This is a genomic window from Mesorhizobium sp. B1-1-7, from assembly GCF_006442705.1.
GTDB lineage: Bacteria > Pseudomonadota > Alphaproteobacteria > Rhizobiales > Rhizobiaceae > Mesorhizobium > Mesorhizobium opportunistum.
This window is the reverse complement of record NZ_VFWQ01000009.1, coordinates 1-224,583: the sequence shown is the minus strand read 5'-3', so window position 1 is coordinate 224,583 and position 224,583 is coordinate 1. Positions and strand designations below refer to the sequence as shown.

Annotated in this window: 220 protein-coding genes, 2 tRNA genes, 1 other RNA gene and 3 pseudogenes (1 of these 226 only partly in view); 100 read left to right on the top strand and 126 right to left on the bottom strand. The window is 64.2% G+C overall.

Going from position 1 to position 224,583, the window contains the following annotated elements; genetic code table 11:
• A protein-coding gene (locus FJ978_RS17460; RefSeq protein ID WP_140573077.1) for a class I SAM-dependent methyltransferase crosses the window boundary here: on the bottom strand, positions 1–724 show its 5' portion. It extends 5 nt beyond the left edge of the window; only the first 724 of its 729 coding nucleotides appear in the window; the start codon lies at positions 722–724; the stop codon falls past the left edge of the window.
• A 110-nt stretch (positions 725–834) separates the two neighbouring features.
• Complete coding sequence (locus tag FJ978_RS17455) at positions 835–1,284, bottom strand: Lrp/AsnC family transcriptional regulator (RefSeq protein WP_140573076.1); 450 nt, start codon at positions 1,282–1,284, stop codon at positions 835–837.
• Between the two features lie 133 nt (positions 1,285–1,417).
• Between FJ978_RS17455 and FJ978_RS17450 the strand changes: the two genes are divergently transcribed.
• The 9 genes from FJ978_RS17450 to FJ978_RS17410 all read left to right on the top strand — a co-directional run bounded on the left by FJ978_RS17450 (position 1,418) and on the right by FJ978_RS17410 (position 9,493).
• Entirely contained in the window at positions 1,418–2,302 is an 885-nt protein-coding gene (locus tag FJ978_RS17450; protein ID WP_140573075.1) for a DMT family transporter, read from the top strand.
• Positions 2,303–2,442: 140 nt separating this feature from the next.
• The gene (locus FJ978_RS17445; RefSeq protein ID WP_140573074.1) at positions 2,443–3,090 is read left to right on the top strand and encodes a thiamine phosphate synthase; all 648 of its coding nucleotides are present in this window, start codon (positions 2,443–2,445) and stop codon (positions 3,088–3,090) included.
• Position 3,091: 1 nt separating this feature from the next.
• Positions 3,092–4,135 carry a tetratricopeptide repeat protein gene (locus FJ978_RS17440; RefSeq protein WP_140573073.1) on the top strand — a complete coding sequence of 348 codons (1,044 nt, stop codon included), beginning with the start codon at positions 3,092–3,094 and terminating at the stop codon, positions 4,133–4,135.
• 164 nt (positions 4,136–4,299) lie between these two features.
• Entirely contained in the window at positions 4,300–4,866 is a 567-nt protein-coding gene (efp, locus tag FJ978_RS17435) for an elongation factor P (RefSeq protein ID WP_013892519.1), read from the top strand.
• 84 nt (positions 4,867–4,950) lie between these two features.
• Positions 4,951–5,751 carry an inositol monophosphatase family protein gene (locus FJ978_RS17430; protein WP_013892518.1) on the top strand — a complete coding sequence of 267 codons (801 nt, stop codon included), beginning with the start codon at positions 4,951–4,953 and terminating at the stop codon, positions 5,749–5,751.
• A 150-nt stretch (positions 5,752–5,901) separates the two neighbouring features.
• Positions 5,902–6,606 carry a hemolysin III family protein gene (locus tag FJ978_RS17425; protein WP_140573072.1) on the top strand — a complete coding sequence of 235 codons (705 nt, stop codon included), beginning with the start codon at positions 5,902–5,904 and terminating at the stop codon, positions 6,604–6,606.
• Between the two features lie 152 nt (positions 6,607–6,758).
• Positions 6,759–7,784: a MotA/TolQ/ExbB proton channel family protein gene (locus FJ978_RS17420; RefSeq protein ID WP_013892516.1), complete on the top strand. Its 1,026-nt coding sequence runs from the start codon at positions 6,759–6,761 to the stop codon at positions 7,782–7,784.
• Between the two features lies 1 nt (position 7,785).
• Positions 7,786–8,817 carry a peptidoglycan -binding protein gene (locus FJ978_RS17415; protein WP_013892515.1) on the top strand — a complete coding sequence of 344 codons (1,032 nt, stop codon included), beginning with the start codon at positions 7,786–7,788 and terminating at the stop codon, positions 8,815–8,817.
• Positions 8,818–9,067: 250 nt separating this feature from the next.
• Positions 9,068–9,493, top strand: a complete 426-nt coding sequence (locus tag FJ978_RS17410; RefSeq protein WP_013892514.1) for a hypothetical protein — start codon at positions 9,068–9,070, stop codon at positions 9,491–9,493.
• A gap of 98 nt (positions 9,494–9,591) precedes the next feature.
• Here FJ978_RS17410 and FJ978_RS17405 read toward each other — a convergent pair whose 3' ends face one another.
• On the bottom strand, positions 9,592–9,945 hold the full coding sequence (locus FJ978_RS17405) for a DUF1304 domain-containing protein (protein ID WP_013892513.1): 354 nt from the start codon (positions 9,943–9,945) through the stop codon (positions 9,592–9,594).
• A gap of 137 nt (positions 9,946–10,082) precedes the next feature.
• Between FJ978_RS17405 and FJ978_RS17400 the strand changes: the two genes are divergently transcribed.
• Positions 10,083–11,567, top strand: a complete 1,485-nt coding sequence (locus FJ978_RS17400; protein WP_140573071.1) for a carboxypeptidase M32 — start codon at positions 10,083–10,085, stop codon at positions 11,565–11,567.
• Between the two features lie 66 nt (positions 11,568–11,633).
• On the opposite strand, the gene FJ978_RS17395 is transcribed toward FJ978_RS17400, so the two are convergent.
• Positions 11,634–13,433, bottom strand: a complete 1,800-nt coding sequence (locus FJ978_RS17395; RefSeq protein WP_140573070.1) for an ABC transporter transmembrane domain-containing protein — start codon at positions 13,431–13,433, stop codon at positions 11,634–11,636.
• A 206-nt stretch (positions 13,434–13,639) separates the two neighbouring features.
• Between FJ978_RS17395 and rpmE the strand changes: the two genes are divergently transcribed.
• Complete coding sequence (gene rpmE, locus FJ978_RS17390) at positions 13,640–13,861, top strand: 50S ribosomal protein L31 (protein ID WP_010912060.1); 222 nt, start codon at positions 13,640–13,642, stop codon at positions 13,859–13,861.
• Between the two features lie 317 nt (positions 13,862–14,178).
• Here the strand turns inward: rpmE and FJ978_RS17385 are convergent, their stop codons facing one another.
• Positions 14,179–14,820 (bottom strand): TetR/AcrR family transcriptional regulator, encoded by a 642-nt coding sequence (locus FJ978_RS17385; protein WP_140573069.1) that lies wholly within the window; start codon positions 14,818–14,820, stop codon positions 14,179–14,181.
• Between the two features lie 110 nt (positions 14,821–14,930).
• Between FJ978_RS17385 and FJ978_RS17380 the strand changes: the two genes are divergently transcribed.
• Complete coding sequence (locus FJ978_RS17380) at positions 14,931–15,410, top strand: DUF1772 domain-containing protein (RefSeq protein WP_140573068.1); 480 nt, start codon at positions 14,931–14,933, stop codon at positions 15,408–15,410.
• A gap of 77 nt (positions 15,411–15,487) precedes the next feature.
• Positions 15,488–15,616 (top strand): hypothetical protein, encoded by a 129-nt coding sequence (locus FJ978_RS33410; RefSeq protein WP_263497378.1) that lies wholly within the window; start codon positions 15,488–15,490, stop codon positions 15,614–15,616.
• An 18-nt stretch (positions 15,617–15,634) separates the two neighbouring features.
• On the opposite strand, the gene FJ978_RS17370 is transcribed toward FJ978_RS33410, so the two are convergent.
• From FJ978_RS17370 to FJ978_RS17360, 3 genes are all read right to left on the bottom strand, one after another.
• Positions 15,635–15,952 carry a SelT/SelW/SelH family protein gene (locus tag FJ978_RS17370; protein WP_140573066.1) on the bottom strand — a complete coding sequence of 106 codons (318 nt, stop codon included), beginning with the start codon at positions 15,950–15,952 and terminating at the stop codon, positions 15,635–15,637.
• Positions 15,949–16,698: a YebC/PmpR family DNA-binding transcriptional regulator gene (locus FJ978_RS17365; protein ID WP_140573065.1), complete on the bottom strand. Its 750-nt coding sequence runs from the start codon at positions 16,696–16,698 to the stop codon at positions 15,949–15,951. Before FJ978_RS17365 ends, FJ978_RS17370 begins: the two co-directional genes overlap by 4 nt.
• Positions 16,699–16,901: 203 nt before the next feature.
• Complete coding sequence (locus FJ978_RS17360; RefSeq protein ID WP_140573064.1) at positions 16,902–17,225, bottom strand: helix-turn-helix domain-containing protein; 324 nt, start codon at positions 17,223–17,225, stop codon at positions 16,902–16,904.
• Between the two features lie 51 nt (positions 17,226–17,276).
• Here FJ978_RS17360 and FJ978_RS17355 point away from each other — a divergent pair, with 51 nt between their 5' ends.
• From FJ978_RS17355 to FJ978_RS17340, 4 genes are all read left to right on the top strand, one after another.
• Entirely contained in the window at positions 17,277–17,759 is a 483-nt protein-coding gene (locus FJ978_RS17355) for an SRPBCC domain-containing protein (RefSeq protein WP_140573063.1), read from the top strand.
• A 26-nt stretch (positions 17,760–17,785) separates the two neighbouring features.
• Positions 17,786–18,178 (top strand): VOC family protein, encoded by a 393-nt coding sequence (locus FJ978_RS17350; RefSeq protein WP_140573062.1) that lies wholly within the window; start codon positions 17,786–17,788, stop codon positions 18,176–18,178.
• A gap of 62 nt (positions 18,179–18,240) precedes the next feature.
• Positions 18,241–18,603 carry a hypothetical protein gene (locus tag FJ978_RS17345; protein WP_140573061.1) on the top strand — a complete coding sequence of 121 codons (363 nt, stop codon included), beginning with the start codon at positions 18,241–18,243 and terminating at the stop codon, positions 18,601–18,603.
• Positions 18,604–18,629: 26 nt separating this feature from the next.
• Positions 18,630–19,097: an SRPBCC family protein gene (locus FJ978_RS17340; protein WP_140573060.1), complete on the top strand. Its 468-nt coding sequence runs from the start codon at positions 18,630–18,632 to the stop codon at positions 19,095–19,097.
• 16 nt (positions 19,098–19,113) lie between these two features.
• Here FJ978_RS17340 and FJ978_RS17335 read toward each other — a convergent pair whose 3' ends face one another.
• The 4 genes from FJ978_RS17335 to ssrS form a co-directional block, all read right to left on the bottom strand.
• Positions 19,114–19,881: a TerC family protein gene (locus FJ978_RS17335; protein ID WP_140573059.1), complete on the bottom strand. Its 768-nt coding sequence runs from the start codon at positions 19,879–19,881 to the stop codon at positions 19,114–19,116.
• A 70-nt stretch (positions 19,882–19,951) separates the two neighbouring features.
• A complete protein-coding gene (locus FJ978_RS17330) occupies positions 19,952–20,776 on the bottom strand; it encodes a YmdB family metallophosphoesterase (protein ID WP_023777632.1) in 825 nt (274 codons plus the stop codon).
• Between the two features lie 71 nt (positions 20,777–20,847).
• Positions 20,848–21,435 carry a 5-formyltetrahydrofolate cyclo-ligase gene (locus FJ978_RS17325; protein ID WP_013892498.1) on the bottom strand — a complete coding sequence of 196 codons (588 nt, stop codon included), beginning with the start codon at positions 21,433–21,435 and terminating at the stop codon, positions 20,848–20,850.
• A gap of 95 nt (positions 21,436–21,530) precedes the next feature.
• A non-coding RNA gene (gene ssrS / locus FJ978_RS17320) (6S RNA) lies at positions 21,531–21,686 on the bottom strand.
• Positions 21,687–21,830: 144 nt separating this feature from the next.
• Here ssrS and FJ978_RS17315 point away from each other — a divergent pair.
• Positions 21,831–22,670: a MoxR family ATPase gene (locus FJ978_RS17315; protein ID WP_140573058.1), complete on the top strand. Its 840-nt coding sequence runs from the start codon at positions 21,831–21,833 to the stop codon at positions 22,668–22,670.
• A gap of 15 nt (positions 22,671–22,685) precedes the next feature.
• Here the strand turns inward: FJ978_RS17315 and FJ978_RS17310 are convergent, their stop codons facing one another.
• On the bottom strand, positions 22,686–24,251 hold the full coding sequence (locus FJ978_RS17310) for an MFS transporter (RefSeq protein WP_140573057.1): 1,566 nt from the start codon (positions 24,249–24,251) through the stop codon (positions 22,686–22,688).
• Positions 24,252–24,387: 136 nt separating this feature from the next.
• Between FJ978_RS17310 and FJ978_RS17305 the strand changes: the two genes are divergently transcribed.
• From FJ978_RS17305 to msrB, 4 genes are all read left to right on the top strand, one after another.
• Positions 24,388–25,251 carry a LysR family transcriptional regulator gene (locus tag FJ978_RS17305; protein WP_140573056.1) on the top strand — a complete coding sequence of 288 codons (864 nt, stop codon included), beginning with the start codon at positions 24,388–24,390 and terminating at the stop codon, positions 25,249–25,251.
• 65 nt (positions 25,252–25,316) lie between these two features.
• Positions 25,317–25,763, top strand: coding sequence for a GNAT family N-acetyltransferase (locus FJ978_RS17300; protein WP_013892494.1), 447 nt, complete (start codon positions 25,317–25,319; stop codon positions 25,761–25,763).
• Positions 25,764–25,769: 6 nt separating this feature from the next.
• Positions 25,770–26,960 (top strand): VWA domain-containing protein, encoded by a 1,191-nt coding sequence (locus tag FJ978_RS17295; protein ID WP_140573055.1) that lies wholly within the window; start codon positions 25,770–25,772, stop codon positions 26,958–26,960.
• Between the two features lie 95 nt (positions 26,961–27,055).
• A complete protein-coding gene (gene msrB, locus FJ978_RS17290; protein WP_013892492.1) occupies positions 27,056–27,460 on the top strand; it encodes a peptide-methionine (R)-S-oxide reductase MsrB in 405 nt (134 codons plus the stop codon).
• A gap of 62 nt (positions 27,461–27,522) precedes the next feature.
• On the opposite strand, the gene FJ978_RS17285 is transcribed toward msrB, so the two are convergent.
• The 13 genes from FJ978_RS17285 to FJ978_RS17225 form a co-directional block, all read right to left on the bottom strand.
• Positions 27,523–27,816: a hypothetical protein gene (locus FJ978_RS17285; RefSeq protein WP_140573054.1), complete on the bottom strand. Its 294-nt coding sequence runs from the start codon at positions 27,814–27,816 to the stop codon at positions 27,523–27,525.
• A complete protein-coding gene (locus FJ978_RS17280; protein WP_013892490.1) occupies positions 27,817–28,257 on the bottom strand; it encodes a hypothetical protein in 441 nt (146 codons plus the stop codon).
• Positions 28,258–28,404: 147 nt separating this feature from the next.
• Entirely contained in the window at positions 28,405–28,665 is a 261-nt protein-coding gene (locus FJ978_RS17275; RefSeq protein ID WP_010912082.1) for a DUF2312 domain-containing protein, read from the bottom strand.
• 162 nt (positions 28,666–28,827) lie between these two features.
• Positions 28,828–32,286, bottom strand: a complete 3,459-nt coding sequence (gene pyc / locus FJ978_RS17270; RefSeq protein ID WP_140573053.1) for a pyruvate carboxylase — start codon at positions 32,284–32,286, stop codon at positions 28,828–28,830.
• Positions 32,287–32,579: 293 nt separating this feature from the next.
• Positions 32,580–33,698 (bottom strand): branched-chain amino acid ABC transporter substrate-binding protein, encoded by a 1,119-nt coding sequence (locus tag FJ978_RS17265; protein WP_140573052.1) that lies wholly within the window; start codon positions 33,696–33,698, stop codon positions 32,580–32,582.
• Between the two features lie 137 nt (positions 33,699–33,835).
• The gene (locus FJ978_RS17260; RefSeq protein ID WP_013892487.1) at positions 33,836–34,183 is read right to left on the bottom strand and encodes a DUF6867 family protein; all 348 of its coding nucleotides are present in this window, start codon (positions 34,181–34,183) and stop codon (positions 33,836–33,838) included.
• Between the two features lie 105 nt (positions 34,184–34,288).
• The gene (locus tag FJ978_RS17255; protein ID WP_013892486.1) at positions 34,289–35,017 is read right to left on the bottom strand and encodes an ABC transporter ATP-binding protein; all 729 of its coding nucleotides are present in this window, start codon (positions 35,015–35,017) and stop codon (positions 34,289–34,291) included.
• Positions 35,017–36,615: an ATP-binding cassette domain-containing protein gene (locus FJ978_RS17250; RefSeq protein WP_140573051.1), complete on the bottom strand. Its 1,599-nt coding sequence runs from the start codon at positions 36,613–36,615 to the stop codon at positions 35,017–35,019. The genes FJ978_RS17255 and FJ978_RS17250 overlap by 1 nt, the downstream gene beginning before the upstream one ends.
• Positions 36,615–38,210, bottom strand: coding sequence for a high-affinity branched-chain amino acid ABC transporter permease LivM (gene livM / locus FJ978_RS17245; protein WP_140573050.1), 1,596 nt, complete (start codon positions 38,208–38,210; stop codon positions 36,615–36,617). Before livM ends, FJ978_RS17250 begins: the two co-directional genes overlap by 1 nt.
• A gap of 4 nt (positions 38,211–38,214) precedes the next feature.
• Positions 38,215–39,117 (bottom strand): branched-chain amino acid ABC transporter permease, encoded by a 903-nt coding sequence (locus FJ978_RS17240; protein ID WP_013892483.1) that lies wholly within the window; start codon positions 39,115–39,117, stop codon positions 38,215–38,217.
• A gap of 333 nt (positions 39,118–39,450) precedes the next feature.
• On the bottom strand, positions 39,451–40,452 hold the full coding sequence (locus tag FJ978_RS17235) for a 4-hydroxyproline epimerase (protein ID WP_140573049.1): 1,002 nt from the start codon (positions 40,450–40,452) through the stop codon (positions 39,451–39,453).
• A gap of 30 nt (positions 40,453–40,482) precedes the next feature.
• Positions 40,483–41,733: an FAD-binding oxidoreductase gene (locus FJ978_RS17230; RefSeq protein WP_181176851.1), complete on the bottom strand. Its 1,251-nt coding sequence runs from the start codon at positions 41,731–41,733 to the stop codon at positions 40,483–40,485.
• Positions 41,734–41,786: 53 nt separating this feature from the next.
• Positions 41,787–42,680 (bottom strand): dihydrodipicolinate synthase family protein, encoded by an 894-nt coding sequence (locus FJ978_RS17225; protein ID WP_140573048.1) that lies wholly within the window; start codon positions 42,678–42,680, stop codon positions 41,787–41,789.
• Between the two features lie 102 nt (positions 42,681–42,782).
• On the opposite strand from FJ978_RS17225, the gene FJ978_RS17220 reads away from it, so the two are divergent.
• Positions 42,783–43,442, top strand: coding sequence for a GntR family transcriptional regulator (locus FJ978_RS17220; protein WP_013892479.1), 660 nt, complete (start codon positions 42,783–42,785; stop codon positions 43,440–43,442).
• A gap of 13 nt (positions 43,443–43,455) precedes the next feature.
• On the opposite strand, the gene FJ978_RS17215 is transcribed toward FJ978_RS17220, so the two are convergent.
• Together FJ978_RS17215 and FJ978_RS17210 are read right to left on the bottom strand one after the other, a co-directional pair.
• Positions 43,456–43,752, bottom strand: coding sequence for a hypothetical protein (locus FJ978_RS17215; RefSeq protein WP_140573047.1), 297 nt, complete (start codon positions 43,750–43,752; stop codon positions 43,456–43,458).
• A gap of 273 nt (positions 43,753–44,025) precedes the next feature.
• Positions 44,026–45,522, bottom strand: a complete 1,497-nt coding sequence (locus tag FJ978_RS17210; protein ID WP_013892477.1) for a CoA-acylating methylmalonate-semialdehyde dehydrogenase — start codon at positions 45,520–45,522, stop codon at positions 44,026–44,028.
• Positions 45,523–45,898: 376 nt separating this feature from the next.
• Here FJ978_RS17210 and FJ978_RS17200 point away from each other — a divergent pair, with 376 nt between their 5' ends.
• From FJ978_RS17200 to FJ978_RS17190, 3 genes are all read left to right on the top strand, one after another.
• A complete protein-coding gene (locus FJ978_RS17200) occupies positions 45,899–46,780 on the top strand; it encodes a LysR family transcriptional regulator (RefSeq protein ID WP_140573046.1) in 882 nt (293 codons plus the stop codon).
• A gap of 175 nt (positions 46,781–46,955) precedes the next feature.
• Positions 46,956–47,399: a hypothetical protein gene (locus tag FJ978_RS17195; protein WP_140573045.1), complete on the top strand. Its 444-nt coding sequence runs from the start codon at positions 46,956–46,958 to the stop codon at positions 47,397–47,399.
• Positions 47,396–49,558 carry a phosphatidylserine/phosphatidylglycerophosphate/cardiolipin synthase family protein gene (locus tag FJ978_RS17190; protein WP_140573044.1) on the top strand — a complete coding sequence of 721 codons (2,163 nt, stop codon included), beginning with the start codon at positions 47,396–47,398 and terminating at the stop codon, positions 49,556–49,558. Before FJ978_RS17195 ends, FJ978_RS17190 begins: the two co-directional genes overlap by 4 nt.
• A gap of 11 nt (positions 49,559–49,569) precedes the next feature.
• On the opposite strand, the gene FJ978_RS17185 is transcribed toward FJ978_RS17190, so the two are convergent.
• The 10 genes from FJ978_RS17185 to rsfS all read right to left on the bottom strand — a co-directional run bounded on the left by FJ978_RS17185 (position 49,570) and on the right by rsfS (position 59,152).
• Complete coding sequence (locus FJ978_RS17185; RefSeq protein WP_140573043.1) at positions 49,570–50,826, bottom strand: D-amino acid dehydrogenase; 1,257 nt, start codon at positions 50,824–50,826, stop codon at positions 49,570–49,572.
• Between the two features lie 115 nt (positions 50,827–50,941).
• Positions 50,942–51,484 (bottom strand): nucleoside-diphosphate kinase, encoded by a 543-nt coding sequence (locus tag FJ978_RS17180; protein WP_140573042.1) that lies wholly within the window; start codon positions 51,482–51,484, stop codon positions 50,942–50,944.
• Positions 51,485–51,498: 14 nt separating this feature from the next.
• On the bottom strand, positions 51,499–51,921 hold the full coding sequence (gene rnk / locus FJ978_RS17175) for a nucleoside diphosphate kinase regulator (RefSeq protein ID WP_140573041.1): 423 nt from the start codon (positions 51,919–51,921) through the stop codon (positions 51,499–51,501).
• A 270-nt stretch (positions 51,922–52,191) separates the two neighbouring features.
• Entirely contained in the window at positions 52,192–53,331 is a 1,140-nt protein-coding gene (gene alr / locus FJ978_RS17170; protein ID WP_140573040.1) for an alanine racemase, read from the bottom strand.
• Between the two features lie 76 nt (positions 53,332–53,407).
• Positions 53,408–53,923, bottom strand: coding sequence for an RNA pyrophosphohydrolase (locus tag FJ978_RS17165; protein ID WP_140573039.1), 516 nt, complete (start codon positions 53,921–53,923; stop codon positions 53,408–53,410).
• A gap of 50 nt (positions 53,924–53,973) precedes the next feature.
• On the bottom strand, positions 53,974–55,155 hold the full coding sequence (locus FJ978_RS17160; protein WP_140573038.1) for a divergent polysaccharide deacetylase family protein: 1,182 nt from the start codon (positions 55,153–55,155) through the stop codon (positions 53,974–53,976).
• Positions 55,156–55,333: 178 nt separating this feature from the next.
• Positions 55,334–56,665, bottom strand: a complete 1,332-nt coding sequence (locus tag FJ978_RS17155; protein WP_023777611.1) for a S41 family peptidase — start codon at positions 56,663–56,665, stop codon at positions 55,334–55,336.
• A gap of 1 nt (position 56,666) precedes the next feature.
• The gene (locus tag FJ978_RS17150; RefSeq protein WP_181176852.1) at positions 56,667–58,055 is read right to left on the bottom strand and encodes a murein hydrolase activator EnvC; all 1,389 of its coding nucleotides are present in this window, start codon (positions 58,053–58,055) and stop codon (positions 56,667–56,669) included.
• A gap of 166 nt (positions 58,056–58,221) precedes the next feature.
• Positions 58,222–58,704 (bottom strand): 23S rRNA (pseudouridine(1915)-N(3))-methyltransferase RlmH, encoded by a 483-nt coding sequence (gene rlmH, locus FJ978_RS17145; RefSeq protein WP_140573037.1) that lies wholly within the window; start codon positions 58,702–58,704, stop codon positions 58,222–58,224.
• A 70-nt stretch (positions 58,705–58,774) separates the two neighbouring features.
• A complete protein-coding gene (gene rsfS / locus FJ978_RS17140) occupies positions 58,775–59,152 on the bottom strand; it encodes a ribosome silencing factor (RefSeq protein ID WP_023777607.1) in 378 nt (125 codons plus the stop codon).
• Between the two features lie 241 nt (positions 59,153–59,393).
• Between rsfS and FJ978_RS17135 the strand changes: the two genes are divergently transcribed.
• Positions 59,394–60,245: a mechanosensitive ion channel domain-containing protein gene (locus FJ978_RS17135; RefSeq protein WP_140573036.1), complete on the top strand. Its 852-nt coding sequence runs from the start codon at positions 59,394–59,396 to the stop codon at positions 60,243–60,245.
• Here the strand turns inward: FJ978_RS17135 and FJ978_RS17130 are convergent, their stop codons facing one another.
• From FJ978_RS17130 to obgE, 5 genes are all read right to left on the bottom strand, one after another.
• The gene (locus tag FJ978_RS17130) at positions 60,246–61,544 is read right to left on the bottom strand and encodes an MFS transporter (RefSeq protein ID WP_140573035.1); all 1,299 of its coding nucleotides are present in this window, start codon (positions 61,542–61,544) and stop codon (positions 60,246–60,248) included.
• Positions 61,545–61,611: 67 nt separating this feature from the next.
• The gene (locus tag FJ978_RS17125; protein WP_181176853.1) at positions 61,612–62,244 is read right to left on the bottom strand and encodes a nicotinate-nucleotide adenylyltransferase; all 633 of its coding nucleotides are present in this window, start codon (positions 62,242–62,244) and stop codon (positions 61,612–61,614) included.
• A gap of 205 nt (positions 62,245–62,449) precedes the next feature.
• A complete protein-coding gene (locus FJ978_RS17115; RefSeq protein WP_140573032.1) occupies positions 62,450–63,736 on the bottom strand; it encodes a glutamate-5-semialdehyde dehydrogenase in 1,287 nt (428 codons plus the stop codon).
• Positions 63,737–63,739: 3 nt separating this feature from the next.
• Entirely contained in the window at positions 63,740–64,876 is a 1,137-nt protein-coding gene (gene proB, locus FJ978_RS17110; RefSeq protein ID WP_140573031.1) for a glutamate 5-kinase, read from the bottom strand.
• 3 nt (positions 64,877–64,879) lie between these two features.
• On the bottom strand, positions 64,880–65,911 hold the full coding sequence (obgE, locus tag FJ978_RS17105; protein WP_140573030.1) for a GTPase ObgE: 1,032 nt from the start codon (positions 65,909–65,911) through the stop codon (positions 64,880–64,882).
• A gap of 128 nt (positions 65,912–66,039) precedes the next feature.
• Between obgE and FJ978_RS17100 the strand changes: the two genes are divergently transcribed.
• The gene (locus FJ978_RS17100) at positions 66,040–66,903 is read left to right on the top strand and encodes an endonuclease/exonuclease/phosphatase family protein (protein WP_140573029.1); all 864 of its coding nucleotides are present in this window, start codon (positions 66,040–66,042) and stop codon (positions 66,901–66,903) included.
• A 181-nt stretch (positions 66,904–67,084) separates the two neighbouring features.
• Here the strand turns inward: FJ978_RS17100 and FJ978_RS17095 are convergent, their stop codons facing one another.
• From FJ978_RS17095 to FJ978_RS17085, 3 genes are all read right to left on the bottom strand, one after another.
• The gene (locus tag FJ978_RS17095) at positions 67,085–67,672 is read right to left on the bottom strand and encodes a GNAT family protein (protein WP_013892456.1); all 588 of its coding nucleotides are present in this window, start codon (positions 67,670–67,672) and stop codon (positions 67,085–67,087) included.
• Positions 67,673–67,791: 119 nt separating this feature from the next.
• Positions 67,792–68,061 (bottom strand): 50S ribosomal protein L27, encoded by a 270-nt coding sequence (gene rpmA / locus FJ978_RS17090; protein ID WP_013892455.1) that lies wholly within the window; start codon positions 68,059–68,061, stop codon positions 67,792–67,794.
• A gap of 98 nt (positions 68,062–68,159) precedes the next feature.
• Positions 68,160–68,846, bottom strand: coding sequence for a 50S ribosomal protein L21 (locus tag FJ978_RS17085; RefSeq protein WP_023777598.1), 687 nt, complete (start codon positions 68,844–68,846; stop codon positions 68,160–68,162).
• A gap of 335 nt (positions 68,847–69,181) precedes the next feature.
• Here FJ978_RS17085 and FJ978_RS17080 point away from each other — a divergent pair.
• Positions 69,182–69,271, top strand: a tRNA-Ser gene (locus FJ978_RS17080).
• A 160-nt stretch (positions 69,272–69,431) separates the two neighbouring features.
• Here the strand turns inward: FJ978_RS17080 and FJ978_RS17075 are convergent.
• On the bottom strand, positions 69,432–70,076 hold the full coding sequence (locus tag FJ978_RS17075; RefSeq protein ID WP_140573028.1) for a hydrolase: 645 nt from the start codon (positions 70,074–70,076) through the stop codon (positions 69,432–69,434).
• Between the two features lie 153 nt (positions 70,077–70,229).
• Between FJ978_RS17075 and FJ978_RS17070 the strand changes: the two are divergent.
• Positions 70,230–71,118: pseudogene (locus FJ978_RS17070) on the top strand (LysR family transcriptional regulator).
• Positions 71,119–71,206: 88 nt separating this feature from the next.
• On the opposite strand, the gene FJ978_RS17065 reads toward FJ978_RS17070, so the two are convergent.
• Positions 71,207–71,866 carry a LysE family translocator gene (locus FJ978_RS17065; protein ID WP_246678158.1) on the bottom strand — a complete coding sequence of 220 codons (660 nt, stop codon included), beginning with the start codon at positions 71,864–71,866 and terminating at the stop codon, positions 71,207–71,209.
• Positions 71,867–72,013: 147 nt separating this feature from the next.
• On the opposite strand from FJ978_RS17065, the pseudogene FJ978_RS17060 reads away from it, so the two are divergent.
• Positions 72,014–72,274: pseudogene (locus FJ978_RS17060) on the top strand (SDR family oxidoreductase); the annotation flags it as partial.
• A 30-nt stretch (positions 72,275–72,304) separates the two neighbouring features.
• Here FJ978_RS17060 and recQ read toward each other — a convergent pair.
• Both recQ and FJ978_RS17050 read right to left on the bottom strand, forming a co-directional pair.
• Positions 72,305–74,140: a DNA helicase RecQ gene (gene recQ, locus FJ978_RS17055; RefSeq protein WP_140573027.1), complete on the bottom strand. Its 1,836-nt coding sequence runs from the start codon at positions 74,138–74,140 to the stop codon at positions 72,305–72,307.
• A 192-nt stretch (positions 74,141–74,332) separates the two neighbouring features.
• Positions 74,333–74,863, bottom strand: a complete 531-nt coding sequence (locus tag FJ978_RS17050) for an SDR family oxidoreductase (protein ID WP_246678157.1) — start codon at positions 74,861–74,863, stop codon at positions 74,333–74,335.
• A gap of 92 nt (positions 74,864–74,955) precedes the next feature.
• On the opposite strand from FJ978_RS17050, the gene FJ978_RS32975 reads away from it, so the two are divergent.
• The 3 genes from FJ978_RS32975 (at position 74,956) to FJ978_RS17040 (ending at position 77,449) form a co-directional block, all read left to right on the top strand.
• The gene (locus FJ978_RS32975) at positions 74,956–75,255 is read left to right on the top strand and encodes a LysR family transcriptional regulator (RefSeq protein WP_210241445.1); all 300 of its coding nucleotides are present in this window, start codon (positions 74,956–74,958) and stop codon (positions 75,253–75,255) included.
• 5 nt (positions 75,256–75,260) lie between these two features.
• Positions 75,261–75,857 (top strand): LysR family substrate-binding domain-containing protein, encoded by a 597-nt coding sequence (locus FJ978_RS17045; RefSeq protein ID WP_246678156.1) that lies wholly within the window; start codon positions 75,261–75,263, stop codon positions 75,855–75,857.
• A 170-nt stretch (positions 75,858–76,027) separates the two neighbouring features.
• Entirely contained in the window at positions 76,028–77,449 is a 1,422-nt protein-coding gene (locus tag FJ978_RS17040; protein ID WP_140573026.1) for a coniferyl aldehyde dehydrogenase, read from the top strand.
• Positions 77,450–77,587: 138 nt separating this feature from the next.
• Here the strand turns inward: FJ978_RS17040 and FJ978_RS33235 are convergent.
• Together FJ978_RS33235 and FJ978_RS17030 are read right to left on the bottom strand one after the other, a co-directional pair.
• Positions 77,588–77,728: pseudogene (locus FJ978_RS33235) on the bottom strand (cupin); the annotation flags it as partial.
• Positions 77,722–78,756, bottom strand: a complete 1,035-nt coding sequence (locus FJ978_RS17030; protein WP_013892444.1) for an AraC family transcriptional regulator — start codon at positions 78,754–78,756, stop codon at positions 77,722–77,724. The gene FJ978_RS17030 and the pseudogene FJ978_RS33235, both read right to left, overlap by 7 nt.
• Here FJ978_RS17030 and FJ978_RS17025 point away from each other — a divergent pair.
• Positions 78,744–79,331: a cupin domain-containing protein gene (locus FJ978_RS17025; RefSeq protein ID WP_245265057.1), complete on the top strand. Its 588-nt coding sequence runs from the start codon at positions 78,744–78,746 to the stop codon at positions 79,329–79,331. The genes FJ978_RS17030 and FJ978_RS17025 overlap by 13 nt on opposite strands.
• A 127-nt stretch (positions 79,332–79,458) precedes the next feature.
• Here FJ978_RS17025 and FJ978_RS17020 read toward each other — a convergent pair whose 3' ends face one another.
• The 8 genes from FJ978_RS17020 to uxaC all read right to left on the bottom strand — a co-directional run bounded on the left by FJ978_RS17020 (position 79,459) and on the right by uxaC (position 86,578).
• Positions 79,459–79,794 carry a cupin domain-containing protein gene (locus FJ978_RS17020; protein ID WP_013892442.1) on the bottom strand — a complete coding sequence of 112 codons (336 nt, stop codon included), beginning with the start codon at positions 79,792–79,794 and terminating at the stop codon, positions 79,459–79,461.
• Positions 79,795–79,808: 14 nt separating this feature from the next.
• Positions 79,809–80,573 (bottom strand): 2-dehydro-3-deoxy-D-gluconate 5-dehydrogenase KduD, encoded by a 765-nt coding sequence (kduD, locus tag FJ978_RS17015; protein WP_013892441.1) that lies wholly within the window; start codon positions 80,571–80,573, stop codon positions 79,809–79,811.
• On the bottom strand, positions 80,570–81,421 hold the full coding sequence (gene kduI / locus FJ978_RS17010) for a 5-dehydro-4-deoxy-D-glucuronate isomerase (protein WP_013892440.1): 852 nt from the start codon (positions 81,419–81,421) through the stop codon (positions 80,570–80,572). Before kduI ends, kduD begins: the two co-directional genes overlap by 4 nt.
• 23 nt (positions 81,422–81,444) lie before the next feature.
• Positions 81,445–82,215: a FadR/GntR family transcriptional regulator gene (locus tag FJ978_RS17005; RefSeq protein WP_013892439.1), complete on the bottom strand. Its 771-nt coding sequence runs from the start codon at positions 82,213–82,215 to the stop codon at positions 81,445–81,447.
• A gap of 75 nt (positions 82,216–82,290) precedes the next feature.
• The gene (locus tag FJ978_RS17000; RefSeq protein ID WP_013892438.1) at positions 82,291–83,571 is read right to left on the bottom strand and encodes a TRAP transporter large permease; all 1,281 of its coding nucleotides are present in this window, start codon (positions 83,569–83,571) and stop codon (positions 82,291–82,293) included.
• Positions 83,572–84,159: a TRAP transporter small permease gene (locus FJ978_RS16995; protein WP_013892437.1), complete on the bottom strand. Its 588-nt coding sequence runs from the start codon at positions 84,157–84,159 to the stop codon at positions 83,572–83,574.
• The gene (locus FJ978_RS16990; RefSeq protein ID WP_013892436.1) at positions 84,159–85,136 is read right to left on the bottom strand and encodes a TRAP transporter substrate-binding protein; all 978 of its coding nucleotides are present in this window, start codon (positions 85,134–85,136) and stop codon (positions 84,159–84,161) included. Before FJ978_RS16990 ends, FJ978_RS16995 begins: the two co-directional genes overlap by 1 nt.
• A gap of 32 nt (positions 85,137–85,168) precedes the next feature.
• Positions 85,169–86,578 (bottom strand): glucuronate isomerase, encoded by a 1,410-nt coding sequence (gene uxaC, locus FJ978_RS16985; protein WP_041164543.1) that lies wholly within the window; start codon positions 86,576–86,578, stop codon positions 85,169–85,171.
• 146 nt (positions 86,579–86,724) lie between these two features.
• Between uxaC and FJ978_RS16980 the strand changes: the two genes are divergently transcribed.
• Positions 86,725–88,245, top strand: coding sequence for a mannitol dehydrogenase family protein (locus tag FJ978_RS16980; protein WP_013892434.1), 1,521 nt, complete (start codon positions 86,725–86,727; stop codon positions 88,243–88,245).
• Positions 88,246–88,305: 60 nt separating this feature from the next.
• On the opposite strand, the gene FJ978_RS16975 is transcribed toward FJ978_RS16980, so the two are convergent.
• The 8 genes from FJ978_RS16975 to FJ978_RS16940 all read right to left on the bottom strand — a co-directional run bounded on the left by FJ978_RS16975 (position 88,306) and on the right by FJ978_RS16940 (position 97,136).
• Positions 88,306–88,713: a F0F1 ATP synthase subunit epsilon gene (locus FJ978_RS16975; RefSeq protein ID WP_013892433.1), complete on the bottom strand. Its 408-nt coding sequence runs from the start codon at positions 88,711–88,713 to the stop codon at positions 88,306–88,308.
• A gap of 104 nt (positions 88,714–88,817) precedes the next feature.
• On the bottom strand, positions 88,818–90,392 hold the full coding sequence (atpD, locus tag FJ978_RS16970) for a F0F1 ATP synthase subunit beta (protein WP_013892432.1): 1,575 nt from the start codon (positions 90,390–90,392) through the stop codon (positions 88,818–88,820).
• A 70-nt stretch (positions 90,393–90,462) separates the two neighbouring features.
• On the bottom strand, positions 90,463–91,347 hold the full coding sequence (locus tag FJ978_RS16965) for a F0F1 ATP synthase subunit gamma (RefSeq protein ID WP_013892431.1): 885 nt from the start codon (positions 91,345–91,347) through the stop codon (positions 90,463–90,465).
• 32 nt (positions 91,348–91,379) lie between these two features.
• Positions 91,380–92,909 (bottom strand): F0F1 ATP synthase subunit alpha, encoded by a 1,530-nt coding sequence (atpA, locus tag FJ978_RS16960; protein ID WP_013892430.1) that lies wholly within the window; start codon positions 92,907–92,909, stop codon positions 91,380–91,382.
• Positions 92,909–93,469, bottom strand: a complete 561-nt coding sequence (locus FJ978_RS16955; RefSeq protein ID WP_013892429.1) for a F0F1 ATP synthase subunit delta — start codon at positions 93,467–93,469, stop codon at positions 92,909–92,911. The genes atpA and FJ978_RS16955 overlap by 1 nt, the downstream gene beginning before the upstream one ends.
• A 246-nt stretch (positions 93,470–93,715) precedes the next feature.
• On the bottom strand, positions 93,716–94,111 hold the full coding sequence (locus FJ978_RS16950; protein ID WP_140573025.1) for a DUF4345 family protein: 396 nt from the start codon (positions 94,109–94,111) through the stop codon (positions 93,716–93,718).
• Positions 94,112–94,207: 96 nt separating this feature from the next.
• Complete coding sequence (locus FJ978_RS16945) at positions 94,208–94,903, bottom strand: aspartate/glutamate racemase family protein (RefSeq protein ID WP_140573024.1); 696 nt, start codon at positions 94,901–94,903, stop codon at positions 94,208–94,210.
• A gap of 49 nt (positions 94,904–94,952) precedes the next feature.
• Positions 94,953–97,136 carry a primosomal protein N' gene (locus FJ978_RS16940; protein ID WP_140573023.1) on the bottom strand — a complete coding sequence of 728 codons (2,184 nt, stop codon included), beginning with the start codon at positions 97,134–97,136 and terminating at the stop codon, positions 94,953–94,955.
• A gap of 90 nt (positions 97,137–97,226) precedes the next feature.
• Between FJ978_RS16940 and fsa the strand changes: the two genes are divergently transcribed.
• Positions 97,227–97,883, top strand: coding sequence for a fructose-6-phosphate aldolase (gene fsa, locus FJ978_RS16935; RefSeq protein WP_023766039.1), 657 nt, complete (start codon positions 97,227–97,229; stop codon positions 97,881–97,883).
• A 69-nt stretch (positions 97,884–97,952) separates the two neighbouring features.
• Here fsa and FJ978_RS16930 read toward each other — a convergent pair whose 3' ends face one another.
• From FJ978_RS16930 to leuS, 3 genes are all read right to left on the bottom strand, one after another.
• Positions 97,953–100,457 carry a DNA translocase FtsK gene (locus FJ978_RS16930; RefSeq protein WP_181176893.1) on the bottom strand — a complete coding sequence of 835 codons (2,505 nt, stop codon included), beginning with the start codon at positions 100,455–100,457 and terminating at the stop codon, positions 97,953–97,955.
• Positions 100,458–100,760: 303 nt separating this feature from the next.
• Positions 100,761–101,354 carry an LPS assembly lipoprotein LptE gene (gene lptE, locus FJ978_RS16925; RefSeq protein ID WP_140573021.1) on the bottom strand — a complete coding sequence of 198 codons (594 nt, stop codon included), beginning with the start codon at positions 101,352–101,354 and terminating at the stop codon, positions 100,761–100,763.
• Positions 101,341–103,965 carry a leucine--tRNA ligase gene (gene leuS / locus FJ978_RS16920; protein ID WP_140573020.1) on the bottom strand — a complete coding sequence of 875 codons (2,625 nt, stop codon included), beginning with the start codon at positions 103,963–103,965 and terminating at the stop codon, positions 101,341–101,343. Before leuS ends, lptE begins: the two co-directional genes overlap by 14 nt.
• 156 nt (positions 103,966–104,121) lie before the next feature.
• On the opposite strand from leuS, the gene FJ978_RS16915 reads away from it, so the two are divergent.
• The 4 genes from FJ978_RS16915 (at position 104,122) to FJ978_RS16900 (ending at position 106,713) form a co-directional block, all read left to right on the top strand.
• Positions 104,122–104,784, top strand: coding sequence for a YggS family pyridoxal phosphate-dependent enzyme (locus tag FJ978_RS16915; RefSeq protein WP_140573019.1), 663 nt, complete (start codon positions 104,122–104,124; stop codon positions 104,782–104,784).
• A gap of 80 nt (positions 104,785–104,864) precedes the next feature.
• Positions 104,865–105,119, top strand: coding sequence for a type II toxin-antitoxin system Phd/YefM family antitoxin (locus FJ978_RS16910; protein ID WP_023766035.1), 255 nt, complete (start codon positions 104,865–104,867; stop codon positions 105,117–105,119).
• A complete protein-coding gene (locus FJ978_RS16905; RefSeq protein WP_140573018.1) occupies positions 105,119–105,520 on the top strand; it encodes a type II toxin-antitoxin system VapC family toxin in 402 nt (133 codons plus the stop codon). Before FJ978_RS16910 ends, FJ978_RS16905 begins: the two co-directional genes overlap by 1 nt.
• Before the next feature lie 143 nt (positions 105,521–105,663).
• The gene (locus FJ978_RS16900) at positions 105,664–106,713 is read left to right on the top strand and encodes an aldo/keto reductase (protein ID WP_140573017.1); all 1,050 of its coding nucleotides are present in this window, start codon (positions 105,664–105,666) and stop codon (positions 106,711–106,713) included.
• A gap of 50 nt (positions 106,714–106,763) precedes the next feature.
• On the opposite strand, the gene FJ978_RS16895 is transcribed toward FJ978_RS16900, so the two are convergent.
• Positions 106,764–107,666, bottom strand: a complete 903-nt coding sequence (locus tag FJ978_RS16895) for a LysR family transcriptional regulator (RefSeq protein WP_140573016.1) — start codon at positions 107,664–107,666, stop codon at positions 106,764–106,766.
• A gap of 124 nt (positions 107,667–107,790) precedes the next feature.
• Between FJ978_RS16895 and FJ978_RS16890 the strand changes: the two genes are divergently transcribed.
• A complete protein-coding gene (locus FJ978_RS16890) occupies positions 107,791–108,972 on the top strand; it encodes an MFS transporter (protein WP_140573146.1) in 1,182 nt (393 codons plus the stop codon).
• A gap of 42 nt (positions 108,973–109,014) precedes the next feature.
• A complete protein-coding gene (locus FJ978_RS16885) occupies positions 109,015–110,049 on the top strand; it encodes an aldo/keto reductase (RefSeq protein ID WP_140573015.1) in 1,035 nt (344 codons plus the stop codon).
• 227 nt (positions 110,050–110,276) lie between these two features.
• Here FJ978_RS16885 and FJ978_RS16875 read toward each other — a convergent pair whose 3' ends face one another.
• Positions 110,277–110,549: an usg protein gene (locus FJ978_RS16875; protein WP_140573014.1), complete on the bottom strand. Its 273-nt coding sequence runs from the start codon at positions 110,547–110,549 to the stop codon at positions 110,277–110,279.
• A 314-nt stretch (positions 110,550–110,863) separates the two neighbouring features.
• On the opposite strand from FJ978_RS16875, the gene acs reads away from it, so the two are divergent.
• The gene (gene acs, locus FJ978_RS16870) at positions 110,864–112,819 is read left to right on the top strand and encodes an acetate--CoA ligase (protein ID WP_140573013.1); all 1,956 of its coding nucleotides are present in this window, start codon (positions 110,864–110,866) and stop codon (positions 112,817–112,819) included.
• On the top strand, positions 112,819–113,565 hold the full coding sequence (locus tag FJ978_RS16865; RefSeq protein ID WP_140573012.1) for an MOSC domain-containing protein: 747 nt from the start codon (positions 112,819–112,821) through the stop codon (positions 113,563–113,565). The genes acs and FJ978_RS16865 overlap by 1 nt, the downstream gene beginning before the upstream one ends.
• Here the strand turns inward: FJ978_RS16865 and FJ978_RS16860 are convergent, their stop codons facing one another.
• The 3 genes from FJ978_RS16860 to FJ978_RS16850 all read right to left on the bottom strand — a co-directional run bounded on the left by FJ978_RS16860 (position 113,566) and on the right by FJ978_RS16850 (position 117,865).
• Positions 113,566–114,834 (bottom strand): cyclopropane-fatty-acyl-phospholipid synthase family protein, encoded by a 1,269-nt coding sequence (locus tag FJ978_RS16860; protein WP_140573011.1) that lies wholly within the window; start codon positions 114,832–114,834, stop codon positions 113,566–113,568.
• Positions 114,835–115,199: 365 nt separating this feature from the next.
• Positions 115,200–116,678 (bottom strand): TadE/TadG family type IV pilus assembly protein, encoded by a 1,479-nt coding sequence (locus tag FJ978_RS16855; protein ID WP_140573010.1) that lies wholly within the window; start codon positions 116,676–116,678, stop codon positions 115,200–115,202.
• Positions 116,679–116,995: 317 nt separating this feature from the next.
• On the bottom strand, positions 116,996–117,865 hold the full coding sequence (locus tag FJ978_RS16850; protein WP_140573009.1) for a transglutaminase family protein: 870 nt from the start codon (positions 117,863–117,865) through the stop codon (positions 116,996–116,998).
• Between the two features lie 169 nt (positions 117,866–118,034).
• On the opposite strand from FJ978_RS16850, the gene FJ978_RS16845 reads away from it, so the two are divergent.
• Entirely contained in the window at positions 118,035–118,700 is a 666-nt protein-coding gene (locus FJ978_RS16845) for an HAD-IA family hydrolase (RefSeq protein ID WP_140573008.1), read from the top strand.
• An 82-nt stretch (positions 118,701–118,782) separates the two neighbouring features.
• Here the strand turns inward: FJ978_RS16845 and FJ978_RS16840 are convergent, their stop codons facing one another.
• Positions 118,783–119,004, bottom strand: coding sequence for a DUF1674 domain-containing protein (locus FJ978_RS16840; protein ID WP_023777560.1), 222 nt, complete (start codon positions 119,002–119,004; stop codon positions 118,783–118,785).
• A 102-nt stretch (positions 119,005–119,106) separates the two neighbouring features.
• Between FJ978_RS16840 and htpX the strand changes: the two genes are divergently transcribed.
• Together htpX and FJ978_RS16830 are read left to right on the top strand one after the other, a co-directional pair.
• On the top strand, positions 119,107–120,126 hold the full coding sequence (htpX, locus tag FJ978_RS16835; RefSeq protein ID WP_140573007.1) for a zinc metalloprotease HtpX: 1,020 nt from the start codon (positions 119,107–119,109) through the stop codon (positions 120,124–120,126).
• Positions 120,084–121,511, top strand: coding sequence for an RsmB/NOP family class I SAM-dependent RNA methyltransferase (locus FJ978_RS16830; RefSeq protein WP_140573006.1), 1,428 nt, complete (start codon positions 120,084–120,086; stop codon positions 121,509–121,511). The genes htpX and FJ978_RS16830 overlap by 43 nt, the downstream gene beginning before the upstream one ends.
• Positions 121,512–121,694: 183 nt before the next feature.
• Here the strand turns inward: FJ978_RS16830 and FJ978_RS16825 are convergent, their stop codons facing one another.
• Positions 121,695–122,627, bottom strand: coding sequence for a phytanoyl-CoA dioxygenase family protein (locus FJ978_RS16825; RefSeq protein WP_140573005.1), 933 nt, complete (start codon positions 122,625–122,627; stop codon positions 121,695–121,697).
• Between the two features lie 311 nt (positions 122,628–122,938).
• Between FJ978_RS16825 and FJ978_RS16820 the strand changes: the two genes are divergently transcribed.
• On the top strand, positions 122,939–124,663 hold the full coding sequence (locus FJ978_RS16820) for a heparinase II/III family protein (protein WP_013892403.1): 1,725 nt from the start codon (positions 122,939–122,941) through the stop codon (positions 124,661–124,663).
• Positions 124,664–124,688: 25 nt separating this feature from the next.
• On the opposite strand, the gene FJ978_RS16815 is transcribed toward FJ978_RS16820, so the two are convergent.
• Positions 124,689–124,997 (bottom strand): antibiotic biosynthesis monooxygenase, encoded by a 309-nt coding sequence (locus FJ978_RS16815; protein WP_013892402.1) that lies wholly within the window; start codon positions 124,995–124,997, stop codon positions 124,689–124,691.
• Between the two features lie 150 nt (positions 124,998–125,147).
• Between FJ978_RS16815 and purH the strand changes: the two genes are divergently transcribed.
• A complete protein-coding gene (purH, locus tag FJ978_RS16810) occupies positions 125,148–126,764 on the top strand; it encodes a bifunctional phosphoribosylaminoimidazolecarboxamide formyltransferase/IMP cyclohydrolase (RefSeq protein ID WP_013892401.1) in 1,617 nt (538 codons plus the stop codon).
• Between the two features lie 168 nt (positions 126,765–126,932).
• Here purH and FJ978_RS16805 read toward each other — a convergent pair whose 3' ends face one another.
• Positions 126,933–128,309: an MFS transporter gene (locus FJ978_RS16805; RefSeq protein ID WP_041164539.1), complete on the bottom strand. Its 1,377-nt coding sequence runs from the start codon at positions 128,307–128,309 to the stop codon at positions 126,933–126,935.
• A gap of 390 nt (positions 128,310–128,699) precedes the next feature.
• Positions 128,700–133,490: an NAD-glutamate dehydrogenase gene (locus tag FJ978_RS16800; protein WP_140573004.1), complete on the bottom strand. Its 4,791-nt coding sequence runs from the start codon at positions 133,488–133,490 to the stop codon at positions 128,700–128,702.
• Positions 133,491–133,627: 137 nt separating this feature from the next.
• On the opposite strand from FJ978_RS16800, the gene FJ978_RS16795 reads away from it, so the two are divergent.
• Both FJ978_RS16795 and FJ978_RS16790 read left to right on the top strand, forming a co-directional pair.
• On the top strand, positions 133,628–134,191 hold the full coding sequence (locus FJ978_RS16795; RefSeq protein WP_140573003.1) for a peroxidase-related enzyme: 564 nt from the start codon (positions 133,628–133,630) through the stop codon (positions 134,189–134,191).
• A gap of 136 nt (positions 134,192–134,327) precedes the next feature.
• Positions 134,328–134,654, top strand: a complete 327-nt coding sequence (locus FJ978_RS16790; RefSeq protein ID WP_140573002.1) for a hypothetical protein — start codon at positions 134,328–134,330, stop codon at positions 134,652–134,654.
• A gap of 9 nt (positions 134,655–134,663) precedes the next feature.
• Here the strand turns inward: FJ978_RS16790 and FJ978_RS16785 are convergent, their stop codons facing one another.
• Positions 134,664–135,278: a LysE family translocator gene (locus tag FJ978_RS16785; RefSeq protein ID WP_140573001.1), complete on the bottom strand. Its 615-nt coding sequence runs from the start codon at positions 135,276–135,278 to the stop codon at positions 134,664–134,666.
• Positions 135,279–135,722: 444 nt separating this feature from the next.
• Here FJ978_RS16785 and FJ978_RS16780 point away from each other — a divergent pair, with 444 nt between their 5' ends.
• Positions 135,723–136,349, top strand: a complete 627-nt coding sequence (locus FJ978_RS16780; RefSeq protein ID WP_140573000.1) for a DUF1062 domain-containing protein — start codon at positions 135,723–135,725, stop codon at positions 136,347–136,349.
• 57 nt (positions 136,350–136,406) lie between these two features.
• Here the strand turns inward: FJ978_RS16780 and typA are convergent, their stop codons facing one another.
• Entirely contained in the window at positions 136,407–138,236 is a 1,830-nt protein-coding gene (gene typA / locus FJ978_RS16775; RefSeq protein ID WP_140572999.1) for a translational GTPase TypA, read from the bottom strand.
• A gap of 196 nt (positions 138,237–138,432) precedes the next feature.
• Between typA and FJ978_RS16770 the strand changes: the two genes are divergently transcribed.
• Complete coding sequence (locus tag FJ978_RS16770) at positions 138,433–138,714, top strand: hypothetical protein (protein ID WP_224731358.1); 282 nt, start codon at positions 138,433–138,435, stop codon at positions 138,712–138,714.
• Between the two features lie 14 nt (positions 138,715–138,728).
• Here FJ978_RS16770 and FJ978_RS16765 read toward each other — a convergent pair whose 3' ends face one another.
• Both FJ978_RS16765 and FJ978_RS16760 read right to left on the bottom strand, forming a co-directional pair.
• Positions 138,729–140,303, bottom strand: coding sequence for an alkaline phosphatase (locus tag FJ978_RS16765; protein ID WP_140572997.1), 1,575 nt, complete (start codon positions 140,301–140,303; stop codon positions 138,729–138,731).
• A 175-nt stretch (positions 140,304–140,478) separates the two neighbouring features.
• Positions 140,479–141,762 carry an MFS transporter gene (locus tag FJ978_RS16760; RefSeq protein WP_181176871.1) on the bottom strand — a complete coding sequence of 428 codons (1,284 nt, stop codon included), beginning with the start codon at positions 141,760–141,762 and terminating at the stop codon, positions 140,479–140,481.
• Positions 141,763–141,836: 74 nt separating this feature from the next.
• On the opposite strand from FJ978_RS16760, the gene FJ978_RS16755 reads away from it, so the two are divergent.
• Positions 141,837–142,454 carry a TetR/AcrR family transcriptional regulator gene (locus FJ978_RS16755; RefSeq protein ID WP_140572995.1) on the top strand — a complete coding sequence of 206 codons (618 nt, stop codon included), beginning with the start codon at positions 141,837–141,839 and terminating at the stop codon, positions 142,452–142,454.
• Between the two features lie 44 nt (positions 142,455–142,498).
• Complete coding sequence (locus tag FJ978_RS16750) at positions 142,499–143,092, top strand: hypothetical protein (RefSeq protein ID WP_140572994.1); 594 nt, start codon at positions 142,499–142,501, stop codon at positions 143,090–143,092.
• A 9-nt stretch (positions 143,093–143,101) separates the two neighbouring features.
• Here the strand turns inward: FJ978_RS16750 and ppa are convergent, their stop codons facing one another.
• From ppa to FJ978_RS16715, 6 genes are all read right to left on the bottom strand, one after another.
• The gene (gene ppa / locus FJ978_RS16745; protein WP_013892387.1) at positions 143,102–143,635 is read right to left on the bottom strand and encodes an inorganic diphosphatase; all 534 of its coding nucleotides are present in this window, start codon (positions 143,633–143,635) and stop codon (positions 143,102–143,104) included.
• A gap of 202 nt (positions 143,636–143,837) precedes the next feature.
• Complete coding sequence (locus FJ978_RS16740) at positions 143,838–144,344, bottom strand: GNAT family N-acetyltransferase (RefSeq protein ID WP_013892386.1); 507 nt, start codon at positions 144,342–144,344, stop codon at positions 143,838–143,840.
• 166 nt (positions 144,345–144,510) lie between these two features.
• Entirely contained in the window at positions 144,511–145,149 is a 639-nt protein-coding gene (locus FJ978_RS16735) for a TPM domain-containing protein (RefSeq protein ID WP_140572993.1), read from the bottom strand.
• Between the two features lie 4 nt (positions 145,150–145,153).
• Entirely contained in the window at positions 145,154–146,050 is an 897-nt protein-coding gene (locus tag FJ978_RS16730) for a YgcG family protein (RefSeq protein WP_140572992.1), read from the bottom strand.
• A gap of 4 nt (positions 146,051–146,054) precedes the next feature.
• Complete coding sequence (locus FJ978_RS16725; RefSeq protein ID WP_245265116.1) at positions 146,055–146,831, bottom strand: YgcG family protein; 777 nt, start codon at positions 146,829–146,831, stop codon at positions 146,055–146,057.
• A gap of 246 nt (positions 146,832–147,077) precedes the next feature.
• The gene (locus FJ978_RS16715; RefSeq protein WP_013892382.1) at positions 147,078–147,716 is read right to left on the bottom strand and encodes a LemA family protein; all 639 of its coding nucleotides are present in this window, start codon (positions 147,714–147,716) and stop codon (positions 147,078–147,080) included.
• 198 nt (positions 147,717–147,914) lie between these two features.
• Between FJ978_RS16715 and FJ978_RS16710 the strand changes: the two genes are divergently transcribed.
• The 6 genes from FJ978_RS16710 to FJ978_RS16685 all read left to right on the top strand — a co-directional run bounded on the left by FJ978_RS16710 (position 147,915) and on the right by FJ978_RS16685 (position 153,197).
• Positions 147,915–148,166 carry a hypothetical protein gene (locus FJ978_RS16710; RefSeq protein ID WP_013892381.1) on the top strand — a complete coding sequence of 84 codons (252 nt, stop codon included), beginning with the start codon at positions 147,915–147,917 and terminating at the stop codon, positions 148,164–148,166.
• A gap of 13 nt (positions 148,167–148,179) precedes the next feature.
• Positions 148,180–149,064 (top strand): pyridoxal kinase PdxY, encoded by an 885-nt coding sequence (pdxY, locus tag FJ978_RS16705; protein ID WP_013892380.1) that lies wholly within the window; start codon positions 148,180–148,182, stop codon positions 149,062–149,064.
• Positions 149,061–149,831 carry a DUF429 domain-containing protein gene (locus tag FJ978_RS16700; RefSeq protein ID WP_013892379.1) on the top strand — a complete coding sequence of 257 codons (771 nt, stop codon included), beginning with the start codon at positions 149,061–149,063 and terminating at the stop codon, positions 149,829–149,831. Before pdxY ends, FJ978_RS16700 begins: the two co-directional genes overlap by 4 nt.
• 145 nt (positions 149,832–149,976) lie before the next feature.
• Complete coding sequence (locus tag FJ978_RS16695) at positions 149,977–150,621, top strand: carbonic anhydrase (RefSeq protein ID WP_013892378.1); 645 nt, start codon at positions 149,977–149,979, stop codon at positions 150,619–150,621.
• Positions 150,618–151,052 (top strand): nuclear transport factor 2 family protein, encoded by a 435-nt coding sequence (locus FJ978_RS16690; protein WP_140572991.1) that lies wholly within the window; start codon positions 150,618–150,620, stop codon positions 151,050–151,052. The genes FJ978_RS16695 and FJ978_RS16690 overlap by 4 nt, the downstream gene beginning before the upstream one ends.
• 90 nt (positions 151,053–151,142) lie before the next feature.
• Complete coding sequence (locus FJ978_RS16685; RefSeq protein WP_140572990.1) at positions 151,143–153,197, top strand: M3 family metallopeptidase; 2,055 nt, start codon at positions 151,143–151,145, stop codon at positions 153,195–153,197.
• Between the two features lie 198 nt (positions 153,198–153,395).
• On the opposite strand, the gene FJ978_RS16680 is transcribed toward FJ978_RS16685, so the two are convergent.
• The 4 genes from FJ978_RS16680 to FJ978_RS16665 all read right to left on the bottom strand — a co-directional run bounded on the left by FJ978_RS16680 (position 153,396) and on the right by FJ978_RS16665 (position 158,376).
• Positions 153,396–154,871 (bottom strand): M81 family metallopeptidase, encoded by a 1,476-nt coding sequence (locus FJ978_RS16680; protein ID WP_140572989.1) that lies wholly within the window; start codon positions 154,869–154,871, stop codon positions 153,396–153,398.
• 83 nt (positions 154,872–154,954) lie between these two features.
• The gene (locus FJ978_RS16675; protein WP_013892374.1) at positions 154,955–155,779 is read right to left on the bottom strand and encodes a carbohydrate ABC transporter permease; all 825 of its coding nucleotides are present in this window, start codon (positions 155,777–155,779) and stop codon (positions 154,955–154,957) included.
• Positions 155,776–156,645, bottom strand: a complete 870-nt coding sequence (locus tag FJ978_RS16670) for a sugar ABC transporter permease (protein WP_140572988.1) — start codon at positions 156,643–156,645, stop codon at positions 155,776–155,778. The genes FJ978_RS16675 and FJ978_RS16670 overlap by 4 nt, the downstream gene beginning before the upstream one ends.
• Before the next feature lie 498 nt (positions 156,646–157,143).
• Positions 157,144–158,376: a sugar ABC transporter substrate-binding protein gene (locus FJ978_RS16665; protein ID WP_140572987.1), complete on the bottom strand. Its 1,233-nt coding sequence runs from the start codon at positions 158,374–158,376 to the stop codon at positions 157,144–157,146.
• A 183-nt stretch (positions 158,377–158,559) separates the two neighbouring features.
• On the opposite strand from FJ978_RS16665, the gene FJ978_RS16660 reads away from it, so the two are divergent.
• From FJ978_RS16660 to FJ978_RS16650, 3 genes are read left to right on the top strand one after another with little or no spacing between them, the layout of a single operon-like run.
• Positions 158,560–159,330: an SDR family oxidoreductase gene (locus FJ978_RS16660; protein ID WP_140572986.1), complete on the top strand. Its 771-nt coding sequence runs from the start codon at positions 158,560–158,562 to the stop codon at positions 159,328–159,330.
• A gap of 2 nt (positions 159,331–159,332) precedes the next feature.
• The gene (locus FJ978_RS16655; protein ID WP_140572985.1) at positions 159,333–160,403 is read left to right on the top strand and encodes an ABC transporter ATP-binding protein; all 1,071 of its coding nucleotides are present in this window, start codon (positions 159,333–159,335) and stop codon (positions 160,401–160,403) included.
• A gap of 31 nt (positions 160,404–160,434) precedes the next feature.
• On the top strand, positions 160,435–161,316 hold the full coding sequence (locus tag FJ978_RS16650; protein WP_013892369.1) for a MurR/RpiR family transcriptional regulator: 882 nt from the start codon (positions 160,435–160,437) through the stop codon (positions 161,314–161,316).
• Between the two features lie 108 nt (positions 161,317–161,424).
• Here the strand turns inward: FJ978_RS16650 and FJ978_RS16645 are convergent, their stop codons facing one another.
• Together FJ978_RS16645 and FJ978_RS16640 are read right to left on the bottom strand one after the other, a co-directional pair.
• Positions 161,425–161,736, bottom strand: a complete 312-nt coding sequence (locus tag FJ978_RS16645; RefSeq protein ID WP_140572984.1) for a DUF167 family protein — start codon at positions 161,734–161,736, stop codon at positions 161,425–161,427.
• 7 nt (positions 161,737–161,743) lie between these two features.
• Positions 161,744–162,040 carry a YggT family protein gene (locus FJ978_RS16640; protein ID WP_013892367.1) on the bottom strand — a complete coding sequence of 99 codons (297 nt, stop codon included), beginning with the start codon at positions 162,038–162,040 and terminating at the stop codon, positions 161,744–161,746.
• 243 nt (positions 162,041–162,283) lie between these two features.
• On the opposite strand from FJ978_RS16640, the gene FJ978_RS16635 reads away from it, so the two are divergent.
• From FJ978_RS16635 to FJ978_RS16600, 6 genes are all read left to right on the top strand, one after another.
• Positions 162,284–162,703, top strand: coding sequence for a hypothetical protein (locus tag FJ978_RS16635; RefSeq protein WP_023777534.1), 420 nt, complete (start codon positions 162,284–162,286; stop codon positions 162,701–162,703).
• A gap of 252 nt (positions 162,704–162,955) precedes the next feature.
• A tRNA-Ala gene (locus FJ978_RS16630) sits at positions 162,956–163,031 on the top strand.
• 338 nt (positions 163,032–163,369) lie between these two features.
• The gene (locus tag FJ978_RS16625) at positions 163,370–164,140 is read left to right on the top strand and encodes a helix-turn-helix transcriptional regulator (protein WP_140572983.1); all 771 of its coding nucleotides are present in this window, start codon (positions 163,370–163,372) and stop codon (positions 164,138–164,140) included.
• 408 nt (positions 164,141–164,548) lie between these two features.
• Positions 164,549–165,607, top strand: coding sequence for a SagB/ThcOx family dehydrogenase (locus tag FJ978_RS16615; RefSeq protein WP_246678155.1), 1,059 nt, complete (start codon positions 164,549–164,551; stop codon positions 165,605–165,607).
• A 26-nt stretch (positions 165,608–165,633) separates the two neighbouring features.
• The gene (locus FJ978_RS16610; protein WP_140572981.1) at positions 165,634–165,885 is read left to right on the top strand and encodes a hypothetical protein; all 252 of its coding nucleotides are present in this window, start codon (positions 165,634–165,636) and stop codon (positions 165,883–165,885) included.
• Between the two features lie 197 nt (positions 165,886–166,082).
• On the top strand, positions 166,083–166,406 hold the full coding sequence (locus tag FJ978_RS16600) for a hypothetical protein (RefSeq protein ID WP_140572980.1): 324 nt from the start codon (positions 166,083–166,085) through the stop codon (positions 166,404–166,406).
• Between the two features lie 65 nt (positions 166,407–166,471).
• On the opposite strand, the gene FJ978_RS16595 is transcribed toward FJ978_RS16600, so the two are convergent.
• The 3 genes from FJ978_RS16595 to exbB are packed head-to-tail and all read right to left on the bottom strand — an operon-like array spanning position 166,472 to position 168,666.
• Positions 166,472–167,410 carry an energy transducer TonB gene (locus FJ978_RS16595; protein ID WP_140572979.1) on the bottom strand — a complete coding sequence of 313 codons (939 nt, stop codon included), beginning with the start codon at positions 167,408–167,410 and terminating at the stop codon, positions 166,472–166,474.
• Positions 167,407–167,874 (bottom strand): TonB system transport protein ExbD, encoded by a 468-nt coding sequence (gene exbD / locus FJ978_RS16590; protein WP_140572978.1) that lies wholly within the window; start codon positions 167,872–167,874, stop codon positions 167,407–167,409. Before exbD ends, FJ978_RS16595 begins: the two co-directional genes overlap by 4 nt.
• A gap of 12 nt (positions 167,875–167,886) precedes the next feature.
• Positions 167,887–168,666 carry a tonB-system energizer ExbB gene (exbB, locus tag FJ978_RS16585; protein ID WP_246678154.1) on the bottom strand — a complete coding sequence of 260 codons (780 nt, stop codon included), beginning with the start codon at positions 168,664–168,666 and terminating at the stop codon, positions 167,887–167,889.
• A gap of 1 nt (position 168,667) precedes the next feature.
• On the opposite strand from exbB, the gene FJ978_RS33230 reads away from it, so the two are divergent.
• Positions 168,668–168,901 (top strand): hypothetical protein, encoded by a 234-nt coding sequence (locus FJ978_RS33230; protein ID WP_224732369.1) that lies wholly within the window; start codon positions 168,668–168,670, stop codon positions 168,899–168,901.
• On the opposite strand, the gene FJ978_RS16580 is transcribed toward FJ978_RS33230, so the two are convergent.
• On the bottom strand, positions 168,889–169,680 hold the full coding sequence (locus FJ978_RS16580) for an ATP-binding cassette domain-containing protein (protein WP_140572976.1): 792 nt from the start codon (positions 169,678–169,680) through the stop codon (positions 168,889–168,891). The genes FJ978_RS33230 and FJ978_RS16580 overlap by 13 nt on opposite strands.
• A gap of 287 nt (positions 169,681–169,967) precedes the next feature.
• Here FJ978_RS16580 and FJ978_RS16575 point away from each other — a divergent pair, with 287 nt between their 5' ends.
• Positions 169,968–170,654: an isochorismatase family cysteine hydrolase gene (locus FJ978_RS16575; RefSeq protein WP_140572975.1), complete on the top strand. Its 687-nt coding sequence runs from the start codon at positions 169,968–169,970 to the stop codon at positions 170,652–170,654.
• A gap of 6 nt (positions 170,655–170,660) precedes the next feature.
• Here FJ978_RS16575 and FJ978_RS16570 read toward each other — a convergent pair whose 3' ends face one another.
• The gene (locus FJ978_RS16570; RefSeq protein WP_140572974.1) at positions 170,661–171,602 is read right to left on the bottom strand and encodes an LLM class flavin-dependent oxidoreductase; all 942 of its coding nucleotides are present in this window, start codon (positions 171,600–171,602) and stop codon (positions 170,661–170,663) included.
• Between the two features lie 153 nt (positions 171,603–171,755).
• Positions 171,756–171,911 carry a hypothetical protein gene (locus FJ978_RS16565; protein ID WP_023765981.1) on the bottom strand — a complete coding sequence of 52 codons (156 nt, stop codon included), beginning with the start codon at positions 171,909–171,911 and terminating at the stop codon, positions 171,756–171,758.
• A 287-nt stretch (positions 171,912–172,198) separates the two neighbouring features.
• Between FJ978_RS16565 and FJ978_RS16560 the strand changes: the two genes are divergently transcribed.
• Positions 172,199–172,966, top strand: a complete 768-nt coding sequence (locus FJ978_RS16560) for an SDR family oxidoreductase (RefSeq protein ID WP_013892353.1) — start codon at positions 172,199–172,201, stop codon at positions 172,964–172,966.
• Between the two features lie 220 nt (positions 172,967–173,186).
• Here the strand turns inward: FJ978_RS16560 and FJ978_RS16555 are convergent, their stop codons facing one another.
• The 7 genes from FJ978_RS16555 to FJ978_RS16520 form a co-directional block, all read right to left on the bottom strand.
• On the bottom strand, positions 173,187–174,131 hold the full coding sequence (locus FJ978_RS16555) for an ABC transporter permease (RefSeq protein ID WP_140572973.1): 945 nt from the start codon (positions 174,129–174,131) through the stop codon (positions 173,187–173,189).
• The gene (locus FJ978_RS16550; protein WP_140572972.1) at positions 174,128–175,183 is read right to left on the bottom strand and encodes an ABC transporter permease; all 1,056 of its coding nucleotides are present in this window, start codon (positions 175,181–175,183) and stop codon (positions 174,128–174,130) included. Before FJ978_RS16550 ends, FJ978_RS16555 begins: the two co-directional genes overlap by 4 nt.
• Complete coding sequence (locus tag FJ978_RS16545) at positions 175,183–176,694, bottom strand: ABC transporter ATP-binding protein (RefSeq protein ID WP_140572971.1); 1,512 nt, start codon at positions 176,692–176,694, stop codon at positions 175,183–175,185. Before FJ978_RS16545 ends, FJ978_RS16550 begins: the two co-directional genes overlap by 1 nt.
• 252 nt (positions 176,695–176,946) lie before the next feature.
• Complete coding sequence (locus FJ978_RS16535; RefSeq protein WP_140572970.1) at positions 176,947–177,978, bottom strand: BMP family protein; 1,032 nt, start codon at positions 177,976–177,978, stop codon at positions 176,947–176,949.
• A gap of 151 nt (positions 177,979–178,129) precedes the next feature.
• Positions 178,130–179,335, bottom strand: coding sequence for a 3-oxoadipyl-CoA thiolase (gene pcaF, locus FJ978_RS16530; protein ID WP_140573145.1), 1,206 nt, complete (start codon positions 179,333–179,335; stop codon positions 178,130–178,132).
• Position 179,336: 1 nt separating this feature from the next.
• Complete coding sequence (locus tag FJ978_RS16525) at positions 179,337–180,143, bottom strand: CoA-transferase subunit beta (RefSeq protein ID WP_140572969.1); 807 nt, start codon at positions 180,141–180,143, stop codon at positions 179,337–179,339.
• The gene (locus FJ978_RS16520) at positions 180,140–180,997 is read right to left on the bottom strand and encodes a CoA-transferase (protein ID WP_140572968.1); all 858 of its coding nucleotides are present in this window, start codon (positions 180,995–180,997) and stop codon (positions 180,140–180,142) included. Before FJ978_RS16520 ends, FJ978_RS16525 begins: the two co-directional genes overlap by 4 nt.
• 119 nt (positions 180,998–181,116) lie before the next feature.
• Between FJ978_RS16520 and FJ978_RS16515 the strand changes: the two genes are divergently transcribed.
• On the top strand, positions 181,117–181,887 hold the full coding sequence (locus FJ978_RS16515; RefSeq protein WP_140572967.1) for an IclR family transcriptional regulator: 771 nt from the start codon (positions 181,117–181,119) through the stop codon (positions 181,885–181,887).
• A gap of 23 nt (positions 181,888–181,910) precedes the next feature.
• On the opposite strand, the gene FJ978_RS16510 is transcribed toward FJ978_RS16515, so the two are convergent.
• From FJ978_RS16510 to FJ978_RS16495, 4 genes are read right to left on the bottom strand one after another with little or no spacing between them, the layout of a single operon-like run.
• Positions 181,911–183,212: an FAD-binding oxidoreductase gene (locus FJ978_RS16510; protein WP_140572966.1), complete on the bottom strand. Its 1,302-nt coding sequence runs from the start codon at positions 183,210–183,212 to the stop codon at positions 181,911–181,913.
• Between the two features lie 2 nt (positions 183,213–183,214).
• Positions 183,215–184,585 carry a glutamine synthetase family protein gene (locus tag FJ978_RS16505; RefSeq protein ID WP_140572965.1) on the bottom strand — a complete coding sequence of 457 codons (1,371 nt, stop codon included), beginning with the start codon at positions 184,583–184,585 and terminating at the stop codon, positions 183,215–183,217.
• A gap of 5 nt (positions 184,586–184,590) precedes the next feature.
• On the bottom strand, positions 184,591–185,874 hold the full coding sequence (locus tag FJ978_RS16500) for a glycosyltransferase (RefSeq protein WP_140572964.1): 1,284 nt from the start codon (positions 185,872–185,874) through the stop codon (positions 184,591–184,593).
• 10 nt (positions 185,875–185,884) lie between these two features.
• Entirely contained in the window at positions 185,885–186,823 is a 939-nt protein-coding gene (locus FJ978_RS16495) for a GntR family transcriptional regulator (RefSeq protein WP_140572963.1), read from the bottom strand.
• A 250-nt stretch (positions 186,824–187,073) separates the two neighbouring features.
• Here FJ978_RS16495 and FJ978_RS16490 point away from each other — a divergent pair, with 250 nt between their 5' ends.
• From FJ978_RS16490 to FJ978_RS16435, 9 genes are all read left to right on the top strand, one after another.
• On the top strand, positions 187,074–188,138 hold the full coding sequence (locus FJ978_RS16490) for a spermidine/putrescine ABC transporter substrate-binding protein (protein ID WP_140572962.1): 1,065 nt from the start codon (positions 187,074–187,076) through the stop codon (positions 188,136–188,138).
• Positions 188,139–188,364: 226 nt separating this feature from the next.
• Positions 188,365–189,207 (top strand): ABC transporter permease, encoded by an 843-nt coding sequence (locus FJ978_RS16480; RefSeq protein WP_140573144.1) that lies wholly within the window; start codon positions 188,365–188,367, stop codon positions 189,205–189,207.
• Positions 189,208–189,393: 186 nt separating this feature from the next.
• Positions 189,394–190,185, top strand: coding sequence for an ABC transporter permease (locus tag FJ978_RS16470; protein WP_140572959.1), 792 nt, complete (start codon positions 189,394–189,396; stop codon positions 190,183–190,185).
• Positions 190,182–191,255, top strand: a complete 1,074-nt coding sequence (locus FJ978_RS16465) for an ABC transporter ATP-binding protein (RefSeq protein ID WP_140572958.1) — start codon at positions 190,182–190,184, stop codon at positions 191,253–191,255. The genes FJ978_RS16470 and FJ978_RS16465 overlap by 4 nt, the downstream gene beginning before the upstream one ends.
• 13 nt (positions 191,256–191,268) lie before the next feature.
• Entirely contained in the window at positions 191,269–192,543 is a 1,275-nt protein-coding gene (locus FJ978_RS16460; RefSeq protein WP_140572957.1) for a glycosyltransferase, read from the top strand.
• A gap of 226 nt (positions 192,544–192,769) precedes the next feature.
• Complete coding sequence (locus tag FJ978_RS16450) at positions 192,770–193,120, top strand: cupin domain-containing protein (RefSeq protein WP_140572956.1); 351 nt, start codon at positions 192,770–192,772, stop codon at positions 193,118–193,120.
• A gap of 99 nt (positions 193,121–193,219) precedes the next feature.
• Complete coding sequence (locus tag FJ978_RS16445) at positions 193,220–193,561, top strand: cupin domain-containing protein (protein ID WP_013892334.1); 342 nt, start codon at positions 193,220–193,222, stop codon at positions 193,559–193,561.
• A gap of 22 nt (positions 193,562–193,583) precedes the next feature.
• Positions 193,584–193,928 (top strand): cupin domain-containing protein, encoded by a 345-nt coding sequence (locus FJ978_RS16440; RefSeq protein WP_013892333.1) that lies wholly within the window; start codon positions 193,584–193,586, stop codon positions 193,926–193,928.
• Between the two features lie 161 nt (positions 193,929–194,089).
• Positions 194,090–195,598: an aldehyde dehydrogenase family protein gene (locus FJ978_RS16435; protein WP_140572955.1), complete on the top strand. Its 1,509-nt coding sequence runs from the start codon at positions 194,090–194,092 to the stop codon at positions 195,596–195,598.
• 114 nt (positions 195,599–195,712) lie between these two features.
• On the opposite strand, the gene FJ978_RS16430 is transcribed toward FJ978_RS16435, so the two are convergent.
• From FJ978_RS16430 to FJ978_RS16410, 5 genes are all read right to left on the bottom strand, one after another.
• Positions 195,713–197,785: a 3-hydroxyacyl-CoA dehydrogenase NAD-binding domain-containing protein gene (locus FJ978_RS16430; RefSeq protein WP_140572954.1), complete on the bottom strand. Its 2,073-nt coding sequence runs from the start codon at positions 197,783–197,785 to the stop codon at positions 195,713–195,715.
• Between the two features lie 125 nt (positions 197,786–197,910).
• A complete protein-coding gene (locus tag FJ978_RS16425; protein WP_140572953.1) occupies positions 197,911–198,858 on the bottom strand; it encodes an ABC transporter permease in 948 nt (315 codons plus the stop codon).
• A gap of 3 nt (positions 198,859–198,861) precedes the next feature.
• Complete coding sequence (locus FJ978_RS16420) at positions 198,862–199,842, bottom strand: ABC transporter permease (protein ID WP_181176872.1); 981 nt, start codon at positions 199,840–199,842, stop codon at positions 198,862–198,864.
• Position 199,843: 1 nt separating this feature from the next.
• Complete coding sequence (locus tag FJ978_RS16415) at positions 199,844–201,313, bottom strand: sugar ABC transporter ATP-binding protein (protein WP_140572951.1); 1,470 nt, start codon at positions 201,311–201,313, stop codon at positions 199,844–199,846.
• A 43-nt stretch (positions 201,314–201,356) separates the two neighbouring features.
• Complete coding sequence (locus tag FJ978_RS16410) at positions 201,357–202,370, bottom strand: ABC transporter substrate-binding protein (protein ID WP_140572950.1); 1,014 nt, start codon at positions 202,368–202,370, stop codon at positions 201,357–201,359.
• A gap of 209 nt (positions 202,371–202,579) precedes the next feature.
• On the opposite strand from FJ978_RS16410, the gene FJ978_RS16405 reads away from it, so the two are divergent.
• The 8 genes from FJ978_RS16405 to FJ978_RS16370 all read left to right on the top strand — a co-directional run bounded on the left by FJ978_RS16405 (position 202,580) and on the right by FJ978_RS16370 (position 211,827).
• Positions 202,580–204,997 carry a glucan 1,4-alpha-glucosidase gene (locus tag FJ978_RS16405; protein ID WP_140572949.1) on the top strand — a complete coding sequence of 806 codons (2,418 nt, stop codon included), beginning with the start codon at positions 202,580–202,582 and terminating at the stop codon, positions 204,995–204,997.
• Between the two features lie 48 nt (positions 204,998–205,045).
• Positions 205,046–206,062: a phosphogluconate dehydrogenase (NAD(+)-dependent, decarboxylating) gene (gnd, locus tag FJ978_RS16400; RefSeq protein WP_140572948.1), complete on the top strand. Its 1,017-nt coding sequence runs from the start codon at positions 205,046–205,048 to the stop codon at positions 206,060–206,062.
• Positions 206,063–206,084: 22 nt separating this feature from the next.
• Positions 206,085–207,461: a glucose-6-phosphate dehydrogenase gene (zwf, locus tag FJ978_RS16395; protein ID WP_013892324.1), complete on the top strand. Its 1,377-nt coding sequence runs from the start codon at positions 206,085–206,087 to the stop codon at positions 207,459–207,461.
• A gap of 14 nt (positions 207,462–207,475) precedes the next feature.
• The gene (locus FJ978_RS16390) at positions 207,476–208,174 is read left to right on the top strand and encodes an ROK family protein (protein WP_140572947.1); all 699 of its coding nucleotides are present in this window, start codon (positions 207,476–207,478) and stop codon (positions 208,172–208,174) included.
• A gap of 212 nt (positions 208,175–208,386) precedes the next feature.
• Positions 208,387–208,851 carry a MucR family transcriptional regulator gene (locus tag FJ978_RS16385; protein WP_140572946.1) on the top strand — a complete coding sequence of 155 codons (465 nt, stop codon included), beginning with the start codon at positions 208,387–208,389 and terminating at the stop codon, positions 208,849–208,851.
• A 121-nt stretch (positions 208,852–208,972) separates the two neighbouring features.
• Complete coding sequence (locus FJ978_RS16380) at positions 208,973–210,073, top strand: aminotransferase class I/II-fold pyridoxal phosphate-dependent enzyme (RefSeq protein ID WP_140572945.1); 1,101 nt, start codon at positions 208,973–208,975, stop codon at positions 210,071–210,073.
• A 158-nt stretch (positions 210,074–210,231) separates the two neighbouring features.
• Positions 210,232–211,470, top strand: coding sequence for an MFS transporter (locus FJ978_RS16375; protein WP_140572944.1), 1,239 nt, complete (start codon positions 210,232–210,234; stop codon positions 211,468–211,470).
• A 48-nt stretch (positions 211,471–211,518) separates the two neighbouring features.
• A complete protein-coding gene (locus FJ978_RS16370; RefSeq protein ID WP_023765949.1) occupies positions 211,519–211,827 on the top strand; it encodes an NIPSNAP family protein in 309 nt (102 codons plus the stop codon).
• A gap of 60 nt (positions 211,828–211,887) precedes the next feature.
• On the opposite strand, the gene FJ978_RS16365 is transcribed toward FJ978_RS16370, so the two are convergent.
• The 6 genes from FJ978_RS16365 to hemC all read right to left on the bottom strand — a co-directional run bounded on the left by FJ978_RS16365 (position 211,888) and on the right by hemC (position 218,020).
• Entirely contained in the window at positions 211,888–212,604 is a 717-nt protein-coding gene (locus FJ978_RS16365; protein ID WP_023765948.1) for a glutamine amidotransferase, read from the bottom strand.
• Between the two features lie 18 nt (positions 212,605–212,622).
• Positions 212,623–213,102: a TerB family tellurite resistance protein gene (locus FJ978_RS16360; protein WP_023765947.1), complete on the bottom strand. Its 480-nt coding sequence runs from the start codon at positions 213,100–213,102 to the stop codon at positions 212,623–212,625.
• 30 nt (positions 213,103–213,132) lie between these two features.
• On the bottom strand, positions 213,133–214,734 hold the full coding sequence (locus FJ978_RS16355; protein ID WP_140572943.1) for a heme biosynthesis protein HemY: 1,602 nt from the start codon (positions 214,732–214,734) through the stop codon (positions 213,133–213,135).
• Between the two features lie 10 nt (positions 214,735–214,744).
• Positions 214,745–216,265: a COG4223 family protein gene (locus tag FJ978_RS16350; RefSeq protein WP_140572942.1), complete on the bottom strand. Its 1,521-nt coding sequence runs from the start codon at positions 216,263–216,265 to the stop codon at positions 214,745–214,747.
• A gap of 109 nt (positions 216,266–216,374) precedes the next feature.
• Positions 216,375–217,091 carry a uroporphyrinogen-III synthase gene (locus FJ978_RS16345; protein WP_140572941.1) on the bottom strand — a complete coding sequence of 239 codons (717 nt, stop codon included), beginning with the start codon at positions 217,089–217,091 and terminating at the stop codon, positions 216,375–216,377.
• 2 nt (positions 217,092–217,093) lie between these two features.
• Positions 217,094–218,020, bottom strand: coding sequence for a hydroxymethylbilane synthase (hemC, locus tag FJ978_RS16340; RefSeq protein WP_140572940.1), 927 nt, complete (start codon positions 218,018–218,020; stop codon positions 217,094–217,096).
• 156 nt (positions 218,021–218,176) lie between these two features.
• On the opposite strand from hemC, the gene tsaD reads away from it, so the two are divergent.
• The 7 genes from tsaD to FJ978_RS16305 all read left to right on the top strand — a co-directional run bounded on the left by tsaD (position 218,177) and on the right by FJ978_RS16305 (position 223,085).
• The gene (gene tsaD / locus FJ978_RS16335) at positions 218,177–219,262 is read left to right on the top strand and encodes a tRNA (adenosine(37)-N6)-threonylcarbamoyltransferase complex transferase subunit TsaD (protein WP_181176874.1); all 1,086 of its coding nucleotides are present in this window, start codon (positions 218,177–218,179) and stop codon (positions 219,260–219,262) included.
• 56 nt (positions 219,263–219,318) lie between these two features.
• A complete protein-coding gene (locus tag FJ978_RS16330; protein ID WP_140573143.1) occupies positions 219,319–220,326 on the top strand; it encodes an NAD(P)H-dependent glycerol-3-phosphate dehydrogenase in 1,008 nt (335 codons plus the stop codon).
• A gap of 22 nt (positions 220,327–220,348) precedes the next feature.
• On the top strand, positions 220,349–220,645 hold the full coding sequence (locus FJ978_RS16325; protein WP_140572938.1) for a YciI-like protein: 297 nt from the start codon (positions 220,349–220,351) through the stop codon (positions 220,643–220,645).
• Positions 220,646–220,678: 33 nt separating this feature from the next.
• Complete coding sequence (locus FJ978_RS16320; protein ID WP_013892308.1) at positions 220,679–221,104, top strand: EVE domain-containing protein; 426 nt, start codon at positions 220,679–220,681, stop codon at positions 221,102–221,104.
• Positions 221,101–221,784, top strand: coding sequence for a methyltransferase (locus FJ978_RS16315; protein WP_140572937.1), 684 nt, complete (start codon positions 221,101–221,103; stop codon positions 221,782–221,784). Before FJ978_RS16320 ends, FJ978_RS16315 begins: the two co-directional genes overlap by 4 nt.
• 125 nt (positions 221,785–221,909) lie before the next feature.
• Positions 221,910–222,326, top strand: a complete 417-nt coding sequence (locus FJ978_RS16310) for a DUF1761 domain-containing protein (protein WP_023765937.1) — start codon at positions 221,910–221,912, stop codon at positions 222,324–222,326.
• Positions 222,327–222,341: 15 nt separating this feature from the next.
• A complete protein-coding gene (locus tag FJ978_RS16305) occupies positions 222,342–223,085 on the top strand; it encodes a glycosyltransferase family 25 protein (RefSeq protein ID WP_140572936.1) in 744 nt (247 codons plus the stop codon).
• A 21-nt stretch (positions 223,086–223,106) separates the two neighbouring features.
• Here the strand turns inward: FJ978_RS16305 and gcvA are convergent, their stop codons facing one another.
• Complete coding sequence (gene gcvA / locus FJ978_RS16300) at positions 223,107–224,039, bottom strand: transcriptional regulator GcvA (protein ID WP_140572935.1); 933 nt, start codon at positions 224,037–224,039, stop codon at positions 223,107–223,109.
• Positions 224,040–224,204: 165 nt separating this feature from the next.
• Between gcvA and FJ978_RS16295 the strand changes: the two genes are divergently transcribed.
• A complete protein-coding gene (locus FJ978_RS16295; protein ID WP_013892302.1) occupies positions 224,205–224,450 on the top strand; it encodes a hypothetical protein in 246 nt (81 codons plus the stop codon).
• Positions 224,451–224,583: the final 133 nt, after the last annotated feature.

The following is a 224,583-nucleotide window of genomic DNA, read 5'->3' as shown; positions in this document are numbered from 1 at the left end:
GCCGCGCCGAAACCAGCAGGAACATCGGCCGCTCTAGTTCTTCCGCCAGTTCCGGCCTGGCCGCGATCTGCTCGGCAGTCGGACAGAAATCCTCGACATGCTCTATGGTGAAGCCGGACCGGATCAGGCTGTTCAGCGTGGTGCCGATCGTGCGGTGATATTTGACCACGCCCTTGGCAAGCCAGTCGGTCTTGCGAGGGCCTTCAACCAGATACCGGTCGACGGGCCACGTCTTGCGGCCTTCGGCATCGATCAGCCAGCCGGGTTTGGTCGGCGCCATGTAGATCGGATGTTCCGTCGAGAAGACGAAATGGCCGCCGGGCGAAAGGGCTCGATGCACAGTCTCGAACAGCCGCGCGACGTCTTCGACATAATGGAGCGCAAGCGAGCTGTAGGCGAGATCGAAGGCGCCTGGCGGCAGGCTGAGTTGGTCGAGATCGGCCCGCTCATAGGTGATGCCGGTGTCCGGGCTGGCGGCTCTCGCCCGGGCGAGCATCTTCTCCGACAGGTCCAGGCCAAGGATCTCTCGCGCCCCTTTCTCATGCGCCCAGCGGCAGAACCAGCCGAAGCCGCAGCCGAGGTCGACGATTCTTGTGCCGGCGACTTCAGGCAGTATCGCACGCAACGCCGGCCATTCGGCGGCACCCTCCAGGCCTTCGACCGAACGGCCAAGCTGGCTGTAGCCGGCGAAGAAATCCGGCTGGTCGTAGATATTCTGCGCCATGTCTTCCTCGTTGTTCAGGCAATCACCGTTCCCGGACAATCATCCGGTGGATGACTGACATTTGGTGGGCGGCCGCGCATTTCCACCTCGGCCACGCGGAGTCAAGGCAATCAGGCCGGCGGTGCCCCGAGCGGTGGTGGCCGCCGGCGGATCGGCTGCGCCTTGATGATGGCAGTGCTGGTCTCGGCCTTGTCGGCGATGCGGTCGAGAATGCCGTCGAGATCACCGATCGAGCGCACGAACAGCCGGGCGACGAAGCAGTCATCGCCTGTCACCTTGTCGCATTCGCCGAACTCGGCAATCTCCTCGATCAGCTTCTGGACAATGTGCAGCTTGCCCGGCAAAGGCTTGATGCGCACGATCGCCTGCAGCGTATAGCCGAGCGCCAGCGGATCGATCTCGACGGTGAAGGCCCGGATGACGCCGCGCTCCTCGAGCCGCCGAAGCCGCTCCGAAACACTCGGCGACGACAGCCCGACCTGGGCCGCCAGATCCTTCAGCGAGGTCCGCGCATCCCTCACCAGTATTTCGAGGAGATTTCGGTCGAGATCGTCAAGCATTTCAGATTTCTCACAGATTCGAAGCAGATGCCTAATATAATTAGGTCATCTATCCATATTTCCTTTTTCAGAAGATGGAAAGCACCCGCATCGCATGAGATTATGCAGCCTCAAACGGGTTTGAGGCTGCATCATGAACGATACGGTACGCGGCACGATCGAAATGTCCGCCGCCATGGCGATCCTGGGAACGATCGGCTGGTTCGTGATCATGTCCGGCCAGCCGATCATGGATGTGGTGTTCTGGCGCTGCGCGTTCGGCGCGCTGACGCTGCTCGTCATCTGCGCCGGGCTGGGGCTGCTGCGCAACGGACTGACGCTGCGCATCATCGGCCTCGCCGCGCTCGGCGGTGCCGCCATCGTCATCAACTGGGTTCTGCTCTTCAGTGCTTTCTCCCGCGCGTCGATCTCCATCGCCACCGCCGTCTACAACACCCAGCCCTTCATGCTGGTCGGCTTCGGCGCGCTCTTCTTCGCCGAGCGGCTGACGCTGACCAAACTGACCTGGCTGACAATAGCCTTCGCCGGCATGGTGCTGATCGTCTGCGCCGCCCCTGACGCCGGCGATGTCGGCACCAACTATTTCGCCGGCATCGCGATGGCGCTGGCCGCGGCCTTCTTCTGGGCAGTCGCTGCCATCGTCACCAAGAAGCTCAAGGGCACGCCGCCGCATTTGATCGCGCTTATCCAGATCTGTGTCGGCGTCGTCATGCTGGCGCCCTTCGCCAATCTCTCGCATCTCCCCGCCGACCCATGGAGCTGGGCCATGCTGGCGACGCTGGGCGTCGTCCACACCGGCCTGATGTACATATTGATGTATGGCGCGATCCAGAAATTGCCGACGCACCTGCAGGGATCGCTGTCCTTCATCTATCCGGTCGTCGCCATCCTGGTCGATGTCACCGCCTTCGGCCATCGCTTGCACCTCAGCCAGGTCGTCGGCGCCGCCACCATTTTGGTTGCCGCCGCCGGGATGAATCTCGGCTGGACGCTGTGGAGGTCGCGGGTCCCGGCCTGACGACCGCAACCGCTCACGAGATACCTGGACGCGTTTCGACCAGCGATCCCGCCCGTCCGCCTGTTCAAAGCGGGCAGTTTGCTCTATGCCGCAATCCAACCATCTTCGCCCGGCATAGGCGAAACCCGGGATCAAGAACCATGAACGACGCCACGCCTCCCAACCGCTGCCGCATTGTGCTGATCGCGCCGCCAGGCGTGCCGGCGGACCGTATCGCGGCCGCATTCGACGGCGGCGACGTCGCCTCGCTGATCCTGCCGGAGAACGGCATGGACGAGGCCTCCTTCCAGGCCTTTGCCGAACAAATCGTGCCGGCGGCGCAGGCCGCGGGCGTGGCCGTCATCATCGCCGGCGACACCCGCATCGCGGGCCGTGTCCAGGCCGATGGCATCCATGTCGAGATTTCCAAGGCCGAGCTCGCCGAAACGATTGGGCATTTCCAGGCCAAGATGATGGTCGGTACCGGCGGCGCCAAGACGCGTGACGATGCGCTTGAGCTTGGCGAGACGCGGCCCGACTACATCTTCTTCGGCCGCTTCGGCTACGACAACAAGCCCGAGCCGCACCCGCGCAACCTGTCGCTGGGACGATGGTGGGCCGATATGATCCAGATCCCCTGCATCGTCATGGCTGGATCCGACCTCGCATCCGTCGAGACGGTGGCCGCCACCGGCGCCGAATTCGTCGCCCTGTCCAGCGCGGTGTTCGCCGACGGCGTCGATCCGAAGGCGGCGATCGCCCAGGCCAACGCGTCGCTCGACGAAACCGCGCCGCGCTTCGAGGATTGACGTGGCACTGGCAAGGCTTCCCCTTCAGGCCCTGCTTGCGGCGGTCATGATCCAGACCGCTGCCGCCGCCGAAACGGTACCCTTGCCGCAGCCCAAGCCGGATATCGGCGCGCATACCGACAAGCCGATCGAAAACCAGCTGCCGCAGCCCGCCACCACGGCAGAGCCCGCGCCCTTGCCCTCGGCCGACAACATCAACCCCGACCGCTTCGGGGCCAAGCCGGCGGACGCGGCCTATGGCGCCTTCCAGCGCGGGCTCTACAAGACCGCATACAACCTCGCGCTTGTCCGCGCCCAAAATGGCGACCCGGCGGCGCAGACGCTGGTGGCCGAGATCCTGTCGCGCGGGCTCGGCGTGCCGCTCAATGCGGCCGAAGCGGCGAAATGGTATGCGCTCGCCGCCGAACAGGGGGTGCCGGAATCACAGTTCCAGTACGCGCTGATGCTGCTCGACGGGCGCTACGTCAAGAAGGACGAGAAGGAGGCCTATGCGCTGATGCAGGCCGCCGCCGAAGCCGGCAACCGGCTGGCGCAATTCAATTTCGCGCAGATGCTGGTCCAGCAGGATCCCGGTGACGCAGGCTTGAGCAAGGCGGTCTCATACTATGAGCGCGCCGCCGCGACCGGCCTCGCCGACGCGCAGTACGCCATGTCCCAGATCTATGCCAACGGCGTCGGCGGCAAGCCGCGCGACGATGCGCACGCAAGGCGCCTGCTGGCGCAGGCCGCGCGGCAGAACTACGACACCGCGCAGATCGACCTCGCCGCCTGGATGATCGAGGGCCGCGGCGGCGCGCGCGACCTGAAATCCGCCTTCGGCTGGACGAAGCAGGCAGCCGAAGGCGGCAATGTCGCCGCCGAGAACCGCCTGGCGAAACTCTATATGGAAGGCATCGGCGTCGACCCCGACCTGGTGCTCGCCGCCGCCTGGTACATCGTCGCGCGCCGCGCCGGCCTCATCGATCCTCAGATGGACGATTTCCTGCAAGGGCTGAGCGACGACCAGACCAAGCAGGCCTTGCAGAAGGCGAACCGCCTGCCTTGACGGCGGTCCGCGAGATCGCCCGGCAGTCAGCCCGTCGCGCGGCGCCAGCCGCCCGCTCCCTTGCCTCTTGCGGTTATTTGTGGTCTTGGAAGCCCGAAATCGCTTTCCCAGCGACAATCCCATACCAACGGCTGGCCGTTGGCAGCATCCCGGATCACCTCATCATGGCCAAGATCAACGGCAACGAAATCCGTCCCGGCTACGTCATCGAGCACGATGGCGGCCTCTGGGTGGCGGTCAGGACCAACACCGTCAAGCCTGGCAAGGGCGGCGCCTACAACCAGGTCGAGCTGAAGAACCTCATCAACGGCACCAAGCTCAACGAGCGCTTCCGATCGGCCGAGACGGTCGAGCAGATCCGCCTCGACCTGAAGGATTTTTCCTTCCTCTACGAACAGGACGACGCGCTGGTGTTCATGGACACCCAGAGCTACGAGCAGCTCGAACTGAACAAGGACTTCGTCGGCGACCGCGCCGCCTTCCTGCAGGACGGCATGATGGTGACGGTGCAGCTCTACGAGGAAAGGCCGATCGGGATCTCGCTGCCCGATTACGTGACCCTGGCCATCACCGAGGCGGACCCGGTGGTGAAGGGCCAGACGGCGGCATCCTCTTACAAGCCGGCGGTGCTGGAGAATGGCATCCGTGTTCTGGTGCCGCCCTTCATCGGTGCCGGCGAACGCATCATCGTCGACACCAACGAAATCACATACGTGCGCCGCGCCGACTGATGCATGTCGCCCAAAAGTGGCCCCGGTTTTGGGTCACCGACATGCATCAAGACAGAGTTTAATGCGGGCACAGGAAGACATACGATGGCACGCTCAGCCCTTCTCAACGTCATGGTCCAGGCCGCAATGAAGGCCGGCCGCTCGCTGTCGCGCGACTTCGGCGAGGTCCAGAACCTGCAGGTCTCGATGAAGGGGCCGGGCGACTATGTCAGCCAGGCCGACCGCAAGGCCGAGGATATCGTCTTTGCCGAACTGTCGAAGGCACGCCCGGGCTACGGCTTCCTGATGGAAGAGCGCGGCATCGTCGCCGGCGACGACAGCCAGCACCGCTGGATCGTCGATCCGCTCGACGGCACCACCAATTTCCTGCATGGCATTCCGCTGTTCGCCGTCTCGATCGCGCTTGAGCGCCAGGGTCAGATCGTCGCCGGCGTCATCTACAATCCGGCAATGGACGAGCTCTACACGACCGAGCGTGGCGGCGGCGCCTTCCTGAACGACCGCCGTCTGCGCGTCGCTGGCCGCACCAAGCTCGTCGACGCCGTGATCGGCTGCGGCGTGCCGCATCTGGGACGCGGTCAGCACGGCAATTTCCTGATCGAGCTGCGCCACGTCATGGCCGAGGTCTCCGGCGTCAGGCGCCTTGGCTCGGCTTCGCTCGATCTCGCCTATGTCGCCGCCGGCCGCATGGATGGGTTTTGGGAAATCGGCCTCTCGGCCTGGGACATCGCCGCTGGCCTGCTCCTCATCCGCGAGGCGGGCGGCTTCGTCTCCGACATGGATGGCGGACAGGACATGCTGGACCATGGTTCGGTCGTCGCCGGCAACGAGATCATCCAGCGGGCGCTGCTGAAGACGGTGAAAAAGCCCCTCGCGCCCCGCTGAAGCAATTCCGGGAAAGGCGCGTAGCGCTTTCCCTGGGGAATTGCGTAGGGCACAAATGCCGCCGCGCTGAACCGCCGCAGTCGCAAAACCGCAACCAAAGCTTGAAATACTGTCCGGCGGCTGCCCAGATAGGGTGACGCAGGATCATTGATGACGAACACACCGCCGCAACTCGAAATCCCCGCCGCACTCGAAATCCCCTTTGTCGGGCGCTGGCACTACTCCCGCGCGGAGATGATCGCCGACGGCATCGTCCATGCGGTCGGCATCGTGCTGGCGATCGCGGCCGGCTCGGCGTTGCTGGCGCTGGCGGCGTCTCGGGCCGGGCCTGGCGAATACATTGCCGCCGCCTTCTATGTCGTCTCGCTGCTCACCGTTCTGTCGGTATCGCTGACCTACAATCTGTGGCCGGTGACCTCGCCGGCGAAATGGATCCTGCGGCGGTTCGATCACGCCGCGATCTATCTGCTGATCGCGGCCACCTACACGCCGTTTCTGGCCCAGCTCGACGGCTCGCCGCTGGCCAGATGGATGATCGTGCTGGTCTGGGTCGCGGCGGCAACGGGCATCGCCATCAAGGTGTTCTTCCCCGGCCGCTTCGACCGGCTGGCAATCGTCTTCTATCTCGCCATCGGCTGGAGCGGGATCGTGCTGGTCAAGCCGCTCGTCGAGACGCTGCCGACGACGTCGATCGTGCTCATTGTCGCCGGCGGCGTCGTCTATTCCTGCGGTGTCGTTTTCTTCGCCTGGAAGGGACTGCGCTTCCACAACGCGCTGTGGCATGGCTTCGTCGTCACCGGCGCCGGCTTGCATCTGGCGGCCATGGTCGACTGTCTGGTGATAAACCGCCTCTGATCCTGGAAGCCGATTTCGGTTTGCATGTCGGATGGACGCGCTGCACATTAGCCCCATGGCAATATTGCCAAGCGCCATTCAATTTGGTCACAATTCCGTTTAGAGTCGCCAACGACGTGATCGGCGGCAGCGGCATCGGAAACGGGGCACGAATGGCTTTTCTCAGATCCTTCGGCATGGGCAGGCGCTCCGACGTCCTGATCTACGATCCACATAAACTGTCGAGCCCGCAGGTCTTCCTGCTCACCATGGTCATCTTCCTGGCCATCGTGGCGTTTATCGCCGCGATATTGACCCGCCAGATCTCGACCGCCTTCGTCACCAATCCCGGCCTCAACGGCCTGATCGTCGGCGTGCTCGCCGTCGGCATCCTGCTGGCCTTCGTCCAGGTCGGGCGGCTGTTTCGCGAGGTGCGCTGGGTCAACTCTTTCCGGGCCGGCTCGGAAACCACCGAACCGGTGCTGCTGGCGCCGATGAAGGCGATGATCGGCCGGTCGTCGTCGATGGCCTTCTCGACCTCCTCGATGCGCACCATGCTCGATTCCATCGCCACGCGCCTCGATGAAAGCCGCGACACCTCGCGCTACCTTGTCGGCCTGCTGGTTTTCCTCGGCCTGCTCGGCACCTTCTGGGGCCTGTTGAACACGATCGGCTCTATCCGCGAGACCATCGAATCGCTCGATCCCGGCACGGGTGACGCGGCCGCGGTGCTCGATTCGCTGAAACAAGGCCTGTCGGCGCCGCTGGCCGGCATGGGCACCGCCTTCTCGTCCTCGCTGTTCGGCCTGTCCGGCTCGCTCGTACTCGGCTTCCTCGATCTGCAGGCCGGCCGCGCCCAGACGCGCTTCTATACCGAGCTCGAGAACTGGCTGTCTTCGGTCACGGACCTCTCGTCCGACATTGTGGTTTCCGACCCCGCCAAGACCGAATCCTCCGACGAGATCCGCGTGCTGTCCGAAAAGCTGCGCAGCATGCAGGAGAACGGCGGCGGCTCCAACCCGCGCGTTGCCACCGCCATGGCCAATCTTGCCGATGGCATTTCCGGCCTGGTCAAGAACATGCGCTCCGAGCAGCAGATCATGCGCGACTGGGTCGAGGCTCAATCCGACGAGCAGAAGGCGATGCGCAACACGCTGGAAAAGATCGCCGACGCCCTGAAGAAGCAGGGGGTACACTAGCGTGGCCCTGGCACGGGCGCGGCGCGCCGATCGCCGCATCGACTATTGGCCAGGCTTCGTCGATGCACTGTCGACGCTGCTGCTGGCCATCATGTTCCTGCTCACCGTCTTTGTGCTGGCGCAGTTCCTGCTCGGCCGCGAAATCTCCGGCAAGGATACGGCGCTGTCACGCCTCAACTCGCAGATCAACGAACTGACCCAGCTTCTGGCGCTGGAGCGCTCGACAGCACAGGACAAGGATGATTCGCTCGCCAATCTGCAGGCATCGCTGTCGGCGGCGGAGGCCGAGAAGAGCCGGCTCGAACAATTGCTGGCGCAAGGCGCCGGCGCCGGCGACGCCGCCAACCAACGTGCGGCGGCGCTCGGCGGAGAACTCGACAACCAGCGCCAGATCAGCCAGCAGGCGCTGAGCCAGGTCGAAATCCTCAACCAGCAGATCGCCGCACTGCGCAAGCAGATCGGCGCGCTCGAGGACGCGCTCAACGTGTCCGAAACGCGCGACCGCGATTCCAACACCAAGATCGCCGATCTCGGCCGCCGCCTCAACGTCGCGCTGGCCCAGCGCGTGCAGGAACTGAACCGCTACCGCTCCGACTTCTTCGGCCGCCTGCGCGAAATCCTCGCCGATCGCGAGAACATCCGTATCGTCGGCGACCGCTTCGTCTTCCAGTCGGAAGTGCTGTTCCCGACCGGCTCCGAGGTGATCAACGATGCAGGCAAGGTGGAGATGAAGAAACTCGCCGATGCCATCATCGAGCTGCAGAAGGAAATTCCGCCGGAGATCAACTGGGTGCTGCGCGTCGATGGCCATACCGACAACAAGCCGCTGTCCGGCACCGGCCGTTATCGCGACAATTGGGAACTGTCGACGGCGCGCTCGACCTCGGTGGTCAAGTTCCTAATCGAGAACGGCGTGCCGGCCAACCGGCTGGTCGCCGCCGGCTTTGGTGAGTTCCAGCCGCTCGATCCCGCCGACACCGAAGAGGCGCGCAACAAGAACCGCCGCATTGAACTCAAGCTCACCGAACGTTGATCCATCATCACGCGATGTCACGCGAATTTGTTCGCCGGTTCAACTCTAGGGCGCAAAGTGCGGCCGGCAAGGCCTGAAAAGATTATCTTTTTTTAATTACACTTCGCACCGGAGCGCTCCTAGCTTGCTGCGCAGGGCCGAGAACCGCCGGCGATGCCTCCCATCGCGACGCGACGGAACCGGACGGCCCGCGTCCGGAACGCGGGGCGGCAAGGCCGCTCCCTTTTCCCCAGCAAAAGGAGGCGCCCTCATGCGCTCTTCAGCATCTCTCAAGACTGCAACCCTTGCCGCAATACTGATTGCCGCCCCTCTTGCCGGCGCCTATGCCGCGGGCCATCACAAGGGCGCGCTCGACGCCGCCCCGCCGACCGAGATGAAGGGCCCGCGTGTCGAGGCTCTCATCGAACAGGCGCAGGGCGTCCGTCAGGGCATCGTGGATGCAAGACAGGCTAACAACATAACCCCGGCGGTCGCCGAACACCTGGAAATGCGCACCAACCAGATCAGCCAGGCCGCCGAGAAGATTGCTGCGTCTGATCACGGCAGGATCCCGTCCGCGCAGTATCGTGACCTGCTGCGTCATCTCGACAATGTCGACCAGCGGCTGAGGGGCGACACCGGCAGCGGTTTCATGATGGGCGACGGCTCCGACGGCGGAAACTATCCGAACGGCTGAGGCCATCCCGCCTGGAAAGGTCCCAGAGGAAGGGACTACCTGGCGCCTTCGGGACCCCAATCCCGCGGGCGTCCTTTTTCCCCATCGGCCGAGCTTGCCTACCAGCCGAGCCAGACCGCGATCAGGGCGAGCACAGCCGGAACGGTCTGGATGAACAGGATCTTGCGGCCGACCGTTGCCGCGCCGTAGAGGCCGGCAATGGCCACGCACAAAAGGAAGAAGACCTTGACCTGGAAACCGGCCGCGCCGAGGGTGAGCCCCCAGATCAGGCCGGCAGCGAGAAATCCGTTGTAAAGACCCTGATTGGCAGCGAGCACCTTCGAGGCGCTGGCGAATTCCGGCGTCAGGCGAAACGTCTTGTGCCCGCGCGGCGTGTCCCAAAGCACCATCTCGAGATAGACGATGTAGACATGGATCAAGGCCACCAGCCCGACCAGGATGTTGCCGATCATTTGCTCCCCCTTCATTTGGCCCGTCAGCATTTCATGCGCGACGGCGTCGGCGCAAGGCGCTGCCGGACGATCTCCGAGGGTTGCCAACGCTTTTGCGTTGGTGTCTTTTCGCGCCGTCCTCAATCACGGAAGCCGCCATGTCCTTTCAGAAACTCGACGATCTCGGCCACAAGCTCGAAGCGCTCGAGCATGCGCTGGCCATCCTCGGCGCCGATGAGGCGACCCACATGGCCGTGGGCGGTGGCGAAAAGCGTGCCGAGGCGATGGCAGCCCTTGCCGGCATGTACCACACCAGGGCGACCGCACCGGAGATATCCGACTGGATCGCCGCCGCCGAAGGTGAGGCGCTCGACGACGAGCAGCGCGCGGCACTCGCCGAACTGCGGCGCCAATACACCAACTTGACCTGCCTGCCGGTCGAATTCGTCGAACGCCAGACGACGGCGCGCATGCGTTGCGAGCAGCTGTGGCGCGACCTGCGCGCCAAGAATGATTGGGCGGGCTTTCAGCCGGCGCTGGAGGGCGTGGTGGCGCTGATGCGCGAAGAGGCCGCCCTGCGCTCCGACGTGCTCGGCCTCGCCCCTTATGATGCGCTGATGGAGCAATACGACCCCGGCAACCGCGTCGCCGACATCACCCCTGTCTTCACCGAGTTGAAGGCCTTCCTCAAGGGGTTCGTGCCGGAGGCGCTGGCAGTGCAGGAAGCGCGGCTGCGCAAGCATCCGCTGAAGCCACTTTCGGGCACTTACGCGATCGACCGCCAGCGCGAACTCGGCCTTGCCATGATGGCGGCGGTCGGCTTCGATCTGACACACGGCTCGCTGTCGGTGTCGCACCATCCCTTCTGCGGCGGCGTGCCGAGCGACGTGCGCATCACCACCCGTTACAAGACATCGGATTTCCTGTCGGCGCTGATGGGCGTGCTGCATGAGACCGGACACGCGCTCTACGAACAGAACCTGCCCAAGGCATGGTCGCACTGGCCGCTCGGCAAGGCCCGCGGCATGGCCGTGCATGAAAGCCAGAGCCTGTTCGTCGAAAAGCAGATCGGCCGCAATCCCGCTTTCTGGCGCTGGGCTCTGCCGGTGGTGGAAAAGCATCTCGGCGAAGCCTGGTCGCTCGACGATATCCTGCCGCATGTGCACCATGTCGAGCGCGGCCTGATCCGGGTCGACGCCGACGAGGTGACCTATCCGTTGCACGTCATCCTGCGCTACGAGCTGGAGCAGGAACTTGTCACGGGCCGGCTGGAGGTGGCTGATCTGCCCGAAGCCTGGGACGCTAGGATGCGCGACTATCTCGGCCTCTCCACCATCGACAATCCGGCCGACGGGCCGATGCAGGACGTGCATTGGCCAAGTGCCGCCTTCGGCTACTTCCCCTCCTACACGCTGGGCGCGATGATGGCGGCGCAGCAATGGGCCGCGCTGACGCGGGAGCATCCGTCAGCCGATGGCGATCTGGCGAAAGGGAATTTCGCTGATATCAACGACTGGCGCCGCAAGAAGATATGGTCGCAAGGATCGCGCTGGTCGACCCCGGAGCTGCTCGAGCGCGCCACCCGCGAAAAGCTCAACGCCGCGTATTTCGTCAACCACCTGAAGCAGCGCTACGGCGGCTGAAGCCGGCCATCGCGCCATTCCGGTTTTCGGCGACCGGCGGCAACAGCCCGCCGGATCGGAAAACGCCTACTCCGCCGCGCCCCGGAAAGCGCTGGCGCCGGTCTCGAACTGCAGCTTGGCCAACCGTGCATAGATGCCGCCCTTGGTGACGAGACTATGGTGCGTGCCTTCCTCGACGATCGAGCCGCCATCCATGACCAGTATCCTGTCGGCCTTCAGCACGGTCGCCAGCCGGTGGGCGATGACGATGGTGGTGCGGCCCTGCATCAGCCGTTCGAGCGCCGTCTGCACCAGCGTCTCGCTTTCGGCGTCGAGCGCCGACGTGGCTTCGTCGAGCAGCAGGATCGGCGCGTCGCGCAGGATAGCGCGGGCGATCGCCACCCGCTGACGCTGGCCGCCGGACAGCGTCACGCCGCGCTCGCCGACCTGGCTGTCATAGCCTTTGTCGAGCTTGAGGATGAATTCGTCGGCCAGCGCGTCCTTCGCCGCCGCCTCGATCTCGGCTTTGCCGGCGCCCGGCCGGCCAAAGCCGATATTGTCGCGCGCGGTGGCCGCGAAGATGGTGACGTCCTGCGGCACGATCGCGATGCGTCCGCGCACCGAGGCGGGATCGGCCTCGCGCACGTCGACGCCGTCGATCAGCACCTTGCCGGTTTCGGGATCGTAGAAGCGCAAGATCAGCGAGAAAACCGTGCTTTTGCCTGCACCCGAAGGACCAACGATGGCCACCGTCTCGCCGGGCATGACCTGAAAGCTCAGCCCGTGGACAGCAGCGCGGTCGGGTCTGGCCGGATAGGAGAAAGAAACATCGTCGAAGACGATCGCCCCCCTGGCGACCGCCGGCAGCGGCTTCGGATCGGCCGGCGCCTGGATCGCCGGCTTCTCGGCCAGGATCTCGGTTAGCCGTTCTGCCGCACCCGCGGCTTGCGCAAGTTCGCCCCAGACTTCCGACAGCGCGCCGAGCGCACCGGCGGCGAACACCGAATAGAGCAGGAACTGGCCGAGGGTGCCCGGCGATATCGTGCCTTCCAGCACGTCGCGCGAGCCGAACCACAGCACCGCGACGACGGAAGAGAAGATGGTGAAGATGGCGAAGAAGGTGAGGAAGGAGCGCGCGAAGATCGAGGCACGGGCCGCCTCGAAAGCAGCCTCCACGGCGCTGGAGAAATGGCCGGTGACCAGCTTCTCATTGGTGAAGGCCTGCAATGTGCGCACCGCGCCGATCTGCTCGCTGGCATAGGCGGTCGCCTCGGCCAGCGTGTCCTGCGCCTGCCTTGACTTGCGCCGCACCGACCGCCCGAAGGCGACCAGCGGCAGCACGATGACGGGAATGGCCGCAATGACAAGGCCCGACAGCTTCGGGCTGGTGACGACCATCATCCCCACCGCGCCCAGGCCAAGGATGACGTTGCGCAGCGCGACCGAGGCGGTGGCGCCGACCGCCGACTTGACCTGCGTGGTGTCGGCGGCGAGCCGCGACACGATCTCGCCCGACTGGGCGGTGTCGAAGAAGGCAGGCGACAGCGTCGTCACATGGGCAAAGACATCGCGCCTGATATCGGCGACGACGCGCTCGCCCAGCGTGATGACGAAATAGTAGCGGCCGGCCGATGCGGCCGCCAGCACGGCGGCCATTGCCACCAATGCAGCGAAATATTCGGCGATGAAGATGGTGTTGGCTGAGGAGAAACCATGGTCGATCATGCGCCGCACGGCCAGCGGCAGCGCCAATGTCGTTGCCGCCGCGATGGTCAGCGAGATGAGGGCGCCGACAACCAGCGTGCGGTAATGCGTTATATAGGGGAACAGGCGACTGAGCGGCTTGAGCGAGCGTCGACGCTCGTCTGCGCTGCTGGGTTGCGCCATCTCGGTGTTTCCTCTAGCCGCCTCGGTGTGTGCGCCTCAATATGCGCTCGCCGCGGCCTTGTGATTCAATTCCGGCTGATGTATAGGCACGCCGACCGTTTTAGAAGCCGTGGCTCCTCAATAGCTGCGGCTTCGAGTTTTAAAAAGGGGCGCATCGACGCAGGCCATTGGCCCGTGAGCCGCGCCGACAAGCCAGGAACCGACCCATGAAGAGCGCTATTCATCCCGACTACCACACCATCAAGGTCGTCATGACCGACGGCACCGAGTACACGACCCGTTCGACCTGGGGCAAGGAAGGCGATACGATGAACCTCGATATCGACCCGACCACCCATCCGGCCTGGACCGGCGGCCAGCAGACCCTGCTCGACCGCGGCGGCCGCCTGTCGAAGTTCAAGAAGCGTTTTGAGGGTTTCGGCCTCTAAGGCTGGATAAGATTTGCAGATCAGAGACCCGCCCTTGTGGCGGGTTTTTTGTTGACCAGAATTCCCTTCTCCCCGTCACTATACGGGGAGAAGGTGCCGGCAGGCGGATGAGGGGCGGCGCCGACGTCGACAATTGGTTGATAAGAGAAATTTCGACGACAGTGCATTTTCGCAATAAGGCGGCCGTCAAATATCACAGGCCGCGCCGCCCCTCACCTGCCTGCCGGCATCCTCTCCCCGTATAGTGACGGGGAGAGGGGCGCTGTTGCAGGCGGTTTCGCTACCTGTCACGCTGTAGCAAAGCGCGAAGGTCGTCTCTACCCGTCCAGCAATTCCCTCAGCGCCATGCGCTTGTAGGCATCCACCAGTCTGTCGCCCTCCTGCCGCTCGACCGAGATCGCCAGCCGCATCGCGGCTTCGCCCATCTGCCAGACAAGAAACGCCGTGGTCTCCAGCGTCTCTGGATCGGCGCCGGGACGCAATCGCTTCAGCACCGCCACAAGGAATTCAGCGTTGGCTCGGCTGTCGGCGAGTTCCAGCTGGCGCAGCGCCTTGTCGGCCTGCGTGCCCGACCAGATGTCGCGCATCACCGGCTCGGCCAGGAACAGCCGGTAATAAATATCGACCAACTCGGAGAAAGCCCGCTGCAGGCCTTCTGCATCACTGACATCCTTGAGCGCAGCTGAAATGCAGGCCTGGCTCTCGGCGGTGTAGCGCTCGGCCAGCGCCCAGATGATCGCCCGCTTGTCCGGAAAGAACTGGTAGAGCGAGCCGATCGACACGCCTGCCCGTTCCGCCACCTCGCCCATGCGCATGGCATCGCTGCCTTGTTCGGCGATCAGCGCCGAGGCGGCGGCCAGCATGCGCTCGACCCGCTCGCGGCTGCGCTGCTGGCTTGGCGCACGCCGTGGCGACGCAAGCTGTTCCTGCGGCGAAACAGGCGCTGCGGTATCCTCCATGATGGCTCCGATTTCAACAAAATGGCCAGGCAATGGCTTGACTCGAAAAATACGAGGGTTTATCACGTTTTGCAAATGTGAGGATTATTCATATTTTTGGAGCAACCGACATGATCGCGAAATCTCTCCCCACCTTGATCTTCTTCGCCGCAATCGGCTCGGGCGTCGTCGGCGGCGTCTTCTTCGCCTTTTCCAACTTCGTCATGCCGGCGCTTGCTCGCCTGCCGGCGGCGGACGGCATCGCCGCGATGAACTCGATCAACGTCACCGTCATCACCCCGGCTTTCATGACCGCGCTTTTCGGCACCGGACTGATCTGCCTTGTGCTTATCGCCGGCGCCATCATCGGCTGGAGTCAGCCGGGCTCGTTCTGGCTTCTCGCTGGCGCGCTGATCTATCTCGTCGGCAACCCGATCGTGACCATGGTCTTCAACGTGCCGCTCAACGATGCATTGGCGGCCGTCAACCCGGCCAGCAGCGAAGGCGCGACGCTGTGGTCCCGCTACCTTGATGAATGGGTGATGTGGAACCATGTCCGCGCCGTCACGGCAATAGCCGCAATGGCATCCTTCTGGTTCGCCGCGCGTTGACGGCAGGAGTTACTTCCGCGCCTGAAAAGTTCAGGACGATCGTCGGGAGACGCATTTTGAAGGACCAATATTCGAATATGGCCTTCGGCATGGCAATCGGAGTTGGTGTCGGCGCCGCGATCGGCACCGCCCTGGACGACCTTCCGGTAGGCATTGCCATGGGCATCGCGATTGGCGCCGCCTTCGGTGCATGGCGAGGAAAGTGACGACAGCGTCGGCGACCCCTACGCTTTTGTCTTCCGATCGGCATGACCGAGGTCGCGATCCGGGTCGACGACGTCGCGCACCAGCTGCTTCAGCTTGGCCGCATCCGGAAAGCCGCCGTCGCGCTTGCGGTCCCAGACCAGCACCTCGTTGCAGGAGATGGTGAAGATGCCGCCGGTGCCAGGCACCAGCGTCACTTCGCCGAGATCCGTGCCGAAGGTGGAGAGCAGCTCCTGCGCCATCCAGCCGGCACGCAGCAGCCACTGGCACTGCGTGCAATAGGTGATGCGGATGCCGGGTAGCCGCTTTTCGTCCACACTAGGTTGAGCTGCGCTCATGCCGCGCTGAGCTTGGCCAGCGTCGCCTCATCGACTTCGAAGTTGGCGTAGACGCTCTGCACGTCGTCGTCATCCTCGAGCGTGGCGACCAGCTTCATCAGCGACTGTGCGCGCTCCTCGTCGACCGGAACGGTGTTCTGCGGCTTCCAGATCAGCTTGACCGATTCCGCTTCGCCGAGCGAGGCTTCCAGTGCCTTCGACACCTCGCCGAGGCTCTCGAAGGCACAATAGATCGTATGGCCTTCCTCGTCCGACTCCACATCGTCGGCGCCGGCTTCGATCGCCGCGTCCACGACCTTGTCGGCGCTGCCGGCCGAGGCCGGATAGTAGATCTCGCCGGCACGATCCCACATGAACGACACCGAGCCGGTTTCGCCCATTGCCCCGCCGGCCTTTGTGAAGGCGGCGCGCACGTTCGAGGCCGAGCGGTTGCGGTTGTCGGTCAGGGCCTCGACGATGACGGCGACGCCACCGGGACCATAGCCCTCATAGCGTACCGCTTCGTAGTTTTCGGCATCGCCCATCGAGGCCTTGTTGATGGCGCGCTGGATGTTGTCCTTCGGCATCGACACCGCCTTGGCGTTCTGGATCGCCAGGCGCAGGCGCGGGTTCATCGAAGGATCGGGCGTTCCGCTCTTGGCGGCAACGGTGATTTCGCGCGCCAGCTTGGAAAACATTTTCGACCGCACCGCGTCCTGACGGCCCTTGCGGTGCATGATGTTCTTGAACTGTGAATGGCCAGCCATGGCACCCCTGTCGTGTTCGGCTAGAGCATGCTGCGACGAGGTGGCTCACCTCGCTTTTGCAAAATGCTCGAATTCAAAATTTCAGAGCGTCCCGGGTGCAACTCGCGGAAGCACGGCGTTCTCTGTCGGAATGGCCGGCTTATAGATAAATCGGCTCAATTCGTCCAGCCGCGCCGCGTTCGCAGCGGGAGAGACAGCGCGGCTCACGCCTCGAGATCGGATTTCAGCCGGTCGATGATGCTGAGCGCATGGCCGGCATACTGGCTGATCCAGCGATCGTGGATCTGCTTGATCGGCAGCGCGTTGAGATGGTTCCAGCGCTCGCGTCCCTCGCGGCGCGCCACGATCAGCTCGGCCTCCTCCAGCACCTTGAGATGCAGCATGACGGTGCAGCGGTCGATGTCGGGAAAGGCATCGCACAGCATCCCCGTGGTCTTCGGCTCGTCCTTCAGCTGGTCCAGCATTTCGCGCCGGCGAGGATGCGCCAGCGCCTTGAAAACATTGTCGTCTTGCGATCGGCTTGACATGTTATATTTCTATAACATATTCTTGGGTCAATCAAGGAAGGAGCTGTGGATATGTCTCTTGGATTCAAGGTTTCCGGACGCATCGGCAAGCCGGTCGCCGAAGTCTTCGACGCCGTCGTCAATCCGAAGAAGCTGAGCGGCTATTTCACCACCATCGGCGGCGCCAGCGCGCCGCTTGAAGCCGGCGCGGGCGTCGTCTGGTGGGGCAAGGTGCCGGTCGAGGTCGACGAAGTGGTCAGGGACAGCCGCATCGTGCTGCGCTGGGACGCCACCGACGCCGACGGCAAGCCCGCCTACAAGACCCGTATCGAGATGAATTTCGAGCCGCTGGACGATGGCGGCACCTTCGTCACCATCGCCGAGAGCGGCTGGCGGGAGGGCGCGGTCGGGCTGAAGAAATCCTACCTCAACTGCGAGGGCTGGTCGCAGATGCTGGCCTGCATGAAGGCCTATGTCGAATACGGCATCAATTTGCGCGACGGCTATTACCGCAGCGAGATGAGGGGCGAACCCGCCAACGAGACCAACATTTGAGACAATGAGGCAGAGGGAGACTCGCGATGACGAAAGTAACGCCATTCCTGATGTTCGAGGGCAAGGCCGAAGAGGCCATGACCCTCTATTGCGAGACCATTCCCGACAGCAAGGTCCTTGACGTCACGCGCTACGGCGCCGGCGAGGATGGCCCGGAAGGCGTGGTCAAGCTGGCGCGCGTATTCATCGCCGGCCTGGAGGTCATGGCCTTCAACAGCCCGGTGCATCACGCCTTCACCTTCACACCCTCGGTCTCGCTCTACGTGGACTGTTCCTCCGAAGAGGAGCTGAACCGCATTGTCGAGACCCTGGCAAAGGACGGCGCGTTCCTGATGCCGCCTGACAACTATGGCTTCAGCCGCCGCTTCGCCTGGCTGAGCGACAGGTTCGGCGTCTCCTGGCAGGTCAATTTGGCCTAGTGAGACGCGTGGCGACCGAGACCGCCAACGACGACACCGAACGCAGCGCAGTGGAGCCAGCAATGACCGCGAACATTACCGGAGGCATCAACATCGCCATGAAGGTGCCGCCGCATCAGTATGAGGCAACAATCGCCTTCTATCGCGACATCGTTGGCCTGAAGCCGTTCACCGCCAAGGCGCCCGCGATCGGCTTCGAACTCGGCCCCAACCGCCTGTGGATCGATGAAGCGCCGATGTTGAGCCAGGCGGAGGTGTGGCTGGAACTGTTCACCGACGATTTTTCCAAAGCCGCCGCACACTTCGCCGAGGCCGGCGTCGTGCGTTGCGACGCTGTCGAACCCCTGGGCGAAGGCTTTCGGGGCGGTTGGATCACCAACCCGGCCAGCATCGTTCACATGGTGCGCGAACCCGACGCCTGGTGAGCGCCAAGGCCGAAAGGAGACTGTTCATGGAAATTCGCGAAACACCAACCGCCGAGGCAGGCATGCTGATCCGGCGGCCCGTCGACGAGGTGTTCGAGGCCATCGTCGATCCGGCCATCACCGCCAAATTCTGGTTCACTGACGGCAGCAGCCGGCTGGACAGCGGCAATGAGGTTCGCTGGGAATGGCGCATGTATGGCGTCTCGACAACGGTCAATGTCAGCGAGATCGTCAAGAACGAGAAGATCGTCATGCAATGGAGCGATCCGCCGACCACGGTGGTCTGGACCTTCACCGAAGTGCCTGATGATGCGACCTTTCTCGAGGTCCGCAATTTCGGCTTTGCCGGCAATGGCGACGAGCAAGTGAAGGAAGCCGTCGGCTCGACCGGCGGCTTCACGCTCGTCCTGGCCGGCGCCAAGGCCTGGCTGGAGCAAGGCCTGACATTGGGCCTGATCGGCGACCGTCACCCAAAGGGCGTGCCAGGGCATTAGGCTCGCCCGGCAAGCCTCACTGCCGTTCGCCCGATTTCGCCTTCTTGCGGCGCCGCGCCAGCATGTTGAGCCCCTCGACCAGCGCTGAAAAACCCATCGCCGCATAGATGTAGCCCTTGGGCACGTGATAGCCCATGCCGTCGGCGATCAGCGTCATGCCGATCATCAACAGGAAGCCCAGTGCCAGCATGACGATGCTCGGGTTCTTGGCGATGAAATCCGCCAGCGGCCCGGCCGCAAGCATCATGACGCTGACGGCGACGATCACCGCGATGTACATGATGGCGATCTCGTCGGTCATGCCGACGGCGGTGATGATCGAATCGATCGAGAAGACGAGGTCGAGCAGCAGGATCTGGAAGATCGCGCCGGCAAGACTGATCTGCAGCGTCTCGCCCACCATCGAGTCCTTGTGGTCGTCGGGATCGACCGTGTGGTGGATTTCCTTGGTCGCCTTCCACACCAGGAACAGGCCGCCGGCGATCAGGATCAGGTCGCGCCAGGAAAAGCCGTGGCCAAACGCCGTGAACACCGGCGTCGTCAGCTGGACGATGATCGAGATGGTGGCGAGCAGCACCAGCCGCATGATCAGCGCCGCCGAGATGCCGAGCCGGCGGGCGCGGGCGCGTTGGGCTTCCGGCAGCTTATTGGTCAGGATCGAGATAAAGATCAGATTGTCGATGCCGAGCACGATCTCGAGCACAACCAGCGTCAACAACGCGACCCAGGCAGTTGGATCGGAAACAAATTGAAAATGCGGCGCAAGGAATTCGATAAGCTGCATGGAGGTCGTCCCCTCTACGATCTAGAGCAGTGTCGCCGGCAGTTAGGTATTGCGACCCCCTATATCAATGTCACGTCCAGAAGGACGGAGCCGTTTCTTCCAGGCGCGGCCCGCGACGAAACGGCGCGATCTTCTCCGTCAGTCCCGTCCGGTCGGAAATGGTGACGCCGACGCCGCACAATGTCGCCGGTCCGTTCGCCGCCTCGAACCGCCCTTTCGGCACTTTCGACAGGAATCGGTTGAGCGGCTCCTCCTTGTCCATGCCGAGCGAGGAATCATAGTCGCCGCACATGCCCGCGTCGGACAAATAACCGGTACCGCCGTTGAGGATCTGGTGGTCGGCGGTCGGCTGGTGGGTGTGGGTACCGACGACGAGGCTGGCGCGGCCATCGACGAAATGCGCGAAGCACATCTTTTCCGACGTCGCCTCGGCGTGGAAGTCGATCACCACGGCATCCGCCTGCTCGCCGAGCGGGCAGGCGGCCAGCTCGCGTTCACCGGCCTGGAACGGATCGTCGAGCTCGGGATGCATGAACACGCGACCCATGATGTTGGCGACCAGCACGCGCGCGCCGCTCCTGGCGATGTAGACGCCGGAGCCGCGCCCGGGGGTGCCCTTGGGGAAGTTGGATGGCCGCAGGAAGCGTTCCTCACGTGGCGCGAAGGCCAGCGCATCGCGTTGGTCCCAGACATGGTTGCCGGTGGTGACGACATCGGCGCCGGCGGCGATGGTCTCGCGGAAGATCTCCTCGGTGATGCCGAAGCCGCCGGCGGCATTCTCGCCATTGACGATGACGAAATCGAGTTTGAAGTCCGAGATCAGGCCGGGCAGTTGTTCCCAAACCGCCGTGCGTCCGGTCTTGCCTACCATGTCACCGAGGAAGAGAAGTCTCATATGATCCCGCACCGAAAGTCAGCGAAGCAAAAAGCTGCATGACGCCAGCGAAAGATCATGCGTCCATTTATCTACAATTTTGGCGCGAAGCGGCGCAACCCGGTTTCGGTGAGTATTTCCGGGATGATGATGTCGTGGGGTTCGTCCGGAACCTGCGGAACTTCCTGGCAGTCGAAGGCGATACCTATCAGCCGGGGCGCATGGCCCTTGTCGACCAGTCTGGCTATGGCGCGATCGTAATAGCCGGCGCCATAGCCGATGCGATGGCCGCGCGCGTCGAAAGCGGCGAGCGGCACCAGCATCACCGAGGGGTCGAGCACCTCGGCCTCGTGGTGCGGGCCGACCGTGCCAAAACCCATCTCGACCATCGGCGCGCCGCGCACCAGTTCGCGAAAGACGATGGTGGTCTTGTCGAGAATGGCAGGCAGGCAAAGCCTTGCTCCTTTTTCGCGCAAGGCGAACATCAGCGGCCGCACGTCGACCTCCGAGCGCATCGGCCAGAAGCCCGACACGATCTGGCCGGGTTCGATGGCGAGCTGGTCGCGCGCCGTCTCGGCCATTTCGAGCGCTGCCTCCACACGCCAGAATTCATCAAGCGCATCGCGGCGGCCGAGAGCCTCGAGCCGAAGCTGTTTCTTCAGATCTTTGAGAGATGTCATGCCGCGACGATAGAAAAGGTCAAATCTGGAGGGCGTTTTAGGAGCGACGTTTTCTACCGCATCATCAAACGGAATGCGCGGAGATGGGCAAGAAGTGACGATCCACACAACCGGTGGAGAGAGCGATCCCGGGAACCTACAAAGTAGGTGGGCGCCGTGTGAGAAAACCCACGGGTCTTCCCAGGGACAGCTCCCTAAGGATCGTTAAGGCCCCGGGGAAAATGTTCTCCTGCCGGGAAGCGCAGACCGTCCCGCCTAATATAGGCCGCCGGTCGGCTAAGCGCCAGAGAATTGGCGTTCTTTCCCCGCGGGTCTCGCACAGTCGTCACGGACACCCACCTTGCGCGGGCCGAGCCGCCTCCTTACGGTCGCCCGGAATGAACCAAGGAGCAGAAATGCGTTTCGAAGGCACGGAGGACTATGTCGCCGACAAGGATCTGATGGTGGCGGTCAACGCGGCGATCGCGCTGGAGCGGCCCTTGCTGGTCAAGGGCGAGCCCGGCACCGGCAAGACCGAACTCGCCCGCCAGGTGGCGGCGGCGCTCGGCCTCGACCTCATCGAATGGCACGTCAAATCGACGACGCGAGCCCAGCAAGGTCTTTACGAGTATGACGCCGTGTCGCGGCTGCGCGACAGCCAGCTCGGCGACACCAGGTTCAACGACATCAAGAACTACATCAAGCGCGGCAAGCTTTGGCAAGCCTTCGCCGCCGGCAAGAAGGTCGTGCTCCTGATCGACGAGATCGACAAGGCCGACATCGAGTTTCCCAACGACCTCCTGCAGGAGCTCGATCGGATGGAGTTCTTCGTCTACGAGACTGGCGAGACCATCCGCGCCGCCGTCCGTCCCATCGTCATCATCACCTCCAACAACGAGAAGGAGCTGCCGGACGCCTTCCTGCGCCGCTGCTTCTTCCACTACATCCGCTTTCCCGACGTCGAGACGCTGCACAGGATTGTCGACGTCCACTATCCCGGCATCAAGCACAATCTGGTGCGCGCGGCGCTCACCCAGTTCTACGAGATCCGCGACGTGCCGGGGCTAAAGAAGAAGCCGTCGACCTCCGAGGCGCTCGACTGGATCCGCCTGCTGGTCGCCGACGATATCGCGCCTGAGGATTTGCGCGCCGACCCGAAGAACGCGCTGCCCAAGCTGCACGGCGCATTGCTGAAGAACGAACAGGATGTCCATCTGTTCGAGCGGCTTGCCTTCATGGCGCGCAGGCAAGGGTGAAAAGCCAGGCATTGGCTACGATCGAGCTTCGCTTGCGCCCTGAGAACGACGACGGTCCCTTGCCTCTTGCTGCGCGTTTCTGGGGCCGAAGACGACGAAGCTGATGACGGCAAGGGCAAGAACGCCGATCCCGCTATAGAGCATGACCCACCCAAAACCATTGACCAACGCGGCATGCGCAAGCGCGCCGGACGGGTCGAGGGTCGCCAGCCTCGGCGAATATTGCGAGAGGCCGTCGAGATTTCCGGTGGCGATCCTTTCCGCCAACGCGCGCAATTCGTCCGGGTCAAGGGCCGTGCCCAATGCGGTTTTGAGATAGGAAGCAATTCCCTGCGTCAACAGCAGGCCCAGCACCGCGATGTTGATGGCGAGCGTGATCAGCCGCGCGCTGATATCGATGCCCGAAGCCATGCCGGCGCGATCCGGCGACACCGAACCCGTCGTGGTGTTGGTGGTCGGTGAGTTGGTGAGGCCGATACCGATACCGGCGATCAGCGTACCGGGCAGCATCGTCAGCCAGTTGGCTCCCTCAAGGCTCGACCCTATCCTCATGGCGATAAAGCCGACGCCCAATGTCAGCAACCCGAGCGGGATCGCCACCCGCGCCTGATAGTGGGCGCGCAGGCGCTCGGCGGTCGAGGACATCAGCATCAAGGGAAGCGTGTAGACGAGCAGCAGCAGGCCGGTCGTGGTGCTGTCATAGCCGAGCACGCCCGAAAAATAGATCGGCAGATAGATGATGAACGGCCAATAGCTGAAATTCATGCCGATGCCGCCCATGATCGCTCCCGAAAATTGGCGGATCCGGAATACCGAGAAATCGAACATCGGGTAGGGGCTGATCTTCTCGGCAACGAGGAACGCGGCGAAGGCCAGCACGGCAGCACTTGCCACGCCGATGCGGGCGGCAGAGCCGAGATCGGTCCCTTGCGTGATCAGATAGGAGAAGCCGAACACCGCGAACGAGAGCGTCAGGATACCGGCACGGTCAAGCTTCTGGGCGTTGCGATCGCGCGATTCGGTGACACCGGCACCGATGAAGACCAGGGCAAGGATGGCAAGCGGCACATGGATGAGGAACACCCACTGCCAGCTCGAGAACGCGACGATCAATCCACCGATGGCGGGACCAAAGCCAAGCCCGATGCCCGAGACCACGCTCCAGGCCACAAAAGCCTTGCCGCGTTCGCTGCCGTCCTGAAACTGGTGGGACAAGACGGCCACGCTGCAGGTGAACATCGCCCCTCCCGCCAAGCCTTGCAGGAAGCGTGCAACGATGAGGAGCGGAGCGCTCGCTGCCAGACCGCACAGCAATGAGGCTATGCCGAAGGCGATGGTGGCGATCACCATCACCCGTTTGCGGCCGAAGCGGTCGGCCAGCGTTCCTGTCGCCATCAGCACCGTGGTGCAGGCAATGGTGTAGGCGTTCATGATCCATTGCAGATCCTTGAAGTCGGCGGCGAGCACGCTTTCCAGTTTCGGAAGGATCACCGGGACGCTGGAGATTTCGAGGCCGAACAGCAGCGAGGCAAGGCAAGCCCCGGCAAGCGCAACGGTGTTTCGGTCGATTTGAAATGTCATATCGATCACTTTCAGTCGGAACATTCTGGAACCGGGCTGGCTCTTCGAACCGCGGTCGAGATGACATAGACGAGGCTTGACCATGAAAAAAGACTATGCATTTCTATTTCAGAGATAACAAAATGGAATGCCGGAGATGACCAGTCTCGATGTCGATGCCGTGCGCACTTTCGTCATGGTGGCCGATCTGCAGAGCTTCACCCGGGCGGCTGCAGCACTTGGCAGCACCCAGGCGACGATCAGCGTCAAGCTGCGGCGGCTCGAGGAAAAGCTCGGCGCACGTTTGATCGAACGAACTCCGCGCCGCGTGGCCCTGTCGGAAAGGGGGGCTGTCTTCCTGCCCGTGGCCCGCGAATTCCTTGCCGCCCATGAACGCGCCGTCGCGGAGTTTTCCGCTGCGCCATGTCGGCTTGCGCTCGGCTTCGTCGATCATGTCGCGGGGCCTGAGCTTTCCACGCTGATCGCCCAGCTTCATGCCCACGATCCGTCGCTCGCGCTCAACATACGGATCGACACCAGCTCCATGCTGGAAGAAGCTTTCGATCGCGGCGAACTCGATGCGGTGATTGTGCACCAGGAAGATGACAGTCGACGCGGTGAAGCTTTGTCGCGCACCCACTATGGCTGGTTCGCGGCCCCCGCCTTCGAATGGCGACCAGGCACGCCCCTGCGCCTGGCTCTTTTGAGCACCAGATGCAATTGCCCGGACCGCATGAGAGCGGTCGAGGCGCTGGACCGGGCAGGCATCGCCTGGAATGAGGCCTTCGTCGGCGGTGGCGGCGCGGCCGTCAACATCGCAGTGTCGGCCGGCTTTGCGCTTTCCGCCCTCGCTTACCGGGTTGTGCCTCCGGGCCTGATCGAGGTGGGCCGCAAACTCCGCCTGCCACCAATTCCTCCGTCGGATATCATTTTGCAGTCGCACGCTCTGTCGCCGCGGGCGCGAGAGGCGCTGCACATGCTCGCGACCGCTTTTCGCGAATATAATTCGCCTGCCGAATAGGCAGAGGTGTTCCTGATCCCGATTCTGTTGGTATGGATCGGGTTCCAGATTTCAGAGGGAACGAAATGACCGAGATTGTAGTGCGCCCGCTTGCCCAATCCGACCATGCCGACTGGCGCCGCCTGTGGACCGACTACCTGACCTTCTACGAGACCAAGCTGCCGGAAGAGGTCTACGCCGTCACCTGGAAGCGGCTGTTCACTCCGGGTGAGTTCGAGCCGAAAGGCTTCATCGCCACACTGGACGGCAAAGCGGTCGGTCTCACGCACTACCTGTACCACCGCTCCGGCTGGTCGGAGAAAAACAACTGCTATCTGCAGGATTTGTTCGCCGACCCGGACGTCCGCGGCAAGGGCATCGGTGCCGCACTGATCGAGGCGGTCAAGCAGGAAGCCGGCAAGATCGGCGTCAAGAATGTCTACTGGATGACGCACGAGACCAACACCACCGCGCGCAAGCTTTACGACCACGTCGCCCGCCGCACGGGCTTCATCGAGTATGATTTGCTATAACCGGCCATGTTCATCCCTTTCTTCCTCGAACTGAAGGCCGCGCGCGTTCCCGTCTCGCTCAGGGAATATCTGTCGCTGCTGGAGGGTCTGGAAGCCGGGTTGGTCGACTACGACGTCGAAGGTTTTTATTACCTCGCCCGCGCCGCCCTGGTGAAGGACGAGCGCCATATCGACCGCTTCGACCAGGTGTTCGCGCATGTCTTCAAGGGCATCGAGGCGCTGGGCGGACCGGACGCGCTGGATGTCGCCAATATTCCCGAGGAATGGCTGCGCCGGCTTGCCGAAAAGCACCTGACCGAGGAAGAGAAAAAACTGGTCGAGGCGCTCGGCGGTTTCGACAGGCTGATGGAGACCTTGAAGCAGCGGCTCGAGGAACAGAAGGGCCGCCACCAGGGCGGCTCGAAATGGATCGGCACTGGCGGCACCTCGCCCTTCGGCGCTTATGGCTACAATCCCGAAGGCGTGCGCATCGGCCAGCATGAAAGCCGCAACCGCCGCGCGGTGAAGGTATGGGACAAGCGCGAATTCCGGAATTTCGACGATGCCGTCGAACTCGGCACCCGCAACATCAAGATCGCGCTGAAGCGGCTGCGCCGCTGGGTGCGCGAAGGCGCCGAGGAGGAATTCGACCTGCCCGGCACCATCCATGCCACCGCCGAGCACGGCTATCTCGACGTCCAGACCCGGCCCGAGCGGCGTAACGCCGTGAAGCTTTTGATGTTCTTCGATGTCGGCGGCTCGATGGACGATCACATCAAAAGCGTCGAGGAGCTGTTTTCGGCCGCCCGCGCCGAATTTCGCCAGCTCGAATATTTCTATTTCCACAACTGCCTCTATGAGGGCGTGTGGAAGGACAACCGGCGCCGCCATGCCGAAACGGTCCCGACCTTCGACCTCATTCACAAATACGGGCCGGACTACAAGGTGATCGTCGTCGGCGACGCCTCGATGAGCCCTTACGAGATCGCCCATCCCGGCGGCTCGGTCGAGCACTGGAACCCGGAAGCCGGCGCCGTCTGGCTCGGCCGTCTGCTGCGGCAGTGGCCGAACGCGGTATGGCTCAATCCGGAGAGCGAAAAGAACTGGGGCTTTACGCATTCGATCGCGATGATCCGCGACATCTTCGGCGGCCGCATGTTTCCGCTGACGCTGGCCGGGCTCGAAGGCGCCACGAAACAGCTTTCAAGGAAGCATTGAGTGCGCCAGAACTGGCCATGCCGGTAACAAACGCCTATCTTCGGGCGAATATGAGGTTGCAACCAATAACGAGCCGCCAAGGCTGAGGAGATCACATGGACACCCACACCTATCCCGTCACCCGCACCGACGCCGAATGGCGCGCCCGGCTGACGCCGGAGCAATATGCGGTCATGCGCGGCCACGGCACCGAGCGTCCGGGAAGCTGCGCCTTGCTCTACGAGAAGCGCGCCGGCACATTTTCCTGCGTCGGCTGCGACCAGCCGCTGTTCGAATCCAAGCTGAAGTTCGAGAGCGGCACCGGCTGGCCGAGCTTCAACGATCCGGTGCCAGGTTCGGTCGAGAACACAATCGACCGCAGCTACGGCATGGTCCGCACCGAATGCCACTGCGCCCGCTGCGGCAGCCATCTCGGCCACGTCTTCGAGGATGGCCCGCCACCGACCGGCCTGCGCTACTGCATCAACGGTGTGGCCTTGAAATTCGAACCGGCCGCCTGAGCGGCAGCCTATAGCCCCGGAAAGGGCGGCTTCGGCCGCCCTTTTTCATGCCTGTGCGTTCTTCAGACGACCACGGTGGCGATAAGCCAGAGTGCGGAGCCCAGCAGCATCAGCGACGCCTTAGCGCCGCTCTCGGCCGTCCGCCACACGGCCGACATCAGGAAGATGTTGTAGGGCACCGGCGCGAAATGCACTGCCAAAACGAGGCCGAGCGGCATCTTCAGCCCGAGCAGGATCAGCGCCAGCGCCGAAGACGCCATATTGATCAATGTCCCGACGAGCAGCATGTCACGCCAGAACAGCCGGTCGAGCGGCACCTGGCCAAGCCAGCGCGAGCGGAAGAAATCCGCGATCACCTACCCCTGCCCCAGCACTTCGGCAACGGCGCGTTCGACACGCGAACATTCCGTCACCAGCCAGTCGGTCATCGCCGGCCAGTTGTCCTCGGCATAGCAGTTCACCCGCCACATCGAATTGATGCCGAGGCCCTCGCAACTTTGCTCCGGCCTGAGCTTCAGCCTCTCTTCGATCGCCGGCTGGAACGGCTTCAGCCGCGACCAGCTCTGCGTGGCGCCGAACTTCTCGTTGCGGCCGAAGAAGACGCCGACATGGTTCTGCGCCGGCGCGACATACATGGACAGGACCAGGGCGAAATCGGGCAATCCGCGCTGCCAGAACCAGGGTCCACGCCGCGCCAGCCGCGCCCTTTCTTCCGGATGCCGTTCAGCGAACAGCGACCAGAAGCCGCGATGGCGGAATTCCGAGGCGCGACGGCCGCCAAAGTCGAATTCGCTCATGGTTCGAACCGTATCTCCGGCAACCGCATCGGGCGCCGGACGCCAAAGCAATTCCAGGAAAAGTGAAAACGGTTTTCCGTCCGGAATTGCGTCAACAAAGAGATAGCGCAATTCGCCGTTTCCGTGAAACGGCGAACTGCACCAGTCTTAGACCATGCCGAGCGCGGCCATATACAGATCGAGGATGGCGTCTTCCTCCTGGCGTTCGGCCTGATCTTTCTTGCGCAGACGGATGATGGTGCGGATCGCCTTGGTATCGAAACCGGTGCCCTTGGCCTCGGCGAACACTTCCTTGATGTCGTCGGCGATCGTCTTCTTTTCTTCCTCGAGCCGCTCGATGCGCTCGATGAGGGCACGCAGCTGGCCGGCGGCAACAGTCTGGCTGGTCTCGGTGATATCGTCGGCCATTTTTTTCTCCAAAGAATCGGTTCCGCGCCGCGACTCGGGGACCGTGCCACGGCGAATTTCAGCGGTTCGATGCCCGACCGGGGGCACGGGGTCAAGCGGTTATCGAACAGCGCGCTAAGGGCTGCCGACAGAAGCCGACAGCTTGCCCGCTTGCGCGAGGTTTCAGGCGAAGGCGATCAGCAGATCCTTGGCATCGATCTGGTCGCCGGCCTTGACCAGCACCTCGGCGACCGTGCCGTCGCGCTCGGCATGCAGTGCCGTCTCCATCTTCATGGCTTCGATGGAGAGCAGCACGTCGCCGGCCTTCACCGCCTGGCCGGCGGCGACCGCAAGCGCGGAGACCACGCCCGGCATCGGCGCGCCGACATGCGCCTCGTTGCCGGGTTCGGCCTTGCGGCGCGCCTTGGCCGCGGAAGCGCCATGCGCCCGGTCCGGCACCTTGACGCGACGCGGCTGGCCGTTGAGCTCGAAGAACACGGTGACCATGCCCTTGTCGTCGACATCGCCGATGGCCAGGCACCGTATCACCAGTGTCTTGCCCTTCTCGATGTCGACGAAGATCTCGTCTTCCGATTTCATGCCGTAGAAATAGGTCGGCGTCGGCAGGACGCTGACCGGGCCGTATGCTTCCTGCGCCGCGGCGAAGTCGGAAAACACCTTCGGATACATCAGCCACGAGGCGAACTCGTATTCCGAGAGCTTGCGCTCGAGCTTCTCCTCGATCTCCTTGCGGCTGGCCTTGAGATCGGCGGGCTTCAGCAGCGAGCCGGGCCGCGCCGTGATCGGCTTGTCGCCCTTCAGCGCCTTTTTCTGCAGCGCTTGCGGCCAGCCGCCCGGCGACTGGCCGAGATCGCCGCGCAGCATCGAGACGACCGAGTCCGGGAACGCGATGTCCCTGGCCGGGTTCTCGACATCGGCGACCGTCAGGTCCTGGCTCACCATCATCAGCGCCATGTCGCCGACGACCTTGGACGACGGCGTCACCTTGACGATGTCGCCGAACATCAAATTGACGTCGTGATAGGTCTGCGCCACCTCGTGCCAGCGCGTCTCCAGCCCAAGCGAGCGCGCCTGTTCCTTGAGGTTGGTGAACTGTCCGCCCGGCATTTCGTGCAGGTAGACTTCCGAGGCCGGCCCTTTCAGGTCGCTTTCGAAGGCGGCGTACTGGTTGCGCACCGCTTCCCAGTAGAACGAAATCTTGCGGATCCATTGCGGGTCGAGGCCCGGGTCGCGCTCGGTGCCCTTCAGCGCCTCGACGATCGAGCCCAGGCAAGGCTGCGACGTGTTGCCGGAGAAGGCATCCATCGCCGCGTCGATGGCGTCGACGCCGCTCTCCACCGCCGCCAGCACCGTCGCCGCCGACAGGCCCGACGTGTCGTGAGTGTGGAAATGAATCGGCAGGTCGGTCGCCTCGCGCAGCGCCTTGAACAGCACGCGGGCAGCACTCGGCTTCAGCAGGCCGGCCATGTCCTTGACCGCGATGATATGGGCGCCTGCCGCCTGCAACTCGCCCGCCAGCCCGACATAGTATTTCAGGTCGTACTTGGCTCGCGCCGGATCGAGAATATCGCCGGTGTAGCACATCGCCGCTTCGATCAGCTTGCCCTCGGCGCCGACCGCGTCCATGGCGACGCGCATGTTCTCGACCCAGTTCAGGCAATCGAAGACACGGAACAGGTCGATGCCGCCGCTTGCGGCCTGCTTGACGAAATGCTGCACGACATTGTCGGGATAGTTGGTGTAACCGACGCCGTTGGCGCCGCGCAGCAGCATCTGCAGCAACAGGTTGGGCGCTGCCTCGCGCACCAGCGACAGCCGCTCCCACGGGTCCTCTGTGAGGAAGCGCATCGCCACGTCGAAGGTCGCGCCGCCCCAGCATTCCAGCGACAGAAGCTGCGGCAGGGCGCGCGCATAGGTGCCGGCGATGCCGGCAATGTCATGCGTGCGCATGCGGGTCGCCAGCAGCGACTGATGGCCGTCGCGCATCGTCGTGTCGGTGACCAGCACTTCCTTTTGGTCGCGCATCCAGGCGGCGAACTTTTCCGGGCCGAGCACATCGAGCTTCTGCTTGCTGCCGGCGGGCACGTTGCCGTTGAGATAGGGCACCACGGGCGGCGCCGCATCGGCCTTCGGCATCGGCCGGCCGCGCGTCTCGGGATGGCCGTTGACGCTGACATCAGCCAGGTAGTTGACGAGCTTGGTCGCCCGGTCCTGCCGCTTGACCTGCTGGAACAGCTCCGGCGTCGTGTCGATGAACTTCGTCGTATAGGAATTGTCGGCGAAGCTCGGGTGATTGATGATCGCTTCGAGGAAGGTGAGGTTGGTGGCGACGCCCCGGATGCGGAACTCGCGCAAGGCGCGGTTCATGCGCGCGATGGTCTCGGCCGGCGTCGGCGCCCAGGCCGTCACCTTCTCCAGCAGCGGATCGTAGAAGCGGGTGATGACCGCGCCGGAATAGGCGGTGCCGCCATCAAGGCGGATGCCGAAGCCGGTGGCGCCGCGATAGGCCGTGATGCGACCGTAATCCGGGATGAAATTGTGCTCGGGATCCTCGGTGGTGATGCGGCACTGCAGGGCATGGCCGTTCAGCCTGATGTCCTTCTGCGCCGGCACGCCCGATTCCGGTGTGCCGATGGCGAAGCCGTCGAGAATGTGGATCTGGGCTTTGACGATATCGATGCCGGTCACCATCTCGGTGACGGTATGTTCGACCTGGATGCGCGGGTTGACCTCGATGAAATAGAACTTGCCGGTATCGGCATCCTGCAGGAACTCGACCGTGCCGGCGCCGATGTAGCTGGTTTCGCGCGCGATCTTCAGTGCGTGGCCGCAAAGCTCCTCGCGCTGCGACATTTCGAGATAGGGCGCCGGCGCACGCTCGACGACTTTCTGGTTGCGGCGCTGTATCGAGCAGTCGCGCTCGAAGAGATGCACGGCGTTGCCATGGGTGTCGCCAAGCACCTGCACCTCGACATGGCGGGCGCGCTCGATCAGCTTTTCGAGATAGACCTCGTCCTTGCCGAAGGCGGCTTTCGCCTCGCGCTTGCCTTCCGTCACTTCGCGGGCGAGATCGGCCTCGGCGCGGATGGCGCGCATGCCGCGTCCGCCGCCGCCCCAAGAGGCCTTCAGCATCACCGGATAGCCGATCTCCTTGGCCAGTTTCTTGACCGCGTCCATGTCGTCGGGCAGCGGATCGGTGGCGGGGATCACCGGCACGCCGACCTCGATGGCCAGATTGCGGGCCGCGACCTTGTTGCCGAGCCGGCGCATCGTGTCCGGCTTTGGCCCGATAAAGGTGATGCCGGCCTGCGCGCAGGCCTCGGCGAATTCGGGGCTCTCCGACAGAAGCCCGTAACCCGGGTGGATCGCATCGGCGCCCGAAAGCCTGGCGACGCGGATCACCTCCTCGATCGACAGATAGCTCTCGATCGGCCCCATGTCCTTGGCGAGATGCGGGCCGCGCCCGACCTGGTAGCTCTCGTCGGCCTTGAAGCGGTGCAGCGAATATTTGTCTTCCTCGGCCCAGATCGCCACGGTTTTGAGGCCCAGCTCGTTGGCCGCGCGAAAGACGCGGATGGCGATTTCTGACCGGTTGGCGACGAGGATCTTCGTGATGGCCAAGGACTGGGCTCCAGCAGCGGAAGGGAAGAGAAACCGGCGCCATGATTAGCGTGAAAATGCTGCAGTGCAAACAAAATCAACGCCCATTTAAACCGATTTAAATCAATTGTCCGGCCAACACTCGCACGCATTCGCTCGAACGGACGGAACAACGGCGACAATTTCGATCCTGGATGCGATCTCTCCGGCCCAAGGAGGGCCGGCGAAGAGGGGCATCAGCCACCGGAATGCGCCAAAGAAAATGCCCGGCGCGTGGCGCCGGGCATCATTGGTCTCAGATCTGTCTGAGTGGATTACGACTTCGGGAACCAGGAATACTTTCCGTCGTCCTTCTTCTTCCACTCGTACATGATGTAGCCCGGCAGCTTCGGGTCGCCCTTGGCGTCATAGGCAAGATCGCCCAGAACGGTCGGGAACGGACCGTTTTCGTGCATCGCCTTGGCAACGGCCTGCGGGTCGTTCGTCTTGGCGGCAGCGGCCGCCTCGGCGACCACCTGCACGGCGGCGTAGGCGTAGAGCGTGTAAGCTTCCGGCTCGAAGCCCTGCGCGCGGAACTTCTCGACGAGTTCCTTGTTGGCCGGGATCAGGCGTGGGTCGGGGCCGAACGTGTTGAGCGTACCGGCGACGGCGTCGCCCGCGATCGCCGCAAGCTCGTCCGTCACGATGCCGTCGCCCGACATCATCGGCGCCTTCAGGCCCTGATCCGCGGACTGGCGGATGATCAGGCCGGCTTCGGTATGCAGGCCGCCCCAGTAGATCAGGGTGACGCCGGCTTCCTTCATCTTGGCGATCAGCGCCGAGAAGTCCTTGTCGCCGACATTGATGCCTTCATACATGACTTCCTTGACGCCAGCGGCATTCATTGCCTTCTTGGTTTCGTCGGCGAGGCCCTGGCCATAGGGGGTCTTGTCATGAATGACGGCGACCTTGGCATCCTTGAAATTCGCGGCGATGTAGGCGCCGGCGATGCTGCCTTGCTGATCATCGCGTCCGCAGGTGCGGAACACATTCCACAGGCCGCGCTCGGTGAACTTCGGGTTGGTCGCGGCCGGCGTGATTTCGACGATGTTGTTTTCAGCGTAGACTTCCGAGGCCGGGATCGACACGCCCGAGTTGAAGTGGCCGATCACGAACTTGACGCCGTCGCCGACGAACTTGTTGGCGACCGAGATGCCCTGCTTCGGATCGGAGACGTCGTCGCCGATTTCGAGCTTGATCTGCTCGCCATTGATGCCGCCCTTGGCATTGATCGCAGCGACGGCCGCCTCGGCGCCCTTCTGCAACTGTGCGCCGAAGGCCGCGTTCGGGCCCGTGATCGGACCGGCGACGGCGAACAGTACGTCAGCCCACGCATTGCCGCTGAACGCGACCAGCGCGGTCAGGGCAACAGCGGACAAAAGTGACTTTTTCATTTAAACGCTCCCATTAACGGAGTGGGCGTGGATGAAGCTTTCATGCGATGCCCACCCTTATCGCAGAAAGCATAGTTTGCCGATTTTCAGGCACTTGTCACGCCGTTTCATCCCTGACGCGGCGTTAATGATGAACGTCAACCTTTCGGTTTCCAGCTCAAAATCGAAGCTCTTTCGTAGAGCCAATTATACTGTGTGACCATCTGGTTGGTTCGTGTGTATTGATAGCCGACGAAGCCCAATATCATCAGCACGATTGTGTCTACGATATAGTAATGCAGCGAGAACATCGTGCCGTCGAACAGCGCATGATGGATGAAGCGGATGCCGATGCCGAGCCCCAGCAGATAGGCGAACAGCTGGATAAAGCTGCGCCACGTCTGGGCGCTCGCCTTCCCGGTCATCCAGGCAGCCCAGCCGCCGAGCAGGCAGGTGACGAAGAAGAACTGCCAGATCGACGGTTCCTCATAGAGAATGCCTTGCATGGTGAAGTCTCCCTGGCATGATCCCGAAAAGTTGCAGACTTTCGGACAAAGATCATGTGACAAACAATTTGGAGCGGAATGCCGGATGCACATCCCGCTCCAAACTCAATGATGTCCGCCTTCGAGATAGGCGGCACGCACTTCCGGATTGGCGAGCAGTTCCTTGCCGGTGCCGCTCATCGTCACATTGCCATTGACCATGACGTAGCCGCGCGTGGCGAGCTTGAGCGCGCCGAACGCGTTCTGCTCGACCAGGAACACCGTCAGCCCTTGCGTGCGGTTCAACTCGCGGATGGCGTCGAAGATCTGCTTGACGATCAGCGGCGCCAGCCCCAGCGACGGCTCGTCGAGCAGCAGCAGTTTCGGCCGCGCCATCAGCGCGCGTCCGATCGACAGCATCTGCTGCTCGCCGCCCGACAGCGTACCGCCACGCTGGGCGATGCGCTCCTTCAGTCTCGGGAACAGCGTGAACACCTTCTCGACGTCCTCGTCGTAATGTTTGAGGTTGTCGAGGCTGGCGCCCATCTGCAGGTTTTCCATCACCGTCATGCGCGGGAAGATGCGGCGCCCCTCCGGCGATTGCGCGATGCGCATGCGCGCGATCTCGTGCGTCGGCATCTGGGTGATGTCGGTGCCGGCGAAGGTGATCGTGCCCGAGCGGGCGCGCGGCGCACCGAAGATGGTCATCATCAGCGTCGACTTGCCGGCGCCGTTGGCGCCGATGAGCGCCACGATCTCACCCTCCCTGACGGTGACGTCGACACCATTCAGCGCCCGGATGTTGCCGTAGTAGGTCTGCACACCCTTGATATCGAGGAGCGTTGTCCCGGCCATCACTTGCTCCCTCCGCGCTTGCCTGCGGCAGGCTTGGCAGCAGTCTTCCCGGAAGCCGCGTTTGCGGTCTTCGAAGCCGCTTTTGCGGTCTTCCCAGAAGCCACGTTTGTGGTCTTCGAAGCCGCGTTTGCGGCCTTCCCGGAAGCATGGCTGGTCGCCACCTTGCCCGCATCGACGCGGCGCGAGAATTCCGTATCCTTGCCCTGGCTGAGCAGCTTGGCCTGCTTGACCCATTCCTCGCGCGTGATGCGTCCATCGAAGGCGAGATAGGCTTCGACCGCCTCGACATCGGCCTTCTTCCAGGCGCCGATCTGGTCGAAATGGAAGATGCCGTGTTCGTTGAGCTTCTTCTCGTTGACTGTACCGATGCCTTTGATGCGGGTCAGATTGTCGGCCTTGCCGCCACGTGGGGCAGCGAGGCGGTTCGAAACGCCTTCGGCCTTCGCCGCGGGCGCCTTGCCCGTCGTTTTCGTCGCGGCCGTTTTCTTGGCCGCCGGTTTCTTCGCTGCCGTTTTCGCCGCCGGGGCCGGGTTGGCGACGATTGGCCTGCTTGCCACGCTCGCCGTGCGCGCATCGAACTGTGCCGCCTTCGAGGCGCCCTTGGACACCGTGACGCGCTCACCTTCGCTGTGGCTAACTGTGTCGCTCACCGGCCCGGCGAGATACGACGACGACGTGCCCGGCCCATGCGCGGAATCCGGACCGGTGTCTAGCTGTTCGATGACGTCCTCGTCGCCGACTTCGGTCAGCACGGTCTCGACCTCCTCGTCGTCGACGCCGAGATAAGCAGCGATGACGCGCGGATCGGTTCGCACCGACTGCGGGTTGCCGTCGGAGATCTTGCGGCCATATTCGAGCACCACGACGTGGTCGGAAATCTTCATGACCACCGACATGTCGTGCTCGATCAGCAGGATCGAGGTGCCCGACGTATTCTTGATATCCATCAGCAGCGCATTGAGCGCCAGCGATTCCTTCGGGTTGAGACCGGCTGCCGGCTCGTCGAGGCACAGAAGCTCCGGCCCGGTGCACATGGCGCGCGCTATCTCGAGCCGCCGCTGCGCGCCATAGGGCAGATCGCCGGCCGGATCGTCGGCACGGTCGACGAGGTCCGCCTTCTCCAGCCAGTGCTTGGCGAGCTCCACCGATTCGGCCGAGGCCTTGCGATAACCGCTGAAGCCGAACAGGCCAAGCACCGTATAACCGGATGCCTTCATCAGCTTGTTGTGCTGGGCAACCAAAAGGTTCTCCAGCAGCGTCATACCCGAGAACAGGCGTATGTTCTGGAAGGTGCGCGCCACCTTGGCGCGCGCCGGGATCTCGTGGTTGGGCAGCCGCTCCAGCAGGTAGCTCGAGCCGTCGGCCCGGTTGAGCGTGATCATGCCTTCCGATGGCTTGTAGAAGCCGGTGATGCAGTTGAACACGGTGGTCTTGCCGGCGCCGTTGGGACCGATCAGCGCCGTGATCTCGCCGCGCCTGGCGGTGAAGGACAGGTCGCCGATGGCGACCAGGCCGCCGAACTTCATCGACAGGTGTTCGACCTGCAGGATAGCGTCGTTCATACCGGTATTGGTCTTCTCGATCGGGTTCGCATTCATCAGCCGTGTCCTTCCTTGGTAAAGGACCCGGAGACCGCCCTTCGCTCTTTCAGGAAAGCCGTCGGTTCGCGACTGCCGACGAAGCCACGCGGCTTCCACAGCATGACGATGACCATGGCCATGCCGAACAAAAGCATGCGGTAGAGTTCGGGCGTGAAGTCCGGCCCGAAGATCTGCTTGAGGAAGTCGAGTTCGCGCAGCGCCTCGGTGCCGCCGATCATCACCATCGCGGCAACCGCGATGCCGACCAGCGATCCCATGCCGCCGAGCACGACGATGGCCAGGATGATGGCCGATTCCAGGAAGACGAAGGATTCCGGGCTGACGAAGCCTTGCCGCGCGGCGAAGAAGGAGCCGGCGAAGCCACCGAACATGGCACCGGTGGCAAAGGCGGTCAGTTTCGTGGTGGTGGTGTTGATGCCGAGCGAGCGGCAGGCGATCTCGTCCTCGCGCAAGGCTTCCCATGCACGGCCAACAGGCAGACGGCGCAGCCTGATGGTGACGAAGGCGGTGAGCAGGCAAAGGCCGAGGATCAGGTAGTAGAGGAAGATCTTGTAGTAGGCGCCCGACTGGGCGATGCCCAGCACCTTGGCAATGTAGTTCGGGTCTGACACGTTGAACGACATCAGGCCGAAGAAGCTGACCTTGGGAATGCCCGAAATGCCCGCTGAACCGTTGGTGACCTCACGCCAGTTGATCAGCACCAGGCGGATGATCTCGCCGAAAGCCAGCGTGACGATTGCCAGATAGTCGCCGCGCAGGCGCAGCACCGGGAAGCCGAGCAGCACACCCCACAGCGCCGCCATGGCGCCCGCGGCCGGCAACAGGATCCAGAAAGACAGGCCGAAATGCGTGGCGAGAAGTGCATACGCGTAGGCCCCAAGTGCATAGAAGGCGACGTAGCCGAGGTCGAGCAGGCCAGCGAGGCCGACGACGATGTTCAGGCCCCATGCCAGCATCACATAGATCAGGATCTGGATGCCGAAATTATCGACCCATTTCAGCGAACCCTGCATCCCGCCGACAATCGACCAGGCGTTCAGCGACAGCACTGCGATCACCAGGATCGGGTACAGCACCAACGCCGTGATGCCCAATTTGGTGAAGTTGGCATGGATGAAGGCGCGGAAGTAGTAGATCACGCAAGCCAGCACGTAGATGACCGCAACGGCGCGCAGGAATTGCAGATAGCCGGCCGGTTCTGCTCCCACCCATCCGGCGAGAGAACTGTTCAATGCAAACAGCAGCACCGCCGCGACAACGGCCGCAATAAACCACGGCAGTTGGAAGAACCGTGACGCCACGCTGGCCGGCAACAGGCCGGTGGCAACATTGGTTATCTTCTGGCTGGCCATAAACGGCTGGCCGTAGGCGACATAGAGGAAGCGTCCGACGGCCGTGGCGATGACCACGGCGGCGAGCAGGCCCCAGCGCGTCGTCACGACCAGTTCATTGGACATGTTCTGGCCGGTCTTCAGCCCGATGAACAGCACGAACAGGCCAAGCGAGATGGCGCCGGCATAGAACGCTTCCTTGAGGGCGCGTTGGACAGGGGTGGCGACGGTGTCGCTCTCGGGAGATACGGTGACGGCCATGATCTCAGACCTTTTCGACTTCTGGCCGGCCCAGAATGCCGGAAGGCAGGAAGATCAGCACGATCGCCAGGATCGAGAACGCCGCGACGTCCTTGTAGTCGATCGAGAAATACGCCGACCACATGCTTTCGATGAAGCCGATCAGCAGCCCGCCGAGTACGGCGCCCGGCAGCGAGCCGATGCCGCCGAGCACTGCGGCCGTGAAGGCTTTCACACCAGGCGTGAAGCCGTCGGAGAAGGCAACGACGCCGTAATACATCAGGAACAGCGTGCCGGCCACGGCGGCGAGCGCGGCGCCCATGATGAAGGTGATCGAGATGGTGCGGTCGACATCGATGCCAAGCAGCGCCGCCATCTTGCGGTCCTGTTCGCAGGCGCGCTGGGCGCGGCCAAGCGAGGTCTTGTTGACCAGGTACCAGAACAGCGCCAGCAGCAGCGCGGTGACGATGACGATGATGATCTGCTTCAGCGATACGCTGACACCGTTGATGTTGTAGACCTCGGACACCATCGGCGGGATCGGCTTGTTGCGCGGTCCTTGGGTCACCTGGACGAAATTAGACAGCGTGATCGACATGCCGATGGCGGTGATCAGCGGCGCCAGGCGGAACGAACCGCGCAGCGGCCTGTAGGCGACTTTCTCGATCGTCCAGTTGTAGAGGCTGGTGAGCAGCATCGCCACGATCATCATGACCAGCAGTGCGATGACCACGGGCACCGAGTAGAACAGCGCGCCGAGGATGAGGAACACGATCAGCGCCGCGAAGGCGCCCACCATGAAGATATCACCATGGGCGAAGTTGATCATGCCTATGATGCCGTAGACCATCGTATAGCCGATCGCGATCAGCCCATAGATCGATCCCAGCGTCAGCCCGTTGATAAGCTGCTGGACAAAATACTGCATGTGTACATGGCTCCCCTGGAATGTCGCCCATGCAGACGCATTCCTTTTCGTATTTCCCCTAGTCGTAAAGTTTCGAGGCCGGATTGCAACGTGATTTTTCAATCGTCATGCGTGTTTTGGCGGCACGCCGTCCGATTGCCCGTTTTTTCGCTCCCGACCCTGGACTATCGCGGACCCTACCATTGGCATAACGCAATGTCTTTGACGATTCGACCTCATCATGCGCCCCGCTTCGAAGAAATCGCCGTCAAAATTAGGTGATGAGAAGAATCGTTGCGTTCCTGACAGAATTCCCTTTTGCGTTTGCGCGCCTTCCCTAGCGTGATGAATCGACTATTTGACGATGAACCCATGCGCGAACGGATCGCGGTCATCGATGAAGATCGTGTTCAATCCGGTCGTGCGCGCCCAGCCGCCGATCGAGGGAACGATCGCCGGCTTTCCCGCGACCGTGACCTCCTTTTCGACCTTGCCCTTGAACAGCGAGCCGATGATCGATTCATGGACGAAGCTGTCGCCGGCCTTGAGCTTGCCCTTTGCGTGAAGCTGCGCCATGCGTGCCGAGGTGCCTGTGCCGCAGGGTGAGCGGTCGATCGCCTTGTCGCCGTAGAAGACGGCGTTGCGGGCGTCGGCTCCCGCGACCGTGGGGTTGCCGGTCCACAGCATGTGCGACAGCCGGTTGATGCCTGGGTTCTCCGGATGCACGAAAGTGTATTTCTCGTTGAGCCGCTGCCGCACCACCGGGCTCCAGGCGATGAAGTCGCCGGCGGAATAGTCGGCCATGTCGCGGTAGTTCGCCTGCGGCTCGACGATGGCGTAGAAATTGCCGCCATAGGCGACATCGACGGTGATCTCGCCAAGCCCGGGACACTCGACCGTCAGTCCTTCGGCATGGAGGAAGGACGGCACGTTGGTGATGCGCACCTCCTCGACATATTCGCCGACCTGTTTGTATTCGGCGATGACCAGGCCGGCCGGCGTGTCGAGCCTCAGCACGCCCGGCGTCTTCGGCTTGATCAGTTCGTGCTCGATCGCCATCGTCACCGTGCCGATGGTGCCGTGGCCGCACATCGGCAGGCAGCCGGAGGTTTCGATGAACAGGATGGCGATGTCGCAATCCTCGCGCGTCGGCGGGTAGAGGATCGAGCCGGACATCACGTCGTGACCGCGCGGCTCGAACATCAATCCGGTACGGATCCAGTCATACTCGGCGAGGAAATGCGCGCGCCGTTCCATCATCGTCGAACCCTGCAGCAATGGTCCGCCGCCGGCGACCAGCCGCACCGGATTGCCGCAGGTGTGGCCGTCGATGCAGAAGAAGGATTTCTTGGCCATGTCGTTCCTCGAAAATCAAACCCGAAAAAATCAAAACCGTTGTGGACTGAAGGGGGCCAGATCGACAGGTGGAGTCTGCCCCAGGACGAGCCCCCGGATCAACCGCCCGGTGGCGGCCGCCTGGGTCAGGCCGAGATGGCCGTGGCCGAAGGCATAGACCACCGGCCGGCTTCCTTGCGCCTTGCCGATGACCGGAACCGAATCCGGCAGCGAGGGCCGGAATCCCATCCATTCGCGCCCGCCCGAGGGATCGAGCCCCGGTAGGAATTTCTGCGCCTTCCGCAGCAGCGCCTTCGACCTGGCATAATTGGGCGGCCGTTCGATGCCGCCGAGTTCGACCGCACCGCCGACGCGCAAGCCGGTTTCCAGCGGCGTGATGACGAAGCCATGGCCGGAGAAGATCAGCATCCGCTTCACCTCGAAGGCGCTCGTCGGCAAGGTCGTGTTGTAGCCACGCTCGGTTTCGAGCGGAATGCGATCGCCGAGCTGCCTGGCCAGAAGGTGCGACCAGGCGCCGGCTGCGATGACGAGCTGTCTCGCGCGCCTTGTGGATCCATCGGCCAGCGTCAGCGTCGCACTATCCTGGTCCGCCGCGACACGATCGATCCGAGCCATTTGAAAACGCGCGCCCTTGGACTGCGCATAGGCCCACACCGCCTTGCCGAGCAGTTTTGGGTCGGCGACCGTCTTCCAGCCCGGCACGAACGTGCCCTTGACGAAGCATGGCGACAGGCCCGGCTGCAACGTCGCAAGGTCCTCGCCCTCGACATGGCGGAAGCCGATGCCAAAACGTTCGCGCGCGGCCCAGCCGGACAACCCGGCCTGAAACTCGCCTTCGCTTTCGTAAAGTTCGAGCGAGCCGTCCTCGCGCAGCATCGATCGCGTACCGGAGCGGTCGAGCAAGCCCATCCACTCCGCTTCGGCGAGCTTCATCATGCCGGCCTGGGTGGTGAGGCTCGCCTCGTATTTCTCTGGTGCGCCGGCCCGCCAGAAACGGATCAGCCAAGGCAGGAGCTTCGGCAGGTAGGCCGGCGGGATGCTGAGTGGCCCGAGCGGGTCGGCCAGCCATTTCGGCAATTGCCGGATCATGCCCTTGTGGGCCAGCGGCAGCACGTCGGAGAAGGCGAAGGCGGCGGCATTGCCGGAACTCGTCTCCTCGCAGATGCCGGTACGGTCGAAGACCGTGACGTCGCGCCCCGCCTCGGCAAGCAAGGCGGCCGCACAAATGCCGATGATGCCGCCGCCGATGATGGCGATGTCGATTGCAGCATCGCTATTCATGGCTGCGTGCCGTGGTGCATGTGCCAGCCCTTAGCTCGATCCGCCCAGCCAGCTTAGAACTGCGGCAGCGTCGGCCGCACCGCCAGCGCGTCCTTGATGATCTTTTCGACCGCCTTGCGGCGCTCGCCCGACAGCGGCTGGCGCGGCATGCGCACGCGATCATTGGTTTGGATGGCGAACACTTCGGCAAGCTTGATGTTCTGCACCAGGTAGGTCGAGACGTCGAGATCGAGCAGCGGCCGGAACCAGCGGTAGATCGAAAGCGCCTCCTCGCGGCGGCCCTGCTTCATCAGCTGGTAGATGGCGACGGTCTCGCGCGGGAAGGCGGTGACCAGGCCGGCCACCCAGCCGATTGCACCGACCGACAGCGCCTCGAAGGCCAGATTGTCGACGCCGGTGAACAGGTCGTAGCGGGTGCCCAGGCGATTGATGATCTCGGTCGAGCGGCGGATGTCGTCGGAGGACTCCTTGACGGCGACGAAGCGCTTGTCCGACGCCAGCTCCTCCATCTGGTCGACGGTGACGTCGACGCGATAGGCCAGGCGGTTGGAGTAGATCATCACCGGCAGGTCGCCGGCCTGCGCAACCGCGCGAAGGGCCGCCACCGTCTCTTCCTCATTGGTATGGTAGATCGGGCTCGGCACCACCATCAGGCCGTTGGCGCCTTCCTTGGCGGCGCGCTTTGCGATGCTGGCGGCCTCGCGGGTGCCGGCTTCGTTGACCGTCAGCAGCACGGGCTTCTTGCCGGCGACTTTCTGGGCCGTCTTCAGCACCTCGATCTTCTCGTCATGCGACAGCATCGGCCCTTCGCCGAGCGAGCCGCAAACGATGATGCCGTCGCAGCCGGCCTCCATCTGCAGGGCAAAGCAGCGCTCCATCTCGGCATGATCGAGACGATCGTCGGCGGTGAATTTGGTCGTGACGGCGGGGAAAACTCCGGTCCACATGATCATTGCTCCATCTGATATATCAGCCGTATATCTGTTAAGAAAGCCGCTGTCAATGCGGAATCCGTTATGATATATCCTGGATATATCAGGAGACAGCCTTTGATATCCAAGGAAGCAAGCGCCTTGTCCGAGCCGGCCGCGACTCGGGCCTATCGCGTGCTCGAGCACATGATCGTCACGCTCGAACTGGCGCCGGCGAGCTTCGTCACCGAGGGCGCCCTCATCGATAGGCTGGCGCTCGGCCGCACGCCGGTGCGCGAGGCGATCCAGCGGCTGGCCTGGGAAGGGCTGCTCGACGTGCGTCCGCGTGCCGGCATCGCGATCGCGCCGCTGCATCCCGGCGACTGGCTGCGCGTGCTCGACGCCCGGCGCGGCGTCGAGGTGGTGCTGGCCCGCTCGGCCGCACGCTTCGTCACCCGCGAGGCCGCCGACCTGTTTCACGAGGCAGCCCTTGCCATGCAGAAGGCGGTCATCTCAGGCAATGTGCTGGCCTTCATCCAGGCCGACAAAGCGCTCGACGAGGCTCTGGCGATGGCCGCCGACAACCCCTTTGCCGCGCGGCTGGCCGCCCCCTTGCAGACCCACAGCCGCCGCTTCTGGTTCCGCTACAAGGCCGACACCGGGCTCGCCGAATCGGCCGAGCACCACGTTGCCCTGATCCGCTCTATCCTTGACGGAGATGAAGAGGCCGCGGCCAAGGACGCCAAGCGGCTGATGGCGCTGCTGCGCGGCCATGCCGAGGCGGCAGCCACGCGCTGAGCCCGATGTCAATTCAGGCGCCGGGCATCCCCGCCATCATGGCGCCGTCCCAACCTTCGCCCGCCGTGATGACGCAGCTCTGGCCATGGATATCGGTGGCCAGGATGGTCCAGGTGCCCTGCTCGGAAACGAAGATCTCGAGAATCACGCTCGGGTTGACTAGGCCGTGCGCCGCCTGGCTTTCGTGGAACTTCTCACCGAGCGCCTTGACCATGTCCGTACGCGCGGCGCATTGCGGTGCGGCCGATGCCTGGGCGGCGAAAAACGCGGAAGCCGCCACCAGAGATATCGTTGCAATAAGACGTGCCATCTGACACCTCCCTGCGCCAAACGATTGCCCCCGAAGCTGTCGCCAGCGCCGTTGGTTGATCTGCCGCGCCTCCAGGCCTCCAGGCGGCAGGACTGCAACCTAAGACGGCAACGCGCCGCCAGGTTCCATCACATTAGCGTTCACGTGGATACCGACCGCGACCGGGCAAGAAAAAGGCTCGGGTTCTGAGCCCGAGCCTTTGCTGTCTGCCTTCATGCCCGCCCCGCGCGCCCGCAGCCGAAGGCGAGGACGCGCAAGCAGGAAACCGTCCGGCTAGTTCATCGTCGGGATGACGAACTCGGCGCCGTCCTTGATGCCGGACGGCCAGCGCGAGGTCACCGTCTTGGTCTTGGTGTAGAAGCGGAAAGCGTCCGGACCGTGCTGGTTGAGATCGCCGAAGGACGACGCCTTCCAGCCGCCGAACGTGTAGTAAGCGATCGGCACCGGGATCGGCACGTTGATGCCGACCATGCCGACCTGGACACGGCTAGCGAAGTCGCGCGCGGCGTCGCCGTCACGGGTGAAGATGGCGACGCCATTGCCCATCTCATGGTCGTTGGCGAGCTTGATCGCGCTCTCATAGGTCGGCGCGCGCACCACCGAGAGCACCGGCCCGAAAATCTCTTCCTTGTAGATACTCATGTCGGCCGTGACATTGTCGAACAGGCAGCCGCCCATGTAGTAGCCGTTCTCATAGCCCTGCATCGAGAAGCCGCGGCCGTCGACGACCAGCTTGGCGCCTTCCTTGACGCCGGTGTCGACATAGCCTTTCACCCGCTCCAGCGCCTGGCGCGTCACCAGCGGGCCGAAATCGGCGGCCGAATCCGTCGACGGGCCGACCTTCAGGCTCTCGACGCGCGGAACGAGCTTTTCCATCAGCCGGTTGGCGGTGTCGTTGCCGACCGGGACAGCCACCGAGATCGCCATGCAGCGCTCGCCCGCCGAGCCGTAGCCGGCGCCGATCAGCGCATCGACGGTCTGGTCCATGTCGGCGTCGGGCATGATGATCATGTGGTTCTTGGCGCCGCCGAAGCACTGCACGCGCTTGCCGGCGGCAGTGCCGCGCGAATAGATGTAGTGAGCGATCGGCGTCGAGCCGACAAAGCCGATGGCCTTGATGTCGGGATCGTCGAGGATGGCGTCGACGACTTCCTTGTCGCCATTGACGACGTTGAGGATGCCCGCCGGCAGGCCGGCCTCGAGGAACAGCTCGGCGATGCGGATCGGCACGCCCGGGTCACGCTCGGAAGGCTTCAGGATGAAAGCGTTGCCGCAGGCGATCGCCGGGGCGATCTTCCACAGCGGGATCATCGCCGGGAAGTTGAACGGCGTGATGCCGGCGACAACGCCGAGCGGCTGGCGCATCGAATAGACGTCGATGCCGGGGCCGGCGCCGTCGGTGAACTCGCCCTTCATCATGTGCGGAGCACCGATGCAGACCTCGACCACTTCGAGGCCGCGCTGGATGTCGCCCTTGGCATCGGCGATGGTCTTGCCATGCTCGCGCGCCAGTATGTCGGCCAGCTCGTCGTAGTCGCGGGCGACCAGCTCGAGGAATTTCATCAGCACGCGCACGCGGCGCTGCGGATTGGTGGCGGCCCATTTCGGCTGTGCGGCCTTGGCGTTCTCGACCGCCGCGCGCAATTCCGCCTGCGAAGCCAGCGCCACCGTACCGCGCACCGTGCCGTCCATCGGCTGCATGACGTCCTGCTTGCGGCCGCTGGTGCCGGCGACATGCTTGCCGCCGATGAAATGACCGTATTCGATCATGATGTCTCTCCCTTTGTTCGTGATACCCGCATTGTCCGCCTTCGGCCGGCGAATGGCAACGCGAGCGAGAACGCAACCGTTGTGCGAAAAATAGATAGCGGTTGACGGAAGAGCATCAATTCTCGCAAATGATGGGGCCTCTTACACCAGGAATGATCAACGTTGAGTTCCTTAGCGCCCCCCTCTGTCCTGCCGGACATCTCCCCCTCTAGGGGGGAGATTGCGCTGTCATATTCGCCTTCGCCAATCATGGGGGCTGTCAAGGAGGGACTGTCGGCGACGCTGCCAATCTCCCCCCTAGAGGGGGAGATGTCCGGCAGGACAGAGGGGGGCGCCACAGAACGCTACGCTGACCATTGTCATTCGGACCACTCTCATGAACTGGGATGACGTCCGCATCTTCCTCGCCGTGGCCCGCGCTGGGCAGATCCTCGGTGCCGCCAAACGGCTGGAACTCAACCACGCCACCGTCTCGCGCCGCATCGCGGCACTCGAGGAGGCGCTGCGCACGAAACTCTTCCGCCGCCTGACCACCGGCAGCGAGCTGACGCCCGCGGGCGAGCGTTTTCTCGACATTGCCGAGCGCATGGAGGGCGACATGATCGCCGCGCGCTCGACCATATCGGGCGAAGGCGACGACGTCTCGGGCACGGTCCGCATCGGTGCGCCCGACGGGTTTGGCGTCGCCTTCCTGGCCAAGCGCCTCGGCGAACTGACCGCGCTGCACCGCGAATTGACGATCCAGCTCGTGCCGGTGCCGCGCTCCTTCTCGCTGTCGCGCCGCGAGGCCGACATCGCCATCACCGTCGAGCGGCCGACCGAGGGCCGGCTGGTGGCGGGAAAGCTGGTCGACTACACGCTCGGCCTGTTCGCCTCCCGCGCCTATGCGCAAGCACATGGCCTGCCCAGGACCGCTGCCGAACTCGGCCAGCACACGCTGATCGGCTATGTGCCCGACCTCATCGTCAGCCCCTCGCTCGACTATGCCGCCGAATTCAGCCCGGACTGGCGCACCAGCTTCGCCATTTCCTCCGCACTCGGCCAGGCAGAAGCGGTGAGGTCTGGTGCCGGCATCGGCATCCTGCATACCTTTGTCGCCCGCTCGATGCCGGAACTGATGGCCGTCGATGTTGTGGCACCCATCCGCCGCGCCTACTGGCTGGTCTATCACGAGTCCGTCAGGCCGCTGCGGCGGGTCCAGATCGTCGCCAGCTACATCACCAAGGCGGTGGAGCGGGAAAAAAGTCTCTTCGTATAAAGGCAATCACGGCCCATCGTGCCGGCCAAGGTGTGCCGCCACGACATATCACGATCCGGCGATGGACGCCGCCTTTACCTTGCCACGGAACCAGCCAATGTGGCATCAGCCATGCGATCGCGGCCATGGGCGGATCGCCGGGTGGGGAAATCTTTCGGAAAGCTGGCGCGGAAATATGCGAGCCGTTCTTGCCATCCTGCCGCTGCTTTTCGTCTCGGCCTGCGCCAACCCATGGACAAAAGTGCCGGAAGCCGAATTGCCCAAGCCCATCCGTTACGCCATGGCGCGCCCCTCGCCCTTCGTCATCGGCAATTACTGCGGCCCAGGCACCCGCACCGGGGATCTCTCGGCCCGGCCGGTCGACCGCCTCGACGCGGTTTGCCGGACCCATGACGCCTGCTACATCGCCCGTCACAACCATTGCGACTGCGATGGCGCTCTTGTCGCTTCGGCCAGGGCGATCCGCGATGACAAGACGGCGCCCCGCAAGATGCGCAGCGAAGCGGAATTGCTGATCGCCACCTTTGCCATTCCGATCTGCACGGTTTTTCCGCAAGGCTTCATGCCACCGCGAGACCCGGCGCAGTTGAGTGCCCTGAAGGCCGGAGCAACTGATTGAACGGCCGTGCATCGATCATCCTGGCCGTGTTCGGGCTGGCGCTCACTGCCCTTGCCGGCTGTGCGGGCCCAGGCCGGAACGCCTGCGAGTTCCCGCCGGGACAGGCGGCCTGCACCCGTCCCGCGCTGTCGGCCGGCACGCCCGGGCCACAGGTCGCTGCGGCACAATTTTTCGGAAACACCCGCACCAGCGACTATGAAAGCCGCTTCCTGGCGCTGCTTGCCCACAACCAGCTCGGCGCCATGGACCGCGCCAACGGCACCGGACCGTTCGGGCGAAACCGCCGCGACGTCCAGAACCGCGACTTCCAGGCGACCTACACGACGCTGCAGCAACTGGCCGGACCCGTGGCCAGGCCGCGTCTGCCGCCGTCCGGCGGCGATATCGGCGAGGGCCGTTTCGACGGACGCTGGCGGGTGTCGCGGCAGACGCTCTACATCGACGCAGCGGCACGGCCCTCGGCGCCCAAGATTTTCGATTTCTCCGGCCTGCAGGCACGCAGCGTCGAGATCGTCGTGCGCCAGGCCGGCAAGCAGGCCGCCGACATCGAAGGTTCTTGCGACGGCGCGCTGGTCATTCGTGCCGGCGGCGGCTCACGCACCATCGCCGCGGGCACGGCATTCCGGTTTCGCCTGTCCGGCGCGGACGACACGGCCAGCCTGTTTCCAAGTGACAGCCTGAACGGCTGCAACGCGAGGATTCGCTCCAGTCTTGCCCAGGCAGGCGCACCGCTCGCTATCCGGCGCGAAGAGGCCGCCGATCCGGCGCTTGCCGCCTTCGACAGCCGCTACCAGCGCTGCCCGGTTCCCGACGATGCCAGCCTAGACGCACTTGAGCGCGTCTTCTACGCCAGCCGCTGGCTGTCGCAGACCTGCGCCGTGCCGATCGGCCAGCCGCGCCTGCTGCGCAAATCGCGCGACGGCTTCAACGCCAAGGTCGAGGCGCTTATGGGCGCGCCGCTGTCCGACGCGGCCATCGACAAGGGTGACCCGGAACTGCCGCTCGATTTCTCCAGGGCGCCGAGGCTGAAGCTGGTCTATCTCTCGTCGCTCGAGTTCAAGGCGGATTTTTCCGGCCGCATCATCGAACGGCTGATCCGCCACCATGCCAGCCTTGGCACCAAGGTGCGCATCATGGTCACCGACGTCTTGGAGCGCGAAAAGGACGACGCCATGCTGCACCGGCTGGCGGCCGAGTTCCCCAATGTCGAGCTGCAGGAATATCGCTGGCGGGCGGACCATGGCGCGCCGATCGACGAGCAGATTTCACAATTGCACAAGGTCCATCACGTCAAGATGCTGGCGACGCTGGCGCTCGATCCCGCGCGCTCGCGCGTCATCATCGGCGGCCGCAACATTCATGACGGTTTCCTGTTCCACCAGCCGATCGATCTGTCGCGCTATCCGGACCTCGAGCAATACGGCAAGACTGACGGCTTTTCGCTGAACTACTACTCGAACTGGAGCGACTTCGACATCGAGTTCGCCGACCCCGCCATTGTCGACACACTCGCCGCGCATCTGTCTACGATGTGGTTGCGCGACGCCGACACCAACCTGGCGCGCCCCTTCTCTATCCCGGTCCGTTCCAATGGTGGCCGCCCGTCGGGCAATGCCCGGCATTTGATTTCGGTGCCCTATGAGGACAGCCATGCGCTGGAGGATTATTTCGTCGAACTGGTCGATGCCGCCAGCCATCATATCCAGATCGTCAATCCCTACCTCAACCTGACGCCGAGCCTCGCGCGAGCCTTCGACCGGGCGCTGGCGCGCGGGGTCAAGATCGATATCGTCGGCCGCATCGATCTCAAGGGCGATATCGGCGGCAAGTTCCTCACCGCGCTCAACAAGCTGTTCGTCGAAGAATATGGCGACCGCATCAACATCCGCGAATTCAAGGCGCCCGATGTGGTGCTGCACTCCAAGATCATGATGATCGACGAGAGGCTGGTGGCCATCTCCTCGGTCAACCTCAACAACCGCAGCTTCTTCCATGACTCGGAGAACGGCATGGTGGTGCTCGACCCCGCCTTCTACGTCAGGATGAAGCCGGTCTATGACGATTACCTCGCCCATTCCAACCCGGTCGCCGCCAATGTGACGATCCCGTGGGCCTACCGGCTGCTGTTCGACGACGTCTGGGTCAAGCAGGCGTTCTGAATTGGCGGCCGCTATTTGAGATAGCGCTCCTGCGCCAGGGCGCGGACATCGATATCAGGCACCCGGCTCGAGATGATGTCGGCCAGCACCTTGGCCGAACCGCAGGCCATGGTCCAGCCGAGCGTGCCGTGGCCGGTGTTGAGATAAAGGTTGGACAGCTCGGTGCGGCCGATCAGCGGCGGCCCGTCCGGCGTCATTGGCCGCAGCCCGCACCAGAACGTCGCCTCGCGCATGGCGCCGGCGCCGGGAAAGAGATCGCCGACCGAGTGTTCCAGCGTGCGCCGCCGCGATTCGTGCAGCCTGAGGTCGAAGCCGGAAATCTCGGCCGTGCCGCCGACGCGGATGCGGTCGCCGAGCCGCGTGATCGCCACCTTGTAGGTCTCGTCCATGACGGTCGACACCGGCGCCAGCGCGGCATCCTTGATCGGCACGGTGATCGAATAGCCTTTGACGGGATAGACCGGGATCGGCCGCTTCATCCGGCGCATGAACCCCGCCGAATAGCTGCCCATCGCCATGACATAGGCGTCGGCCGCCTTGAAACCCTTGCTGGTGCTGAGATTGGCAACGCGGTTGCGGCTGCGGAGGACGCGCCAGATCGTCATGTCGTATTCGAACGTCACGCCGCGCGCCACGCAGAGCTCGGCCAATTTGTCGGTGAACATCTTGCAGTCACCGGTCTCGTCATGCGGCAGCCTGAGGCCGCCGACGAACTTCTCGCGCACGTTGGCCAAGCCCGGCTCGGCCGCGATGCAGCCGTCCTGGTCTAGGATTTCGTAGGGCACGCCGTATTTCTTCAGCACCTCGACATCGCCTGACGTGCCGTCGAGCTGCTTTTGCGTGCGGAACAGCTGCAGCGTGCCCTGGGTCCGCTCGTCATAGCTGATGCCGGTCGCTTCGCGCAGCGCCTTCAGCGTGTCGCGGCTGTACTCGGCCAGCGGCACCATGCGCGACTTGTTGATCGCGTAGCGCTCGGCCGTGCAGTTGCGCAGCATCTTGACCAGCCAGGTCCACATATGCGGGTCGAAGGCCGGCCGCACCACCAGCGGACCATGCTTCATCAGCAGCCATTTGATCGCCTTGAGCGGAATGCCGGGCCCGGCCCAGGGCGAGGCATAGCCGGGCGAGATCTCGCCGGCATTGGCGAAGCTGGTTTCCAGCGCCGGGCCTTTCTGGCGATCGACCACCGTCACCTCGTGGCCAGCCTCGGCGAGGTAATACGCCGTGGTCACCCCGATGACGCCACCGCCCAGCACCATGATTTTCATCGTCCACTCCTTGCGCGGCGTCGGTCGGGACGCCGATAGACACAACACCGCCGACTTGCGCATGATCCCTGGTGAAAATCGATCCCAATTTTCAAGACCATGCGCTGTGGCCCATTCACGCCGCCGACGGACCGGGGTCGTCATCTTCTGTCTGCAGCATTCCAGCCGTCTCGCCAAGGGGCCGGATGCAGGCTTCGGCGCTGTAGACGAGCGTGAGCCCGTGCGGTCGCCGCTGATCAGCCTGGTGTTTCTGCCCGAGCGCGCGCCGGGCAGCCTCCGGCTGGTAGAGCACCGCTTTGATCCGGATCGACTCCCGCCTGCCGTCAGGGTACTCGATCGACGCCGTCTGGCCCTGCGCCATGCCTAGCACGCAGAGCCCGCGCCGCGTTGCCACCGACAGGCTCGATCCGACCGGGCCGTGCACCTCATCCTGCACCAGCGTGCGCGTCTCGGCCGGACCGGCATCGATGCAAAACACCGCTCTGCTGTTCAGTGTCACGATATCGGGATCGATCGAATCGACGGGAACGACGTCGGAACTCGAAAGCTTGTGTTCAAGCATATGCACGATCGGATCGGCGAACGCCCGCCGGCGCACCAGCATGACTTCGAGGACAGCGAAGTCCTTTCTCGTCAGGCAGCAATTCGTGGTCGTCATCACCGCCTCCACGATCAGAGCCGCTGCGGGCCGGAGGTCGGTGTATCGACGGCTTCGATGGTCACCGACAACTCCCGACCGTCACGACTGCTCCAGCACACAACCTGCCCAATGGCGGCGCCAATGAGCGCCGTTCCCATCGGCGTCAGCACCGAAATCCGGTTTTCGGCAATATCGGCTTCACCGGGATAGACCAGCGTGATGCGCTGGATGTCCCCGCCTTCGCTGCTGACCGCCACTGTCGAACCCATACGCACCACGTCGGCCGGCATCGCCGCCGCGTCCGCGATGACGGCCCGGTCCATTTCCGAGAGCAGCTCTTCGGCCACCTCGGGGGTGCGGTCGAGCAAGGCTCTCGCCAGGCCGGTCAGCCTGTTATGGTCGATCTCACTGATCAGTATCTGGCCGCTCGGATGCGATTCCGTTGCATGTTGCATGGCAAACCTCATGGATCGGCGCATCGAATGGATGCGCGCCTGCCGCTGATGGCGGCGTGATGAACAGTCGGCAGCCGCGAAGAGCTGAACGACTTGATGACGATGGTGGATGTATGGATGCCCCGGTACGGACGGACGCCGGAAGGCGGCCGCGCCGGGGCTACGATCCCGCGATCGGGCAGACCCTGAACAAGGTTCTGATATAAGCGAGGTTGCTCATGCCCCGAACCTTGCCGACGGGCGACCGCTTGTCAAGCGCGGCCAAACCGCTCAACCGCCAACGTATCGGCGGTGAAAGCGCGTTCCAAGGCTGGCCAGGATTTCGTATCCGATGGTGCCGGCATGGCCGGCGGCATCGTCGACGCTCTGCGAAGGACCCAGCAGCTCTACCAGATCGCCCTCGCGCAGTTTGCCGGGCGGCAGGGCCGAAACATCGAGAATGATCGAATCCATGGACACACGCCCGAGGAAAGGCAGGCGCACCCCTTCGAACCAGGCCGCCGAAGCGGAGCGGCGCAGCCAGCCATCGGCATAGCCGAACGAGATCGTCGCCAGGCTGCGCGGACCTTCGGCGTGATAGGTGTGACCATAGCCGACGCCGGTGCCTTTTTCGATGCCGCGCGTCTGCGCAACCTTGGCCTGCAGCCCCACCACGGGCAGCATCGGATTGGTCGCGTCAGGCGTCGGGTTGATGCCGTAGAGCGCCGCCCCCGGCCGGGCCAGATCGTAGTGGTAGCGCGGCCCAAGGAAAATGCCGGAGGAATTGGCGAGCGAGGCGGGCGCCGCCGGCAGCAGGGCACGCAGCCGCTCAAACGCCAGCCGCTGCTGCTCGTTGGCCGGATGGCGCGGCTCGTCGGCGCAGGCCAGATGGCTCATCACGTATCTGATGTCGATGCCCTCGAACGCGCCGGCATCCTTCGCCACCGCTTCCACCTCGGCGGGCGCCATGCCAAGCCGCGACATGCCGCTGTCGACCTGGATGGCGGCCGGCAGCCGGCGGCCGGCGCCATGCGCCGCCGCGCGCCAGGCCTTCAACTGCGCGCCGCTGTTGATGACCGCGCACAGGCCGGCGGCCATGGCTTCGGGCTCCGAGCCCGGCGGCAGCCCGTTCAGCACGTAGATGTCCGGCCCGGCGCCGATCGCCTTGCGCAGGCTGATGCCTTCCGCCAGCAGCGCGACGAAGAAAGTGTCGCAGCCATCCTTCATCAGCGCCGACGCCACCTGCGTCGCACCGAGACCATAGCCATCTGCCTTGACCACGCCGGCGCAACGCACGCCGCCCAGTTGCGCTTTCAGCCGTCGATGGTTTTCACGGATCGCGCCGAGATCGATGGTGAGAATGGCTCCCGCCGCCGCTTCGCTTACGCCAGCGGTATCCCCGGGCAACGACCTTCTGGAGGCGTCGTTCATGGCGACCCTTCTCGTGGCGGACAAACATCAATAGGACCGCAGGACCCGCGCGGCAACCGCGCTGCCTCCCGTCATTCTATGCCACCAGGTGCCGGAACGCCGCCACCACATCCTCATAGACATGGCGCTTGAACGGCACGATCAGGTCGGGCAAGTCCTGCATCGGCCGCCATGCCCATTTGTCGAATTCGGCGGTGTGGCCGCCCGGCGGCGGATTGATCTGGATTTCGCTGGTATCGCCATGGAAGCGGAAGGCGAACCATTTCTGCGCCTGGCCGCGATACCGGCCCTTGAAGGCAATGCCGACGAGATGGTCCGGCAGATCATAGTTGATCCAGTCCGGCGCCTCGGCAATGAGCGAGACGCTGCGCATACCGGTCTCCTCATAGAGCTCCCGCTCGGCAGCCTGCAGCGGCTCCTCGCCCTTGTCGATGCCGCCTTGCGGCATCTGCCAGAGCTGCGTGGTGCCGGCAAATTCGCTGTCGGGTTCGGCAATGCGGTGCCCGACCCAGACCAGGCCCTCGGCGTTGAGGATCATCAGCCCGACACACGGGCGATAAGGCAGCGTTTCGCGGTCGATCTTTTTGGCCATCTGACGCTCTCTCCGGTCGTTCCAGTGGGTTTGTTGCGATCAGCGGATCGTCAGCCTTTTTGCGGATCGATGGCCACCGCTGAAATCGGCACGATCTCGATGCCGCGCTTCTTGGCTTCGGCCACCCAGGACGACACCGTGTCGACCGTCAGGTCGAAAGCCGAGCCGATGCCGACGGCAAAGCCCTTGGCCCGCGCTGTCGCTTCCAGGCTGTCGAGCTTCTTCAGGATTTCGCCGCGATCCTGCACCGCATCGATCGCCATGTCGCCGGCAACGAAGGGCACGCCGTCCTTCAGCGCCAGGTCGGGTGCGAGGCTGCGCGCCGACGAACCGTCGTCGATATAGGCAAGGCCGCGCTTGCCGAGCTCGGCCATGAACGGTCCCATCGCCGTCGCGTCGGCCGAGAAACGGGCGCCCATATAGTTCATGACGCCGGTATAGTTCGTGGTCCGCGACAGCGCCCAGTGCAGGCTTTTCAGGTTGTCGTCGGCACTTGCCGCCACTGTCAGCGTGTTGCGGCCCGGATTGACGCTGGGATAGTCGAACGGTTCGAGCGGCACCTGCATGACGATCTCGTGGCCGCCCTGCCTGGCGGCCTGCATCCAGCGGCCGATGCTGTTGCCCTGCGGGGCAAAGCCCAGCGTCACCTCCGGCGGCAGCTTGGCGATCGCCGCCTGGGTGCCGGTCTGCGAAACCGCGAGCCCGCCGATGACGATCGCCACGCGAGCCCCGCGCGCGCCGGACCAGGGCCGCGCATAGACGTCGAATGGCCGCCTTCCATCGGCGGCGCGCATCGGCAAGGGCCCGGTCTCGCTGGCTTCGATCAGCGCCTTGTCGGGAAGATGCGCGATCTTCAGGTTCTGCCCGATGCTCGACGGATCGCGAATGACGATCCCCGCCTTGGGCGGGCCATCGCCCTCTTCCGTCTGGACATGGATGATCTGCGGGCCGCCTGTCTTGGCTGGCGTCTGCGCCTTTGGCGCCGCGGCCGGCGCCAAGGCTGGAGGCGCGGCGGCGGGTTCGGCAGCCGCCGTCACCTTCGGCGTCGAGACGGCAACTTCCTGCGGCTTGCGAAAAGGCTTTTCCCTGAGCGCGATCGCGCCGGAAACGCCGACCACGGCCAGCACGACAATGGCTGAGGCGACCACGCCCGCGTTGATCTTGCCGGCTGCGCGCGGCGCCCGGACGGTCTGTCCAAGCGGGCGTTCGATGTCCTTGCCGATATCAGCCAAGCCCTGTCCCCGGGACGCATCGTTCCGAAGGGTAGCCCTTCGAGAAGACCTGCGCGAATTCATCAATCCTGGCGCACCCCTTGGCGCCGCATCTGCCCGAATCAAACTGCCGGAACCCTAGGGTCCCGGCAGCATCGCATTGCTTGGTTCAGGCGGCCAGACCTGGCCGGCCAAACCACTACTGGTTGAGCACGGCCTTTTCCGGATTGGGCGGGAAGGCCGGATCGGTCTTCTGGCCGCGCAGCAGCTGCTCGGCATAGATGAGCTGCAGGTCGTCCTTCGGATCCGGCGGCACATAGGCGGCCGAGCCCGAACCGGTCTTGCTCTCGTCGGCGCCCTTGATGTGGCCCTTGAGATCGGATTCGCCGCGCGTCAGGTCCCTGCCCTGCAGTTCCGGCGGCAGCGGCTGGTCGACCTTGATGTCGGGCGTGATGCCCTTGCCCTGGATCGACTTGCCCGACGGCGTGTAATAAAGCGCCGTCGTCAGCCTGAGCGCGCCATTCTCGCCGAGCGGAATAATGGTCTGCACCGAACCCTTGCCGAAGGACTGTGTGCCGACCACCGTGACGCGGCGCAGATCCTGCAGCGCGCCGGCGACGATTTCGGAAGCGCTGGCCGAGCCGCCATTGACGAGCACGATCATCGGCTTGCCGTTGATGTCGTCGGTCTGCTTCGGCTTGGCGTCGAAACGGGTGACGTCCTTCGGATCGCGTCCGCGCGTCGAGACGATCTCGCCACGCTTGAGGAAGGCATCGGATACGCTCACAGCCTGGTCGAGCAGGCCGCCCGGATTGAGGCGCAGGTCGAGCACATAGCCCTTGAGCTTGTCGTCCGGCACCTGCTTCTTGATGGTGTCGATCGCATTCTCGAGGTCGTCATAGGTCTTTTCGGTGAAGGAGGTGATCTTCATGTAGCCGATGTCGTTCTCGACCCGGAACTTGACCGCCTTGACCTTGATGATGTCGCGCACCACCGTAAGCTCGATCGGCTTGTCGGCGCCCTGGCGCAGGATGGTGAGCTTGATCGGCGTGTTGACCAGGCCGCGCATCTTGTCGACCGCGTCGTTGAGGGTCAGGCCACGAACCTCTTCGCCATCGATCTTGGCGATATAGTCGCCGGCCAGCACGCCAGCCTTGGCGGCCGGGGTGTCGTCGATCGGCGTGATCACCTTGACCAGGTCGTTCTCCATGGTGACCTCGATGCCGAGGCCGCCGAACTCGCCCTTGGTCTGCACGCGCATGTCCTGCGCCTGTTCGGCGTTCATATAGGAGGAGTGCGGGTCGAGCGAGGAAAGCATGCCGTTGATGGCGTTCTCGACCAGCGACTTGTCGTCGGGCGGCGTGACATATTGTGCCCGCACCCGCTCGAAGATGTCGCCGAAGATCGCGAGTTGCTTGTAGGTCTCCGACCCCGCAGCGTTCGCCGACGAGCCAGGAGCGCCATAAACAAGGCTCATGGCGGACGCGCCCATTAGCGCACCGGCAAACAGAAGCGACAGTTTCCGCATCATTTCACGTCCTTCCAGAAAAACGGTCCGCCCACCATGGGGCCGGATCGACGGGTTTTCCATCCTTACGGAACTCGACATAGAGTTCCGGCGTGGCATTTCCATTCTTCGAAACCGAGGTACTCGCCACCCGGGCTTCTCCCATCGCGCCGACCGGCTCTCCTGCGAGCACCGACTGGCCAGTCACGACGCTGATTCTGCTCATCCCCGCCAGAACGACATGATAACCGTCGCCGGCATTGAGGATCAAGAGTTGACCGTAGGAGCGAAACGGCCCCGCATAAAGCACATTCCCATCCGCCGGAGCGGTGACGATGGCTCCCGATTGTGTCGCAAGCATGTCGCCAAGCATCAAGGCGCCGCTACCGTCATCGGCGCCGAACCGGCGTTTGATTCGGCCTGTTACCGGCAGCGCGATCTGCCCTTGCAGCGCCGAAAAAGGAGCCGTCGCGGTGAGCCGGTTGCCTTCGGGAAGGGGCAGAGCCGCCAGGGACGCGGTCTTGTCGTCACCCGGCTTGTCGTCACCCGTCTTATCGTTACCAGTCTGGTCGGCACTGGCTGCCTTTGCGGCATCCGCGGCCTTGCGGGTCTTCTCGGCCTGCGCTTCGAGCGACGCGATCAGGTCCTTCAGGCTGCTGGCCTTGGCGGCGAGCGCCTCGGATTTCTGCTGCTCGGCCGCCATCTGCGCCTGCGTGTCGGCCTCGAGCTTCTGCTTGGCCTCCAGCAGCATGCCCAGCCGCTTCTTTTCCGCCGCCTGCTCGCCGACCGCCTCCGTCAGCCGCGCCCGTTCGGCCTCGATCGAGGCCGTCACCCGGGTTTGTTCCTTGAGGTCGGCCAGCAGGGCATCGGTCTGCTGACGCAATTCCGGCACCACGGCGCCGAGCAGGATGGCGCTGCGCACCGACGACAGCGCGTCCTCCGGCTTGACCAGGATCGCTGGCGGCGGATTCAGCCCCATGCGCTGCAAGGCACCCAGCACTTCGGCCAGCACGTCGCGTCGTGCCATGAGCGAGGCGCGGATCTTCTGCTGCTGGCTCTTCAGCCCCTCCAGCTTGGCGCCGATATCCTCGATGTCCTGGCCGAGCTTCTGTTCGGTCATCGCCGACTGGATCAACGCGGCGGTGATCGAGGCGTGGTCCTTCTTGACCGCGGCGATGTCGGCGGCAAGCTTGGCCAGCCGTTCCGACGACAGTGTTATTTCCTTGGAAACCTGTTCGTATTCGGCGCGGCTCTGGTCCGGATCGGGAGCCATGTCGAGCGTGTTCTCGGCCCGCGCCGCGTGGAGCGACAGAAGGATCGCCGCCGCCGCGATGCCGCCGCGCACGCGCCAAGGGCTGCGTGTTGACGAGCCCCCTGTTGACAGACTCAGTGTCGATTTCCAGCCTTCAGACATTCGCGATCGACTCTATCTGCGGCTTCGTTAACGAACCATCAACCATGTTAACGCGTGTCGCCCAAAGTTGCGCGGTGCTTTTGGAACAACGACATGCACAAGTGAAGCGGTTCCGACCGCGATCTTGCGCGGCATTGGGGCGGAATTCGGTGCGGAGCGGCGGCTTTCAAGATCTGTGATAGGGATGGCCCGACAGGATCGTCGCCACCCGGTAGAGCTGTTCCCCCAGCATCACCCGCACCAGTTGATGCGGCCAAGTAAGCGCGCCGAACGAGACCACCAGTTCAGCCTGCTCGCGCAGCGACGCATCGTGACCATCGGCGCCGCCTATGGCGAGCACCAGCGCCTTGCGCCCGCCATCGCGTAACTGGCCGATGCGATTGGCGAAATCCTGCGAGGAAAGGCTCTTGCCGCGCTCGTCGAGCAGGATCAGCGCCGTGCCGGGCTGCAGCTGCGCCTGCAGCCTGGAAGCTTCGTCGCGCTGGCGCTCGGTGGCGCCCTGCGCACGGCCCTCGGCGATCTCGGTGACGCCGGCGAATTCGAGCCCCACGGCAGGGCCGTTCTTGGCGAAGCGCTCGAAATAGCGCTCGGCCAACTCCCGCTCGGGGCCGGCTTTCATCCGGCCCACGGCATGAACTGAAATCTTCATCCCGCCTCTATAAGCCGCCAATGCATGTCACCCAAAGGAAATCCGGTTCTGGGCGACGACACAGGGCAGCTTAGTGAAGGGTCTCTTCCTCGAGATCCGGCGCCTGCCACATCTTTTCGAGATTGTAGAATTCGCGGACTTCGGGACGGAAGACATGGACGATGATATCGCCCGAATCGATCAGGACCCAGTCGGCGCCGGACAACCCCTCGACGCGCGCCGTGCCGAGCCCGGCATCCTTGAGCGCCTTGAGGAGATGATCGGCGACAGCCGAGACATGACGGTGCGATCGGCCCGACGCGACGACCATGTAGTCGCCGAGGCTCGATTTTCCCTGAATGTCGATTGAGACAATATTTTCGGCCTTGGAGTCTTCCAGACTGGCAAGGACTGTCTTGATGGCACGGGACACGGCGTCGTCTACGCTGATCCTGGCCGGCGAAGGCACGATATCGGCCTTCTTCCGCAGTGCTGTTCTCAGTGTATTTCCTTTCGCAGCAAGAACAACCAAATCACCCCAAAAGCGGGTGACACCACTTAGATAGGCAGAGTTCCGTTGCAGTTTCAAGACGGAACCCCAACTCACGCGAACTCGCTGGGCGCTCGGTTGTTCCGTGCGGCAGGCAAAAAGATCGGAACCCACGCGTCCAGCGGCGGTTATCGGCTGACCGACCAACCGGAATCCCGCCATGCCGATCGACCCGCAAGACACCCTTCTCACCGTCCAGGCCGGCCTGGCGCAGCTGAGTACGCTGATCGTCTCCTATTCGTTCTCCGCCATCGGCGCGGTCATCCTTCTGGTGGTCGGCTACATCATCGCCGGCCTCGGCGAGCGCTCGATCTTTGCCGGCCTCGGCCATATTCACGGCTTTGACCAGACGCTGCGGCATTTCCTTTCCAAGATCGTCCGCTACGCCATACTGGTCCTCGTCGTCATCATGGTGCTCGGCCAGTTCGGCGTTCAGACCGCTTCGATCATCGCCGCGCTCGGCGCCATTGGCCTGGCCATAGGCCTGGCGCTGCAAGGCACGCTGCAGAACATCGCCGCCGGCATCATGCTGCTGGCGCTGCGGCCGTTCCGCATCGGCGAATCCGTCGAGGTTGGCCCCATCGCCGGTTCGATCGAGGAAATCGGCCTCTTTGCGACAAAACTCAGGACCGCCGACGGCGTTTATATCCTGGCGCCCAACTCCACGCTGTGGAACCAGCCGGTGCGCAATTTCACCCGCAACGGCGTCCGGCGTGCCGACATCACGCTCAGTATCGGCTCGTGGAACGATATCGATCGGGCCCAGAAGGCATTGCTGGCGATCGCTGCCGCTGAGCGTCGGGTGAAGCGCCAGCCGGCACCGATCGCCTTCGTTGCGGCACTGGGCGACAGCACCGTCTCGATCACCTTACGCTACTGGACATCGTCAGCGGATTTCTTCGCCACCCAGGCCGATCTCACCAAGCGCGCCAAGCAGGAATTCGACCAGGAAGGCATATCGATCCCGCTGCCGGCACCGGAAGCACCGGCGCCGGAAGCCCGCCGGCAATAATCAATTGCTTCGAGGCCAGCCCTGTTCGTCTGGCGCATAGGCAAGTTCGACCGGCAGCGGCGCCTGCGCGGTCATCGGCGCGAAGCTGCCGGTCTCGGTGGCCGGCACGGGCCGCGTCGTGAACACGCGCAGCAGCACGAACAGGCAGAAGGCGCAGGCGATGACGATTGCCACATAGACGAAGGCCTGTGTGCCGAAGACGGCCGACAGCGCCGTGACGATGCCCGGCACGATGAAGCCCGACAGCGACCAGGCAAACAGGAGCGAGCTGGACAATGCCACCATGTCGTCCTTGCCGGCACGGTCGGCGGCGTGCGCGCTGGCCAGTGAATAGATCGATTCCGAGGCGCCGTCCCACAAGACATAGATCACCAGCAGCGCCGCCAGCGCACCGCCGTCGAACGCGAGCGCAAGCATGCCCGCCGCCGCGGCCAGCGCCGACGCCCCGATCAGCACATATCGGCGATCGGTGCGGTCGGAGATCCAGCCGAGCGGAAGCTGCAGGATCAGCGTGCCAAGCGGCATCACCGAAAGCAAAAGCGCCACATCGGCCTGGCTGTAGCCCTTGGCCGTGGCATGGATCGGCGCGAAGCCGGAAATCGACATCGACAGGCCGCCGACCGCCAGCATGCCGGCAACGCCGACCGGTGAAATCCGCCAGGCCCGGCGCAGCGCCACCGAGGCTGCCTGGGGCGCCGGCGGCTGTGCCAGCCGCGTCATGCCGACGGGCAGGATCGACAGGGCGGTGAACGCGATGCCGATCAAGGGCGCATCCGCGGCTCTGATGTCGATGAAAGCCAGCGCCGCATAGCCGACACCGAGCCCGGCGACATAGGCGACGTAGAAGAAGGCCATCACCCGGCCGCGTATGGCGTTGCCGATGGCGTCGTTGAGCCAACTCTGCGCAACGATGAACAGGCCGCAAATGGCAAAGCCGTAGAGGGCGCGTGCCCCGATCCACGGCAGCGGATGCGGTCCGGCGCCGATGGCGGCATTGGACAGCGCAATCAGCGCCGACAGCACCATGAAGGCACGGGCATGACCGACCCTGCGCACCAGCGGCCCGGTCAGGATGCAGCCGGCGAGACCGCCGGCCGACAGGCCGGTGACGATCAACCCGGCCCAGGTCGGGTCGAAACCTTCGGCACCGAGCCGCACCGGTATGTAAGCGAACATCAGCCCGTTGCCGATGGCGATCAGCGCCATCGAAACGATGACGCTGGCGATCGCGATCAGCGGCGTCGGCGCGCTGCCCTGCTCCGGATCGATGGTGGTCTGGTGCTTCGCGAGAGTGGCCATGTTCAGACAAGATCGCCCACTCCGCGGCGAAAAGCCCCCGCAAAAGCGACATCGGCGGTGCGAGACCCTATCCCTTTGCCATCCGGCGGATCGCGCTCGACGACAGCGACGAGCGCGGGCCGTGGATGAAGGTCCAGGCCGGCGGTTTCATGCGCGCAAGCCGCGGCGCGTCGCCCTCGTCGACGCGGGCATAGTCGAAGGTCTTGGCCACGACCGACGACAGGAACGACAGCGTCGCCCCCGGTCGGTCGATGACTGCGATCGGGAAGGTCAGCACGATCTCGCGCCAGCGCTGCCAGTGATGGAAGTCGCGCAAGCTGTCGGCGCCCATGATCCAGACGAAATCGACGCCGGGATTGCGCGCCTTGACCAGCGCCAGCGTGTCGGCGGTGTAGCGCACGTGATGCGCCGCCTCGAAGGCGGTGACCTTGATCTTCGGGTTCTTGGCGATCCGCTCCGACAATTGCAGCCGCTCGGTCAGCGGCGCCAGTTCGCGCGTGTTCTTCAGCGGATTGCCCGGCGTCACCATCCACCACAACTGGTCGAGCGCCAGGCGCCTCAGCGCAATCTCGGCGACCAGCGCATGGCCGGCATGCGGCGGATTGAACGAACCGCCGAACAGACCGACGGCCAGTCCCTTTTCGGCATGCGGCATTTTGAGATAGGCGGAGGGTGCTGGGGGTGGGGAAGGAGATAGCATCGCGCTAGGCACCCCCCTCTGCCCTGCCGGGCATCTCCCCCGCAAGGGGGGAGATCAGCAATTTCGGCGAAGAGGTAAATCTTGCAGCGCTGAAGATTGGCGAAATCCGAAATGCCAGCCAATCTCCCCCCTTGCGGGGGAGATGTCCGGCAGGACAGAGGGGGGTGCCTGGGCGCAACGCTTCACGCTCTAACGACAAAAATCGTCACGGCCTCACCTGTCCCGACCCGCGCACGCGGTATTTGAACGATGTCAGCTGTTCGACGCCGACCGGTCCGCGCGCATGCATCTTGCCGGTGGCGATGCCGATCTCGGCGCCCATTCCGAACTCGCCGCCATCGGCGAACTGGGTCGAGGCATTGTGCAGCAGGATCGCCGAATCGATCTCATTGAAGAACCGCTCCACCGCTTTCGCATCCTCGGCGACAATCGCCTCCGTGTGATGCGAGGAGAAGGTCTCGATATGGTCGATCGCACCGCTGACGCCGTCGACCAGCTTCACCGCGATGATGGCGTCGAGATATTCGGTCACCCAGTCGGCATCATCAGCCGGCTTGGCGTCGAAAAACAGCTTCAGCACTTCGGCATCGGCATGGATCTCGCAGCCGGCGGCACGCAGCGCATCGAGGATCGGCACCAGATGCGTCGACGCCACGGCACGGTCGACCAGCAGCGTCTCGGCGGCGCCGCAGACGCCGGTGCGCCGCATCTTGGCGTTGACGGCGATCCTGACCGCCATGTCGAGATCGGCCGAGCGGTCGATGTAGAGGTGGCAGATGCCTTCGAGATGGGCAAAGACCGGCACGCGTGCTTCGCTCTGCACCCGCCCGACAAGGCTTTTGCCGCCGCGCGGGATGATGACGTCGAGCGTGCCGCCAAGCCCCTTCAGCATCTCGCCGACAGCGGCGCGGTCGGTGGTCGGCACCAGTTGGATGGCATCTTCCGGCAGGCCGGCCGCCTTCAGGCCTTCGACAAGGCAGGCGTGGATCGCGGAAGACGAACTGAGCGAATCCGAGCCGCCGCGCAGGATCACCGGATTGCCGGCCTTGAGGCAGAGCGCGCCGGCATCCGCCGTCACGTTCGGGCGGCTCTCATAGATGACGCCGACGACGCCGAGCGGCGTACGCACGCGCTCGATCTGCAGGCCGTTCGGCCGCTCCCAGGCGGCGATGACGCCGCCGACGGGATCCTTGAGTTCCGCGATCTCGCGAATCCCTTCGGCCATGGCATGGATACGCACCGGATCGAGCTTCAGCCGGTCCATGAAGGAAGCGGATAGCCCGGACTCATGGCCATTCGAGACATCGATGGCGTTGGCGTCGAGAATCTCCTGCTCGCGGGCGACGATCGCCTTGGCCATTGCGAGGAGGGCGGCATTCTTGGCGGCGGTGGTGGCGATGGCCAGCGGCCGGGCGGCAGCGCGGGCACGGCGGCCGATATCGGCCATCAGCGCCACGGTGTCGTCCCCGGATTTTTCATGCAGTTTCAGCATGGCTCATCCTCCGCTTGTGTCGTCTCCGGCGTGATTGACCACCAAATCGTCGCGGTGGATCATCGCCGAACGCGCTTCGTAGCCGAGAATGGTTTCGATCTCGGCTGTCTTCAGGCCAGCGATCCTTACGGCATCGGCGGCATCGTAGGCAACCAGTCCGCGCGCGATCTCGCGGCCCTCTGGCGACAGGATCGCCACGGTGTCGCCCCGCGAGAAATTGCCGCTGACCAGCTTGACGCCGGCCGGCAGCAACGATTTGCCGGACAGCAGTGCGCCGATGGCGCCGGCATCGACCGTCAGCCGGCCGGCCGGCTCGAGCTGGCCGGCGATCCAGGTCTTGTAGCCCTTGACCGGATTGGCGCTCGGCCGGAAGAAGGTGGCGCGTTCGCCGCGCTCGATCGCCATCAGCGGCGACAGCCGCGTCCCCGATGTGATGATCATCGCCGTGCCGGCGGCCGTGGCGATCTTGCCGGCATCGAGCTTCGTGCGCATGCCGCCGCGCGACAGTTCGGAAGCGGCGGCTCCCGCCATGGCTTCGATATCGGATGTGATGCGGTCGACCACGGGGATGAACTTGGCTTGCGGGTCGCGCGCCGGCGGCGCGGTGTAGAGCCCGTCAATGTCGGAGAGCAGCACCAGGAGGTCGGCGCCCATCATCGTGGCGACGCGCGCGGCCAGCCGGTCATTGTCGCCATAGCGGATTTCGGAGGTGGCGACCGTGTCGTTCTCGTTGATGACCGGCACCGCCTTCATCTTGAGCAATGTCGAGATCGTCGCCCGCGCATTGAGATAGCGGCGGCGTTCCTCTGTGTCGCCAAGGGTCAAGAGAATCTGGCCGGACTTCAGGGCGCCCTTGCCGAGCGCATCCGACCAGGCGCCGGCGAGCGCGATCTGTCCGACGGCGGCCGCGGCCTGGCTTTCCTCGAGCTTCAGGGCACGCTTGCCGAGGCCGAGGATTGTGCGGCCAAGCGCGATGGCGCCGGACGACACGACGAGGATTTCGGCGCCGCCATTGGCCAGCACCGCGATATCGTCGGCAAGCGAGGCCAGCCAGTCGCGCTTCAGGCCCGCCGCGCGATCGACGAGCAATGCCGAGCCGATCTTGACGGTGATGCGCCGGTATTTCCTGAGCGACTGCATGCCTTACTTTTCCCAGCGCGTCTCGACCACGGGAAGAGCTTGCGCGCGAGCCTCGGCAATCACCGTCATCAGGGCGCGCTGCACCGCCTCGACACCTTCGCTGGTGACGGCGGACAGAAGCATCGGTGCACGGCCGGCGGCGCGCTTCAGCGAAGCGACCTTCTTCTTGCGCTGCTCGGCATCGAGCGTATCGACCTGCGAAAGGGCCAGGATCTCGGCCTTCTCGATCAGGCCATGGCCATAGGCATCGAGCTCGGCGCGCACGGTCTTGTAGGCTTTGCCCGGATTTTCTTCCTGCGCCGAGACCAGGTGCAGCAGCACGCGCGTGCGCTCGACATGGCCGAGGAAGCGGTCGCCGATGCCGACGCCTTCATGCGCGCCTTCGATGAGACCGGGAATATCGGCGATGACGAATTCGCGCGCGTCGATGCGGGCGACGCCGAGGCCGGGATGCAGCGTCGTGAACGGATAGTCGGCGATCTTCGGCTTGGCCGCGGTGACGGCGGCCAGAAATGTCGACTTGCCGGCATTGGGCAGCCCGACAAGGCCGGCATCGGCGATCAGCTTCAGCCGCAGCCAGATGTTGAGCTCTTCGCCCGGCAGGCCGGGATTGGCGCGGCGCGGTGCCTGGTTGGTCGAGGTCTTGAAATGCTGGTTGCCGAAGCCGCCATTGCCGCCCTTGGCGAGCAAGAAGCGCTGGCCGACGACGGTCAGGTCGCAGATCAGCGTCTCGTTGTCCTCCTCGAACACCTGCGTTCCGGCCGGCACCTTGAGCGTGACGTCGGCGCCCTTGGCCCCCGTCATGTTGCGGCCCATGCCATGGACACCGGTCTTGGCCTTGAAATGCTGCTGGTAACGATAGTCGATCAGCGTGTTCAGCCCGTCGACCGCTTCCAGCCAGACATCGCCGCCACGCCCGCCATCGCCGCCGTCCGGCCCGCCGAACTCGATGAATTTTTCGCGCCGGAACGACACCGAACCGGCGCCCCCGTCACCGGAGCGGACATAGACCTTGGCTTGATCGAGAAATTTCATGGATCGCAGTTTCTTTATTGGCCTTGCGGCATTGCTCTAAACCTTAGGCCTTGCTCTAAACCAAGGCGCGGCCAAGGGCGAGGCCGTTTTGTGACAATGGCCGCATGGGGTTGGCCGGAGATGGCGGAATGAAGCTTGTAACCTACAACATCCAGTACGGCGTCGGTCTCGACGGGCAGTACGATGTCGGGCGCATCGCCGAGGCCGTGCGCGACGCCGACGTCATCGCGCTGCAGGAGGTTACCCGCAACAATCCGAGGAACGGCGGACGCGACATGGTCGCCGAGATCGGCGAGGCGCTGCCCGACTACTTTGCCGTCTATGGCAGCAATTTCGAGGCCAATATCGGTTCGCGCATCGAGGACGGGCGCGCCATCACCACGACCTTCCAGCTTGGCAACATGGTGCTGTCGAAGACGCCCATTCATCTGTCGCGCAACCTGCTTCTGCCGCGCAGCCGCAGCTTCGAGATGATGAACTTTCAACGCGGCGCGCTGGAAGCGCTGATCGAGACGCCGCTCGGTTTCATCCGCTTCTATTCCATCCATCTCGATCACCGCAGTCCGGTCGAACGCGCCAGCCAGATCCAGTTCCTGCGCCAGCGCCTCTTGAACTACGCGCTCGAAGGCGGCGCATTGTCCGGCGTCGCCGAGATCGGCCTGCCGGAATTGCCGCATCCGGAAGCCTTTGTCGGCATGGGCGATTTCAACATGCTGGCCGGCTCGCCCGAATATGTCGAACTCGCCGGCCGCCCGGACCATGAATTCGGCATGCCGTTGACCGCCGACTTTGCCGTCGATGCCGCTGTGCGCCTCGATGTGGCCGATCTCGCCACCTGGGTCGATCCCAAACGGCCCGAGGATGCCAGCCGCCACAAGCGCATCGACTATATCTTCACCAGCGCCTCGCTTGCTCGATCCCTGAAGCGCCTGTGGGTCGACCGCCAGGCGGTCGGCTCGGACCATTTGCCCGTCTGGGCCGAACTGGGCTGACTTAGGCTTCGTTCAAAACCTTTGGTTTGCGGCACGCGCCGAGATGGGGCGAGATTCAGGTCAGGCCGAGTCGAAAACGATGGTTTCCGAGAACCGGAGCGGAGCGGACATGAAGTCCGTGAGCACCGGAAGCGCAGAAAACCATCGTTTGCAGGCCGGCCTCACCTGAATATCGCCCCATCTAGAAATGCACCCAGTTCCGCAGGCTGATCCAGGTCTTGCGATCCAGCCGATAGCGCTCGACCGGCACCTGGCCGGCGACGATCGAATTCAGCATGCCCTGGCCGGCATACTGGAAACCGCATTTGTGGATCACCCGGCGCGAGGCCGGATTGATGACCCGGGTCGAGGCATGCAGCACCTGGATCGAGGTCTTCTGGAAGGCGAGATCGACCAGCGCGTGAGCCGCTTCGGTCGCATAGCCCTTCTTCCAATAGGGCTCGCCGATCCAGTAGCCGAGCTCCAGCCCGCGATCGGTGGTGTTCAAGCCCGCGCAGCCAACGAAGGTGTCGGTGCCGGCCAGCGTCAGCGCATAGACGATGCCGGCGCGGCGCGACTTCGTCATGGCGAGGAAGGCGCGCGCCTCGGCCTCGCCATAGGGGTGCGGCATGCGCGCCAGCATTTCGGCGACATGGCGGTTGTCGGCAAGCTCCACCAGTTGCGCGACATCGTTTTCGCAGGGCGCCCGCATCACCAGCCGCTCGGTGACCAGCACCGGGCAGTCTATCGCGTAACTTTCGTCTTCGGTGTCTTCCGCTTCGGCAACCATTGAAAGTCCTCCAGGCACAAGAAAAAGGGGAGATGGAAACCCATCTCCCCTGATCCTTTTCCTGGTTTTGCCAGACACCGGTTCCCGAGATGGGCGCCGGTGTTCTAGTGCGGAACCGGCTACTCCGCGGCTTTGGTAATCGGATTGACCGATACGTAGGTTCGGCCGTTGGCTTTCTTGTTGAACATCACGGCACCGGATTCGAGCGCGAAAAGGGTATGGTCCGTGCCCATGCCGACATTGACGCCGGGATGCCAGGTCGTGCCGCGTTGACGAATGATGATGTTGCCCGGGATGACGGCTTCGCCGCCGAACTTCTTCACGCCCAGACGCTTGGAATGCGAGTCGCGACCGTTGCGCGACGAGCCGCCAGCTTTCTTGTGTGCCATCTAACTAACTCCGTTGCGCCGCAAGGCGCCTAAAAGGCCTTATGAACGCGTTCGCGTTCCGTTTCAAGTCCGATCCGGCGACCCAGTCGCCAGAAAAATTACTTCTTCGCCAGTTCCTTGGCCTGTTCGCGCCAGTCCTTGATCTGGTCGGCGCTGAACGGCATGTGCTCGTCGATCTTGGCGACGTCCTTTTCGGTCAGCTTGGCGAGCTGAGCGAAGGTGATGATGCCCTGCTCGGCGAGATCCTTGGCGGCGACCGGGCCGATGCCCTTGATCACGGTCAAATCGTCCGGCTCGCCCTTCGGCGCCTTGAACAGCGGCGCGGCGGCCGTCTCGGCCTTCGCCTCGTCCTTCGGAGCGGCTTCCTTCTTGGCCTTGGCTTCCTTCGGCGCGGCCTCGGCCTCGGAGGCCAGTTCGGCCTTGGCTTCCTTCTTCGGCGCCTTCACCGCTGCCGTCTTCGTCGGCTTTGCGCCACCCAGCAGGATCTCGGAGATCCGCACGGTGGTCAGAAGCTGGCGATGGCCGATCTTGCGGCGCGAATTCTGACGGCGGCGCTTCTTGAAAGCGATGACCGTGCGGTTCTTACCCTGCTCGACGACTTCCGCCGTGACCAGAGCGCCATCGACGAACGGCGCGCCGAACGTGACGTTTTCGCCCTCGCCATGCGCGAGCACGTGGCCGATCTCGACGATATCGCCGACATTGGCTTCGACTTTTTCGATCTTCAGGAGATCGTTGGCGGCGACGCGATACTGCTTGCCGCCCGTTTTGATGACTGCGAACATTTTTTGCCTTTCGCTGTTCGGTCGGCCTTGATGAACCGCCTCTGGCGGTTCGGCCGTCTTTTTGTCAGTCTGCGGGTTCAAAAAACAAGCGGCGCGGAAGAACCCTCCACGCCGATTGCGCGCTGTCCCTAACCGAAGGTTCGGCGCGAGTCAAGGCAAACGGCCCGATTCCCCGGCCCTGGCGAACCGGCCGGCATCGCCTGCCGGGGACGGGACGGTCTCGATCCCGCCCGGACCCGGACGGCAAGCTGAATTTCCCCGCGGATTTGGCCTTGTAACCTGCCCGTTCAGCCGTTATCTAGTGCGCCGCGCCGGCAACGGCCGACCATGACCGCGGAGAGGTGGCAGAGTGGTCGAATGCACCGCACTCGAAATGCGGCATGGGTGCAAGCCCATCGGGGGTTCGAATCCCTCCCTCTCCGCCACCGGCCCAGACGAAATTTCTAAGAAAATCAATCGCTTAGGAGCGGGTGGACCACACGCAATCGCCGCACATTAGCGGATTTGTTTCGGCAGAAGGCTTCCTTGGGAGGCGAGGGCCGGCAAACGGATTGATTCCGACCCTCACCGCCATGCCGGCCGGGATCAGCCGGCGACTGGCGTGTTGAGAAGCTGCTGCTCCCAAAGATACGCGATGCCGCTGCCGCCGAAGTGCTGGATGAGAATCTCGGTCAGCTCCTCGACATGCTCGGTGCGCGCCCAATCGCGTTGCCATTCGCCAGCGAGCGCCATCACGGTCATCACGTTCGCGCCGGCCGCGATCATTCGCTGGATGGCGACTTCGTGAGACTCCTTCGAAATCCCGCCCGACGCGTCGGTGATCACGGTCACGTCCCAGCCTTCGCCGGCTGCCTGGATCACAGGCATTGCGACGCAGACCTCGGTCCACAGGCCGGCGATGATCAGCTGCTTTCGGCCGGTCGCCTTGACGACGTTCACCACATTCTCGTCCTGCCAGGTGTTCACCCAGGTGCGATCGATGACTTCCTGGTCCGGAAATACGTCGGTGACCTGCTTGAAGAGCAGTCCACCGCGCGCCGCGATCACGCTGGTGAGAATGGTCGGAACATTGAAGGCTTTTGCCAGCTTCGCCAGCGCGGTCGTGTTGTTCACCACCATGTGCGGATCGTGGCTGTTCAGGTTTGCGAGCTGATAAGGTTGGTGATCGATCAGAACGAGGACCGAATCTTCAGGACGAAGAAGCGAATCGAGGCCGTTGCGAGGGGTCATCAAGACTTCCTTTCTCTGCCGCCATGGACGGCAATAGGTTCACGGGAGACATGCGCCGGCGGGCGACGTTGCCTGGACGCAATTTGCTGTTCCTCTTGGTGATGCGGTAGTGTCACATTCAGGCAAGCTGTGTCGCGAAATGAGGAACGCTGGATGGACATCGAAGACCTGCAGACATTCGTCGCAGTGGCCGATGCAGGGGGCGTATCGGCCGCCGCGCGCCGGCTCGGCGTCTCCAAGTCAATCGTCAGCCGGCGGCTCTTCAGGATCGAAGCCGAGCTTGGCGTCCAGCTCCTTGCACGAACAACCCGCGGCGCGGCACTCACGGAAGCGGGAATCACGTTCAGGGACCATGCGGCCCGGGCCAGCGCCGAGATCGACACCGCCAGGGAAACGATCCTCCCCACCGGCGAGCTGCGCGGCCGTTTGAGGGTCGCAATGCCGCTTACTTTCGGGGCGACTCACTTCGCCCCCGTGCTTGCGGAAATGGCGCGCCTGCATCCAAGACTTCACATCCATACCTCCTACAGCGATCGCTTCGTCGATCTCATCGCGGAGGGTTTCGATTGTGCGATCCGCGGCGCCTATCTTCAGGACTCCAACCTGATCGCGAAACGCGTCGGGCCGATCCATGGAAAGCTTGTCGCAAGCCCGGATTATATCGAGCTACACGGATCACCTGAGACCCCGGATGAACTCATCGCCCATCATGCCCTGATGCAGGGAACGGAAGGCTGGCATGGATGGCGGCAGGATTGTTACGGTTCAGCCGCAGGGCAGGTTCAAGGCCGACAGCGCCACGGCGCTTGCCGCGGCGGCGGCGGCAGGTCTCGGCATCGCCTGGCTCCCCGATTGCATCACATATGACTATGTCGCCTCGGGCGCGCTGGTCCCGATCATGACGCGCTATCCGGTACCTCCGGGGGCCGCATATGTCGTCCGCCCGCCGGGTCAGCATCCCACGCGGAAAGTGCGGGTGCTCACCGAAATGCTGACTGAGTATTTCAAACGGAACCCGGATCTTTGGGGTCTCGACGGCTAGGGAGGGCTATGGAGAGGAATAGAGTAGCTATAGTTCTCCGTTTCGTCGTTCTCGGCCCGCCATTCCATCGGGTCGCCTCGGATCCACCTCAAAGATGGCCCAAGGCCTGCAGGATGAGAACGCTCGAAAGAACGAGCAAGGCAAGACCATAGGATCGATCGATCCACACAGCGTTGGGGCCGGCCAGGAGCTTGACCGCCCGTGAGCCAAGGGTCGCGTAGAGCATCAGCACCAAGACATCCGCCACTGCGATGATGATGGCCAGGACGGCATATTGCATCGCAATCGGCTCATTGGTGTCGACGAAGGGTGGCAGGATGGCGGGGAAAAACAGCCAAGCCTCGGGGTTCGTGACCGCCACCACGAAGCAACGCAGAATGAGGGCCTTGATCGACTGGGTCTTTTGGAGAATGGCGGGATCGATGGCAGGTCGGGACGCGGTGGAGATGCGGAGCGTGCGGACCGCGACGAAAAGCAGATAGCCGGCGCCAACCATCCTGAGCGCCGAGAGATAAAGTTCCGAAGCCAGAAGAAGCGCGCCGAAGCCGAGCCCAACCATGCAGATGAGGACGAAGTCGGAAAGCACCACGCCGGCCATGGCGATGAAGGCGTTCCTGACGCCGTAGCGTGAGCCGTTGGTGATGGCCAGCACGACATCCGGCCCTGGAACCGCCATGCCGAGCACTGATACGAAGGCGACCGTCACGAGCGGCATGTTCTGCATGCGGCTGTGTAAAGTGCCCGGCACCGGTCTTCCGTAACCGATTTCACATAGTCGCCGTTTGCCTGGCGTCGAAGACCGGCCGCCCTTTGGGCGTCAGCCGAACCAACCCGGTTTCCTCCCACATTTCGTGTTTCTTGGACCGACGCGCCGAAAAAAGCGGCGCAATCAGAAAAAACAGCGTCGTCGGACATCGGATTCGTGCACGGCGTGACCAGCAACGCCATCGCGCCAGGCATGTTCGCCACCGAGACCAATGCCGCGATGGCGGCAGATCCCGATTTGGTTGCCTTCGCCCGCCAGCGGGTTCCGCTGCAGCGCTGGGGACAGCCGCGGGAAATTGCCGGTGCCGCACTTTTCCTCGCCAGCGACGCCGCGTCTTTCGTCAACGGGCATGTCCTGACCGTCGATGGCGGCATGTCGATACAGATGTGACGACTGCCGGCAAAGGATTTGGTGGGGCGTTCAGGCCGACCCATCGGACTGGTGCGCCGCGATTGCCGCGAGAAAGGCCTGGCCGAACTCCTTGAGTTTCGCCGCACCCACGCCATTCACTTCGGCGAAGGCGTGGAGATCGCGCGGGCAGCGTTCGGCCATGTCGATCAGCGTGCGGTCGGAAAACACCACATAGGCCGGCACCTGGCGCTCTTTCGCCAATCGCAGCCGCACGGATTTGAGCGTGGCAAGCAACGAAGCATCGACGCCTTCGGCTCCCGAAGCCTCGGCCGCTCGCATCTTGCGCAAGGCTCGGACGCGCACCTCGACGCGGTAGTGGAACGCCACCTCGCCCCGGCCGAGCGCATGACCCTTCTCGGCAATGGCGAGGCCGCCATGGCCGCTCGGGTCCGGTTCCAGGAAACCGCCCGCGACAAGCTGGCGGATCAGCGACATCCAGAAATCCTTCTTGTGCGCCACGCCGCTACCGAAGCTGGCGAGCCTTTCATGGCCCCTGGCCAGCACCTTCTCGGTTTCATGTCCGGTCAGGATGTCGATGACATGGGCGGCGCCGAAGCGTTCGCCGCTTTGCGCGACCGCGGCCAGGATGATGCGCGCCTCGGCGGCGCCATCGGCGCGCGGCACCTGGTCGAGGCAATTGTCGCAATTGCCGCAAGGCTGGGCTTCCTCGCCGAAATAGCCGAGCAGCACCTGGCGGCGGCATTGCGCCGTCTCGCAATAGCCGATCAGCGTGTCGAGCCGGCGATGCGAGCGCCTCTTGTGCTCGGGCGACGCATCCTCGTCGTCGATGAACAGCCGGCGCATGCGGATGTCGCCAAGGCCGAACAGCATATGCGCCTCGGCCTCCCGCCCGTCGCGACCGGCGCGACCGATCTCCTGATAATAGGCTTCGAGGCTGCCCGGCATATCGGTGTGGAAGACATAGGCGACATCGGGCTTGTCGATGCCCATGCCGAAGGCGATGGTCGCCACCATGACGACACCCGAGAGCGTCATGAACGCGTTTTGGTTCGCTTCACGCGCGTCCTTGCTCATGCCGGCATGATAGGCGAGCGCGGTGACGCCGTTCTTCTCCAGGAAAGCCGCCATCTCCTCCGTCTTCTTGCGCGATAGGCAATAGACGATGCCGCTGCGGCCGGGATGCCGCTCGATGAAGTTGAGCAGCTGGCGCTTGCTGTCCTGCTTGGCCGCGATGGCGAGCTTGATGTTGGGCCGGTCGAAACCCAGTACCAGCGTTTCGACACGCTCGGCGAACAGCCGGACGGCGATGTCGGTGCGCGTACTCTCATCCGCAGTCGCCGTCACGGCGATGATCGGCACTTTCGCAAAAATGCCGCGCAGCCGCGACAAATCCTCATATTCGCGCCGGAACGCCGGGCCCCATTGCGAAATGCAATGCGCCTCGTCGATCGCGATCAGGCTGACGTCGAGCCTGGCGAGCGCCTCGAGCATGCGCTCGGTCATCAGCCGCTCCGGCGCCAGGTAAAGCAGCCGCGTCTGGCCAGAAGCCACGCGGCGCCAGGCCGCGACATTGGCCTCGCGGTCGAGCGAGGAATTGATCGTGTCGGCGGCGACGCCTGCCAGCCGCAAGGCGGCGACCTGATCCTGCATCAGCGCCACCAGCGGCGAAACGACGATGGTGAGCCCGCCCAGGACCAGCGCCGGCACCTGGTAGCAGAGCGACTTGCCCGCCCCCGTCGGCATCACGGCCAGCACATGGCGCCCGCCGAGCAGCGCGTCCATGACATCGGCCTGGCCGGGTCGGAAATCGTCGAAGCCGAACACGTCCTTCAGGACGCGCCGCTTGGGATCCTCCGCCCGCATGCTCGCTGCCTGTGCCGGCATCAGGCTGACACCGGGCGGCGAGCGATTTTTCGGGGATTGGAGAGGATGTAAAAACCGGTCAAGAGACTCTCCGAGTTCCACTTTGGAGTAGCGCAGCTATCCTCGGAGCACAACCGGAACAGGTTGCTCTTCGCCTTTCGTTGGTTCGAATCCGGGCTGCGCAGCGGCCCCGGCCGACATGCCGCCGTCGGCTCAACCTATTCGCCACCCGCCATTGACCGGTATAACCGCACCGGTGACGAATGAGCCGGCCTCCGATGCCAACCAGAGCACCGCGCCGGCGATATCGGCCGGTGTCCCTGGCCGCGCCATTGGCGTCTCGGCGACGATCGCGGCGATGCGATCTTGCGGCCAGCCTCCGGTGAATCCGGTATCAGCGATGAACCCCGGCGCGACGGCGTTTGCCGTGATGGCGCGCGGAGCCAATTCGCGGGCCAGCGCATAGGTCAGGCCATGCAGGCCGGATTTCGCGGCCGCATAGGCCAAGCTGCCTGGCCGGCTGCCGCCGGTCTGCGCACCTATCGAACCGATGTTGATGACGCGGCCTCCCGGACTTGCAAGCAATGGTGCCGCGACGTGCGCCATCAGAAAACTACCTTTCAGATTGGCGTCAACGAGGGCATCCCAATCGGCCTCAGCCTCCTCGATCGGAGTCGAGAGGCTGACGCTTCGCGTGAAGCCGGCGGCGTTTACGAGGACGTCCACCTTGTTCAGCTGGGTCAACGCCTCCTGAACCTCACGACGTCGTGGGAGTGCGATATGTCGAATACTATTTATGTGCCTCGACGATATGATAAAGATATCGCATGCTGAGCTTGCGCCAATTCCAGCAATTCCTCGCCGTCGCCGAAACCATGAGTTTCCGGCGAGCGGCTGAGCATCTGAACATGGCTCAGCCGCCGCTCACCGCCACGATCCGGCAAATGGAGGCGGAACTGGGCGTTCGCCTGTTCGAGCGCACCAACCGGATCAACAGTCTGACGGCGGCAGGAGAAGTGCTGCGCGACGAGGCGCAAAGAACGATCGACCAGGCCGAACGCGCCGTGGCGCTCACGCGACGTGCTGGCACTGGGAGATTGGTTCGCTGCGCATCGGTTTTGTCGCTAGCGCTGTGAGGCAATTGCTGCCGACCCTGATTGCCGAATTCCGGGAAAGTCAGCCGGGAGTTGTGCTGGAACTCGAGGAAGCCCCTTCGGCTCGGCAGATCGCGGCACTTCTGGAAGACCGCATGGATCTCGGGATCGTTGCTCTTCCACTCCCATCCGGGGCCGAGCCACGTATCTTGACGCAGACGATAGTCAGGAGCCGGCTGGTCGCGGCCATTCCAGCCCGCCACCCTCTGGCCAATGCACAGCACACTCCGCTCACCTTGGCCGCGCTCGCTGACGAAGGCTGGGTTCTCTTTCCAGCCGCGGAAGGCCCTGGCCTTCATTCGACAATCCTGCGGGCTTGCGCTCAAGCCGGTTTCACGCCACGGATTGTCCAGCGTGCGGTTCAAATGGAAACCATTGTCGGTCTGGTGGCGGCCGGGCTTGGGGTCGCGCTTGTGCCGAGCCTGTTTGCCGAGACAGGCCGCGAGGGCGTGGTGTTTCGGGACTTGGTCGGCCACGGCTCGCCTATTGCCTACGAAGTCGCCCTGGCACGGCGCAGGGGCAACAATCTTCCTGCGCTGGAGGCATTTATCCAAACGGTGCTTCGGGTAGTATCTTTGCGATAAATCCGTCGGTCACATTCCTGGTCGGCCGAAAGCATCAGCGCATCCGTCGCAGCCTGCCCACTTCGAGACGCGCCGGCAGAGGGCGCGCCTTCCCCTGCGACACCTGCACCCCGCTGGATTCCTTCACGCGCTAGGATGTAAGCTTCGTCAGGCGAGCCAGGGAGGGCACGATGCTGCAGGTGAGACAGGACATCCTCGGCGAGCGGTTCCATCTCCAGCGCGGGGCCTTCGAGAAGCAGCCTTTTCCCGACATCGACGTCCGCAAGGACCGCCTGAACCGCCTGCTGGCGCTGACCGAGCGGCATGAAGCCGACATCTGCGCGGCGATCGACACCGACTTTGGCGGCCGCTCGACGCATGAGACGCGCCTTGCCGAACTGTTTGTCGTGCGTGCCGGTATCCGCCACGCCCTGTCCCACCTGAAAGGCTGGATGCGGGAGCGCCGTGTCGCCACCGCCTTGCCGTTCCTGCCAGGCAAGAACCGCCTCGTACCGCAGCCGCTCGGTGTCGTCGGCATCGTCTCGCCCTGGAATTACCCCTTCCAGCTCGCCGTCGCCCCGGTCACGGCAGCCCTTGCCGCCGGCAACCGCGTGCTCGTCAAGCCGTCGGAACTGACACCCGCTTTCTCGGAGCTGCTCGCCAAACTCGCCGGCGAGCATTTCGCCCCCGATGAGCTCAGCGTCATCACCGGCGATGCCGAGATGGGCAGGGCCTTCGTGTCGATGCCGTTCGATCATCTGCTGTTCACCGGCTCGACCGCGGTCGGCCGCCAGGTCGCGATCGCGGCGGCCACCAATCTGACCCCGGTCACGCTCGAACTCGGCGGCAAGTCGCCGGCGATCTTCGATCCGTCCTGCGATCTCGACGCGGCGACAGCCAGCATCGCCTATGGCAAGCTTTTGAATGCCGGACAGACCTGCATCGCACCGGACTATCTGCTGGTGCCCAAGGGACAGGCAGGCACTGTCGCCGCCAGGCTCGCAACGGCGATCGCGCGGCTCTACCCCTCCCTGCGCGACAACCCCGACTACACCGCCATCATCAGCGATCGGCACTACCAGCGCCTGCGCGACATGATCGCCGAGGCCCGCGATGCCGGCGCCGATGTCACGGAAATCAACCCGGCCGGCGAAGATCTCGGCACCACCAGCCGCAAGCTCCTGCCGACACTGGTCGGCAATGCCAGCCCGGACCTGCGGCTGATGCGCGAAGAGATCTTCGGGCCGGTGCTGCCGATCGTCGAATACGCCACCGTCGACGAGGCGATCGACCATGTGAACCGGGCCGACCGTCCGTTGGCGCTCTACTGGTTCGGGCGCGACAGCGGCAACCGCCGGCGCATCCTGCACGAAACCGTCGCCGGCGGTGTCACCATCAACGACTGCATGCTGCATCTGGTGCAGGAGAACCAGCCCTTCGGCGGCGTCGGCGCCAGCGGCATGGGCGCTTATCACGGGCAATGGGGTTTCCGCACCTTCAGCAAGGAGAAGCCGGTCTTCTTGCAGTCGCGCCTGAGCGCAGGCGCCCTGCTGCGCCCGCCCTATGGCAAGACGTTCGAACGGCTTTTCAGCCTGCTTCAGCGGATCACCTAATCAAACGCCGTGATCTCAGCGCATTAAGTTTATATTCACCATCATTCGGCAGGTTTCCAATCCTGCGGTGAATGTTTTGAGTACCGCGGCGCCACAAGCGCCCAGGCAACAAACCCGCGCTCCTTGGGGCGCGGGTTTTCATTTTTGAAAACCGTCGCCAAGCCGGCCCGCTTCCAGTGTTTTGACACCGTGCACTGGACCGGACGCAACGATAATGCCGCTGGCGGTCTCGAGGATTTCCGTCCTGCCATCGATGATCGCCTCGAAGCGGCCTAAGGCGAAGCGGATTCTAAGGCAAAACCCGCACGGCGGCCGGTCCGTTCTCGCCATTTTCCTGGTGTGATCCCGGTGACGCGTTTGAAGGCGCGACTGAATGCGGCCTCGGATTGATACCCTACGCCGGCAGCGATACTTGCGAGACTTTCATGGCCGAAACGCAGGCGCTCGCCAGCCAGTTGAATCCTCCAACCCGTCAGGTATTCGATCGGCGGGCGGCCGAGCAGCGCGTTGAACCGCTCCGCAACGATCGTGCGCGATGAGCCAACCTTGTCGGCAATCTGACCGACGGTCCAATGGCGCGCTGGATCGGCGTGGAGAAGCTGCAACGTCCTTCCGACAATCGGATCGTTCAGCGCGGCGAACCAACCCTTTGAGCCGGGTGGAAGCCGGGCAACATGGCGCCTCAGCAGTTCGACGAACAGAAGCTCCATGAGCCTTCCAAGCATCGCCTGTGAACCCGGCGCCGCCGCCGCGACATGCAAATCGATTTCCCGCACCGTCGAAGCGATCAGGGCGCCTATCTTGTTCTCCGACATCTTCTCTACGATGAGCGCCGGAAGTGTGCGGAACACCGGCGCGAACAGGAATTCCGAAGACTCGAGGAAGCCGCAGATCATGCGCAATTCGTCACCGCCGCCGCCGTAGTTGACGGTCCACATTCCTTCGATCCGACCGGGCTGCACAATTTCTCCGGCCGCAGCCATCACCAGCGGCTCACCCTTCCAAAACCTGTGATGGCCAGCGAATGGCAGGAACAGCAGATCGCCAGCAGTGACTTCTCGCCGCTCGCCATTTGCGGCCTCGAAAGTGCAGTTACCCGCTACGATGAAATGGAAAATGCTTATGTGGCGCAGGCAGGCCATGGGGCTGACCGGGTCATAGTATTTCGGGGCCACGACGCCGAACGGCGCGCTGAAGCAGGCGTTCAGAAAGACGGAGCCGGTCAGCCTTACGGCTTTCAGCATTTCCGACAGCAGATCCGGTCCATGGTCCGGCGTCCCTGTATGTAAATCCGATGTTGCAGTCATTGCTGAACCTGAAGTCTGGCGGCTACACCTCCAGAACGCTGCAGCTCGACAGATTAATCCCGCGTCACCCGATGCGCGCTTGGCAAAAAAAGACTTTTCTGCAAACCAATGGAGACACCAGGATGTTGAAATTAGCCTGCATACTTGCACTTCTGCTGGCTGGAACAGCGCCCCTGCTTGCTGATGATATGCCAATGAATGCCGACGGCATCAAATGGGGTCCTGCTCCTGCCGTCCTTCCAGCTGGCGCACAGTTCGCGGTTGTTGCCGGCGATCCGTCAAAGGACGGCATCTATGTGCTGCGGCTGAAGATGCCCGCGGGCTACAAAATTCCCGCGCACAACCACCCTACCTCGGAATATGTGACGGTGATTTCCGGCAATTTTCATATCGGAATGGGTGACAAGCTCGATGAGGCGAAGGGCATCGAACTGACGGCTGGCGGTTTCGGCGTTGCCCCGGCTGGAATGAACCACTTCGCTTGGACGACGAGCGATACGATTGTCCAGGTTCACGGCGAGGGGCCCTTCGAGATCACCTACGTCAACCCGGCGGAAGATCCGAGTAAGAAGTGACGATTCACCGGCCACCTCCATCGATGGCGGGCCCGCGCCTCTCCGGAGGGGTGCGGACTTTTCCTTTGCGAGATGTGCTGGAGCAAAGCGGCGCGGGCGCCTTTGGCACGTATTGATTTCCGCTCGATCAGGCGAGGAAATCGGCCCTGTGGGGCGTGAAGCTGTCGACCAGCCGCCCTGCTTCCAGTGCCTTGACGCCGTGCACCAGACCGGATGGCACGATGAAGCTGCCGCCAGTCTCGACGATCTCGGTACGGCCATCGATCGTCACCTCGAAGCGACCTTCGGCGACATAGCTTGCCTGGACATGCGGGTGCGAATGCAGGGCGCCGATGCCGCCTTTGTCGAAGCCGAACTCGACCAGCATCAGCTCGTCGGTATGGAGCAGAACGCGCCGCCTGTTGCCATCCGGCGTCGGCGTCCAGACGCCCTCGCCGGCATGGGCGAAAATCTTCTTGGTCATCGTTGTCTCCTTGGCTATCGCGCCAGCCAGCCGCCATCCACCGGCACCACCGCGCCATGCATGTAGTTCGATGCCGGTGCCAGCAGGAAGACGGCGGCGTCGCCAATGTCTCCCGGTTCGCCCCAGCGGCCAGCCGGGATGCGACCCAGTATGGCGGCACTGCGGTCGGGATCGGCACGCAGTGCTTGCGTGTTGTTGGTCTCGATATAGCCTGGCGCGATGGCGTTGACGTTGATGCCCTTCGATGCCCACTCGCAGGCAAGCAGCCGGGTGATGCCGAGCACGCCATGTTTCGAGGCGGTGTAGGACGCAACACGGATGCCGCCCTGGAAACTCAGCACCGAGGCGATGTTGACGATCCTGCCCCGGCGTCCGCCGGCAAGGACGCGCCGGGCGAAGGACTGGCAAAGCAGGAAGGTGGTCTTCAAATTGACGTCCATGACGTCGTCCCAATCGCTCTCGCTGAGATCGACGGCATCGGCGCGCCGGATGATGCCGGCATTGTTGACCAGCCCGTCGAGCGGCCCGTTTTCTTCCCAGACCCGATCCAGCATCGGGCCGGCATCCGCAGTGTCGGCAAGATCCGCCTTCACCGCCTCGAATTGTCCGCCCAGGGCGGCGATCCTGCCTGCCGTATCATCCATCGACGAGCGGCCGACGCCGACCACCGCACCGCCGGCACGGGCAATCGAAATGGCGATGCCCTGACCGATGCCTGTGTTGGCGCCGGTGACCAGGATGCGCTTGCCGGCCAGGCTGAAGGCGGAAAGATCGCTCACCGCAAATCGTCCATCGCCACCGGGTCGACATCGGTATAGTCGACATTGTCGCCGGCCATCGCCCAGATGAAGGCGTAGTTCGAGGTGCCGGCGCCCGAGTGGATCGACCAGCCCGGCGACAGCACCGCCTCCTCGTTGCGCATGACGATGTGGCGTGTCTCGTCCGGCTCGCCCATGAAGTGGAAGACCCGCGCCGTCTCCGGCAGGTCGAAATAGAGATAGGCCTCCATGCGCCGGTCGTGCACATGGCACGGCATGGTGTTCCAGATCGAGCCCGGCGCAAGCTGCGTCATGCCGACGACGAGCTGGCAAGTCTTTGTTCCGTCGGCATGAATGAACTGGAAAATCGAGCGTTCGTTGCAGGCCTCCTTGCTGCCGAGATCGAGCCGCTTGGCGTCGCCGAGGCGGATCAGCCGGCTGGGATGGGCCTGGTGGGCCGGCGCGCTGAGCAGATAGAATTTCGCCGGCGTGTCTTTTTCGGCGGAGGCGAACGACACGTCGCTACTGCCCATGCCGAGATAAAGCATGTCGCGCGTCTGCAATTCGAAGGATTGGCCGCCTGCTTTCACGCTGCCGGCGCCGCCGATGTTGACGACGATCAGCTCGCGGCGGTCGAGGAAATTCTTGGTCCCAGTCGGCTTGATCGTTTCCAACGGCAGCGGCGCTCCGACCGGCACGGCGCCGCCGACGATCATGCGGTCGTAATGGGTGTAGGTCAGGCTGACGCGGCCGGGTCGAAACAGGTCTTCAATATGGAAATTGTGCCGCAATTCATCGGTTCCCATCGTCGCGGCGGCGGCCGGATCGATGGCGAAACGCGAGGTGAAGTCGGTATGGCTCTGGCTCATGATTGTCCTGGCTTGCAATGGGGTTATTCGCCGGCGGCCCTGACCGTATCGGCATAAAAAGCCTGCCTGGCGTGCAGGCGCTCGCGGTAGCGCTGCTGGCTGGCGGTGAGGTGCTTGCGCATCGCCTCGCGCGCGGCTTCGGCGTCGCCTGAGGTGATCGCGTTCAGGATAACCAGATGCTCACGCTGCAGCCCGCGTTGGTAAGAGTCGGACTGCGCCAGTTCGGTCGACCAGGGCGAGGTCACGTCGCACGGAATGGCACGCCGGCCGAGCACGTCGAGCATCTCGACATAGAACGGATTGTTGGTGGCGCTGGCGATGGCGCGGTGGAAGGCAAGGTCGGCGGGCCCGGTCGGCTCGCTGGCGAGCAGCAGCCGCTCGAACTCGAAGAAGGCCTCCTGGATCGCCGCCTCCTGCGCGGCGTTGCGGCGGATGGCGGCGAGCCCGGCCGATTCGATCTCGATCGCCAGGCGCACTTCGAGCACGTTGAGAGCGATCGAATCCTTGGCTCCCATGTCGGCGGCCAGCGCCCCGAACATCGTCGAGATGTGCTCGGTGACGAAGACGCCGGCGCCCTGGCGCGGCTCGACAAGGCCGTCGGCGGCAAGCTTGGCCAGGGCCTCGCGGATGACCGTGCGGCTGACGCCGAAGGTCTCGGTCAGCTGCCCTTCGGTCGGCAATTTGTGGCCGGGCAGGATTTCCCCCGCCTGCAACTGCCTGCGGATCGCCGCGATGACGGTCTCCGACAGTTTTGGTTTTCTTTCGACCCTGAGGTCGGCGACGGTATCGGACACGTGACCTCCTAATGGAACGGACCCGGTGGTGGAAAAGGCCCCCTTAGTGAAAAGGCCCCCTAGTGGAAAAGGCCCCTAGTGGAAAAGGCTGGGCAGCCACAATGAGATTTCCGGAATGTAGGTGACCAGCATCAACACGGCGAAGGCTGCCCCGTAGAAGGGCCAGATCGAGCGCATCGCCGTCCAGATCGGGATACGCCCGATGGCGCAACTGACGAACAGCACCGCGCCGACCGGTGGCGTGCACAGGCCAATGCCGAGATTGAGGATCAGGATGACGCCGAAATGCACGGGGTCGACGCCATAGGCCATGACCACCGGCAGGAAGATCGGCGTCGTGATGATGATCAGCGGCGACATGTCCATGAACGTGCCGAGGATGAGCAGCACCACATTGATCAGCAGCAGGATGACCAGCTTGTTGTCGGACACCGACTGGAGGAAGGCGACCAGCGCCGCCGGCACCCTGAGATAGGCGAGCAGCCAGCCGAAGGCCGCGGCGCAGCCTATGATCATCAGCACCATCGCCGTGGTGCGCACCGCGGCGCTGGTGGCGGCGACGAAGTCGTTCCAGCTCATCGAACGGTAGATGATCAGCGTCACCAGGAAGGCGTAGACGATGGCGATGCAGGAACTTTCCGTGGCGGTGAAGATGCCGGAGCGCACGCCGCCGAAGATGATGCCGATCAGGACGAGGCCGGGGATGGCGGTCACGAGCAACTGCAGGGCTCGGCCGAAGCCGGCGAACGGCTCGGTCGGGTAGCCGCGGCGGCTCGCGACCCAATAGGCGGTGACCATCAGCGACAATGCCAGCAGCAGGCCAGGTATGACGCCTGCCGTGAACAGGTCGGCGATCGAGATCCGGCCCCCGGCCGAAATCGAATAGATGATCATGTTGTGCGAGGGCGGAATCAGCAGCGCGATGATGGCGCCGACCGAGGTGATGTTGACGGCATAGTCGATGCCGTAGCCGCGCGCCTTCATCTGCGGGATCATCAGCCCGCCGACCGCCGATGCATCGGCCACCGCCGAGCCGGAAATGCCGCCGAACATGGTCGACGCCGCGATGTTGACCTGGCCCAGGCCGCCGCGCAAATGACCGACCAGCGAACCGGCCAGCGCCACGAGCCTGGCGGCGATGCCGCCACGCACCATCAGGTCGCCGGCGAAGATGAAGAACGGGATCGCCATCAGCGAAAACACGCTGACACCGGAGTTGAGGCGCTGGAACACCACCAGCGGCGGCAGGCCCAGCACCAGCACGGTGGCGAAGCTGGCGACACCGAGGCAGAACGCGATCGGCGTGCCGATGACGAGCAGGAAGACGAAGGTGCCGAACAGGACCGTCAGGGCCATCTAGAGATCCTCCTCGCCCGTGGCGTATTGGTCGGCATCGACGGGCAGACCGGCAAAGCGCCCGGCCAGCCGCTCCAGGGAGAACAGGCAAACCAGCGCGCCGCCCAGGACGACCGGCAGGAAGCCGACGCCGCCCGGGAGATCGAGCGACGGCATCACCGTGTTCCAGGTCAGCCTGGCGAGCTGGACACCATAGACGATCATGCCGAAGCCGAAGGCGAGCACGACGACGTCCGAAATGCTGCGCAGCACCGCCTTGGCCGAAGGCGGCAGGAAATAGAGCAGCACGTCAAAACCCAGATGCGTGCGCTCGCGAACGCCGACGGCGGCGCCGAGGAAGATGAACCAGCCCATCAACAGCACGGCTGAGGATTCGGTCCAGCTTGGCGAACTGTTCAGGACATAACGCGAGAAGACCTGCCAGAAGATGATCACCGTCATCAAGGTCAGTCCGGCGCCGCTGACCCACAGTGCGAGCCTCGACAGCTGTGCCAACAGCCGTTCGGTGCCCAGCCAGAACGCCTTCAAGCCACCCTCGCTCGACGGCGGCGCGGAAGTCCGCGCCGCGCCCGGTTCGCCGGCTTCCATTATTTCGTCGCCTGGATGCGGGCGGCGAGGTCCTTCAGCGCCGGCGTTGACAGATACTTGTCATAGACCGGCTTCATCGCGTCGATCAGCGGCTGCTTGTCGATCTCGCTGACCTTGACGCCGGCGGCTTCGACGATGTCACGCGACTTCTTTTCCTGCGCGTCCCACAGTTCGCGCATCTTGACGACGCTGTCCTTGGCCGCCTGGCGCACGATCGCCTGGTCTTCCGGCGATAGCTTGTCCCAGCTTGCCTTGGCCATGACAAGCACTTCCGGGACGATCTGGTGCTGGTCCATCGTATAGTGCTTGGCGACCTCGTAGTGCTTGGCCGATTCGAAGCTCGGCCAGTTGTTCTCGGCGCCGTCGATGACGCCTGTCTGCAAGGCCGAATAGACCTCGCCATAAGCCATCGGCGTGGCGTTGGCGCCCAGCGCATTGACCATGTCGACGAACACGTCCGACTGGATGACGCGGAACTTCATGCCCTTCATGTCGGCCATCGAGGCGATGTCCTTCTTGGTGTTGTAGAAGGAACGCGCGCCGGAATCGTAGAAGGCCAGGCCGACGAGGTCATGCGCCTCGAATGCCTTGAGGATCTCGTCGCCGATCGGCCCGTCCATGACATGGCGCATGTGGTCGACCGAACGGAAGATGTAAGGCAGCGACGGCACCGCCGTCTCCGGCACGATGCCGTTGAACGGTCCCATCGAGACGCGGTTGAGGTCGATGACGCCGGTCTGCGTCTGCTCGATCGTGTCCTTCTCCTCGCCGAGCTGCGCCGAATGATAGACCTCGACCGAATAGCGGCCGTCGGTGCGCTGCTTGATCAGCTCGCCCATGTATTTCACCGCCTCGACGGTCGGATAGCCATCGGGGTGCGTGTCGGCCGAGCGCAGCACGGTTTCGGCGTTGGCGATGCCGATCAGCAGCGAGCCGAAGGCGAATGTGACCGCTGTTAATTTCGAAAAATGCAACATGACTTCCTCCCTTTAAAATCAAGGCGCCCGGCTCAGAGCCGGTACGCCTTCTTGGCAAGCGTGTAGGCAAGCTCCTTGGCCAGCTCATGCGCCTCGTCCTCGCGCAGCCGGTGCTCGGCGACGAGGCGCGCCAGGAACGCGCAGTCGACCCGACGCGCCAAATCGTGGCGGGCGGGTATAGATGGAAAGGCACGGGTGTCGTCGTTGAAGCCGACGGTGTTGTAGAAGCCGGCTGTCTCCGTCGTCATCTCGCGGAAGCGGCGCATGCCTTCCGGGCTGTCGTGGAACCACCAGGCCGGCCCGAGCTTCAGCGCCGGATAGACGCCGGCCAGCGGCGCCAGTTCACGCGCGTAGCTGGTCTCGTCGAGCGTGAAGAGGATGACAGTGAGATCGCGCGCAAGCCCGACGCAGTCGAGCAGCGGCTTCAGCGACGTCACATAGTCGGTCCGGGTCGGGATATCGAAGCCCTTGTCGCGCCCGAACTTCCGAAAGATATCGGGCGAATGGTTGCGCCAGGAGCCGGGATGGATCTGCATCACCAGCCCGTCGTCCCGGCTCATCTTGGCCATCTCGGTCAGCATTTGGGCACGGAACAGTTTTCGCTCGCGCTCGTCGTCGGAGCCGCGGCGGACGCGGCTGAACAGCTCCTGCGCCGCGGCGTCGGAAAGATTGGCGGTATCGGCCGTCGGATGGCCATGATCGGACGAGGTCGCGCCAAAGCTTTTGAAGAAGGCACGCCGCTGGCGATGCGCGTCGAGATAGCCGGCCCACGTGCCGGTATCGCAGCCGGTGATTTCGCCGAGCCGGTCGAGATTGGCGGAGAACCCCTCGAAATCGGGATCGACGACCGCATCCGGCCGGTAGGCGGTGACGACACGGCCTTCCCAGCCGCTGTCGCGGATCATCTGGTGCCATTTGAGATCGTCGAGCGCGCCTTCGGTCGTCGCGATGACCTCGATGTTGAAGCGCTCGAACAAAGCGCGCGGGCGAAGATTCTCCCACTGCAGCACAGTCGCGATCGTGTCGTAGTGGCGGTCGGCCGTCTCGGCACTCAATGGCTCTTCGATACCGAACAGATCCGCCAGCACATGGTCGAACCACAGCCGGGTCGGCGTGCCGCGAAACAGATGATAGTGCTCGGCAAAGCGGCGCCAGATCGTCCTGCCGTCGGTCTCCACCGGAGCGCCGTCGAGGGTCGGCACGCCCAGATCCTCCAGCCGCACGCCCTGGCTGAACAGCATGCGGAAAATGTAGTGGTCGGGCACGATGAGCAGTTGCGCCGGGTCGGGGAACGGCTCGTTCAGCGCATACCAGCGCGGATCGGTGTGGCCGTGCGGGCTGACCAGCGGCAGGTCCTTGATCCCGGCATAGAGATCGCGGGCGATCGAGCGCGGATGCGCCTCGGCTGGAAACAGCAAATCCGCATTGGTCAGTGCCACGATGATCCTCCCGAAGGCGCTATCGGTAGGATCGGCAGGAAGTAATGTCAACATACAAAAATTGGATTGTTGTATGATGACTTTTGCAGCCATTGTGTGGCAAGAGATCGGGTGTTACGTCGCTCGCCGACCCCATGCCGAGGCCATCCATGCCATCCGACCAGACCAGCCGCGCCACGACGACCAAACGCCTCTCCGCCACAACGCTACAAGCGCTGCCGGCTTCGGTCGCGACACCTTCCTACGACCGGGGCCGCATCACCCCGGGCATCGTGCATCTCGGTGTCGGCGCTTTCCATCGCGCCCATCAGGCAGCCTATGTCCACGACTGCCTGACGGCGGGCGAGACGGACTGGGGTATCATCGGCGTTTCCTTGCGCAGCCCCGACACGCGCGATGCGCTGGCGCCACAGGACGGGCTCTTCACGCTGGCGATCCGCAGCAGCGGCGAGGAGGAGCTCCGCGTCATCGGCTCGATCGGCTCGATGCTGGTGGCGCCGGAAGACCCCGGTGCGGTGCTGGCCGCGCTGTCCGATCCGCGCACCCGGATCGTCACGCTGACCATCACGGAAAAGGCGTATCTGAGGGCAGCGGGCGGCGGACTGGACGCCGCCCATCCTGACATCGTCCACGATCTGGCAAATCCGCAAGGACCCAGGACTGCGCATGGTTTTCTGACCGAGGCGCTCGCCCGGCGGCGTGCCGCTGGCACACCGCCTTTCACCGTGCTGTGCTGCGACAACCTGCCGGCCAATGGCGCAACACTGCATCGCCTGCTGATCGAATTCGCGGAATTGCGCGATGCCAGCCTGGGCGCGAGCAACGACACCAGACTCGCCGGCCATATCGCCGACGAGGTCGCGTTTCCCTCCAGCATGGTCGACCGCATCGTGCCGGCGACCACCGACGCCGACCGGGCGCGGATCGCCGTCGAGCTTGGCGTCGAGGACGCCTGGCCGGTCATGACCGAGCCCTTCCGCCAATGGGTGATCGAAGACAATTTTTCGGCGGGACGCCCGGCCTGGGAAAAGTTCGGCGTCACCATGGTCGGGGATGTCGCCCCGTACGAGGACATGAAGCTCAGGCTGCTCAACGGCGCGCATTCGGGCATCGCCTATCTCGGCCTGCTCAGCGGCCATGCCACCGTCGACCGCGCCTTTGCCGATCCGGCGATCCGGCAATTCGTCGACGCGCTATGGGCCGAAGCCATTCCGACCCTCCCCGAGGATGCCGGGCTCGACACCAAGACCTATACCGCGGAGCTCGCCGAGCGTTTTTCAAACACCGCGCTCGCCCACCGCACCGCGCAGATCGCCAATGACGGCAGCCAGAAACTACCGCAGCGTATTGTTGCTTCGGCCGTGGAGTGCATGGAAGCCGGCACTGAATTTGTGCATCTCACGCTTGTGGTGGCTGCCTGGATCGCCGCCTGCGCGGCGCGGGGTAAGACCTTACCGGAGGGCCATTTCACCGATCCGCTCGACGGACCGCTGACGGCCCTTTTGAGCGAGCAACTGCCGGCGAATGAAACCGTGACGGCGGTGTTCGACTTGGCTGGCTTCGCTAAGGATCACGCCGAGCGCCAGACGCTGATCGGACTCGTGGCCGTGCATCTCGTCCACCTGCGACGGGATGGTCCGACCCTGGCCTTCGCTGCCTTGGGAATATAGAAAAAGCGGGCAACGCCCGCTTTTCAGTCAGTCAGTCAGTCAATCAGTTTGGTGCGGATTTCAGGCCGGCAGGATGGCGCCTTCCAGCGTGGTGAGCTGGCTGAGAAACTGTTCGGCCTTGCTGCGCGCCTGGTCGTCCTTGGCGTCAGCGGCGTCTTCCTTGGCTTCCTGGATGCGGCGCGCGAGATCGGCACGATCGACATCCTTCACCGCGACGGCCGATTCCGCCAGCAGCGTGCAGCCGGCCGGAACGATGTCGGCAAAGCCGCCGAACACGACATAGCGCTCTTCGCTGCCAGACGCATTCTTCACCGTGACGACACCGGGCTGGATCGTGGTCATGACCGGCGCGTGATGCGCCATCACGGTCATCTCGCCTTCGGCGCCCGGAATGACGACCGATTCGACCTCGGCGGAAACCAGAAGGCGCTCCGGAGAAACCAGTTCGAACTTGAAAGCTTCAGCCATGATCCATTTAGCGAGTAGGGAATAGTGAATAGCGAGTAGGGAAAGAAGACCCGCTCAACCCATCAATCCCTATTCGCTACTCCCTATTCGCTATTCGCTTCTTCTTACGCCGCTTCAGCCGCGAGGCGCTGTGCCTTCTCGACCGCTTCCTCGATGCCGCCGACCATGTAGAAGGCGGCTTCCGGAAGGTGATCGTAGTCGCCGTTGCAAAGGCCCTTGAAGCCTTTGATGGTGTCGGCGAGGTCGACCAGCTTGCCCGGCGCGCCGGTGAACACTTCGGCGACGAAGAACGGCTGCGACAGGAAGCGCTCGATCTTGCGGGCGCGGGCCACCGTCTGCTTGTCCTCTTCCGACAACTCGTCCATGCCCAGGATGGCGATGATGTCCTGCAGCGACTTGTAGCGCTGGAGGATCGACTGCACCTGGCGGGCGACACCGTAGTGCTCTTCGCCGACAACCATCGGGTCGAGCATGCGCGAGGTCGAATCCAGCGGATCGACCGCCGGGTAGATGCCCTTCTCGGCGATGGCGCGGTTCAGCGTCGTCGTCGCGTCAAGGTGGGCGAACGAGGTCGCCGGCGCCGGATCGGTCAAGTCGTCGGCGGGCACGTAGATGGCCTGCACCGAGGTGATCGAGCCCTTGGTGGTGGTGGTGATGCGTTCCTGCAGCGCGCCCATGTCGGTGGCGAGCGTCGGCTGATAGCCCACCGCCGACGGAATGCGGCCGAGCAGAGCCGACACTTCCGAACCCGCCTGCGTGAAGCGGAAGATGTTGTCGACGAAGAACAGCACGTCCTGGCCCTGGTCGCGGAAATATTCGGCGACCGTCAGGCCGGTCAGGCCGACGCGGGCGCGCGCGCCCGGCGGCTCGTTCATCTGGCCATAGACGAGGGCCGCCTTGGAGCCTTCGCCGCCGCCCTTCTTGTTGACGCCGGATTCGATGAACTCGTGATAGAGATCGTTGCCCTCGCGGGTGCGCTCGCCGACGCCGGCGAACACCGAATAGCCGCCATGCGCCTTGGCGATGTTGTTGATCAGTTCCTGGATCAGCACGGTCTTGCCGACGCCGGCGCCGCCGAACAGGCCGATCTTGCCGCCCTTGGCGTAGGGCGCCAGGAGGTCGAGCACCTTGATGCCGGTGATCAGGATCTGGGCTTCCGTCGACTGCTCGACATAGGTCGGAGCCGGCTGGTGGATGGAGCGCATCTCGATCGCGTCGACCGGGCCCGCTTCGTCGACCGGCTCGCCGATGACGTTGATGATGCGGCCGAGCATGCCCGGGCCGACCGGAACGGTGATCGGCGCGCCGGTGTCGCGCACTTCCTGGCCACGCACCAGGCCTTCGGTGGAGTCCATGGCGATGCAGCGCACGGTGTTTTCACCGAGATGCTGGGCAACTTCGAGCACCAGGCGGTTGCCGACATTGGTGGTCTCGAGCGCGTTCAGGATCGCCGGCAAATGTTCGCCGAACTGAACGTCGACGACAGCGCCGATGACCTGGCGGACCTGGCCGACAACGCCGGTTGCCTTGCTCGCCACAGCCGGTGTCTTGGCCGAAGCGGCCTTGGCCGGAGCCGCCTTCGCGGCTGCCGCCGGAGCCTTTGCAGCCTTCGCGGGGGCTGCGGCCTTCGCGGCTGCCGTCTTGGGTGTTGCCTTCTGGGGGGTCGCTGCTTTCGCCATCGTCTTTACCCTTTTTCGTCCTTTGTTTCTCACGCGGTCCGCTCGCGGGCCAAATGGCCCCGGACCGCGCCTAGAGCGCCTCGGCGCCCGAAATGATTTCGATCAGTTCCTTGGTGATCTGCGCCTGCCGCTGACGGTTGTAGGTGATCGACAGCTTGTTGATCATGTCGCCGGCGTTGCGCGTCGCATTGTCCATGGCGCTCATCTTGGCGCCCATCTCGCCGGCCGCGTTTTCGAGCAGCGCCCGGAAAACCTGCACCGAAATGTTGCGCGGGATGAGGTCGGAAAGGATTTCGCCCGGCTCCGGCTCATATTCATAGACGGCATTGCCGCCATCATTTGCCTCGGCCGGAGCCGAAGCGACGCCTGCCGGGATGATCTGCTGCGCGGTCGGGATCTGGCTGATCACCGACTTGAACTGCGAATAGAACAGCGTGCAGATATCGAAGCCGCCCTCGTCGAAGAGGTGGATGACCTTCTTGGCGATCGCGTCGGCATTGACGAAGCCGAGCGTCTTGACCTCGCGCAGATCGATGCGCTCGAGGATCATCGAGGCATAGTCGCGGCGCAGGATATCGAAGCCCTTCTTGCCGACGCAGATGATCTTGACCTGCTTGCCGTCGGCCAAAAGCCTGCGGATGTGGTCGCGGGCATGACGGGCGATCTGCGAGTTGAAGCCGCCGCACAGGCCGCGCTCCGCGGTGCAGACGACGAGCAGGTGCACGTCGTCCTTGCCGGTACCGGTCATCAGCGCCGGAGCATCGCCGCCGCCGCCGATCGCCTGGGTGATGTTGGCCAGCACGGAACCCATGCGCTCCGAATAGGGGCGCGCCGCTTCCGCGGCCTCTTGCGCACGGCGCAGCTTCGCCGCGGCGACCATCTGCATCGCCTTGGTGATCTTCTGCGTCGCCTTGACCGAGGCGATACGGTTACGAAGGTCTTTTAATGAAGGCATGCTTCAAACCTGATCCCGTCTTGTCGCTTCGCTCAAGCGAAGGTCTTGGCGAAAGCGTCGATCTCGGCCTTCAGCTTGGCGCGCAGATCGTCCGACAGCGCCTTTTCCTTGCGGATGGCGTCGAGAACGTCCTTGCCCGCCGCACGCATGTGGCTGAGCAGGCCGTGCTCGAACTTGCCGACCTGGTTGACCGGCAGCTTGTCGAGATAGCCGTTGACGCCGGCGAAGATCACCGCGACCTGCTCTTCCGTCTTCAGCGGCGAGAACTGCGGCTGCTTCAGGAGTTCGGTCAGGCGCGATCCGCGGTTGAGCAGGCGCTGCGTGGCGGCGTCGAGATCGGAACCGAACTGCGCGAAGGCCGCCATTTCGCGGTACTGCGCGAGCTCGCCCTTGATCGAGCCGGCAACCTGCTTCATCGCCTTGATCTGCGCCGACGAACCGACGCGCGACACCGACAGGCCGACATTGACGGCCGGGCGGATGCCCTGGAAGAACAGGTTGGTTTCGAGGAAGATCTGGCCGTCGGTGATCGAGATCACATTGGTCGGGATGTAGGCCGACACGTCGTTGGCCTGCGTTTCGATGACCGGCAGGGCGGTCAGCGAGCCATTGCCCAGATCGTCGTTGAGCTTCGCGGCGCGCTCGAGCAGGCGCGAGTGCAGGTAGAAGACGTCGCCCGGATAGGCTTCGCGGCCCGGCGGGCGGCGCAAGAGCAGCGACATCTGGCGATAGGCGACGGCCTGCTTCGACAGATCGTCGTAGCTGATCAGCGCATGCATGCCGTTGTCGCGGAAATATTCGCCCATGGTGCAGCCGGCGAACGGCGCCAGGAACTGCATCGGTGCCGGATCGGACGCGGTGGCGGCGACGATGATCGAGTATTCGAGCGCGCCGCGCTCTTCCAGCACCTTGACGAACTGCGCGACGGTCGAGCGCTTCTGGCCGACGGCGACGTAGACGCAGTAGAGCTTTTCCTTCTCGGGACCGTTGTCGTGCACCGACTTCTGGTTGAGCATCGTGTCGAGGATGATGGCGGTCTTGCCGGTCTGACGATCGCCGATGACCAGCTCGCGCTGGCCGCGGCCGACCGGGATCAGCGCATCGATAGCCTTGAGGCCGGTCGACATCGGCTCATGCACCGACTTGCGCGGGATGATGCCGGGCGCCTTGACGTCGACGCGCTTGCGTTCGACCGCCTTGATCGGACCCTTGCCGTCGATCGGGTTGCCGAGCGCGTCGACGACGCGGCCGAGCAGGCCAGGACCGACCGGAACGTCGACGATGGCGCCGGTGCGCTTGACGGTGTCGCCTTCCTTGATGTCGCGGTCGGCGCCGAAGATGACGACGCCGACATTGTCGGCTTCGAGGTTGAGCGCCATGCCGCGGATGCCGCCGGGGAATTCGACCATTTCGCCGGCCTGGACATTGTCGAGGCCATAGACGCGGGCGATACCGTCACCGACGGACAGCACCTGTCCAACTTCGGAGACCTCGGCCTCCTTGCCGAAATTCTTGATCTGGTCTTTCAGAATTGCGGAAATTTCCGCGGCGCGGATGTCCATCAGCCGACCTCTTTCAGTGCAAGCTTGAGCGAATTGAGTTTGGTTTTGAGCGACGTGTCGATCTGGCGCGAGCCCATCTTGACCACCAGCCCGCCGAGCAGCGACGGATCGACGGTGACGGAAATGGCCACATCCTTGCCGGCAACGCTCTTCAGCGTCGCCTTGAGTTCGGTCTGCTGCGCCGCGGTCAGCTCATGAGCCGACGTCACTTCGGCAGCGGTCTCGCCACGATGTTCGGCGGCGATCTGGCGGAATGCCCTGATCATGCCGGGCACGGCGAACAGGCGCCGGTTGCGGGCCACGACGCGCAGGAAATTGCCGGTGAGGCCGGTAATCCCGGCCTTGTCGGCGATCGCCGCGATGGCCTTGGCCTGGTCCTCGCTGGAGAACACCGGGCTGTTGATCAGCCGGGTCAGGTCGGCGCTGCCCGCGAGCATCGCCTCGAAACTGTTGAGGTCGGCTTCGACCTTGGCCACGGAATTTGCCTGCAGCGCGAGTTCGAACAGCGAACCCGCGTAGCGTTCTGCGACACCTGAGATTGGCGATGACGATTGAGCCACGGACCGTCTTTTCTCTTGTCTGACAGGCCGCAGATTGTTGGCGCGAGCAAAAACTCTGGCTAAATCTTTGACCTTACTGCATTTTTTCAAGCACGGAGGCGCGGCTTCCGCTATCCCCGGCCGAAAGTCGATTGCCGTCTAGCACAGGCATTTTAAGACCGCAATGCGTCGTTCCGCATGGTTTTCAGGCACTATTGTCGCATCTGGCGAAAGAGTCCCGTCCCGCGCCCCGGAATAGCTAAGGATTCAGGGCACAAAGCCGAAGGCAAAGGCGAGCGGCAATACCGCCAAGGCCAATTCCACCACAATGGAAACCCAATTGAAAGGCGTGTTGGCGCCATCCGACATCATCGACAGCAGGCGGCCGAAGGCGGTGAACAGCCAGGAGAAGCCGAGCGCCATGTAAACCAGCGGCTGCGCCAGCAGGATGCAGCACAGGCCGACGCCGAGATAGAAGCCCGACATCCTGCCGCGTCCCTCGGCGATCGCCGCTGCCTTCTCCGGTTTGACTTGCAGGCGCAGGACACGGAAGGCCACGCCCGGCGCCAGGAAAAACAGAAGGCCGAGCAGCACGGTGACGACGGCGCTCGACCAGGCCAGCCATTCGCCCTGGCTCGTCGGCCATGGAAGCGCAAAATCCATCTTGTCCCCTCGAAATGCCTGTTTTGAAATCGTGGGGCATTCTAGCGGAGGAAAAACGCCACGCCAGATGGCTCCCTGAACTTTAGAAAAAGCGCATCAATCGAGCGCGAACTCGACCGCCGCCTCGGCGTGGATGCGCGTCGTGTCGAACACCGGAATGTCGAAATCGCTCTGCCCGATCAGCATGGTGATCTCGGTGCAGCCCATGATGATGCTGTCAGCGGCCTCTTCACGGCGCAGGCGTTCGGCCTCGGCGACATAGGCAGTCTTAGAGGCATCGGTGACGATGCCCTGGCAAAGCTCGTCATAGATGACGCGATGCACCATATCGCGCCCCGCCGCATCGGGCACCACGGGCGACAAGCCGTATTTGTCGGCGAGCCGGCCTTTGTAGAAATCCTGCTCCATCGTGAAGCGCGTCGCCAGCAGCGCCGGACGCTGCATCCCCGCGCGCTTGATCGCCGCCGCCGTGGCGTCGGCGATGTGGATCAATGGGATAGACACCGAGGCCTGCACCTGGTCGGCCAGCTTATGCATGGTGTTGGTGCACAGGAGCAGCCCTTCAGCGCCGCCTGCCTCAAGCTTGCGCGCCGCCTCGACGAGAAGCACGCCGGCGCTCTCCCAGTCGCCGTGATGCTGGCGCTCGGCGATCTCGGCGAAGTCGAACGACCACAGCAGCAGTTTCGCCGAATGCAGCCCGCCAAGACGCTCGCGCACGATCTCGTTGAGCAAGCGATAGTAGATGGCGGTCGATTCCCAGCTCATGCCGCCGAGCAGGCCAAGGGTTTTCATGTGATCTTCCATTTTTCGCTGGGGACAGCCTATCGCTGAAAGCACGACCTTACAAAAAACTCTGCGGGTCGATATCGACCTGCACCCGAACCGAGCCGCGCTGCTTCGGCCCGTTGGCTAGCATAGCCCTGATAAAACCTTGCATGTCGGCACGCCGCTCGCCCTGGATCAGCAGGCGGAAACGGTGGCGGCCACCAAGCAGGGACAGCGGCGCCTCGGCTGGCCCGAGCACAAACAGATCGGAGGACTCGGGCGCGGCGCGGCGCAGGCCGCGTGCATGGCCCTCGGCCTCCGCCCGCGTCACTGCGCTGACGATGACGCCGGCGAGCCGGCCGAAGGGCGGCAGCGCCGCGCGCTCACGCTCGGCGATCTCGCGCTCGTAAAACGCCTCGGCGTCGCCGGAAACGATCGCCCGCATCACCGGATGGTCGGGCTGAAAGGTCTGCAACAGGCCAAGGCTCTTCTTGCCGGTGCGGCCGGCGCGGCCGGTCACCTGGCTGAGCAGCTGGAAGGTGCGCTCGGCGGCACGCGGATCGCCATTGGCAAGGCCGAGATCGGCGTCGACGACACCGACCAGCGTCATATTGGGAAAATTGTGGCCCTTGGCGACAAGCTGCGTGCCGATGACGATGTCGGCCTCGCCATCGGCGATCGCCTCCAGTTCCAGCCGCAGACGCCGCACGCCGCCCATCAGGTCCGATGACAAAACAATGGTGCGCGCGTCGGGGAAATGCGCGACCACCTCCTCGGCGATGCGCTCGACGCCCGGCCCGCAGGCGACCAGGTGATCGAGCGTGCCGCATTCCGGGCAGGCTTCCGGGCGGCGCTCATTGTGACCGCAATGATGGCAGACCAACTGGCCGCGAAAGCGATGCTCGACCAGCCAGGCCGAGCAGACCGGGCAGCCGAAGCGATGGCCGCAGACCCGGCACAGCGTCAGCGGCGCATAGCCGCGCCGGTTGAGGAACAAGAGCGATTGTTCCTTCCTCTCCAGCGTCTGGCGCATATGGTCGAGCAGCACCGGCGACAGGAAGCCGCCACGCGCCGGCGGCGCGCGCCGCATGTCGATCGACTTCAGCTGCGGCAGCGCCGCCTCGGCGAAACGAGCCGAGAGAATGGCTCTGTTGTATTTGCCTTGGCTCGCATTGACCCGGCTCTCGACCGATGGCGTCGCGGACGCCAGCACCACCGGGAAACCCCCGATGTGGCCGCGCACCACCGCCATGTCGCGGGCGTTATAGAAAACGCGGTCTTCCTGCTTGTAGGCGGGGTCGTGCTCCTCATCGACGACAATCAGGCCGAGCTCCTTGAACGGCAGGAACAGCGCCGAGCGCGCGCCGGCGACGACGCGCACAGTGCCCTCAGCCGCTTGCCGCCAGACTTTTTCGCGCATCCTGGGCGGCAGGTCCGAATGCCATTCGCCCGGCTTGGCGCCGAAGCGCAGCTGGAAGCGTTCGAGGAAAGCGTGGGTCAGCGCGATTTCCGGCAGCAGGATCAGCACCTGCTTGCCCTGGTCGAGGGCGGCCGCCACCGCCTCGAAATAAACCTCCGTCTTGCCCGACCCGGTGACGCCGTCGAGCAGCGCGACATTGAAGGTGCCTGCCGCGACATTGGCGCGCAGCATCGATGCCGCGTCATTCTGGTCCGGCATCAGCTCCGGTACGGCATACAGGGAATCAGGCGCGGCCACCACCGGCCGCGGTGGGATCATCACCGTCTCGAACACGCCTTGCGCCTTCAGCCCCTCGATCACCGTCGACGACACGCCGGCGGCATGGGCGAGGCCGGAGCGCGTCCAGGCAAGGCCGCCTTCGGCCACCTCCAGCACCCGCTCCCTGGCGCTCGTCATCCGGTCGGGGACCAGAAGCGTGCGCTGCAGCCCCTCGATCCACGGTTCCGGATCGAAGGCTTCCGGCGCCCGGAGCAGCATGCGCGCCACCATGCCCGGCGCCGACAGCGTGTACTGCGCCACCCAGTCGACGAAGCGGCGCATCGAACGGTCGATCGGCGGGCAGTCGAAGACCTGTTCGATGGGACGCAGCTTTTTCGCGTCGATATTCTCGACCACGCCATCCCAGACGATGCCGGCGACCTGGCGCGGCCCGAGCGGCACGCGCACGATCGAGCCCGGCACGACGCGCATGCCTGCGGGCACGGCATAGGTGTAGGGGCGTTCTGCAGGCATCGGCACCAGCACCGGTGCGGCTGCGACAAAGGGCGAATCTTCGATCATGAGGCGTGACCTTGCCCCGACTTTGGTCTAGATCAAAGGGCAACGCTGAACGTGCCTTCCCAAGCACGCCGAAATCTTCAGGAGACCGCCATGAAATTTTTTGCCGACACCGCCGACATCAAGGAAATCCGTGAGCTGATCGATCTGGGGCTGCTCGACGGCGTCACCACCAATCCCTCGCTGATCCTGAAATCGGGCGGCAAGATCTCCGAGGTCACCAAGCAGATCTGCGACATCGTCGAAGGCCCGGTTTCGGCCGAAGTCGTGGCCACCGAGTACAAGAACATGATGGCCGAGGCCGAGGTGCTGGCCAAAATCGCGCCGAATGTCACCATCAAGGTGCCGTTGACGCTCGATGGGCTGAAGGCCTGCAAGACGATCCGCACCGAAATGAACCGCATGGTCAATGTCACGCTGTGCTTCTCGGCGAACCAAGCGCTGCTCGCCGCCAAGGCCGGCGCTTCCTTCATCTCGCCCTTCGTCGGCCGCATCGACGACACCGGCTCGGACGGCATGGAGGTGATCCAGGAGATCCGTCAGATCTACGACAATTACGATTTCCAGACCGAGATCCTGACCGCTTCGGTGCGCACGGTGAACCACGTCAAGCAGGCGGCCCTGATCGGGGCCGATGTCGTCACCGCGCCGCCGGCCACGCTGAAGGCGCTGGTCAACCATCCGCTGACCGACAAAGGCCTCGCCGCCTTCCTCGCCGACTGGGCCAAGACCGGCCAGAAGATCGGCTGAGCGATCCGATATCCGATACCAAAAGGCCGGGCAACCGGCCTTTTTTATTGACCTTCGTGGGCCTGCCGGTCAATCAGCGCCGTCGTCGTCGGGCGTGGCAACCGGCGGGCGCCGGCCCGTCATGATCTCGCGCTTTCCGACATGGTTGGGTGCGCCGACCAGCCCTTCCTTCTCCATGCGCTCGACCAGTGAGGCGGCGCGGTTGTAGCCGATGCCGAGGCGGCGCTGGATGTAGGACGTCGAACATTTCTTGTCGCGCAACACCACCTTGACCGCCTCGTCATAACTGGAATCGCCGTCCTCGGCCGCAACGGATCCCTTGTCGAAGACGGCTCCCTGGTCGCCTTCGTCTTCCTCTTCATCCTCGTCGGCCGTCACGGTTTCCAGATATTCGGGGCGGCCCTGCGCCTTCAGATGCGCCACGACATGCTCGACCTCCGCGTCGGAGACAAAGGGGCCGTGCACGCGCGAAATGCGCCCGCCGCCCATCATGTGCAGCATGTCGCCCTGGCCAAGCAGCTGCTCGGCGCCCTGCTCGCCCAGGATGGTGCGGCTGTCGATCTTGGACGTGACCTGGAAGGAAATCCGGGTCGGGAAGTTGGCCTTGATCGTGCCGGTGATGACATCGACCGAGGGGCGTTGCGTCGCCATGATCAGATGGATGCCGGCCGCGCGCGCCATCTGTGCCAGGCGCTGGATCGCGCCTTCGATCTCCTTGCCGGCGACCATCATCAGGTCGGCCATCTCGTCGACGATGACGACGATATAGGGCATCGGCGCGAGGTCGATTTCCTGCTGCTCGAAGAGCGGCTCGCCGGTGCCCTTTTCGAAGCCGGCCTGGACGGTCATGACGACCGCCTCACCCTTGTCGCGGGCCTGGGCGGCACGTTCATTATAGCCGTCGATGTTGCGCACGCCGAGCCGCGCCATCTTGCGATAGCGGTCCTCCATCTCGCGCACCGCCCATTTGAGCGCAGTGACGGCCTTCTTGGGGTCCGTGACGACGGGGGTCAGAAGATGCGGGATGCCGTCATAAACGGAGAGTTCGAGCATCTTGGGATCGACCATGATCAGCCGGCATTCTTCCGGCTTCAGCCGGTAGAGCAGCGACAGGATCATGGTGTTGATGGCAACCGACTTGCCGGAGCCGGTGGTGCCGGCAACGAGCAGATGCGGCATCTTCGCCAATTCGGCGATGACGGGCTCGCCGCCTATCGTCTTGCCGAGGCACAGCGCCAGCTTGCAGCTGGTCTTGCGGAAACCCTGCGATTCGATCAGCTCGCGGAAATAGACGGTCTCGCGGGTCTCGTTCGGAAGCTCGATGCCGATGACGTTGCGGCCGGGCACCACGGCGACGCGCGCCGAAATCGCCGACATGGAACGGGCGATATCGTCGGCGAGGCCGATGACGCGAGACGATTTGACGCCCGGCGCCGGCTCGAACTCATAGAGTGTCACGACCGGACCAGGGCGAACGTGGATGATCTCGCCGCGCACGCCGAAATCCTCCAGCACGCTTTCCAGGAGGTCGGCATTCTGCTCGAGCCGCTCCTGCGACATGTAGAAGCCCTGCCCTTCCGGCGGCTGCTGGAGCAGCTCCTCGGAGGGAAGCTCGTATGCCTCGCCGGTCGTGGACGGCACGATCTTGCCGACCTTGGGCAGCGGCGAAGAGGCGCGCCCGGCCGGAGCCTGCACGGTCTCCTCCAAGCTTTGCGCGACCTGGACCGGAACGGCATTGCGCGCGACGGCGGAAGTTGCAGCCGCAGTCCGGGCCTGTCGCGGCGCGCTGCTCGCCACCGGCTGGACCTCGGCCTGGTTCGAATTGGCCGGACGGACGTCCGGCGAGGCGGGCGGAGCTTGCAGGCCCGGAAGGCATTCGATGACGCGGAACAGCGAGGTGGGATCCGCCGTGGGCGCAGCGTGGCTCTCGGCCGGTTTGGCGACGACCGGCCCGGCTGGGCGCGGCGCCGGGACGGCTTGCGGCACCGGCGACGGAGCCTCGACCATGTAGGGCGCCATGACCTCGAAAAAGGCGTGATCCGACAGATAGGGCCAACGCACTCTTTCGCGGCCAGTGGTTTTGACCGGCGCCGCCGTCCCCTGGGTCGGCGCGGATGCGCGTGATGTTGCGACCATCCTTGACCCCGCAGGCGCAACGGTCCGTGCCGGTTCGCCAGCATGCCTTGGCATAGCAGATGTCGGGGCCGAATCCGCCGGCCTCTGCAGCACCGCGCCCCTGTTGCCGGCAGTCGAACGGACGGCGTCCAAGACGGGGTTCCGGTTCTTCAGCAATGGTGAAGACGTGGCTGCATGGGATGGCGGGGCCGCGGCGGGCCGTGCGCTTGCTTGCTGCGCCGGTGGGACCGGCGGTTCGCTTTGCTCGGCGGCAATCTGGTCGCGCTGCGGATGGCGCGTCTTGGCTTCGTAGTCCGGCGTGCGGGTAAACCGCACATTGGGCGCCAGGAAGAAATAGTCTTGCCAGGCTGGGCTTTCGTTGCCGCCAAGATCGACGAAATCACCGGAATTGCCGGCTCCGGCCGCGCCGGGCTGCTGGCCGTCCGCCTTGTCGCTCATGGTGTTGAAACGCTTTACCCTGGGGTCATCGGGCGAAGCTGCCTTCAATGAATTGACCCGGAGAAAACGCCTGGATTCCATGCTCAAGACTCACTCTGAAACGTCTGCTGAGCAATAGGGAGCGAGTGGTTAACAGTTGCTTCCCGTCGGCAGCGCCGGAGCGATGGAAAAGCTGAAAATAAAACCGGACCCTGGCCGACGCGAGCCGCGTCGAAGACCAGAATTCATATGCCGCTGGCGGCCCGGAGGCCGGTGCGTTTTGCCCGTCCGTGGCTCGGCTTTTGCGTGAAACGAAAAACGGCGTTAGCCAGCCGTCTTGCCGTGCCGGACCAAATCCTGGGCGATGGACAATTGCAGGGCTTCGGCCAGCTCGCGCGCGGCGCGGTTTTCGGCGTCGATCTGCGCCCGATACGAGGCAAATTCCTGCCGCGGCCTGTCGAAGGACGAGGTGATCGCCCGCTTGCCGACCGTGATGACGGCGCCGGTTTTCGCATCGGTCAGCGTGTAGCTGGCGGTCAGCGTCACCGAACCAGCGGTCGGCTCGTCCTGATCGGTCTGGACCTGCACCAGCGCGGCCGAATCGACGGCTTCGGTCACGCTGAGACCAAGCGAATAAAGCGGCGAGGCCGGTTCGCCGGCGCCGCGCCCAAATCCGAAGATCAGATTGTTGCGCACCTGCTGGGCATAGCGTGTGTTGACCGGCTTGACGGCAATCGACGCCAGCTCGGCGTTTGCGGTCGAGCCCGTGGACAGCGGCGCGTTCGAATAGAGCGGCCGCACCTGGCAAGCCGAAATCAGTGCCAGCGAGCCGAAAAGGCCGGCAAGCGCGATGTGCCGCAGCAGGCGGCTCAGCTCTGTCTTCTCCGGGTTAAGCAACTCAAGGTCAGGCAACGACATTGACGATCCTCTGCGGCACGATGATCACCTTGCGCGGGGCCTTACCTTCGAGCGCTTTCTGCACGAAGTCGAGAGCGAGCACAGCTTTTTCGACCGCACCTTGGTCCGCGTCGCGGGCAATTGTCAAATCCCCACGTTTCTTGCCGTTGACCTGGACCGGATAGGTGACCTCATTGTCGACGACCAGCGCCGGATCGAAGACCGGCCACGGCCGTTCGGCAACCAGATCGGTGCCGCCCAGCGCTTCCCAGCACTCTTCGGACAAATGCGGCATCACAGGCGCGATCAGGTGCACCAGGATCTCCACCGCCTGGCGACAGGCGCCTTGCATCGCCGGATCGGCCTTGCCTTCCGCCACGTCGTTGAGCGGCGCGGTCAGCAAATTGGCCAGTTCATAGATGCGGGCAATGGCGCGGTTGAAGGCGAGCTTCTCGATGTCCTCGCCGACCGCCTTGAGTATCTTGTGCGCGGCCTTGGAAACCGCTCCGGCCCCACCACTGTCGGCCGCCGCCGGCTTGACGCCGGCCAGCGTCTCGGCTGCCGTCGATACCAGCCGCCAGATGCGCTGCATGAAGCGATGCGCGCCGGCGGCGCCATCGTCGGTCCATTCGACATCGCGCTCGGGCGGTGAATCCGACAGCATGAACCAGCGCGCCGTATCGGCGCCGTAGCCGTCGGTGATATCCTCCGGACTGACCGTGTTCTTCTTCGACTTCGACATCTTCTCGAGCGGGCCGATCGTCGCGTCCTCGCCGGTGGCGATCTCGATGGCGCGGCGCTTGCCGTCGGCTTCCACCAGCCGCACCTCGGTCGGCGCCAGCCAGCGGCCGTTCGATGCCGACCCGACGCGATAGGTTTCATGCACCACCATGCCTTGCGTGAACAGGCCCTTGAACGGCTCGGCCAGATCGACATGGCCGGTCTCGCGCATGGCACGGGTGAAGAAACGCGAATAGAGCAGGTGCAGGATCGCGTGCTCGATGCCACCGATATACTGGTCGACCGGCAGCCATTCGTTCGCCGCCTTGGGATCGGTCGGCTCGTGCGCCCAGGGCGCGGTGAAACGAGCGAAATACCACGACGAATCGACGAACGTGTCCATCGTGTCGGTTTCGCGGCGCGCGTCCTTGCCGCATCGCGGGCACTTCACATGCCGCCAGGTCGGATGACGATCGAGCGGATTGCCCGGCCGGTCGAAATCGACGTCGTCGGGCAGCTTGACCGGCAGGTCCGCCTTCGGCACCGGCACCACGCCGCAATCCTCGCAATGGATCATCGGGATCGGGCAGCCCCAGTAGCGCTGGCGCGAAATGCCCCAGTCGCGCAGGCGGAAATTCACCTTGCGTTCGGCCATCGGCCGGTTGCCGACCGTCTTCTGCTCCAGGAGCTTCGCCACCTCGTCGAAAGCCTGGTCCGGCTTCATGCCGTCGAGGAAGCGCGAATTGATCATCGCGCCATCGTCGCCATAGGCCACGTCGACGATCTGGAAGGTCGCTTGATTCTCGCCTTCCGGCATCACCACCGGCACCACCGGCAGGCCATATTTGTTGGCGAAGTCGAGGTCGCGCTGGTCATGCGCCGGGCAGCCGAAGATGGCGCCGGTGCCGTATTCCATCAGCACGAAATTGGCCACGTAGACAGGCAGCGTCCAGCTCTCGTCGAACGGGTGGACAACGCGGATGCCGGTGTCGAAACCCTTTTTCTCGGCCGTCTCCAGCGCCGCCACCGACGTGCCCATATGGCGGACCTCGTCGATGAACTTCGCCAGCGCCGGATTGGTCTCGGCCGCCTTTTTGGCCAGCGGATGATCGGCGGCGATGGCCATGAAGGAAGCGCCGAAGATGGTGTCGGGCCGCGTCGTGTAGACTTCCAGCTCGTGTTCGCCAGCAATGTCCGAGGCCAAAGGCCATCGGATCAGCAGGCCTTCCGAGCGGCCGATCCAGTTCTGCTGCATCAGCTTCACTTTTTCGGGCCACTCGTCGAGGCCGTCCAGTGAATCCAGCAGGTCCTGGGCGAAGTCGGTGATCTTGAAGAACCATTGCGTCAGTTCGCGCTGTTCGACCAGCGCGCCCGAGCGCCAGCCGCGCCCGTCGATAACCTGCTCGTTGGCGAGCACGGTCATGTCCTCCGGATCCCAGTTGACCTTGGAGGATTTGCGCGTCACCAGGCCCTTCTCGACGAAGTCGAGGAACAGCATCTGCTGGCGGTGATAATAATCCACGTCGCAGGTCGCGAATTCGCGCGCCCAGTCCAGCGACAGGCCCATGACCTTGAGCTGCTCGCGCATGGTGGCGATGTTCTGGTAGGTCCATTCCTTGGGATGGACCTTGTTCTGCATCGCCGCGTTCTCGGCCGGCATGCCGAAGGCGTCCCAGCCCATCGGATGCAGCACGTTGAAGCCCTTGGCCCGCTTGTAGCGCGCCACCACATCGCCCATCGTGTAGTTGCGGGTGTGGCCGATATGGATGCGCCCCGACGGATAGGGGAACATCTCCAGCACGTAGTATTTCGGACGCGGATCGTCATTGTGCGCTTCGAAAAGCTTCTTGGCAGCCCAGGCCTTCTGCCATTTGGGTTCTGATGCGCGCGGATTGTATCGTTCGGTTGCCATGGGACGTTTTTCACTTAAAAGCATGCACGGACTGCGGGCGACAAGCTCGGCAGTTCAGGGAATGTGGTCCGGGTGTTCACCATGGTTTGGCAAACCCGTCAACCATATGGGCATCGCGTCGGCCAAAAACGCGGGCCAAAACAGCAGGATTTGCAGATGGGCGACGCCGTTCAGCAGTTTTTTGCGGTCCAGGCGAAGATTGCCACGGCCGAGCGCGAGGCAAGCCGCGAAGCCGGTGCGGTGACGCTGGTCGCCGTCTCCAAGACCTTCGAGGCCGCCGACATCAGCCCGGTCATCGAGGCCGGCCAGCGCGTCTTCGGTGAGAATCGCGTGCAGGAGGCGCAAGGCAAATGGCCGGCGCTGAAAGGCGCTTTCCCGGACATCGAGCTGCACCTGATCGGCCCGCTGCAGTCGAACAAGGCCAGGGAGGCCGTCGCGCTGTTCGATGTCATCGAGACGGTCGACCGTGAAAAGATCGCCGCCGAACTCGCCAGGGAGATCGCCCGGCAAGGCCGCGCGCCAAAGCTCTACGTCCAGGTCAACACCGGCTCGGAACCGCAGAAGGCCGGCATCGAGCCGCGCGAGGCGGTCGCCTTTGTCGCCCGCTGCCGCGACGTCCACGGCCTAGCCATCGAAGGCCTGATGTGCATCCCGCCGGCCGACGAGAACCCCGGCCCACACTTCGCTTTGCTGGAAAAGCTCGGCAAGGAAGCCGGCGTCGCCAAACTCTCGATGGGCATGTCCGGCGACTACGAGACGGCAATCGCCTTCGGCGCAACCAGCGTCCGTGTCGGTTCGGCGATCTTCGGCAGCCGTTAGTCCGCCCGGCGCCAGCACAGCATTCCTTGCTGCCGCGTCGAGCAAATGCTATATCTAGCCAAGCTAGCTAGGAGCATTTCATGAACTGGCACCTTCAGGACGCGAAGAACAATTTTTCCAAGGTGGTTCAGCGTGCGCGAAGCGAGGGACCGCAGACGGTGACGTTGCGCGGCGAGCGTGCCGCAGTGGTGCTCTCCGCCGAGGACTACGACCGTCTCGCTGGAAGGAAAAAATCGCTAGCGGAGTACCTTTTGACAGGTCCTGTCTGGGACGATGATTTCGCCGAAGAGGTCAACCGTCGCCCGAAGACGATGATCCGGGACGTCGATCTCTGATGTATCTGCTCGATACGAACATCGTTTCGGATGTGCAGAGGCGGCTGCCCAAGCCGACTGACTGGCTGGCATCGGTGGACCCGACATCGGTCAATCTCAGCGTCATTACGATCGGAGAGATCGAGCGCGGGATCATCAAGCTGCGCAAGGCCGAACCCGAAAGGGCAACACGCCTCGATCTGTGGCTGCGAGAGCTTCGGCGGGACAATGCCGACCGTATTCTTGCCGTTACCGAACATGTCGCGTTGGCTTGGGGCCGTATCACGGCCGGCCGCACAAGAGGCAGCGCCGATACCCTCATCGCGGCAACCGCCCTTGTCCATGATCTTATTCTGGTGACGCGCAACACCGCCGACTTCGATGATACAGGCGTGACGGTGCTCGATCCCTGGGACGTCTAAGCTCGTTCGTCTGCTTTTCGAAGCGTTCCATCTACGCTCACGCGCATTGGGCCAATCTCGCGCGGTCGTTACGCCAACGCTGGAAACGAAACGTACCGTTCCTATTTGTTTGACGTCGTCATAATTCTCCTGGAGCCTTCGCCATGCGTTACAATCAGCTTGGAAATACGGGGATGTTCGTCTCCGAACTTTGCCTCGGCACCATGACCTTCGGCGCCGCCGGTGAAAATGCCCAATGGGGCCTGATCGCCAGCCTCGACCAGAAGGGCGTCAACGAGATCGTCGGCCGCTCGATTGCCGCCGGCGTCAATTTCTTCGACACGGCCGATGTCTACTCCTTCGGCCAGTCCGAAAGGCTGCTCGGCCAATCGCTGAGGGATCTCGGCGTTGCCAGATCGAGCGTGGTGATTGCCACCAAGGTCCATGGCGCCATGGGCGACGGGCCGAACCAGCGCGGCTCCTCGCGCGGCCACATCATGGATTCGGTCGATGCCAGCCTCGAACGGCTGCAGCTCGACCACATCGATCTCTATCAGCTGCACGGTACCGACACGGTGACGCCGATCGACGAGACGCTGCGGGCTCTCGACGATCTCGTTGCCAGCGGCAAGGTCCGCTATGTCGGCGTTTCCAACTGGCAGGCCTGGCGCATCGCCAAGGCGCTCGGCATCGCCGACGCCAAGGGCTTTGCCGGCTTCGAGACCATCCAGTCCTATTATTCCATCGCCGGCCGCGACCTCGAACGCGAGATCGTGCCGCTCATCAACGAGGAGAAGCTCGGCCTGATGGTGTGGTCGCCGATGGCCGGTGGCCTGCTATCCGGCAAATACGGCCCGGACGCGCCCGGCAATGGCGAGGGCCGCCGTGCGTCCTTCAATTTCCCGCCGGTCAACGAGGACCGCGCCTGGGCGGCCGTTGCCGTCATGCGCGAAGTTGCCAGGAAACATGATGTCAGCGTTGCCACAGTGGCGCTCGGCTATGTCCTGGCCAAGCCTTTCGTGATGAGCGTCATCATCGGCGCCAGCCGCATGGAACAGCTCGAACAGAACCTTGCGGCGACTGAAGTGAAGCTCGACACCGACGATCTCGCCCGTCTCGACGAGGTCAGCGCGCTGCCGGCGGAATATCCCGGCTGGATGGTCGAACGCCAGTCGGCCGGCCGCCGGCCGGCGCCGTTCACGCCCAAAGCATAACGCGGCCGACGAATACTATCCCGGGAGTCGGACGGCTCCCGGGTATCACTTCAGGCCATCCGCACGGTCTCGACCAGAAAATCGAGAAAAGCCCGCACTCTGGCCGGCAGGTGCTTGCCGTGGCCGACATAGACGGCATGTGTCGGTTCGACATCGCCAGGGTTGAAGTCTTCCAGCAGCGGCACCAGCCGGCCGGCGGCAATATCGGGCTCGACATGCCAGCGCGCCAGCCGGGCAATGCCCGCACCCGCAATCGTCATCAGCCGCATCGCTTCGCCATCGCTGACCATCGCATTGCCGCTGACCGGAACCGTGAAGGATGTATCGTCCGCGAACGGCCAGCCGTCGCTGTAGCGGGCGAAGCCGAAGGCAAGCCGATTGTGACGATCGAGTTCGGCAGGCAGGCGCGGCGTCCCAAGCGCGCCAAGATAGGACGGGGCGGCAACCACCACCATCGGGCTTTGGCCTAGCTTGCGCGCCACCAGCCGTGACTCGCCGAGCTGCCCGGCCCGGATCGCGACATCGGCACGCTCCGCCATCAAATCGATGACGCTGTCGGTCAGCACCAGGTCGACCGATATTTCGGGGAAGCGTTCGAGGAAGCGCGGCAGGAGAGGGATCAGCCGGTGCACGCCGAAGGGCACGTAGGTGTTGACCCGCAGCCGCCCGCGCGGCGCAGCACCCGCCGCCGCCTCGCGCTCGGCCGCCGCCATGTCGGCCAGGATGCGCAGCCCGCTCTCGTAGAACGCGCTGCCCTCCGGCGTCAGCTGCAGCTTGCGCGTCGAGCGGCTGACCAGCCGGGCGCCGAGCCTGGCCTCCAGCCGGGCGATCAGCTTGCTGACCGCCGATGGCGTCATGCGCAAGGCGCGCGCCGCCGCCGAAAAGCTGCCCGCCTCGACGACGCGCACGAAGACTTCGATCTCGCCGGAGCGGTTGATGTCGGATCTGGCCATCTGTGAATCTATTTCACAGAAAATATGCCTGGAGCAAGTCTGGTTCACAATGCAAGGCAACACGATCTTCCGGGTCGAGCGCGGTTTGGACAAGGCGCTCGTCATCGCCGAAGTGGGAACCACCATGCCTCTCGCTCTCTACGCCCTCGCCGCCGGTGCCTTCGGCATCGGCGTCACCGAATTCGTCATCATGGGTCTGCTGCTCGATGTCAGCAAAGACCTTGGCGTCTCGATCTCCGCCGCCGGCCAGCTCATTTCGGGCTATGCGCTGGGCGTCGTCATCGGCGCCCCGCTGCTGACCATCGCCACCGGCAACTGGCCGCGCAAGACAGTGCTTCTGGCGCTGATGGCGATCTTCACGCTTGGCAATCTCGCCTGTGCGCTGGCGCCCGACTACTGGACGCTGATGGGCGCCCGCGTCATCACCGCCTTTGCCCACGGCACTTTCTTCGGCGTCGGCTCGGTGGTCGCCACCGGCCTTGTCGCACCCAACAGGAAGGCTTCGGCGATCGCCTTGATGTTCACCGGCCTGACCATCGCCAACATCCTCGGCGTGCCCTTCGGCACCTGGCTCGGCCAGGCCTTCGGCTGGCGCGCGACCTTCTGGGCGGTGACCGCAGTCGGCCTCGCCGCCTTCGCCGTCATCCTGGCCCTGGTGCCGCGCAGCCAGGCGGCGCTCGAGAAGAGCGACCTGCGCGCCGATCTCGCCGTGCTGCGCCGCGCGCCGGTCCTGCTCGGCCTCGCCACCACCGTGCTCGGCTATGCCGGCGTCTTCGCCGTCTTCACCTATATCGCGCCGCTGTTGACCGAACTCTCGGGCTTCAAGGAAGCGGCGGTATCGCCGATCCTGCTCGTCTTCGGCGGCGGCCTCATCGCCGGCAATCTCGCCGGCGGCAAGGTCGCCGACCGCTGGCTGGTGCCGTCCGTGCTCGGCAGCCTCGTCGTGCTCGCTTTGGTGCTCACAACCATGAGCTTCGCCATCCACAGCCAGGTGATGGCCGTGGTCTATGTCGGCCTGCTCGGTGCCGCCGCCTTCGCCACCGTGGCGCCGCTGCAAATGTGGGTGCTGGAAAAGGCCCAAGGCGCCGGCCAGAGCCTCGCCTCGTCCTTCAACATCGCCGCCTTCAATCTCGGCAATGCCGGCGGTGCATGGCTTGGCGGCGCGGTCATCGCCCACGGCCTCGGCCTTGGCGCGCTCACCTGGGTCGCCGCCCTGCTGCCGGTCGCGGCCCTTGGCGTCGCCGGGCTGGCGCTGCGCCTCGACCGCAGCGCCTCGCTCGGCACGCCTGTCTGCGCCAACTCGTAAGTTCGTCCGCAATCCGTTTTCGATATCATCAGGAGCAGAAAAATGGACTATCGACCTCTCGGCGCATCGGGCCTGAAAGTGCCCGCACTTTCATTCGGCGCGGGAACCTTTGGCGGCTCCGGCCCGCTGTTCGGTGCCTGGGGCAACACCGACGCCAGGGAAGCGCGGCGGCTGGTCGACATCTGCCTCGAGGCCGGCGTCAATCTGTTCGACACCGCCGACGTCTATTCGAACGGCGCCTCGGAGGAGGTGCTCGGCGAAGCCATAAAAGGCCGCCGCCACGCCGTGCTGATCTCGACCAAGACCTCGCTGCCGGTGGGCGAGGGACCGGCCGACTACGGCTCGTCGCGTTCTCGGCTGATCAAGGCAGTGGATGCCGCGCTGAAACGTCTCGGCACCGACTACATCGACCTGTTGCAGTTGCATGCCTTCGATGCCGGCACGCCGATCGACGAGGTTTTGTCGACGCTGGACGCGCTCGTGGGCGCCGGCAAGCTGCGTTATGTCGGGGTCTCCAACTTCTCCGGCTGGCAAGTGATGAAGTCGCTGGGGGAAGCAGACAAGCATGGCTACCCGCGTTATGTCGCGCACCAGGTCTACTATTCGCTTGTCGGGCGCGACTATGAATGGGAGCTGATGCCGCTCGGCCTCGACCAGGGCGTCGGCGCGCTGGTGTGGAGCCCGCTTGGCTGGGGCCGCCTGACCGGCAAGATCCGCCGTGGCCAGCCTCTGCCGGAAACGAGCCGGCTGCACGACACCGCGAGCTTCGGTCCGCCGGTCGAGGACGAGCATCTCTATCGGGTGATGGATGCGCTTGACGCGGTGGCGCAGGAAACCGGCAAGACCGTGCCGCAGATCGCCATCAACTGGCTGCTGCAGCGCCCGACCGTGTCATCGGTCATCATCGGCGCCCGCAACGAGGAGCAGCTGCGCCAGAACCTCGGCGTCGTCGGCTGGACGCTGACACCGGAGCAGATGAAAAAGCTCGATGCCGCCAGCGAAGTCACCGCGCCCTATCCGTATTTCCCCTATCGCCGCCAGGAAGGCTTTGCGCGGCTGAACCCACCGGCGGTGTGAGCTCCTGCAATTAACGAGAGATTCGCGGGACAGCGCCCCCCTCTGCCCTGCCGGGCATCTCCCCCACTAGGGGGGAGATCGGCAGTTTCACCCACCGCGCCATCTCTTTACGCTCGATATTGGCGAAAGCCGTCACAACATCCGATCTCCCCACTTGAGGGGGAGATGTCCGGCAGGACAGAGGGGGGCGCCGTCGAGCGCCAACCTCAACGGCCGTGTGCCCGCCCCTAATGCAGTACGAACTCGCCATCCACCTTGCGCCACTCGTTCGGCGCGATCAGTTTCTGGTGCGTGTAGCTGATCGAGTGCAGCGGCCCGTCGAGCTTGGCTTTCCAGAACTCGATGAATTTGATCAGCACCGGAAACTTCGGCGCGATGTCGTAGTCTTGCCAGATAAAGCTCTGCAGCAAATGCGGGTGGTCGGGAAAGTGGTACAGAAACTTGGCCGTGGTCAGGCCATAGCCTTTGAGCATCAGGTCCATTTCGGCATGATCGCGCATTGCGGTCCCCCTGGGCGGTCCCTTGTTGATTCTCCTGTCCTCCCAAAGCCGATTGTGCGCGCCGTTGATTAACCGTCTATTGATTTTTTCTTCATCGAAACCAGCTTTAGCACGCGAAAACATGCAGTTAGCAGCGCGTTCGACTGAGTGCTGACAGCTCTCCAAAGCCCGCCTGCGGCATCCCGCCGCGCGAATCCAACGTCTAATATTGCCGTAACGGCGGAACTGGTAATAATGCCGCCGAATTCGCGGTCGTGTCGCCGCGATCCCGCCGGCATTTCAAGCCGGCGATTGGTTCGGGAGGAAAGTCAGGAATGTCCGAGGTTCATGTCCATCGCGTCCAGCCGGCGTGGAAGAAGAATGCGCTGATCGACAATGATACCTACCTGAAATGGTATGCCGACAGCATCAAGAACCCGGACAAGTTCTGGGGCAAGCACGGCAAGCGCATCGACTGGTTCAAGCCCTACAGCAAGGTCAAGAACACCTCCTTCGACGGCAAGGTCTCGATCAAGTGGTTCGAGGACGGGCTGACCAACGTTTCCTACAATTGCATCGATCGCCATCTCAAGAAGCGCGGCAACCAGACCGCCATCATCTGGGAAGGCGACAACCCCTACGACGACAAGAAGATCACCTACAACGAGCTTTACGAGCATGTCTGCCGACTCGCCAATGTGATGAAGAAGCACGGCGTCAAGAAGGGCGACCGCGTCACCATCTACATGCCGATGATCCCGGAGGCCGCCTATGCGATGCTGGCCTGCACGCGTATCGGCGCCATCCATTCGATCGTCTTCGGCGGCTTTTCGCCGGACGCGCTGGCAGGCCGTATCGACGACTGCAAGTCGACTTTCGTCATCACCGCCGACGAGGGCCTGCGCGGCGGCAAGCCGATCCCGCTGAAGGAGAACACCGACAAGGCGATCGAGATCGCAGCCAAGGCCGGCACCAAAGTCGAAAAAGTGGTGGTCGTGCGCCGCACCGGCGGCAAGATCGGCTGGGCTCCGGGCCGCGACGTCTGGTACCACGACGAAATCGCGACGGTGAAGGCCGAGTGCAAGCCGGAGAAGATGAAGGCCGAGGATCCGCTGTTCATCCTCTACACCTCCGGCTCGACCGGCAAGCCGAAGGGTGTGCTGCACACCACCGCCGGCTACCTCGTCTATGTCTCGATGACGCACCAATATGTCTTCGACTATCATGACGGCGACATCTACTGGTGCACCGCCGATGTCGGCTGGGTGACCGGCCACAGCTACATCGTCTATGGCCCGCTCGCCAACGGCGCCACCACGCTGATGTTCGAGGGCGTGCCGAATTATCCGTCGCAGTCGCGCTTCTGGGAAGTCATCGACAAGCACAAGGTCAACATCTTCTACACCGCGCCGACCGCATTGCGCGCGCTGATGGGCGCCGGCAACGATCCTGTGAAGAAGACCTCGCGCAAGTCGCTGCGCGTGCTGGGATCGGTCGGCGAGCCGATCAACCCGGAAGCCTGGGAGTGGTATTTCAACGTCGTCGGCAACGGCAAGGTACCGATCGTCGACACCTGGTGGCAGACCGAGACCGGCGGCATCCTGATCACGCCGCTGCCCGGCGCCACCGATCTCAAGGCGGGTTCGGCGACGCGCCCCTTCTTCGGCATCAAACCGCAATTGGTCGACGGCGAAGGCAAGGTGCTGGAAGGGGCGGCCGACGGCAATCTCTGCATCACCGATTCCTGGCCGGGCCAGATGCGCACCGTCTATGGCGATCACGATCGTTTCGTGCAGACCTATTTTTCCACCTACAAGGGCAAGTACTTCACCGGTGACGGCTGCCGCCGCGACGCCGACGGCTACTACTGGATCACCGGCCGCGTCGACGATGTCATCAACGTCTCCGGCCATCGCATGGGCACGGCCGAAGTCGAATCGGCGCTGGTCAGCCATGAGAAGGTCTCCGAGGCCGCCGTCGTCGGCTACCCGCACGACATCAAGGGCCAGGGTATCTACAGCTACGTCACCTTGATGAAGGGTGCCGAACCGACCGAAGAGCTGCGCAAGGAGCTTGTCGCCCATGTCCGCAAGGAGATCGGCGCCATCGCCTCGCCCGACAAGATCCAGTTCGCGCCGGGCCTGCCCAAGACGCGTTCCGGCAAGATCATGCGCCGCATCCTGCGCAAGATCGCCGAGGACGATTTTGCCGCCCTTGGCGACACCTCGACGCTCGCCGATCCAGCCGTGGTCGACGACCTGGTCGCCAACCGGCAGAACAAGAAGGGCTGATGCGGGACGCGGCCTTGCTCGGCACTGTCAGCGAACTCTGGCGCTATCCGGCGAGCTCGCTCGCTGGCGAACGCGTGGAGGCGATCTCGGTCGCGCTCGAAAGCATCGACGGCGACCGCATGTTCGGCCTGGTCGATGCATCCGACAACGAGATCGCCCGGCCGGACCGCGCCGAGAAATGGCACAAGGTGCCGTTGATCCGCACCCGGTTGAACCCCGCTCGCCAGCTCGAGGTCGCCGTCCCCGACGGCGAATGGCTGCCTGCTCCCGGCGTCGAGAGCGACCGCGCGGTGTCGGCCTATCTCGGCTTCGAAGCCTCGATCCGGCCGTTCCGCCAGGAGAATGCGCCGGGCTATTCCGGCCCATTGACGGCGGAGCGCTACCGCAAGGCGCCGATCCATCTCCTGACCACGGCTTCGCTGGCGCGCCTGAAGGCGCTGCATCCGGACGGCGCAGCCGACCCTCGCCGCTTCCGCCCCAACATCGTCGTCGACATGGCGGCGATCGAAGGCTCGTTTCCGGAGACGGAATGGATCGGCCGCAAGCTCGCGGTCGGCGAATTGCTGCTGACGATTTCCGAACCATGCCGCCGCTGCGGCTTCACCATCATCGCCCAGGACGGCTTCGACAACGATCCCGGGATCCTGCGCAACCTGGTCCGCCACAACGCGCACAATCTGGGAGTCTACTGTACGGTCGACAAGCCAGCCAGCATCAAGCTCGGCAACGAGATGCGGTTCGTGTAGTCAACGATAAAGATCGGCCCGCGTCGGCGGCAGGCCGCTCGGGCCGCGTGCGCGCTTGGTGACGACGGTCTGGAAAATCTGCGCCGAGGCGCGCTCGAAGGTAATCGAACAGCCGGTCAGATAAAGCAGCCACAGCCGCGCCTTGGCCTCGCCGACCTCGGCGATCGCTTCATCGAAGCGGGCGTGCAGCCGCTCGGCCCACAGTCTGCAGGTGCGGGCATAGTGTTCGCGCAAATTCTCGACATCGTAGACGAGAAAGCCATGCGCCTCCAGATTGCCTGTTGTCATGCCGATCGTGTCGAGCTCACCGCCGGGAAAGATGTATTTGAGCAATGCCTTGTATTCCGGTCCCTTGCGCAGGGTCTTCTTCATGTCGCCTTTGCTGCGCCTGGTGATGGCGTGATGCAGGTAGATGCCGCCCGGCTTCAGCAGCCGGTGGACGGTGGAAAAGTAGGCGGCGTGGTTGGCGATACCCAGATGCTCGAACATGCCGATCGACGATATCTTGTCGAAGCTGCCGGTGAGCTCGGCATAGGATTTGATCTCGATGGTGATGCGGTCCTCCAGCCCCTCGGCGCGGATGCGCTCGCGGGCGAGGTCGGTCTGGGCCTGCGACAGCGAGACGCCGTGGCCGACGACGCCGTAATTCTTCGCTGCATGGATCAGCATGGCGCCCCAGCCACAGCCGATGTCGAGCAGCCTTTCGCCCGGTTTCAGCCGGAGCTTGCGGCAGATGTGGTCGAGTTTGTCGGCCTGCGCCTGGTCGATGCCGTTGGCGAAATCCTTGAAGTAGCCGCAGCTGTAGACCATTCGCTCGTCGAGGAAGAGCCGGTAGAAGGCGTTCGAAATGTCGTAGTGATGCTGGATCGCTTCCTGGCTCGAACCGCTGACATAGGGATTGCGCCCGGACAGATCGGTCCGCGTGCTCATCTGCTTGCGTGACAAAAGCACGGAAGGCAGGTCGCGCAGGATCGCGAGCTTCGGCAGCGACTTGATCTTGGTCCGCAGCTTGCCTTGCGACGGCAGGGCGTAGAAATCGAACAGCGTCCCGTCTTCGATGTCTATGGTCTTGGAAATCCACATCTCGATCAGCGTCGACAAAGACGGTCGCCTCACAACCTGCCAGACGATGTCCTGGTCGTTGACGGTGAGCACCGGCCCGCCGGCGGGGCCGATCCGCTCGCCGGTCCACAGCCTGACGGCAAAACCGGGCTTCAGCGTTTCGATCACCGTTCGAACGACTCGCGCGGCTTTCTCGGTAGCGTCCATTGCTCCCTCCCCCTGCGGCTCGATGACGCGATCTTGTCTATTTGGCGCGGAGATCGCAAGCGCCCTGAAATGCTCCGTGGTTCCGACAAGGTGCCTTTTTCAGCATGGCACCTTGTCATTTGCTGCAACGCACCCCATCATGTCCATGTGTTCAACAAATCGAAAGGAGGTGATCCGATGTCGAGTGATTTCGTTTTCCAGAACGTGGCCTCGCAGGATTGCACTTTCGGGAAGCAGTCTTCCCGTTAAGGCGCGAGATGCGCGGAGGGTGACCCTTGGGTCGCCGCCACAGGCCGCGCCATGGACGGAAACACGGAAGGCCGCCGGCTTCGCAAGAAGCGGCGGCCTTTTCCTTTTTGGGCGGATTACTGGGTCAGTGCGACCTTTTCGGTGTTGCGGATGATTTCTTGAAAGGCGGCGTCCAATTCTGCTCCGGTAGACGCCTCGAAGTAATGTCTCTCGGCGGCGGAGGCGTCTTTCGACGAACAGCCCTTCAGCACCGCCTTTGCCTGGTCCCGCTCGGTTGCCGACATGTCCTTGTCGTTCAGATCGAAGCCGATGGTGAAAATCTCAATGCCGTCATTTTTCATGTTGCCGCACAGCGCTTCGGCGTTGCCGCGCGCAAGGTCGCCCTGGCCGTTGTAGCTCCCCCCAGCCCCGGCGAAGGCGGTATTGAACTGGCCATCGGTCATCAGGATAGCAACCTTGGCAATCTTCTTCGCATCGGCATCCGATGCGCCGTTGCCGAGACCGGCATTCTTGATCGCGGTGCGCCATTGCGGCGACAGCATATAATAGGTCCACTGAATGGCGATCGCGCCGGCCGTATAACCAGCGGCCCGGAAATCGTCGATCGAATCGAGCAATGCGTCGGAATCCGCGGTCAGCGGGATCACTTCCGCATCAGGGCACCTGTTCATTCCCCCGCCATCGAGATGATCGTCCCGGTTGACCAGGGCATAATATTTCTTGCCGTTCCTGTCCGTGCGAACCGTGTCCGGGCCGTCGGCGCTCAGATCCGCATCGCCATTCTTGTTCTTGCGCTCTGTGGTGCAATTATCCGGATGTGGCATCGCCGCGCCAACAATGGAGATGTAGTCGCTGAAGGACGGCAGCAAGGCTTTGCCCGTCTTGGCGACAAGAAGCGAACTGCCTGCGACAGGTGGCAGCTCCGAGCTCCCTTGCGTCTCGGCATAGACGTTTTCCGCTAGCTTGCCGGCGTTCACGCCAGACGCGTAAGGCACAATCGCGACGCGGATACGGGGCCTCTTGGGATCCTGGTTCTGGAGCATGGTCTGAACGGCGTTTCTCGCGGCTGCTCTCAGATCGCCGATCTTGTCGACGTTGCCCCGCTTGGCCATCGATCCTGTGATGTCGAGCATCATAGCCACCTCGACCGCCTTGTCCGAATAGAGCGCGGTGGTGGAAGCGGCGACGCGCTGCATGTCGCCGATGCCGAACAGCGGAAAATAGAGGGCGACATCGACATGCACATTTGCTTGCACGGTTTTAGCCGTCTTGTCGACGATCAGCTTGTCGAGCACCACCTGGTCCGGCTGCAGGATGCCCGCCGCGCTGTTGGCCACGAGAAAGGCCTTCACCGAATTGTCGGCATCGGCTTCCTTGATGACCCCGGTGGTCAGGTCGCGTGCCGTTGATGTCACCGCGGCGTCGACCACGCCTTGCAGGCTCGATTTGGCATTGTAGAGCTGCGAGATGTTGACAGAAAAGCCGGCGGCCAGCGCCAAGACGGAGGCAGCAAAGCCGAACAGGACCGCGAAATTTCCACCGCGATCTCTGGCGAACCCGCCGACCGCGTGAACAAGACCCCCGTAATTCCGCATCTCCAACAGCCTCCGCTTGCCTCGGCCTCGTCGCCGCGCAAAAGGCAATGCAGGATTCCAGCCGGATGACGCCGTGACGCTCCGAGAGCGAGCGGCTCGCAACTACCGCATTGTTTTTGTTGAACTTTGGTACGCGTCAGGGTGAATGACCGGTAAATGCAAAACCGCCACCGCGATTTCGTTTACGAGGCGCTTACCATGCTGGGCCCAGGGATCGCGGCACATCCGGCGACGTCCTGTTGCGGCACAGCGCTTGTGTGCCGAAGCGGACCAGTTGTCCCGAGCTTGCTGAGGCGGTTGCGGCGCGAACGGAACACTCAGGCCAGCATCCGTGCGCTGACCGTCTTGTCGATGCCGTGGTAGGGCGGATTGAACAGCCTGCCTTCCTGTTCATAGGTCCATACCTTGAACAGGCTGAGCCGGTGCGGGCCGAAGCTGTGCAGCAGCGGCACGTCGATGGCGTCGCGGCCGCGCGCGATGACGACGCGGCCGGTCCTGGGCCGGTTGTGGCGCGGGTCGAACGTGTACCATTTGCCGTCCAGGAACACTTCCATCCAGGCCGAGAAATCCATCGGCGCCGGATCGATCGGCACGCCGATGTCGCCGAGATAGCCGTTCACATAACGCGCCGGGATGTTCATGCAGCGGCAGAGCGTGATCGCCAGATGCGCGAAGTCGCGGCAGACGCCGACCCGTTCCTCATGCGCCTGCGCCGCCGTGCGGGTCGAACGCGCATAGCCGTAGCCGAACGACAGGCGGTTGTGGACATAGTCGACGATCGCCTGCACCCGCGCCCAGCCGGATGGAAGATGACCGAACAGCTGCCAGGCGAGGTTGCTGAGATGATCGGTCTCGCAATAGCGGCTGCCGAGGAGATAAACGAGCACCTCGTCGGGCAATTCGGCCACCGGCAGTTCCCTGGCCAGCGTGTTGACCTCATCCGGCTCTCCGCTGTCCGCGACCACCGCGTCGTAGAGGATGCGAAAGCCTCCGGCAGGCGCGGTGAAGCGGCGGCAGGCATTGCCGTGCATGTCATGGTAGAGCCTGGTCGGCACGGATGGCGATGTTAGGACGCGCGTCTGCCGCTTGATGTCGGCCTGCCTGTCCTTGTGGATCTCGAGCAGCGAAATCACCGGAGTGGCCTCGGCGCATTCAATGGCGATTTCATAGCCGAGCCGGATCAGCATCGCAGGTCCCCCCTTCAACGGTCATGGAAAGCAGTGTCGTTGAAACGCCAGAGGGGAGCCGTGGTTCCCTGGCCCGTCCGAAAAGACACCCTCGCGCCTTCCCATGTCGGCGCCTTGACGTTACGGTTGCGCCCTCCCTCGACACGCTCCCCGGACTTCAAGGAAAATCATGTTTGCAGGCAGAAAATTCGCCGCCTTCCTCTTCGATATGGACGGCACGCTCATCAACTCCATCGCCTCGGCGGAGCGGGTGTGGAGCGATTGGGCACGCCGCCATGGCCTCGACGTCGCCGCCTTCCTGCCGACGATCCACGGTGTGCGGGCGATAGAGACCATCACCGGCCTTGCCCTCCCAGGCGTCGATCCGGCGCATGAGGCCGACCTGTTGCTGAAAGCCGAGGCCGACGATCTGGACGGCATTATGCCGATCGCCGGCGCCGTGACGTTTCTCGAGGCGCTGCCCCCTGAGAGCTGGGCGATTGTGACCTCAGCGCCACGCTCGTTGGCGCTTGCACGCATGAAGGTTGCCGGCATTCCGGTTCCCGCCGTCCTCGTCGCGGCGGAAGACGTGTCCCGTGGCAAGCCGGCGCCCGACTGCTTCCAGCTTGGCGCAAGACGGCTCGGCGTCGACGCGCGCGACTGCCTGGTGTTCGAGGATGCCCCGGCCGGCATCAGGGCGGCCGAGGCAGCGGAAGCCGCGGTCATGGTGATCAACGCCACGCACCAGCATCCGATGGCGACGCAACATACCGCCATCGCAGGCTACGACGCCGTCGGCATCACCGTCGACGAGCGCGGCTGGCTGGCGCTTGAGGCCCAACGCAGCGCCGCCTAGGGGTGGCGCTATCGGGTGTGTCGGGATTCAGGTCAGACCGAGTCGAAAATGGTGGCCGGTCTCACCTGAATCTTAACATACCCTAAAAATCGCTGGTCAGGCCTTTGACTTCCCAGTCGCCGTAGCGGCCGGGTTCCTTGCCGCCACGGCCGCCGATTTCCTTCGGCAGGGCAGCCTCCTTCTCGCGATATTCGGCGCGCCGTGCCTCGGCTTCCGCGAGGGCACGGCGGGCGGCTGGCGTCAGCTCTTTTGGCGGCGTGTCGCCATCGGTTTCGGCCGGCGTTTTACTGGGTTCGTCGTTCATGCGATATTTCCAGCGGATTGAAACGGGGACAGGCGTTTCCCATCATATAGCGATGAGCCGAGGACTATCGACCCCCTTTCGCGATCTGGACAGGAGCAGCCGATGAACACCATTCGCACCGCCATGCTTCTTGCCGCGATGACGGCGCTGTTCATGGGCGTCGGCTTCCTGATCGGCGGGTCGGGCGGCATGATGATCGCGCTGGTGATCGCCGCCGGCACCAATTTGTTCAGCTACTGGAACGCCGACAAGATGGTGCTGTCGATGAACCATGCCGTCGAGGTCGACGAGAAGAACGCGCCGGAATATTACGCCATCGTCCAGGCGCTGGCCCAGCAGGCCGGCCTGCCGATGCCCAAAACCTATCTGATCGACAGTCCCCAGCCGAACGCCTTCGCCACCGGCCGCAATCCGCAGAACGCCGCGGTTGCCGCCTCCACCGGCTTGCTGCAGCGGCTGACCCATGAGGAAGTCGCGGCCGTCATGGCGCACGAACTCGCCCACGTCCAGCATCGCGACACGCTGACCATGACCATCGTCGCCACCTTTGCCGGCGCCATCTCGATGCTCGGCAACTTCGCCTTCTTCCTCGGCGGCAACCGCGACAACAACCCGTTCGGCTTTGTCGGCGTGCTGGCGGCGATGATTGTGGCGCCCTTCGCCGCGATGATCGTGCAGATGGCGGTCAGCCGCACCCGCGAATACGAGGCCGACCGGCGCGGCGCCGAAATCTGTGGACACCCGCTGTGGCTGGCATCGGCGCTTGACAAGATCGCCCGTGGCGCCGAACGCATTCCCAACCCCGATGCCGAGCGCAATCCCGCGATGGCGCATCTCTTCATCATCAATCCCCTACACGGCGAGCGCATGGACAGTCTGTTCTCCACCCACCCGGCCACCGAGAACCGCATCGCTGCGCTGCAGGAAATGGCGCGGCGGATGGGCGACAGTGCCCCCCGGACAGCGGAACGCAGGGCGCCTGCGCCGCCGCGGGCCGACGAACCGCAATCGGCCGGGCCGTGGGGCAAGCCGGCCGCACCGGAACAGCCCGCCGAACCCGCCAAGCCGAACTCCAATCCATGGGGTCGCAACCCGACCGGGCCCAAGGGCCGGTGGTCGTGAGCGTGGCGGACAGAGGACCTCGACGCACGGTTTCAGGCGAGCAGGAACACAAGGACGGCGGCGAATTCGTCGCCGGTCTCGCTGTCCGCAAGGCGGCTGCGCGGCTGCTTGCCGCCGTCATCGATGCCAGGACGCCGCTCGACGGCCTGACCGACCACGAGAACGGCCATCCGCAATACAAGGCGCTCGATCCGCGCGACCGTGGCCTGGTGCGCGCCATCCTGGTCACCGCGCTGCGCTATCGCATGACCATTACGGGATTGCTGACGCGGCGCCTGGAAAAGCCGCTGCCGCCCAACGCCACCGCTTTGTCCCACATCCTGCATGTGGCGGCCGCGCAGATCCTGTTCCTCGATATTCCCGACAGCGCCGCTGTCGACCTGGCGGTGACCCACGCCAAATCCGACCCGCGTACGCAGCGCTTCTCCGGCCTGGTCAACGGCGTGCTGCGCACCCTGGCGCGTGCCAAGGAAACGGAATTGCCCGCCGCCCTTGCCGCCACCGACGAAGCGCCAAAATGGTTCTCCGACCGGCTGGAGGCCGCCTATGGCGCCGACAAGACGAAGCAAATTCTCGCCGCCCACCGGCACGAGGCGCCGGTCGACTTCACGGTCAAGGCCGATCCCGAGCTGTGGGCCGAAAAGCTCGGCGGCATCGTGCTGCCGACCGGAACGGTTCGAGTGGAAAATCTTGCCGGCCCCGTTATCGAACTGCCCGGCTTCGCGGAGGGCGCCTGGTGGGTGCAGGATGCGGCGGCCAGCTTTCCCGCCCGGCTGTTCGGCGATGTCAGGGGGCTGCGCGTCGCCGATCTCTGCGCGGCGCCCGGCGGCAAGACCGCGCAGTTGATCCTGGCCGGAGCCAGGGTCACCGCTGTCGACACCTCGAAGAACCGGCTGGCCCGGCTAGCGCAGAATCTCGACCGCCTCGGCCTTGCCGCGGACATCGTCCAGGCCGACCTGATCAATTACGAGCCGGCGGAACTGTTCGACGCCGTGCTTCTCGACGCGCCCTGCTCGTCGACCGGCACGGTGCGCCGGCATCCCGACGTGCCCTGGACCAAGACGGCGGCCGATGTCGAAAAACTCGCCGATCTGCAGAACAGGCTGCTGGCCCGCGCCGTCACTCTGGTCAGGCCGGGCGGCCGGATCGTCTTTTCCAATTGTTCGCTCGACCCGATCGAAGGGGAGGATCTCCATCGCGCGTTCCTCAAGGCGACGCCGACAGTCGCCGACGATCCCCTGCATCAGGGCGAGATTGCCGGCATCGATTCGTTCTTGACGGCGCAAGGCACTTTGCGCACCACGCCCGCGGATCTCGATCTCGGAGCGCCGGAGCGCTCGGGTCTGGACGGCTTCTTCGCCGCGCGCATGCGCCGGGCAGTTTAGGGCGCGTTCAGGTCAGGCCGGCATCACCCTGAATATCGCCTAGGGTGTGCTGAGATTCAGGTCAGACCGAGTCGAAAATGGTGGCTTCCGAGAACCGGAGCGGAGCGTACTTTTCGTACGTGAGCACCGGAAGCGCAGGAAGCGGCCATTTGCAGGCCGGTCTCATCTGAATATCAACACACCCTAAAGCATGTCGTCCAGACTCCAGTGGTTGCTCCAACGAGCATCGATTTCGTCGTCGACATTCTGGTAGCGGATATCCGTCGACAGCCGGATCAGTCCGTTTTTGCTCTGGTTGGTCGTGGAGGCATGGATCATGTAGGGTGAGTGAAGGACGATGTCGCCCGCCTCGAAATCCGCCATCAGCCACCTTGTATCGAACCGTTCCGCCATGTGAGGCAGGTCCTTCGACACCCAGCCACCCTCTGTCATATTGCGGTTGTAGGCGCTGATGCGTTCCTCGGGACCGAGATCGGCATTTTCCTTGGCGAATTGTGCCTCCAGGGTAGCGCCGATGGCATGCGATCCCTCCAGGTAGATGAGACCTCCCATGTCGATCGAGGCATCGCCGATCGGTATCCAGGCCGTCACCACGCGGCTTGTGCCGCCGCGCAGATAGACGAGGTCGTAATGCGCGGGCGTCGCGGTGGCGGTGCCGGGCAAGGTGAAGCGCATGATCTTTCGCTTGTGCAAGTAGGATAGCCCGCCCGTGAAAGCGTCCATCAGGCGCGATAGGCGCGGCTGCGCGCAAAAGCCCTCATAGGCTGTCGAACGGACCACCGACATCAAGCGGCGATTGGCGAGCTGGTGATCGATAGCACTGTCGGAAGCGATACCGAGCGAAGGGTTGGTCGCCGGCTTCAAAAGTCCGCTATCGGCAAGATGGGAAAGCACCCAGCCGCGAAACTCGATCACTTCACCGCGCGGCAAGAGCCCTTTCAGCCAGACATAGCCTTGCGTTCCAAAAAGGCGGCGAATGGCCTCGACGCCGACGGAAGGGTCCGTCGGGGAAAGGTAGCCCAGCCTGTTCGGCATCGTTGACAGCACCTTGCCGTTGGCTGTCAAGGCAACCGGCGGGGCGCCCCGCAATGCCTGTTCGCCGGCTGATATCGACATTTCAATCACCTGGATGGCTTCGACCTTGGCAGAACAATAGCTTGGTATCTCAACTCTTCCCATGGGTGGAAAACCGACCCGGACCCTTTCGCTCATGACCAGCCGGCACTATGCCTGGTGCCGATCGCCACCGCCACAAGAGGACATAAGTCGCGGCATGAACCGGGTGTATGACCCGGAAAAGACGTGACTTTTTTAGGGACGACCCGGCCACGGCCGCGTGAAGTGGCTCGATCAGGCGAAATCGGCCTTCGCATAAGTTCTTGAATCATATAAACTTGCACCGGGGTAGAGGACGTTCAGGAGGGCTTTTGGCACTGGTTGCCAGCAACACGACGCGTCTTTGGACGCTTGTCGCGAAGGAGTTCTGGCGCAAGACGCGCCGGCGCTTGCGCGCCGGGCCAGTCTATCGCTGGCGCTATTCCGGGCGCACGCCCGAACGCGTGCTGATCGCGCCGCCGGACTTGCGCCTCGCCGACCCGCAGATCGCGCTCGAGATCTATTACGGCCGCTATCCCTTGTCGGGGCATCTGGTCGAGACCGGCGGCAAGTCACCCTTCCAGATCAATGTTCCAAATCACGGCTGGCAAAAGACGCTGCATGGCTTCCGCTGGCTTCGCCATATGCGTGCAGCCGGCACCGAGCTTGCCGCCGCCAATGCCCGCGCTCTGGTTTCCGACTGGATCACCATGCATGGCAGCCATATTTCCGGCATCGCCTGGGAACCTGGCATCACGGCCAAGCGCATCATCGCCTGGCTGCAGCATTCTTCCGTGGTGCTGCAAGGCGCGGAGTTTCCGTTCTATCGCGCCTTCCTGAAATCGCTGGCCGTCCAGATCCGCTACCTGAGGTCGATGGCCCGCGAAATGCCCGACGGCAAGGACCGGCTGCGGGCTCGCATCGCGCTGGCCTTCGCGGCACTTTCCCTGCCGGCACCGGCTTCGGCGCTGCGCGGCGCCACCCGCAAGCTGGCCGAGGAACTCAACCGCCAGATCCTCGCCGACGGCGGCCATATCTCACGCAATCCGATGACGGTGCTGGAAATCCTCGCCGACCTTTTGCCGCTGCGACAGACCTACGCCAACCAGGCGGAGGCGCCGCCGCAGGCGCTGATCGGCGCCATCGACCGCATGCTGCCGGCGCTGCGCTTCTTCCGCCACCAGGACGGCAGCCTGGCCCGCTTCAACGGCATGGGCGCCACGATCCACGACCGCATCGCTACCATCCTGCGCCACGACGACACCGCCGGAGCTCCGCTGCTGCACGCGCCGCATTCGGGCTATGAGCGGCTGTCGATGGGCGGTACCACCGTCATAGCCGATACCGGCCTGCCGCCGCCGGTCGACGTGTCCAACGCGGCCCACGCCGGCTGTCTTGCCTTCGAGCTGTCGTCGGGCCGCCAGCATTACATCGTCAACGCCGGCATCGACACCTATGGCGCCGCCGAGTTCCGGCCGCTGGCCCGCGCCACCGCCGCGCACTCGACCGCCACCATCAACGACACCTCGTCGGCGCGGTTCACCCATTCGCTGCGGGTCAACGACCAGCTGGGTTCCCCCTTGATCGGCGGCCCGCAGCATGTCCAGTGCAAGCGCACCGACCAGAAGGGCGTTCACGGCTTCATCGCCCGTCATGACGGCTATCTCCAGCGCTTCGGCTTCCTGCATGAGCGCGACCTGAAACTGTCCTCGAACGGCAATGTGCTCGCCGGCAGGGATCGGTTCCAGCGGCCCGGCAATGCCGCGATCCGCAACAATGGCCGCGACTTCATCACGGTGCGCTTCCATGTCCATCCAGACATCAACCTTTTGCAGGACGAGCATGACCGCCTGGTGCTGACCGCCGATCAGGCCGATACCTGGGTGTTCACCTCGGCCGAAGTGGTGCCGGAGGTCGAGGAATCGATCTATTTCGCCGGTCTTGGCGGCCCGCGCCGCAACCGCCAGATCGTGCTTGCCTTCAAGGCGTCGGACGTGTCCGAAGTCCACTGGCAGCTGACGCGCACCAGCATCGCCGGCTATCCGGAAAACAACTGAACCGCCGCCAAACCAGTCGGCTCGCTCAAGCCTGCTGCGGGATACCGAAGGCCTGATAGGTGCTGAGCGATGGCGGGCCGGCGAAGGCGAAGCGGATCTTGTCGACCATCGCCGCCGCCTCGCCGCTTCGGTCATAGCGCTCGGCATCCTCGGCCGTGCTCCAAACGGTGATTGCCATGAACGTGTCGCGCGCCTGGTGCTGCTGCAGCAGCACTGCGCTGATATTGCCGTTGGCGGCGCGGATGGCGGGGATCGCCTCGGCCTCGTAGACGGCCCGCAACTGCTCCGTCGTGTCCGGCAACGCCCTGAACTGGCCAATACGCACGAATGCCATAGGTTTTCCTCCGTCGCGAGCAGATGAGCTTATACTGGATGCCGCCAAATTGCGTATGAAGCCGTCGAATGACGCGCGGCGCTTGATTTCCGGGCCTCATATGCTACGGCGCGGGCATCCATCACACCAGCCGTGAAAGGCCGCCAGCCCATGGCCCTCGCCGCCAAGAACATTCCCGCACCGGACCTCGTTCCCGTCCGCCGTGCCCTGCTCTCCGTTTTCGACAAGACCGGCCTGATCGACTTCGCCAGGGCATTGGCCGCGGCCGGCGTCGAACTGGTCTCGACCGGCGGCACCGCCAGGGCGATCGCCGAGGCCGGCATGACGGTGCGCGACGTTTCCGAGCTCACCGGCTTTCCCGAGATCATGGATGGCCGCGTCAAGACGCTGCATCCATCGGTGCATGGCGCGCTGCTTGGCGTGCGCGACGATCCCGAACATTCGGCGGCGATGCGCAAATATGGCATCGAGCCGATCGATCTCGTCGTCTCCAATCTCTATCCGTTCGAGGAAGTGCGCCGCTCCGGCGCCGACTACGCCGCGATCGTCGAGAACATCGACATCGGCGGCCCGGCGATGATCCGCGCCTCGGCGAAGAACCATGCCTACGTCGCCATCGTCACCGATCCCGGCGACTACGCCTCGGTGCTGAACGCGCTGGAGATGAACATCGGCTCGCTGTCGCTGGATTTCCGCAAGAAGCTGGCCGCCAAGGCCTTTGCCCGCACCGCCAGCTATGACGCGGCGATCTCCGGCTGGTTCGCCGAGGCACTCGACATCGAGCATCCGACCTGGCGCGCCTTCGGCGGCAGACTGGCCGAGGTGATGCGCTATGGCGAAAACCCGCATCAGGGCGCCGGCTTCTACGTCAATGGCGACAAGCGGCCGGGCGTCGCCACGGCGCGCCAGCTGCAGGGCAAGCAGCTGTCCTACAACAACATCAACGACACCGACGCCGCCTTCGAACTGGCCGGCGAATTCGATCCCGGCCGCTCCGCCGCCGTGGCGATCATCAAGCATGCCAACCCGTGCGGCGTCGCCGAGGGCGCCTCGCTGAAAGCCGCCTACGCCAAGGCGCTGGCCTGCGACCCGGTCTCGGCCTTCGGCGGCATCGTCGCCGTGAACCGCACCCTCGACGCCGAGGCGGCCGAGGAGATCGTGAAAACCTTCACCGAGGTGATCATTGCGCCAGACGCAACCGACGAGGCGGCGGCGATCGTCGCCGCGAAGAAGAACCTGCGCCTGCTGGTTACCGGAGGCCTGCCCGATCCGCGTTCGCCCGGTACGACAGTCAAGTCTGTTGCCGGCGGCATGCTGGTCCAGGGCCGCGACAATGCCGTGGTCGACGAGCTCGAGCTGAAGGTGGTGACGAAGCGCGCGCCGACCCCGGCCGAAATGGCCGACCTCAAATTCGCCTTCCGCGTAGCCAAGCACGTCAAGTCGAATGCCATCGTCTACGCCAAGGACGGCGCCACCGTCGGCATCGGCGCCGGCCAGATGAGCCGCGTCGATTCCTCACGCATCGCCGCCCGCAAGGCGCTCGACGCGGCGGAAGCGGCCGGCATGGCGGAGCCACTGACCAAGGGCTCGGTCGTCGCCTCCGACGCCTTCTTCCCCTTCGCCGACGGTTTGCTGTCAGCCATCGAAGCCGGCGCCACAGCGGTGATCCAGCCCGGCGGCTCGATGCGCGACGACGACGTCATCGCCGCCGCCGATAAGCATGGCATCGCCATGGTGTTCACGGGCGTCAGGCATTTCAGGCATTGAAGCACCTTTTTCCTTCTCCCCTTGTGGGAGAAGGTGGATCGGCGCGACAGCGCCGAGACGGTTGAGGGGTGTTCCAGCGGAGTGAGGCGTTGGCGTTCCCTGGCGCACCCCTCATCCGACCGAGCTTCGCTCGGCCACCTTCTCCCGCAAGGGGAGAAGGAAGAGGCGCTATTCCACCGGCCGATCCGCCGGATAAGGCGTCCTGAGCAGGATCGCCATACCTATAGCCAGGAACAGGATGATCACCGCCATGCCGAGCCGGGCCGAGTCGCTCACCGCGGTGATCGTCGCCACCAGGAACGGCGCCAGGAAACTGGTCGCGCGGCCGGCCAGCGCGTAGATGCCGAAATAGCGGCCGGATTCGGCGGCCGTGACGCTGCGCGCCATGTAGGAACGTGACGACGCCTGCACAGGACCGAAAGCCAGTCCGATGAGCAGGCCGTACAGGATGTAGGCCTTCTCCGCCGCCGTGCCGAACAGCCCGCCGGAATCGGTGGTCGGCAGCTGGATCAGGCCGAGCAGCGTGAAGCCCGGGCCGGTCGAGACGACGCCGATGGTGGCGACCGACAGCATGACCAGCGCAATCATCACCACGGCCTTTGAGCCGAGCGCGGTGTCCAGCCGTGCGGCGACCCAGCAGCCCAAGATGGCGACCACGTTGAGGATGATGCCGAACATGCCGATCTCGGTGATCGACCAGTGGAACATGCCTGCCGCGAAGGTGCCGCCGAGCGCCAGCAGGGCGTTGACGCCGTCCTGGTAGATCATGCGGGCGACGAGGAAGCGGAAGATGCCGCCGCGCTTGCGCACCTCGGCCAGGGTCGATTTCAGCTCCGACAGGCCTTCGCGCACCGCGGGCCCGATCGGGATGCCCTTGATGGCGTCCGGCGTGAAGAAGAACATCGGCAGGATGAACAGGAAATACCAGCCGGCCGATAGCGGTCCGGTGGCCCTGGCGTCTTCGCCGAGCTTCGGGTCGAGCCCGAACAGCGGGTCGATGCCGATGATCGTCTTGCCGGTCTCCGGCGAACCGGCCAGGCAGGTGACGACGAAGATCAGCGCGATCATGCCGCCGAGGTAGCCGAGGCCCCAGGCGACGTTGGAGATGCGGCCGATCTCGCTCTTCGGCACCAGCCGCGGCATCATGGAATCGTTGAACACGGTGGAGAACTCGGCAGCCACGGAAGCCAGCGAGAACAGCGCCACGACCAGGAACAGGTTCGAGCCGGGCGCCGCGAACCACAGCAGGATAAGGCTGGTGATCTTGATCGCGGCGAAGAAGGCGATCCACGGCTTGCGCGGCCCGGTCTGGTCGGCGATCGAGCCGAGGATCGGCGACAGCACCGCGATGACCAGCCCGGCGGCGGCGATGCCGTAGCCCCAGACGGCCTGGCCGGTGTTGGGATCACCAGCCATGCGCGAAACGAAATAGGGACCGAAGATGAAGGTGGTGACGACCGTGAAGAACGGCTGCGCCGCCCAGTCGAAGAACATCCATCCCCAGATGCCGCGTCCGGATGCACGCTGCACTGTTTCTACCGCCATGATGATTCCCCCGGCCGCGCCCGTGTCGGGCGCCATGTCTGCATGTTTTTCATGACCGCGCAAATGACAAGCGTCCAGCTGCCGTTCATTGCTCCTGGGTTCCGTACCCCACGAAAGCTACGCTATGCGCACATCTTGTGTGATTAGCGTGACTGATCGGCCGAGGCTTGATTGCCCCCAATCCGTCGCTGCTTCGCAGCGCCACCTTTCCCCCCTCCGGAGGGAAAGGAAAGGAGCGTTGCTGGACGCGCGTTGACGGCAAAGAGCCTGGCGCCTTTCCTCTGCCCCGTCGATCGGGGGAGAGGTGGCTCGGCGAAGCCGAGACGGAGTGGGGGTCGACCAGCGCGGCATGACAATGCATGCGCCAAGCTGCTATGCACGCTATCGACCTCACATCCCCGTCAGATCGCTCATCAGGCCCGACGCCACCGACAGCCGCGACACGGTGATGTCGCCGCCTTCGGTCAGCGCCTGCAACCGCTCGCGGATGCGCGCCACCCGCTCGCCGCCGGCTTCCAGCCAGGCCGCCACCGGATCCGCCGTATCGGCATGGCCGGTAAGCGCCGCCACCGCGATGCCGCGACGCGACGCGCCGATCGTGTCGGTGGCACGGGACAGAGCGAGTTGGTCATAATAGTCCGAAGGCGTGATCGAGCGCGCGGCGTCCTCGACGCGCGGGATGCGGAAAGCGTCGCTGACGGCGAAGAAAGCCTTGGCCGCGGCGACGATGTCGGCACCGGCGGTGCGCGCCGTCAGGGCGATGTCGGGGATCAATTCCGCCACCTCGCTCAGAGCCAACTGCCCGGCCAGCCGTTCCGGCGCGCCGGCCTTGAACAGCCCGTGCCGCTTCTCCTCGATCCGCTCGCGTGAAAAGGCCGGCAGCAGCGAAACAAGTTTCGGCTCCAGCGCCTTGCGCGCTTCCTGCAACTCGGCGATGCGCTGACCGAGCGGCGCCGTGCCGGCATCGTTCTTCAGATACCAGCCGCTGGTCACATAGATCAGCCGGCTGACCATCTGGTAGAGATCGAGCTGCACCTGGCCGTCGATCTGGCTGTCGAGCGCGTCGATCTCGCGATAGAGCGCCGGCAGCGCAAAGCCGTCGCGCACCACTGCGAAGGTGCACACCACGTCGGCGGCGGTGCGGCCTGTGGCTTCCTGCAGCCGGTTGACGAAGGACGGGCCGCCGCGATTGACGAGGTCGTTGGCGACGACACGGGCAATGATCTCGCGGCGCAGCCTATGGCCATGGATCTCGGCGGCGTATTTCTTGCCCATCCGGTCCGGGAAATAGCCCATCAGGTCGCGGTCGAAATGCGCATCATCAGGCACGTCGCTGGCGACGATGTCGGAAAACAGCACGATCTTGGCGTAGGCGAGCAGCACGCCGAGCTCTGCCCGGGTCAGCGGCTCGCCGCGTGCCTCGCGCTCGGCAAGTGCTGCCGGCGACGGCAGCGTCTCGACGGCACGGTCGAGCAGGCCGCGCGCCTCGAGCGCGGTCATGAACCGCGCCTGATGCGCGATGTCGGCGAGCCCGCGCTTGCGCGCGATCGAAAGCGCCAGCGTCTGCTGGTAGTTGTTCGACAGCACCAGCGAGCCGACCTCGTCGGTCATCTCGGCCAGCAGCTTGTTGCGCGCCGGGCGCGTCAGCGATCCCTTGCGCATGGCCGACGCCAACGCGATCTTGATGTTGACCTCGACGTCGGAGCAGTTGACGCCGCCCGAATTGTCGATGGCGTCGGAATTGCAGCGGCCGCCATTCATGCCGAACTCGATGCGCGCCCGCTGCGTGACGCCAAGATTGGCGCCTTCGCCGATCACCTTGGCACGAACGTCGAGCGCGGTGATGCGGACGGCATCGTTGGCGCGGTCGCCGACCTCGGCATTGGTTTCGGTCGACGCCCTGAGATAGGTGCCGATGCCGCCGAACCACAGGAGATCGACTGGCGCCTTGAGGATGGCGGTCATGATCTCGACCGGCGTGGCGGTCGTCTTGGCCAAGCCGATCGCCGCCGCCGATGCCGCCGGCAAGGTGATCGACTTCTGGTTGCGCGAGACGATGATGCCGCCGTCCGACAGCTTGCTCTTGTCGTAGTCCTGCCAGGATGAGCGGGCGAGAGCGAACATGCGCTCGCGCTCGGCCATCGAGGCCGCCATGTCCGGGTCCGGATCGATGAAGATGTCGCGATGGTCGAAGGCGGCGATCAGCCTTGTCTTCGGCGATAGCAGCATGCCGTTGCCGAACACGTCGCCCGACATGTCGCCGACACCGACGACGGTGAAGGGCGACGTCTGGATGTCGCGGTTGATCTCGCGGAAATGCCGCTTGACCGCTTCCCAGGCGCCTTTGGCGGTGATGCCCATCTTCTTGTGGTCGTAGCCGGCCGAGCCGCCGCTGGCGAAGGCGTCATCGAGCCAGAAGCCGTGCTTCTCGGAGATCGCGTTGGCGGTGTCGGAGAAGGTCGCCGTGCCCTTGTCGGCGGCGACGACGAAGTACGGATCGTCCTGATCGCGCCTGACGACGCCGGCCGGTGGAATGACGCCGTCCAGCCCGATATTGTCGGTGATCGACAAAAGGCTGGAGACGAAATTCTTGTAGGCCGATGTGCCGGCCTCGAAGATCGCGTCGCGCCCGGCGCTCATCGGCAGCTTTTTCGGATAGAAGCCGCCCTTGGCGCCGACCGGCACGATGACCGCGTTCTTGACCTGTTGCGCCTTGACCAAGCCGAGCACCTCGGTGCGGTAGTCCTGGGCGCGGTCAGACCAGCGCAGGCCGCCGCGCGCCACCGGGCCGAAGCGCAGATGCAGGCCCTCGACCTCGGAACCGTAGACGAAGATCTCCCGCCACGGCCGTGGCGCCGGCAGCCCTTCCACCGCTTGCGAGTCGAGCTTGATCGCCAGCGACTGGCCTTTCTCCTTCGTATCGGCAACGAAATGATTGGTGCGCAGCGAGGCCTCGATCAGATTGAGGTAGCGGCGGATGATGGTGTCGTCATCGATGTTGGGCACATCTTCGAGCGCATCCTTGATCTTGGCCTTGAGATGCTTGGCTGCCACCACGCCTTCGCCATCGGCGGTCGGGCCAAGCCGGGCGATGAACAGCGCATGCAGGCCGCGCGCGATGTCGGGATAGCGGTTCAGTGCCGCGGCGATGAAGTCCTGGCTTTGTGGAATGCCGACCTGCTGCAGATAGCGGCCATAGGCGCGCAGGATGGTGATTTCGCCGGACCACAGGCCGGCGGTCTGGGCAAGGCAGTTATAGCCGTCATTGTCGACATCGCCGCGCCAGACCGACAGGAACGCGTCCTCGAACAGCGCGCCGCCATCGCCGAGGTCGATCGGCTTGCCATAGCTGTTCTCCAACTCCATGTCGTGGATGAAGACCCGGCCGGACTGCACGTCACCAACCTCGAAGGTGCGCTCGCTGATGACGCGAAAGCCGATGTTTTCCAGCAGCGGAACCCGACGCGACAGCGCCACCGGGCTGGCATGGTGAAAAATCTTCAGCGCCGCCTGATGCGGCTTCTGCTCGGCATGGCGGTAGTAGTCGATGGCGATCGGATTGTCGGCGCCGATCTTGGCGATGCGCCCGGCATCGACCAATGCCTCCGCCGCGCTGAACGAATCGCGATAGCTCTTCGGCAGCCTCGCGGCGATCGCCTTCAGCGCCTGGTCGCCGCCATGGGCATCCGCCGCGTCGGAAAGGGCATCCTCCCAGGTGCGCACGATGTCTCGGATCGCCGCCTCGATCGTCGCCTGGTCGACTTTCGGCGTCTTGCCGCCGGAACGGCCGATGATGAAATGGACGCGCGCCAGCCCGCCTTCGGGAAAGGCCGGGTAATAGGCCGACAGCCGGCCCTCGAAAACGGTTTTCAGATAGGCGCCGATCTTCTCGCGCACGACACTGTCGTAGCGGTCGCGCGGCACGAAGACGAGGATCGAGACGAAGCGGTCGAACTGGTCGGCACGCACCAGCGCCCGCACCCGTGGCCGCTCGACCAGGCCGAGAATGGCCGCGGCGTGTTTTCTCAGGATCGGCACCGGCACCTGGAACAGTTCGTCGCGCGGATAGCTCTCCAGCACGTTGATCAGTGCCTTGCCGGAATGATCGTGGCGGTCGAAGCCGGACTTTGCGATGATGGTTTCGGCCTTGGACCTGAGATAGGGGATCTTCATCACCGAGCGCGTGTAGGCGGTCGAGGTGAACAGGCCGACGATGCGCAGTTCGCCCGCCAACGCACCCTTGGCGGTGTAGGTCTTGATGCCGATGTAATCGAGATAGATGCGGCGGTGCACCAGCGACTTGGCATTGGCCTTGGTAACGATCAGCGGCTCCGGCCCGTGCAGGAAGGCGCGGATTTCCGGTGTCGTCGTCACCGCTTCGGTGCCGCGCCTGAGCACCAGCACGTCGGGATCCGTCAGGATGCCGAGGCCGGCCTTGTCGGCGCGCTCCAGCGTGCCGCTTTCCTCGCCGCCGGTGTATTTGAATTCGCGCATGCCGAGGAAGGTGAAATTGTCGTCGCGCAGCCACTCCAGGAAAGCTATCGCCTCGGCGACGCTCTTCTTGTCGAGCGGCACAGCCGAATAGCGGAATTCCGAGATCGCCTGGTCGAGCCGGGCCAGCATCGGCCTCCAGTCGTTGACGGCGGCGTGGACCTGGCCGAGCATCTTGCGCAGCCGCTCGGTCAAGCCGTTCGCAGCCTCCGCCGTCAGCCGCGGAATATGAACGTGGATGACGCTCAGCCGATCGTGGCTGCCGTCGTCCTTGGCGAAATTGCCATCGCCGAGGATCTCTTCCACTCCGCCCTTGCCGTGGCGAACGGTGATGACCGGGTGGGTGACCAGGCTCGGCTCGCCGGCGGTTTCTGTGACCTCGCCGAGGATGGAATCGAACAGGAACGGCATGTTGTCGTTGACGACGGTGATCACCGTGACCGGCCGGCCGTCGCGGAACACACCCGAATCGGCTTCGACGGCGACGACGCACTCACCCTTCTTGTGCCCGGCGACCGCCTGACCGGCGAGGTCGGCGGCGCGTTCGAGGTCGGCCACTTCATAGGCCGCGATGTCTTCGGCCGGCGCTCGGGCGAGCAAATAATCGGCAAGCCTGGCTGGCCTTTCCTCCGTTTTCGCCGCCGCTGTTGGCTTCTTCTTCGACTTAGCTGCGGTTTTCACGCTGGCCATGATGCTTCTTGCCTCCCGTCGCATGCTTTTGAGACTATGGTAGCAGATGACCGCTGTTTGGCGACAAAGGTTTGACGGCTTGCCAAGAATTGTCGGAATTCGGCGGCAAGCCATCATCCAGGGTGGAGAGATGACCAATGAACGGCAAAATTTCGGCGCTTGATCTGGCTCCCGAAGAGTTGAGCGAGCCGACAAGAGCCTATTTCGCCAAATGCGAGGAGAAGCTCGGCCTCGTTCCCAACGTGCTCAAGGCCTACGCTTTCGACGACAAGAAACTGCGCGCCTTCACCGACATGTACAACGATCTGATGCTGGGCGAGTCTGGCCTGTCGAAGCTGGAGCGCGAGATGATCGCGGTCGCCGTCTCCTCGATCAACCACTGCTACTACTGTCTGACCGCGCACGGCGCGGCGGTGCGCCAGTTGTCCGGCGACCCGGCGCTCGGCGAGATGATGGTGATGGATTTCCGCGCCGCCGATCTTTCGCCCAAGCAGACCGCAATGCTCGAATTCGCCGTCAAGCTGACCGAAGAGCCGGCCAAGATCGTCGAGGCCGATCGGGCCGCGCTGCGTCAGGCCGGCTTCACCGACCGCGACATCTGGGACATCGCCTCGACCGCTGCCTTCTTCAACATGTCGAACCGCGTGGCGGCGGCGATCGACATGCGGCCGAACGACGAATACCACGCCATGGCAAGGTGAGGCGCGGCGGCCGGAATCCTGCCCGCCTTATATTAGCTATCCCTCATCTTCGTTGATTGTTTGCCCGTTTGGTCCGATGATCGGCGCGCGGCGTGACCGCATGCCGGTTCGATGCCGCGGATGAAGGGAGGAGAACATGGCGAAGTTTCTCTACGTCTATCACGGTTCCGGCAAGATGCCGGCGACCGAGGCCGATCTAAAGGCGTTGACGGACAGCTGGACGGGCTGGTTCGGAAAACTTGGCTCGGCTGTGGTCGATCGTGGCAATCCGGTTGGCATGTCGAAAACCGTCCTGCCCGGCGGCGAGGTCGAGAACAATGGCGGCAGCAACCCGACCGGCGGCTATTCGATCATCGAGGCGAAAGACATCGACGACGCCACCAGCAAGGCCAAGGATTGTCCGATCCTGATGGAGCCGAACTGCAACGTCGAGATCGCGCCGATCCTCAATATGATGGGTTGACGCGCCGGTTCAGGACCGCGCCGCGATGGCCGCGGCAGCACCGGCCATCGTCGTGGCGCTGACGCGGTTGGCGATCTTCATGGCGCGCTTGCTCTTCAGCAGCTTGCGCGCCTGCGAGGCGGCGAGCACCCAGGCGAGATCGATGGCGATGAGCACCACGGCCATGGTCGCCGTCAACTCGACCCAGCCGACGATGCTGACCGAGGCCAGGTCGATGATGGTCGGCAGCAGCGCCAGGTAGAACATCATGATCTTGGGGTTGCCGAGCGTCACCGCCATGCCGGCGAAGAACAGTTTCACCGGAGAATCCTCGCGCGGCATCTCGCCTTCCCTGGCGTCGACAGGTGCGGTCCACATCTTCCAGGCGAGGTAGGCGAGATAGGCTACGCCGACCCATTTCACCACGACAAAGGCGAAGTGGAAGGTCTGCGCCACCACGGCCAGCCCGAACACCGCCAGCGACAGCCAGATGCCCTCGCCGATCCACATGGCGAGCAGGAACGGGAACACGTCGCGAAAGCCCTTCGAGATGACCCGCGCGACCAGAGCCGCGATCGAGGGGCCCGGTGAACCGGCAGCGACAAACAGGGCAGCGGCGAAAATGAGCAGCGAGGTGAGATGCATGGCAGGGGATCTCGGATTGAGGTTTGACTGCCACACTAGCCAGCAACAGCAGCATTGGCAAAGACAAGGTAATCGCTTTGGTCGGCAGCCCGGGCCTCCATGCTCGCGATCCCTTGCTCGCGATCCCTTGCCGTTTCCGCGTCCCGCGGCTAGAAGAACCGCCGCGAAACAATTTCTGAGCTTCACTTTGCCTACGTAACCGCCGGTCTCGTCAACTCCCCCGACACACCTGCATGGCGCCGCATTCGCGATGCCTGTTTTCATTTTCATGTGTTCCTCTGGCGGCGGTTCGAGACCGGTTTGGCACTGCTGAACCGCTGTCGCGCGCTTTCCGCCAGCGACACCCGACTTCACAATCTCCGCAGCCTACCGCCACGCCGCGCCCGCATGGGCATCTCGAGATTGCCGACCGGATGAACTTCCCGACGGGAAGGGCTTATCGGCATGTCCGGCACTGTGCGTATCCACTGGGCGATCGCGCCCGCAATCGCTCCTCGACCCCTCATCAACTGCAATCGCTGCGGCGGCGTGAAGGCGTATCGCTGCAGCGGAAAATTCCGCGTCAACGCCAACGGCAAGCGCATCGACGTGTGGCTGATCTATCGCTGCGTCGATTGCGACAATTCCTGGAACTTCGGCATTCTCGAACGCTGCAACCGCCGCGACATCGAACCGGCGCTGCTGCAGGCGCTCGAAAGCAATGATCCGGGGCTGGCCCGGCGCCATGCCTTCAACGTCTCCGCGCTACGCAATCAGGTAGGACATGTCGAGGAGTTCCCCGATGTCGCCGTGCAAAGGCATCTGGTTGGGGAGACAAGCGAAAGCGCGACAGCGCTGGAACTCAGGCTTGGGCTGGAAATGCCGATATCGCTCCGCCTCAACCGCCTGCTTGCCAACGAACTCGGCATCTCGCGGTCGCGGCTTCAGGCCTTGCAAGAGAGGCGATTGCTGGCCGTAAGGCCGGACGGGGCCAAAGCCCTGCGCAGAGCGGCTCGCGAGGGGACGATCGTGCTGATCGATCTGGAGGGTGAACCCGACCGCGAAGCCATCATCTCGGCAGCCGGCGGTTGAATAAAAAGGGGCGGAGCACCCGGTGCTCCGCCCCTTTTTATACAAGGAATCAGAAGATTACGCCGCGCCGACAGCCTTGGCCGACTTCTCGAAGCGCTTGCGCTCGTTCGGGTCGAGATAGAGCTTGCGCAGGCGAATGGTCTTCGGCGTCACCTCGACCAACTCGTCGTCCTGGATCCAGGCCAGAGCGCGTTCCAGCGTCATGCGGATCGGCGGGGTGAGCTTGACCGCCTCGTCCTTGCCGGCGGCGCGGATGTTGGTCAGCTTCTTGCCCTTCAGCACGTTGACTTCGAGGTCGTTGTCCCTGGAGTGGATACCGATGATCATGCCCTGATAGACCTTGACGCCCGGATCGATGACCATCGGGCCGCGGTCTTCGAGGTTCCACATGGCATAGGCCACCGACTCGCCCTGCTCATTGGAGATCAGCACGCCGTTGGTGCGGCCCGGCAGTTCGCCCTTGTAGGGCTCATAGGCATGGAACAGGCGGTTCATCACGGCGGTGCCGCGCGTATCGGTCAGCAGTTCCGACTGGTAGCCGATCAGGCCGCGCGTCGGCGCATGGAAGACGATGCGCTGGCGGTTGCCGCCGGACGGGCGCAGCTCGACCATCTCGGCCTTGCGCTCCGACATCTTCTGCACGACGACGCCGGCATGTTCCTCGTCGACGTCGATGACGACTTCCTCGACCGGCTCCAGCAATTCGCCGTTGTCGCCCTTCTGCATGACGACGCGAGGACGCGACACGGCGATTTCAAAGCCTTCGCGGCGCATCGTCTCGATCAGCACGGCGAGCTGCAATTCGCCGCGGCCGGAGACGAAGAACGAATCCTTGTCGGGCGATTCCTCGATCTTCAGCGCGACATTGCCTTCGGCCTCGCGCAGCAGGCGGTCGCGGATGACGCGGCTGGTCACCTTGTCGCCTTCGGTGCCGGCGAGCGGGCTGTCATTGACCAGGAAAGACATGGTCACGGTCGGCGGATCGATCGGCTGCGCATGCAGCGCTTCGGTCACCGCCAGGTCGCAGAACGTGTCGGCGACCGTGCCCTTGGACAGGCCGGCGATGGCGACGATGTCGCCCGCCTGCGCTTCTTCGATCGGCTGGCGCTCGAGGCCACGGAAGGCCAGGATCTTGGAGATGCGGCCGGTTTCGATCTGCGTGCCGTCATTGTGCAGCACTTTGACCGCCTGGTTCGACTTCAGCGTGCCGCTTTCGATGCGGCCGGTGATGATGCGGCCAAGGAAGGGATTGGCTTCCAGGATGGTGCCGATCATGCGGAACGGGCCGGGATGAACGGTCGGCGCCGGCACATGCTTGATCACGAGATCGAACAGCGGCGCAAGCTGCTGGTCCTTGGGGCCTTCCGGATTTTCCGAGACCCAGCCGTCGCGGCCCGAACCATAGAGGATCGGGAAGTCGAGCTGCTCGTCGGTGGCGTCGAGGGCCGCGAACAGGTCGAACACCTCGTTGACGACCTCGACATGGCGGGCGTCCGGCCGGTCGATCTTGTTGATGACGACGATCGGCTTCAAGCCGACCTTCAGCGCCTTGCCGACCACGAACTTGGTCTGCGGCATCGGGCCCTCGGCGGCGTCGACCAGCACGATGGCCGAATCCACCATCGACAGGATGCGCTCGACCTCACCGCCGAAATCGGCGTGTCCGGGCGTGTCGACGATGTTGATGCGCGTATCCTTCCAGTCGACCGAAGTCGCCTTGGCCAGGATGGTGATGCCGCGTTCCTTTTCGAGGTCGTTGGAATCCATGGCGCGTTCGGCGACGCGCTGGTTGTCGCGGAACGAGCCGGACTGCTTCAAAAGCTGGTCGACCAGGGTGGTCTTTCCATGGTCGACGTGCGCGATGATCGCGATATTACGGAGTTTCATGTTCTGATCTCGGAAGCGTTGCAGGCAGCAGGCCAAAGGCGCTGCCTCTTTCGGTTGCGCGGCTCATACAGGGTTTTTCGCAGTTGCGAAAGGGGAAGCGCAACACCAAATACTCATCAAATCTTAAGCATCTGCGTGTGAAATGATTTTGTTAACCAAGGCGGGAACCATTCAGGGCCCGGGCAGTTCGAACGTCATGACCGATAAACTCAACCGATTTTGGCCGCTTATCGCCTCCGCGGCCTTTGCCGTTCTGCTGGCGGCCAACGCCGCGCAGTCGGCCGCCACGCTGAAGGAAGCACGGCCGGCCCTGCCGATCGATGCGCCTTCGGCCCAGCAGGCTTTCGCCGACGCCCCCGACGGCGTCGATCCGATGGTGACCGGCCCGGTCAGCGCCGCCTTCAAGCAGCGCCAGGACGCAGCCAACTGCGACAGCGCCGTCTGGCCGAACATTCCAATGGTCTGCTACCCGGACTGACGACCGTCAGGTCTTTACGCCGACCGTACCGGCTCGAGCGTGATCTTGTAGAGTTCGTTGTCGTCGCGATCCATCAGCCGCACGGTCATCTGCTCGGTGGCGCCGGAAATGTCGACAAGGCCAAAGAATTGCAGGCCGGCTGACGGCGGCAGGTTCTGCCCCTGCTCGGCTGTCGGCGCCTTGATGAACTTCAGCTCCGGACCGAAGGTCATGTCGAAATCGTTCGGGCCGAAGGTTCCGGCATGGATGGGGCCGGAGACGAATTCCCAGAATGGACTGAAGTCCTGGAACTGCGCCTTCTCGGGATTGTAGTAATGCGCGGCTGTGTAGTGCACGTCGGCGGTGAGCCAGACGGTGTTGCTGATGCCGGCATTCTTGATGTAGCGCAGCAGGTCGGCGATCTCCAGCTCGCGTCCCTTTGGCAGACCGTTGTCACCATTGCTGACAGCCTCCGCGCCTGCCTTTTTGACGCCATCGTCCCAGACGACGAGGCCGAGCGGCATGTCTGCGGCGATGATCTTCCATGTCGCCTTGGAGTTGGCTAGCTCCCGCTTCAGCCATTTCGTCTGCTGTTCGCCCAGCATGCGCGATTGCGGTGTCATCTCATCCTGCATGTCCGGACCGTTGGGGCCGCGATAGGAGCGCATGTCGAGGAAGAACACGTCGAGCAGCGGCCCGTAGGCTATCTTGCGGTAGACGCGGCCGGGCTCCGACGGCTCGTAACGGATCGTCGTCATCTCATGGAAGGCTCGGGCCGCGCGGGCCGCCAGCACATGGATGGATTTTTCCGTGTAGCGATCGTCGGCGCTCAGATTTTTCGAATCCGACCAGTTGTTCAGCACCTCGTGGTCGTCCCACTGATAAAAGGTCGGGCAGATGGCGCTGAGACCCAGGACGTGTCTGTCCATCATGTTGTATTTCCACTGGTCGCGGTATTCGTCCAGCGTCTCGGCGACCTTGCGCTTGCCATCGACTAGCACGACGTTCTTCCACTTGCCGCCGCCGGGCAGGTCGACCTCGTCCTTCATCGCGCCGTCGGCATAGATGGTGTCGCCCGAATGCAGGAAGAAATCGGGCGTATGCTTGCCGATCGTGGCGTAGGTCTTCATGCCGGTCTCGTCGATGCCCCAGCCCTGGCCGGCGGTGTCGCCCGACCAAGCGAACTTGATGTCGCGCTTCGAGGCCGGCGCGGTGCGGAAGCGGCCGACGATCGGCTCGGAGACGGCGTTGATGTCAGCGAGGTCGGCTGCCGTCATGCGGTAGAAGATGTCCTGATCGGAAGCGAGATCGGTGAGCAGGCGTCTGACCGTATAATCGCTGGCCGGCGACGTATCGAGCGGCGCCAGCCGGATCGCGTTGGCGAAATTCTCGGTCGACGACACTTCGAACATGACACGCGACGGGCGATCCGTGCGCGTCCACACCATGCCGCTGGTGGCGTCGACATCCCCCGACTGGACGCCATGGGTGAAGGCCGGGCGCTGGTTGGCGCGAGAATAATAGGGCAGCGCCAGGCTGGAAACGCCGACCAGACCAGCGGCGCTGGCGGAGGTGACAAAAGCGCGGCGAGTCATCGAGAGCTTGTTCATGGCTGTCTCCTGGATGGCGTTGAACGTTGCCACCAAGCTCCAGCCTCAATGTTTCAGGCGCATCTCGAAATCATGAACGTTTGATAACAATGAACAGGGCTGCCCTTTCCGTCTCCTCTCACGCCCAGAGATCAATAAGGCAACGGGCCCAAAAGGGGAGAAGGGAGGGCCGCGCCTATGCCGCTTGCGGTTCGGGATCGAAGGCCGGCCGGCTGGTATTGATCAGCAGCGAGATGCAGGCGGCGGCGATGGCCGTCATTCCGGCGATCAGGAAGGCCAGTTCGTAATTGCCCTGCAGTTCGCGCATGGTGCCGCCGAAGGCGGCCGCCGTGGCAGCTCCCACCTGGTGGCCGGCGACGATCCAGCCGAACACGATCGGTCCGCTGCGGTCGCCGAACGCCTCGTTGGCGAGCCTGAGCGTCGGTGGCACGGTGGCGATCCAGTCGAGGCCATAGAGCACCGCGAAGATGATCAGGCTGGTCGCCGAGAAGCCGGAATAAGGCAGGTAGATCAGCGACAGGCCACGGATGGCATAATAGACGCCAAGCAGCTTGCGCGGGTCGAAACGGTCGGTAAGCCAGCCGGACAGCGTCGTGCCGATCAGGTCGAAAATGCCCATCATCGACAGCAGGCCGGCCGCCTGCACCTCGCCGATGCCCATGTCGCCGCAGAACGCGATCAAATGCGTGCCGACCAGCCCGTTGGTGGTGAAGCCACAGACGAAGAAGGTGGCGAACAGATACCAGAACACCCGCGTGCCGGCGGCGCGGCGCAGCGTGTTGAGCGTGTGCGCCAGGAAATTGCCTTGCGATGCCGGCGATGTCGGCGGCACGTCATCAGCCTCGGCGCCATAACGCACCATGCCGATCGAGGCCGGACGCTCCGGCACCAGTAGCCAGACCAGCGGCAGCAGGCAGGCCGTGGCAACCGCGACCGCGACCGCGACCGGCTTCCAGCCGCCCGTTTGCGCAAGCGAGGCAAGCAGCGGCAGGAACACCAGGAGGCCAGTCGCGCTGGAGGCCGACATCAAGCCCATGACCAGGCCGCGATTGGTCTTGAACCAGCGGTTGACGATGGTGGCGCCGAGCACGCTGGCGACGGCGCCTGAGCCGATGCCGGAGAACACGCCCCAGGTGATGAAGAGATGCCAGGGCTTGGTCATCAAAAGGCTGAGCGCGGTCGACCCCGACATGATCACCAGCGAGGCGATCAGCGTGCGGCGCAGTCCGATCCGCTCCATCAGCGCGGCGGCGAACGGACCAGTCAGGCCATAGAGCAGGATGCCGACACCGGCGGCCAGCGAGATGACGTCGCGCCGCCAGCCAAAGCTGTTTTCGAGCGGCAGCATCATGACGGCGGGTGCCGAGCGCAGACCGGCGGCGATCAGCAGGCAGAGGAAGATGACGCCGACCACGATGAAGGCGTAGCGCTGGCCAAATGGGCGGGATTGAGCTATCATGTTACTGACCGGTACGTTGCAGGGTGGCAACATGTATACGTACCGATCGGTAACACTGTCAATCGAGTCCCATGATGCCAACCAACAAAAAAATTGAACTGACCATCAGCGATGGTCATGCATCGGCCCCGCCGAAGGCCGCCAAGAAGATCCTCGACGTCGCCTACGACCTGTTCTACCGGCGCGGCATAAGGGCGATCGGCGTCGACGAGATCGTCAAGCGTGCCGGCGTCACCAAGCCCAGTCTCTACCGCAGCTTCCCCTCCAAGGACGAATTGGCTGCGTCGTACCTGCGGCAATACGACCTCGAATTCTGGGAGCGCTTCGATGAGGCTGTCGACGCCCATCCTGGCGATCCGCGCGCGCAGATCAAGGCTTTCCTGACCCGCGTCGGAAAGCGCACGCAAAGACCCGATTACCGCGGCTGCGGCATGACCAACGCAGCGGTCGAATACCCCGAGCACGGCCATCCGGCCCGAATGGTGAGCGAAGACAACAAGCAGGAACTGCGCCGCCGGCTCCGCGCCATGGCCGCCGCGATGGGCGCTGGGGATGCCGACACGCTGGGCGACGGGCTGCTGCTGCTGCTCGAGGGCGCCTATATCAGCGGCCAGTTGTTCGGGCTCGGTGGACCGGCGCAGTCGGTCGCCCGCAATGCCGACCTGCTGATTGAAGCAAGCTTGAAGAAATAGCGATTGGCGATACGTTGTGGCGAGCTCCAACGGAGATATCCGTCATGCGCAGCCTGCTGATCCCGCTTGCCCTCGCCGGCCTCTCTCAGGCAGCCCATGCCGGTGACATATCGAGCGCCTATACCGATCTCGACTGGAAGAAGGACTGCGTGACCTACGCTCAGGCCGAACAAGGCGACGGCGACTGGGCCGACCTCGCCTGTTCGGGCTACCGTGGCTATCCCGTGCTGATCGCCTATGACGATGCCCGCGAATCGCTGTTTTATGGTTTTCCGCCCAGCGGCGACATGACATCCGTCTGGGAGAGTTTTTCCGCCTTCAATTCGTCCGGGGCCAAGATCGAATGGCGCGTCGAGACCAATGGCGACAAGGCCGTACCCTTCGCGGTCATTCACCGCCGCACGATCAGCAATGGCGAGGATGAGAACAAGTCGACCGAAGTGTTGCTCGTCGCCAAGGTCGGCCAGATGGACGCCCGCGTCGGCTGCACCGTCGGCCTCGTACTGGCCACCGGCAACTCGCAAGCCAACGACCAGGCGCGTAAACTCGCCGACGAGAAGGCGCGAACCTTCGCCTGCGGCAAGGACCGGCACACCGTCATCGGCAACGTGCCGGCCTTCGGCCGGGTCGACAACTGATCCGAAGCGCTACTTGCTCGCCTTGGCGCGTTCGATCGCGTCCATGATCATCTTCTTGGCGTATTTGGAATCGTGCCAGCCTTCGATCTTGACCCATTTGCCGGGCTCGAGATCCTTATAGTGCTCGAAGAAGTGCTGCACCTGCTGGCGGGTGATGTCGGGCAACTGCGTATACTCGGTGACGTTCTCGTAGCGCAGCGTCAGCTTGGGCGACGGCACGGCGATGATCTTTTCGTCCTGACCGGCATTGTCTTCCATGATCAGCACGCCGATCGGCCTGACATTGATGACGCAGCCCGGCACCAGCGCGCGCGTGTTGCAGACCAGCACGTCGATCGGATCGCCATCGCCCGACAGCGTGTGCGGCACGAAGCCGTAATTGCCGGGATAGCGCATCGAGGTGTGCAGGAAGCGGTCGACGAACAAGGTGCCGGCCTCCTTGTCCATCTCGTACTTGATCGGCTCGCCGCCGATCGGCACCTCGATAATGACGTTGACGTCCTCAGGCGGGTTCTTTCCGCTGGCTATGGCTTCGATGCGCATGGCTTTTGTCCCTCTCTCGATGGGGAGGAGATAGCGGGCGGCGCAGAATGGCGCAATGCGGCGAATGGTGCTGACCGACGTCGGGCGAGACGCGATGGCACCCGACACGTTCAATCATCGGAACAAGATGTTTCAGCGTCGTGATTTCGCGTTGGATACATCCCGTGAGCCTGCTTCGCTCTCCGCGATCAGCCCTCGGCGGTCATTCCCAGACGAAAGCGACCTTCTTCAGCGCTTTCTGCTCGAAGATCTCGACGCCCTCGGCGATGTCGCGGCCGCCGGCGCCGGCATAGAAGGCGAGCGCGCTCTGGTTGTCTTCCAGCGCCCACACCACCATACCTTTCAGGCCATGGTCGGCAAGGCGCGCCTTGGCGGCCGAAAACAGCCGCCTGCCGAGGCCGATGCCTTGATATTCCGGGCGCAGGTAGAGTTCGTAGATCTCGCCTTGCTGCTTGAGTTCCCGGGCCCGGTTCTTGCCGATCGTCGCGTAGCCGGCGATCGTGCCGCCGATCTCGACCACCAGGACGGTGGCGGCACGGCGAATCGCATTCGCCCACCAGTCGGCGCCACGGCGGTTGATCATCGATGTCAGCGTGCGGTGCGGAATGATGCCGGAATAGGCGCCGCGCCAGGCTTCCAGATGCACTTCGGCGATAGCGCCGGCGTCGCGCGGCTCTGCCTTCCGGATGTCGATCGTCAGCGTATTCATGATTTGTTAACCATAAACCCGCACCGGCCGATTGCAAGAGTCCGGGCAGCCCGCCAACCGCTTTCTCACAGACGATCATGGCATAGGTGACGTTGCGCAAAACCCGTCCGGAAACAGGCCGGATCGGCAAGGCCCGGGTCGGCAAAGCAATCTCGACGGCAGACGCTTAGATTTCGACCAAATGGTCGTCAAGCTCGTTGGTGTCGCCTGACGTGACCGGGAAATGCTCGGCCAGCACCGCGCCCACCTGCTCGATCGCCTTGACGAAACCGTCGGCAAGCCGGTCGTTGCCGGCATGCGCGGTCAAGTCGCGCACGACGCTGTCCCAGACATGCTGGCCGACCTTGGCGTCGATGCCCGAATCCGCGACCACCTCGGCATAGCGCTCGGCGATCGACACGAAGACCAGCACGCCGGTGCGCGCCGTGGTGCGGTGGACATTGCGGGCGAGGAACTGCTTGATCGCATTGGCGTGTGCCGCCTGATAGCGCAGCCGCCGTGGCACCATGTGGATGCGCAAGCCGGGCAGCGCCCACAACAGGGTCAGCACGCAGGCCAGCGCCAAAAGCTGGGCGAGGACGAAATGCGGCAGCCGGATGGTGAGCCACCAGGCCTCCAGCCCATAGGCGACGGCGAGGCTGACGACCAGCATGCACAGCGTCGCCATCAAGGCGGCGGGGGCGAAATAGCCGTCGCTGGCATGCGCCACGACACAGTAGATCTCGCCGTCGGTCCTGGTTTCCGCGGCGCGGATCGCATCGGCGATGCGCTCATGATCCTGCGGGCTGATCGGTCGTGCTGCCATTGTCTCACCAGCTTCCTGAAGAACCGCCACCACCGGACGAGCCACCACCGCCCGAAAATCCGCCGCCGCCGCTGCTCGATCCCGAGGACCAGCCGCCGCCGGAGCTTCCCGACGACCAGCCGCCACCCGACGAGCCCGTTGTCCAGCCGCTGGTGCCCGAGGATCCGCTCGGACCCCGGCCATAACGAAACGTCATGCCCAGCCATCTATACACGCCCGGCGACAGTTTCGTGCCGAACATGGGCGGCAGGAATGCCATCGCCAGGCCACCGAAGAACATCGTCGCCCATAGGATCAGGAACACCGCGGCAATCGGGTCGATGGATGTGCCGCTGTCGGCGGGATTGCGTTTTCCGCGCGCTTCCAGTTCCTCCGGATTGCCTTCGAGCACCATGACCATGTCGTCGACGGCCTTGCTGATGCCGCCGGAGAAGTCGCCGGCGCGGAAGGCCGGCACCATGTCGTTTTCGATGATCAGCTTGGTGTGCAGGTCGGTCAGCGTGCCTTCCAGCCCGTAGCCGACCTCGATGCGCATCTTGCGGTCGTTCGGCGCGACCAGCAAAAGCACGCCGTTATTTTCCTTTGCCTGGCCGAGCTTCCAGAAGCGGAACAGCCGGTTGGCATAAGGCTCGATCTCCTCGCCGCCGAGGCTGGGGATCGTGGCGACGACGATCTGGTCGGAGCCCTTGGTCTCGAAGTCGGCGAGCTTCTGCGTCAGCGCCGCCTTGGTGCCGGCATCGATGATGCCGGCATTGTCGACCACCCGCCCGGTCAGGGCTGGCAGTTCGGCGGCGAAGGCGCTGAGCAAGGCAAACAGCAGCGCCACCATGGACATCAGGGCAAGGCGCAACCCCTTGGCGAAATGACCGGATATCGAAAGAGCGAGGGCGGGCCTTGGCATGGGCTCACCAGCTGCCAGATGAGCCGCCGCCGCCGGACGAACCGCCGCCGCCGGAAAAGCCACCGCCACCCGAAGACCAGCCACCGCCGGAACTACCCGAGGACCAGCCGCCGCTCGAGGATCGCCGGCCGGGCTCGAAGGTCATGCCGAGCCAGCGATAGCGTCCGGGTCCGAGCTTCTGGCCGAAGATCGGCGGCAGGATCGAGGCCGCGATGCTGCCGAAGAAGATGATTGCCCAGATGCTGATGAAAAGGGCGAAGAACAGGTCGTCGGAATTGAACGGCGCCTGCTGGTTGCGTTTTCCCCGCGCTTCCAGCTCCTCCGGATTGCCTTCGAGCACCATGACCATGTCGTCGACGGCTTTGGCTATGCCGCCGGAAAAATCTCCGGCGCGGAAGGCCGGCACCATGTCGTTTTCGATGATCAGCTTGGTGTGCAGGTCGGTCAGCGTGCCTTCCAGCCCGTAGCCGACCTCGATGCGCATCTTGCGGTCGTTCGGCGCGACCAGCAAAAGCACGCCATTGTTTTCCTTTGCCTGGCCGAGCTTCCAGAAACGGAACAGCCGGTTGGCATAGGGTTCGATCTCCTCGCCGTCGAGGCTCGGGATCGTGGCGACGACGATCTGGTCGGAGCCCTTGGTCTCGAAGTCGGCGAGCTTCTGCGTCAGCGCCGCCTTGGTCGCGGCATCGATGATGCCGGCATTGTCGACCACTCGGCCCGTGAGCGCCGGGAGGTCCGCGGCGACGGCGGTTAGCGGAAGGACCAAGAGAAGGAAGAAAATTAGGGCAAGAAAATTGAGGTTGGCGTTTCTTCGCACCCCTCTCTGGCCTGCCGGCCATCTCCCCCGCAAGGGGGGAGATTGGCAGCTTCGCTGTTGGCGCGAACCTTCAAACGCCGAAGATTGGCGAAAGCCTAAGCGACAACCGATCTCCCCCCTTGCGGGGGAGATGTCCGGCAGGACAGAGGGGGGTGTTTGCACGCCAGCGGTCCGTCTTGTGGTAAAGAGACGCTCAGCCGATTTCGCCTATCACCCACCCTGCTTCGTGCCGAAATCCACCTTCGGCACCTGCATCTTGTCTTCGTCCACCGTGAAATTGGCGAACGGCTCGTTGCCGCGGAACCAGAAGGTCGCCCACAGCACCGACGGGAAGGTCTTCAGCGTCAGATTGTAGTCTCTGACCGCCTGGATGTAGTCGCGCCGCGACACCGCGATGCGGTTTTCGGTGCCTTCGAGCTGCGCCTGCAGCGCCAGGAAGTTCTGGTTGGCCTTGAGGTCCGGATAAGCTTCCGATACCGCGATCAGCCGCGACAGGGCGCTGGTCAGCCCGGCCTGGGCATCCTGGAACTTCTTGAGCGCTTCGGGATCCTTGAGCGTTTCCGGCGTCACCGTGATCTGCGTCGCCTTGGCGCGCGCCTCGACCACCGCGTCGAGCGTGTCCTTCTCATGCGAGGCGTAGCCCTTGACCGTCTCGACCAGGTTGGGGATGAGGTCGGCGCGGCGCTGGTACTGGTTCAGCACCTCGCTCCAAGCCGCCCTGGCGTTTTCCTCGGCCGTCGGGATGGTGTTGTAGCCGCAGCCGGCAAGCAGCGGCAGCACGAAAGCCATCATCAGGAAGGCGGGAAGCGTGCGGAACATGGATGGTGAGGCAAGGCGCTGGGCAAGCATGATCGGTCCCTCGACAGAAGTTGCATGCGAAGCATTACCACAATCGGCGCGCAAGAAAACGGCCTCGGCGGGAACGGGTTATCGGCACGTTACCATCGGCCGCAAGACCCTGTAATAACTGGCAATATCCTGTAATTGACAAGACGCTGTAATTAGCAAGGCGATCACGATAAGGTCGGCGGAAGGCAGGACACCATCATGGCCGGACGACAGGACAGCGACAACGAATCGCGCCGTATCCTCGAGCGCGTCGCGCAGGAGACCGATCCGTCCGGCACCTCGCTGGTTGCGCGGACCGCGAAAGGCGTGCGCGACCACGTCGCCGCCGCCGACGCCGACCGCGCGGACCCGGTCGAGGTCTGGGGTACGCGCATTGGCAGGATACTCGGCCTGCTTCTGGCGCTGGGCCTGATGGTCTGGCTCGTGCTTTTCCTCATCCGGGGCAGCTAGGAATCAAAAAACAATGAGCGCCGAAAAACCCGACGCGCCGCGCGCGGTCATCGTCATTTCGAGCCATGTCGCCCGTGGTTCGGTCGGCAACCGCGCCGCCGTCTTTGCCTTGGAGACGCTGGGGTTCCCGGTCTGGGCGGTGCCGACTGTCATCCTGCCCTGGCATCCCGGCCACGGGCGGGCGACACGCATCGTGCCGCCGCTCGACCAGTTCAAGGCGCTGATGGCCGACCTCGAGCGCTCGCCGTGGCTGGGCGAGGTTGGCGCCGTGCTGTCGGGCTATCTCGGCGAGGCCGGCCAGGCCGAGGCTGTCGCCTCGTTGGTCGCCGCCGTCAAGGCCAGGACGCCTGATGCCGTCTATATCTGCGATCCGGTGATGGGTGATTCTGGCGGCCTCTATGTGCCCGAACCAACCGCCGCCGCCATGCGCGACCGGCTGATGCCGATCGCCGACATTGCCACCCCAAACCGCTACGAGCTGGAATGGATGGCCGGCGCGCCGCTTCCCGACCTCAAATCGGTGATCTCGGCTGCACTCCATGCCGGGCCGTCGACCATGCTGGTCACCTCGGCGCCGTCGATGATGACCGGTAGCACCGGCAATCTTCTGCTCGACGGCAGCCAGGCGCTGCTCGCCGAGCACCGCCTGATCGACAAGCCGCCGAACGGTCTGGGCGACCTGACGGCGGCCGTCTACCTCGCCCGCATCCTCTCCGGCCAACCGGCGATCAAAGCCCTGCAATCGACCACGGCGGCGGTCTACGAGATACTCGCGCGCACCGCAAAACGCGGCGGCGACGAGCTGCAGCTCGAAACCGACGCGCAGAGCCTGTCGCACCCGATGGCCATGGTGCAGCTGCGCCACCTCACGCATCCGGGGCGGGACCGCCGGGCGTGACATCGGCCGCGACCGCGCTCGTCGGCGCCGATGGCTGCAAGGCCGGCTGGATCGCCGTGCGCCGCGAACCAGGCTCGGCACCTTCGGTCGAGGTCTTCTCCAGCTTCGCGGCGCTGCTTGCGGCCAATCCCGACAACGCAGTCGTCGCCGTCGACATGCCGATCGGTCTGCCGGAGTTTTCGGGCAGAGGCGGGCGCGGACCGGAAGCGCTGGTGCGGCCGCTGCTCGGGCCACGCCAGTCCAGCGTCTTTTCGATCCCGTCCCGATCGGCGCTTTATGCGGACACCAACGAATTCACCACGATCGAAGCCTGGTACGCCGCGCATATCAGGGCAAGCGAGGTGGCCAGGACCACATCCGATCCGCCGCGCGGCGTTTCGATCCAGGCCTTTGGCATCTTCTCGAAGATCCGCGAGATCGACGCCTTGGTGATCGCGCGGCCCGATCTGCGCGGCCGCGTCTTCGAATCGCATCCGGAAGTCGCCTTCTGCCGCCTGAACGACGACCAGCCGATGCAGCTGCCGAAGAAGATCAAGGGCAGCATCAATCCCGCCGGCATGGCCGAACGCAAGGCGCTGCTGTGCCGGCACAGCTATGACATGGCCTTTCTCGACCAGGTGCCGCCGCGCGGCGCGGCCGCCGACGATTTTCTCGATGCCGCCGCGATGATGCTGATTGCCGGCCGCATCGCCAGCGGCAAGGCCAGGTCGTTTCCCAACCCGCCGCTCGTTGACGGTTTTGGCATACAGGTCGCCATCTGGGCATGACAGTATCGGCTGACGCCCCGCTTTGACGCATGGCATTTATGACTAGCCCTCACAATTCTGCATTGCTCGCAACAGGCTTTTACCGTTAGAGCCTTTCTCGACCGCAACGAGCTTCCGCCTCCAACTGGAAAGGCCTTAGCCGCCCATGCCGCATCTTCCCGACCACCTTCTCGCCGGCTACCGCAATTTCATGAACGGCCGTTATCTCACCGAGAGCGGCCGTTACCGCGAGCTCGCCCGCGAGGGGCAGGCACCTGAGACCATGATCGTTGCCTGCTGCGATTCGCGCGCCGCGCCCGAAGCGATCTTCGATGCCGGCCCGGGTGAACTCTTCGTGCTGCGCAATGTCGGCAATCTGGTGCCGCCCTACGAGCCGGACGGCGAGTTCCATTCGACTTCGGCCGCGCTCGAATTCGCGGTCCAGAGCCTCAAGGTCAAAAACATCGTGGTCATGGGCCATGGCCGCTGCGGCGGCATCCGCGCCGCGCTCGACCCCAACTCGGCGCCGCTGTCGCCCGGCGACTTCATCGGCAAGTGGATGAGCTTGATCGCGCCCGCCGCCGAGACCGTCTCCTCCAGCACCTTCATGACGGCGACCGAGCGTCAGACGGCACTCGAGCGCATCTCGGTCCGCTATTCCATCGCCAACCTCAGGACTTTTCCCTGCGTCTCGATCCTGGAGGGCAAGGGGCGGCTGTCGCTGCATGGCGCCTGGTTCGACATTTCGACCGGCGAACTCTGGGTAATGAACAAGGAGACCGGCGATTTCGAGCGGCCGGTGCTGGAATGAACGGCAAGGCGCGGCAAGTGGTGAACGTCCGGTCGGTCGTTTTCACTACCGCCGCGCTGCTGGTCGCCATCATGGCCGCCCGCGCCGATGACCGCGCCGTCATCAGCCGCTGGTATTCGGCGCTGCTGGTCGCCGATCGCACCGAACTCTCCGACCTGCTGGCCGACGACGTCCGCATCAAGCTCGACGACCTCGGCATCGTCCAGAACAAGCAGGAATTCATCGCCTCGATCGACGAATGGAGGGGCGCGGTCGCGGGTGCCGCGATCCGTCATCGGATAGAGAAGAGCGAGGCCGGCGTCACCACGGTCATCGCCTGCTACGACTTCCCCGACAACGACATGCTGATGCACGAGACTTTCGCGGTCACCGACAACCGCATCACCGCCAGCTCACAAGCGGCAATCGCCGAAAACTGCGACGGGTTCTGAGGCGGCCGACTGCCATATTGCGGGCCCGAACGCCACGCCCTACATCGGTGACACCGAGCCGTCCCTGCCACCACCAGCGAAAGACCATTCATGCCCTCCACGAAAACCGTCGATCTCGCCGCCCATCCGCTGACCGCGTGGCAAGGGCCGCTCGGCCTGCCCGATTTTGCCCATATCGGCGACGGCGATTTTTCCCCGGTCTTCGACGCCGCGCTGAAGGCGCATGAGGTGGAGATCGAAGCGATCGCCGCCAACAAGGAGGCGCCGACCATCGAGAACACGCTTGCCGCGCTGGAACTCAGCGGCGAGGCGCTCGATCACGTCTCGTCGATCTTCTGGTGCCGGGCCGGCGCCCACACCAACGAGGCGATCCAGGCACTGGAGCGCGACATCTCGCCGAAGATGTCCAGGCACTTCTCGGCGATATCGATGAACGAGAGGCTGTTTGCCCGCATCGACGACCTCTACCAGCGCCGCGAGAGCCTCAAGCTCGACGCCGAAACCCTGCGGGTCCTGGAAAAGACCTGGAAAGGGTTCGTCCGTTCCGGCGCCAGGCTCGACGCCGAGGGCAAGAAGCGGCTGGCGGCGATCAGCGAGGAACTGTCCTCGCTCGGCACGACTTTCGGCCAGAACGTGCTGGCCGACGAGCGTGACTGGGCGCTGTTCCTCGACGAGGCCGACCTTGCCGGCCTGCCGGATTTCCTGAAGAGCGCCATGGCGGAAGCCGCCGAGATGCGCGGCCAGAAAGGCCGCTACGCCGTCACCTTGTCGCGCTCGATCTATGAGCCGTTCACGACCTTCTCGGAACGCCGCGATCTGCGCGAGATCGCCTTTCGCGCCTTCACCATGCGTGGCCAGAATGGCGGCGCAACCGACAACACATCCGTGGTGCGCAACATGCTGAAGCTGCGTTCCGAAAAGGCGGGGCTGCTCGGCTACGCCTCCTTCGCCGCGCTGAAGCTGGACGACACCATGGCCAAGACGCCGAAGGCGGTGCACGCGCTGCTCGATCCTGTCTGGGAGAAGGCGCTGGAAAAGGCCGCCGCCGACCAGACCGAATTGCAGCGGCTGGCGGCGGAAGCCGGCAGCAACGAGAAATTCGCCGCCTGGGACTGGCGTTTCTACCAGGAGAAGCTGCGCGCCGAAAAGTTCGCTTTCGACGAGGCGGAACTAAAACCCTATCTGCAGCTCGAACGCGTCATCGATGCCTGCTTCGACGTGGCGACAAGACTGTTCGGCATCACTTTCGAGGAGAAGAAGGGCATTGCCGCCTGGCATCCCGACGCGCGTGTCTTCGTGGTGAAGAATGCCGACGGCAGCGAGCGCGGCCTGTTCCTTGCCGACTATTTCGCGCGGCCTTCCAAGCGTTCCGGCGCCTGGATGAGCGCGCTGAAGTCCGGCTACCGGCTCGGCCACGGCTCGAAGCCGGTGATCTACAACATCATGAACTTCGCCAAGCCGCCGGCGGGCGAGGCGGCGCTGCTGTCGGTCGACGAGGCGAAGACGCTGTTCCATGAATTCGGCCATGCGCTGCACGGCATGCTGACTGACGTCACGTGGCCTTCGGTCGCCGGCACCTCGGTCAGCCGCGATTTCGTCGAACTGCCCTCGCAGCTTTACGAGCACTGGCTGACGGTGCCGGCGGTGCTGGAAAAGCACGCGCTGCATGTCAAGACCGGCAAGCCGATGCCGAAGGCGCTGCTCGACAAGATGCTGGCCGCGCGCACCTTCGGCGCCGGCTTCGCCACCGTCGAATTCACCGCCTCGGCCTTGATGGACATGGCCTATCACGCCCGGCCCGATGCCCCGGCGGAGCCGCTTCGTTTCGAAGCCGAAACGTTGGAGAAGCTCGACATGCCGGACACCATAGCGATGCGCCACCGCACCCCGCATTTCGGCCATGTCTTTTCGGGCGACGGCTATTCGGCTGGCTACTATTCCTACATGTGGTCCGAGGTGCTCGACGCCGATGCATTTGCCGCCTTCGAGGAGACCGGGGATCCCTTCAATCCGGCGCTCGCCGAGCGGCTGCGGAAAAACATCTACGCCGCCGGCGGCTCGAAGGACCCGGAAGAGCTTTACACCGCGTTCCGCGGCAAGATGCCGTCGCCCGAAGCGATGATGGTGAAGCGCGGGCTGGTGTAGCGTCTTCCCTTCTCCCCCTGCGGGAGAAGGTGGATCGGCGCGCAGCGCCGAGACGGATGAGGGGTGTTCCAGCGGAGTGAGGCGTCGATGATCGGTCCACCCTCATGGCCGGACAAGCGATGACGCCAAGCTGGAACACCCCTCATCCGACCTCGCTTCGCGAGGCCACCTTCTCCCTCAAGGGGAGAAGGAAGAACCCTATGCCTTCCAAGGATCCGCCACCCTTGGCCACACCGGCCGCGTCAGCTTCCTGTAATCGGTCACCGCCGGATTGCTGGGATACGAACTCGGCGCCGAGACATAGATGATCTCGGCGGCGATCGGCTCGAAGCCGGCGTAGAAATGGTTGGTCGACTTGATCAACAGCACGTCCTTGCTCATCGGATCGACACCGATGTTGGAAAAAATGTCCGGCTCGAAGGTTTGCGTGCGGTTGGTGTTGAGGATGATGTCAACCTCGGTGCCTTCGATGCGGACGAGTGCGGCCGGTCCGAGCGTCACCCGGCTTGGGCCGAAACTCTGCCATCCCTCCGGAACCGCCTTCAGCACCTTGACGCGCGCGTCGATCGGCTCGCCCGCCAACGGCCCGGCCTTGCCGCCGAAGCGCAGGTCGATGACGGCACCCCCGCCCGCGGCCTGGCAGAAGGTCACCGCGATCGGATCCCAGATCGTCGCCACGCCGACATTCTTCAAGCCGCGTTCCAGCATGGTGCGCAGCACGACGGTGCCATCGCCGGCAACGCCGCCGCCGGGATTGTCCCAGATGTCGGCGATGACCACCGGCCTGTCCTGTCTTTCGGCCCGCACGGCCAAGGCGCGATCGATGCCGTCGGCGGTATCAAGCATCGTCATCGCCGTCTTCTCGCGCATGGCATAGAGTTCCCGCCCAAGCCGTTCCGCCAGCGCATCGCCCTTTTCCTTGTCATTGTCGGTGACGACCAGGATGCGCGTGCCCATTTCGGGAACATCCGCCGCCATGAAGCCGTGGATGACCGAGACCGACAGCACGCCGTCCTTGCCGTGCAGCGCCTTGATGCGGTCGACGAAGGAGCGCATCGGCTCGCGGCTGGTCGGCAATACCTGGATCATGCGGCAGTCGAAGGTCGAGATGACCGGCTTGATCTCGCCGCGCGCCGCGGCCAGCCCGAGCTCGACGACATGCTCGCCGCGTTCGTAGAAATCGGTGTGCGGGAACTCCAGGAAATAGGCCATGATATCGGAGGCCGCCACGCGCTTGGGCGTCAGATGGCTGTGCGGATCGAACTCGCAGGCGATCACCACATCCGGCCCGACGATCGCCCGCACACGTTCCAGCAGATCGCCTTCGCAATCGTCGTAACCTTGCGCCACCATGGCGCCGTGCAGTCCGAGGATGACCGCATCGACCGGCAGCGCCGCCTTAAGCTGGCCGAGAATCTCGTCGCGCAATGCCTCATAAGTCTGCCGCTGCACCAGGCCGCCAGGCTCGGCCCAGGTGGCGGTGCCTTCAATCACGGTCAGTCCTTCGGCGGCCGCGCGCCGGCGCAAGGCGACGATCGGCGAGGAGCACAGCGTCGGCGTCTCCGGATGCTTGCCCGGTCCGGCATAGAAGGCCATCTCGAACGAGGCCCGGTCCGTCGGCACCGGCGAAAAGGTGTTGGTTTCCGTCGCCAGCGAAGCGGTGAAGATGCGCATGGAAGCTCCAGGGTAGACTTTTTTGCTTTTCGCAATTCCGGACGGAAAACCGCTGCATACTTTTCCTGGAATTGCTGGGATTGCTATTTAACGGCTCCGAGCGCCAGCCCGCGAACCAGGTAGCGCTGCAGCCAGATGAACAGGATCGCCACCGGCAGCGTCGCCAGCAGCGTGGCGGCCATGACGTGATGCCACTCGATCGTGTAGCGGCCTGCGACCAGCGAGAACACCTGGATCGGCAGCGTGTAGCTTTCCTGGCTGCGCAGCATGGTGAGCGCGACGACGAACTCGTTCCAGGCGTTGATGAAGGTGAAGATGGCGGTCACCGCGATTGCCGGCAGGCAGAGCGGCAGGAACACTTTTCGCAAGGTGAGCCAGCGGCCGGCACCCTCCATCCAGGCCGCCTCCTCCAGATCGCGCGGGATCGTGTCGAAATAGCTCTGCAGCATCCACACCGTGAAGGCGACGTTGAAGGCCATGTAGATGAAGCCCAGCGCCGTCGTCGATTCGACCAGCCCCCAGGCGGCCATCAGCCGGAACAGGCCGAGCACCAGTACGATCGGCGAGATCATCTGCGAGATCAGCAGGAACTGACGGAAGGCGCCGTAACCGGCAAAGCGGAAGCGCGACATGGCATAGGCCGCCGGTACCGAGATGAGGATGGCGCCGACCGTGGCGATGACCGAGACGTAGAGCGAATTGGCCAGCGCTTGGCCGAAGCCGGTCGCCACCCACATGTCGGAGAAATTCGACCAGCGGAACTCGCTCGGCCACCATGTCGGCGACAGCACCTCCTGCCGCGGCTTGACCGCGGTCAGGAACATCACCGCGAAGGGAAAGATCGTCACCACGATCAAGGGCGCCAGCAGCAGCCATGCGATGACGGTGCGTTTGAGTTTGCTCGTCATACGCGCTGCTCCCGCATCGCCAGCCGCACATAGATCATGGTGAAGATGAGCAATATGGCGAACATCACCAGCGACACGGCGGAGGCCTCGCCCAGCTTGCCGATGCGGAAGGCGAGCTTGTAGAGGTGGGTGACCAGGATATCGGTCGAATTGGCCGGCCCGCCTTGCGTCATCACCCAGATGATCGGGAACGAGTTGAAGACATAGATAGTGTTGAGCACGATGGCGATGTTGATGAACGGCTTCAACAGCGGAAAGGTGATCTCGCGGAACTGCTGCAGCGGTGTCGCCCCTTCGAGCGCCGCCGCCTCGTAGAGATCGTCGGGGATCGACGACAGCCCGCCGAGGAAGATCGTCGTGGTGAACGGCACGGTCACCAGTATGCCGATCAGCACCTGCATCGGAAAAGCCGTCTCGGCCTGCGCCAGCCACTGGATGTTGTGGTCGATGAGGCCGAGCCCGATCAGCGCCGAATTCAGCATGCCGCTTTCACCGCTCAGCGCCCAGCGCCAGACGACCGCCGTCATGGTCAGCGATACCGCCCAGGGCAGCATGATGATGACGCGGGCGATGCCGCGGCCATAGAAATCGGTATTGAGGATCATCGCCACCGGAACCGACAGCAACAGCGCCCCGCCAACCACCAGCACGGTCCACAGCCCCGTGCGCCAGAGCGCGGCGATGAAATCGGGATCGGCCGTGAGCGCGGCAAAATTGGTCAGGCCCGAGAAATCGCGCAACTGGCCAAAGCGGCTGACGTCATGCGTCGAGATCTGGATCAGGTCCCAGACCGGCCAGAAGATCACGATCGCCGCCAGGAACAGGCTGGGCAAGGTCAGGAGATAGGGCAGGAAGCGATTTTGCATCGGCTGGCTTTGTACCGCGTTGCGGGGAGATTGGATTTCGCTGGCTTAACAGATTGACTTGGTCCGGCCTCGTTCTTTTCAGGGCACCGCTTCAGGATTGCTTACAACCGTAAGCGCCGTCCTCATCTGCCTGCCCGTCCTCCGCAGCAGTTGCGGAAGGGAGCCCTTCCTCTCCCCCGTCGACCGGGGGAGAGGTGTCGAGCGAAGCTCGACGGAGTGGGGGTCGACCCTTGGGCGCAAGACGATGCCTGCGCCTGATGCCCTTCCTATGTCCGTGACGGAGTACAGGTGGTTCCCCCACTCCGTCTCGGCTCCGCCGAGCCACCTCTCCCCCCTCCGGAGGGAGAGGAAAGGAGCCTGACTGGGGCGGCGCCGACGTAGACGATTTTGTTTCTGCTGAAGATTGAGTGGCGCGCCCCGCCTGAGTCTGGGGCGCGCCACGGGCGCAGGGAGATACGCCCTATTCCTTCAGCAGCCCCTATTTCTTCAGCGCTGCCCCTATTTCTTCAACACTGCATTGGCCTTCGCCGCCGCGTCCTTCAGGCCTGCCTCGGGGTCGCCGCCGAGATAGATCTTCTGCATGGCGTCCGACGTGATCTGGGCGACCTCTTCCCAACCCGGGATGACCGGCGCGAAGCGGGCGTCGGGCAGGAGCGCGGTGAAGGCGGCCAGATCGGCGTTGTTGACGTAGTAATCCATCTTGGCCTCTTCCTTGTTCACCGGCAGGAAGCCCTCGCCTTGCGTGAACTTGGCGCGCTGCTCCGTGGTGAACAGGAAGTCCATCAGCTTCCAGGCCTCGTCCTTGTTCTTGGAGTTCTTGAACATGATCATGGAATCGGTGACGCCATAGGTGCCGCGTGCGCCGGTCGGACCGGCCGGAATGGCGGCGACGCCGTATTTCAGCGTCGGGGCCTCGTCCTTGATCTGGTTGGACAGGAAGGGCGCGGTGATCATCATGCCGACCTTGCCCTGCTTGAACATGTTCTGCACGTCCTCGCGGTTGTTGGAGGTGACGCCCGGTTCGGTCAGCCCCTCGTCGATCATCGACTTGTAGAGCTTGGCGGCTTCGAGCGCGCCCGGCGTGCCAAGGCCCGACGTGCCGTCCTTGTTGAGGATCTCGGTGCCTTGCGACCACATCGCGTAGTAGTAATAGACGTCGGTCTCGATCTCCTTGCCCTGCAGGCCGAACCCGAAGGCGCCGGTCCCCAGCGCCTTGATCTTGCGGGCGTCTTCCTGCAGCTCGGTCCAGGTTGCCGGCGGCTTGGCGATGCCGGCCTTCTCGAACAGTTCCTTGTTGTAATACATGGCGCGCGCCGAGGCGGCGATCGGCAGGCCGTAGGTCTTGCCGTTCATGATCGATGGCGACAGGAACGTGTCGATGAAGCGGTCCTTGAATTCAGGTGTGATGTAGCCATCGAGCGGCTCCGCGACGTCCTGCTGGACGAAGTCGATCAGCCAGCGCGTGCCGATGATCGACAGATCGGCATTTGTGCCGGCGGTGATGTCGGTGGTCAGCTTCTGCAGCAGCACATCCCACGGCACGACTTCGAACTTGACGGTGATGCCGGGATTCTTCGCCTCGAATTCCTTCTTCACTTCCTCGAAATAGGGGCCGGTCTTGGCGCTGTATTCGGCAACGGTGACCCGCACTTCACCCGCATTCGCCTGCGCCGCGAAGGCCAGCATGCTCATTCCGGCCATCAGGCCGACAGTCCATTTCGCAAGGTTCATCTGATCTCTCCCATTTTGTCCGCGCCTTTGCGCTCCTTGAGCCTGATCGTTGGCACAAGATTTATGTGACTTTCCTACATTATCGATGAATCGGCCGCATGCAAGCGGATTAATATGTTGCTTAATTACATTCCCTTCATTAGCCTGCCGGCATCTGCCTGACCTGCGGGAGGAGCAAGCGCCGTGGTTTCGAAAGCCGAATTCGAAGGCCGCACTGTCGTTGTCACGGGCGCCGGCGGTGGCCTTGGCTCGGCGATCGTCGCACTGCTGGCCGACAGGGGCGCGCGGGTGGTCGGCTGCGACCAGTCCGACGAGGCTCTGGCCAGCTCGCACCTTGCCTCGCGCCATGTTTTCAACCTTCTCGACCGGGCGTCGGTGGAGAAGGCCATCGCTGCCGTACTCGACAGGGATGGCGTGCCCGACATCCTGATCAACAATGCCGGCTGGACACGTGCCGAAACGCTGAAAGCGCTGACAGCGGACAAGATCGAGCACGAACTCGACCTCAACCTGACCGGGGTGATGATGTTCGCCGACCCCATTGCCAAGGCAATGGCCGCGCGCGGTTCGGGCAATGTCGTCTTCATCTCCTCCGTCAACGCCATCGCGCATTTCGGCAATCCCGCCTACGCCGCCGCCAAGGCCGGCATCAACGCCTATGCCAAATCGATCGCGGTCGAGCTTGGCCGCAGCGGCGTGCGCGCCAATGTCGTTTGCCCGGGATCGATCCGCACCGCCGCCTGGGACCATCGTCTTGCCAAGGATCCGGAGATCCTCGGCAAATTGCAGCGGCTCTACCCGCTCGGCCGCATCGTCAACGCTTCGGAAGTGGCCGAAGCAGTGGCCTTCCTTGCCTCGGACCGCGCATCGGGCATAACAGGCGTGGTGATGCCCGTGGATGCCGGGCTGACCGCAGGCTGCCTGCCCTTCATCGACGACATATTGGGAGCGTGACCATGACCGACGTCGAGTTTCGCGACCTGTCGAAATCCTTCGGCCAGCACAATATCCTCGAGAACATAAGCCTCGATATCAAGAGCGGCGAGTTCGTGGTGCTGGTCGGCCCATCCGGCTGCGGCAAGTCGACCTTGCTGCGCATGCTGGCTGGCCTGGAGACGATCACCTCCGGTGACCTTTTGATCGGCGGCGTGCGTGCCAACGATTTGCCGCCGCAGCAGCGCAACATCGCCATGGTCTTCCAGTCCTATGCGCTATTCCCGCATCTCAAGGCCTCCGACAACATTGGCTTTGGCCCGAAGATCCGCGGCGAGACGCGCACGGCCATCGACGACAAGGTCAAGAAGGCCTCCGGCGTCCTCAACCTGTTCTCCTATCTCGACCGCTACCCCCGGCAATTGTCGGGCGGCCAGCGCCAGCGCGTCGCCATGGGACGCGCCATCGTGCGCGAGCCGTCGGTGTTCCTGTTCGACGAACCGCTGTCCAACCTCGATGCGCAGTTGCGCGTGCAGATGCGCGTCGAGATCAAGGCGCTGCATCAGCGGCTGAAATCGACCATCGTCTACGTCACCCACGACCAGATCGAGGCCATGACCATGGCCGACCGCATCGTCGTGATGGACCGCGGCCGTATCCAGCAGGTCGGGGCACCGCTCGAACTCTACGACAGGCCGGCCAACAAGTTCGTCGCCGGCTTCCTTGGCTCCCCGTCGATGAGCTTTGTCTCCGGGGCTCTCAAGACGACGCCCGAGAGGACCTGGTTCGAGTCGATCGGCGGCGGCCGGCTTGCGCTTGCCGGCAACCCGCTGCCGGCCGGCAGCGCGGTCGAGGCTGGCATCCGGCCCGAGCACTTCATCATCGGCGAAGCGGCCGACGCCATGGCGCTGAAGGTGGATGTGGTCGAGCCGACCGGCTCCGAGACCCATGTCTATGGTTCCATTGGTGTCGACGCGGTGCGTGCCGTGTTCCGCGACAGGGTGCCGGTCAGGCCTGGCGATCTGCTGCCGGTCTCGGTCGATCCCGGCAAAATCCATCTGTTCGACACCGCGACGGGCCTGCCGCTGAGATGACGACGGAAGCGCCAATGACGAATACACGCGCATGAAGACGCCGGCCGACATCATCACGCGGCTGCAGCTGATATCGCAGGACGGCACCAAGTCGGACCGTCGGCTGGCCGGCCTGGTGCTGTCCGATCTCGACTTCGCCTCCAAGGCGGCGATTTCGGAGATCGCCGGGCGCGTCGGCGTCAGCGAACCGACGGTGACCCGCTTCTGCCGCAATCTCGGCTGTGAGGGCTTGCGCGATTTCAAGTTCTACCTAGCGCAGGCGATCGCCATCGGCGGCCAGTATCTTTCGCCCGAGCCGCTGAGCCGCGACGCGCGCGAGCAGCGCATCGCTTCCGCCATCACCGAAGCGGCGATCTCAGCCATCCAGCGCGCCAGCGAGAACCTCGACATGACGACGCTGGTCGCCGTCGCCGAGCGGCTCGCGACGTCGGGCAACGTTCTGTGCATCGGCTCCGGCGGCATCTCCTCGATGATGGCGACCGAGATGCAGAACCGGCTGTTCCGGCTCGGCCTGCCGGTGCTGGCGCAGATCGACGGCCAGCTGCAGCGCATGTACGCCGCCGTTGCCACGCCCGAAACCACACTGGTCGCCTTTTCCGTCTCAGGCTATGCGCGTTCGGTCATCGAAGCGGTACAGGTCGCCCAGCAATATGGCGCCACCACTATCGCCATCACCGCGCCGGACTCTGCCCTGGCCAAGGTCGCCGACACGGTCATCCATCTGCAGCCGCTCGAGGACGGCAACATCTACAAGCCGACATCGTCGCGCTATGCGCTGCTGGCGATCGTCGACATGCTCGTGACGTCGGTAGCCGAGACGCGCGGCCCGAAGGTGCTGGAGAATTTGCGCCGCATCAAGCAGAGCGTGAACACGCTGAAGGTCGACGACCCGCGTTTGCCGCTCGGCGATTGAGAGCCTGCCGATCTCCTCCCTCGTGGGGGAATGTCCGGCAAGACAGAGGGGGCGCTGTCCCGCAGACAGATCAAGGGGCTCCATGTCGCACAAGCGGTGGATCCTGGATCAGCCGCCGAGCGCTTCAATGCTCCGTGACAGCGCCTCCGGATCGCCCGAGACACGCAGCGTCTTCAGCCTGGCCGTACCGCCAGCGACAACCGAAACGGCCGAAACAGGCACTCCCAGCGTCTTGGCGGCCAGTCTTTCCAGTGCTTGATTGGCGGCGCCGTTTTCCGGCACGGCGCGGACCCGCGCCTTCAGGTGGCTTCGCCCGTCCGCCGCCGTTTCGACGCCTTCGAGCCTGTCCACGGAAGATTTCGGCGTCAGCCGCACGAACAGATCGATGCCGTTGTCGCGGATGCGGAACGGCGCGCTCATGCGGTCGTCAGGCGCCCAGCAGCAGCGGCGCCACCGTGGTGAGGATGAACTGCCTGAGGAAGAACAGGATCAAAAGCAGGATGATCGGCGAGATGTCGATGCCGCCAAGGTCCGGCATGAAGCGGCGGATCGGCCGCAGCGCCGGCTCGGTCAGCCGGTAGAGCATGTTGCCGATGCTGCCGACGAACTGGTTGCGCGAGTTGACGACGTTGAAGGCATAGAGCCAGGAAAAGATCGCCGAGGCGATGATGACCCACCAGTAGAGGTCGAGCGCCATGACGATTGTTTGAATGAGGGCGAGCATGCCGGTCTCCAATTGTTGCCGACATGTAGCCATTGCATGCGATACGGGCAAGGGCTGGCTTTGCATGGGCGCCAATGCCGAACCATGACCGTTTTTCGCTCGGCTCGATGCCGGTGTGTCAAAAATGGTCCGGTCACGGCACCGAGGCTTCATGGACAAAGCCAATCCCCAAGCTCTACAAACCGGCCGCGGGCACGCGCGACGTGAGTCGGCTAGACCCCGATTTGTTTCAAAGGAAAATGCATGCACATTCGGTCGATGATTGTACGGTTGGGAACAGTCGCCTTGGTGGCGGTTGGGGCATTCGCCTTGCCGGCCCAGGCCGAAGGATTCCAAAACATCGTGCTTTCGGCCACCGAGCATGCGGAGCAGACGCAGGCGACATTTTCACCGGACACGGCGAAGATTTTCCTCTCCGCCGACCTGACGGACGAGGTGGCTTCGGGATCGAAGCTCACCGTGAGCTGGATTTCGGTCGATTCCGGCGGTGTTGCGCCGGCGAACTACAAGATCGACGAGGTCAACTTCGAAATCGGCGCGATCGACAACCACGTCGACTCCTCGATGACCAAGCCGGATGCCGGCTGGCCGGTCGGTACCTATCAGGTGCAGATCGCTGTCGACGGCACTGTGAAGGAAACGGTCGATTTTTCCGTGAAGTGACCGGCGGCGCCAATTGGCGTCTCCTTCACAACCGTCGTTGAACGGTGCAATCCGTCATCACCGACACCGAGGTGAGGCAGGAAGCGGCGGATGGCCGCTTGTTGCCGATCGTGCCGACGAATGGACGAATACGCGAAACCGGCAAGGCCGCGTTCCACCGGCGGTGACCTGACGTCGAGCGGTCGATAAATTCGGCAAAACGCCGCCTTGACAGAAAACCGCCACGCCCGATAAATGCGCCATCCGTTGGACGGGGCTGTAGCTCAGCTGGGAGAGCGCGTCGTTCGCAATGACGAGGTCAGGAGTTCGATCCTCCTCAGCTCCACCAGCGGAATAATCGATTTTCCCCTTTTGCTGCGCCGCCAAGACGCAAGCAGCGTCCCATGGATCGCTCATGCATCGCGATGCGGCGCCTCGGCGCCGATACCCCCAAAAAAGGCCACGGGCCATTTCACGCGGTTTCCAAGGCAAGACGATTGTCAATTGGACTTATGACGATGGCCACTGCGGGATCGACGCTATTTTTTTTGCAAGCCGCCCCATTAGACTGGCGTTTTCAAATCAGTTTTTTCTGTGTGTTGTGACAAGGCGTTTCGGTGGTGGCGACCCGAAGACGCTATATGGAATCCGAATCGAAATGAAGAATTCGCCTGCGAAAGCAAAGACGTGTCCATTCGCGAGAATCTCGCTGCAAATCTCAGACGGCTCTGCAAGGATCATGCCTCCGTTAGCGCGGTATGCCGTGAGTTGGGTATCAACCGCACACAGTTCGAACGTTACCTGCAGGGGCAGACCGTTCCGAACAAGGCCACTGCCAAGCTGATTTGCGACTACTTCCACATCAGCGAACCCGAACTGTACCGGGATCCGGGTACGCCCGAGCCCACGGTAGCCGGCCTGCCGCCGATTTCCGAAACCCTGTTCAAACAGATGATCCGCCCGCCCGCCCCATCGATCGCTGGAGGCACCTATTTCACCTATTTTTCGATTCCGGCCCGCCCTGATCTGTTGATGCGGTCGGTGACCTTCGTGCGCCGCGAGGCCGAACTGGTCACGTTCCGCAGGGTCACCGGATGGTCGGAGCGCCGTGGCTCGACTTGGGCGCGGGCGCGCGGCAACCACTATGGCGTGGCCATCTCGCGCCTGAACTGGATCTATTTCAGCGGCGTCAACCGCCGCCAGACCGGCGAACCGTCCCTGATCTCCGTCCAATGGGCTCCAATCTCCGAACCGGTGCTGATCGGCAAGGCCATGCTTCTGACCGAGGCCGGGCCGGCGTTCGTATCGGTCATCATGCGGCAGGATCTGTCCGGCATCCCGGCACGGCATGCGATCCGCATGGCGCATGTCGTCGGGTTTGACGATCCGGCCATCGATCAGCTGGTCGTCAGCCTTGCCTGCGATTGGCAAGACCAGTCTCCCGGTTACGCTAAATAAGAATAAGGATACCCCGAAAAAGCGTATGTTCCCGACTGGCTACTCGATATCTGAGCAAAATCGATTTTTTAGACTTTATGGGCAAGAAAGATATTTTAGACAACATTGGCTTTACTATAATTTTAACAAACTGTTAACTCTTTCGACCTTACCTTTCTTCCGCGGATCCCGCTGTGGGGATCTCTCAACAGATCCCATTGGGGGTCGGGAAAGGGACGAAAATGGCCAAGAAAGTGAACAATGCCTCGAAGCTGACGGTCGCGGCGGGCACGCAGACGGTCTTCTTCTCGCAGGGCATGCACTACAACAAGCGCTGAAGTCGCTCGGTGCCCGACAGGCCGTCGGCCTGTCGGTGCCTTGCTTCCACAAGGTGCCTCGCTTCCACAAACGGCATTCAGCATCATGAAAATGCGCTCTTCGAAAACGCTTGTCTTCTACCCCGGGACCAACAAGGTCACGGCCTGCAATTTCCTGACCAGAAGTGTCTTCGAATGCAGCCCCGAGGTGATCGGCCTCCTCGCGTCCTGGGACGAATGGGCCTCCACGGCGGAGATCGCGCGTGCGCACGGATGGTCGAAGGCCGAGCTGAATGCCGTCGTCCCGCAACTGCTTGATTTTTCCGCTCTGATCACCGCCGGTTCGCCGCTGGCCGAGCAGGAGACACAATTCTCTGGGCAATGGAACTGGGGGCTCCCGACCGCGCTGATGCATTTCTGCGTCCAGGACTCGGAGTTCATGACCATCGAACAGGCCGAGGCTCGGCAGATCGAACGCGCCGGGCACGTCGCGCAGCCCGACCTCCTGCTCAAGAACGCCGCGGGCGCCATTGCGCTGCCAAGCGCGTTGGATGATAATGAACTCCTCGCCTTGATGGCGCAGCGCCGCACCAATCGCACGGCGGCCGCGCCCACCATCACCGCAAAACAGCTTTCCGACTGCCTGTTCGCGGGCATGGGCATCACCGGCGAAACCAGCAATTGCGTTGGCGCCCTGCCGCTGGGGATGACCCCTTCTGGCGGCGCGCGAAACCCCTATGAAGCCTATGTGGTCGCGCTGGGCGTTGAGGGCCTGGAGCCTGGCGTCTATCACTATTCCGCCGCCGATCACGATCTCGGCAGGATCTCGGCCAACCATCTGCCGAAGGTCTCCGAACTGGTCGGCGGGCAGGAATGGGCGGATGCCATGCCTTGCCTCATCCTGCTTTGCGCCAGCCTCGACCGCACCATGTGGAAATATGAGGATGCCAACGCCTATCGCGTCGTGCTGATCGAAGCCGGCCATATCGGCCAGAACATGATGTTGGCGGCAACCAGGCACGGATTGTCGGCCTGCCCCACGGCCGCGCTCAGCCATACGGCGATCAAGCGCCTTCTCGGCCTCGATCGCCTCACCGACGCACCGATCTATGCCTTGACCCTTTCGACCCCGGAACCAGGCCCGCATTCGGCGGGTCGGTCAATTAATTAGCCGCCTCAATATGACAGGAGCACCACGTGGCAAATCAGTCCCTACGTCAGTCGGAGATCGATAGCCTGCAATATATCGCGTCGATGACCAATGAGCTGGTGCAGATGGCCGAAGCAAGCCGTTTTCCCATGATCTCTTATCTGCTGGGCATGGCCTATGCCGAGGCCTTCGATGTCTTGCGCGGCGCGCGGCCGGCAAGGCATGCGCAACTCAGCGGCAACCCGATGCATCCCCCGTCACGTGCAAAGGAAAGCCACGCTCAGCCAAGGAGAGCGTAGTCGGATGCAATAGCCAGCCTTGTGCGCGCCGGCGGGCTCGTCGCCGAACCGGTAGGAGACACTTTGTGCGCTGCAACGCCTGCTGCCGCTCCTGAGAAAGGCCGCCGCAGACCTCGACTATGCCGGAATGGTCTACTGATTCGAGCAGGCCGAAGCCGAGATTGCCAACATACGCAGAGAATTGAGGGGACCCGCAGATGAACATGATCGCCGCCATCAGGGCCGCCGACGCCAGCGAAAGCGTCTTCGGCCGGCTCCATGCCCTGATTTCCAGCCGGCCGGCATCACCGGATGCCGCGCGCGGCGAAGCCCGTCAACTGATTTCCACGGCAGTGGCCGACACCTGGCAAGCCGACAGCCTCTGGGGCGCGGCGGACGCTTTCCATGCCCATTTCGACTTCATGATGAAGACCGTCGAGATCAATGGTCCCGGCGATCCGAACCTCGCGACCCTGCGCACGAAATGCCGCTTCTACCTGGAGCAGGTCGAAGCGCTGTGCCAGTCGATGAGCCTTCGGTAGAGAGCCGGTTTCGGTTTTTCCCGGGATTGCTTCAGTTCCCGGATTGCTTCAGTTTCCCGATTACATCAGTTCCGAAGGCTGAACACGAAGGGCGCAGTGCGGCTGACGTGCTCGCCGAGTTCCGGTGGGGGTGCCGGAACGGTGGCCCCCTGCAGTACGGCAAGCGCGGCCCGATCGAGTTCGGCGTCGCCGGACGAGCGCACGACACGTGCCGATATCACCCGCCCGGATCCGTCCACCGTGAAGGTTACGTTGGTATTGCCTTGCGCGCCCCTGGATTTCGCGGCGCTCGGATAACGCTTGTGCCGATTGATCCATGCCGTCAGCCGCGACTCCCACTTGGCCGGGCTGATACCTGAAAACCCTGCCGACGACTTCGGCGCTGCCGCCGTGGCCGCCGGCCTGCTGTTCGCGCTTGCGGCGGCCACTGTCCTTGCCGGCTCCGCCTTTTCCTTCCTTGGCCGTGGCTTGGGCTTTTCGACCGGCTTTTTCGCCTTGGCCTGGACCGGCTTCTTTTCCTCGGGCTGCTCGAGCGGCTTTGGCTGCGGCAGCGGAACGACGACCTCCGGCGCGACCGTCTCGACGACATCGGGAACGACCTCTTCCAGCGGCGGCTGGTCGACTGGTTCTGCCTGGGTCGGCTTGGTTTCGTCGGGCGGCACCGTTTCAGGCTGCTCGGCCGGCTGCGCCTGCTCGACCACCTTCTCGGGTTCGGCTTCGGCGGCCTTTTCGGTCTCCTCGATCGGCTCGGTCCGGTCGGGTATCGCCGCATCCAGCATCGCGGCTTGTTCCGGCACTGCCGGCGTGATCACCATCGGCGACATCTCTATCACCAGCGCCGGCGGCGGCCCGCCATCCGTCTCGATCGGACTGAAGCTCTGCACCGCATAGGCGACCGCGACATGAGCGCCGAGCACCAGCGCGGCTGCGCCTGCCCACAAACCAAGGTCGCGCCAACGAAGGCGCGACAGCTCGGCCGTGGGCATGGCGGCCGCTTGTGTCATGGCGTCGCCGCTCCGGTGGCGGGGGGTGCCGGGGCATCGGCCGCGGGCGCCGTCTCCAGGCCGACCAGCGCGATCTTCAGATAACCGGCGCCGCGCAACAGGTTCATCGCTTCCATCAGCTCGCCATAGGCGACCGCCTTGTCGGCGCGCAGGAAGATGCGCGTCTGCTTGTCGCCCTTGGTCTTGCCGTCCAGCGTCGCGGCGAAGACCGGGCGCGGCACGGTGTCGTTGCCGATCGCCAGTGTCAGATCATCCTTCAATGTCAGGAACAGCGGCGTTTCCGGCCGTGGCGCGGGCGTTGCGGTCGATCCCGGCAGGTCGACATTGACATCCACCGTCGCCAGCGGTGCCGCGACCATGAAGATGATCAGGAGCACCAGGATGACATCGATGAACGGCGTGACGTTGATCTCGTGGCTTTCCTCGAGATCGTCATCCATGGTCTGGCGGATTCTGGTTCCCATCCTATGCTCCCGCTATTGCGCCGCCATCGCCGTCGCGGGCGCGACAGTGCGGAAATCCAGGTCGCGGCTGACCAGCCGTTCGACGCCCGCCGACGCATCGGCCAGGATCTGCCGGTAGCCGGCTATCGAGCGCGCGAAGACATTGTAGATGACGACCGCCGGTATCGCCGCGACGAGCCCCATCGCGGTGGCCAGCAGCGCTTCGGCGATGCCGGGTGCGACCACGGCGAGATTGGTGGTCTGCGCCTGCGATATGCCGATGAAGGCATTCATGATGCCCCAGACCGTGCCGAACAGGCCGACGAAAGGCGCGGTCGAGCCGATCGTCGCCAGCACGCCGGTACCGCGCGACATGCGCCGCGATGCCGCCGCCTCGATGCGCGACAGGCGCGAGGTGACCCGCTCCTTCAGCCCGTCGCCCGAGACATGGTCGAGCGCGCCGGCCGAGAGCGCGGCCTCTTCCTCCGCCGCCCGCACCAGGAGCGCGCCGGGACCGCCACTGCGATCGAGCGCGCGGCTCGCCTGCTTCAACGTTGCGGCATCGCCGATCGCGCGGACGGCGCGGCTGATGCGCAGCTTGCCGCCAAAAATCTCCAGCGATTTCGCCAGCCATATCGTCCAGGTGACGAGGGACGCGAAGGCCAATCCGATCATCACCCCTTTCACGACGATGTCGGCGGCCATGAACATGCCCCATGGCGACAGGTCGTGCGGCAAGGTCAGCTCCATTGCCGCCGAAGATCCGGCTGTCGCATTCGGCGCGCCAGCTGGCTGCTGTTGCGCGGGTGCCATCGTGGCCGGTGCGGCAGCCGCCGGTGAGACTGGTGCAACGGGTGCCGCGGCAGCAGGTGCCTCGACAGCGGGGGCGGTGCCGGCCGGTTGCTCCTGGGCCGTTGCACTGGCAGCCGACAGGATCATCGATGCGACCAACGCCGCCAACAAACCATTTCTCGACAAGAGCCTCTTCCTTGTTTTCACAGCGGCGCGCCGCTTCCTGTTTCCCGCCGCCTCGGCCTACTGCACGTAGCCGACGGGTTGGCCGGTGACGGGGTGCGCGAACACGCCCATCTCCACGCCAAAAATGCCTTTCAGCACATCGCCCCGCATGATTTCGCCGGGGATGCCGCGCGTCAGCAGCTTGCCGTCCTTCAAGGCGATCAGTTCGTCGCAATAGCGCGCCGCCATATTGGGATCGTGCAGCACCACGACGACGCAGAGGTCGCGCTTGCGGCTGAGCTCCCGGACCAGCCCCAGCACCTCGACCTGATGGGCGATGTCGAGCGCCGAGATCGGCTCGTCGAGCAGCATGACGCCGGCATTCTGCGCCACCAGCATGGCAAGCCAGGCGCGCTGGCGCTCGCCGCCCGACAATTCATCCACCAGCCGGTCGGCGAAACCATCCATGTCGGTCAGGCCGAGCGCTTTCTCGACATGCCGCCTGTCCTCGGACCCGAAGCGGCCGAGCGCGCCATGCCAGGGATAGCGCCCCAGCGCCGCCAGCTCGCGCACGGTGAGGCCGGTCGCGGCCGGCGTCGTCTGCGGCAGGTAGGCAAGCGCGCGGGCGAACTCACGCGCACCCCATTGCGGCAGCAGCCGTTTGGCGAAGGTGATGGCGCCGGAACTTGCCGGCTGCTGGCGTGCCAGAAGCTTGATCAGCGTCGATTTGCCAGAGCCGTTGTGGCCGATCAGCCCATAGACGCGCGAGCGCTGCAGTTCGAGCGAAACCGGACCGAGCAGCGTCCGCTCGCCGACGGCAAAACGCACCGCGTCGATTTGAAAGGCAGTCTCGGCTCCAGCCACGGTCATGGCTCTTCTCCAGTGCGGCCGCCGGACTTCCAATTTCTGGCGCCGGCAGGCAGGTGCCCGGTTGACTATGAAACATGACCTTATTAGTCAACATTGAAGATGACTGCAACGGTCAACAATTCGTCGTGACAGCCGATGTCGCGACCGGATTCTGAGAGACAGGGGGTTCCACCGGATGATCAGCGGACGCGGACCAAGCGGGAGAGGCGCAAACACGCGCAATGATCCCCAGCGTCTGGTGTCGGCGCGTTGAACCATTATGGTTGGCCGAAAACAGGGAGCCACCGATGATCAAGGCAACGCCCTTCGACTTCCCCTATGACGGCATGCTGGTCGCCGAAAACACCGCGCTCGTCGTCATCGACCTGCAGCAGGATTTCCTGTCGACGACGGGCTATTTCGCCAGGCAGGGATATGACCCTTCGCCGCTGCGGGCGATCCTGCCGACGGTGAACCGGCTGATATCAGCCGCGCGCAGAGCCGGCATCACCATCATCCACACCAGGCAAGGATACCGCGCCGACATGGCCGACATGACGCCCTACGAGAAATGGCGTCGCAAGCGCTCCGGCCTCGACGGCACCGAGATCCTGCTGCGTTCGGGTCCGGGATTTCAGATCGTTCCGGAGATCGATGTCGCGCCTGATGACATCATCGTCGACAAGACCTGCAACAGCGCCTTCACCTACACGGATTTCGAGCTCGTGCTGCGCGCGCAAGGCATCACGCATCTGATGTTTTCCGGATGCACGACCGATGTCTGCGTCCACACCACGTTGCGCGAGGCCTGCGACCGCAATTTTCAGTGCCTGACGATCTCGGACGCCTGCGCCAGTGGTGACCGGCAAGCGCACCAGGCGGCGCTTCACATGGTGACGGTCGAGGATGGTGTCTTCGGCGCGCTGGCCGATTCAACCGCTGTGATCGACGGCCTGTCGCGGCTTGGCGACAGGCCTGCAACAACAAAGGACTGATGAACCTCAACCTGCGGCGCGAGTCTCCGGCCCTGTGCGAGACGCATACGCCCCGGGCTGGAAGGCATCATCTTCGCGACGCGCCAGCGAATTGCGCAGCAAGGCGAGCGTTTCCCGGCCGACCGTCGCGATCTCGCGCGGCGTGTCCACGCCAACGATCATGAACTCATCGATCCCGAGAGCCGTATAGGCAAGCAGCGACAGGGCGACCTGAGCCGGTGGCCCGGACAGGTCGACCGCCTTGTGGCCCGTGGCGGACGCACCCCGGTGAATCCGGACCGGAAGCGCGAAGCGCAGCTTGCCGGCGCGGCCATGCTCGGCGGCGGCACCGCGCGCCCGCTCCATCAATTGCCTGATTTCATCGATCGAGCCCGGCGCCAGTTCGAAGACATCGGCATGCCGGCCGGCCACCTTGAGCGCCGTTCCGGATTGTCCGCCCATGCGGATGACGAGGTCGGCGCCGTGAGGGCCCTTGCGCGGCACATAGCCGCCCTTGATGCTGTAGAAGGCGCCTTCATGGTCGAAAGGCCGGTCGTTCGACCACAGCCGCTTCAAGAGCACCAGATATTCGTCGATGCGCTGCCAGACGACGCCATGTCCGACCGGCCGTGTCTCGGCATCGTCATCGTTCAACGGCTCGCTGATCATCCTGAGCGCCAGCCGTCCACCGCTTTCCCTGTCGATCGATGCCAGCTGGCGGGCCGCCACCGTCGGTTCGATCACGCCGGCCCAGTGGGTGAGCACCACTTCCAGCGAAGCGGTGCGGTTAAGCACCTGGGAAGCAAGGTCCATATTGGTCAGCAGCCCCGCCGAATCGTCGACGACGATCTTGCGGAAGCCGCTGTCCTCGATCAGCCCGAGCTTGGTCGCCGTCTCGGCGAAATCATAGAAGAAGGGCGCCGTGGCATCGGCGGTCTTGCCCGGTACATGCGTGAATTCGATCGGCATTTCATCTCCTCCATTTCTGGAATCATGGATGCGGTGAAGTTCGAATCCCAGCCGCGCGCAAGCGCGCCGGGATCCGGTTCATTCAACTCCGATTGCCTGAAAATATGGGGCAACTAGCCCCGTCAGTCTAATGTCTCGGGGCCAGCCTGAAGCTCAGGGAATAAGGCCGAGAACGACCGCCCCGGTGAACACGAACGCAAGGGCAAAGACGAGATAGGCGAAAGCGCCGGCATAGGCCGGGCGAAAGGTCTGGGCATTGGCCACTCTCTGGCCGCTGCTGTCAGTCTGAGCGTTCTGGATATAGGACATATCGACCTCCGTCTCGCTGGTTAATCTATAAAACTTGTAGACTTTGTCGATTGCTATTTTTTGGCCAAAAGCAGAATTATCTTCCTATTTCGGGCGGCAGATTGGTTGCGGATTGCTGAGAGCGCTTGTCAGCGCGATGGATCGGCGGGGCGTTCGCATTGCCGCGAAGCGACCGAAAGGACCTATGTCCTTGTTCCCGCTGTGCCCAATTCGTCCATTGGCCGCCCGCTGCGCGCGCGGTAGCATCGCCCGAGCACACGAAGACCATCAACCATGGGGAACTGAAAATGGGCACGAGACTGGCCGGCAAGGTCGCCATCATTTCGGGCGGCGCCACGGGAATGGGCGGAGCGGCCTCGGAACTGTTTGCCGCCGAAGGCGCCAAGGTCGCGATCATCGACCGCAATCGCGAGGCGGCAGCCGCCACGGCGGCCGCGATACGTGCGCGGGGACACATAGCCGAGCATTTCGTCGCCGACGTGTCCGACGAAGCGCAGGTCGAGGCCGCGGTGAAAGGGGCGACCGAAAAGCTCGGCCCGGTCACCGTGCTGTTCAACCACGCCGGCACCATCGTCATCAAACCCTTCCTGGAGACGACGGTTCAGGAATGGGACTGGCTGCACGCCGTCAATGTCCGCTCGATGTTCCTGATGACGCGCGCCGTGCTGCCCGGCATGATCGCGGCCGGCGGCGGCTCGATTGTCTGCACCTCGTCGATCTCGGCGGTGGCCGCGACGCCGATGGAGGTGCTCTACGACACCACCAAGGGCGCCTGCCACATGTTCGCCCGCGCCATCGCCGTCGAATTCCGCGACCGCAACATCCGCTGCAACGCCGTCTGCCCCGGCTTCATCCGCACGCCGCACGGCCTGCGCGAGGTCGCCGATCTCGGCAGGCTCGGCATCGATGTCTCCGACGCCGCGCTTGCCGCGCAGCAGGGCCGGATCGGCGAGCCGGAAGAGGTGGCCAAGGCCGCGCTGTACCTCGCCAGCGACGAGTCGAGCTTCGTCAACGGCACGCATCTGTTCGTCGACAATGGTTTTACGGCGATGTGAGGCGACAGCCTGGCGCCCTTCCTCTCCCCCGTCGATCGGGGGAGAGGTGTCGAGCGCAGCTCGACGGAGTGGGGGTCGACCCTCGGCGCGGTACAGAAAGATTCTTGCGCTTAGGTCCCTTCCGTTGGCGACTGCTGCGAGGTGGTTCCCCCACTCCGTCTCGGCTTCGCCGAGCCACCTCTCCCCCCTCCGGAGGGAGAGGAAAGGACGCCCAACTCGTCTACCGCTCCTCCCTGCGGAACGGCTTGAGCAGGGCCGATGGCGCCACCGCGTTGCGTGACATCACGGCCATGGCAACGATGGTGAAGATGAAGGGCAGCATCAGGAACGCCTCGTAGGGGATGTGCCCGAGGCCGCTCGCCTGCATGCGCAGCTGCAACGCATCGACGAAGGCGAACAGCAGTGCCGCGCCCGCCGAGCGCCACGGATCCCAGCGGCCGAACACCACCAGTGCGATCGCAACCCAGCCCCGTCCTGACACCACGCCGAAGGTGAAGGCGTTGAACTGCGCCATCGACAGGAAGGCGCCGGCCAGTCCCATCAGCGCCCCGCCGAGGATGACCGCCTGGAAGCGGGTAGCAATGACGCTGACCCCGGCCGAATCGGCGGCACGCGGGTTCTCGCCGACCATGCGCACCGACAGGCCCCATGGCGTACGGTAGAGCACGAAGGCGGCGAGCGGGATGGCAAGGATCGCCATGTAGACCAGAGCGAACTGGTTGAACACCGCCGTCCCGATCACCGGAATATCAGACAGCAGCGGGATCGGCAGCGTCTGGAAGCCCTTGATGCTGGGCGGTACCGATTGCTGGCCGAAGATCAGCCGGTAGAGGAAATAGGCAAGGCCGGACGAAAACAGCGTGACGCCGATGCCGCAGACATGCTGGCTCAAGCCCAGCGCCACGGTGAACAGCGCGTGCAGCGCGCCCATCAGCATGCCAGTCAGCACCGCCACCAGCACGCCGAGCCACAGGCTGCCGCTGAGGCTGGTGGCGGTGAAGCCGGTCATGGCGCAGAGCAGCATGATGCCCTCGATACCGAGATTGAGCACGCCGGCCCGCTCGGAGAACATTTCGCCGAGCGTGGCAAAGGCCAGAGGCGTGGCAATGCGGATGATCGCGGCCAGGAAGCCGACCTGAAAAATCTGTTCGAACACCGCGCTCATCGGACAACTCCGACGCGGCGGATGCGGTAGGCGGTGAACAGCAGCGCCACCAGCATGGCCAGCAGCGCGGTGCCCTGGATGACGTCGCTGAGGAAGGCCGGCACGCCGGTCGAGCGCGACATCGCCTCGGCCCCGGTCATCACGGCAGCCAGGAAGATCGCCGCCGGCACGACGCCGAGCGGGTTGAGCCGCGCCAGCATGGCGACGACGATACCGGAATAGCCATAGCCCGGCGAGATGTCGCTCATCACCTGGAAATGCACGCCGCCAACCTCGCCGACGCCGGCGAGCCCGGCCAGCGCGCCCGACAGCAGCGCCGTCGAGATCAGCACCCGCTCGACATGGATGCCGCCATAGCGGGCCGCTTCCGGGTTTTCGCCGGTGACCCGGATGCGGAAGCCGAGCGTCGTGCGCACGATCAGGAACCAGATCAAAGGCGCGGCGATCAGCGCCACGATGACGCCGAGATGCAGCCGCGTGCCCTCTATCAGCACCGGAAAGTTAGCCGAATCCTCGATCGGCGGCGAGATCGGATAGCCGCTGAAACTATCCTTCCACGGCCCCTCGATCAGCGCCATCAGCGCGTAGTAGATGACCGAGTTGAGCAGCAGCGAGGAAACGACATCGTCGACCTTGAATTTGACCCGCAGCGTCGCCGGCACCAGCGCGACCGCAGCACCTGCCGCGGCGCCCGCCACCGCCATCAAGACCATGGCGAGTGGCCCCGGCATCGGGATCGCGCCGACGAAGCAACTGGCGACCGCGCCGGCGAGCAATTGCCCTTCGGCGCCGATGTTCCAGAATTTGGCCCGGAAGGCGACGGCCACCGCCAGCCCGGTGAAGATCATCGGCGCCGCGCGCACCATGGTTTCGATGATCGCGTAGCTGTCGCCGAGCGAGGCGGTGAACATCACGCCATAGGCCTCGATCACGCCGGCGCCGGCCAGCGCGATCAGGCCGCTGCACAGGACGAGCGTCGCGCCGATAGCCAGCAGCGGCAAAGCGAGGTTGAACCACGCGGGCGTCGAGGTGCGGACTTCCAGGCGAAACATCAGGCTCTCCCCTCCGCCCCGGTCATCATCAGCCCGAGCCGCGCGATCGTCGCATCGGCGCTGTCGAGCGTGCCGGCGATGCGCCCCTCATACATCACCGCGATGCGGTCGCAGAGCACCAGCAATTCTTCGAGATCCTCGCCGATGACGATGATGCCGCAGCCCTTGGCCCGCATGTCGAGGAATTTTTCGTGGATGAATCGAGCCGCACCGATGTCGAGACCGCGCGTCGGTTGCGACACGATCAAGACCTTCGGGTCGAAAGCGAGCTCGCGCGCCAAAAGCGCCTTCTGCAGATTGCCGCCGGACAGCACGCCGGCGCGCGTCATCGGCCCGGGACACCTGATATCGTAGGCCTTGATCTGGGCCTCGGCAAAGGCGCGGATCGCATCCGGCTTAAGCAGGCCCTTGCTGCTGAAGGCAGCCGTACCGATGCGCGGCAGCACCATGGAATCGGCAAGCGGCAAATTGGTGACCAGCCCGGTGGTCATGCGGTCTTCCGGGATGCGGCCGAGGCCAAGCGACTGCACCTCGCGCGGGGAGAACCGTGTTACTGGTTTGCCGGCTATCGTCATCCGCCCGGTCTCGGGCGCCCGTGTGCCGGAAATCACCTCGGCCAGCGCTCGTTGGCCATTGCCCGACACGCCGGCGATGCCGAGGATCTCGCCGCCGCGCACGGCAAGCGATACGCCGCGCAGCGCCGTGCCCGAATGCCGCGCGGTGGAAATGCCGTCGAGCGTCAGCACCGCCGCACCGGGCGTCGATGGCCCCCGCGCCGGCGGCACGATCTCGTGGCCGCACATCAGTTGCGCCATGGCGGCCGACGTCGTGTTGGCGGGATCGTCGACGCGCCCGGCGACACGGCCATGCCGCAGCACCGTGCAGCGGTGAGTGAGCGCGCGCACCTCGTTGAGCTTGTGCGAGATGAAGATGATGCCGAGCCCTTGCGCCGCCATCGAGCGCAGCGCCGAAAACAGCCCGTCGACCTCGCTGGGCGCCAGCACCGCGGTCGGTTCGTCGAGGATCAAAAGCTTGGCGCCGCGAAACAGCGCCTTGACGATTTCGAGCCGCTGTTGCTCGCCGACCGACAGCGCCGAGACCGGCAGGTCGGGATTAAGCGTCAAGCCGTGCTGGCGGCCGATTTCGGCGAGCCGCGCCAGCCCGCCGGCGCGGTCGGTCCGCCCCGCCTTGCCGGGAATGCCGATCAGCAGGTTTTCCAGCACCGTCAGCCTTGGCGCGAGGTGAAAGTGCTGATGCACCATGCCGATGCCGGCAGCCAGCGCATCGGCCGAACTGGTGATGCGCACCGGCCGGCCCTGGATCAGGATCTCGCCGGCATCCGGCGCATAGGCGCCGAACAGCACATTCATCAGCGTCGTCTTGCCGGCGCCGTTCTCGCCCAGCAGCCCAAGGATCTCACCGGGCGCCACGCTGAGGTCGACAGCCTCGTTCGCCTTGACGGCGCCGAAGCTCTTGGTGATGCCGCGCATTTCGATGAGTGGGGCGGGCAAGGACAAGGATACTCCTGATCGGACTTGGCTTTGTGATCCAGCTTTGATTGATGGGGATGCGCGAGGCGCCCCCCTCTGGCCTGCCGGCCATCTCCCCCTCAAGGGGGGAGATCGGATGTCACTTTCGGCTTTCGCCAATTTTCCACGCCGAATAAGGGTGCCGCCGACAAAGCTGCCGATCTCCCCCCTTGAGGGGGAGATGTCCGGCAGGACAGAGGGGGGCGCCTAGCACCAACCCCTAAAGACCAGAACTCAATCCGAAACCGGCGTGTTCTCGTCGACATCCACCCGGAAATTGCCTTCGAGGATCTCGGCCTTCTTCTTCTCGACTAGGTCTTTCACCTCCGCAGGCAGCGTCTTGTCGAACTTGTGGTAGGGCGCCAGGAACGATCCACCCTTGGCCATGCGCGAGAAGTCGCCATAGTCCTGCGCGGTGAAGACGCCGGCCTTGACCAGCTTGATCGCCTGTTCGACCGTCGGATACATGTCCCAGACCGGGCCGGTGATGACCGTGTCCGGGCCGAGGCTCGACTGGTCGGACATGTTGGAGATGGCGAACACCTTCTTCTCCACCGCCGCTTCGATGACACCGAAGCGCTCGGCGTAGATAACGTCGGCGCCAGCATCGATCTGCGCGACAGCCGCTTCCTTGGCCTTCGGCGGGTCGAAGAAGGAACCAATGAAGGCGACCTTCTTCTTGATGTTCGGATTGACCTCCTTGGCGCCGGCGAAGAAGGCGTTGACCAGGCGGTTCACCTCCGGGATGCCCATCGCCGCGACGGCGCCGATGGTGCCCGACTTCGACATCTTGCCGGCGATCATGCCTGACAGATAGGCCGGCTCGTGGATCCAGTTGTCGAAGACGCCGAAATTGGGATCGGCGGGACCGGCGCCCGAGCCGAACAGCCAGGCGGTCTTCGGGAATTGCTTGGCGGTGCGGCGCGATTCGCGCTCGGCGGCGAAGGCATCGCCCAGCACCAGCTGATAGCCGCCTTGCGCATATTCGCGCATGACGCGGCTGAAATCGGCGGTCTGCACTTTCTCGGACCATTTGTACTCGATGCCGAGTTCCTTCTCGGCCTTCTGCAGGGCGACGTGGATCTGATTGTCCCACGGCTCCTCGATCGGCGTGGCGAAGATCGCCGCCACCTTCAGTTTCTTGTCCTTGGCGAAGGCGGCACCCGGCAGCATGGCCGCAGCCAGGCCAAGCGCGCCGAGCTCAAGCACATTGCGTCGCGACAGACCTTCGCGGGCGGAATGAGATTTGTTCTTCCGGTTATCCATTGCAGTCCCCTCTGTTCGACAGCCGTGTCGAGCCGGCCGTTCTAAAAATCAGACGGGGAACTATGGAACGGGTCCGGACTTTTGTCCACATGGTCAAATTTGATGGCGTGCCCAATCCGGTCTTGATCCTGGCCGGCCGAGAAACCTGCGGTCAAGCCCGTTCGAGCGCGATGGCGATGCCCTGGCCGACGCCGATGCACATGGTGGCCAGGCCGTAGCGGCCGCCGCGTTCGCGCAGCTCCAGCGCCGCGGTGCCGGAGATGCGGGCGCCGGACATGCCCAGGGGATGGCCAAGCGCGATGGCGCCGCCATTCGGGTTGACGTGCAAGGCATCCTCGGCGATGCCGAGCTGGCGCAATACGGCGATGCCTTGCGAGGCGAAAGCTTCGTTGAGCTCGATGACATCGAACTGTTTTGGAGTCAGGCCGAGCCGCGCGCAGAGCTTCTGCGTCGCCGGCGCCGGTCCGATACCCATGATGCGTGGTGCCACACCAGCGGCGGCCCCGCCAAGGATGCGGGCGATCGGCGTCAGGCCGTATTTTTTTGCAGCGGCCTCGGAGGCGACGATCAGCGCTGCCGCCCCGTCATTGACGCCGGACGCATTGCCGGCCGTCACCGTGCCGCCTTGCCGGAACGGCGTCGGCAATTTGGCCAGCGTCTCCACCGTGGTGCCGGCGCGGGGATGCTCGTCCTTCGAAACCACGATCGCATCGCCCTTGCGCTGCGGGATGGTCACCTCCGTGATCTCCTTGGCCAGCCGACCATTGGCCTGTGCGGCGACCGCCTTGTCCTGGCTGCGCACGGCAAAAGCATCCTGTTCCGCGCGGGAGATAGCGAAGTCTTCCGCCACGTTCTCGCCGGTCTCCGGCATGGAATCGACGCCATACTGCTTCTTCATCACCGGGTTGACGAAGCGCCAGCCGATGGTGGTGTCGTAGATCTCCGCGTTGCGCGAAAACGCCGTGTCGGCCTTCGGCATGACGAAGGGCGCGCGGCTCATCGATTCGACACCGCCGGCGATCATCAGCTCCGCCTCGCCGGCCTTGATGGCTCGCGCCGCGATGGTCAGCGCATCCATGCCGGAGCCGCACAGCCGGTTGACGGTCGAGCCCGGGATTTCCTTCGGCAGGCCGGCCAAGAGCAGCGCCATCCGCGCCACGTTGCGGTTGTCCTCGCCGGCCTGGTTGGCGCAGCCATAGACGACGTCGTCGACTGCCTGCCAATCGATGCCGGCATTGCGCTCGACCAGCGCCTTCAGCGGAATGGCGCCGAGATCGTCTGATCGCACCGAGGACAGCGAACCGCCGAAGCGGCCGATCGGCGTGCGGATGTAATCGCAGATGTAGGCCTCGGCCATGTCATGCAGCCCTTGTTTTTCCGGTTCCTTCATGCGCCGCCTTGGTGCGGGCCTGCAGGTCGCGCAATGTCTTGAGTTCGAGTTCGCTTGGCGGCGGTGTTTCGTCAAGCGCCTCCGCGAACTTAACCACCCAGCCACAGCTGTCCTGCACCTGCTGGCGCGAGACACCCGGATGCAGCGAAACGACGGTGAACTCCTTGGTCACCGGATCGGGCTTCCAGATGGCGAGATCGGTGATCAGCAGCGTCGGACCAGCCGTGTCGATGCCGAGACGCCTGCGATGATCGCCGCCCTCGCCATGGCCGAAGGAGGTGAAGAAGTCGATCTTTTCGACCATGCCGCGCTTGCTCTGCGCCATGGTGATGTAGATCTCCTTCGATGAGGTCGCGATCTCCGGTGCCCCGCCGCCGCCGGGCAGCCGGGTCTTCGGGTGGAAATAATCGCCGATGACGGTGGTGTTGATGTTGCCGAACTTGTCGAGCTGCGCCGCGCCGAGGAAGCCGATCGAGATGCGGCCGCCCTGCAGCCAGTAGCGGAACATTTCCGGCACCGCCACGGTGGTGACCGCGGTCTCGCACAATTCGCCATCGCCGATCGAGAGCGGCAGCACATCCGGCGCGGTGCCGATCGTGCCGCTTTCGTAGATCAGCGTGATGTCGGGCGCATGCGTCAGCCGCGCCACATTGCAGGCGGCGGACGGCGCACCGATGCCGACGAAGCAGACATCGTCATTTGTGAGCGCACGGCTGGCGGCAATGGTCATCATCTCGTTGGGGGTGAAGCCCAAGCCCAATGGAGTGTCGCTCATGCCGCTTTCCTCAGATGCTCGACACGTCCAGCAAAATCGTCGGCGCTCTTTTCGATGACGTTCGCCTGCATCCAGGCCTGGAACTTTTCCCGGTCGGCGGCGATCTCGTCCCATTCGAGATAGGCGGCATTGTCGCGCCCATAATAGCCATGCGCGTAGGACGGATGCGAGCCGCCCGGCACGACGGAAATCGCCGCGATGGTCCAGCACGGCAGCACGGTCAGATTGGGGTGCAGGTCGTCGAAATTGTCGACCACCTCCTCCACCGTTACAACCGCACGCCTGGCTGCCAGCACGGCTTCCTTCTGGACGCCGATAATGCCTTCGACCAGCACATTGCCTTTCCGGTCGGCCTTCTGCGCATGGATGAAGGTGACGTCGGGCCGGATCGAGGGAACGGCGGCCAGCACCTCACCTGTGAACGGGCACGTGACGGATTTGATGTTCGGGTTGACCTCCGCAAGGCCCGCGCCGCGATAGCCGCGGAACACCGCGCAGGGCAGGCCGGCAGCACCCGCCTCATAGGCATTGGCCATGCCGGCATGACTGTGCTCCTCGACCTCGATGGGTCTCGGAAAACCATTCTCGATGGCATCGCGTACGCGCCGCAACAGGCCGACGCCGGGATTGCCGACATAGGAGAAGACGAGCTTCTTGGCCATGCCCATGCCGACCATCTGGTCGTAGATCAGGTCCGGCGTCATGCGGATCAGGGTCAGGCCGGAAAAACCCTGGCGGATCGCCTCATGCGCCGCCGCCGTCGGGATCAGATGGGTGAAGCCCTCGAAGGCGACGGAGTCGCCATTGTTGAGGTTCTCCGCAATGGCCCGTTTGAGCGGCAGGAACTTGACCATCGCATCGGCTCCACGTACAAAAAGTTCGTATTGCGAACATATGTTTAATATGCGATACTTTCTAAGCTGATTGAAGATGCGGAGTCAAGCTCGGCAACGGTACATTCCGTGGAGGCCTGATGGACGAAGAAACCGTTTCCCGTGACCATGTCGGCTCGCTCGAGCGCGGCCTTGCCGTCGTGGAAATCCTGGCGCGTCACCCCCAGGGCATGACGCTGACCGAAATGGCGGAGGTGGCCGGCCTGACCCGTGCCGGCGCCCGCCGCTTCCTGCTGACGCTGGTTGCGACCGGCTACGCCACCCGGGATGGCCGCGTGTTCTCGCTGTCGCCGCGCCTGCTGACCGTCGCCCGCACCTGGCTTGGCGGCGGCTCGCTGTGGAGCTTCGCCGCGCCGATCATGCGGGCGGTGGCGGCGCAGCTGAACGAGGCCTGCTCGGCGGCGATCCTGTCGGGCCCGGATGTCGTCTATGTCGCTCGCATTCCCGGCCGCCGCATCCTCAGCGTGTCGCTCGATGTCGGCACCAGGCTGCCGGCCTATTGCACCTCGATGGGACGCATCCTGCTTGCCGGCCTGCCATCGGGGGAATTGGACGCGTTCCTCCGCCAGGCAACCGTCGAGAGGCGCACGCCGAAGACGATCACCGACAAGAAATTGCTGGCCGAGGCCATCGGCAAGGCGAAGGCCGAGGGCTTTGCCATCGTCGACGAGGAACTGGAACTCGGCCTGCGCTCCATCGCCGTGCCCATCCGCGACCGCTCAGGGAGCACGGTCGCGGCGATCAACGTCTCGACGCAATCGGCGCGGTTTGCCGTCGCCGAGATGGAGCGGGAAATCCTGCCGGCGCTGCTTGAGGCCAGTAAGCGGATTGAGGATTTTTTCGTCGTTTAAGAGGACTTGCCAACTCACAACCCTCAATGCTTGATACGGTCCCGCATCGCGTACCACAGCATGCCCAGCACATAGAGCGGCCCGCGCAGCGCCGTGCCGCCGGGGAACGGCATCGGGGTCAGCGTCGAGAACAAATCGAGCCTTGAGGTGTCGCCGGTGATCGCTTCGGCTAAAAGCTTGCCCGACAGCGTCGACAGGATGACGCCCTTGCCGGAATAGCCGTGCGCGAAATAGACCTCGCCATAATGCCCGACATGCGGCAGTCGCGATGTGGTCACCGACACCAGCCCGCCCCAGGCATGGTCGATGCGGCAGCCCTTGAGCTGCGGGAAGGTGGATTCCATGTGCGGCCGCACGAAGCCGGCGATGTCGGCCGGTGGCGATGGCGTATAGCGCTCGCCGCCGCCGAACAGCAGCCGGCCATCCGCCGACATGCGGTAGTAGTTGACGACGAAGCGCGTGTCGGACACCGCGACATTGGCCGGAATGACGTTACGCTCACCTTCCAGCGGCTCGGTGGCGACGATGTAGTTTCCGACCGGCATGATGCGGCTGTTGACGCGCGGCTCCAGCCCGTGGAGCAACGCGTCGCCCGCCAGCACGACATGCTTGGCCCGCACCGCCCCCTTCGATGTCGAGACCCGGATCGAAGGTTCACGCTCCAGCTTCACGGCCACCGAATTCTCATGGATGACGACGCCGGCGGCCACGGCTGCGCGGGCAAGGCCGAGCGTGTAGTTCAGCGGATGCATGTGACCGCCGAGCGGCTCGTACATCGCGCCGTGATAGGGCGTGTCGACCTTGGCCCGGGCCTCCGCAGCCGACAGGATCTCGACATCGCGGAACTTCATCACACTGTCGAGGCACTTGGCTTCTTCTTCCAGATCCCTGAGGTCGGAACCGTTGACCGCGCCGACCAGATGGCCGGTCAGCCTGAGATCGCAGTCGATGGCATGGCGCTCGATGATGTCGAGCACCAGGCCCCGGGCCTCGAAGGCGAGAGCGAACAGCACCTTCGCCCGTTCGGGGCCATAGAGCTTGACCAGCCCCTTGGCGCCCTTGCGCAGGCCCGGGATCATCTGGCCGCCATTGCGGCCCGACGCGCCCCAGCCGATCTTGCCGCCTTCGAGCAGCACCACCTTCAGGCCGCGCTCAGCGGCGTGAAGGGCCGCCGACAGGCCGGTGCAGCCGCCGCCGACGACCACCAGGTCGGCATCAACGTCGCCGACCAGCGCCGGGTGGTCCGGCGCCGGGTTGGCGGTGGCGACATAATAGGATTTGCCGATATCGAGACCCGAATTGAAACCCGTCGAACTGGACGCCATGATCACACCTTCAGCAGAAGGTGGTCGCGTTCCCAGCTCGTCACCACGCCCTGGAACAGGTCGAGTTCGACGCTCTTGACGCGCAGGTAGGTCTGGAAAAAGTCCTCCCCGAGCAATTTCCGCACCGGCTCACAAGCCTCGAAACGATCCAGCGCCTCCTCCATGGTCTTCGGCAGCGTGCTCTTGATCTTGTAGGCATTGCCCGACGCTTCGGCCGAACGCGCCAGCTTCTGTTCGACGCCGAGATAGCCGGCGAGCAGCGATCCGGCGATCGCCAGATAGGGGTTTGAATCCGCACCCGGCAAGCGGTTCTCAACCCGCCGCGCGGCGCGCCCGCCGGCCGGCACGCGCAGGCCGCAGGAGCGGTTGTCGTGCGACCACTCGATGTTGGCCGGCGCGCTGTGGTTCGGCCTTATGCGGCGGAACGAATTCACGTTGGGCGCGAACAGCGGCATGATCTCCGGCACGTATCTCTGCAGGCCGCCGATGAAATGGCCGAACATCTCGGTGTCGGCATCGTCCTTGCCGGCAAACAGCGTGTTGCCGGCCTCGTCGATGACGGACATGTGCAGATGCATCGAGCTGCCGGCCTGCGCGGCGATCGGCTTGGCCATGAAAGTGGCGTGCATGCCGCATTGCTGCGCGGCTTGCCGCGTCAGCCGTTTGAACAAAAGCACCTTGTCGGCCAACGGCAGTGCGTCGCCATGCAGGAAGTTGATCTCCAGCTGTGCCGTGCCCGATTCGTGGATCAGCGTGTCGAGCGGCAGTCCGGCGGCGGCCGCATAATCGTAGATGCGGCGGATCACCGGCTCGAACTCCTCGAGTGCGGCCATGTCATAGGGATGCTGCACGCCCTCCGCGCGGCCATTGCTGCCGATCGGGGCGGTCAGCGGCTTGTCCGGATCGGGGTTGGGCGCGGTGAGATAGAATTCAAGCTCCGGCGCCACCACCGCGCGCCAGCCGCGCTGGCGATAGAGGTCGAGAACGGCCCGCAGCACATGGCGTGGCGAGGCCATCCACGGCCTGCCGTCCATGTGGAAGGCGTCGGCGAAGACATAGGCCTTTCCTGCGGCGGCACCCGGCGCCAGGCTGAGCGTCGAAACGTCGGGCACCATGCGCATGTCCGGGTCCGAATAGGCAAAACCCTCGTCGATCGAGCCGGAATAGCGGCCGTCGATGCTGACCAGGAAGGCACTGCTCGGCAGATAGAGAGCTCGGTCTTCCAACGCCTTGAGGAACTTCGCAGTCGGCAGGGCCTTGCCGCGCAGCACGCCGTTCATGTCGGGCACCAGGCATTCGACTTCGTTGATGCGGTGCTGGGCCAGCCAGGCCTTGGGATCCTTGGTCGCGGTATTCGTGTTCTTGTCGGTCATTTCATTCACGTCCGTATCAGGGAGAGTATGGCTTGCGCGGCCACGTCCGTTCCGGGTTTCAACGCCATCTGGGCTGCATTTTCCTTCAGGCGGGCGCGCATGGCGTCATCGGCCAGCAGGCCGAGAATGGCTCTCTCCAATACTCCTTCGGTCCAGCCGTCACGGCCGATATGGTCGCCGGTGCCGGTCTCCTCGGCGCGGCGCGCATTGTCGTGTCCGTCCCAGCAATAGGGCATGATCAGCGACGGCACGCCGAAGCGTAGCGCTTCGCAAAAGCTGTTATTGCCGCCGTGGTGGATGAACAGGTCGGACTTCGCCACCACCGAGGGCTGAGGAAACCAGGCGTCGAGATAGACATTGTCCGGCACCGCGCGATAGGCGTCGCGCAACCCGCCGACATTGACGATGAAGCGCGCCGGCAACCTGTCGAAGACGGCGAGCATCCGCTCGATCAGGCCGACATCCATGGCACCGAGGCTGCCGAAGCTGACATAGACCAGCGGCCCCTTGTTGCGCGGGAACACCGGCACTTCGAACGGCCCTTCCGAACGCACGCAACCTTCGAGATAGACGAAGCGCTCCGGATCGAGCGGCGCGGCGCGCTCGCGGCGCACGATTGCCGGCGTCAGCAGCAGATTGAGATCGGGCGACGTCTCCAGGAACAGGCCTTTCGGCAGCGGCGCCAGGCCGGCATCCACGCGAAAACGGTTGAACCGATCATGCGCCGGCGCCGAGGCGGTGAGATAGCGAGCCTCGAACGCCCTGCGTTGCGGGTCATCGGCACTCATTCCCGAAAGGTAGGGCGGCACTTCAGCGTCCGGCAGTTCCGTCTCGGCGCATGAGACGACACGCACCCATGGACAACCGGCGGCGGCAATGGCCGGGAACATGATGACATTGTCGAGCACGATCGCGTCCGGCTTCAGCCGCCCCAGCAATTGGCGCAAAGGCGCCTCGGCATTGACAGCGGTGTCGACGATCGCCTGCCATGTCGGCGCGACATAGGTTTCGAGCTGGTCGATCGGGCTCAGCCGGAAATGCGGCAGGTGCCGGCGCACGAAGGCCTGCCAGTAGCTCTGGCGCTCGCTGTCGCTCAGCGGCTCGTCGGTCGGCAGCTGGTATTCCTGGAAACCATAGTCGGCAAAGACGCCGGAGAAGCCGGCATGGCAGATGAAGACGGGCCGGGCACCCTTGGCACGCAATGCCTGCGCGATACCGACGCAATTCAATGCCGCGCCGAAGCTTGCTTCGGGAAACAGCGCGATGGTCGGGCTGGCTTTGCGCGTCAATTAATCCTCGTCATTCCGGCCGGCTGATCATGCCGAACAGTGCGGGCGCCCCGCGGCTGGCCGCTTGCGGTCGCTGGTTGCGGGATAGCCGCAGGTGAATGCGAAGCAGATCGGCAGCCACCTCATACTGCCGGCTTTCGAGATGGTCGAGTATGTTCAAATGTTCCACCAACGATTGCCGCAGCCTGAACACGTTGACGCCGGCATAGATGCCGGGCAGCCGGCGCAGCCTTAGATGATCGGCCAGCGCATCGGCGACGAAGCGGTTGGCGCTGCCCTCGGCGATCATGCCATGGAAATCGATGTCCAGCCGCTGGAACTCGCGCGTATCGAACGCGGCATCCGGCAGCGCCGACAGCGCGTCCATGCCCTGGCGCAACGCCGCCGCCCGCGCGCCGTCGAGCCGGAAGCCGGGCGTCAGGATCGCCGCCGGCTCCAGCAGCAGGCGGAACTCGTAGCTTTCGCCTTGCGCCTCCGGATCATCCGGCGTGCGGCGGAAAAGCCAGGACTGGCCCGGCGCACGATCGAGCAGATTCTCTTCCGTCAGTTTATTAAGCGCTTTTAGTACCGTCTTTCTCTCGGCGCTGTACCGTCGCATCAACCCGGCGGCGGTCACCGTCTGGTCCAGCCTGCGCGCCGACCGGTCGCGCAGGATCGCTTCGGCAAGCTCGTCTTCCTCGGTAATGGGCAGCTCGGCCGATATGGCCGGCTGCGCGGCGAGGTCGACGGCCAGATGATAGCCGGTATCGGCCTGCCAGCGCACGACACCCCGCTCCGCGAGCAGGCTGAGTGCCGCCCGCACCGGCGTGCGCGAGACATTGCACAGCGAGGCGATTTGCTGTTCGGGCAGCCGTGCGCCCGGTTCGAAGCCGCGCTGGCGGGCCACATCCAGGATGCGCTGCGCCAGGTCGAGGTGGTTGGTGCGAGGTCGTCGGGTTGCGGCTTGCATGACTAGTCTCGATGGGCGGACGTGACCACATGGTTTGACCGATCGGCTTCCCGGACGCAATCGGCTGGATTGCTCGGTCGCCCAGATTCCTCGGTCACTTGTCAAATTATGGATTGACGTACTTTTTTCTGCAATAGTACTGTGAGGGCAATCGGCAGGAAAAAGACCGAGGGAACAGGATCGGAGCCGCGAGACAGATCGCGCCGGATCCAACACAGAATTCGACGATCAACCCGAATGGGAGTCTGCCATGACCGCTACCAGCCCGCGGCGCCGTGCGCTCAAGGTCTCTTCAATCGCACTCGGCCTTGCCCTGGCACTGTCGGTGCCGGCTGTCGCCGCCGACCTCGTCATTTCCAACTGGGACGGCTACATGGCGCCCGACGCCATGGCCGCCTTCAAGACCGCGACCGGCGTTTCCGGCGAAGTGGTGGTGCACGCCACCAATGAAGAGATCATGGGCAAGCTCATCGCCGCCGGCGGCAAGGGCTATGACGTGGTCTTCGTCTCCTCGCCCTTCGCCGAAGTGCTGAACAAGCTTGGCCTGACCGAGCCGATGGACCACGCCAAGATCCCGAACCTCGCGAACCTCTACCCGGAAGCGACCAAGCTGCCGCACGATGTCGGCAACACTTTCTCCGTGCCTTACACCTGGGGCACGACGGGCCTTTGCTACCGCTCGGACCTGATGAAGGTGGCGCCGACGAGCTGGAGCGACCTGTTGGCGCCCTCCGACGAGTTGAAGGGCAAGACCACCATGCTGGCGACTGATCGCTGGCTGCTCGCCGCCGGCCAGCTCGACAAGGGGTTTTCCGTCAACGAGACCGACCCGGCCAAGATGGCCGAGGTCAAGGACCTCTTGATCTCGGCCAAGAAGACCCTGCTCGCCTATGACGACACCACCTTCTATTCCAAGCTGGTGTCCGGCGAGGCCTTGATGGTGCAGGCCTGGGACGGCTGGTGCAACTACGGCATCGCCGACAAGCCCGAGATCAAATACGTCATTCCCAAGGAAGGTTCGGATCTCTGGGTCGACACGATGGTGGTGATGAAGGCTTCCGCCAACAAGGACGCCGCCTTCCAGTTCATCAACTTCATGCTCGATGCCAAGAACCACGCCTGGGCGGCGCAGAACATCGACTACAAGGTGCCGAACAAGCCGGCGATGGAGAGCTTGCCGGCCGACTTCCTGGCAAAGTTCCCCAACATGGCGATGCCTGTGGCCGACCTCGTCAAGTTCGAGCAGCTGCGCGACGTCGGCGAAGCCCAGCGCGACTATTCCAAGATCGTCAGCGAGATCAAGGCCGCGCAGTAGGCGTTAGTCTTGAATTAAGCGTGCGTTCCGTGGCGCCCCCCTCTGGCCTGCCGGCCATCTCCCCCTCAAGGGGGGAGATCAGCAGTTCTGATGTTCCGCTCGCCCTTAAGCATTGGAGATTGACGAAGGCGATGCCACAGCCAATCTCCCCCCTTGAGGGGGAGATGCCCGGCAGGGCAGAGGGGGGCGCTTCGTGAAACACCTCCCCTCCCGCTCAGCCCTGCTGATGGCCCCGGCGCTGGTCTGGTTGACCGCGCTGATGGTGGTTCCCTGCACGCTGGTGCTGGCGCTCGCCTTCTTCCGGCGCGGTATTTATGGCGGCATCGATTACACCTTCACGCTGGAGAATTTCGGGCTGGTCTTCGACCCGCTCTATGCCGGCATCTTCCTGAAGTCGGCGCGCATCGCCGGCACCGCGACGCTCATCGCGGTGGTGATCGGCTATGCCGCCGCCTACGCGATCGCGGCGGCACCGCGCCGGTGGCAGCCAGTGTTCCTGTTCTTTGCCGTGCTGCCGTTCTGGTCCAACTACCTGATCCGCACCTATGCCTGGATCGTCCTGCTCAACCGCGAGGGGCTGATCACGCAACTCTTGCGCTGGTTCGGCTACACCGGCGAGCCGCCATCGATGCTCTACACCGAAGGCGCCGTCATCGCCGGCCTGGTCTACAACTATTTGCCCTTCGTCATCCTCGCCTGCTACGCGCCGCTGTCGCGCCTCAACCCGGAACTCGCCGAGGCCTCGCGCGATCTTGGCGCTTCCGCCGTCACCACATTCCGCCGTGTCATCTTGCCGCTGACAGTGCCCGGCATCGCCGCCGGCGCGGTCTTCGTCTTCGTGCTGTCGATCGGCAATTTCGTTACCCCGGCCTTGCTCGGCGGTGGCCGCTTCCAGATGATCGGCAACCTCGTCTACGACCAGTTCCTCACCGCCAATGACTGGCCCTTCGGTGCCGCACTCGCCATGGCGTTGATCGCCATCATGCTGCTGGTGCTGATGGTGCAGGCGATCGCTGCCAATCGCGCTTCGGGGCAAGCGGCCGAGGCGAAAGGCAATGCCGATGGCTGAGCGCGGCGCAATCCTTGCCTTCTCCCCGTTTACGGGGAGAAGGTGCCCCGAAGGGGCGGATGAGGGGCGGCGCCTGTCTTTGCCATGCTCAGCGCTGCCCCTCATCTGCCTGCCGGCATCTTCTCCCCGTGAACGGGGAGAAGGACGCAGCTCGTTCACTCGGCTCCAAGCAACCGGAGGTTCGAGATGAATCAATCCTTTACCCGCACTCTCAGCATGCGGACGGTCCTCGTTCTCGTCTTCGCCTTCCTCTACATCCCGATCGCCGTGCTGGTGGCGCTGTCCTTCAACGAAGGCGGGCTGCCGACAGCATGGTCGGGCTTCTCGTTGAAATGGTATGCCTCGCTAGCCCACAACTCCGCGATCCTGTCCGCCGCGCTCAACACGTTGATCGTGGCGCTGGTCTCGACAGCCATCGCCACCTTGCTCGGCACGCTGCTGGCGATCGGCGTCGAGATGCGCCGGCAGTACGGCAAGGGGCTCGAAGCGCTGATCTTCGCGCCGATGATCATCCCCGACATCGTGCTGGCGATCGCGCTGCTGTCGTTCTTCTCCATGCTCAATTTGACCATGGGCCTGCACACCATCATCCTCGCCCATGTCGTCTTCAACCTCGCCTTCGTCTGCTCGGTGGTGCGCGCAAGGCTGAAGAGCTTCGACTGGTCGATCGTCGAAGCCTCTGCCGATCTCGGCGCCTCCGCGCTCACGACGTTCCGGCGGGTGACCTTGCCGGTCATTCTGCCGGCGGTGATCGCCGGCGCGCTGCTCGCCTTCACGCTGTCGGTCGACGAGTTCATCATCGCCTTCTTCACCGCCGGAGCCGGCCGCGCCTCGACGACATTGCCGATGCATATCTACGCCATGATCCGCTTCGGCATCACTCCGGAGATCAACGCGCTGGCCACCATCGTCATGGCGGTCTCGATCACCGCGCTCACCCTGTCGCAGCGGCTCAACAGGGGATTGATCGGCCAATGAGCGAAGCGCGCACGCTGCTGGCCATCGATCATGTGTCCAAGAACTTCGGCCGGGTCACCGCTGTCGATGGCATCTCGCTCGATATCCGCGAGAACGAGTTCTTCGCGCTGCTCGGGCCCTCCGGCTGCGGCAAGACCACGCTGCTGCGCATGCTGGCCGGCTTCGAGACGCCCAATGACGGCCGTATCCTGCTCGACGGCCGCGACATTGCCCGGATGCCGCCGAACAAGCGGCCCGTCAACCTGATGTTCCAGTCCTACGCGCTGTTCCCGCATATGAGTGTTCGGGCCAATGTCTCCTATGGCCTGGAAATGGAGCGTTTGCCGGCTAGAGAAATCCGCTCCCGGGTCGACGCCATCCTGGCGACCACCGAACTCGTCCCCTTCGCCGACCGCAAGCCGGAGCAATTGTCCGGTGGCCAGAAGCAGCGCGTCGCGCTCGCCCGTGCCCTGGTCAAGCGGCCAAGGCTGCTGCTGCTCGACGAGCCGCTCGGTGCGCTCGACAAGAAGCTGCGCGGAGCCATGCAATTGGAATTGAAGCGCCTGCAGCACGAGGTCGGCATCACCTTCGTCATCGTCACCCATGACCAGGAGGAATCGCTTGTCATGGCCGACCGCATGGCGGTGCTGAAGGACGGCAAGTTGCTGCAATGCGACACGCCACATGCGGTCTACGAACATCCGGCGGATCGCTTCGTCGCCGATTTCATCGGTGTGATGAATTTCGTGCCGGGCAAGGCCGCCGCCGACGGCGTGATGGCCACCAATGGGTCGCGCATCGCCGGCAAGCTCCCCGCCGCACTCCCGCCCGGCGCATCGGCGGTGGCCTCCGTGCGGCCCGAACGGATCCGGCTGTTCCCGTCAGTCGAGACCGCCAACCGCACCACCGGCACGGTCGAGGCGCTGGCCTACCAGGGGCTCGACTTGCAACTACATGTCCGCACGCCGCTGTCGCCCAAACCGTTCCTGGTCCGCGTCACCGCCGATGCCGCCGACCGCCGGCCGGTTTCGTCAGGCGACCAGGTCGAACTCGGCTGGGATGCCGCCGATGTCAGAATTTTCGCAGAATAACAGGAGAAGCCTGATGGCGCAGAAGACGATCGCGTTCTTTCCAGAGGCGGCCTACGGCCCGGCGCTCAATTCCGTCGGCATCGCGCAAGCCGTCGAGGCGCGCGGCCACAGAGCCGTGTTCCTGTCCGATCCCGGCTTCGTCGACGTCTACAAGGGCTACGGTTTCGAGGCGCATCCGGTGAATCTCTCCGAACCGATGCCCGCCGAGCAGATGGCGAAATTCTGGGAGGATTTCATCAACGGCCACATCCCGAATTTCCGCAAATCGCCCTACGACCAGGTCGACAATTACGTCAAGGATTGCTGGACCGCGATCGTCGACAGCGCCAAATGGGCGCAGAAGGACCTGCCGCGCGTCCTGGCTGCGATCAAGCCCGATGTGATCTGCGTCGACAACGTCATCCTGTTCCCGGCGATCAAGCAGTACGGCAAGCCTTGGGTGCGCGTCATCTCCTGCTCGGAAAACGAGATCGAGGATGAAGACATCCCGCCGCATCTCTCAGGCTGCGGCGAGAACGACCATGCCGGACACCAGCGCTACCGCGACCATTTCAATGCGGTGATCAAGCCGATCCATGACGACTTCAACGCCTTTCTCTCCGCCAACAATGAGGCGCCCTATCCGATCGGCCAGTTCTTCGAGGCCTCGCCCTACCTCAATTTGCTGCTCTATCCGGAGGCGGCCAAGTTCAAGCGGCGCCATCCGCTCGATCCGGCACAATTCCAGTATCTCGAAGGCTGCGTGCGCCAGGAGAAGCCCTACACGGTGCCGACCTTCGCGAAGAACAATGACGGGCCGCTGCTCTACGTCTCCTTCGGCAGCCTCGGCGCCGGCGATGTCGAGCTGTTGAAGCGCATCATCGCGACGCTGGGCAACACACGCTACCGCGCGCTGGTCAATGTCGGCGGCTACAAGGACCAGTATACGGACGTGCCCAGCAACATCATCGTCGACAGCTGGTTCCCGCAGCCCTCGGTCATCCCGCAGGTCGATGCCGTCATCCACCATGGCGGCAACAACTCGTTCACCGAGTGCCTCTATTTCGGCAAGCCGGCGATCATCATGCCCTATGTCTGGGACGGCCACGACAACGCCACCCGCGTCGAGGAAACCGGCCACGGCTTCGGCATGCCGCGCTACGACTGGACCGATGCCGAGCTGGTCGCCAGGATCGAGGCTTGCCTGACCGATCCGGCCATGAAAGCGAAGCTGGCGAAGACATCGACGCAGATGCACGCGCAGAACGGGCCGGAGAAGGCGGCGGGTTTGCTGGGGGCGCTGCTGTGATCGAGATGTCGAGCCTGAGCACCCCCCTCTGTCCTGCCGGACATCTCCCCCGCAAGGGGGGAGATTGGCAGCTTCGCAGCCGATTCTCACTCTGCAGCCTTGGTGATTGGTGAAGGCCGAGACAACATCCGATCTCCCCCCTTGCGGGGGAGATGGCCGGCAGGCCAGAGGGGGGTGCCCTAGCTCGGCATATCAACGTTAAACATCGCGCCACCAGAGCACACTCATGACCTCCTCCGCCCCGCACCTACACCAAGCCTCCACCCGCACCGACCTCGTCGACTGGGGCCTCCAACCGGATGCATTGGCAGGCACGTCCCACTCGACCGGCAAACTCCTGCACAGGGGCCCGAACAACCAGCCGGAATCCGGCATCTGGGTGTGCACGCCGGGCCGCTGGCGGCTCTCGATTCCGCGCGATGAATTGTGCCATTTCGTCGCCGGCCGCGCGACCTACCGCTCGGATGTCGGCGAAATGATAGAAGTCTCGGCCGGGACCGTGGTCATGTTCCCCGCCGGCTGGACGGGCGAATGCACGGTGCATGAGACCATGCGCAACGTCTACATGCTGGCGTGAAAGCATGATCCCGAACCGAAGGACCGCGACAGCGAAAAGTGGGAACCGGTTTTCGGACAAGATCATGCTCAAGCAGAATCCACTGCACAGGAGCAAGACATGCCGACACCGCATTGGCCGAAGGCCTCCACCGTGGAACTGGAGGATTGGGGCGCGGGCGCCAACACGCTCGCCGGCGCGCCGCGCGCGTCGGGCAGGATCCTGTCGCAGAACCCGGACGGTTCGAGCGAATGCGGCTTGTGGTCCTGCACGCCGGGCACCCGCAAGGTCACGTTTGCGTCGGGCGAGTTCTGCCACTTCCTGTCGGGGCACGGCAGCTATGTCCATGACAACGGCGAACAGATTCCGGTCGAGGCCGGCACGCTGGTGTTCTTTCCCGCCGGCTGGACCGGCATTTCCATCATCACCCAAACGCTGACCAAGGCTTTCATGTGCCGCTGAGCACTCTTTCGAGGACATCCCTATGACCACGCCAATCATGCAATCGCCGCTCGCCGTCACCGACCTCGTCGACTGGGGCGTCATCCCGACCATGATCGAGGGGCAATCCCACACTTCGGGCAAGCTGCTCTACAAAGGGCCGGAAGGCCGCTCCGAATGCGGGCTGTGGGTCTGCACACCCGGCAAATGGCACTGCCACGTCACCCGCGACGAATTCTGCCACTTCCTCGAAGGAAGCTGCACCTATGTCCATGAATCCGGCGAGGTGATCGAGATCGAGCCGGACACGGCGGCCTTCTTCCCGCAGGACTGGAAGGGCGTCTGCACCGTCCATGAGACCATCAAGAAGGTCTACATGATCCGCTGAGCCTTTCCGATAATTCTACCCCGCCGGACACCTGACGCGGCTTTCTGCGCTTCCGGTGCTCACGGACTAAATGTCCGCTGCGCTCCGGTTCTCGAAAGCCACGCCATCTGCCTCGGCAGGACGAATTCTCAAAAAGGCTCCATACGTGGAGGAGGACGAAAATGCATTTCTCCCCTGACCGGCCGACCTTCTTCGTCAATCCGGACTACCGGCCGATGGCCGGCGCGTCAAAACCGGTGATCGACCCCGCGACGCTGGAAACCGTCGGCGCGATCGCTGCGGCCAGCGATGGTGAGATCGACGCCGTGCTCACCGCCGCGACCACGGCGCAGGCAGTCTGGAAGACGCTCGACGCCAAAAGCAGGGCCAAGCACCTGCACGCCGTCGCCAACGCCATCGAGGCGGCCGACTTCACCCGCTGCGCGGAGCTGATGGTGCGCGAGATGGGCAAGCCCTATCCGGAAGCCATCGGCGAGATCGCCAATTGCGCGCCGATCTTCCGCTACTATGCCGAGATGGCGCGCGACGATGCCGGCAAGATCGCCGGCACGACGCAGGCCGGTTCGTTCCAGTATGCGCGCTACGAACCTTACGGCGTGTCCGTCCACATCATGCCCTACAATTTCCCGATCCTGCTGATGTGCTGGACGGTGGCGGCTTCGCTCGCCGCCGGCAACGCCTGCATCATCAAGCCGGCCGAGGCGACGACGCTGTCGACGCTGGACTACATGACCGTGTTCCGCGCGCTGCCCGAAGGCCTGGTCTCCTGCCTGCCCGGCGGAGCGGCCACGGCGCAAGCGCTGATTGCCTCCGACCGCACCCATGCCGTTGCCTTCACCGGCTCGGTCGCCGCCGGCAAGGCCGTCGCGGTCGCCTGCGCCGAGCGCATGAAGCCTTGTGTCATCGAGGCGGGCGGCAGTGACCCGCTGATCATCAGCAAGCACGCCCCGCTGGAGGTCGCGGCAGCCGGCAGCGTCACTGCGGCCTTCCACCTCACCGGCCAGGTCTGCACCTCGGCAGAGCGCTTCTTCGTCGTCGACGCCGTTCATGATCGCTTCGTCGCGCTTTTCGCCGAACGGACGCGCGCGCTGCGCATCGGCAACGGCATGGACAAGACCGAGATCGGCCCGCTGGTCAGCGAAGCGGCGCGCGCCAAGGTCATGCGGCTGGTCGACGATGCCATCCGCAACGGCGCCACCGCAGTCACCGGCGGGCGCATCCCGCCGGCGCACAACACCGGCTGGTTCTACGAGCCGACGATTCTGACCGGCGTCACCCCGGACATGGCAATCGTGCGCGAAGAATGCTTTGGCCCGGTCGCCGCCATCTGCCGCGTGAAAAATTTCGACGAGGCGATACGCCTTGCCAATGACAGCCCGTTCGGGCTTGGCGCTTCCGTCTTCACCACTGATCTCGCCGAGGCGCATGAGGCCGCGGAACGGCTCGAGGCCGGCATGGTCTGGGTCAACAACCCTCTGATCGACAATGACGCCCTGCCCTTCGGCGGCTGGAAGGCTTCCGGCCTCGGCCGCGAGCTCGGACGCCAGGGGCTCGATGCCTTCCGCCGCTCCAAGATGGTCATCATCGACCACAAGCCGGTGATCCAGGAATGGTGGTATCCCTACCCCGACAGTTGGTTCCGCGAGGCTGGCGGCCGCAAGCACGTGTGAAGCTACGGCGTGGCAAGGGCGCGCCAGGCCCATTTACGCTTCGGTCGCTTCGACCAATACCCCGTGAGACCACGGCAGTCGTGCGGACGAAATCGCTCATCGACCGCCGTGTGATCAGCCCGTCGCGCCGGCCTCCCAGGAGCCGGTCTCAGCCATCGCTTTAAGCCGCGGGGCCGGCTTGAACACATCCTTGCCGGTCTGTTGGTGCCAATGCTCGAGCCGCTCGACGATCCTGGCCGCGCCTTCGAGGCCGGCCCAGAACATCGGGCCGCCCTTGCCGATTGGAAAACCGTAGCCATTGACCCAGACGACATCGATGTCGGATGCACGGGCAGCTATGCCTTCCTCGAGAATCTTCGCGCCCTCGTTGACCAACGGATAAAGCGTGCGCTCGATGATTTCGTCCGCACCGATCGCGCGCGGTTCGATGCCGCGCTCGGCCGCCTTGTCGCGGATCAGCGCCTCCACCTCGGGATCGGGAATGCCTGACCGCGCGCCGGCCTCGTAGAGATAGAAGCCTCGGCCGGTCTTCTGGCCGAAGCGCCCTTGCTCGCACAGCGTGTCGGCGATGACGGCCGTCTGGCCGCGCGCCTTGCGGTTGCGCCAGCCAATGTCGAGGCCGGCGAGATCGCCCATCTGGAACGGCCCCATCGGCCAGCCGAAATCGGTGAAGGCCTTGTCGATCTGGCTGGGTGTCGCACCCTCCAGGAGAAGCGCTTCCGACTCCGAACCCCGTGCCGCCAGCATGCGGTTGCCGACGAAGCCGTGGCAGACGCCGACGACGACGGCCACCTTGCCGATCCGCCGCGCCAGGTCGACGACGGTCGCCAGCGCATCCGGCGCGGTCTTGTCGGCCCGCACGATTTCCAGCAGCTTCATGACATTGGCCGGCGAAAAGAAATGCAGGCCGAGCACATCCTGCGGCCGCGAGACCGAGGCGGCGATTTCGTCGATGTCGAGATAGGAGGTGTTGGTGGCGAGGATGGCGCCTGGCCGGGCCACCGCAGCGACCTTGCCGAACACCTCCTTCTTCACCGCCATGTCCTCGAACACCGCCTCGACGATCAGATCGCAGTCTGCGAGGTCGGCATAGTCGGTGGAGCCCTTGAACTGGGCGAGCCGCTGACGCTTGGCGTCCTCGGTCAGGGAGCCGCGCGAAACGGAGACGGCATAGTTCTTCTCGATCGTAGCCAGCCCGCGTTGCAGCGCTTCCTCGCTGGTCTCCAGCAAGGTGACCGAAAAACCGCCATTGGCGAAGGCCATGGCGATGCCGCCGCCCATCGTGCCGGCGCCGATGACGCCGACGCGCGCGATCCTGCGCTTGGGCGTGTCCTTGCCGGGAACCTTTGCCGCCTCGCGTTCGGCAAAGAACAGGTGCCGCTGCGCGCGCGACTGATCGCTGGCGACCAGTCCAGCGAACAGCGCCCGTTCCGCCGCCAGCGCTTCGTCGAAGGGCAGCGTAACGGCATTGCGCACCGCTTGCGCACAGGCGATCGGCGCCTCGAGGCCCCGCGCCTTCCTGGCAAGATCCGCCGCTTCGGCATCGAAGGCCGCCAGGTCGGTTTCCTTGAGGCGGTCATCGCGATCACGCACCGGCGTGAAGGGACCACCCTTGCGGGCCAACTCCCTGGCAAAGTTCACGGCATGTGTGGGCAGATCGCCTTCGAAAACGGCATCGACGAGACCGGCTCCATGCGCCTCCTCCGCACCGATCGGTGTGCCCGAGACGATCATCTTCAATGCCTTCACCGGGCCGACCAGGCGCGGCAGCCGCACCGTGCCACCGCCACCCGGCAAGAGGCCGAGCTTCACTTCGGGAAGGCCAAGCTTGGCGCCGGCGTCAGCGACACGGAAATGGCATCCGAGCGCCAGTTCCAGGCCGCCGCCGAGCGCGGTGCCGTGTATGGCGGCAACGGTCGGCTTGGCGATGGTTTCCAGCATGGCCACGATAGCGCGCAGCTCCGGCGGCTGCATCGGCTTGCCGAACTCCGTGATATCAGCGCCGGCGACGAACGTCCGGCCGGCGCAGGCGATGACGATTGCCGCGACCGAAGCATCGTCGCGCAGGGCAACCAGCGCCTGCATCAGTGGCTCACGAACATGAAAACTCAGCGCGTTGACCGGCGGATTGTCGATGGTGACGACGGCGACATCATTGTCCCTGGTAACGCTGACAAAATTGGACAAGCTGAACCTCCCGAGACCGGCTGCGATCGGGAGGGTTTACTAGGCCGCGCCGCGAATGGGAACCGCGCGTCGCTCTGGCACAATGCTTGTCCGGAAGGGCTGTAGGGCGGCGAAGGCGCTAAATATTACCGCACCGCCCTCTCCCCACCTGCGGCCGTGATCACGCCAACGATAATCAGCCCCGTCAGCAGCAGCCGCACGCCGGCACTGACCCCAAAGGTGTTGAGCATGGTCAGCAGAAGTACCAAAAACAGCGCCGCGCCCCAGACGCCCGGCACATTGGCCTTGCCGCCGGCGACCGACGTGCCGCCGATGACCACCACGGCGATCGAGGCCAGCAGATATTCGTTGCCGATATCGACATTGGCGCCGCGGAAATAGCCGGCGAGCAGCGCGCCGTCGATGCCGCCGAGCGCGCCCGACAGCGTGTAGGTGAGGAAGCGGATGCGGCCGACATTGACGCCGGCGAGCCAGGCGGCGCGGATGTTCTGGCCGATCGCCAGCACCGAGCGGCCATAGATCATGCGCTGCAGCGCGATGGCCGCACCGATGGTGAACAGCACGGTGAGGATCGCCAGCACCGGAACGCCCAGGATCTGCCAGTTGGCGAAATTGGCGAAGCCCGGCGGCGGCTTGATCTGCAGCCCGCGCCCATAGCTGATGTCTATCGACTGGATGATGAAGCTCGCCGACAGCGTGGCGATGATCGGTGGGATGCGCAGCGCCCAGATCAGCAGGTAGTTGGCCGCGCCGATCGCCGCCCCGCAGGCGAGCGCCGCCAGCAGGCCGACCACGATCATGGAATCGCTGCCGCCCATCACCTTCATGGCGACCGCGCTGGCAAGACCGATATTGGCCGGCAGCGACAGGTCGACATTGCCCGGGCCCAGCGTGATGACGAACATCTGGCCGACACCAACGATGACGGTGAACACGGCGAGCGACAGTGCCGCCGTGACCATGCCGCCGCCGCCGTAGCCGCCGGTGAAGGCGATCGTCGCCAGCCACACCACGAGCGCGCCGACGAATGACCATATCCACGGTTTGCCGGCCAGCGATTTCACCAGCGTCATCGCTCACCTCTCTTTGCGGCTGATCAGCACCCGCGCCGCCAGCACGATGATGAGGATGGCGCCGTTGGCCGCCACCTGCCAGTCGGGCGGAATGTGCATGAAGGTGAGCAACGGCGAAGCGGCCAGCGCCAGCGTCAGCGCGCCGATCACCGCGCCGATCGGAGACACCCGGCCGCCGACGAATTCGCCGCCGCCGAGGATGACCCCGGCGATCGCCAGCAGCGTGTAGCCATTGCCGATATTGGCATCGGCCGAGGTGGTGATGCCGATCAGCGCCATGCCGGACAGCACGCCGAACAGGCCGGCCAGCGCGAACAGCACGATCTTGGTCTTGAGCAGCGACCAGCCGGCGCGCTTGAGCGCAGCCGGGTTGCCGCCGGAGCCGCGCAGGATCACGCCATAGGAGGTCCGCATCAGGCCGAAATGGACGATGAGCCCGATCAGCAGTGCCGCGATGATCGGAAACGGCACCAGGGGCGGCTTGAACGACATGATCGCCAGCAGCCAGTCCGGCGCCTTGCCGCCCGGCTTGGGCAGCACGAGAATGGCCAGCCCCTGCCAGACGAAGCTCATGCCGAGCGTCACCACGATCGACGGCAGGTTGCGCAGATGGATCAGCGCCCCGAGCAGCGCATAGATGCAGATCGAGCCGAGCAGTATGGCGACGCCGATCAGCGGCGCGTCCTTCAGCCAGGTCGCGGTGACGCAGCCGACGAAACCGACGAAGGTGCCGATCGACAGGTCGAGTTCGTTGCCCGCGATGACGAACATCTGCGCGATCGTCGCCAGCGCGATCGGGATCGCCAGGTTCAGCATCAGGCTGAAGCCGAAATAGCTGATGGCGCGCGGGTTGAGCCAGGCGATGGCGATGAGCACCAGCGCCAGCGACAGCGCCGGCAGCAACCCGCGCAGCAGGCGCGCGCGTGCCGCGCTGCCGCGCGCCGCGGACGCCTTGAGACCGTTTTCGAGTGTCGCCGCCGTCATCTCAGGCCGCATCGCCGAAGGAGGACTGGATGATCTTCTCTTCGGTCAGCTCGTCGCGGCGCAGATTGGCGACGATGCGGCCGTTCTTGAAGACGTAGATGTGGTCGCAATTGTCGAGCTCTTCGGTTTCGGTCGTATACCAGAGGAAGGTGCGGCCGCGGCCGGCCTCTTCGCGCACGAGGTCGTAGACTTCGAGCTTGGTGCCGATGTCGACGCCGCGCATCGGATCATCCATCAGCACGATCTGCGCATCCGAGCCAAGGGCGCGGGCAAACAGCGCCTTCTGCTGGTTGCCGCCCGACAGCGAAAAGATGTTGTTGTTCATGTCCGGCGTGCGAATTCCGATCTTCTTTTGCCAGGACCGCGCCAGTTCGGCCTCGCGTTGCGGCGAAATCAAAAGCCCGTTGCGCAGGCGTGCAAGCGAACCGATGCCGATATTCTCAGCAATCGACCATTGCGGAAAAATGCCGTCCGACTGGCGGTCGCCGGCCACCAGCGCCACCGGCGCCGTCACTTCGATGCCCTTCCTGGCGCGTGAGGCCGCACTGAAGATCGACAGCAGCAGGTCGGTCTGCCCATGTCCGGCCAGCCCGGCAAGGCCGATGATTTCGCCGGCACGGGCGACAAGGTCGGTGCCGTCCTTCTGCGCGGCGGGCCGCGCCCGCACCCGCAATGGGCTGGCGGCGGATTTGGCGGCAGCGGTTTGCGCCGCGATCTTCCGGCGCGCCTCCGCCCCGCCCATCACCGTCACCAGCCGGTCGCGATCGAAGGCATCCGCCGCGTCCGACGCCACCACCTTGCCGTCGCGCATCACCACGATGCGGTCGGCATTGCGCAGCACCTCGCCCAAGACGTGCGAGATCAGGATGCAGCTTTTGCCGCCGGCGACGAAGCGGCGCACGAAGGAGAGCAGCTGGCCGGCCGTATGCGCGTCGAGCGAGGATGTCGGTTCGTCGAGGATGACGAGGTCGAGCCGATCTTGCGTGACCGTGAAGGCACGGGCGACCTCGACCATCTGGCGCCGGCCGATCGACAGGTCGGCAACGATATCCGATGCCGAAATGCTGTGGCCGGGAAAAATCTCGTCGAGCTTGGCGGAGATCAGCTCGGCCGCCTTGCGCCGCCAGCCGAAGCCGGTGAGCGAAGCGTGGTTGATGCGCGTGTTCTCGGCGACGCTGAGATTGGGGCACAGCGACAGTTCCTGGAACACGCAGCGTATGCCTAGCTGCTGCGCGCGTGACACCGAGTAGCTGTCCTCGACGGTGCCATGCACGCCGATCTTGCCGCTGTCGGGCGTCAAGGTCCCCGCCACCATGTGCATGAGCGTCGATTTGCCGGCGCCATTGTGGCCGACCAGGCCGACGCACTCGCCGGGCCCGACATGGAAATCCACCCCGCCCAGCGCGCGAACGGCGCCGAATTGTTTTTCGGCGCCGTTCAGTCTGATGATGTCGGCGTTTCCTTCAGGCATGCTCAACGATATCCGCTTGCCGGCATGGATGCCAACGCCACATTCACTTGATGTTGGCTTTGATAGCCGCCACCGCTTCTTCCTGCGTGTATTCGTGTGTGGCGACGCCGCCCTCCTTGATCTTCGGCAGGGCTGCCTCGAAATCGTCCTGGGTGAAGGCCAGATATGGCACCAGGAGATCGTGCGGAATATCCTTGCGGCCGTCGAGCACCTGCTGCGCCACCCAGAAGGCGAGCGTCGACACACCCGGCGCGATCGAGGCCGACCAGGTCTGGTAGCCGTCCTTCTCCTTCTGTTCCTTCCACCACTTCAGCTCGTCCTGCCGGTTGCCCATGATGATGGTCGGGCGCGGCTTGTTGGCGGCGGCGAAGGCCTGCGCGGCACCATAGCCGTCACCGCCCTGGTCGACGATGCCGACGACATCGGGCAGCGACGGCAGGATGGTCGCCACCGCCTTCTGCGCCGTGGTCTGGTCCCAGTCGCCGGTCACCGAACCGACGATCTTGAACTCGGGATGAGCGGCGACGCCTTCGAGGATGCCGGCATGGATGGCATCGTCGATCGAAGTGCCGGCAAGGCCGCGGATTTCCAACAGGTTCCCGCCCTTGGGCTGGAATTTGGCCATCTGCTCGACTTCCTGCTTGCCCATGTCCTTGAAGTCGACCACGACGCGGTAGGCGCAAGGCTCGGTGACGATGCCGTCGAAGGAGACGACGACGATGCCGGCGTCGCAGGCCTGCTTGATGGCGCCGTTGAGCGCGTCGGGCGAAGCCGCGTTGATGACGATGGCGTCATAGCCCTGCAGGATCAGGTTCTGCACCTGGGCTGCCTGCGTCGGCACTTCCTTGTCGGCGGTGGTGAAGATGTCGGCCGCGCCGACCACCTTGTCGTCGACCGCCTTCTTGGTGACGATGCCATAGCTGTCGAGCATCGCCTGCCGCCATGAATTGCCGGCGTAGTTGTTTGAGAATGCGATCTTCTTGCCGCTGGTATCGGCGAGTGCCGTGCCGGCGGTGAGCACCGCTGCGAGCGTGCCGAGGACAAATAGCTTCTTCATGTCATACTCCTCCCGAGAGTTGCTGGTCTTGAGGGCTGTTGGTGACTATCGCGCTTGCGTACCTGTTTTTTATCTATTGTCAGACAAAAGTGCAGAAGGCCGGCGAGCTGTCAACTGCAATCAGCGAGGGCGTGCCGATCAACTTGCGGTGCAATGATTGAAATGGCTCCGGGTCCTGTCTAGGGAGTGGGTCAGGAGACCGAAACGGAATGCCAGTGACGCCAAAAAATGCCCCGGGCGCCCCGGGAATTCCGGCGCGCTGGACGTCAAGCGCCAAGAGTGGCGTCGGCACTTCGCTTTCGCCGACCGGTCAGATCTGGTTCACCATCAGCCACGGCATCCTCAACGAAGTCTACTACCCGCGGCTCGACAGCGCCTGCACCCGCGACCTCGGCCTGCTCGTCACCGGTCCCGACGGCTACTTCTCGGAAGAAAAGCGCGATGCCGCGCATACCATCGAGCCGTTCGAGGACGGCGTGCCGGCCTACAGGCTGGTCAACACCGCCACCGATGGCGCCTACCGCATCGAAAAGCGCATCCTTGCCGACCCGGCACGCGCCGCACTGCTGCAGGAAATTACCTTCACGCCGCTCAAGGGCACGGCTGGCGACTACCGCATCTACGCCTTGCTGGCGCCGCATCTGGTCAATGCCGGCATAGGCAACACCGCCTGGATCGGCGCCCACGACGGAAAATCCATGCTGTTCGCCTCAGGACGCGGCTCTTGTCTGGCATTGGCTTCGTCGCTGCCCTGGCGAGACTGTTCGGCTGGCTATGTCGGCTTCTCCGACGGCTGGCAGCAACTGACCCATGCCGGCAAGCTCGATCCAGCCTGCCAGCGCGCCGAGAACGGCAATGTCGCGCTGACCGGCGAGATTGGCTTCACATCGGCCAGGACAAAGGCCGTGCTGGCGCTGGGTTTTGGCGCGACACCGGATGAGGCCGCGGAAAACGCCTTCGCCAGCCTGAAGCGGGGCTTCGAGCCTGCCGCGAAATCCTACGTCCAGAACTGGCGCAAATGGCAGGCCGGGCTGCTGCCTCTGGATCGGCACGCGGCGTCCGGGGTCAACAGCTATCGAACCAGCACCGCTGTCCTGGCGACGCACCGCTCGATCACGGAGCCGGGCGCGGCGGTCGCCAGCCTGTCCATCCCCTGGGGCTTCGACAAAGGTGACGACGACCTCGGCGGCTACCATCTGGTCTGGCCCCGCGACCTTGTCGAGACGGCGGGCGGATTTCTCGCGGCAGGCGATGCCGCCTCGGCGCTACAGATCCTCGACTATCTCGCCTCCATCCAGCAGCCGGACGGTCATTGGCCGCAGAACGCCTGGCTCGACGGATCCGCCTATTGGCCCGGCATCCAGATGGACGAATGCGCCTTTCCGCTGCTGCTGGCCGATGCCTTGCACCGCGCCGGGCACCTGCCGCGCACCAGGCTCGCCACCTTCCAGCCGATGATCGAGCGCGCCGCAACCTATGTCGTGCGCAATGGACCCGTGACTGGCGAGGACCGCTGGGAAGAGGACGCCGGCTACAGCCCGTTCACGCTCGCCGTCGAGATCGCCGCATTGCTTGCCGCCGCCGACCTGCTCGACGCCTGCGGCAAGGCGGACGCGGCAACCTATCTGCGCGAGACCGCGGACGTCTGGAACGACCAGGTCGAGCGCTGGACCTATGTCACCGCCACGGCCACCTGCGAGGTCGCCGGCGTCGACGGCTACTATGTCCGCATCTCGCCGCCCGACAGCGCCGAGGCCGGCTCGCCGAAGGATGGCTTTGTCCCGATCAAGAACCGGCCACCTGGCGACACCGATCGGCCGGCGCAAGAGATCGTCAGCCCGGATGCGCTGGCGCTGGTCCGCTTTGGCCTCCGGGCCGCCGACGATCCGCGCATCGTCGACACCGTCAAGGTCATCGACGCGCAATTGCGCTGCGCATTGCCGCAAGGGCCGCTCTGGTACCGCTACAATGGCGACGGCTATGGCGAGCACGAGGACGGCTCGCCCTTCGACGGCACCGGCCAAGGCCGGCCGTGGCCGCTGCTCGCCGGTGAGCGCGCCCATTACGAACTGGCGGCGGGTCGCAAGGACAAGGCCGCCGGCTTGCTCGACACGCTGGAACGATCCGCCGGAACCTGCGGCCTGTTGCCGGAACAGGTCTGGGACGGCGTCGACATGCCCGAGCGCGAACTGTTGCGCGGCAGGCCATCGGGCAGCGCCATGCCGCTGGTCTGGGCCCATTCGGAGCACATCAAGCTGTTGCGCTCGCTGCGCGACGGCGCGGTCTTCGACATGCCGCCGCAAGGCGTGAAGCGCTACATCGAGGACAGGACCGTATCGCCGTTCAGGACATGGCGCTTCAACAACAAGATCCGTGCGCTGCCTGGGGGCAAGACGTTGCACGTCGAGCTGCTGGCTCCGGCCACGGTGCATTGGAGCATCGACAACTGGACGACCGTCCAGGACAGCAAGACCGAAGAGAATGCTTTCGGCATCCACCTTGTCGATCTGCCCGTCGCCGGCCTCCCCAGCGGAAGCACGCTGACCTTCACTTTTTTCTGGCCCGGGACCGGCGATTGGGAGAATGTCGACTTCTCCGTCACATCGGGCGAGCAGGATAGCCGCTAAAATCCTTCCTCGACAAACCCCAAATCTCCAGCAAACAGGGACGAAACCATGCAGATCGGAATGATGGGACTGGGCCGGATGGGCGCCAACATGGTCCGCCGCCTGATGCGCGACGGCCACGAATGCGTCGTCTACGACATCAACCCCGCCAGCGTCGCGGCCCTGGTCGGTGACGGCGCCCTGGGGGCGGCGTCGATGGCGGAATTCGTCGGCAAGCTCGCCAAGCCGCGCTGCGTCTGGCTGATGCTGCCGGCAGCCATCACCGGCAAGATCATCGATCAGGTCTCGGCCCTGATGGAGCCCGGCGACATCGTCATCGATGGCGGCAATTCCTACTATCACGACGCCGTCGACCAAGCCACGAAGCTGGCCGCCAAGGGTATCCATCTCGTCGATGTCGGCACCAGCGGCGGTGTCTGGGGCCTGGAGCGTGGCTACTGCCTGATGATCGGCGGCCCCGACGTCGCCGTCCAGCACCTCGATTCGGTCTTCGCCACGCTGGCGCCGGGCGCCGATGCCGGCGTGCCCACCCCCGACAAGGCTGCCGGGACGGCACCGTTCGGTTACCTGCATTGCGGGCCGAGCGGCGCCGGCCACTTCGTCAAGATGGTGCACAACGGCATCGAATATGGCGTCATGGCCGCCTATGCCGAAGGCATGAACATCCTGAAATCGGCCAATGCCGGCAAGCGGCAGCGTACCGCCGACGCCGAGACCAGCCCGCTGGAAAATCCGCAATATTACCAGTTCGACATCGACCTTCCCCAGGTCGCCGAGGTCTGGCGCCATGGCAGCGTCATCGGCTCCTGGCTGCTCGATCTCACTGCCGGGGCGCTGAAGAGCGATCCGGGCCTGGCGCAGTTCGGCGGCCGGGTCTCGGATTCCGGCGAGGGCCGCTGGACGCTGAAGGCGGCGATCGACACCGGCGTGCCCGCCCCCGTGCTGTCCTCGGCGCTGTTCGACCGCTTCTCCTCGCAAGGCGAATCCGAGTTCTCCGACAAGTTGTTGTCCGCCATGCGCTATGCCTTCGGCGGCCATGTCGAGAAGCCGAAGGCCGGCAAGTGACGGCGGCAGGGGAGACACAGGCATGAGCCAGGAACGGTCCGACACGCTGGTGCTCTTCGGGGCGACCGGCGACCTCGCCCACAAGAAGATATTTCCGGCGCTTTACCAGATGGTCGCCAAGGGCACGCTCACCGAACCGGTGATCGGCGTCGCCTTCGACGCCTGGGATTTGAAGCAGTTGCAGGCCCGTGCCCGCGACGGCATCGTCAACGCGCTCGGCAAGATCGACGAAAAGATCTTCGCCAAATTCGCCAATTTGCTGCGCTATGTCAGCGGTGACTACCGCGACGGCGCGACGTTCGAAAAGCTGAAGAGCGCGCTCGGCAGCGCCCAGCGGCCGCTGCACTACATGGCGGTGCCGCCGACCATGTTCGAGACGGTCGTGCAAGGGTTGGAGCAGTCGGGCACGGCACACGGCGCGCGGCTGATGGTGGAAAAACCCTTCGGTCACGATCTGCAGTCGGCGCGCTGGCTGAACCGGGTCCTGCACCTGGTTTTCGACGAACAGTCGATCTTCCGCATCGACCACTATCTCGGCAAGGAAGCGATCCAGAACCTGCTCTATTTCCGCTTCGCCAATTCGCTGCTCGAGCCGATCTGGAATCGCAACTACGTCGAAAGCGTGCAGATCACCATGGCCGAGGATTTCGGCGTCGAAGGGCGCGGCCGCTTCTATGACGACGTCGGCTGCATCAGGGACGTTATCGAGAACCATCTGCTCAACATCCTCTTGCTGCTGGCCATGGAGCCGCCCGTCGGCCGCTCGGCCGACGACCTGATCGACGAAAAGGTGCAGGTGCTGCGGGCGATCAGGACGCTGACGAAGGACGACGTCGTGCGCGGCCAGTTCACCGGCTATCTGGCGGAGCCCGGCGTGGCGCCGAACTCGCCGGTCGAGACTTTCGCGGCGGTGCGTTTCTTCGTCGACACCTGGCGCTGGCAGGACGTGCCGTTCTTCATCCGCGCCGGCAAGAACATGCCGGTGCATGTCACCGAGGTGGTGGTGCGGCTGAAGCGGCCGCCGCTCGACGTCTTCGACCCGATCAAGCCGGCCGACCAGAACTACGTGCGCTTCCGCATCGACCCGCAGGTGGTGATCGCCATCGGCGCGCAGCGCAAGGCGCCTGGCGACGACATGGTCGGCGAGCAGGTGGAACTCACCGCGCTCGACGACAGCAAGGGCGATATGCCGCCTTACGAACGGCTGATCGGCGACGCCATGAACGGCAATGGCCAGCTCTTCACGCGCCAGGACGCGGCCGAGCTTGCCTGGCGCATCGTCGGCCCGGTGCTCGGCGACACCACCCCGCCGCACCTTTACGAGCCCAGGACATGGGGACCGGCGGACGCCATGGCCAACTTCGGTCCGCCAAATGGCTGGATCGACCCGGTAGCATGAGCGGAGGGGAAGCGATGGCGAAGGCGGCGAAGCAGACGGACACCGGCAAGATCGTGCTTTCGATCGATATCGGCGGCTCGCACATCAAGATCCTGACCAGCGCCGGCGAAGCGGAACGCCGGGCCGATTCCGGCCCGGACCTGACACCACGACAGATGATCGACATCGTGAAAAAGCTCGCCGAGGGCCTGTCCTACGACGTCATCTCGATGGGCTATCCAGGCCCGGTGCGTCACAACAAGCCGGTGCTCGACCCCATGAACCTCGGCAAGGGTTGGGCCGGCTTCGATTTCGACGCGCAGTTCGGCAAGCCGGTCAAGGTGGTCAATGATGCGCTCATGCAGGCCATCGGCAGCTATGAAGGCGGGCGCATGCTGTTCCTGGGCCTCGGCACCGGCCTTGGCGCGGCGATGGTCCTCGACAATGTCGGCCAGCCGATGGAACTCGCCCATCTTCCTTACAGGAAAGGCAGGAGCTTCGAAGACTATGTCGGCGAACGCGGCCTGGAAAAGCACGGCAAGAAGAAGTGGCGCAAATATGTGTTCGACGTCGTCGGCCGGCTCCGCGCCGCCTTGCAGCCCGACTATATCGTCATCGGCGGCGGCAATGTCGACAAGCTCGACGAGCTGCCCACCGACAGCAGGCGCGGCGACAACACACGCGCTTTCGAAGGCGGGTTTCGTCTGTGGCGAGACAAGGCCTTGATCGTCTGATATTATTACGTTTTAGTATAGTTGTTCAAAATCACGTGTGACGCCACGTCAGTCATTGCATTAAGCAGATTTGCCGACTAGGAGTTTCGCCGAACTACACTGCGGCGCGACCAAGGGGTCCGCGAAAGTCGCTTCAGCACTTAGAGTTTGCGCACTGTCCTTTCGAAAACGAGCCCGATTTTCGAGGCTGCGCGCCATAGACGGAGGAAAGATTGACCGACGATAGCAACGACGCGCGCAAAGACATCGACCTTCTCGAACTGACCGCCCATATTGTGTCCGCCTACGTCGAGAAGAACCGCTTGCCCGCCTCCGGCCTGGCCGACCTCATTGCCAGCGTCGCCACCTCGATCAGCGGCCTCGGCAAGCCGGCCGTTCCGGTGGCGGCACCCCTGGTCCCCGCGGTCAACCCCAAGAAGTCGGTGATGCCGGATTTCATCATCTGCCTCGAGGACGGCAAGAAGTTCAAATCGCTGAAGCGCCATCTCGGCGTGCATTTCGGCCTGAGCCCGGACGCCTATCGCGCCAAATGGGGTCTGCCGTCCGACTACCCGATGGTCGCCCCCAACTACGCCGCCTCGCGTTCGCTGCTGGCGAAGTCGATCGGCCTCGGCCGCAAGGCGGCCGTAGTGGCGCCCGTCAAGGGCAAGGCCCGGAAGGCCAAGGTTTCGGCCTGACCATTCAAAGCTGAGCCAAACGTTAGGACGACTGGAACAGAAGCCTGCCGGCGAATTTGCCTTGGCAGGCTTCGTGCTTTTGTGGCTTGGATAGACCAGACAGGATGATCTGGGGGAAGCCATGAACTACACCAGGATGGTGATCGAGAAAGAGGCGCCGGAGGAATACGGCTACGACCGTATCCGTTACAATCTCTCCGAAAGTTCGATTGCCGACCAGAAGCTCTCCGACATCGGCCTGTCGCTGCCCGACCTGACGCTCTTCTATGGCGAGCATCGCGGCGACAAGGAGTTGCGTGCGCTGATAGCGGCGCAGGACGCCGGTGTTTCGCCCGACGATGTGCTGGTCACCGCCGGCGCCGCCGGCGCGCTGTTCATCATCTCGACCGCGCTTCTGTCGGCGGACGATCACCTTGTCGTCGTCAGGCCCAACTATGCCACCAACATCGAAACCCCGAGGGCGATCGGCTGCGCCATCGGCTTTGTCGACCTCGCCTTCGACGACGGCTTTGCCATCGATGTCGAGGCCGTCAAGGCGGCGATGCGGCCAAACACGAAGCTGATCAGCGTCACCTGCCCGCACAATCCGACCGGCACGATGATGAGCCGCGCCGAACTCGACGTACTGGTGGCTTTGGCCGAAGCCCGCAACTGCCATTTGCTGGTCGACGAGACCTATCGCGATCTCTCCTATGGCAGGCGGCTGCCGTCGGCGGCCTCGCTGAGCCGGAAGGCCATCAGTGTCTCGTCGCTGTCGAAAGCCTTCGGCATTCCCGGCATCCGCATCGGCTGGCTGATCACCAGGGATGCGGCCCTTCAGGAGATGTTCCTTGCCGCCAAGGAGCAGATCGGCATCTGCGGCAGCGTCATCGACGAAGGTATCGCACGCGGCATGCTGGAGCGCCGGGACGCCTTCCTGGCGACGCTGCTGCCCGAAATGGCAGGGCGACGCGACATCGTCCAGGCCTGGATCGACCGCGAGCCGCTGGTCGACTGGATCAGGACCGAAGGCGGTGTCGTCGGCTTCCCGCGCCTCAATGTCGAACCCGGCTTCGACCTCGACCGGTTCTATGTGAACCTGCTGGAAAACCACGGCACCTATGTCGGACCCGGTCACTGGTTCGAGATGCCGAAGCGCTTCTTCCGGGTCGGTTTCGGCTGGCCGACCGAGGCCGAGTTGAGGGGTGGACTCGATGCCATTTCGGCCGCGCTGCGACAATAACTTCCTTGTGCGATGGATCGACCAAGGTGAAAGTCCCTTGATCCAGGCCTGATTTTGACGCATATGCCCGCCGAACTTTGATACGTTTCATTGATCGGAACAGCGCCCATCCGGGAAGTGCCCCGCCGGTCAATGCCATAGCAACGGGGCCTCACTCGATGACATCTCTGCAAACTTCCCCGGAGCAGCGTTACGCCGCCTTCCGGCACAAAGCCTTCCTCAGCTATTGGACGGCGCGCTTTCTCACCACCTTTGCAACTATGATCGTGTCGGTCGCCGTCGGCTGGCAGATCTATGATTTGACGCGCGACCCCTTCGATCTCGGCATTGTCGGCATCGTCCAGTTCCTGCCGTCGCTGCTGTTGGTGCTGGTCACCGGCGTCGTCGCGGATCGCTTCGGCCGCCGCCTGATCATGGCCCTGGCAACGGTGGTCGAGGCAAGCTGTGCGCTCGTTCTCCTGTACTTCACGCTGCGCGGCCTCGTCAGTCCGCTGCCGATCTTCGTCGTTCTGGCGCTGTTCGGCATGGCGCGCGCCTTTTACGGACCGGCCTCCTCGTCGCTGTTCGCCAATCTGGTGCCGCCGGAAGATTTCGGCAACGCGATTGCCTGGAACTCGTCCGCCTGGCAGACGGCGACGATCGTCGGCCCGGTCGCCGGCGGCCTGCTCTATGGCGTCTCGCCAGAAGCCGCCTACGCCGTCGCCTCCGCGCTGATGCTGGTGGCGGGCCTGCTGATCTTCACCATTCCCAAGCCCGCCCAGCAGACCGCAACCGACAAGCCGACGATGGAAACGCTGTTTGCCGGCTTCCGCTACATCTGGAGCGAGAAGATCGTGCTCGGCGCCATCTCGCTCGACCTCTTCGCCGTCCTCCTGTCCGGTGCCTCGGCGCTGCTGCCGGTCTATGCGCGCGATGTTCTTGAACTCGGCCCCTGGGGCCTCGGCCTGTTGCGCTCGGCGCCGGGCATCGGCGCCATCTGCGTTGCGGTCTGGCTGGCCGGGCACCCACTTCGCGACAATGCCGGCAAGATCATGCTCGGCTTCGTCGCCGCGTTCGGCGCCTGCACCGTGCTGTTCGGCCTGTCGACCATCACCTGGCTGTCGATCGTCGCCCTTGCCTTGCTGGGCGCCACCGACATGTTCAGTGTCTACATCAGGGAAACGCTGATCCAGTTGTGGACGCCGGACGAGGTGCGCGGCCGCGTCAACGCCGTCAACCAGGTTTTCGTCGGCGCCTCCAACGAGGTCGGCGAATTCCGCGCCGGCACCATGGCGGCACTGATCGGAACGGTGCCGGCGGTGGTGATCGGCGGCGTCGGCGCCATCGCGGTTGCCGGCCTGTGGGCGTATCTGTTCCCGCAACTGCGCAGGGTGCGCCACCTCAACGGGCGAAACTGACGCGCGCTAACCGTCGACAAGATTCGTCACCCTGTCACAGGAACTCCCATGATCACTTGTTACCTGAAATATGTCATCGACCCTTACAAGCTTGCCGAGTTTGAAGAATATGGCCGTCGCTGGATCGGTCTGGTCAATCGTCTCGGTGGAAACCATCACGGCTATTTCCTTCCAAGCGAAGGGGCGAGCAATATCGCCTATGCCATGTTCAGCTTTCCGAGCCTTGCCGACTACGAGGACTACCGCAAACGGATGGCTGCCGATCCGGAATGCCAGGAAGTGTTTGAAACGGAAAAACGCAATCGCAGCATTCTCAGCTATGAGCGCAGTTTCATGCGACCGGTGCTCGAAGCCTAGAAAAGTGGATGTTTCGGAAAACGCGAAACCGTCCTCGTCCGGAATTGCAAGAAAACCGAGCTACCGTACCGCTGGCCTGCCGAACACCATGCGCAAGAACTCGTCCAGCCAGCGCTTCAGATGTAAATCCCAGATCAGCCGGCCCCCCAAATGATCGCGGCCGGGCTGCGCGCCGGGCAGCTCGAAGCGATGCGCGCCGCGCACTACCCAGCGCTGCATCATCACCCTGGTCAATTCGCCATGGAACTGGATGCCCCAGGCATTGTCGCCATAGCGGAAGGCCTGGTTGGGGTAGGTCTCCGCCGTCGCCAGCAAGATCGCGTCGCTCGGCAGCGAAAAGCCTTCGCGATGGAACTGGTAGACCATTTCGGGCCAGTGCATCAGCTTCTTGCCGGCTTCGGTCGCCTTGAGTGGATACCAGCCGATCTCGACCAGCCCTTCGCCGTGACCCTCGACTTTGCCGCCGAGATGATTGACCAGCATCTGCGCGCCAAGGCAGATGCCGAGCAGCGGCCGGTTTTCCTTGAGCGGGATGTCCAGCCAGCTGGTCTCGCGGCGGACGAACTCGTCCTCGTCATTGGCGCTCATCGGTCCGCCGAACACCACGGCGCCGGCATGGCCGTCCAGCGTCTCCGGCAAGGCGTCGCCCAGCGGCGGCCGGCGGATATCGAGATCGAAACCCTCTTCGATGAGCATGTGGCCGACGCGTCCGGGGCTCGAATTCTCCTGATGCAGCACGATCAGGATTTTTGGCTTCGGGCTCGTTTGGCGCGGCATCGGCAGGCGGGATCCCGTCTATTCGTCGCTGGAGGTTCCGCGCGCGCCGGGCGCTTGCGCCGCCGCCTTGCGGCGCGCCTCGACCCGGTCGTGGCGCTCGACGCCGATCAGTTCGGCGACGCGCCACACCGTGTTGTCCTCGAGTTCATGCAGCTCGCCATCGGCATAGACGATCTCCCACATCAGGCCGATGAAGGCCTTGCGCCCATCCGCGTCGAGGTGGCGCTTGAGAACGCTGGTGAAGGCATAGAGGTCGATCGCCTCGTTGTCGGCGCGCTCGCCGGCGGCGGCGAGCGCCTCGAGTTCGGCACCGCTGATCGAGTAGCTCTGCGCCAGCACAGCCTTGAACCGCTCCCATTCGACATCCTGCCGCACGCCGTCGGCATTCATCACATGGTAGAGCAGCGCCGAGGCGGCGACGCGCGGATCGTCCGTGCTGGCATGCGTGCCGGAACTGGCCGGCAAGTCCCTGAGAAACGACAGAACACGTTCGAACATCAATTCATTCCCAACCGCCCGATGGCCAAATCAAAACAGCCGGAAGCGGCGCGGCGACTTCTCCGCCTCGTCGTCCGGATCGACGCCGGGATCGTCCGGCAAGCGCGTCAATTCTTCCGCCGGCTCCACGCCCTCGGCATCGGCCGGCACCGCCGCGAACGCCGCGGCCGTAACCGGCCTGACGTGGTCCTCGCGGCTTTCAGCCGCCTTGCCCGTCGCCTCGCCGCTCGCGGTGGCGTGTTCGATCGCGTCGACCGGCGTTTCGCTGGCCGGCTTCGCCAGCGCCTCGATGACCGGCACGGCGGCACCCGGCGTCTCATCCCGGCTGTCGATGAGCTGGCCAAGCCGCTCCATCGGCGCACGCCACTCGAAGGCATCGAGCCGGCCGGTGACCGGCGATACCGGCGCCCAGCGTTCCGAAACCACGCCGTCGGCGACCCAGGCCGGATCGCGCGGCGCCCGCACCGCCTTGGCGAGCAGCTGCCTGACCCTGCCCTGGTCGCCGGTCTCGGCCTCCTCGATGTCGGCGAGCAGCAGATAGGCGCCCTCGCGGCGGTCCATCCGGATCGCCGCCTCGGCCTCGCGGCGCGCGGTCGAAAAATCCTGCGCGTCGAGCGCGGCGCGCGCCACCGTCATCGACGATTCGGCGTGGTTCTTCTTCATCTCCTGCAGCTTCTTCGCCCGGTTGAGGCGGTCGAGCACGGCGTCGCCCGGCCTTGCATGGGTATAGAGCTCGGCGACCTCCGGATGCGGCTCGGCCTTCCATGCCGTCTCCAGGATCTTCGAGCCCTTGCGCACGTCGTTCTGCTTGAACAGCGCCGCGGCGGCGGCGACGGCGGCGGGGGCAAAGTCCGGCCGCAGCTTGTTGGCCTCCAGCGCCGCTGTCCTTGCCGCGTTGGGGTCGCTGTCGGCGAGCGACTGCGCCTTGGCGGTCAGCAGCACGGCACGGCGGCGGTTGGCGGCGTCGCGTTCGATCTGCCGTGTCGACTTCTGCGCATCGACCAGCTTCAAGGCGCCGTCCCAGTCGCCGCGCGCGGTCAACTCCTCCAGCGTCGATTCGGCGGCCCAGGCGAGCTGCGGCGCCATCACAGCGGCACGGCCGGCATAATGGCGCGCCGCGTTGCGGTCGCCCAGGCGCTCGGCTTCGAGATAGAGGCCGCGCAGGCCGAGCAGCCGCATTTCGGGATCGTCCAGCATGCTCTCGAATTTCTGCCGCGCGCCTTCGTGGTCGCCTTCGAGCAGCGACGCTTGCGCCTCCAGGAGATGGATCAGCGGTTCCTGGTCGGAGCGGATCAGCTTGGCCGCTTCCTTGGTCTTCTTGCGCGCCAGCGCACCGTCGCCGGCCCCGGCGGCGATCATGCCGGTCGACAGCGCCTGATAGCCGCGGTCGCGGCGGCGCACGCGGAAATAGCGCGAGATGGTATAGGGGCTGTTCCACAGCGACTTGACGAGCCACCACGCGATCATCACCGCGGCCACGACGGCGACGACGGCCACCGCCGCGACCATAAGGCTGACCTGGTACTGGTAGCCGTTGAAGGTGATGACCATGTCGCCCGGCCGGTCGGCCAGCCAGGCAAAGCCCAACCCTAGCGCGAAGACGACGACGAGGAAGGCGAGCAGGCGGATCATTGTGTTGCCCTCATGCCTTCATCGCGCTGGAGATCAGCGCGTCGACCTGGGTTTCGACCTCGACGCGGGCCTTCAGTTTGCCGGCAAAGTCAGCGCCGGCGGTCTTCACCGCTGCCGGCAGCGTGTCGTATTCGGTGAGCGCCTTGGCATAGTCGCCCTGGTTGACCGCCACCTCCATGCGCGCGACCGTTTCCGGCGCGCCGGCCCCTTCGACGGCGCCGATCGGCCGGACCTTGACCAGCGATTCGGCGCTCGACACCAAATTGTCGAGGAAGCCGGCATTCTGATCGACCGGCGTTGCGGCGGCGACCATGGCATTGGCCGCGGCATCCATCTGCGATGCGATCTCGGCACGGGTCGGGACGCCCTTTTCGGCATAGGGTCGCAAGGTCGCGAGTTCAGGCGCGTTGGGCGAAATCGCGGCCAGCGTATCGAGTTCGGCCGAGAACGGCGCGCCACGGTCGAGCGCCGCCTTCAGCGCCGAGGCGGCGATAGCGAGCGCGATCTTCGGCTGCGAAGCCTGGGCGTCGACCTTGCCGGAGAGCTGCGACACCGACTGTTCGAGCGCGGCGAGCCGTCCGTCCTGGGCCTTCGCCGCCTCGCCCGTCGATTTCACCAGCGCATCGAGATCCGCCAGTTTTTCGTTGAGCGGGCCGAGATCGACCGGCGCCGTGCTGCCGGCTTTGCCGAGAGCCGCGACCGCGGTTTCGATCTGCTTGACCTTGTCGCCGAGTGCGGCGAGCCCGGCATTGTCGCCGGCGCCGCCGGATTCAACCGCCGATTTCAGCGCCGCGACATCGGCCTTAACCTGCTCCAGGCCCGAAGAAAGCCCAACCAGCTTGGCCGCTGCATCGTTGTTGCCGCCGGCTTCTTTCAGGCCGGAGATTTCGCTCTTCAGCGAGGCGATGTCGCTATTGACGCCATCGAGCGAGACGCCGGCGCCGGAACCCGGCGCGCCGAGCAGACCGGCGAATTGCAGGCCGCCGGCGCCGATCAGCGCGATGACACCGCCGATGATGCCGGCGGCGAGGCCGTTGAGGCCGCCGCGCTTCGGCTGCGCTGCCATCGGTCCGCTCCTTGCGTCGGTTTTTCCCGCGCCTGCGTTGGTTTCACCAGTCTTGGTTTCACCAATCTTGGTGGTTGCGTCCTCAAAATTGTAGTCGGAAGAAGGCTTGGCGCGGTCGGATGGCGTGTCCGAGCCGGGATAAGGCATTTCCGGCTCGGCGGCCTTGGCCCTTGCCGCCGTATCCGCCCCGGATTGCCCCGCGGCGGCATCGGCATGTTCCCAGGGCTCGAGATCGACCTGGTCGGCATGCACCGGCTCTTCGGGAGCCTCCGGCTGCGAGGCGTTCGCGGCTTCCTCCGCCTTCGCCTCATCGGTCTGGGCCGCATTCCCAGCTGCTGCGTCCCCCGCTGCTGCATTCTTGCCAGCATCCTCGTCGACGATGCGCGAGACCGCACCCGGATCGAGATCGATGGTCACCGGGTCGCGGCGGCCTTTCGAGTGTCGCATCTTCGGCGTCTTGACCATGCCTGGGCTCCGCAAAATTCGCTTCGTCTCAACGCCTGGCGGCGCGTGATGGTTCAGAAGGGTCTAGCACATCACCAAGCGGTGAAAAGGGGCGGTGTGATGACGCGGGTCAGCGGGGCGCCCGCAAAAGTGCCAGCAGCGCCTCCTCGTCGGGCGTCGCGGCAATCTCGATTGCTTTGCCGGCGCTATAGTCAAGAGCAGCGGCGATGCGCTGGGAAAGCGCCAAAAACCGTGTTTTTTCAAAGAGTAGTTTCAAGGCGGGCCTTGCGGCCAAAACCTGCATCGCGGCAGCCGCCTTGGCCGAATAGAGCAGCACCGCATCGACCGGTCGGCCTGACGTCAGCGCAAGGACGTCCCTATCGGAACAATGCACCGCCGATGTGTCGTAGGTCTCCACGGCGTGGACCTGGACGCCAGCGGCTTCCAGCCGCTGTTCGAACACCGGGAACCGCACGCGTCCGCAGAGATAGACGATCGTCTTGCCGGAAAAGGTATCGCCCATGTTTTCGGCCAGCGCCTCGGCATCGCCCGCACCCTCGCGCACCGACAGGAATCCTGCGTCGCGCGCGGCCTCGGCTGTCCGCTTTCCAACGGCGTGGCAAGGCAAGGCCGCGAGCGCCGCGATGATTTCTTCCGAAGCATGACGCACGGCGTTGGCGCTGGTGACGGCAACGGCGAGAGCATCAGCCGGAACCTGACCGGCATCGGCAGGCAAAGCCGCCGTTTCGGTCAAAGGCAGGAGAATCGGCTGGAAACCCGCCTCCAGAACCCGCCGCGCCGTACGCGAAGCCCCCGGTTCCGGCCTGGTCACCAGCACGCTGGGCATTTTCACAGCCAGCCGTCGAAGAACTTTTCACCGGCCTTGGCCCGCACGGTCCTGGCGGCTTCCGTGCCGATGAGAGCGGCATCCTGCGCCGGCCCTTGCAGGTCGATCGTGTGCGACTGCGTGCCGTCGGGCGAGATGATCAGGCCGGCGAAAGAGAGCGTTCCGGCCTCGATCGCCGCGTAGCCGGCGATCGGCGTGCGGCAGGAGCCGTCGAGCGCCGCCAGGAAGGCGCGCTCGCAGGCGAGTGCCTGTCCGGTCGGCACGTCATGGATCGCCACCAGCATCTTTTCGACGGCGCGATCGCCGATGCGCGTCTCGATGCCGATCGCGCCCTGGCCCGGCGCCGGCGGAAAGACGTCGAGCGGGATCAGGTCGGTGACGACATGGTCGAGCCCGAGCCGCTTCAGCCCGGCATAGGCAAGGATGGTGCCGGCGGCGATCCCTTCGTCCAGCTTGCGCAGCCGCGTCTGCACATTGCCGCGGAACATCACCACGTCGAGATCCGGCCGCATGCGGCGGATCAGCGCCTGCCGCCTGAGCGACGACGAACCGACTTTTGCGCCGCGCGGCAGGTCGGCGATCGTCCTCGCCGCCTTGCCGACATAGGCGTCGCGCGCGTCCTCGCGCGGCAGGAAGGCCGAGAGTTCAAGGCCGTCGGGCAGTTGCGTCGGCATGTCCTTCGACGAATGCACGGCGATGTCGATGGCGCCCGCCAGCAGCGCCTCCTCGATCTCCTTGGTGAACAGGCCCTTGCCGCCGGCCTCCGACAACGGCCGGTCCTGGATGCGGTCGCCGCTGGTCGAGATGACGACCACCTCGAACGCTTCCGCCGGCAAGCCATGCGCGGCCATCAGCCGCGCCTGCGTTTCATGGGCCTGGGCCAGCGCCAGCGGGCTGCCGCGTGTTCCGATTTTCAAGGTTGTTTGCATGGCGCGCGGTCCGTGATAACCCCCGGCCAGAGCATTTTGCAGCCAAGTGGAGTCACTTGGCGTCGCAGAAATGCGGCTAGAATAACCGAGGCCTTCCGGGCTTTCTCCTAACGGGGAAAGCTTCACGATACAATCTTCGGAGACAGCGACGAATTGATCCGCGTTCTGGGCATTGAGACGAGTTGCGACGAGACCGCCGCCAGCGTCGTGGCGCTGGAGGGCGATGCCGCGCCGAAAATCCTGTCCAACATCGTGCTCAGCCAGATCGAGGAGCATGCCGCCTTCGGCGGTGTCGTGCCCGAGATCGCCGCGCGCGCCCATGTCGAGGCGCTGGACGGCATCGTCGAGGCCGCCCTGGCCGATTCGGGTGTGGCGCTGGCCGATATCGACGCCATCGCCGCCACCGCCGGTCCCGGTCTCGTCGGCGGCCTGATCGTCGGCTTGATGACGGCCAAGGCGATCGCGGCGGCGGCGAGCAAGCCGCTGATCGCCGTCAATCACCTCGAAGGCCATGCCTTGACGGCGCGGCTGACCGACGGGCTCGATTTCCCTTATCTGCTGCTGCTGGTTTCCGGCGGCCATACGCAGATCCTGGCCGTGCGCGGCGTTGGCGATTATCAGCGTTGGGCGACCACCATCGACGATGCGCTCGGCGAAGCCTTCGACAAGACCGCCAAGATGCTCGGCCTGCCCTATCCCGGCGGTCCGAACGTCGAGAAGGCGGCACAGGCCGGCAATGCGGCCCGCTTTGCCTTTCCCCGTCCGATGAAGGGGTCGGCACAGCCTGATTTCTCCTTCTCCGGTCTCAAGACCGCCGTGCGCCAGGCGGCGACCGCCATCGAGCCGCTGAGCGACCAGGACGTGGCCGACATCTGCGCCTCGTTCCAGGCCGCGGTCGCCGATGCGCTCGCCGACCGCGTTTCGCGCGCGCTGGCACGGTTCAGCGAGACATTTCCGGGCACGAACAAGCCCGCGCTGGTGGTCGCCGGCGGCGTCGCCGCCAACCGCACCATCAAGGCGACGCTGGTACGGCTGTGCTCTCAGGCCGGCTTCACCTTCGTCGCGCCGCCGCTGAAGCTTTGCACCGACAATGCGGCGATGATCGCCTGGGCCGGTATCGAGCGGCTGCGCGAAGGCATGGCACAGGAGAACGGCTTCGATTTCGTGCCCCGTTCGCGCTGGCCGCTGGACAGCATCTCGGCGCCGATGGTCGGCTCCGGCCGGCGGGGAGCCAAGGCATGACCAAGAGAGGCATGGCCAAGAGGGGCATGACCGAGACGGACCTAACCGAGAGGGGCATGATCGGCAGCGACCCTGTGCCAAGCGGCTGGCGCGTTGCCGTGCTCGGCGGCGGGGCCTGGGGCACCGCTTTGGCGCTGGCCATGCTGCGCGCCGGCCATTTCGTCCGCCTCTATGCACGCGACCCGGAGACCGTCGCCGCGATCGACCGCGGCGAAAATCCACGCTATCTGCCGGGCATCGCGCTCCAGGCCGGCATCGTGGCGACCAATAACATCCAAGCGGCGCTCGACGGTGCCGATTGCGTGCTGGCGGTGACGCCGGCGCAATCGCTTCGTGCCATGCTGACAGCCGCCAAGCCGCATATGCCGGCCGGCATTCCGCTTGTTCTCTGTGCCAAGGGCATCGAGCGCGACACCGGCGCCCTGCTGTCTGCGATTGTCGAGGAGATCCTCCCTGGAAACCCCGTCGCGGCTCTGTCCGGCCCGAGCTTCGCCACCGACGTTGCCCGCGGCCTGCCGACAGCGGTGGTGGTGGCGGCCCGCGACGAGGCGCTGGCGGCCGACCTTGCCGCCCGCTTCTCGGCCGAGAACCTGCGCTGCTATTCGAACGATGACCTGATCGGCGTCGAGATCGGCGGCGCCTTGAAGAACGTCTTTGCCATCGCCGCGGGTGCCGTTACCGGCGCCGGACTCGGCGCCAGCGCCCAGGCCGCCATGGTGACGCGCGGCTTTGTCGAACTGCGCCGCATCGGTGCCGCCTTCGGCGCCCGTCCGGAGACCTTGATGGGGCTTTCCGGCCTTGGGGACCTGCTGCTCACCTGCGCGTCCGCCCAATCGCGCAACTTCGCCTATGGGCTGGCGCTCGGGCAAGGCAAGGAACTTTCCGGACTGCCGCTGGCCGAGGGCGTGCCGACGGCGGCCATCGCCGCGCGCATCGCCGCCGAGCGCAACATCGATGCGCCGATCATCGCCGCCGTCGCCGCCATACTGGACGGCACCATCACCGTGCGGCAGGCCGTGACGGCGCTGATGACCCGGCCGCTGAAGACTGAAACCAACGATTGATCTGACGACAAGGGAGAAGACCATGCTGTTTGCTTTTGTTTGCAAGGACAGACCGGGAAGCTTGCAGGTGCGCCTCGACACGCGGCCCGAGCATGTCGCCTTTCTCGAAGGGCTGAACGGCGAGAAGAAGCTGGCCTTTGCCGGCCCGTTCCTCGATGCCGACGGCAAGCCCAATGGCAGCCTCGTCGTCGTCGAGGCGCCGGATCTGGCGGGAGCGCAGGCTTTGTCGGCAGCCGATCCCTACGCCAAGGCCGGCTTGTTCGAGAGTGTCGAAATCCGCCAGTGGAACTGGACCTTCAACAAGCCTGCGGTTAGTTAATCCTGCCCGCTGGAGCGCAAGGAGGAGCGAAAGATGAACTACTGGCTGTTCAAATCCGAACCCTCGGTCTTCTCCTTCGAGGCGTTGAAGGCCAAGGGCAAGGCCGGCACGCAATGGGACGGCGTGCGCAACTATGCCGCCCGCAACAATATGAAGGCCATGCAGATCGGCGATCTCGGCTTCTTCTACCATTCCAACGAAGGGCTGAACGTGGTCGGCATCGCCGAAGTCTGCGCGCTCGCCCATCCCGACAGCACGACCGACGACCCGCGCTGGGAATGCGTCGACATCCGTGCGGTCAGGGACATGCCGAACCCGCCGACGCTCGAGGAGGTGAAGGCCAACCCAAAACTCGCCGACATGGCGCTGGTGCGGCTCGGACGGCTTTCGGTGCAGCCGGTGACCCCGGCCGAATGGAAGGAAGTCTGCCGCATGGGCGGCCTGACGCCTGCTCCGTGACGGTTCTCACGCCAAACAGCGCGCAAAAATTCATCCTCGACAATACGGCGCTGATGGCGCCGCCGCATGTGCCGGAGATTCTTCTGCACCTCGCCGACGAGGCGCACGACCTCTGGCAGCGGACCGAGGACGAACTGGTCGAGATCGGCCTGCCGCCGCCCTTCTGGGCATTTGCCTGGGCCGGCGGCCAGGGCCTCGCCCGCCATGTCATTGACAATCCCGGTACCGTGCGGGGCAAGCGCGTGCTCGACTTTGCCTCGGGCTCGGGCCTCGTCGCCATCGCCGCCGCCAAGGCGGGCGCCGCGAAGGTGATGGCCGCCGACATCGATCCGTTCTGCGCCACGGCGATCCGTCTCAACAGCGAGGCCAACAATGTCCAGGTCCAATTCCTCGGCATGGACTGCGTCGGCACCGATGCGGGCTGGGACGTGATCCTCGCCGGCGACGTCTTCTACGACAAGCCTTTCGCCGACCGGCTGATGCCTTGGTTCTCGGCTCTCAAGCGGCGCGGTGCCGATATCCTGATCGGCGATCCCGGCCGCTCCTATCTGCCGCGATCGGGGCTGGAGCCGCTTGGCGTCTACGAAGTGCCGGTGACGCGGGCGCTCGAGGATGCCGAGGTAAAGCGCACGACTGTCTGGCGACTGCTTGACGCCGTCGCCGAACAGGCGTTTCCATGAATTTGTATCTGGAGCAATTCCAGGAAAAGTGTGAGCGGTTTTCCGTCTGGAATTGCGTCAGAATAAAGAGTTGGAGCGGTTCGCCGTTTCCATGAAACGGTGAAACGCTCTGGAGGGGGAAGCTCATGGATTTTTCGGCAGTGAACTGGCTGGCGGTGATCGTGGCCGCTATCGTTGCCTGGTTGTTCGGCGCGGCCTGGTACATGACGTTGAGCAAGCCGTGGCTCAAAGCCGCCAAGCTCGATCCGGCGACGATTAAGAAATCACCGCTGCCCTTCGTCGTCAGCTTCATCGCCGAACTGGTCATGGCCACCATCATGGCCCTGGTCGTCGGCGCGATGACCGGTGGTGAGCCGACGTGGCTTGCCGGCCTTGTCTTCGGCTTCGTGCTTTGGCTGGGTTTCGTCGCCACGACGCTTTCGGTCAACCATCGCTACGAGAATTTCGGCTGGGACCTGACCCTCATCGACGGCGGCCATTGGCTGGGTGTCTTGCTGATCATCGGTGCGGTGATCGGCTGGTTCGGCGCCGTGGCAAGCTGAGACGACGGGTTGACGATGGCGGATGAGTCCGGATTTCCGCGCGACCTGGTGTTCACCCGCGTCTGTCACGTCAAGCAAGGCTATGACGACCGGCGCCGGCACATCGTGCGCGAGTTCGAGCGGCGCGGCGTGCCGGTCTACTTCTACACCGAATGGGACCGCCCAGACGTCACCCCGGAGATCCGCGCCGAATTGGTCGCTCCCTGCTTTGTCCACCCGCCTGCCGTCTCGCTGGCGCTGAAGCATGTCGGCATCTGGCGCGATTTCCTCGAAACCGACCTGCCCTATTGCCTGGTGTTCGAGGACGACGTTTTCCTCGCCCGCGACTTTGTCGCCAAGTTCCGCCAGGGGCTGGCCGAGCTCGGCAGCCCCGACCGCAAGGCCGTCATCTATCTCGGCAATGGCAGCAACTACTACACGCCGAGCTGGAAATTGCGGAAGGGTCAAAGGCTCTACCCCGCGCTGCATGCCAGATGCGCGGATTCCTACCTCATCACCCGACCGGCCGCCGAAGCGCGTTGCGCCTGGATCGCCCGCAACAAGATATCCACGGTGATCGACCATCTGGCCGAACAGATGGATGAGGAGTTGGGTGTTGAAATGTTGTGGTTCGAACGCCCGATTGTCGAGCAGGGCAGCGAAAACGGAGCTTTCCACACCTCCGTTGCCGGCAAACCGCATCCGCTTCTCTACAAGAAACTGAAGTGGAAGTGGAAGAAATACACCCGCATGATCTTCGGCCACAACGCCCGGTCGTGACCGAAAATCGGCCGTAACGGCCTATACCCTGTCCGTCGTGCGCGTCCTGGCCACTTCCTCCAGGATCCAGTCGCGAAAGGCGACGATGCGCGGGTCGTCGGCCATGGCCTGGGGATAGACCAGGAAATAGGCGAATTCGGGCGCTACCTTGATGCCAAGCTCGAAAGGCCGCACCAGCCGGCCCTCGGACAGGTCGTTGGCCACCATGGCGAAATCGGCGAGCGCGACGGCGTTGCCGTCGATCGCCGCCTGGATGGCATCCGAGGAATTGACGAAGACGATTGTCCGGCTGTTGTCGAAGTCGTCGACGCCGGCCGCCGCCATCCACATGCGCCAGTTCGGCCATGTCACGCCCTGGCGCGCCCACTCGATATGGGCAAGCGTGTGGTGGAAGAGATCGCGCGGCTCGCGCAAGGGCGGCCCGGACGCCAAAAGGCCCGGGCTGCACACTGGAATGATGACGTTGTCGAACAGGCGGTGCGCGCACAGCCCCGGATATTTGCCGGCGCCGAAACGGATGCCGACATCGACATCGTCGAGATCGAAATCGCGCAGCCCGTAGGCGATGTCGAACCGGAGCTCGATGCCCGGCCGCTGCTTGCGAAAATCCTCGACCCGCCGCATCAGCCATTTTGTCGCGAACTGGGCGTCCAGCGTCACCTTCAGAAATTCCGTCCCACGCGCTATCTTGCGCGCCCGCATGGCGGCCCGGCCAAGCAGGTCGAGCGCATCGGTCGCGGCCTCGAACAGCACCGCGCCGGCCTCCGTCAGCCGGATCGTGCGGCTGGTGCGCGTGAACAGCACGATGCCGAGCTGATCCTCGATTTCCTTGATCTGATGGCTGACCGCGGCCGGCGTCAGGCCAAGCTCGTCGGCGGCACGGGTGAAATTGAGGTGCCTGGCCGCCGCCTCCAGCGTCCTCAGCGCCCGCGTTCCCGGCAGCAGGGTCGCCATCAGCGGGGGATCTCGGCGAAGCGGTCCATGGCGCTCTCAATCCTCAAAGAAAATTTGATGATCGAGCAAAAACTACTCGTTTCCTCCCAAGATTTCAATCAGGCATGATGTGGACAGCGAAACACCATCAAACCGGATTTGATGTCCGGACGAACGGATGCCATCATGTCTCACACCGCTTTTCATCCTGCATATGCCGCCCGCCCGGCCCGGCTGGCGGCGATCCGTGCCTGGCTGCGTCAAGCCAGGGTCGCGGTCAATCTTCCGCACCAGAACGTCGAGGACCTGTCCGATCGCCAACTGCGCGATATCGGCGCCGGCCGCAAGGACGTCGCCCGGGCAATGGACCGCGAGATGGGCCGGCTGGGCCTTCTCGACATCGGCTGGCAACAGCCCAGGCGAAAGGAGTAGGGAGTAGGGAGTAGGGAGTAGGGAGTAGGGAAATTAGACGGCATCGACGCGTAACCCTACTGCCTACTGCCTACTGCCTACTGCCTACTGCCTACTGCCTACTGCCTACTGCCTACTGCCTACTGCCTACTGC

Excerpts from the sequence above, each read along its gene's own strand:
- FJ978_RS17455 (WP_140573076.1), bottom strand. The coding sequence starts at position 1,284 with ATGCTTGACGATCTCGACCGAAATCTCCTCGAAATACTGGTGAGGGAT.
- FJ978_RS17450 (WP_140573075.1), top strand. The coding sequence starts at position 1,418 with ATGAACGATACGGTACGCGGCACGATCGAAATGTCCGCCGCCATGGCG.
- FJ978_RS17445 (WP_140573074.1), top strand. The coding sequence starts at position 2,443 with ATGAACGACGCCACGCCTCCCAACCGCTGCCGCATTGTGCTGATCGCG.
- efp (WP_013892519.1), top strand. The coding sequence starts at position 4,300 with ATGGCCAAGATCAACGGCAACGAAATCCGTCCCGGCTACGTCATCGAG.
- FJ978_RS17430 (WP_013892518.1), top strand. The coding sequence starts at position 4,951 with ATGGCACGCTCAGCCCTTCTCAACGTCATGGTCCAGGCCGCAATGAAG.
- FJ978_RS17425 (WP_140573072.1), top strand. The coding sequence starts at position 5,902 with ATGACGAACACACCGCCGCAACTCGAAATCCCCGCCGCACTCGAAATC.
- FJ978_RS17420 (WP_013892516.1), top strand. The coding sequence starts at position 6,759 with ATGGCTTTTCTCAGATCCTTCGGCATGGGCAGGCGCTCCGACGTCCTG.
- FJ978_RS17410 (WP_013892514.1), top strand. The coding sequence starts at position 9,068 with ATGCGCTCTTCAGCATCTCTCAAGACTGCAACCCTTGCCGCAATACTG.
- FJ978_RS17405 (WP_013892513.1), bottom strand. The coding sequence starts at position 9,945 with ATGATCGGCAACATCCTGGTCGGGCTGGTGGCCTTGATCCATGTCTAC.
- FJ978_RS17400 (WP_140573071.1), top strand. The coding sequence starts at position 10,083 with ATGTCCTTTCAGAAACTCGACGATCTCGGCCACAAGCTCGAAGCGCTC.
- FJ978_RS17395 (WP_140573070.1), bottom strand. The coding sequence starts at position 13,433 with ATGGCGCAACCCAGCAGCGCAGACGAGCGTCGACGCTCGCTCAAGCCG.
- rpmE (WP_010912060.1), top strand. The coding sequence starts at position 13,640 with ATGAAGAGCGCTATTCATCCCGACTACCACACCATCAAGGTCGTCATG.
- FJ978_RS17385 (WP_140573069.1), bottom strand. The coding sequence starts at position 14,820 with ATGGAGGATACCGCAGCGCCTGTTTCGCCGCAGGAACAGCTTGCGTCG.
- FJ978_RS17380 (WP_140573068.1), top strand. The coding sequence starts at position 14,931 with ATGATCGCGAAATCTCTCCCCACCTTGATCTTCTTCGCCGCAATCGGC.
- FJ978_RS33410 (WP_263497378.1), top strand. The coding sequence starts at position 15,488 with ATGGCCTTCGGCATGGCAATCGGAGTTGGTGTCGGCGCCGCGATCGGC.
- FJ978_RS17370 (WP_140573066.1), bottom strand. The coding sequence starts at position 15,952 with ATGAGCGCAGCTCAACCTAGTGTGGACGAAAAGCGGCTACCCGGCATC.
- FJ978_RS17365 (WP_140573065.1), bottom strand. The coding sequence starts at position 16,698 with ATGGCTGGCCATTCACAGTTCAAGAACATCATGCACCGCAAGGGCCGT.
- FJ978_RS17360 (WP_140573064.1), bottom strand. The coding sequence starts at position 17,225 with ATGTCAAGCCGATCGCAAGACGACAATGTTTTCAAGGCGCTGGCGCAT.
- FJ978_RS17355 (WP_140573063.1), top strand. The coding sequence starts at position 17,277 with ATGTCTCTTGGATTCAAGGTTTCCGGACGCATCGGCAAGCCGGTCGCC.
- FJ978_RS17350 (WP_140573062.1), top strand. The coding sequence starts at position 17,786 with ATGACGAAAGTAACGCCATTCCTGATGTTCGAGGGCAAGGCCGAAGAG.
- FJ978_RS17345 (WP_140573061.1), top strand. The coding sequence starts at position 18,241 with ATGACCGCGAACATTACCGGAGGCATCAACATCGCCATGAAGGTGCCG.
- FJ978_RS17340 (WP_140573060.1), top strand. The coding sequence starts at position 18,630 with ATGGAAATTCGCGAAACACCAACCGCCGAGGCAGGCATGCTGATCCGG.
- FJ978_RS17335 (WP_140573059.1), bottom strand. The coding sequence starts at position 19,881 with ATGCAGCTTATCGAATTCCTTGCGCCGCATTTTCAATTTGTTTCCGAT.
- FJ978_RS17330 (WP_023777632.1), bottom strand. The coding sequence starts at position 20,776 with ATGAGACTTCTCTTCCTCGGTGACATGGTAGGCAAGACCGGACGCACG.
- FJ978_RS17325 (WP_013892498.1), bottom strand. The coding sequence starts at position 21,435 with ATGACATCTCTCAAAGATCTGAAGAAACAGCTTCGGCTCGAGGCTCTC.
- FJ978_RS17315 (WP_140573058.1), top strand. The coding sequence starts at position 21,831 with ATGCGTTTCGAAGGCACGGAGGACTATGTCGCCGACAAGGATCTGATG.
- FJ978_RS17310 (WP_140573057.1), bottom strand. The coding sequence starts at position 24,251 with ATGACATTTCAAATCGACCGAAACACCGTTGCGCTTGCCGGGGCTTGC.
- FJ978_RS17305 (WP_140573056.1), top strand. The coding sequence starts at position 24,388 with ATGACCAGTCTCGATGTCGATGCCGTGCGCACTTTCGTCATGGTGGCC.
- FJ978_RS17300 (WP_013892494.1), top strand. The coding sequence starts at position 25,317 with ATGACCGAGATTGTAGTGCGCCCGCTTGCCCAATCCGACCATGCCGAC.
- FJ978_RS17295 (WP_140573055.1), top strand. The coding sequence starts at position 25,770 with ATGTTCATCCCTTTCTTCCTCGAACTGAAGGCCGCGCGCGTTCCCGTC.
- msrB (WP_013892492.1), top strand. The coding sequence starts at position 27,056 with ATGGACACCCACACCTATCCCGTCACCCGCACCGACGCCGAATGGCGC.
- FJ978_RS17280 (WP_013892490.1), bottom strand. The coding sequence starts at position 28,257 with ATGAGCGAATTCGACTTTGGCGGCCGTCGCGCCTCGGAATTCCGCCAT.
- FJ978_RS17275 (WP_010912082.1), bottom strand. The coding sequence starts at position 28,665 with ATGGCCGACGATATCACCGAGACCAGCCAGACTGTTGCCGCCGGCCAG.
- FJ978_RS17265 (WP_140573052.1), bottom strand. The coding sequence starts at position 33,698 with ATGAAAAAGTCACTTTTGTCCGCTGTTGCCCTGACCGCGCTGGTCGCG.
- FJ978_RS17260 (WP_013892487.1), bottom strand. The coding sequence starts at position 34,183 with ATGCAAGGCATTCTCTATGAGGAACCGTCGATCTGGCAGTTCTTCTTC.
- FJ978_RS17255 (WP_013892486.1), bottom strand. The coding sequence starts at position 35,017 with ATGGCCGGGACAACGCTCCTCGATATCAAGGGTGTGCAGACCTACTAC.
- FJ978_RS17250 (WP_140573051.1), bottom strand. The coding sequence starts at position 36,615 with ATGAATGCGAACCCGATCGAGAAGACCAATACCGGTATGAACGACGCT.
- livM (WP_140573050.1), bottom strand. The coding sequence starts at position 38,210 with ATGGCCGTCACCGTATCTCCCGAGAGCGACACCGTCGCCACCCCTGTC.
- FJ978_RS17240 (WP_013892483.1), bottom strand. The coding sequence starts at position 39,117 with ATGCAGTATTTTGTCCAGCAGCTTATCAACGGGCTGACGCTGGGATCG.
- FJ978_RS17235 (WP_140573049.1), bottom strand. The coding sequence starts at position 40,452 with ATGGCCAAGAAATCCTTCTTCTGCATCGACGGCCACACCTGCGGCAAT.
- FJ978_RS17230 (WP_181176851.1), bottom strand. The coding sequence starts at position 41,733 with ATGAATAGCGATGCTGCAATCGACATCGCCATCATCGGCGGCGGCATC.
- FJ978_RS17225 (WP_140573048.1), bottom strand. The coding sequence starts at position 42,680 with ATGTGGACCGGAGTTTTCCCCGCCGTCACGACCAAATTCACCGCCGAC.
- FJ978_RS17215 (WP_140573047.1), bottom strand. The coding sequence starts at position 43,752 with ATGGCACGTCTTATTGCAACGATATCTCTGGTGGCGGCTTCCGCGTTT.
- FJ978_RS17210 (WP_013892477.1), bottom strand. The coding sequence starts at position 45,522 with ATGATCGAATACGGTCATTTCATCGGCGGCAAGCATGTCGCCGGCACC.
- FJ978_RS17200 (WP_140573046.1), top strand. The coding sequence starts at position 45,899 with ATGAACTGGGATGACGTCCGCATCTTCCTCGCCGTGGCCCGCGCTGGG.
- FJ978_RS17195 (WP_140573045.1), top strand. The coding sequence starts at position 46,956 with ATGCGAGCCGTTCTTGCCATCCTGCCGCTGCTTTTCGTCTCGGCCTGC.
- FJ978_RS17185 (WP_140573043.1), bottom strand. The coding sequence starts at position 50,826 with ATGAAAATCATGGTGCTGGGCGGTGGCGTCATCGGGGTGACCACGGCG.
- FJ978_RS17180 (WP_140573042.1), bottom strand. The coding sequence starts at position 51,484 with ATGACGACCACGAATTGCTGCCTGACGAGAAAGGACTTCGCTGTCCTC.
- rnk (WP_140573041.1), bottom strand. The coding sequence starts at position 51,921 with ATGCAACATGCAACGGAATCGCATCCGAGCGGCCAGATACTGATCAGT.
- alr (WP_140573040.1), bottom strand. The coding sequence starts at position 53,331 with ATGAACGACGCCTCCAGAAGGTCGTTGCCCGGGGATACCGCTGGCGTA.
- FJ978_RS17165 (WP_140573039.1), bottom strand. The coding sequence starts at position 53,923 with ATGGCCAAAAAGATCGACCGCGAAACGCTGCCTTATCGCCCGTGTGTC.
- FJ978_RS17155 (WP_023777611.1), bottom strand. The coding sequence starts at position 56,665 with ATGATGCGGAAACTGTCGCTTCTGTTTGCCGGTGCGCTAATGGGCGCG.
- FJ978_RS17150 (WP_181176852.1), bottom strand. The coding sequence starts at position 58,055 with ATGTCTGAAGGCTGGAAATCGACACTGAGTCTGTCAACAGGGGGCTCG.
- rlmH (WP_140573037.1), bottom strand. The coding sequence starts at position 58,704 with ATGAAGATTTCAGTTCATGCCGTGGGCCGGATGAAAGCCGGCCCCGAG.
- FJ978_RS17135 (WP_140573036.1), top strand. The coding sequence starts at position 59,394 with ATGCCGATCGACCCGCAAGACACCCTTCTCACCGTCCAGGCCGGCCTG.
- FJ978_RS17130 (WP_140573035.1), bottom strand. The coding sequence starts at position 61,544 with ATGGCCACTCTCGCGAAGCACCAGACCACCATCGATCCGGAGCAGGGC.
- FJ978_RS17125 (WP_181176853.1), bottom strand. The coding sequence starts at position 62,244 with ATGCTATCTCCTTCCCCACCCCCAGCACCCTCCGCCTATCTCAAAATG.
- FJ978_RS17115 (WP_140573032.1), bottom strand. The coding sequence starts at position 63,736 with ATGCTGAAACTGCATGAAAAATCCGGGGACGACACCGTGGCGCTGATG.
- proB (WP_140573031.1), bottom strand. The coding sequence starts at position 64,876 with ATGCAGTCGCTCAGGAAATACCGGCGCATCACCGTCAAGATCGGCTCG.
- obgE (WP_140573030.1), bottom strand. The coding sequence starts at position 65,911 with ATGAAATTTCTCGATCAAGCCAAGGTCTATGTCCGCTCCGGTGACGGG.
- FJ978_RS17100 (WP_140573029.1), top strand. The coding sequence starts at position 66,040 with ATGAAGCTTGTAACCTACAACATCCAGTACGGCGTCGGTCTCGACGGG.
- FJ978_RS17095 (WP_013892456.1), bottom strand. The coding sequence starts at position 67,672 with ATGGTTGCCGAAGCGGAAGACACCGAAGACGAAAGTTACGCGATAGAC.
- rpmA (WP_013892455.1), bottom strand. The coding sequence starts at position 68,061 with ATGGCACACAAGAAAGCTGGCGGCTCGTCGCGCAACGGTCGCGACTCG.
- FJ978_RS17085 (WP_023777598.1), bottom strand. The coding sequence starts at position 68,846 with ATGTTCGCAGTCATCAAAACGGGCGGCAAGCAGTATCGCGTCGCCGCC.
- FJ978_RS17075 (WP_140573028.1), bottom strand. The coding sequence starts at position 70,076 with ATGACCCCTCGCAACGGCCTCGATTCGCTTCTTCGTCCTGAAGATTCG.
- recQ (WP_140573027.1), bottom strand. The coding sequence starts at position 74,140 with ATGCCGGCACAGGCAGCGAGCATGCGGGCGGAGGATCCCAAGCGGCGC.
- FJ978_RS17040 (WP_140573026.1), top strand. The coding sequence starts at position 76,028 with ATGCTGCAGGTGAGACAGGACATCCTCGGCGAGCGGTTCCATCTCCAG.
- FJ978_RS17025 (WP_245265057.1), top strand. The coding sequence starts at position 78,744 with ATGTTGCAGTCATTGCTGAACCTGAAGTCTGGCGGCTACACCTCCAGA.
- FJ978_RS17030 (WP_013892444.1), bottom strand. The coding sequence starts at position 78,756 with ATGACTGCAACATCGGATTTACATACAGGGACGCCGGACCATGGACCG.
- FJ978_RS17020 (WP_013892442.1), bottom strand. The coding sequence starts at position 79,794 with ATGACCAAGAAGATTTTCGCCCATGCCGGCGAGGGCGTCTGGACGCCG.
- kduI (WP_013892440.1), bottom strand. The coding sequence starts at position 81,421 with ATGAGCCAGAGCCATACCGACTTCACCTCGCGTTTCGCCATCGATCCG.
- FJ978_RS17000 (WP_013892438.1), bottom strand. The coding sequence starts at position 83,571 with ATGGCCCTGACGGTCCTGTTCGGCACCTTCGTCTTCCTGCTCGTCATC.
- FJ978_RS16995 (WP_013892437.1), bottom strand. The coding sequence starts at position 84,159 with ATGGAAGCCGGCGAACCGGGCGCGGCGCGGACTTCCGCGCCGCCGTCG.
- FJ978_RS16990 (WP_013892436.1), bottom strand. The coding sequence starts at position 85,136 with ATGTTGCATTTTTCGAAATTAACAGCGGTCACATTCGCCTTCGGCTCG.
- FJ978_RS16980 (WP_013892434.1), top strand. The coding sequence starts at position 86,725 with ATGCCATCCGACCAGACCAGCCGCGCCACGACGACCAAACGCCTCTCC.
- FJ978_RS16975 (WP_013892433.1), bottom strand. The coding sequence starts at position 88,713 with ATGGCTGAAGCTTTCAAGTTCGAACTGGTTTCTCCGGAGCGCCTTCTG.
- atpD (WP_013892432.1), bottom strand. The coding sequence starts at position 90,392 with ATGGCGAAAGCAGCGACCCCCCAGAAGGCAACACCCAAGACGGCAGCC.
- FJ978_RS16965 (WP_013892431.1), bottom strand. The coding sequence starts at position 91,347 with ATGCCTTCATTAAAAGACCTTCGTAACCGTATCGCCTCGGTCAAGGCG.
- atpA (WP_013892430.1), bottom strand. The coding sequence starts at position 92,909 with ATGGACATCCGCGCCGCGGAAATTTCCGCAATTCTGAAAGACCAGATC.
- FJ978_RS16950 (WP_140573025.1), bottom strand. The coding sequence starts at position 94,111 with ATGGATTTTGCGCTTCCATGGCCGACGAGCCAGGGCGAATGGCTGGCC.
- FJ978_RS16945 (WP_140573024.1), bottom strand. The coding sequence starts at position 94,903 with ATGAAAACCCTTGGCCTGCTCGGCGGCATGAGCTGGGAATCGACCGCC.
- FJ978_RS16940 (WP_140573023.1), bottom strand. The coding sequence starts at position 97,136 with ATGATCGAAGATTCGCCCTTTGTCGCAGCCGCACCGGTGCTGGTGCCG.
- fsa (WP_023766039.1), top strand. The coding sequence starts at position 97,227 with ATGAAATTTTTTGCCGACACCGCCGACATCAAGGAAATCCGTGAGCTG.
- FJ978_RS16930 (WP_181176893.1), bottom strand. The coding sequence starts at position 100,457 with ATGAGCGACAAGGCGGACGGCCAGCAGCCCGGCGCGGCCGGAGCCGGC.
- lptE (WP_140573021.1), bottom strand. The coding sequence starts at position 101,354 with ATGTCGTTGCCTGACCTTGAGTTGCTTAACCCGGAGAAGACAGAGCTG.
- leuS (WP_140573020.1), bottom strand. The coding sequence starts at position 103,965 with ATGGCAACCGAACGATACAATCCGCGCGCATCAGAACCCAAATGGCAG.
- FJ978_RS16915 (WP_140573019.1), top strand. The coding sequence starts at position 104,122 with ATGGGCGACGCCGTTCAGCAGTTTTTTGCGGTCCAGGCGAAGATTGCC.
- FJ978_RS16910 (WP_023766035.1), top strand. The coding sequence starts at position 104,865 with ATGAACTGGCACCTTCAGGACGCGAAGAACAATTTTTCCAAGGTGGTT.
- FJ978_RS16905 (WP_140573018.1), top strand. The coding sequence starts at position 105,119 with ATGTATCTGCTCGATACGAACATCGTTTCGGATGTGCAGAGGCGGCTG.
- FJ978_RS16900 (WP_140573017.1), top strand. The coding sequence starts at position 105,664 with ATGCGTTACAATCAGCTTGGAAATACGGGGATGTTCGTCTCCGAACTT.
- FJ978_RS16895 (WP_140573016.1), bottom strand. The coding sequence starts at position 107,666 with ATGGCCAGATCCGACATCAACCGCTCCGGCGAGATCGAAGTCTTCGTG.
- FJ978_RS16890 (WP_140573146.1), top strand. The coding sequence starts at position 107,791 with ATGCCTCTCGCTCTCTACGCCCTCGCCGCCGGTGCCTTCGGCATCGGC.
- FJ978_RS16885 (WP_140573015.1), top strand. The coding sequence starts at position 109,015 with ATGGACTATCGACCTCTCGGCGCATCGGGCCTGAAAGTGCCCGCACTT.
- FJ978_RS16875 (WP_140573014.1), bottom strand. The coding sequence starts at position 110,549 with ATGCGCGATCATGCCGAAATGGACCTGATGCTCAAAGGCTATGGCCTG.
- acs (WP_140573013.1), top strand. The coding sequence starts at position 110,864 with ATGTCCGAGGTTCATGTCCATCGCGTCCAGCCGGCGTGGAAGAAGAAT.
- FJ978_RS16865 (WP_140573012.1), top strand. The coding sequence starts at position 112,819 with ATGCGGGACGCGGCCTTGCTCGGCACTGTCAGCGAACTCTGGCGCTAT.
- FJ978_RS16860 (WP_140573011.1), bottom strand. The coding sequence starts at position 114,834 with ATGGACGCTACCGAGAAAGCCGCGCGAGTCGTTCGAACGGTGATCGAA.
- FJ978_RS16855 (WP_140573010.1), bottom strand. The coding sequence starts at position 116,678 with ATGCGGAATTACGGGGGTCTTGTTCACGCGGTCGGCGGGTTCGCCAGA.
- FJ978_RS16850 (WP_140573009.1), bottom strand. The coding sequence starts at position 117,865 with ATGCTGATCCGGCTCGGCTATGAAATCGCCATTGAATGCGCCGAGGCC.
- FJ978_RS16845 (WP_140573008.1), top strand. The coding sequence starts at position 118,035 with ATGTTTGCAGGCAGAAAATTCGCCGCCTTCCTCTTCGATATGGACGGC.
- FJ978_RS16840 (WP_023777560.1), bottom strand. The coding sequence starts at position 119,004 with ATGAACGACGAACCCAGTAAAACGCCGGCCGAAACCGATGGCGACACG.
- htpX (WP_140573007.1), top strand. The coding sequence starts at position 119,107 with ATGAACACCATTCGCACCGCCATGCTTCTTGCCGCGATGACGGCGCTG.
- FJ978_RS16830 (WP_140573006.1), top strand. The coding sequence starts at position 120,084 with ATGGGGTCGCAACCCGACCGGGCCCAAGGGCCGGTGGTCGTGAGCGTG.
- FJ978_RS16825 (WP_140573005.1), bottom strand. The coding sequence starts at position 122,627 with ATGTCGATATCAGCCGGCGAACAGGCATTGCGGGGCGCCCCGCCGGTT.
- FJ978_RS16815 (WP_013892402.1), bottom strand. The coding sequence starts at position 124,997 with ATGGCATTCGTGCGTATTGGCCAGTTCAGGGCGTTGCCGGACACGACG.
- purH (WP_013892401.1), top strand. The coding sequence starts at position 125,148 with ATGGCCCTCGCCGCCAAGAACATTCCCGCACCGGACCTCGTTCCCGTC.
- FJ978_RS16805 (WP_041164539.1), bottom strand. The coding sequence starts at position 128,309 with ATGGCGGTAGAAACAGTGCAGCGTGCATCCGGACGCGGCATCTGGGGA.
- FJ978_RS16800 (WP_140573004.1), bottom strand. The coding sequence starts at position 133,490 with ATGGCCAGCGTGAAAACCGCAGCTAAGTCGAAGAAGAAGCCAACAGCG.
- FJ978_RS16795 (WP_140573003.1), top strand. The coding sequence starts at position 133,628 with ATGAACGGCAAAATTTCGGCGCTTGATCTGGCTCCCGAAGAGTTGAGC.
- FJ978_RS16790 (WP_140573002.1), top strand. The coding sequence starts at position 134,328 with ATGGCGAAGTTTCTCTACGTCTATCACGGTTCCGGCAAGATGCCGGCG.
- FJ978_RS16785 (WP_140573001.1), bottom strand. The coding sequence starts at position 135,278 with ATGCATCTCACCTCGCTGCTCATTTTCGCCGCTGCCCTGTTTGTCGCT.
- FJ978_RS16780 (WP_140573000.1), top strand. The coding sequence starts at position 135,723 with ATGTCCGGCACTGTGCGTATCCACTGGGCGATCGCGCCCGCAATCGCT.
- typA (WP_140572999.1), bottom strand. The coding sequence starts at position 138,236 with ATGAAACTCCGTAATATCGCGATCATCGCGCACGTCGACCATGGAAAG.
- FJ978_RS16770 (WP_224731358.1), top strand. The coding sequence starts at position 138,433 with ATGACCGATAAACTCAACCGATTTTGGCCGCTTATCGCCTCCGCGGCC.
- FJ978_RS16765 (WP_140572997.1), bottom strand. The coding sequence starts at position 140,303 with ATGAACAAGCTCTCGATGACTCGCCGCGCTTTTGTCACCTCCGCCAGC.
- FJ978_RS16760 (WP_181176871.1), bottom strand. The coding sequence starts at position 141,762 with ATGATAGCTCAATCCCGCCCATTTGGCCAGCGCTACGCCTTCATCGTG.
- FJ978_RS16755 (WP_140572995.1), top strand. The coding sequence starts at position 141,837 with ATGCCAACCAACAAAAAAATTGAACTGACCATCAGCGATGGTCATGCA.
- FJ978_RS16750 (WP_140572994.1), top strand. The coding sequence starts at position 142,499 with ATGCGCAGCCTGCTGATCCCGCTTGCCCTCGCCGGCCTCTCTCAGGCA.
- ppa (WP_013892387.1), bottom strand. The coding sequence starts at position 143,635 with ATGCGCATCGAAGCCATAGCCAGCGGAAAGAACCCGCCTGAGGACGTC.
- FJ978_RS16740 (WP_013892386.1), bottom strand. The coding sequence starts at position 144,344 with ATGAATACGCTGACGATCGACATCCGGAAGGCAGAGCCGCGCGACGCC.
- FJ978_RS16735 (WP_140572993.1), bottom strand. The coding sequence starts at position 145,149 with ATGGCAGCACGACCGATCAGCCCGCAGGATCATGAGCGCATCGCCGAT.
- FJ978_RS16730 (WP_140572992.1), bottom strand. The coding sequence starts at position 146,050 with ATGCCAAGGCCCGCCCTCGCTCTTTCGATATCCGGTCATTTCGCCAAG.
- FJ978_RS16715 (WP_013892382.1), bottom strand. The coding sequence starts at position 147,716 with ATGCTTGCCCAGCGCCTTGCCTCACCATCCATGTTCCGCACGCTTCCC.
- FJ978_RS16710 (WP_013892381.1), top strand. The coding sequence starts at position 147,915 with ATGGCCGGACGACAGGACAGCGACAACGAATCGCGCCGTATCCTCGAG.
- pdxY (WP_013892380.1), top strand. The coding sequence starts at position 148,180 with ATGAGCGCCGAAAAACCCGACGCGCCGCGCGCGGTCATCGTCATTTCG.
- FJ978_RS16695 (WP_013892378.1), top strand. The coding sequence starts at position 149,977 with ATGCCGCATCTTCCCGACCACCTTCTCGCCGGCTACCGCAATTTCATG.
- FJ978_RS16690 (WP_140572991.1), top strand. The coding sequence starts at position 150,618 with ATGAACGGCAAGGCGCGGCAAGTGGTGAACGTCCGGTCGGTCGTTTTC.
- FJ978_RS16685 (WP_140572990.1), top strand. The coding sequence starts at position 151,143 with ATGCCCTCCACGAAAACCGTCGATCTCGCCGCCCATCCGCTGACCGCG.
- FJ978_RS16680 (WP_140572989.1), bottom strand. The coding sequence starts at position 154,871 with ATGCGCATCTTCACCGCTTCGCTGGCGACGGAAACCAACACCTTTTCG.
- FJ978_RS16675 (WP_013892374.1), bottom strand. The coding sequence starts at position 155,779 with ATGACGAGCAAACTCAAACGCACCGTCATCGCATGGCTGCTGCTGGCG.
- FJ978_RS16670 (WP_140572988.1), bottom strand. The coding sequence starts at position 156,645 with ATGCAAAATCGCTTCCTGCCCTATCTCCTGACCTTGCCCAGCCTGTTC.
- FJ978_RS16665 (WP_140572987.1), bottom strand. The coding sequence starts at position 158,376 with ATGAACCTTGCGAAATGGACTGTCGGCCTGATGGCCGGAATGAGCATG.
- FJ978_RS16655 (WP_140572985.1), top strand. The coding sequence starts at position 159,333 with ATGACCGACGTCGAGTTTCGCGACCTGTCGAAATCCTTCGGCCAGCAC.
- FJ978_RS16650 (WP_013892369.1), top strand. The coding sequence starts at position 160,435 with ATGAAGACGCCGGCCGACATCATCACGCGGCTGCAGCTGATATCGCAG.
- FJ978_RS16645 (WP_140572984.1), bottom strand. The coding sequence starts at position 161,736 with ATGAGCGCGCCGTTCCGCATCCGCGACAACGGCATCGATCTGTTCGTG.
- FJ978_RS16640 (WP_013892367.1), bottom strand. The coding sequence starts at position 162,040 with ATGCTCGCCCTCATTCAAACAATCGTCATGGCGCTCGACCTCTACTGG.
- FJ978_RS16635 (WP_023777534.1), top strand. The coding sequence starts at position 162,284 with ATGCACATTCGGTCGATGATTGTACGGTTGGGAACAGTCGCCTTGGTG.
- FJ978_RS16615 (WP_246678155.1), top strand. The coding sequence starts at position 164,549 with ATGCGCTCTTCGAAAACGCTTGTCTTCTACCCCGGGACCAACAAGGTC.
- FJ978_RS16600 (WP_140572980.1), top strand. The coding sequence starts at position 166,083 with ATGAACATGATCGCCGCCATCAGGGCCGCCGACGCCAGCGAAAGCGTC.
- FJ978_RS16595 (WP_140572979.1), bottom strand. The coding sequence starts at position 167,410 with ATGACACAAGCGGCCGCCATGCCCACGGCCGAGCTGTCGCGCCTTCGT.
- exbD (WP_140572978.1), bottom strand. The coding sequence starts at position 167,874 with ATGGGAACCAGAATCCGCCAGACCATGGATGACGATCTCGAGGAAAGC.
- exbB (WP_246678154.1), bottom strand. The coding sequence starts at position 168,666 with ATGGCACCCGCGCAACAGCAGCCAGCTGGCGCGCCGAATGCGACAGCC.
- FJ978_RS16580 (WP_140572976.1), bottom strand. The coding sequence starts at position 169,680 with ATGACCGTGGCTGGAGCCGAGACTGCCTTTCAAATCGACGCGGTGCGT.
- FJ978_RS16575 (WP_140572975.1), top strand. The coding sequence starts at position 169,968 with ATGATCAAGGCAACGCCCTTCGACTTCCCCTATGACGGCATGCTGGTC.
- FJ978_RS16570 (WP_140572974.1), bottom strand. The coding sequence starts at position 171,602 with ATGCCGATCGAATTCACGCATGTACCGGGCAAGACCGCCGATGCCACG.
- FJ978_RS16565 (WP_023765981.1), bottom strand. The coding sequence starts at position 171,911 with ATGTCCTATATCCAGAACGCTCAGACTGACAGCAGCGGCCAGAGAGTG.
- FJ978_RS16560 (WP_013892353.1), top strand. The coding sequence starts at position 172,199 with ATGGGCACGAGACTGGCCGGCAAGGTCGCCATCATTTCGGGCGGCGCC.
- FJ978_RS16555 (WP_140572973.1), bottom strand. The coding sequence starts at position 174,131 with ATGAGCGCGGTGTTCGAACAGATTTTTCAGGTCGGCTTCCTGGCCGCG.
- FJ978_RS16550 (WP_140572972.1), bottom strand. The coding sequence starts at position 175,183 with ATGTTTCGCCTGGAAGTCCGCACCTCGACGCCCGCGTGGTTCAACCTC.
- FJ978_RS16535 (WP_140572970.1), bottom strand. The coding sequence starts at position 177,978 with ATGGATAACCGGAAGAACAAATCTCATTCCGCCCGCGAAGGTCTGTCG.
- pcaF (WP_140573145.1), bottom strand. The coding sequence starts at position 179,335 with ATGGCCGAGGCCTACATCTGCGATTACATCCGCACGCCGATCGGCCGC.
- FJ978_RS16525 (WP_140572969.1), bottom strand. The coding sequence starts at position 180,143 with ATGAGCGACACTCCATTGGGCTTGGGCTTCACCCCCAACGAGATGATG.
- FJ978_RS16520 (WP_140572968.1), bottom strand. The coding sequence starts at position 180,997 with ATGGTCAAGTTCCTGCCGCTCAAACGGGCCATTGCGGAGAACCTCAAC.
- FJ978_RS16515 (WP_140572967.1), top strand. The coding sequence starts at position 181,117 with ATGGACGAAGAAACCGTTTCCCGTGACCATGTCGGCTCGCTCGAGCGC.
- FJ978_RS16510 (WP_140572966.1), bottom strand. The coding sequence starts at position 183,212 with ATGGCGTCCAGTTCGACGGGTTTCAATTCGGGTCTCGATATCGGCAAA.
- FJ978_RS16505 (WP_140572965.1), bottom strand. The coding sequence starts at position 184,585 with ATGACCGACAAGAACACGAATACCGCGACCAAGGATCCCAAGGCCTGG.
- FJ978_RS16495 (WP_140572963.1), bottom strand. The coding sequence starts at position 186,823 with ATGCAAGCCGCAACCCGACGACCTCGCACCAACCACCTCGACCTGGCG.
- FJ978_RS16490 (WP_140572962.1), top strand. The coding sequence starts at position 187,074 with ATGACCGCTACCAGCCCGCGGCGCCGTGCGCTCAAGGTCTCTTCAATC.
- FJ978_RS16480 (WP_140573144.1), top strand. The coding sequence starts at position 188,365 with ATGGCCCCGGCGCTGGTCTGGTTGACCGCGCTGATGGTGGTTCCCTGC.
- FJ978_RS16470 (WP_140572959.1), top strand. The coding sequence starts at position 189,394 with ATGAATCAATCCTTTACCCGCACTCTCAGCATGCGGACGGTCCTCGTT.
- FJ978_RS16465 (WP_140572958.1), top strand. The coding sequence starts at position 190,182 with ATGAGCGAAGCGCGCACGCTGCTGGCCATCGATCATGTGTCCAAGAAC.
- FJ978_RS16460 (WP_140572957.1), top strand. The coding sequence starts at position 191,269 with ATGGCGCAGAAGACGATCGCGTTCTTTCCAGAGGCGGCCTACGGCCCG.
- FJ978_RS16450 (WP_140572956.1), top strand. The coding sequence starts at position 192,770 with ATGACCTCCTCCGCCCCGCACCTACACCAAGCCTCCACCCGCACCGAC.
- FJ978_RS16445 (WP_013892334.1), top strand. The coding sequence starts at position 193,220 with ATGCCGACACCGCATTGGCCGAAGGCCTCCACCGTGGAACTGGAGGAT.
- FJ978_RS16440 (WP_013892333.1), top strand. The coding sequence starts at position 193,584 with ATGACCACGCCAATCATGCAATCGCCGCTCGCCGTCACCGACCTCGTC.
- FJ978_RS16435 (WP_140572955.1), top strand. The coding sequence starts at position 194,090 with ATGCATTTCTCCCCTGACCGGCCGACCTTCTTCGTCAATCCGGACTAC.
- FJ978_RS16425 (WP_140572953.1), bottom strand. The coding sequence starts at position 198,858 with ATGACGCTGGTGAAATCGCTGGCCGGCAAACCGTGGATATGGTCATTC.
- FJ978_RS16420 (WP_181176872.1), bottom strand. The coding sequence starts at position 199,842 with ATGACGGCGGCGACACTCGAAAACGGTCTCAAGGCGTCCGCGGCGCGC.
- FJ978_RS16415 (WP_140572951.1), bottom strand. The coding sequence starts at position 201,313 with ATGCCTGAAGGAAACGCCGACATCATCAGACTGAACGGCGCCGAAAAA.
- FJ978_RS16410 (WP_140572950.1), bottom strand. The coding sequence starts at position 202,370 with ATGAAGAAGCTATTTGTCCTCGGCACGCTCGCAGCGGTGCTCACCGCC.
- FJ978_RS16405 (WP_140572949.1), top strand. The coding sequence starts at position 202,580 with ATGCCAGTGACGCCAAAAAATGCCCCGGGCGCCCCGGGAATTCCGGCG.
- gnd (WP_140572948.1), top strand. The coding sequence starts at position 205,046 with ATGCAGATCGGAATGATGGGACTGGGCCGGATGGGCGCCAACATGGTC.
- zwf (WP_013892324.1), top strand. The coding sequence starts at position 206,085 with ATGAGCCAGGAACGGTCCGACACGCTGGTGCTCTTCGGGGCGACCGGC.
- FJ978_RS16390 (WP_140572947.1), top strand. The coding sequence starts at position 207,476 with ATGGCGAAGGCGGCGAAGCAGACGGACACCGGCAAGATCGTGCTTTCG.
- FJ978_RS16380 (WP_140572945.1), top strand. The coding sequence starts at position 208,973 with ATGAACTACACCAGGATGGTGATCGAGAAAGAGGCGCCGGAGGAATAC.
- FJ978_RS16375 (WP_140572944.1), top strand. The coding sequence starts at position 210,232 with ATGACATCTCTGCAAACTTCCCCGGAGCAGCGTTACGCCGCCTTCCGG.
- FJ978_RS16370 (WP_023765949.1), top strand. The coding sequence starts at position 211,519 with ATGATCACTTGTTACCTGAAATATGTCATCGACCCTTACAAGCTTGCC.
- FJ978_RS16365 (WP_023765948.1), bottom strand. The coding sequence starts at position 212,604 with ATGCCGCGCCAAACGAGCCCGAAGCCAAAAATCCTGATCGTGCTGCAT.
- FJ978_RS16360 (WP_023765947.1), bottom strand. The coding sequence starts at position 213,102 with ATGTTCGAACGTGTTCTGTCGTTTCTCAGGGACTTGCCGGCCAGTTCC.
- FJ978_RS16355 (WP_140572943.1), bottom strand. The coding sequence starts at position 214,734 with ATGATCCGCCTGCTCGCCTTCCTCGTCGTCGTCTTCGCGCTAGGGTTG.
- FJ978_RS16350 (WP_140572942.1), bottom strand. The coding sequence starts at position 216,265 with ATGGTCAAGACGCCGAAGATGCGACACTCGAAAGGCCGCCGCGACCCG.
- FJ978_RS16345 (WP_140572941.1), bottom strand. The coding sequence starts at position 217,091 with ATGCCCAGCGTGCTGGTGACCAGGCCGGAACCGGGGGCTTCGCGTACG.
- hemC (WP_140572940.1), bottom strand. The coding sequence starts at position 218,020 with ATGCAAACAACCTTGAAAATCGGAACACGCGGCAGCCCGCTGGCGCTG.
- FJ978_RS16330 (WP_140573143.1), top strand. The coding sequence starts at position 219,319 with ATGATCGGCAGCGACCCTGTGCCAAGCGGCTGGCGCGTTGCCGTGCTC.
- FJ978_RS16325 (WP_140572938.1), top strand. The coding sequence starts at position 220,349 with ATGCTGTTTGCTTTTGTTTGCAAGGACAGACCGGGAAGCTTGCAGGTG.
- FJ978_RS16320 (WP_013892308.1), top strand. The coding sequence starts at position 220,679 with ATGAACTACTGGCTGTTCAAATCCGAACCCTCGGTCTTCTCCTTCGAG.
- FJ978_RS16310 (WP_023765937.1), top strand. The coding sequence starts at position 221,910 with ATGGATTTTTCGGCAGTGAACTGGCTGGCGGTGATCGTGGCCGCTATC.
- FJ978_RS16305 (WP_140572936.1), top strand. The coding sequence starts at position 222,342 with ATGGCGGATGAGTCCGGATTTCCGCGCGACCTGGTGTTCACCCGCGTC.
- gcvA (WP_140572935.1), bottom strand. The coding sequence starts at position 224,039 with ATGGCGACCCTGCTGCCGGGAACGCGGGCGCTGAGGACGCTGGAGGCG.
- FJ978_RS16295 (WP_013892302.1), top strand. The coding sequence starts at position 224,205 with ATGTCTCACACCGCTTTTCATCCTGCATATGCCGCCCGCCCGGCCCGG.